Origin of the sequence: Nonomuraea sp. NPDC026600, assembly GCF_040638335.1 — a bacterium.
Taxonomy (GTDB): Bacteria; Actinomycetota; Actinomycetes; order Streptosporangiales; family Streptosporangiaceae; genus Nonomuraea.
In genome coordinates this window covers 1-229,971 of sequence record NZ_JBEZYD010000015.1, presented here as the reverse complement: position 1 = coordinate 229,971, position 229,971 = coordinate 1, and the positions used below count along the sequence as shown (strand labels likewise).

Here is a 229,971-nt window from a genome sequence, read left to right as displayed (position 1 = left end):
GGCGAACTGGCCCCCGGCTACCGGCCCGAGGACGTCTACGCGGGGAACCTGGCCGGAGCGCTGGAGTGCCTGGACGCCGGGATCACCACGCTGCTCGACTGGTCGCATGTGCAGTTCACGCCCGAGCACACCGACTCCGCCGTGCGGGCGCTGCGCGAGTCCGGCATCAGGGCGATCTTCGGGTACTGCCATGGCGGCCCGCGCGCGAACCTGCTGAAGGAGGGGCGCCGGGTCCATGACGAGCACTTCGGTACGGCCGGCCTGGTCGGCATGGCGGTCGCCGCCCTCGGGCCGGAGATCGTCAGCGAGGAGGACGCGCTGGAGGAGTGGCGGCTGGCGCGCGAGCTCGACCTGCCCGTGACCGCGCACCTCGGCGGCCACAACAGGGAGAGCGCCACCAAGGGCCTGGCGTTCCTGGCGGCGAACGGGCTGCTGGCGCCGCGGACGACGTACGTGCACGCCAACCACTACAGCGATGACCAGCTCAAGCTCATCGCCGACAGCGGCGGTGGCGTGTCGGTGTCGCCGATCGACGAGATGACCCTGGGCATCGGTTACCCGATCAGCGGGCGGGCGCGGGCCGCCGGGATACCCACCTCGTTCAGCATCGACACCGTGACGTGCGCGCCCGGTGACATGTTCAGCCTGATGCGGACGGCGTTCGCGCTGGAGCGGGGTCGGCCCGACGGGCTGGGGCTGGGGTTCCGCGCCCGTGACGCGCTGCGGATGGCCACCATCGAGGGCGCCGAGGTGGTGGGGCTCGGTGACACCGTCGGCTCGCTGCGGGTCGGGAAGCAGGCCGACCTCGTGCTGCTGCGTACCGGCACGCTGGGCATGGCGGCCGCGCACGATCCGATCGGCGCGGTGGTGCTGAACGCCGACACCAGCGCCGTCGACACCGTCCTGGTCGCCGGGCAGGTGGTCAAGCGGGACGGGCGGCTGCTGCGCCACGACGTCACGGAAGTGCTCGCCAGACTCGCGGAATCAGCCCGCGCCGTGACCGCACCGCGCTCCTGACGGCACCGCGCTCCTGACCGCGCTCGGCCTCGCGTCTCGCGAGCTCTGCGGTTCACGAGCCCGCGGTTCACGAGCCCGCGGTTCGGGCGTCTCCGTGGTACAAGAGCGGTAGCCAGGGCAGGTGCCCGGTGACGGCGGGGCACCTCGGAAGGCGGCGCGCGGCACAGTGTTGGCGAAGGTGATGGCGCGCGTCGAGTCGGCCAAGGCACGGGGCGGCCGCATCGTCGAGTCCTGGCGGGTCCGCTGCCCCGGGCTCGACCATCTGATGAGGACCGTACAGCGCTACCAGCTGCGATTCGGCGACCGGCTGGCCGGCGCGGTGACCTACTTCGCGTTCCTGTCGTTCTTCCCGCTGATCGCGCTCGCCTACGCGCTGTTCGGGTACGTCCTGTCGAACGACACCAACGCGATCAGGGCGCTGGAAAAGGCGATCAAGGAGCAGTTGCCCGGGCTCGCCGACCAGATCAACCTCCAGGCCATCGCCGAGGCCAGGGCGACCGCCGGGGTCATCGGCCTGGCCGGTCTCCTCTACGCGGGCATGGGCGCGGTGGACGCGCTGCGCGGGGCGTTGGCGGAGATATCGATGACCACGGCCCCGCCGCTGAACTTCTTCGTCGGCAAGCTGCGCGACCTGATCTCCCTGCTCCTGCTCGGGGTCACCATGGTCGTGTCGGTGCTGATCGGCGGGGCCGCCACGCAGGCGACGACGAACGTCGCGACGACCCTCGGACTGGGCAGCGCGCCGGTGACGACCGGCACGCTCTGGCTGGTGGGACTGGTGGCCAGCGTGGTCGCCGACTGGCTGCTGTTCCTGATCGTGCTGGGCTGGGTGGGCAGGACCACCCAGCCCTTCCGGGTGCTGGCCAGGGGCGCGCTGCTCGGCGCCGTAGGGTTCGGGCTGCTCAAGCAGGTCGCGTCGCTGCTGCTGGCGCAGACGCTGTCCAACCCGGTCTACGGCGCGTTCGCCGTCATGGTGGGGCTGCTGGTGTGGATCAACCTGTCGGCCAGGTTCGTCCTGTACGTGGCGGCCTGGACGGCCACCGCCGGGCTCAACCCGCCGCCGTCGCCCTCACCCATCCCCTCGAACGGGTTCACCTGACCTCAGAGCCCTGAGCTCTCAGGGCCCTCAGGGCCTCGGGATCTCAGAGCCTTGAGCTCTCAGGGACCTCAGAGCCTTGAGCTCTCAGAGTCCTCCAGGCCTCGGGACCGCAGAGCCAAGCGTCGCCTGCGGCGGATGCCGCAGCCCAGCCAGACCAGGCCGAACAGCAGCCCGCCACCGATCACGATCGAGCCGACCGTGCGGCTGGTGTCCGTCTGCTTCGAGGCGGCCCTGTCGAGCAGCGGAGCCGTGACCGGCGGCGCGGTGACGACCGGCGCAGTCGCCTGCTGCGCGGGCAGGATGACCGGCAGCGGATCGACGAGCCGGCCGACCGGCGTGACCTTGCCCCGGGCGGCGAAGCCCCAGTCGAGCAGGTCCGCGACCTCGTCCCAGAAGTACCCGTCGTGCCGCATGATGGTCACGATGATCGTGTGGCCGCCACGCGTCGCGGCGCCGACGAAGCTGCCCAGGGCCTTGGACGTCCAGCCGTTCTTGACGCCGATCATGCCCTTGTAGCGCCACAGCAGCTTGTTGTGGTTGCTGATCTCGTAGTAGTTCTTGGGCGCCGGAAACTTCGCCGTCTTTGTGCTGATGTATCGCCGGAAATCGGGGTTCGCCAGGCCGGCCCGCGCGATGAGCGCCAGGTCGTACGCCGAACTGCTCTGTCCCGGTTTGTCCAGACCGCTGGGTGTCTTGGCCACCGTGTCGTTCGCCTGCAGGCGCTTGGCCTCGGCGTTCATGTCGCTCATGGTCTTGGCCAGGCTGCCGTTCGCCTCGGCCAGGGCCATCGCCGCGTCGTTGCCCGACGACATCATCAGCGCCCTGAACAGGTCGTCGACCTTGTAGAGCGGCTTTGTCGTCAAGCCGACGGCGGTGCCCTCCTGGTTGACCGCGTTCCTGCTGGGCTTGACCGTGCGGTTCTTGTCCAGCTTGGGGATGAGCGTGAGCGCGGTGAGCGTCTTCAGCGTGCTGGCCGGCAGGTAGCGGCCGTGCGGGTTCTTGGCCGCGAGCACCTCGCCGGTCTCCAGATCGGCGATCACGTACGACGTGGCCTTGGATTTCGGCGGTGCCTTGATGCCGTCGGGCTTCACCAGACCGCGGCCGCCCAGCAGATCCCCGCCGACCGGCGTCGTCGGCGCGGAATGGGCCGGCCCTGTGAGCGCGACCGCCGCGAGGAGTGCCGTGACAGGCACCAGTTTCATCAGCATGGCGGTCTCAGCGTAGCTTCGTGTCATTGCACATGTGCCGACACATCCCCCGATGCTCGGCGCCTGATACTAGAGAAGTGGTCATGTCGCGAAAGATCGCCGGATTCCTCATATTGCTCGGCGTGTTCATGGTGTTCGAGTGGGTCAACCTCGGGTTTAACCTGCAAGACGGCCATCCCACGAGCTTCTACGTGGTGCACGGCATCCTGATCGGAGTGAACCTCATACTCGCGATCGTGCTGGGCGTCATCGGCTGGAAGGGGCTCCGCCGAGCGCGCGACAGGTGAGCCGGTGCAACTCGTCGGCCTCCTCGCGGGAGTCGCCGATCGTGGTGAAGCCGAGCTTGCCGTGCTCGGGGATCGCACCGAGCAGGTGGAAGACGTTTCCGGTACGACGGGCGCGATCGAAGCCGAGACCGAGCTGCTCGACCATCCGGACGACCTGGCCGGGGGAGCGCCCGCGTAGGCAGCCGGCCGCGCAGTTGTCGGTCGCGGTGTAGTACTTGGGCTGGTCGCCGGCCATGAGCAGGCCGGTGGCCGGGTCGTAGGAGGCGCCGGTGGTCAGCACCGTGGCGCCGAAGGGATGCGTGGTGCCGCCGATCCGCAGGTTGACCTCGCACAGCAGCGCCGCGTAGCCGGCGTCGGTCTCCAGCGCGAAGAAGTCCATGCCGAACAGCCCCACCACGCCCCGCTCCGCCATGATGCGGGCGATCCGCTCGGCCGACGCGCCCACCTCGTCGCGGTATTCCGGCGCCGCCGGGAACGTGCAGCCCTGGTAGACGTCGTTGTTGGCGCCGCCGAGCACCTGGTCGTGGGTGGCGATGACGTAGTGCCGGCCGCCGGGCGTGATGCGGGCCAGCGCGCTGGGGTAGTGGAGCGGGCGCTGCTCGATGAACTCCTCGACCACCCCGCCGCGCTCGCGGATCTTCGTGGTGAAGCTCTTCCAGGTCTCGCCGTACGCGGAGAAGCTCGTCCGAGATGGGTCGCCCTTGGTCACGATGGCGTTGCCGAGGCCCGAGTAGCCGTCGTTCAGCTTGACCATCACCCGCTCGCCCGGCAGCGACTCGATGGCGTCCTCGATCTCGGCCAGGGAGTGCAGGTCGCCGAAGCCGCGGGCCATCGGCACGCCGGCCTCCTGGCCGACCTCGCGGGAGCCGCTCTTGGAGCCGTAATAGGCGAGCGACGTGGCCGGGCCGTAGACGGGAATGTTCAGGAACGAGGCCAGCTCCTCCTCCAGCTCGCTCAGCACGAACGGCACCATCCACGCGTCGCCGTCGATCGCCTCGCGTACCCGTTCGAGGACCTCGGGCCGCGAGAGCAGGGTTCTGGTCAGCGGCTGCGAGTGCGGGTCGTCGAGGCTGATCAGGCACAGCCGCTTGGCGGCGTCGTCCGGATCGGGCAGGAAGCCGAAGTAGTAGGCGATGATGTCCGGATCGATGGGCGCGGAGGAGAGGTAGACCACCTTGACGCCGGGTTCGCGGAGCGTGAGCAGGAGGAAGAGCAGCCGCTCCTCGTAGCACCTCGCCCCGGTGATGCGGCGGAGCTCATCCTGCGGAAGGGAGAGCGAGGGCACGACCACCAGGGTCCCCTCGCTCGGCTCGAAGATGCTCAACCCGGCATACTTCTCCCCGAACGGGATTTTAGTGATCATATTGCGAGTGAAACACGCAGTCTATACGAAAGCATCCATCGTCGGAGTGTCATGACCATGACGGAAGGTGACAGGATTCGAAATCCTTGACCACGTTTGGAAGTGGCGTCCACGGGTCACCAACTAATGATCCCTTGTGACTATTTTTCGGGTCAGCCGAGCCCTCACGCACGGTGACGACCTGCGGTTACGGGCATGCAGTCGGCTGACTTTCGGGGTATCTGTCGGCGCGAAGCCGCGCCTAAGAGATAAAGTTGGTCCATCGCCTTCGGGTTCATGGCCGACCGCCGTGTTTCCGCAGTGGGTTGTCCTCAGGAGGGGATCACAACCCCGTGCTGACGATCTCTGGCACCGAAACCTGTGGGTGCGGCATTTTCGCCGGGCGGCTGCTCTGACCGAACAGCTGGCCTCAGCGATGCCAAAGGACGATTTACGGCGCTATAAGCCGTGCGACTTCGGGCAGTCGACGATCGCGTGGCAATTGGACGGGACGGTGACTCATGCGGGGACGTGAGCTTCGGGGGGAACTCGACGCGTTCCTGACGGAGACCGATCAGGAGTTGGTGGCGTTCCGCCGCGACTTGCACATGCATCCTGAGCTGGCCTTCGCCGAATATCGCACGACGCAGCGCATCGCCGAGCGGCTCGCCGCCGCCGGTCTGATGCCGTCGGTGCTGCCACGCGGCACCGGCCTGATCTGCGACGTGGGCAGTGGAGACGGTCCGACGGTCGCGCTGCGCGCGGACATCGACGCGCTGCCGCTGCACGACGAGAAGGACGTGCCCTACCGCTCGACCGTTCCCGGCGCCTGCCACGCGTGCGGCCACGACGTGCACACCGCGATCCTGCTCGGCACCTCGATCTTCCTCGCCCAGCAGGCCGCCGCCGGCCTCCTGCCCGGCCGGGTCCGGCTGATCTTCCAGCCCGCCGAGGAGCTTCCCGGCGGCGCGCTGGAGGTCATGGCGCACGGCGGCATCAGCGGCGTGGAGCGCATCTTCGGCCTCCACTGCGACCCGCGCGTCGACCTCGGCCAGGTCGGGCTCAAGCCCGGCCCGATCACCTCCGCCTGCGACAAGCTGGTCATCAGGGTGTCGGGTCCCGGCGGCCACACGGCCCGGCCGCACCTCACCGCCGACCTGGTCTTCGCCCTCGCCAAGGTGCTCACCGAGCTGCCCGCCGCGCTCTCGCGCCGGGTGGACCCGCGCTCCTCGCTCAGCCTGGTCTGGGGCAAGGTGGAGGCCGGCACCGCGGCCAACGCCATCCCCGACGAGGGCGTGGCCGAGGGCACCGTGCGCTGCCTCGACGAGAACGCCTGGCACGCCGCGCCCGACCTGATCAAGTCGCTGCTGGAGTCGGTCGCCAGCGCGTACGGGATCGAGGCGACGATGGAATACACCCGCGGCGTGCCGCCCGTCGTCAACGACGAGATGAGCGTCGACATGCTGGCCGAGGCGGTCGAGCGGGCGCTGGGGCCGGGCGCGGTGGTGCCCACGCAGCAGTCGCTCGGCGGCGAGGACTTCGCCTGGTACCTGGAGTCGATCCCGGGGGCGCTCGCCCGCCTCGGCACGCGCTCGCCCGGCGGCGTCACGTATGACATCCACCAGGGGACCTTCGACGTCGACGAGGCGGCCATCGCCATGGGCGTCCGCCTGATGTCCGCCACTGCCTTGACCGCGCTCTGGGAGCCGGTTGTGGACTCAATACTCGCCTAATTTTCTGTTACGGCCAGCATGGGCCAGCCCCACCCTGCGTGCTTGTTTTTCTGTTACGGCCAGCATGGGCCAGCCCCTCCCTTCTGGGCGGGGCTGGCCTCTTTCCAGGGGCACGCTCCTGGGGTTTACGGGGCTGGGCGCCGTGACGTGCGCATTCTTGACCCTGGCCGCCCTCAGAGCTTGACCCCGGCCGTCCTAGGGCTTGGTCACCGGCAGGATCAGTGATGAGTGGGCCGGGTCGATCGTGAATTTGCTGCCCTCCGGGTAACGCAGGGTGTAGTCGTGGTCGGTCGAGGTGATGATCAAGCCGATCTTGTGGCCCTGTTTGAAGCGGTAGTCCTTTGGCTGGAAGTCCCAGGTGAAGGTGTAGTCCCGTGAGGGGCTGATTCTTTCTGTGCGTGCTGGGTCGTGGCGGTTTCTGATGTCCAGCCAGCCTCTTGAGACGATCTTGTAGGGGGTCGTCGCGGTGCCCAGCCTGCGCAGTGCCGTGCAGCCCGTGTCGCCCGGGATGCCTTGGCCGTAGCAGAGGGTTTCGCCGGTCGCGACCAGGGTTCCGTCCGCTCTCGTGTCCGTGCCGTAGTCGACCAGCAGGGCCGTGAGATAGGGGGAGGGGCCGGCGTCGCGGGCGGCTCGGAGTGAGATCTCCGGTGTGCCGGAGATCCGGACGTCCGCCGGCAACTCCGGAGTCAGGTAGGCCAGGCGGTTGGGGTCCGGGGCGGGGGCCGTTTCCACGAGCTGTTCGGCGGTGCGGGTCTTCTGGTCGACGAAGGATTCGCGGGCCGAGCGCTCCGCGAAGAGACTCAGCTTCGAGCCGGAGCCGAGATGGAGGGCCACGGGCTTGGTGGCCGGAAGTGGCCACGATCTGTGAGTGCCCCACTCGCCGGGGGCGATTTCGACGTCCGCCTGGGGCTCCCGCATGATGCCGCTGTCGATCCCGTACAACCAGTAGTCGAACCAGCCGTGCAGTTGCCGGAGCCATTCGACGGTGCGCAGGTTGAAGGGGTTCATGTGGGTGCCCTGGTGCAGCCAGATCTTGCGCGGCACGTGGCGCTTCGACAGGGCGTACCACCATTGGGCGAACTGCTTGGTCTTGACGTTCCAGTCATTGAGGCCGTGCACGAGGAAGACGCTGGCCTTGACCTTGTTCACGTCGTTGAGGTAGTTGCGGGCGTCCCAGAAGCGGCTGTAGTCGCCGCTGATCCGGTCCTGGGTCGCCGTCAGGTAGTCCATGACGGGTGCGCAGACCTGCTGGCCGGCGGCGCGGGTGAGCACGTACTTGGCCAGCACGTCCGCGTCCTCGCCCTGGAAGCCGCCCGCCGCCAGCACGCCGCCGTTCGCGCGGTAGTAGTCGTACCAGGAGGAGATCGCGGCGATCGGCACGATCGTCTTCAGCCCCTCGACGCCCGTCGAGGCGACCGCGTTGGGCAGCGTGCCGTTGTAGGAGACGCCGATCATGCCCACGTTCCCGGTCGACCAGGTGGCCGAGACGGGCTCGCCCGTCGGGGTGAACCCCTTCGCGCGGCCGTTCAGCCAGTCGATCGCGGCCTTCGGGCCGGCCGTCTCGTTGCGGTCGCCGGTGGTGGGGCAGCCGGTGGCGCGGCCGGTGCCCAGGTTCTCGACCAGCGCGATCGCGTAGCCGCGGGGCAGGAAGTAGTTGTCGTAGTAGCCGTCGAACGGCTCGGTCGCCAGTTTGTTGGCGAAGGCGCGCAGGGTCGGCAGCGGGTTGCCGTTCTCGTCCACGTCCACCACGTGGTTCGGCACGTCGTTGCCGCCCGCGTAATAGGGGCTTGCCTCCATGATGACCGGGACCTTCAGGCCCTCGTCGGTCTCCTTCGGGCGCAGGATGTCCACGGCGACGCGGTCGGGCAGGCCGTCGCTGTCGCTGTCCGTCCCCGCGACCTCGACGTACACCGTCTGTTTGACGGCGTCGGCGCGGGAGAAGACGGGCTGGGTGGCGTTGTTCTCGATCGTGATGGTCGGGGTGTCCACCGCGGCACCCGGTGTGCCCGCTGTGGCGGGCGCCACGCCCATGGCCGCGAGAAGAACCGCGGCCATGGGCGTGATCATGGCCTTCCAAGGATGCATGTAGGGCTCCAGGATGAAATAACCACCGTTGATCAGTGAATCTCTGCCATGATCGGCCGGACGGCAAGGGCCCCCCTGCGTTCAAGGTTGGGCAAAGCTTCGGGTGCCGGTCCCCGTCTCGCATCCGCAGATTCAGGTCACGGACGCGACTGATGTCGATAACGGAGCGGTTGCGACCCTGTGTGCCGGTTTTGTCCGCCCTGGTCAACCAACTATCTTCCGTGCAGGGTTGCCGTACATTTCTTCGCGCCCGCGATGAAGTTTGACGGCGGGGAAATGGAAGGGAGTCGCCTTGCTCAGCAAGCGATTCGGCAGGATGGCGACCGGCTCAGTAGCCGCCGGTGCCATGCTCATGGCGGCCGCGGCCTGTGGCGGCAGCGGCGGTACCGGAGGGGATGCCACGTCCAGCGCGGCGCCCAGCTCCGCGGCCAGCAGTGAGGCGCCGAAGTCCGGCGCGCTCAAGGTGGGCCTCGCTTTCGACGTCGGCGGCCGTGGCGACAAGTCCTTCAACGACGCCGCCTACGCGGGCCTGGAGAAGGCCAAGACCGACCTCAGCGCCGACATCAAGGAGCTGAGCCCCGCGGCTGACGGCTCCAACCGCGGCGAGCTCCTTCGCCAGCTCGCCGACGCGGGCTACAACCCGATCATCGGTGTCGGCTTCGCCTACGGCGACGACATCAAGAAGACGGCCGAGGAATACCCGGAGATCCAGTTCGCGGTCGTCGACTCCGCCTCGAACGCGGCCAACGTCACCGGCCTGCTGTTCGCCGAGGAGCAGGGCTCCTATCTGGCGGGCGTCGCCGCGGCGCTCAAGGCCAAGAGCGGCCACGTCGGCTTCGTGGGCGGTGTCGAGAACGACCTGATCAAGAAGTTCCAGGCAGGCTTCGACGCCGGCGTGAAGTCGGTCAAGAAGGACGCCAAGATCGACGTCAAGTACTTGACCCCCGACGGTGACTTCAGCGGCTTCAAGGCCCCCGACAAGGGCAAGGTCGCGGCCGAGAAGATGTACCAGGACGGCGCGGAGATCGTTTACCACGCCGCCGGCGACTCGGGTCTGGGCGTGTTCCAGGCGGCGGCCGCGGCCAAGAAGAAGGCCATCGGCGTCGACTCCGACCAGCGCCAGACGGTCAAGGAGACCGATCTGCAGTCGGTCATCATGACCTCGATGCTCAAGCGCGTGGACGTCGGTGTGTTCGAGTTCATCAAGGCGTTCCAGGGCGGCGCCAAGGGTGGCAGCAACACCATCTACGACCTCAAGGTCGACGGCGTGGGCCTGGCCACCACCGGTGGCGAGATCGACGACATCAAGGACAAGCTGGACGCCGTGAAGCAGGACATCATCGACGGCAAAATCACGGTTCCGTCCAAGCCGTAATTGAGATAGGAACGTTGATCGAGGGCCCGGAGTCCAACCCGACCCGGGCCTTCGGCCTATCCCTCACACCAATGAGCGGAGCGATTGAGGAGCGGTGAGCGACCAGTGAACGCCGACACCGTCGCCGCGGTGCGACCCGCCGTCGAGCTGGAAGGCATCACCAAACGCTTCCCCGGCGTCGTCGCCAACCACGACATCCGCATCACCGTCGAACCCGGCACGGTGCACGCGATCGTCGGAGAGAACGGCGCCGGCAAGTCCACCCTGATGAAGATCCTCTACGGCATGCAGAAGCCGGACGAGGGCACCATCAAGGTGAACGGCGCGGAAGTGGCCTTCCGGACACCGAGCGACGCCATCGCCTCGGGCATCGGCATGGTGCACCAGCACTTCATGCTGGCCGACAACTTCACCGTGCTGGAGAACATCGTCCTCGGCGCCGAGCCGAAGAAGGCCGGCATGCTCGACGCCGCCGGGGCCCGCGCGCGCATCACGGAGCTGGCCGCGAGCCATGGCCTGCGCGTGGATCCCGACCGGCTCGTGGAGGACCTCGGTGTCGGCGACCGGCAGCGGGTCGAGATCCTCAAGGTCCTCTATCGCGGCGCGCGCATCCTGATCCTCGACGAGCCGACCGCGGTGCTCGTACCCCAGGAGGTCGACGAGCTCTTCGACAACCTGCGCGAGCTCAAGGCCGACGGGCTGACGGTCATCTTCATCTCGCACAAGCTCGACGAGGTGCTCAGCATCGCCGACGCGATCACTGTGATCCGGCGCGGCACCACGGTGGCCAGCGTCGACCCCGGCCAGGTCACCGCGCGGCAGCTCGCCGAGCTCATGGTCGGCAGCGAGCTGCCCACGCCGGAGACGCGCGAGTCCACGGTGACCGAGGACGTGGCGCTGAAGGTGTCGGGCCTGACCATGGAGGCAGACGGCTTCCGCCCGGTGCCCAAGGGCACGTCGGTCGCCCTGTACGTCGAGAAACTGCGCGAGGAGGGCCGGCGGCTGCTCCTCGACGACGTGTCGTTCGAGATCCGCAAGGGCGAGATCCTCGGCATCGCCGGGGTCGAGGGCAACGGCCAGTCCGAGCTGATCGAGGCCATCATGGGCATACTGCCCGTGCACGGCGACATCACGCTCGACGGCGCCGACCTCAGCACCTGGTCCACCCTCAAACGCCGCGAGTCGGGCATCGGCTACATCCCGGAGGATCGCCACCGCCAGGGTCTGCTGCTGGAGGCGTCACTCTGGGAGAACCGGGTGCTAGGCCACCAGACCAGGCCACCCGCGCGCTCGGGCATCTGGATCAACCGGCGGGCCTCCAGGGCCGACACCGAACGCATCGTCAAGGACTACGACGTCCGCACGCCGGGCGTCGACACGCTGGCACTGGCCCTGTCGGGCGGCAACCAGCAGAAGCTGATCGTCGGGCGGGAGATGAGCGGCGAGCCCACGTTCCTCATCGCCGCCCACCCCACCCGTGGCGTCGACGTGGGCGCGCAGGCCGCGATCTGGGACCACCTGCGTCACGCCCGGGCCGCGGGCTTGGCCGTACTCCTGATCTCGGCCGACCTCGACGAGCTCATCGGGCTGTCCGACACGCTGCAGGTGATCTACCGGGGCCGGCTCGTCGCCCGCCTCAACCCGTCCGACGTCACCCCCGAACGGCTGGGCGGCTACATGACCGGCGCCATCACCAGTACTGAGGAGACGTGATGCCCGCCGGGCTCTACCGGGCGCTGCTGACGATCGCCGGCGCCATCGCGGCCATCATCCTGGCGATCGTGATCTCCAGCGTGGCGATCATCGCGGCGGGGGCCAGCCCCGAGGCCGCGTTCGCCGCCTTCTTCGACTTCGGCGAGACCGAGCGGGCGGTGGTCAACGGCATCGTGACCATGCTCAACCGGGCCGTGCCGCTGTTCATCGCAGGCCTGGCGGTGGCCGTCGGCTTCCGGATGAACCTCTTCAACATCGGCGTGGAGGGCCAATATCGGATCGCGGCCGTCTGCGCCGCGTACGTCGGCTCCACGTTCGCGGCGCCCACCTGGATCCAGATCCCCGTGATCATCGTGGTGGCGATGGTCGTGGGCGGCTTCTACGCGCTGATCCCCGCCGTGATGAAGGTGACCCGGGGGGTGAACGAGGTCATCTCCACGATCATGCTGAACTACATCGCGATCAACCTGGCCGCCTTCCTCGTCCGCGGCCCCTTCACGGGGGAGCGGGCCAAGGGCGTGCTCACCACCACGACGCCCACGCTGCCCCAGTCGGCCTGGTTCCCCAACCTCAACGTCGTGTTCGAGATGTTCGGGCTGCCCGCCCCTCGCGGCGGCGGGCTCTGGGGCTTCCTGCTGGTGGCCGTCGTGCTGGGCATCGTGCTCTGGGTGGTGCTGGAGCGGACCAGGTTCGGCTTCGACGTCAAGGCCAGCGGTCTCAACGCCTCGGCCGCGCTGGCCTCCGGTGTCAACCCGAAGAAGATGGTCATCTCCGCGATGGTGCTCTCCGGCGCGATCGCCGGGCTGATCGGCATGCCGGAGATCCTCGGCGACAAGCACTCCTTCGGCTCCAACTTCACCCCCGGCCTGGGCTTCCTGGGCATCGCCGTGGCACTGCTCGGCCGGAACCAGCCCGGTGGCATCGCGGTCGCGGCGCTGCTGTTCGGCTTCCTGGACCGGGCGCAGGGTCCCCTGCAGTTCGCCAACGTGCCGCCCTCGGTCATCATGATCATGCAGGGCACGATCGTGCTGCTCGTGGTCATCGCCAACGAGATCACCAGCAGGATGGCGCTGCGGCGCGAGGAACGGCGGGCCGCTCAGCAGCTCGGCAGGAACACTCCCGTTGAGGTGGCAGCATGAGCAAGTTCAGCCGTTACCACTTGGCGCTCATCGGCCTGGCCGTGCTCATCCTGCTGATGTCGGTGGTCCGCGTCATGTCCGGGCAGGACGACATCACCTCGTCAGGCACGTTCAACGCGGCGCTGATGCTGTCGGTGCCGATCGGCCTGGCCGGGCTCGGCGGCCTCTGGGCCGAGCGGGCGGGCGTGGTCAACATCGGGCTCGAAGGCATGATGGTGCTCGGCACCTGGTTCGCCGGCTGGGCCGGATACCAGTGGGGCTTCATGGCGGCGCTGGTCGCCGGGCTGCTGGCGGGCGCGCTCGGCGGCCTCATCCACGCGGTGGCGACCGTGACGTTCGGCGTCGACCACATCATCAGCGGTGTGGCCATCAACCTGCTCGGCCCCGGCATCACCCGCTTCCTGTCGGAGGTCTTCTACAAGGAGGGCACCGCCGCGGCCGCGGCGGGCGCGGGCATCACCACCTCGCCGGCCATGTCTTCGGAGGCGCCTACGCCCAGCCTGCCGCTGTTCTCGTCGGGTCCCGACTGGCTCGGCAGCCTGGAGCGCACCCACTGGTTCCTGATCTCCGACCTCGCGGGCATGGTGCGCGGGCTCACGCACGAGGTGAACGTGCTGGTGATCCTGGCCGTGCTGCTGTTCCCGCTGACGTTCTTCGTGCTCTGGCGTACGGCCTTCGGCCTGCGGCTGCGCTCGGCGGGCGAGAACCCGTGGGCGGCCGAGTCGCTGGGCGTGAACGTCTACCTGATCAAGTACGTGGCCGTCGTCATCTCCGGCGCGTTCGCCGGGCTCGGCGGCGTGTTCCTGGTCTTCGTCACCACCAAGTACGTCGAGGGGCAGACCGCGGGTCGCGGGTTCATCGGCCTGGCCGCCATGATCTTCGGCAACTGGCGGCCCGGCGGGCTGGCCGCGGGCGCCGCTCTGTTCGGGTACGCCGACGGCCTGCAACTGCGCAGCTCCGGGGTCCGCTCGCCGGTCACGGCGTTCTTCCTGTTCGGCGCCATACTGCTGCTCATCTACATCGCCGCCAAGGTGCGCGCGATAGTGTCGTCCGGCCAGCCCGCGGAGATGGTGGCCAGGGGCACCAGGGAGTACAACCTGATCGCGGCAGCCGCCGGGGGCATGATCGTGCTGATCTGGCTGTGGCTGACCGTCGACCAGCTGCCGAACGAGTTCGTCTTCATCACACCACACGTGCTCACGCTGCTCGTGCTCCTGGTGGCTTCGCAGCGACTGCGGATGCCCAAGGCCGACGGCGTTCGCTATCGCCGGGGGGAACAGCATTGAACGTCGACTGGGACGGCCTGCGCGCTGAGGCCAATGAGGCCATGCACCACGCGTACGCGCCCTACTCCAAGTTCCCCGTGGGGGCGGCGGCGGTCGTGGACGACGGCCGCGTCGTCACCGGCTGCAACGTCGAGAACGCCTCCTACGGCCTGGGCCTGTGCGCCGAGTGCGGGCTGGTCTCGGCGCTGCAGTTGTCGGGCGGCGGCCGGCTGGTGGCCTTCACCTGCGTGGACGGCCACGGTGAGCTGCTGATGCCGTGCGGGCGCTGCCGGCAGTTGCTGTTCGAGTTCGGCGGCGAGGAACTGCTGGTCGAGACCGTGGATGGGCCGAAGCGGATGGCCGAGATCCTGCCCTACGCGTTCGGCCCAGATGACCTGTCCAGGTCCGCCTGATGGACGCCATCGAGGTCATCGTCGCCAAGCGCGACGGCGGCGAGCTGACGGCCGCCCAGATCGACTGGGTGATCGACGCCTACACCCGTGGCGAGGTGGCCGACGAGCAGATGTCCGCGCTGGCCATGGCGATCCTGCTGAACGGCATGAACCGGCGCGAGATCGCCGGCTGGACGCAGGCGATGATCCGCTCGGGCGAGCGGATGGACTGGTCCGCGCTCGACCGGCCCACCGCCGACAAGCACTCCACCGGCGGCGTCGGCGACAAGATCACGCTGCCGCTCGCCCCGCTGGTGGCCGCGTGCGGCGCCTACGTCCCGCAGCTTTCGGGCCGCGGTCTCGGCCACACCGGCGGCACGCTCGACAAGCTGGAGTCGATCCCCGGCTGGCGGGCCTCGCTGTCCAACGACGAGATGCTCTCGGTGCTGCGGTCGGCGGGCGCGGTCGTCTGCGCCGCCGGCTCGGGCCTGGCTCCGGCCGACAAGAAGCTGTACGCGCTGCGCGACGTCACGGGCACGGTCGAGTCGATCCCGCTCATCGCCTCGTCGATCATGTCGAAGAAGATCGCCGAGGGCACCGGGTCGCTGGTGCTCGACGTCAAGGTGGGCTCCGGGGCGTTCATGAAGACGCCGGAGCGGGCCCGCGAGCTGGCCGAGACCATGGTCGCGCTGGGCACCGACGCGGGCGTGCGCACGGTCGCCCTGCTCACCGCGATGGACCGCCCGCTGGGCCGCGCTGTGGGCAACGCCCTGGAGGTCCAGGAGTCGGTCGAGGTCCTCGCGGGCGGCGGGCCGCCGGACGTCGTGGAGCTCACCGTACGGCTGGCGCGCGAGATGCTGGAGGCGGCCGGGATCTCCGGCCCGGACCCGGCGGAGGCGCTGGCGGACGGCTCGGCCATGGACGCCTGGCGCCGGATGATCACCGCCCAGGGTGGCGACCCGGACGCGATCTTGCCCAAGGCGGCGGAGACCATGGTGGTCGAGGCGCCTTCCTCGGGTGTCCTGTCGCGCCTGGACGCCTACGCCGTCGGCCTGGCGGCCTGGCGGTTGGGGGCGGGCCGGGCTCGTAAGGAGGATCCGGTGTCGTTCGGCGCGGGCATCATGCTGCATGCCAAGCCGGGGGACATCGTTCGTGAGGGGCAGCCCTTGATGACCTTGCACGCGGACGAGACGGCTCGCTTCGAGCGGGCCTTGGAGGCGTTGCGGGGTGGCTACGCGGTCGGGGCGGCGAGCGCTGAGATGCTGCCGCTGGTGATGGACCGGATCACGGCCTAGCCGCCCGTACTGGTGTTCGGCGCCTGCGCCCTCGTACGGGCGCGGGCGCTGTTTGAAGTCAGCGGGCGAGAACGGGTGCGCCGGCGAACACGTCGGCGAGCACGGCGCGCTGCGTCGGGAGAGCCTCCCGGTGGCGCTGTCTGCCCGCGTCCGTGATGCAGACGAAGACGCCGCGGCGGTCCTGGGCGCACACGCCGCGCGAGACCAGCTGAGACTTCTCCAGCCGCGCCACGACCCTGGACAGTGCGCTCTGGCTCAGATGGACCTCGTCGCAGAGCTCCTGGATCCGCAGCTCCCTGTCGTGATGGACGATTCGGTCCAGCACCTCGAACTCGCTCGGCCCCAGGCCGTGCTTGTCACCCAACTCGCGTTCCAGCGAGCACATCGCCTTGGCGTGCTTGGCCAGGACGTAGTGCCAGGTCCCGACCACGAACTCCTCGTCCATGACGCGGAGGTTACCACCTGGCTAAATCTTATGCAACGGAATTAAATGCTTTTGCATTAGATGCTGATGCATGTAATGTACTGACCCATGTCCTCTTCTTCATCCCGTTGGGGCGCGCTCGTCGTGCTCTGTGCAGTGATCTTCCTTGATGCTCTTGATGTGTCGATGGTCGGCGTGGCGCTGCCCGCCATCCAGCACGATCTGGGCCTTTCTACCTCTTCTCTGCAGTGGGTTGTCAGCGGCTACGTGCTCGGTTATGGCGGTCTTCTGTTGCTGGGTGGCAGGACCGCCGACTTGCTCGGGCGACGCAGGGTGTTCCTGGTCGCGCTGGGTGTCTTCGCCGTCGCGTCGTTGCTCGGTGGGCTGGTGGACGATGGCACCCTGCTGATCGTGGCCAGGTTCGTGAAGGGGGTGGCTGCCGCCTTCACCGCGCCGGCCGCGCTTTCGATCATCACGACCACGTTTCCCGAGGGCCCTGAGCGCAACAAGGCGCTCAGCATCTTCACCGCGTGTGGCGCCAGTGGCTACTCGCTCGGGCTGGTGCTGTCCGGCCTCCTGACCGAGATCGGCTGGCGGTGGACGCTGCTGATGCCGGTGCCGGTCGCGATCATCGCGCTGGTCGCCGCGCTCAAGGTGCTGCCGCGCAGCGCGGAGGAGCGGACCGAAGGTGGCCACGACCTGATCGGCGCCGTGCTGATCACCGCCTCGATGCTGCTGCTCGTCTTCACCGTCGTCCAGGCGCCCGAGGCCGGCTGGACCTCGCCGCGGACGATCGGCTCGCTGGTCGCGGTCGCCGCGCTGCTCGGCCTGTTCGTCTTCGCCGAACTGCGGATGAAGCACCCGCTGGTACGGCTCGGCATCCTGCGCTCCGGCTCGCTCGTCCGGGCGAACCTGGGGCTGCTCATCCTGATGGGCTCCTACGTGGCCTTCCAGTTCGTGGCCATGCAGTACTTCCAGAACCTGCTCGGCTGGTCGGCGCTGGGCACCGCGCTGGCGTTCCTGCCCGCCGGACTGCTCGTCGCGATCACCTCGACCAAGATGGGCGACTTCGCCGACAGGTTCGGCACCACCAAGCTGACCATCATCGGCGCGGCCGCGCTGGCCGGTGGCTACGCGATGTTCCTGGGCATCGACGAGCGGCCCAGCCTGGGCGGTCTGGTCATTCCGGGCATGCTGCTGCTGGGGATCGCGTTCGCGCTGTCGTTCGCGCCGCTGAACATCCAGGCCACGAACGGCGTGAACGACGACGAGCAGGGGCTGGCCTCCGGGCTGCTCAACACCTCCGGACAGGTGGGCGGCGCGATCGTGCTCGCCGCGGTCTCGGCGGTGCTCTCCTCTGGCGGTACCACCCTGTCGATCGACACGCTGCGGTCGGCGATCGTGGTGTCGCTGGTGCTGGCGCTGGTGGGGGTGGCGATCTCGGCCACCGGGCTGCGGGCACGGAAGCCGGTCGTGGCCGATCAGGAGGACACGAAGGTCCTCGAGACGGTCTGACCGATTCGTTGGTTCGGCCCCGCGCGGTGGCGTGCCGCGCGGGGCCGCTTGTGGTTCCCTGAACTGGGGAATCACTCTGGTATGCGCCCGTCATCCGCGCCCGGGCATGCGTCGGGGCTCCGACCAGCCCACGCCGCCGCTCTCGTCGCCGTCGCCTGTCTCGCCGTACTGACCGCATGCGGTACGACCCCATGGGGCGGCACAGCGGGCGGCGCCACCACGAGCGCGGCACCCGAGGCCGCCACGCCATCGACGACGCTCAGCGGCACGCCCACGCCGAGCTACGCCCAGCAGCAGCAGTCGTCGTCGTCGTCGTCCTCGTCCTCGTCGTCGTCGTCGAGCAAGGTCGAGGTGGACGTAGACCACGGTGGCGGCGACCCCGCGCTCGTGCTGGCCGTCCGCTACGCCGCCCACGACACCTACGACCGCGTGGTGATCGACTTCAAAGGCGCCATGCCCGGCTACAACGCCCAATGGGTAGAGAAACTCCTCCAGGATGGCTCGGGCAAGAACTTCCACGTCCCCGGCGGCGCGTACCTCCAGATCCTCCTCAACCCCGCCGAGGCCCACGACGCCAAGGGCGCGCCCACCTGGAAAGGCGGCCCCATCTTCCGGGCCAACCTCGGCAACATCACGCATGTGGTCAGGACCGGCGACTTCGAGGGCTACGTCGGCGTCGGCCTCGTGCTCGACCACCAGGCGGCGTTCGAGCTGAAAGAGCAGACCGGCCCTGACCGGCTCATCATCGACGTGGCACACTGACCTGGTGGTCAGAAAGATCGAAGCGGCGACCCGCATCCCGGTGCCCGGCGGCAAGCTCATCGACGAGCACGTGGGCCGGGTCAACAGTGGCGACGAGGCGATCTCCATCGCCCACATGGTCGCCCCGCCCGGCTGGGAAGAGCCCGCCCAGACGCCCTCGTTCACGGAGTACACCGTCGTCCTGCGCGGCACGCTCCTGGTGGAGCACGCGAACGGCACCACCGAGGTGACCGCCGGCCAATCCGTGGTCACGGACCCGGGCGAGAAGATCCGCTACAGCACCGGCCCGGACGGCGCCGAGTACATCGCCGTCTGCCTCCCCGCCTTCTCCCCGGACGCGGCCAACCGCACCTAACCCCCTAGAACATTCTTGTTCTTGTACGGCACCGCCGCCCCCACCCCCAAACGCCGTACATGGTGGGGACCTCCAGGGAGACGGCCGCTGACCCGCACGGGGCCGGGCGCCGTTACGGCGTGTTCTTGGCCGGTTTCCTGGGACGTCAGCGGGCCGTCGCACACATCGCGCCGACCCTCGCCGCACGCGGTCTCCACAGCGCTGGCGCCGGCCGGCTCGTCAGGCGAGCCGGCCCGTCTGGTGCAGGTGGTCGAAGATGATCTGGTCGACGGGGGATACGCGGTCGCGGTCGGCGTAGGTCAGCCAGCCGAGTTCTTCGATCTCGCTGCTCGGGGTCGGTGTTCCTCGATGGTCGGCGGTGTAGCAGGTCATCTGGACGGCGACCCCGTTGGCGTGGCCGTGCGCCTGGGCCTGGAAAGTGCCGAAGTGTGTCGCGCTGGCCGGGATGATGGCGACGGCGAGTTCCTCGTCGATCTCTCGGATGAGGGTGTCGAGATCGGTCTCGCCCGGCTCGCGTTTGCCTCCGGGGATGTAGTAGACGTCCTTGCCGCGCGATCGGGTGCTGAGGATCTTGCCGTCTTCCAGGTGGATCCAGGCGATCTTGTCGATGGTCACTGTCGGTTTCCTGTCTGTGAGCGCGGGCTGCGGGGTTGCCGGGACGTTCGATGAGTATGCCGGTCGGCCCCACAGGTGGCGCCGTGTCGGAGCGAAAAGTTCGTGGGGCGAAGGCGCATATCATGGGCGGATGAGGCCCACGCTTGACGAGATCCGACGGGCGCCCAAGGTGCTGCTGCATGACCATCTTGACGGCGGCCTGCGGGCCGAGAGCATCGTCGAGCTGGCTCGCGACTGCGGCTATGGCGAGTTGCCCACCACCGACGCCGACAACCTCCGGGAGTGGTTCGAGGCGGCCGCCGACTCGGGCTCGCTCGAACGCTACCTGGAGACCTTCCAGCACACCGTCGGCGTCATGCAGACGCGCGAGGCGCTGACCCGCGTCGCTGCCGAGTGCGCTGAGGACCTCGCCGATGACGGGGTCGTCTATGCCGAGGTGCGGTTCGCGCCCGAGCAGCACACCACCACGGGGCTCAGCCTCGATCAGGTGGTCGAGGCGGTGCTGGAGGGGTTCAAGCAGGGCTCCGAAGGGCGCGGGATCAAGGTCGGCACGCTGCTGACCGCGATGCGGCACCAGGCGCGGTCGATGGAGATCGCCGAGCTGGCCGTGCGTTATCGGGATGTCGGCGTGGTGGGGTTCGACATCGCCGGTGCCGAGGCGGGCTACCCGCCCACCAGGCACCTCGACGCCTTCGAATACCTGCAGCGGGAGAACGCGCACTTCACGATCCACGCCGGTGAGGCGTTCGGGCTGCCGTCCATCTGGCAGGCCATCCAGTGGTGCGGCGCCGACCGGCTCGGGCACGGGGTGCGGATCATCGACGACATCTCGGTGTCCGGCGACGGCTCGGCCAAGCTGGGCCGCCTGGCCGCGTACGTCCGTGACAAGCGCATCCCCCTGGAGATGTGCCCCACCTCCAACCTGCAGACCGGGGCCGCCGACTCCATCGCCGAGCACCCGATCGGGCTGCTGCGCCGCCTGCACTTCAGGGTGACGGTCAACACCGACAACCGGCTGATGAGTCGCACCAGCGTGTCGCTGGAGTTCGACAAGCTGGTGGAGGCGTTCGGCTATGGCTGGGATGACCTGCAGTGGTTCACGGTCAACGCGATGAAGTCGGCGTTCATCCCGTTCGACGAACGGCTGGCGCTGATCAACGGTGTGATCAAGCCCGGGTTCGCGCGGATGAAGTGGCAGCCGTGAAACAGACCTATCGCTCCAAGACCGCCTTCGTCCTCGGCTGGGTGTGGCTGGCGTTCGTCGCCTTCAACATCTGGGATCTGACCGCCCGCTACAACGGCAAGCCCTCGCTGGTGGCGGGTGCCGTGCTGGGCGCGCTGACCGCCGTGGTCTACCTGGTCGCGCTCCGGCCCGCGACCGTGGTGACCGAGGAAGGGCTGGTGGGGCGAAACCCGCTCCGCTCGACGTTCGTGCCGTGGGCGTCGGTGAACGACGTGGTGGTGGCCCACACCATCAACGTCCGCTACGGCACCGAGCAGGTGTTGCGGCTGTGGACGCCGATGAGCACGGCTCGCGAGCGGGCCAAGGCGCAGCGCCGGGCCGCGCCCAGGCCGCAGCGTGGTCGCTTCAAGACCGAGCCCACGCTGAGCAAGGCGGAGCAGGCCGCGGCGGAGGCGTTCGCCGGGAAGACACACGCCGACTGGGTGGGGCAGCAGATCACCGAGCGGGCGGAGTCGGCCCGGCGCCGCGACGTGGAGGCCCCGCCCGCCCGCGCCAGCTGGGCGATCGACTCGTTCGCGGTGCTCGCCGCGGCGATCGCGCTCGTGGTGATGGCGGTCGTGATCGGCTAGCCAGAGGTACGAGGCGATGCCATGGTGTTGACCCTGACACCGTGTCAGGCCCTACACCTGGAGAGGTCATGTTCAGCATCGGAGACTTCGCCAGACTCGGGCTCGTGTCCGTGCGCATGCTGCGCCACTACGACGCGATCGGGCTGCTGCGGCCCGCGCACGTGGACCCGGCCACCGGCTACCGCTCATACCAGGCGGCGCAGCTGTCCAGGCTCAACCGCATCGTCGCGATCAAGGACCTCGGCTTCACGCTGGAGCAGGTCAGGGCGATCCTCGACGACAAGGTGAGCACGGAGGAGCTGCACGGCATGGTCCGGCTGCGCCGCGCGCAACTGGAGGCGCGGATCAGCGCCGACCTGGCCAGGCTGCGCGGCGTCGAGGCGAGGCTCCGGACCATCGAGACGGAGGGGCACATGAAGACGGACGAGATCGTGCTCAAGCAGGTCGCCGCGATCAGGATCGCCGAGCTCAGCGCGAAGGCCGCCAGCTACGAGGGTGAGGACATCGGCCCGGTCATCCAGCCGCTGTACCGCGAGCTCTGCGAACGGCTGGAGGCGGCACAGGTGACCACGCCGGGCCCCGGCATCGCGTACTACATCCCCGAAGACGACGGCGCGGTCACCGTGCACGCCTCGTTCCCCGTGACGGTGGGGCCAGAAGACCGTTACGACTTCCAGATCGTCGCCCTGCCGGGCATCGAGACGGCGGCGACGATCATCCACCACGGCTCGATGGAGGAGGTCGGCTCGACGTTCCAGGCGCTGGCGCACTGGATCGAGGAGAACGGCTACCGGGCCAGCGGCCTGGCCAGGGAGGTCTACCTGCACTGCCCGGACGACGTGGCCGAATGGGTGACGGAGCTCCAGATCGAGGTGGCACCGGTCTAGCCGGTCTTCGGCCTGGTGGCCGACCGCATCGGCGAGCTGATCGGCTGGCTGGCCGAGCGGGGACATCGACCTGGAGTTCCGCCTGGCCTGACGATGCCGGGTGGCGCCTAGAGGCCGAGTGCGGCGCCGACGTCGGCTTTCAGGGCGTCGAGCTCTCGTACGGCCAGCGCCCGGGCATCACCCACCGGCCCGGTCACCGGGATGACCACCTCCAAGTAGCACTTGAGCTTGGGCTCGGTCCCCGAAGGCCGGACCACCACCCGGGCGTCGCCGGACAGCGTGTAGCGCAGCCCGTCGGTAGGGGGCAGTCCGCCATCACCCAGGCTCAGATCATCGGCCCGCTCGACCGCGCGCCCGCCGAGCGCGGCCGGCGGGTCGGCGCGCAGCCGGGCCATGGCGCCCGCGATGAGCGACAGGTCGTCGACCCGGACGGACAGTTGCGCGGTGGCGTGCAGCCCGTAACGCCTGGCCTGGTCGTCGAGCAGGTCGAGCAGGGTCCGCCCGGCACGCTTGGCCGCCGCGGCGATGCCGGCCACGGTCAGGGCGGCGCCGATGCCGTCCTTGTCGTGGACCGGCAGCCCGGCGTCGGAGCCGACGCTGTAGCCGATCGCCTCCTCGTAGCCGAAGACCAGCCCGGGGCCCGCTTTGATGATCCACTTGAAGCCGGTCAGCGTCTCGCCGTAGCGGACGCCGTGGGCGGCGGCGATCTTGCCGAGCAGCGTGGAGGAGACGATCGTGGTGGCCACCATGCGATCGCCGGACGTATGCGTGATCACGTGCTCGGCCAGCAGGCCGCCCACCTCGTCACCGGTCAGCATGCGCCAGGAGCCGTCGCCCAGCGGCACGGCCACGGCACAGCGGTCGGCGTCGGGGTCGTTGGCCAGCACGACATCAGCGTTGATCTTGACGGCCAGCGCCACGGCCAGGTCGATCGCGCCTGGCTCCTCCGGGTTGGGGAACGCCACCGTCGGGAACTCGGGGTCGGGGTTGCGCTGCTCCTCCACGGCCATCGGGCTCTCGAACCCGGCGGCCAGGAACGCGCCGGTCAGCATGGCCGATCCGACGCCGTGCAGCGGCGTGTAGGCGACCCGCAGCTCGCGCGCGTCGCCGAGCGGCAGCGCGGTCACCGCGTCGATGTAGTCGTCGATGATGCTCTCGCCCAGCTCGGTGAACGCGCCGGGGCCGTCGAGCGGCAACTGGTCGACGCGGCCCACGGCCTCGATGGCGGCGGAGATCTCGGCGTCGATCGGCGGCACGATCTGGGAGCCGTCACCCCAGTAGACCTTGTAGCCGTTGTCGCGCGGCGGGTTGTGGCTGGCGGTGACCATCACCCCGGCGTCGGCGCCGAGGTGGCGGACGGCGAAGGCCAGCACGGGGGTCGGCAGCGGGCAGGGGAGCAGCGAGGCGTGCAGCCCGGCACCGGTCAGCACGGCCGCGGTGTCGCGGGCGAACATGTCGGACTTGTGGCGGGCGTCGTAGCCGATGACGACGTGCCTGCCGGCGCCGAGCACCTCGGCCAGACCTGCCGCGGCCCGCATGACGGTCACCCGGTTCATCCGGTTGGGTCCGGCGCCCAGCTCGCCGCGCAGGCCGGCCGTACCGAACTCGAGCCGGGCGCCGAAGCGGTCACGCAGTGCCTCGTCGTCGCCGGATTCGAGCAGGGCCGACAGCTCGGCCCTGGTCTCGGGATCGGCATCCTGAGCCAGCCAAAGACGGGCCGCACGGGCCAGGTCGGCGCTCACTGCCGGCCTCGCGGGTCGGGTCGGTCAGGAAAGGCCCAGCCAGGTCGGTCAGGGGAGGCCCAGCCAGGTCGGTCGGGGGAGGCCCAGCCGGGTCGGTCGGAGGAGGCGTCGCGGGTCGGATCGGTGGTCACTGTCGGGCCTCACGAGTCAGGTCGGTGAGATCACACGGGACGGGGGAGCCGGGTCACCGGTCAGAGCCGGTCCACGATCTTGGACAGCAGCGTGCCCATGCGAGCGGCCGTTTCGCGGCCGACCCGCAGGACCTCCTGGTGGTCGAGCGGCTCGTCGGCCAGCCCCGCCCCCGGGTTGGTGACCAGGGAGAGGCCCAGCACATCGAGACCGGCCTCACGGGCCGCGATGGCCTCAAGGACGGTGGACATGCCGATCAGGTCGCCGCCCAGCGTGCGCAGCATGCGGATCTCGGCGGGCGTCTCGTAGGTCGGGCCGCGGAAGGCCACGTAGACGCCCTCGGCGATGCTCGGGTCGACCTCGCGGACGAGCGCCCGCAGCCGCCGCGAATAGACCTCGGTGAGGTCGATGAACGTGGTGCCGGTGATCGGGTTGGCGCCGGTCATGTTGATGTGGTCGCTGATCAGTACCGGGTCGCCGACCTGCTGCGTCTCGGGGCGCAGACCGCCCGCCGCGTTGGTCAGCACGATCGTGCCGACGCCCGCGGCGGCGGCGGTGCGTACGCCGTGGACGACGGTGTCGACGCCCCGGCCCTCGTAGAGGTGGCTGCGGCCGAGGAAGACGAGCGCGTGCCGTCCGCCGGGGGTGCGGATGACCCGGATCTTGCCGCCGTGCCCGGCCACGGCCGGAGCCGAGAAGCCGGGCAGGTCGGTGAAGGGGATCTCCGTGACCGTCTCGCCGATCGCGTCGGCGGCCGGCACCCAGCCGGACCCCATGACGAGGGCCACGTCGAAGGTGTCGAGGCCGGACGCGCTCTTCAGCGCGTCGGCGGCCGTTCCGGCCAGGGTGTACGCGTCGTTGCTCACGTCAGTAGTTTAGGAGGAGCCTGTCGAGCACCCGTACCCCGAACTGAAGGGCGTCCACCGGCACCCGCTCGTCCACGCCGTGGAACATCGACGCGAAGTCCATGTCCCCGGGCAGCCGCAGCGGCACGAACCCGAACCCGCGCACGCCCAGATCGGCGAAGAAGGTCTTGTTGTCGGTGCCGCCGGACATGCAGTACGGCACGGCCCGCGCGGCCGGGTCCTCGGCCTTCAGCGCCGCGATCATCGACTCGACCAGGGCGCCGTCGAACGTGGTCTCCAGCGCGATGTCGTGGTGCACGAACTCGCGGCGTACGCCCGGCCCGATCAGCGAGTCGATGATCTTGAAGAACTCCTCCTCGTGGCCGGGCAGGAAGCGGCCGTCGATCACGGCCGTGGCCTGGCCGGGGATGACGTTCGACTTGTAGCCGGCGTTGAGCTGGGTCGGGTTGGCGGTGTGGCTGAGCGTCGCGCCGACGAAGCGGACGAGCGGCCCGAGCTTGTCCAGGATGGGCGCCGGGTCGTCCTCGTCGAAGGGCAGGCCGAACGCGTCCGCGACCTCGGTGAGGAACTGGCGGACCGTCGGGGTGAGGGTGATCGGCCACTCGTGGGCGCCGACCCTGGCCACGGCCTTGGCCACCTCGGTGACCGCGTTGTCGGTGTTGAGCATCGAGCCGTGCCCGGCGGTGCCGTCGGCGATGAGCTTCATCCAGCCGAGGCCCTTCTGCGCGGTCTCGATCAGGTAGAGCCGCAGCGACGGGTCGACCTCCAGGGAGTAGCCGCCCACCTCGCTGATCGCCTCGGTGACGCCCTCGAACAGCTCGGGGTGGTGCTTGGTGAGGTGCTTGGCGCCGTACGTGCCGCCCGCCTCCTCGTCGGCGAGCCAGGCGAAGACCAGGTCGCGGCGCGGCTTGCGCTTCTCTCGGGTGAGCTGCCGGAGTACGGCCAGCATCATCGCGTCCATGTCCTTCATGTCCACCGCGCCCCGGCCCCAGATGTAGCCGTCACGCACCTCGCCGCCGAACGGGTCGACGGACCAGTCGGCCGCGTTGGCCGGCACCACGTCCAGGTGGCCGTGGACCAGGAGCGCGGGCAGCGACGGGTCGGTGCCCTCGACGCGGGTGATGACGTTGCCCCGGCCCGGCTCGCTCTCGATGTAGGTGGCCTCGATGCCGACCTCGTCCAGCCTGGCCATGACGGCCTCGGCGGCGGCCCGCTCACCGGGGCCGGTGCCGTCCCCGTAGTTGCTGCTGTCGACGCGGATCAGTTCGGCGCAGAGGTCGGCGACTTCGTTCTCGGCGGGCGTCATGGTGTCCTCTCCAGGGTGAGCAGGCCGGACTTGTGGAGGTGACCGCGCTTGTAGGCGCGGGTGATGAGGGTGACGTCCATGTCGGTGACCTCGTCGAGGGGGCCGACGACACCCGTCAGGAAACGGTAGAGGTCGGCCTCATGGGCCACCGCGACCTGGACGATCAGGGAATGCGTGCCCGACGTGGCCGCACAGTAACGCACGCTGGGGTGCGCCGCCAGCGTCTGGCCGACCCGGTCGAGGCCGTACGGCCGGACCTTGAGCCAGAGCTTGCCCTCCACCTCCAGACCGAGCAGCGCGGGCTCGACCTCGGCCCGCAGCAGCAGCACCCGACGTTCGAGCAGCGAGGACACCCGCCTGCGCGCAGTGGGTACGGAGATGTCGAGCCGCTCGGCGATCGCGGTGAAGGCGATCCTGCCGTCACCGGCCAGCAGCTCGGCGATGTCCTGTTCCAGAGGTGACAGACCGTCCTGATCGGGAAGGGGATCATGGAGCATGGCCGGGCGGAGCTGGGCCGCCTCCTGCTCGCTGAGGTAGGGCGCGTGCCATTCGGCCACGGTCCTGAACGTGTGGAGCACGACCTGTGTCTGCGTCTGCAGGACCCCGTCGATCTGGCTGATCTCCGCGGTGAGGATGTCGTGCAGCTCCTCGCGCGTACGGGCGACCAGCTCGCAGGCGAGGTCGGCCGCCCCGGTCAGCGAGTAGACCGAGCGCGTGTCGGGCCGGTCGGCCAGCGCCTTGGCGACCTGCGCCGCCGCACCGGGACGGACCTGGACGTGCAGATGCACGGGTCGTCCGTGGCCCGAACGCAGGTCGTCATAGATCGCGGTGACGCGCACCATGCCATCGGCGATCAGCCGCTGCAACCGGCGCGCCACCGTGCGCTCGTGCTCATCGACGGCCCGGCCGATCTCGCCCCACGACGCGCGGGGGCTGATCTGGAGGGCGGCGACCAGGCGCCGGTCGAGAACATCCACAGGGAGCCGTTTCTATGTCGGGTTTGTAAATATGTGCCGAGGCATTTGACTGTTTCGGTCGCCCGAATGCACAGTAAGCCATCATCGCCGTTGTCAGCAAAGGAGCCCCCGTGGCGACCTCCCCCGTCGCACCATCGCCAGTCGGCATTCCCCAGAGTCGGGTCCGCCAGCTCATGGCGGCCAGCATCGGCAACGTCGTCGAATGGTTCGATTGGTACACCTACAGCTTCCTGACCGTCTTCTTCGCCGAGCAGATCTTCCCCAAGTCCGGCGCCAACAGCGCGGTCCCCGTGCTGAGCGCCTTCGCGGTGTTCGCGGTCGGTTTCTTCATGCGCCCGCTGGGCGGCCTGCTGGTGGGCGCCTTCGCCGACCGGTACGGACGCAAGGCCGCGATGACCTTCACGATCATCCTGATGGGCGGCGGCTCGCTGCTGCTGGCGGTCACGCCGACGTACGCGACGGCGGGCGTGCTCGCGCCGATCATCCTGACGCTGGCGCGGCTGATCCAGGGGCTCTCGGTCGGCGGCGAGTTCGCCGCGGCCACCACGTTCCTGGTCGAGTCGGCCCCTCCCGGGCGCCGCGGGTTGTTCTCGAGCTTCCAGTACGTCAGCACCACCATCGGCCAGCTCTTCGCCTCCGGCCTGGCCGCGCTGCTGGCCGCCAACCTCGCCGAAGCCGACATGAGCTCCTACGGCTGGCGCATCCCGTTCGTCGTGGGCGCGGTCATCAGCCTCGTGGGCCTGTGGATCCGCAAGGGCGCCGAGGAGACCAGCGCGGTGGTCAGCGACATCCAGGAGGGCAGGACGGAGCGTCCTGGCCTGTTCGAGTTCCTGGTCCGCTACCCGACCAAGGCCGCGATGATCGTCGGCATCACCGTGGCGGGCACGGTCGCCTACTACACCTGGACGACCTTCCTGCCGACCTACGCCCAGCAGAACGTGAGCTTCGACAAGGGCGAGTCGCTCACGGTCAGCACGATCTCGCTGGTCTTCTTCATGCTCCTGCAGCCGCTGCTCGGCATGCTCTCGGACCGGATCGGGCGCCGGCCCATGCTGATCACCTTCGGCCTGGCGTTCACGATCCTGCCGGTGCCGCTGCTCGGCATGCTGACGAACTCCTTCTCCAGCCTGCTGTTCATCCAGTGCCTCGGCATGGTCTTCCTCGGCTGCTTCACCTCGGTCTCGGCCGCGGTCAACTCCGAGCTCTTCCCGACCCGGGTGCGGGCGGCGGGGGCGGGCTTCCCGTACTCGCTGACCGTCGCGATCTTCGGCGGCACCGCGCCGCTCATCGGCACGGCGCTGAAGGACGCGGGCAACTCGGGACTCTTCCCGTGGTACATGTCGGCGCTCGCCCTGGTCTCGACGCTGGTGTACGTCTTCGCGCTGAAGGAGACCAAGGACCAGCCGCTGAGCTAGCCGCCGATCGATCTGCAGGGGCGTCCCCGCAGCTCCTTGACGTAGTCGTCGGGGGCGCCCGCCCGCTCGGCGGCGTCCGCCAGGATGCCCAGGTAGCGGGCGGAGGGCAGGCCGCCCTCGTAGCCGTCGAGCACGTAGAACCAGGCCACCTGCTCGCCGTCGAGGGTCTGCACCCGCAGCCGCACCTTGTGGTAGAGGCCGCGGACGGCGCCCTCCCACTGGTCGAGCGAGTTGGCGTCCAGCTCGGGCACGTCATAGAGGACGACGAACACGTGCTCGTCGGGGTCTTCGACGATGGTGGAGAGCGAGCCCTCCCAGCCGATGTCATCGCCGCCGAACGTCAGACGCCAGCCCTGCAGCCAGCCCACGCCCCGGATCGGGGAATGAGGGGCGCGCATGGCCATCTGCTCGGGGTCCATGTTGCTGCCGTAGGCCGCGTATACAGGCACAGCAGATAAGAGTAGCGGGCGAGAGGCCGCCCCGTTCGTCGTCAGCGCGCGCCATGCGGGACAATAGCCACGTGACGAGGATCGTGATCATCGGTGGCGGACCAGGCGGCTACGAGGCGGCCCTGGTGGCGGCGCAGCTAGGCGCGCAGGTCACCATGGTCGAACAGGACGGACCGGGCGGCGCGTGCGTGCTGACCGACTGCGTGCCGTCCAAGACCCTCATCGCCACCTCCGTACGTAAACAGGCCCTGCTCGACGCGCCCTCGCTGGGCGTCGGTTTCACCGGCGGGCTCGACGGCGACGTCGGCGTGGCGAGCGTCGACCTGCCGCTGGTCAACAAGCGGGTCAAGGAGCTGGCACAGGCCCAGTCGGCCGACATCGAGACCCGGGTGGCCGCCGAGGGCGTCGAGATCATCAAGGCCCGCGGGCGGCTGGTCGACCCGCAGCTCGTCAAGGCGGGCGACCGCGCGATCAAGGCCGACGTGGTCATCGTGGCGACCGGCGCGACGCCGCGCATCCTGCCGGGGGCCGAGCCCGACGGCGAGCGGGTGCTCACCTGGCGCCAGCTCTACGATCTCGACGCGCTGCCCGAGCATCTGATCGTGGTCGGCTCCGGGGTGACGGGCGCCGAGTTCGCGGGCGCCTACCGCTCGCTGGGCGCCGAGGTCACGCTGGTCTCCAGCCGTGACCGGATGATGCCCAACGAGGACGCCGACGGTGCCGAGGTGCTCGAAGAGGTCTACCGGCGCCGCGGCATGAACGTCATGGGCCGCTCGCGCGCCGCCTCCGTCAAGCGGACCGCCGACGGAGTCGTGGTCACGCTCGAAGACGGCCGGACGGCCGAGGGCTCCCACGCGCTGATGACGGTCGGCATGGTGCCCAACACGGGCGGCATCGGCCTGGAGGAGGCCGGGGTCCAGCTCGACAGGAACGGTTTCGTCAAGGTCGACAAGGTCTCACGCACCTCCGCGCCGGGCGTCTACGCGGCGGGCGACTGCACCGGCGTGCTCATGCTCGCCTCGGTCGCCGCCATGCAGGGCCGCATCGGGGTCTGGCACGCGCTGGGTGAGGCCGTTCAGCCGTTGCGCCTGGCCACGGTGGCCTCCAACATCTTCACCGACCCGGAGATCGCCGCGGTCGGCGTCGCGCAGCGCTCGATCGAGGCCGGCGAGATCGAGGCCAACGTCGTCAAGCTGCCGCTGGCCACCAATGCCCGCGCCAAGATGTCGGGGTTCAACGACGGCTTCGTCAAGCTGTTCTGCCGCCCGCACACCGGGATCGTGCTGGGCGGCGTGGTGGTGGCGCCCAGGGCATCCGAGCTGATTCTGGCGCTGTCCGTGGCGGTGCAGCAGCGGCTCACGGTGGACCAACTGGCCCACACTTTCGCGGTTTATCCGTCTTTGTCGGGATCCATCACCGAGGCGGCCCGCCGCTTGATGCAGCCCGAGGCGCAGATCGGCATATGACCCGGCGGTAACGGAAACAGGCTCTAACGGAAAACGGGCGCGTCCCCCAGAGGGGAACGCGCCCGATCATCCGCTGGACGGGTTACCAGTCGCCGCCGCCGAAGTCGCCACCACCGAAATCGCCGCCGCCGCCGAAGTCACCCCAGCCGCCGCCTCCGCCGCCGTCTCCGCCGCCGAAGTCACCGCCGCCACCGAAGTCGCCGCTGCCGCCGGCGTCACCGTAACCGCCGCCGTAGCCGAAGCCGCCGCTGAGCATGCTGCCCATCAGGGTGCCGACGAACATGCCGGTCATGATGTCGCCGAAGCCGCCGTAGTAGCCGTAGGCGTAAGGCTGGTAGGCCGGTCCCGCGTCGTAGTAGGGACGCCGCTGGCCGTCGACCATGACCTCCCGCATCTGCGGGTCGAAGCCGCGCTCCACGGCCTCCGCGTCGGCCGCGCAGGCGGGCACGTCGCGCACCGCGCCGGCGGGCGGCGCCCAGCGGACGTCACGCACCGACGGGCCGTGCTGCGGGTTGAAGAAGCAGGGCGCCCGCCGCTCGGGGGCCGGCTGGTTGTTGACCTTGGCCTTCACCACGGCCAGCCAGTAGCGGCCGTCCTCCAGCGTCTGGGTCACCTCGCGGACCTGTTCGGCCCGCTGGATGGCCGCTAGCTGCGTCTTGGCCTTCTCGTAGGAGTCGAGTGCCTGCTGCCACTCGGTGATGTGCTGGCCACTCTGACCGGAGAGCGCGACGTCGGCGTCGAGCGTGGTGATCTCCTCGCCGAGCTTCGTGACGTCCTCCTCCACGGTCTGCTTGACCGCGGCCAGGTCCTTGGCGTCCTGGATGGCCTGCTTCTTCTTCTTGTTCTTCGAGTAGACGAAGTAGCCGCCGCCGCCGACCACGACGAGCGCGCCCAGGGCGATCAGCGCGCCGCTGCCGCCGCCGCTGCCGCCGACCGGGCCCGAATCGAGCGCGGACCGCTTGCCCGCGGAGGCGAGGTTGACCCGCTCCACGAAGTCGTTCATGCCGGACACGACGTTGTCGTTGTTGCTCACCGCGAGCTGGGCCAGCCGGTTGGTGAGCCCGGGACTGCCGAAATTGGACTCCGCGAACAGGGAGGGGCCGTCGAGGACAGCCACGGTGACCCGGCCTCCGCCCTTGGCGGCCGCGGTGGCCGTGCCGAGGGAGTCGAGGTAGGCCTTCGCGTTCGACGACGTCAACGTGCCGTCGGGCAGTGCCGCGACGTAGACCTTGCTCTTGGAATCCTTCAATGTGTTGCGGATCTCGGACTGCTGGTCCGAGGTCAGCGACGAGCCCGACTGCACGAAGAGCGGATCCTTCTTGTCCTTCCAATAGGACACAACGCTCGATGCATCAGGGGGTGCGGCCGCCGCGTTGGCGGCAGGGGACAGCGCAAGGACGACGAAAAGACCGGCGATCAGAGCCGCGATCGCGGCCCCTGCTCGGCGCAGCGAATGGGTCATTGGCAGCAAGCCTCCTTCGCTCAGGATGACGAACGGGCGCTCAACAAAGTTCCTTTGCATATGCACGTTACCCGTATGGAGCCGTCCGAGCGCGGGGCGTGGTCAAGGTTCCTGGAGCCGCCGGCTCGATCAAGCGTCCTTGATCTCACAGATCGTGGCCCCTGACGTGACGGTCTGCCCGACCGCGGCGCTCAGGCCGGTGACGGTGCCCGCCTTGTGCGCGGTCAGCGGCTGCTCCATCTTCATGGCCTCGAGCACCACGATCGCGTCGCCCTCGGCCACCGTGTCGCCGTCGGCCACGACGACCTTGACGATCGTGCCCTGCATCGGGCTGACCAGCGTGTCGCCGCCCGCCGCGGGCTGCTTCGCGCCGCCGCGCTTGGGCTTCCTGGCCGCGGGCTGCGGGCCGCCCCGGGAGGCGCCGGTCGTACCGAGTCCGGAGGGCAGGACCACTTCGAGGCGCTTGCCGCCGACCTCGACCGTCACCGACTCGCGCGCGGCGGGCTCGTCGGCGGAGCCGGCTCCCGCGTAGGGCGGGATCGTGTTGTCGAACTCGGTCTCGATCCACCGGGTGTGGATGGCGAACGGCTCGGCGGTGAAGGCCGGGTCCGACACGACCGCGCGGTGGAAGGGCAGCACGGTCGGCATGCCGTCGATCTCGAACTCGGCCAGCGCCCGGCGTGAGCGCTCCAGCACCTCCGTACGCGTGCGGCCGGTCACGATCAGCTTGGCCACCAGCGAGTCGAACGTCTGAGGCACGGTCATCCCGGCCTCGAACCCCGAGTCGAGCCGCACGCCGGGACCCGACGGCGGGCGCATGACGGTGAGCGTGCCCGGCGCGGGCAGGAAGTTGCGGCCGGCGTCCTCGGCGTTGATCCGGAACTCGATCGAGTGGCCGCGCGGCGCCGGGTCGTCGTAGTCGAGCGACCCGCCGTCGGCGATGCGGAACATCTCACGGACCAGGTCGAGGCCCGCCACCTCCTCGGTGACGGGGTGCTCGACCTGCAGGCGGGTGTTGACCTCCAGGAAGGAGATCGTGCCGTCCTGGCCGACGAGGAACTCGCAGGTGCCCGCGCCGACGTAGCCGGCCTCGCGGAGTATCGCCTTGGAGCTGGTGTAGAGGGTCTCGACCTGCGATGCGGACAGGAACGGCGCGGGCGCCTCCTCCACCAGTTTCTGGTGGCGGCGCTGGAGCGAGCAGTCGCGGGTGCCGACCACGACCACGTTGCCGTCGCGGTCGGCCAGGCACTGGGTCTCGACGTGCCGCGGGCGGTCGAGGTAGCGCTCCACGAAGCACTCGCCGCGGCCGAACGAGGCGATCGCCTCGCGCACGGCCGACTCGTAGAGCTCGGCGACCTCGTCCAGCCGCCGGGCGACCTTGATGCCCCGGCCGCCGCCGCCGTACGCGGCCTTGATCGCGATGGGCAGCCCGTGCTCCTCGGCGAACGCGACCACCTCATCGGCCCCCGAGACCGGGTCCTTGGTGCCCGCGACCAGCGGCGCGCCGACCTTCTGCGCGATGTGCCTGGCCTGGACCTTGTCGCCGAGCGCGGCGATGGCGGCGGGCGGCGGGCCGATCCAGATCAGGCCCGCGTCGATGACGGCCTGGGCGAAGCCGGCGTTCTCGGCCAGGAAGCCGTAACCGGGATGCACCGCGTCGGCGCCCGAGCGCCGGGCGATCTCCAGCAGTTTGCCGATGTCGAGGTAGGTCTCCGCGGGGGACTGGCCGCGCAGCGCGTACGCCTCGTCGGCGATCCTGGCGTGCAGGGAGTCGAGGTCTTGGTCGGCGTAAACGGCAACACTGCCGATCCCGGCGTCCTTGCACGCCCGTGCGACCCGGACGGCGATCTCGCCCCGGTTGGCGATCAGAACCTTCTGCACCGACCTACGTCCTTTCCTTGACAGCCTTTTCTTAACGTCCTTCCGCGCCGGGCACTGAGACGGAGTGTAAGTGCTCGCTGTCGGCCGCCGATCAGCGACCCAGATATGCGCCGCCGTTCACGTGGACCACCTGCCCCGTCAGATGCCGCGCGCCGGGAGAAGCGAGGAAGAGAACGCTGTCCGCGACGTCGGCCGGAGTGCCCGGGCGGCCGTTTCGGGTGTTCTCGACCCGGGCCCTGATGCCCTCCTCGGTCAGGCGCCCGCGGAAGAACTCGGTGTCGAGCACCAGACCGGGGGAGACGACGTTGGCGGTGATGCCCTGCGGGCCGAGCTGGGCGGCCAGGTCGGCGGTCCACGCCTCGACGGCCGCCTTGGCCGCGCCGTACGAGCCGGAGCCCGTGCCCCGGGCGGCGATCGAGCCGATCGTGATGATCCGCCCGCCCTTGGCGAACCGCGGCAGCAGCGCGGTCGTGACGAGCACGGCGGACAGCAGGTTGGCGTTGAGGTTGGCCAGCCAGCCCTCGGCCACGTCCAGCAGGTCGTCGGACCGCCGCCGGTCCAGGTTGGTGTTGCCGCCCGCGTTGTTGACCAGGACGTCGACCCGCTCGGGCAGGCGGCCCGCGGCGTCCTTCACGGCGGCGGGGTTGCCGGCGTCGAACGGCAGGTAGACGGCGCCGAGCCGGGCCGCGGCCTCCTTCAGCACCTGCTCGCGCCGGCCGGTGATCGTGACCCGGTCGCCCGCGGAGGCGAACGCCGCGGCGATCGCGTAGCCGATCCCGGTGCCACCGCCGGTGACCACAACCTCGCGCATGGCCGGAATCTCCTTAGATCCGAATATTCCTCTGGAAGACCATAGCCGCTCGGCATAACAGGAGCGAGGCGTGAGTGACGCGTCTATGTTGAGGGCGCTTTCAGTCGATCCAGGAGGTATGCATGAGCCAGAGCCTGCTCGGTGGCGACCCCGCGGAAATGCAGCAGATGGCCACCCAATTCACCCAGCAGTCCGAGGCGGTGCGCACCACGATGACCGCGCTGGACCGCGAGGCGGCCAAGGTCGGCACCGCTTGGACGGGCCCGGGAGCCGAGCGCTTCCAAGGGGCCTGGCAGAACTACCGGACGGCCTTCCAGCGCATGACGGAAGAGCTCCAGGAAGCCTCCCGGGTGATCAACACCTACCGGGGCAACATCGAGTCCGCGACCCGCTGAGTCTCGCGGAGAGGCCCCGGTCTGACAGCCGGGGCTTCTTTTCGTTCAGGTGGGCAGGCTACGCTCTCCCGCCATGATCGGACGGACTCTCGCGGCGGGCATGCTCGCCCTGCAGCTCACCTCGGCGCCCGCGTTCGCCGCAGTGCCGGTGGCGGAGCACGTGCAGGCCGAGAGGCGCGCGCCCGTGGAGTGCAAGCCGCGCAAGGGGACGACGCAACTGCCCGGCACCGAGCCATGGGCGCAGCGAAGGCTCGACATCAAGAACGTGTGGCGCATCACCCGGGGCGCGGGCGTGAAGGTCGCCGTGGTCGACAGCGGCGTCGACTACCAGCACCCGCAGATCCAGATCTCCAAGTTCATCGACGTCACCCACACCGGCTACCGCGACTGCGTGGGGCACGGCACCGCCGTCGCGGGCATCATCGCCGGCCGCTACCTCGCCGGGGTCCCCTTCCACGGCGTCGCCCCCGAGGTCCAGCTCATCTCGGTGAAGCAGAGCAACAGCGAGGAGGGCGAGGTCGCCGACCTGGTCAAGGGGATCAAGGAGGCCGTGGACCGCAAGGCGGACGTGATCAACGTCTCGGTGCGGGCCGCCGACCATCCCGACCTGAAGGCGGTCATCCAGTACGCGCTGTCCAGGGACATCGTGGTCGTGGCCGCCGCCGGCAACATCACCAAGGAGGACGGGCCGCCCGAGCCCGCCTACCCCGCCGCCTACGACGGCGTGCTCGCCGTGGGCTCCGCCAACAGCGACGGCCGCCGCGCCGACTCCTCCAACACGGCCACGCCGGTCGGCGTGCTCGGGCCGGGCGTGGACATCACCGCCCCGTGGACGGGCAAGAGCTACATGCGCGGCCTGGAGGGCACCAGCTTCGCCGCGCCGTACGTGGCGGGGGTCGCCGCGCTCGTGCGCGCCCGCTTCCCCAAGCTCGACCAGCAGCAGGTACGGCAGCGCATCACCGCCACGGCCGACGGCTCGGTGGGCACCGGCACCGGAGCCGGGATGGTCAACCCGCTGCTGGCCGTCACCGCGTCGCTGTCCTTCGACCCGGCGGGCGCCCCCGTGGTCGCCCCGCCGCCGCCCTCGCCGCTGCCCGCCGACGCGGTGGCCAAGGCGCCGCGGCCAGACGAGCACGCGACGAACGTCGCCCTCCTGGTGACGGTCGGCGCGCTGGGGGTCGCCGCCGTGGCGGCGGCCGCGGCGTCGCTCATCCCGCTGGGCCGCCGTCGCGGATGGCGTCCCGGTCGTCCGGCCGCTTGATGTCTTTACGGTTAAATGTCAGGCCGCGTCCGAAACTGCTGATACAGATGTGACAGATTTGGTTGAATGTACGGTAGAAACGAGTTTTGACTTGAAGGGAAAGAGATGCACCCTCTGCGGCCGGGTGATCCTGAGCGTTTAGGAGCTCACACCCTTTTCGGACGGCTGGACGAGGGGCCGCGAGGAGTCGCGTACCTCGGCAAGGAGTCCGAGGACGGACCCACCCGCGTGGTCAAGCTGCTGCCGGCCGTTCCCGGCGCGGGGCCGCAGGACGCTGAGCAGTTCAAGGGCGTCCAGCGTATTTCGAGCGTGTACGTCGCCAGGACGCTGGACGCCGGAATGCACGACGAGCAGCCGTATATCGTGCGCGAGCACATCGAGGGCCGCAGCCTGGCAGAGACGGTGACGGCCGACGGGCCGCTCGACGGCGACACCCTGGAGCGGGTGGCCGTCGGCGTGCTGACCGCACTGACCGCCGTGCACCTCGCCGGCGTCACGCACCGTGGACTCACCCCGCACAACGTGCTCCTCGCCGCGGACGGCCCCCGCGTGACCGACATCGACCTCGGCGAGGCCGCCGGCGAGCTCGGCTACCGCTCGCCCGAGCAGCTCAGCGGGCTGGGGTACGGCCCTTACGCCGACGTGTTCGCCTGGGCCGCCACGATCGTCTTCGCCGCTACCGGGCAGCCCCCCTTCGGGCACGACGCCCAGGCGGTGCTCAACGGGGAGCCCGAGATCGGCGCGCTGGCCGAGCCGCTGCGCCGGGTGGTGCTCTCCGCGCTGTCCAAGGACGTCACGCAGCGGCCGACCACCTACACGGCGCTGCTGCAACTGCTCGGCGACAAGAGTGGCGCCGCGGCGCCGCGGGTGGGCGTCGTGGCCACGGTGCCGCCGCCCCCGCAGGCGCCGGAGGGAGAGCTCTTCCCGCCGCAGACCATCCAGCTCCCTCCGTTGGAGGCGCCGGCCGACCACCAGTTGCCGGCCGAGCACCAGGCGCCGCTCGAAGGGGTGCCGGTCCCGCAGCAGACGTGGGGCCCGCCGCCCGTGCCGCACCAGGGACCCTGGGAAGGGGCGCCCGGCGGGCAGCCGCCGTCCCAGGTGTGGCAGGCGCCGACGCAGCACGGCGGCGCCGCTCCCCGGCGCAAGTCGTTCCCCATCGGGCTCGCCGCGGCCGTCACGGCGGTCGCGCTGCTGTCCGGCGTGGGGCTGTGGGGCGCCGGCCACTACGCCAAGCTGGAGACGGTGTCCAACTCCTCGGCCGAGGCCAAGAAGGGCGGCCCGCTCGCGATCGGCGGGGGCGGCGGCAGTGACTCGTCCACGCAGCAAACGCAGCAGCTGCCCGGCCAGCCCAATCCTCAGCAGTCGCAGCCCGACGTGACGGTGCCCTGGGCCTCCTCCAGTCCCGACCCGACCGACGTGGTCCCGCTGGTGCTGCCGACCGACTATCCCTCGTCGGCGCCCACCGCTCCGGAGTTCAGCACGGTCCCGACGCCGCAGCCGATCCTCTCGCAGCCGGTGACCCAGCCCACGACGCAGCCCACCGTCCAGCCGACGGCGACGCAGCCCACCGCCACGGCGGCCGAGCGCAAGGCCAAGAAGCGCCAGCCGAGCCATACTCCGACTCCCACCGAGTCGAAGGAGCCGACGCCGACGCAGGAGCCGACGAAGTCGAAGGACCCGGACCCCACTCCGACGCAGGAGCCGTCGAAGACCAGGGAGCCGGAGCCCACGCCGACGAAGAGCACCGAGGACCCCAAGCCGACGCCGACCAAGACCACCGCCAAGCCCAAGCCGACGCCGACGAAGACCACGGCCAAGCCGACGCCCACGCCGACGAAGACCACGGCCAAGCCGACGCCCACGCCGACGAAGACCACCCCCAAGCCGACGCCGACGCCGCCCAAGACGAACCCCTACACGCCGGCGCAGGTCTGCGGATCCGGGTTCAGCCAGCAGCGCAGCGGCGCGTTCTCGGGCGGGGTGACGTACCAGCTCTACAACAGCGGTACCGGCGAGAACTGCGTGGTCACCATGAAGACCGCGAACGTGGGTCAGAAGACCCCGGTCAGCGCGACGCTCGACGTGCAGGGCGGGGGGAGCAGGACCGACTCCGGCAGCTACGAGTACTACGCCGGCCCGGTCAAGCTGCCCGCCAAGGGCAAGTGTGTGAAGTTCGCGGGCAGCGCCGGTTCCGGCGGCACCAGCTCCCCGTATGGGAACTGCGGCTGAGACGGCCGACACGCGAGCGGCGGGGCCGGTGAGGAGCGATCCTCACCGGCCCCGCCGTCGTTGTAGCTCAGTCCTCCCAGGCGCGCTGCGTGCGGCGCATCCCTTCGAGCCGTTCGCCGGTCTCCCTGGCGTAGGCGTCCTGTAGCTCGTCCAGGTCGCGCTTGAACGTGCCCAGCGGGTCCTCGTCGCCGAGCGGCAGCCCGAGCAGTTCGCGGGCCTGCCGCTCGTGGTCCTCCTGGGCGGCGCGTACGGCCTCGACCACGTCGCGGCCCAGCTCTTCCGGTTCCAGCCGCATGGCCCTGTGGGTGATCCGCACCTCGACGAGTTTGCTGTCGGCGTCCACCCGCGCGGACACCGTTCCGTCGCGGCTCTCGCCCGATCCGGTCACCTGACGTAGCTCCCGCGTGGCCTCTTCGAGCTCGCGCATCGTCCGTTCGCTGGCCTGTACGAGCCGGTCGAGCTCGTCGAGGCGGGGGTCACTGGAATCCATGCGTTCCACGGCATCGGCAGCAGGTTAACGAACAGCCATCGGCAGCCGTCCAATCGTCTAACTGATCATTAAGAGTGCCGCGCAAACGGGGAGGTACAGGACGACATCGGGAAGAATTCGTACATATGACGACGAAAGCGGTTGCGCCGGGGCAGGAGATCTACGTCACCTCCACGGCCATCGGTCATACACGCGATCGGGTCGACGACGAGCTGAAGGCGGCGATCTCCTTCGTCAGGAGCCTCGTCGGCACGGTCGGGGTCGAGGCACCAGGCTTCGGCGTACTCGGGGAAATGGTGCTGGGCGGCACCTACGACGGCATGTGCCGCTGGGCGGACAGCACGCTGGGCCAGGCGGAGAAGACGGTGGACAGCTGGGTGGGGGCGCTCAGCATCGGGGAGCGCAACTGGCGCGCCGCCGAGAAGCAGAGCGCCGTGAGGTATCGCAAATGAGCGACTACGGGAACCTGCGCAACTACTCGCACCCCGCCTACAACACACCCCCGACCACGAACACCGGCTACTCGCCCTACAGGTACCCGGGCTACAACTCGCCCACCTCATACGGCGCCTACAACCCCTACAAGCCGGCCACCTTCGGGCCGCCTCCGACGATGCCGGAGCCGATCGGGCCCAAGGTGCTGGAGTCGCTGAAGAGGCTGGGCCGGATCTCGGCCTGGCTCGTCCCCGCGGTGATCGTCGCGGGCACGGCCATCGCCAACGAGCCGGGCATGGCGCAGGCGGCCACGAACTGGAAGAACGGCATCGCCGGCCGGCTCGACGACGGGGTCAAGCAACTGCTGCCCCAGCTCGTCGCCACGTCGCGGACCGGCTGGATCGCCCTGGACCAGCAGGAGTTCGAGCGGGTCGTGTGGATCTTCCACCGGGAGATCGGCGCGCTGCGCGGCGTGCTCGGCGACGTCGGCGGCATGGTCGACGAGGTGGCCGCGGGGTACCGGAGCTACTGGGTCAAGCTGGCCACGCTGGGCGTGACCACGCTCACCTTGCTGCTGTTCGCCAAGCGACTGCAAGCGTTCCCGCACACCAGGCTGTACGGCGGGTTGCTGGAGAAGTTCGTCGCCTCCGGCACCAACGGGGCGGTGGCCGTAATGACCTTGACGCTGGTGTCGGGCCTGCGCGGAGCGGGAGACATCATGTCCTCCGTGATCAAGAAGGAGCACCAGTTCGGCTACATCAAGCCGAGCGGCGCCGCCGAGGTGAACTTCGAGCAGGCGACCATCAACGCCAAGGGGTTCCCGTCGTTCCAGGCGCCGGACAAGCCCGGTGACCTGCCCAAGGGCTATGAGAAGTTCGACTGGGTGGAGCCCGACCAGGAGTCCACTTAGTAGGGGCGGTACCCGCCGCCCCGCTCCATCGACTCGATGCCCGGGTGCTCGGCGAGCGATCCGTACCGCTTGTACGTGTACAGAACCCCGGCGATGATGTTGTCCACCGGCTCCAGAATCTGCTTGTGTCCTGGCAGGCTGTTGGCGTTGAACGTGGGCGGGATGGTCTGCATCAGGCCCTGTGACGGCACGCCGTTCTTGGCGTTGATGTCCCAGTTGTTGATGGCGCTCGGGTTGCCCCCGGACTCGTTGTAGATGATGGTCCAGATCCGCTGGATGTCTTTGGGGTCGTTCGGGTCGAGATCCTGGATCTTGTCCAGCAGCCCTCTGGCCCGCATCGTGTCGGCCATCTCCGGTGACTTGATGATCCGGAGCGCCTCCTTGATCCACTCCACGACCTCGGCCTTGGGCGCGGGGGCGTTGCCGGCCGAGGAGACACCGCCGCTGTAGCCGTAGCCGGCACCGCCGCTCGCGCCGCCGCCGTCGCTGCCGCCGGCGGCGGCGGCCGACTCCAGCGAGGTGCGCTTGTCGTCGAACGGTGTCCTGACCCACTCGACCTTGTTGTCGCCCGCCTCGAAGTCGGCCCCGTCCGGCAGGGGGATCTTGGTGAAGAAACCGAACCCGGCATCCGCGCCGAGCTGCTTGGCCAGCGCCTTCTTGGCGTCCTCGACGTCGCCTTCGGCCTTCGTGACCAAGCTCTCGGCCTGCGTGACGTTGCCGCTGACGATCGTCGTACGCGCGAGCGCGGCTTCGGCGTCCTGCGACGTGGCCTTGGGGTTCAGCTTCGTGTACTGGCTCTTGTACGTCGCCGCGCGCTCGACCGCGTCCTGGCAGAGCGTGCTGACCTTGCCGTGGGCGTCCTCCAGCGAGGTGGCCGCCTTGTCGAGAGCGTCGGCGCAGGCCGTCAGGGCCTCGTTGAGATCGGTGCTCGCCCGCGGATAGGCGCTCATGTGCTTGGTGAAGGCATCGGCCGAGCCGCCCTGCCACGCCTTGTCCACCTCGCCGACCGCCTTGGTCAGGGAGTTGGTCGACCTGGTGACATGACCGGCCGCCGCCCGCCAGGCACCGGCGGTGTTCCTGATCGCCTGTGGATTTCCGGTCACTTTCGCGAGGAGCGCGGCGAGCCGGTCACCACCGGGCAGGTCGCTGACCCCGCTCATCCGCCGGAAGCCTTCGAAGCCTTGCGCAGGTTGGTCTCCACCTGGTCGATGGCCTTCTCGACGCTGTTCAGCCGGCTCTTGCCCGCCTGCAGCTCTTCCTCGAGCGCCCGCCACACCTTGTCGACGTCCGTGGCCAGGTCGCCGGAGTCCTTGAGAGTGCCGAACGTCTTCGACGAGGTCTGCCCGGCCGGTGCCGAGGACTTGGTGCCCTCGAACGCGTCGTCCAGGTCGAGCATGTTCGCCACCTTGCGGGCCCGTTTTCCGCATTCTTCGAGCGCCTGGTAGTGCACGTCGACCCAGCCGCTCATCGGACCCCCAGACGTCTTGCCGTGAAGTGCACGAAACATGAGCATAGTGGACAGTTATCTGAGATGTCCTTGAGGAAGGAGAAACGATTGGGGCAGCAAGAGGGCTACGCTGCGCAATGGTCAAAAATCCGGCGTGGGGCCGAAACCGCGAAGGAGGAGGCCGAGCACGTGCGCAAGGTCCGTGACGAACTGCGTGACGTGTTCGTCGCCGAGGGGCGGCCCATGGGGGACGACCAGTACGGCGCGGAGTTCGAGAAGAGCTTCCCGCTCCGGACGAAGGCCATCTTCAAGGGCTTCGAGGACTACATCGACGAGTTGGAAGGTGTCGGCGACGGGATGCGTGTCAACGCCAACACGTACGAGGCCGCCGAGATCGACGCTCAGGGCTGACTCGCGTGCTGCTTGATGGGATACCCATACCCACTTGGGCCCGTCCGTGGGCGGGCTGGGTGCTGGGAACGGACTGGCCCAAGGGGAAGGAAGGCGGTCTGTTCCGGCTCGCCGACGGGCTGGTGAAGGCGGCTCGGGACGTGGCCGCCGGAGCCGACGGCGACGGCATACGGCTGGGCTGCGATGGGTGGGACGGAGCGGCGCTGCGGGCTTTCAGCGAGCGGGTGTCCCAGAACGTGGGCGGTCGCCGGGCGGCCCTGGTGCGGTCACTGGTGGACCTGGCGTTCGCGTGCAACGAGCTGGGGGTGCAGCTCGAGTTCACCAAGCGGATGATGCGGCTGGCCGTACTGCTGCTGGTGGTGCAGCTGGCGTGGCTGATGTGGGCGCTGGCGTCGCCGGCGGGCGGGCTGGCGTTGCGGCTGATGGGGGTACGTGCCCAGGCTGCGCGGTGGACGGTACGCCAGTTCGCCCGCCGGTTGCTGATCAACATCGCGCTGTTCGGCGGGCTGCTCGGCGGGATGGATCTCCTGGTCCAGCTGACGCAGTCGCGCCGGGACGAGATCGACTGGCGGCAGGTGGGGTCGTCGGCGGCCACCGGAGCGTTGACCGGGGGGTTGCTGACCGGGCTGGCGTGGGCGTTCCCGACGCGCTCGCTGTGGATGCTGATGGGCCAGTCGGGGGTGGCGAACGCCGGTGCCGTACTGGGCTCGGAGCTGTGGGGCGGTGACGGGTCGGTCGACTGGCTGCTGGTGCTGAAAGGCATGTCGTCGGGCGTGGTGGGCGGCGCCGACGCGCATTGGGCGAGCTGGAGCCCGGACGGCGGCCACGCGGGTCCCAGACCGCCGGACGGGCAGACGCGCGTCGACGACCCGGGCCCTCGGGACGGCACTGGGCTCGATGACCTGGACGGGAACGGCCGCACAAGACTCGCCGACGCCGGCGAGCCTCGTGTGCCGGCCGATGGTGAGCACGTGCGGCCGCACCCGTACGAGGGGTCGCCCACCACTCAGCGCAGTGTCGACGAGCTGATCAACTGGTCGCGCCCGGGCGAGCCCGGATCCACCCCGCTCAGGAACCACGCGGCGTTCGGCGAGAGCGCGTCCCGCGGCGTGGTGGCGCGCGAGCCGTTGCCCGGCGCCGGCGGCGAGACCGTGAAGCTGGAGAAGGCCAGGCTGGCCGACGGCACCCACGCCGTCGAGAAGGAGTTCTCCGGGACGGACCGGCGGGACCGCGAGCATCTCAACTCGCGGCTCGGCCGCACGGTCGGCGCCGAGGTCGCCGCGACCCACATCGCCGGCGAACGCCACCTGCTCATCGACTGGGTCAACGGCGAGCACGTGCCGGCCGAGCGCGGGCCGGACGGCAAGTGGCACCTGTCGCGGCTGCACAACACCCGTGAGGGGATCCTGCTCGGCCTGCTCGACGCGCTGACCGGCAACCACGACCGCTTCTCCCCGGGCCGCGCCGCCCACGACTTCCTCGCCGGCCGCGACGGCATCGTCAGGGGCTACGACGGCGACAAGACCTTCACCGGGCGGCTGCCCGACACGAACAGCCCCTTCGTCCGCCACTTCTTCCGCGACAAGGGCGAGTTGCCCGACTGGGGGCCCAACCCGCTCAGCAAGAGCGACGTCGAGACGCTGCGGACCCGCATCGAGGCGCTGCGGGAGGAGTTCCGCGGCCACGCGGACTGGTACGCCGACGTCGAATACGCCTTCGAGAAGATCGCGGAGAACGCCGGCGGCACGGTATCGGTGCTGGACGCGCCCCACGGGTCCATGATCGTGGAGCCGCGGGCGGTGGGCCCGGTGTTCGGGGAGCGGTCCCACACGTTCGAGGGGCCCACCCCGCCGCGTGCCTCGGACTCTTCCGCACAGAGTTCCGACACCCGCCCCCAGCGGACGGCACACCCGGCACGCAGCCTGGAGTTCGACCCCGATCACCGCACCCCACTGCTGCCCGTCCACGACGAGAGCGTCACGAACGCGCTCCGCGGTTCGATGTGCAATGTCATCGACCCTAGGCAGGCGCTCCGGGCGAGCGAGTGGGCAGAGCTCAGGGACAGCGCCACTCCCTACGTGGTCGAGAACCGTACAGGGCACAAAGTGTGGGACTCCAGCGCCCAAGTGGAGGCACGCTACTTCTCGATCCGCGACGCCGGTGGCGAGACCCGGGGGGTGACCGAGCTCACGGTCAAGATCCGGTACGTCGTCACGGAGCACATCACGGCCGAGCAGGTCGCACAGATCAAGTCCAACGCGTTCGACGGCGTCGACCTGTACTACAACCACCAGCACCGGCTTCCCAGCGGGGACCAGCTACATGTCCGGCTGGACTTCGAGGAGGTCCGCGGCGTCAAGGCCGGCGACCGGAGCGTGGTGACCTTTCACGCCGGAGGCGGGCGCGCCAACATACTGACCTGGTACGCCGACACCGACGCGAACATCCACGCCCACGAGATCGGGCACCACCTCGGGCTGCCCGACGAGTACCGCGAGGCCCAGAGCCCCCGCCGCAGAACGCTCACCGACATAGGCGTGGTGCCAGGCCACAACCTGATGGGCGACGCGCTCCGCGTGTTCATGGCGGATGACCACGTGCTGACAGACCACGCGGGCCACGAGGTCCCGCCGCGGGCCGCGCTACGCGATCATCACCTGGAGCGCATCGACAACCTGCTACCCCGCTCCCACGACTTCGAGGAGGGTCATGCGGGATACCGCCGGCCAGTTGAGGAGTGGCGTCGGCTCGTCCCCCAGCCCGAGACGCTGTATCTCTCCGACCCTGTGCGCGAGCTGCTCGCCCGCTTCCCCCACCGGAGCGGCGACCCGCTCGACCACCTGCATGTGGTGGATGGCACCCATGCCCTGTTCGGTGACCGGGTCACCCAGGGCCGTCTCGACTACACCCGCGCGCTCCACGGCACGGCCCGCTCGCTCTATGGCCTCGGTCCTGAGGCCCTTTCCGCCAGGGACCTGCGCCGCCTGCATGGCCTGGTCGAATTACTCGGCAGGGGACCTGACAAGGGGTTGCCCGACGCGGTGTGGCTCAAGGCGGAGGCCGAGGCGGCCCTGGGCGGCCGCGCCGGCCCGACGACCATCGAGGGTTTGTCGAGACTCGGGGAGTGGTTCGCCGCCACCGGCGGACGGCGGTATCCCGGCGAGACCGGCGCCCAGGTCATGCGCAGGGCGGCCGGAGAGTTCCTTGAGGAGCACCCGAGCAAGGCCGCCGTCCGGCAAGCCGCGTACGTGTTCAGCGACGCGGCGGAGCTCTCGCCCGCCCTGGCCAAGGGATCAGTGAACTTCAACCTCATCACCGCCGAGCTGAGGGCCTCGCGGGTGTGGGCGTGGCCGGTCCGGGCGTTGACCGGCGAGGAGTTCGCCCGGCTCGTGGAGGGGATATACGACGACCCGGGCGGCGGGCTGCCCGCTGAGCCGCCGAAGGCTCCTGGGGAGCACCCGCACCGCGAGTGGCCGGCATGGGACGCGCGAAGGGTCAGCGAGGCGGTCACCGACTGGGGGGCCACGCCGCACGGGGGGAAGCCGCACACCTTCGGCCCGGCCGAGCTGGTGGCCGCGCGCAAGCGGGCCCAGCCGGTGAACATGGGAGCACGTGCCCCGGGGGTCGCGGCCATCGAGCGTCGCGACCTGACCGTCAAGGCCCGCGACGGAGCGGTACGGCCCGTCACGGAGTACACCGTCAGGTTCGCCTACCGTTCCGACATGTCGCCGCTGGGTCACCTTGGCACGCGCGTGCGGGCAGGTCTCGACCAGTTAGTCAACGGCAGGTACGTGCTGCCGGACGGCTCGACGCTGCTCGTCCGGGCGGAGTTCGAGCCGGCGGAACGCCGCGGTGTCACGATCGGACACCGCGACGAGGCACCTGGCAGCAGGCCGTTCGACTTCCCCCACGAGGCGTCACACGTCGATCTGGCGCTCAAGGTTCTCGATCAGCTGGGCATGGACGACGTGCTCGGCCCGCCGCGGACGGCCGAGGCCGCCTCGACCGAACCGGTTCCCAAGCCGGATCCCGGAGCCGCGCGCAAGCGGGCGGCATGGGACGCGCGAAGGGTGAGCGAGGCGGTCACCGACTGGGGGGCCACGCCGCACGGGGGGAAGCCGCACACCTTCGGCCCGGCCGAGCTGGTGGCCGCGCGCAAGCAGGTCCAGCCGGTGAACATGGGGGCACGTGACCCGGGGGTCGCGGCCATCGAGCGTCGCGACCTGACCTTCAAACCAAAAGACGGAGTGATACGCCGCGTTACCGAGTACACCGTCACGTTCGCCTACCGTTCCGACATGTCGCGGGCGGACCTGGGCTACTTCGGCAGGCGCGTGCGGGCAGGTCTCAGCCGGTTCGTCGACGGCAGGTACGTGCTGCCGGACGGCTCGGCGCTGCTCGTCCGGGTGGAGTTCGTGCCGGCGGAACGCCGCGGTGTCACGATCGGACACCTCGACGAGGCAGCTGGCAGTAGGTCGTTCGACTTCCTCTACGAGGCGTCACACGTCGATCTGGCGCTCAAGGTCCTCGATCAACTGGGTATGGACGACGTGCTCGGCCCACAGTAGACGGCCGCCTCGTCCGAACCGGTTCCCGAGCTGCACGCCCAGCGAGGCGCACAAGCGGGCGTGGGGCGGTTCGGCCCGTTCTGGGTCACTGCGGTGCTGGGGGCGTCAGGCGGCTCAGCCCGTTCTGGGTCACCGCGTACAGATCGCCGGACAGGGCGAGCGGGACGTCACCCAGGCGGGTCTCGCCGACCTGCTCGCCGTCCGGCAGACGCCACAGCCGTACGGTGCCGTCGTCGCTGCCCACGGCCAGCACATCGCCGTCGAGGAAGCGCAGGCACCGGACCGTGCCCGGGTTGCCGCCGAGCACCACGACGTCCTCGCCCGTCTCGGTGTCCCGCACGGGCACCAGCCCGTCATAGCTGCCGGCGGCGAGCACCGCCCGGCCGCCGACCGTGCCGAACACCAGCGCGTACACCGGCAGCGAGTGCCCGTATACGGCCGACAGCGGCCGGCCCGTCGCCGCGTCCCAGGTCCTGACCACCCGGTCGTACCCGCTCGACGCGATCACGACCCGGTCACCGGACCGGCTGGTTGCCACGCACGTGACACCCGCCGTGTGTGCGGCCAGGCGGCGCAGTGGGCGGCCCGAGATCGCGTCCCAGGTCCTGACCGTGCCGTCCATGCCGCCGGAGACCAGCAGGTCGCCGTCGAGGGCGAGCGCGAGCACCTGGCCGGTGTGCGGGGTCGGCACCGCGACCACACCGCCCACGGGATCGTGTACGCGGACGGTGCCGCTGTCGGTGCCGCAGACCAGGCTGCCATCGTCGAAGTCCAGGCTCGTGATGCCGCCGTCTGTGAAGGGGGCGGTGAGGCCGTCTGCGGGGGCGGCCGGGATGCTGTCGCTGGGTGCGGTGGTGCCGTCGTCCGCGGATGCCACGGGCCGGAAGTCGCCGTCGGCCGGCCGCCAGAACCGCAACGCGCCGTCGGGGGAGCCGGCGGTCAGGAGCGTCCCATCGGTGGCGACCGCGTCCGCGACGGCGTCGGTGAGCTCCCGCAGCAGCGTGCCGTCGACCGCCCAGACCCGGACCCCGTCACCTGCGGTGACCAGCCATTCCGGCGCTGCGCCGGCCCCGGTGGTCGCAAGCCCGGTGGTCGTCGGTGGCTTCGACGTGGTGATGATGTCGGCGGCCCAGTCGCCTGATCGCCATTCAGCCAGGAGTGTGCCGGTGCGCGGGTCGTGGATGGTCACCCGGCCGTCGAGTGCGCAGGACGCCAGGGCCGGCCGCCCCGACAGAGTGAGAAAGGCCAGGCCGGTCACGCTCGCCTCGTGACCCTCCAGCGCGCGTAGCTCCTGCCCGGTGCCGGCGTCCCAGATCCGGATGAGCTGATCAGCACCCGCCGACGCGACGAGCCCGGCATCAGCGGCGACCGCGTTCACCCAGCCCGCGTGGCCGGGCAGCGAGTGCAGGGTGCGGCCGTTCGACAGGTCGGTGAGCCGTACCATCCCGTCGTCGGAGCCGGTGACCAGGAGCGAGTCGTGGGCGCACACCGCGTTGATCGCGCCTTCGTGCCGGTCCGCCAGCGAGCCCAGCGATCCCGCGGCGTCCCAGACGCGCAGCACGCCGTCGGCGCCGCCGGTGTAGATCAGCCCGCCGGCCGCGGCCACCGCTAGGACCGGGCCGTCGTGGCTCGCCGCGGCGTGGAGCTGCTGCCCGGTGCCGGTGTCCCAGACCCTGATGACCAGGTCGTCGCCGCCGGTGGCGACGATCTCCCGGCCACCGGCCGTGCCGAGCGCGATCGCCCGGGTGGGCGCGTCGGTGACGGTGGCGGCGCCCAGTTCCTCCTCGTACGGCAGGCCGTAGAGGGCGAAGGTACGACCGGGACGGGACAGCGCGTAGGAGGGCCGCCCGCCCACGGTGCCGAAGGCGGCGGCCGGCGAGCCGGGATCGGGCGGTGGCAGCGTGGGGTCCGGCGCGGAGCGGTGGGCCAGCCTCGGCAGCTCGTTCGCCGTTTCCCTGACGGCACCGTCGCTGACCTGGTGCACCAGCGCGTCGAGTATCCGCAGCGCCGGCTCCAGTCCCAGCTCGCCGCCATCGTGCCAGCCGAAAAGGACCGACCCATCGATCATGCTCAGTTCGCGCAGCGTGGAGCCCGGCACCGACGCGGGCGCCGCCACATCGGGGAAGCCCGAAGCGCGCAGCGCGTCCAGCAGCCACGGCCACACGGCCGGGTCCAGCTCGGCGGTCCAGGCCCGGACGCCGCTCGCCCGCGCGTGCTCCAGCCGGGCCCGCCCGTCGGCCGAGACCGTCAGGTCGACGGTGCCGGGGAAGGACGTGCCGGTCAGCCGGTAGCGCACATGTGACACGGCTGACAACCTACGGCGTGTCCAGGAACGCCGTCTGGATCAGGCGCGCGCCCGACCTCCTGTCCACGTAGAAGCCGCGGCCCGGCGGGAGCTGCTGCGGACGTACGTTGCCGAACAGCGCGCCCTCGTCCTTGTTGCCCGACATGATCAGAGCCGGGCTCGCCATCTCCTTCAACCGCTGGACGGCCGGGTCGAACATGGACCGGCTCGCACCGCCCATCTGGCGGGAAATGATCAGGTGCAGACCGATGTCCCGGGCCTGCGGCAGCAGCTCGGCCAGGGGCGCCAGCGGGTTGTTCGAGGTGGCGACCAGGTCGTAGTCGTCCACGATGATGTACAGGTCGGAGCCCTGCCACCAGCTACGCTCCCTGAGCTGATCCGGCGCGATGTCCGCCGGGGGCAGCCGCTTGAGCAGCGCGGTGCGGGCGTCCTGGATCAGCTCGGCCGCCGCGGTGCTGGAGGCCGCGTACCCGATGCGGTGGTCGGTGACCGCGGTGTCGAGCAGGGCGCGCCGGTAGTCCAGCACGATCATCATGCATTCCTTGGGCGTCTTCCTGACGACCAGGCCTTCCATGATGAGCTTGAGCACGTTCGACTTGCCGCACTCGGTGTCGCCGAACACGATGAAGTGCGGGTCGACGTCGAAGTCGAGCGCGACCGGCGCCAGGGCGGCCTCGTCGATGCCGATGGCGATCCGGTTCGGGCCGGTGAGGGCGGCCTCCGGCAGAGACGCGACGGGCAGCAGCGCCGGCAGCAGCCGCACGGGGCGGGCGGCAGGACCCTGCCAGGAGGCCCGTACGACCTCCACCAGCGAGCGCACCCCGGCGGAGAGGTCGTCGGCGCCACGCACCCCGTCGATGCGCGGCAGCGCGGACAGGAAGTGCATGCCCTCCTTGGTCAGCCCACGCCCCGGCACGCCTTCCGGTACGGCCAGCGCCGCCTTGCGGCTGACCTCCGACTCGTAGGCGTCACCGAGCTTGAACTCGAGCCGGGTGCCGAACAGGTCCCTGATCCCCGCCCGGAACTCCGACCACTTGTTGGTGGAGGCGATGATGTGGATGCCGTACCCGAGCCCTCTGGCGGCCATGTCGGTGATGACCCCCTCCAGCGCCTCGAACTCCTGGCGGATGGTCAGCCAGCCGTCGATCAGCAGGAAGATGTCGCCCCAGCCGTCGCCCTCGTACTCTCCCGAGGCCACGAGACGGCGGTAGGTGCTGATCGAGTCGATGCCGCGCGCGGCGAAGTCGCGCTCGCGCTGCTGGAGGATCGTGGCGATCTCCGCGATGGTCCGGCGTACCCGGTCGGCGTCCATGCGGGTGGCCACGCCGCCGACGTGCGGCAGGCCGTCCAGCGCGGCCAGCGCGCCACCGCCGAAGTCCAGGCAGTAGAACTGCACCTCGCGCGGCGTGTGCGTGAGCGCCATGCTGGTCACGAGTGTGCGCAGCACGTTGCTCTTGCCGCTCTGCGTGCCGCCCGCGACGCCGACGTGGCCGGCCGCTCCCGACAGGTCCAGCCAGTACGGGTCGCGACGCTGCTCGAACGGCTTGTCGATGATGCCCACGACCCCGGCGAGGCGGCCCCGGCCGTCCCAGCCGGGCGTGGACAGGCCGAGCTCGGGGGTGACGGTCAGCGGAGGCAGCAGGTGCGCGAGGGTCGGCGGCTCGCCGAGCGGCGGCAGCCAGATCCGGTGCGCGGCGGGGCCGTGCCCGGACAGCCGCTCCACGACGATGTCGAGCAGGCTGGTTCGCGGCCCTCTCTCCTCGTCCGTCCTGGCGACCTCCTTCGACGGCTCCTCCACGACCGGGAGCGGCGCGTAGGCCGGGCCGTACTCGACGACCTGGCGGATCGTCGTGTCGCCGCCCTCGGGGGCCGCCAGGCGGGGGTCGGCCTGGTGGGGGCCGGACACGTACGCGGCCTTGAACCGGGTCATGCCGGTGGTGTCGAACTTGAGGAAGCCGTTGCCCGGTGCGGACGGCAGCTCGTAGGCGTCGGCCACGCCGAGCACGACCCGGCTCTCCATGGCCGAGAACGTCCGCAGGCCGATCCGGTACGACAGGTGCGTGTCCAGGCCGCGCAGCCGGCCCTCCTCCAGCCGCTGGGAGGCCAGCAGCAGGTGCACGCCGAGCGAGCGGCCGAGCCGCCCGATCATCACGAACAGCTCGATGAACTCCGGCTTGGCCGACAGCAGTTCGCTGAACTCGTCCAGCACCACGAAGAGCGTCGGCATCGGCGCCAGTTGGGCGCCCTGCTCGCGGGCCCGCTCGTAGTCGCGCAGCGAGGCGTAGTTGCCGGCCGAGCGCAGCAGCTCCTGGCGGCGCACCATCTCGCCGTGCAGCGCGTCGTACATGCGGTCGACCAGCGGGAGCTCGTCCTCCAGGTTGGTGATGACCGCGGAGACGTGGGTGAGCGTGTCGAGCCCGAGGAAGGTGGCGCCGCCCTTGAAGTCGACCAGGACGAAGTTCAGGATCTCCGACGAATGGGTGACGGCCAGACCGAGCACCAGCGTGCGCAGCAGCTCGCTCTTGCCGGAGCCGGTGGCGCCGATGACCAGGCCGTGCGGGCCCATGCCGCCCTGCGCCGACTCCTTGATGTCCAGCTCGACCATCCGGCCGTCGGCGCCGAGGCCGATCGGCACCCGCAGCCGGTTGCGGCCCGCCCGCGGCCGCCAGGTCAGGGTCGGGTCCAGCCGCAGGGGGTCGCCGATGCCGAGCAGGTCGGTCAGCGTGGTGTTGGCCGCCAGCACGTCCTCGACCTCGCCGCCGCTGGTGGCGGAGGCGCGCAGCGGCGCGAGCTGCCTGGCCAGCCCCTCCACCCGCAGGTAGTCGAGCTTGTCGGGGTTGCCGAGCCGGGTCTTGTTCTCCTTGCCGGCGTGGTCCAGCTTGATCATGTGGAAGCCGTCGGGCTGGATCTCCAGCCGGAGCATGGCCTTCTCCTCCACCGGCCCGGTGGTCCCGGACAGGTCGATCACCGTGACGCCCTGGATGGCGTCGGTGCCGAGCTGCGAGTCGTGCGGCACGTGCCCGCCGTCGACGATGAGCACGTGGTACGGCAGGGCGTCCGCGGGCGAGCCGGGCCGGAACCTGGCCCGCTCCTTGAGCTCGCCGCCCACCAGGCGGTCCAGCTCGCTCATGTTCTCGGCCATCAGGCGCACGGGCCCGGCGGCGTCGACCTCGTCGGGGTGCAGCGCGTGGGGCAGCCACTTGACCCAGTCCCAGTGGCCCATCCACTCCTGGCCGGCGCACACCATGATCCGCAGGTCGTCCGGCGAGTGGAACACCGCCATCTGGCCGATCATGGCCCGCACCAGCTCGCGCATGGCCATCGGGTCGCCGCTGAGCTTGATGCGCGCGAACGAGCCCAGCGCCACGGCCACCGGCAGCTCCGACACCGTCGCGTGCGCCCTGACGAACCTGCGCAGCGCGCCGGCCGACAGCGCGTCGAGGTCCTCCACCGGCTTGGAGTCCGGCGGGATGAGCTGGATGGCCAGCTTCTGCACGCCGGTGCCGAGCCGTACCGTGCTGAAGTCGTCGTCACGCGGCCGGCGCTCCCACAGACGGGGGCCCATCGCGATCCACCAGAGCGCGTCGGGCTCGGGGCCGCTCCACTCCAGTGCCTCGCGCTGCTGCTTGGCCGCCCGCCTGACCTTCTTGCGCACCTGCGACAGGTAGCGGAAGTAGTCGCGGCGGGCCCCGTTGAGCTTGTGCTTGCGCTCGCCCGACTGGCGGCCCATCTGCCCCAGGCTCATGCCGACCATGGAGACCGCGAACATGCCGCTGGCCACGTACATGATCGGATTGGAGTTGCCGCCCGCGGTGAACATCAGGGCCATCGCGGCGGCGCCCGCCACCATGGGCAGGTACGTGAGCACCATCATGATGCCCTGGCCCTGGACCTCGGGGATCTCAGGCGGCGATTCGAGCAGGATCTCCCCGCGCGGAGGCTTGGGGCTGGGACGACGTTCGGGTCGCCGGACAACGACGATGCTCACCGTGGAATGGTCCTCCGTATCGGTTGCTGACCTTCTTACCAGAAGCGACCCGATATGTTCTCTCTTGTCCATGATGCTCGTGGGACGGAGTCCAGCGATGGGATCGATGGTCCACGGACCGGCCGTTCAGGGACCGTTTCCGCAGGGTCCACCGCGCCTGCCAGGTCCGCCGCAGCTGCAGGGCCCCCCGCATCCGCCGGGACCCATGCAGGTCAGCTCGCTCGCCCAGGTGCACGTGCCGCTGCCCCCGCTGTGCCACGTGACGATCGTGGGACCGCGGCGCAAGGCCGACCTGGCCCTGCCCGCCGACATCCCGCTGCCGCACGTCCTGCCCGGCCTGCTGCGCGCCCTGGACGAGCTGGGCGGCGACTCCGCGGCCGCGCCCGGATGGACGCTGCAGCGGCTCGGCGGCTCCCCGCTCGACCTGGGCCAGAGCCTCGGGGCGCTGGGCATACTCGACGGCGAGGTGCTCTACCTCAGGCCGCGCGAGGCGATCCTGCCGCCCGCCCTGTACGACGACGTGGCCGACGTGGTCGCGACCGGAGTGAAGAACTCCTCGGGCATCTGGGAGGCCAGGAACACCCGGCTGATGGGCGCGAGCGGCGCGCTCGGGCTGCTGGTCGTCGGCGCGCTCGCCCTGGCGCTCTCCGGAGCGCCCCCGCTGGTCGTCACGGTGGTGGCGGGCCTGATGGCGCTCGTGGTCGTGGCCACGGGCGCGGCCCTGTCGAGGGCGGTGGGCGACTCCCTGGCGGGCGCCCTGATCGGGCACGCGGCGCTGCCGTACGGCTTCATGGCGGGCCTGTTCGCACCGGCCAGCGGCGGCGTCCTGAACGTCGGCGCTCCCCACCTGCTGGCCGCGCTCGCCTGCACCGCGCTGGTGGCGACCATCGCGGGCGCGCTGATCTCCGACGGCGTACCGGGATTCCTCGGTACGGCCATCGCCGCGACCTGCGGGGCGATAGGCGCGGCCGTGGTCATGGTGTGGGGATCGACGCCCGCGGGAGTGGCCGCGGTGACGGTGTCGATCCTGCTGGGGTTGAGCCCGCTGGTGCCCACGCTGTCGTTCCGCCTGGCCAAGGTGCCGCTCCCGGCCATGCCCACCACCGCGGAGGAGCTGCGGGCCGACAACCAGCGCCTGGACAGCGTGGCCATCCAGGAGCGGACCATCATCGCCCAGCGCTACGCCACCGGCATGATCATCGCGATCGGGCTGGTGGCAGTGGTCTCCGAGGCGCTGCTGGCGACGTACGGCGGCTGGGTCGCCTCCCTCATGACCGGAACGCTCGGACTGACGCTGATGATGCGGGCCCGGGTCTTCCGCGGTGTCCGTCAGCGGCTGTGGCTGATCACCGTCGGTCTCGCCGCGTTCGGCATGCTGGCGCTGACCCTCGGCCCGAAGTCCGGCGTCATCGGGGCCGTGGCCGTGGCGATCATCATGCTGTGGCTGGCGCTGACCGCCGTCGGCATCGGCCTCTGGCTGCCTACGGGCCGGCCGTCGCCGTTCTGGGGCCGTGCGGCGGACATCGTGGACGTCATCCTGATCGTCGAGCTCTTCCCGCTCGCGCTGGGCGTTCTGGAGGTCTATTCCTGGGTGCGCGGTTTGTCGGGCTGATAGGTTGCTGCGCGATTTAACAATGTTGTGAGAGTGGAGTGAAGATGCAGGAGTTTGGGGACTTCGCGAACATCGACATCGAGAAGCTTCTCAAGGGCGCGGACGAACAGTTCGCCCGCATCGAAGAGCTCCAGAAGAACATGACCGACATCGTCGGGCGGGCCCAGGACGACGACGGCCTGGTCACGATCGCCTACGGCAGCGAGGGGCTGCGCGACCTCCTGCTGCATCCCAAGGCGATGCGGCTGAGCTCGGGCGAGCTCTCCGAGCTCATCAAGCAGCAGCTCCAGGCCGCGACCGCGGACCTGCAGAGGCAGGTCACCGAGGCGATGGGCGAGGCGTTCGGCGACGAGGACAACCCGATGAAGTACGTCGATGACCCCGAGGCCGCCCTGCACAAGATCAAGGAGGCCGAGTCCGCCTACAACCGGACGTTCGAGGACGTCATGGGCGAACTCGACCGCATCCGCCGCCGCCTGGACCTCTGACCGTCGCCTAGACGTCCTTCTTCGTGCCGAGGGGCTGGCCGTCCTTGTCGAACGTGGGCAGGTTGGGGATGTAGACCTGCTCGAACGCCGGCATCTTCTTGGGGTCCGAGGGGGTGACGGCGTTGGTCATGTTCGTCGCGGCGCCGCCCATGAACATGCCCGCCGACCCGGCGATGCCGGCGGCCGCCAAGTAGACGCCTTTGCTGTTGCCCACGATCGCCTTCAGTACGGCGAGTGCCGCGGCGCACGAAGTGGTGGCGGTGAGGTCCGTCGCCACCGTCGTGGGAGGGAAGAGCTTGCCCGCGGCGCTGAGGGCGGAGAGGGTGGCCAGGACCGTGGCCACGGAGATACTGGTCACGGCCAATTGGAAGGAATGCTTGGCGAGCTGGTCGAGCGCTCCCGCGAGCCCCTCGTAGACCTGCGAGCTGTTCTTGGCCTGCGTGGTGAACTTCTTCACCGCGGCGTCGACTTCCGAACGCGACATCTTCTCCCAGTCGTCGTGGTCGATGGTGTCCAGAGCGGTGTCGATGGACGTCGCCGAGTTGTTGACCGTCGTGGTCATCTCGCGGGTGTTCCTGGCCGCGTTACGGATGTCGCTGGGGCTGGAGAGAATCGTGCCGATGAGCGTCCCGGAGAACCTGCAGATCGTTCGGATCGCGGGGTTCGATGGCAGGCCCGCGGCGATGAAGCATTCGCCTATCGCCGTGGTGTAGAGGTCTACGCCATATGAGTAAGAGTCCATGTCGTCCCCGGGGTCAGTTCTTCGCGGTGCTCTTGTCGTTGGCCTCCCGGACCACGCTGGCTCCCTCTCGGAGCTGCGCGTCCCAGACACCCAGTTGGTTCTTGGCGCTCTTGAGGTAGTCGGCGGCCGAAGAGCGGGCCGAGCTGTACGCGGAGCCGAACGTCATCGAGCCCACCAGGCCGAACCCCGGGAAGCCGATGTCGATGTTCCGGGCCGAGCTCTCGGCGGCGCCCAGGTGGTCGCCCGGGGTGTCGCCCCCGCCGCCTTCGGTGGGGCCGATCGTCTTGCCGAGCTTCTCCATGACCTCGGGGCGGGCCTTGCGCCAGCCGCCGCCCACGCTGCCTTCCGCGAACTTGGCGTCCTTCGACAGGCCGGTGGTGTCCGTGCCGCCGGTTTGGTCGCCGCCCTTGCCCTGGTCGTCGCCCCCACCCCCGCCCCCGCCGCCTCCGGTGGAGTCAGGGGTCCCGGCGGACGGGGTGCCCGCGCTGGGCATGTCCGCGCTGGGCAGGTCCGCAGAAGGAGTCTCCGCGCTGGGTGTGTCCGCGGCGGGAGTCTCCGCGCTGGGCGTTTCCGCGGTTGGCAGGTCTGGGGTGGGGGTTTCCGTGGTCGGCAGGTCCGGGGTGGGGGTTTCCGTGGTCGGCGTCTCCGGGGTGCCCGAGCCGGGGTCTTCGGTGCCGCCGCCACCGCCCGACGGGTCCGTCGAGGGAGTCTCGGGAACGGTCGTGCCGTCCTGGCCGTCGGGCACGCTGGGGTCGGTCTGGCTGCCCGGGTCCGTCTGGGAGTCCGCGGGGTCGGTCTGGGAGCCGCCCTGGTCTCCCTGGCCATCGGCGCTACCGGGGTCCGACGTGTCGCCCTGGTCGCCTGTGCCCGACTGGTCGCCGGTGTCCGTGCCCGACTGGTCGCCGGTGTCGTTCTGGTCCTGCGGGGCGTTCGGGTCCTCGGTCGCGTCGCCCGACGTGTCGGTGCCGTCCGGGCCCGCGCTCTCGTCGGCGTCTGAGGGCTCCCACGCGGGATCATCCTCGGCGGCCTCCGGATCGACCGAGCCGGCCTCGCCGTCGATCGCGTCGTCCACCGTCTCGGGCCCGAAGCTCAGTTGGTCGGACTGGACCTCGGCCACCGTGGGGTCCCCCTGGCCGTCGGCCGGGCCCGCCTGGTCCGGCGGGATCTGGTCGACGGCGGGTCCCGCCTGGTCCAGCGGGATCGACTGATCGTCGACGGGTCCCGCCTGGGGCGTCTGGTCGCCGAGGCTCCCGGGGTTTCCCGACGTGTCGTTCGTCGCGCCGTCCTGGGGGCTCGCCGGTGAAGAGTCCCCGCTCGTGCCGCCCGCGACGAGGAGGGTCGTCCCACCGTCGGCCGAGCCTGGGAGCGCGGTGCCCACCTCGACTTGGCCCGGTCCGTCCTGCGGCGGAGGAGAGCTCCAGTTGAGCAGGCTGTCGATGCTCGACCGCCCCACGGTCCCGAATTCGGCCACCTGTCGCCCTCCCAGCAATCAACACAGAAGAGGCCAAAGCGTATCTGTGAGGCCGCTGAGCCGTACAGGTTGTGGGCTTTACGACAAGTCGCGACCGCCCATCAGCAGCCCCAGTCAGAAATCAGCGACCCGCCTACCTGCGCGTTTGCCAAAAAGTCACCCAACGGTGATCTAGCCGTTATGTTAAGTATCTGTTATATCTGGGGCGGATGGGGGCTAGCATGCCATTTGATGTTGTTTGCGGGGGTACCCGGGTTGACCGGACCTACGGCACCGCCGTACAGAACCAGACCTTGTTGACCCGGAGGTCCAATGTCCACACTTATGGGTACGGCGCCCACAAAGCTCATCAAGGCTGCCGGCCAGTGCGAAACCACCGCCCAGTACATCGAGGGCATGCGCCAGAGGGTGCAGACCATCAAGGGTGACCTGATGTCCGCCGGATGGAAGGGTGGCGCCGCCGGGCAGTTCGGCAAGGCCCTTGACGCCTGGGACCTCGACTTCCGCCAGGTGATCAAGATCCTCGAGGACATCTACGACAAGCTGAACGTCAACGCCGGCGTGTACGCCGACGCCGCGCAGCAGAACATGGACATCTCCAGCGGGCTCAACAGCGCCGGCAGCGCCGGCCGTATCGACTCGCTCATCAACGCGTCGTAACCCCCCCCAGCAGCTAGGACGGAGACACACATGGCCGACGGCACCGCAGAGGACTACACCTACGCCCACTTCCCCAACATGGAAGCGGCGTACGAGCAGCTGAAGTCGATCGTCACCGAGCTGGACCGGGTGACGGACGATCTCTACAACGACGTCAGGACCACCCTCGGCACCGACTGGGAGGGTGAGGCGAAGACGTTCTTCGACGGCAAGAAGACCCAGTGGGACAACCTCGAGGTTGAGATGGGCAAGCAGCTGTTCGAAGCGGCCAAGGCCGTCGAGATCGCCAAGGGTAACTACCAGACCGCTGAGCGGCGCAACATCAACATCTGGACCGACTAAGCAGCCGGTCGCGGCGATCGTGCCTCCCTCGGCCGGTGCCGTGAAGCGCCGGCCGGGTTCCTTTGTCTATGGGGGTTGGGGATGACTCAGAAGGATGCAATGGAGGGCGGCCAGGACCCTCTGTACGTCGATCCTGAGCTGTTCGACTCGGGGCCGGGGCGGGAACATTCCCCCACCCAGATGCGAGCGATCGCCGAGGAGCTCAAGTCGTACCTCGGCGGTATGCAGGGGCCCGGCTCGGCGGAGGGCTACACCAGTGGTTCCGTCAACGGCATCCTGGACCACTGCCAGCTCTCCGAGGCGCAGATCGGCACCTGGCACGATGCCAGCGCCTTCAGCAGCACGGTCGGCTCCAACAGCGGCGGCAAGAAGTTCGCGCAGGTGTACACGGAGTTCATCAACGCCTACAAGGACGTGATCGCCGCAGTCGAGGCGAGCGCGGCCAACCACGGCGCCGGTGACCAGGCCAACGAAGGCAAGGGCTGATGGCCGAGGGCAAGGGCGGCAGGCATGTCGTCGTCATCCTGTCGTTCGACAAGATGCCACAGGGCGGTGCGGTAAACGCGTCCAAGGACGAGATCCTGACGATGCTGCAGAACACCGAGCCCACCCTGATCGAGAACGCCGGGTTCGCCTACAACAGTGCGGCCAGCACGATCGAGTTGGCGACCAACGCGCTGGAAGAGCACGCCGGCAAGATCATCAAAGTGTGGACGGGGCCGGACGCCAGCAAGGCACGCCATGCGCTGCAGATGCTGCACGCCTCCGGCGGCGAGCTGGCCACCAAGCTGGAGATGATGGGCTCCGCCCTGCGCCAGTACGCGGGCTACCTTCCCGAGACGATCTCGAAGGTCCAGGGCATCTCGGTGGCGAGCTCCGAAGGCGACGGCGGTGGCACGTACGGCGACCCCGAGACCAGTAAGGCGCAGGCCGTCGCCACGAAGAAGGCCGCCGAGGACCGCGAGGCCCAGAAGGCCATGCAGGAGCTGAACAAGAAGATCGTCGATCTCTACAACGTTCAGGTCCCGCACGACGTCTCCTACGAGCTGCCCGGTGTCTCGATCCCGGGCGGTACGGGCACGTACCGCGACCCCGGATACCCGAGCGGCGTGGGGATCAGCGACGGCTCCGGCGGGAGTGGGTCATCGGGTGGCTCCGGCGGGTCGGACGGCGGTTCCGGTTCCGGCGGCACAGGTTCCACCGGCTCTACGGGCGGCACGGGCTCCGACGGCTCGCGCGGCGGCGGTACTGGAGACGGCTCCGGCTCCGGCTCCGGCTCCGGCTCGGGCGACAAGCCGGGCTCGGACTCCGGCGGCCAGAACGGCTCCGACACCGGCGACAAGCCGGGCTCGGACTCCGGCAACGGCGACCAGAACGGCTCCGACTCCGGCGGTCAGGGCGATTCGTCGAGCGACGGCACCGGCAGCCAGGACCCCTCGAAGACCGGCAATTCCGACACACAGGACCAGACGGTCCCGCCTGTGCTCGGCCAGGACGACAAGACCAGCAGCGACAACGTCAAGGGCGGCACGGACCCGAACGGGACCGAGGTGTCCTCTTACACGCCGACCACGCCGACCACACCGATCACGGCCAACTTCAACCCGACCGGCAATCCGGTGAGCACCATCTCCCCCAACACGGTGGGCGTCCTCTCGCCCACGGGCGCGCCCAGCGTCCCCTCGGTGCTCGGCTCGCCGAACGGTGGCATGGGCGCGGGGGGCCAAGGGCTCGCGACGGCGATGCGGACGTCGGGGAACGGGATGTCCGGCGGCATGCCGTTCATGCCGATGGGTGGTGGCGGCGCGGGCACGGACCAGGGGGACTTCGAGAGAATGACGTATCTCCCCGCGGACAAGGACGATTGGAACTCCGCGCACGACGTGACCGACCCGGTCATTTGCTGAACGCGCTACGGGGAGCGGTATGGGCGACTCAACGCAGAATTCCAGCCAGGCGGCCAAGCTCGCGCAGCTGCAGAGTGGACAGCTGCCGACGATGGCGTCGGGCGTCTCCTTCAAGACCAGCGCGCTCGAGACCAACAGCGAGAAGATAGACGACCACACCGTGGTCATCTCCTCGCTGGAGGCCAAGACGAGCACCCTCCCCGTACAGTGGCCGCATTTCGGCGTGATCGGCATCGGCGTCAACAACGTCCACGACAAGGCGGTCGACCAGCAGAAGGACGCGCTCGCCAAGGGACGCAAGGCGCTGCAGAGCTGGAAGAGCGCGCTCAGGCAGGCCTCCAGCAACTACCGGGCGGCCGAGGACGCCAACGGCGACCAGCTCCAGAACATGAACTTCGACCCGAACAGCCTCGGCGGCGGACCGAACCTCGGCGGCCTCGGCGGCCTCGGCAATCCTGGCGGCTCCGGCCTGCCGAACACCGGCGGCATGCCGGACCTGTCCGGTCTGGGCGCGCCGTCGGGGGTCGACCCGAACCTGCCCACCGGCGGCCTGCCCAAGACAGGCCTTCCCTCGACGGATCTTCCCTCGACGGATCTGCCGAAGACCGACCTGCCTTCGACGGACCTCCCCAAGACGGACCTGCCGTCGGTTCCCGACGGGAGCCGGCTCAACCAGCCCGACATGAAGGTGCCGGACATCGACTCGGCGCTCAACGGCCAGCCGCAGATGCCCGATCAGAAGCTGCCGGGTGTCGACGGCAAGGTCCCCGACACGACGTCGCTGTCCCAGTTCGACCCCAACTCGGTGAACACCCCGCAGCTCAAGAACCCGGACCTCAGCGGCCTGTCTCCAGACGCGACCGGCACCAGGACGGGCACGGGTACAGGCGTCGGCACCGGTACAGGAAGCGGCTCCGGTACGGGCATAGGCACCGCGCTCGGCACCGGCAACGGTGTGGGCGCGGGGGCGAGCGCCGTTCCGGCCGGTCTGAAGGGTGTCAACGGTTCGAGCGGGATGCCGATGATGCCCATGATGCCGATGGGCGGCGGCGGGGCCGGCGGCGACAAGGAAAAAGAGCGCGAGAACGCCCTGCTCGGCGAGGATGAGGGCGTTTGGGGCGGCGACGATGAGACCGCGCCCGAAGTGATCGGACGGGATTCCAGGTGAGCTACGAGTCCGACGCGTCGCTCTACAAGCTGGCGGCGAGCACCGCGGTCGCCGGCGCCGCCATGATCATGCAGCCCTGGGCTTTCTACGCCGCCGCCGCCATCGGCGTGATGGTCTCGGACCCCGGGGCGATGGCGAAGACCGCCAAGGCCTGGCGGAGTCTCGACCACGACGGTCTGATGTCGGAGCTGGACGAGCTGGCCGGTGGGCTGGACAAACTCAAGACGGACCTGAAGTCCTCGGCCAAATGGGAGGGCGCGTCCTTCGACACCTTCGAGGGCATCCACACGGCCTTCAAGAACGGGGTCAAGTCCCTCAAGGACACCCGCAACGACACCGGGGACGCCGTCGATGCGGCGGCCAAGATCTACCACTACGGCGCCCTCTCGGCCATGGCGGTGGGCAGTGTCATGCTTTGGATGGGTCTATCAAAGATGGCCGCGAGATTCACCCCGGGGTTGGGGAACTTCGCCGAGGTACTCACAGCCGCCAGGGGCGCCGTCACTCTGCAAGCGGTCAAGGCGATACTCAAGAAGCACGCCCTCGCCGTCGCAGTTGTCACCGGGGTCCTCTACATGGCCATCAAGCAGACCGAGATGACCGGAAAGCTCTTCCCCGGCCTGGAGGCCTCCATCCCCACCGAGATGACCGCGATGAAGTCGGGCGGCATGCCACCGTTCTCCGACGCGGGCATGCAGTACGACGAGAAGATGGGCGGCCTCAGCGTGAAGATGGACGAGTCGCTGGGCAAGGTGCCCGGCGGCACCGCCTCGGTCTGACCCTCACTCGTCCAGCGGGATCCGCAGCAGCTGTCCGGGCACCAGCTTGCGCGGGTCGTCTCCGATGACCTCCCTGTTGGCGGCGTAGATCTCGCGCCACCGGTCGGGGTCGCCGTACACCTTCTCGGCGATGTCGTACAGAGACCCGTTGTCAACCGGCCAGTAGCCGACCTTTTCCGTCCGATCGGGCCGCGGTGCGACCGCTTGCCCGTTGGCGGTGGGCAGGTTCGTGTCGGGCAGCCGGCCGAAGTCGGGGTTGGTCTGCAGGGGCCGCCACACCCGGAAGAAGGACGTCGGGATGCCTCCCCAGAACTGCTTGTGGAGGTTGCCCTGCTTCCCGGGCAGCTTGTGCTTGAGCTGTTCGTACGTCCAGTTGCGGAGCCCGACGAAACTGCCGAAGGCCATGCCGGACTCGCCGACGGCGGCGCCCGTCTTGGTCAGGGTCGCCGCCCAGCTCGCCGCGGTGCCGCCCTGAAGGAGCCCCTTGCCGAAGAAACCGGAGGCGGGCGCGAAGGTGGCGACGAGCATCGCGCCCGTGGTGATGCGGGCCGCCTGGGTGAAGCTGATGGGGCTCAGGTTGAAGATGCTGTGGCCGCTCATGCCCTGGGCCGCCATCTGCGTGCCGATGATCCCGCCGTACACGCTGCCGGAGGTCTTGGCGTAGTTCTTGAAGCTGGCCTGCGCGAACTTCTCGGCGTATCCCGTGAGGTTGCGGTTCTTCACCGCCTGCAGCACGGCCTTCTCCATGGCGCCGACAGCTCGCATCGAGCGGAGCCGGACCAGCAGCCGGCCGACCACCGGGAGGTTCTTGAGCGCGGCCGCGAGGGTCCTGAGCAGGGTCCCGAACCTGATCATGACCTGGACCGCGAAGAGGACGAGCTGCCTGGTGCGGATGTAGGCGATCATCTGCGCCATCAGCCCGCCGGCCATGGAGGCGGCGAACCTCGCGGCCAGGTACTTGAACGCCATGAAAAGGGCGCCCCAGAGCAGCGCGGTCCTGAGGAGCTCGAGAACGGCCTTCTTGGTCAGGGCCGCCGAGTCGGCCACCATCCTGAGGATCTGGGCGATGTCCGTGGAGCTCTTCTTGAGCGCGGCGCGGTTGTCCTGCTTGACGACCTCGCCCCAGACCTTCCTGAACTCGTCGGCCGCCGTCCCCTTCCACTCCTTGACCACCCTGTCGAGATAGCCGGAGCCCTGGCCCCTGGCATGCCCGTCGAGCACGTCGAAGACCTTGTCGAGGTTCTGGGCCAGGCTCTCGTGCGCCGCGGCGGCGGCTCGGAGCCTGCCTTCGCTCTCGTCGTCGCCCACGAGGGAGGGAATGGCGTGGAACATCGCCTTGGCGGTGTTCACCAGCGGGGTGATGTCGAACATCGAGCCCCAGTTGAGGGCGAACGGCCAGTGCGTCCAGTTCCACTCGATGGGGTTGAGGCTGCCCTCGGTCATCTGCCGCCGTCCTTGCTGGCACTGGCCCGGCTGGCGGCCCGGTAGTTCTGTTCGGAGACCTCCAGCGCCTTGGAGAGGTACTCCAGGGACTCGCACAGGTCCATGACGTAGTTGTAGGCGGATTCGTACCGCTTGTCGCGGTGACCGTACTCCTGGGTGCCGTCGACGTACGCCAAGCCGAGCTCGTCGGCTCCCGGCGCGAGGCCGAAGTCGTCCTCGCGCAGGCGTGCGGGGGCGAACTCGGCCGCGTAACCACGCAGGATCGGCGCCTGATCCGCACAGACCTCCAGCGCCTTACGAAGATCCGGTGGTATGACCTCGTACCCCTCGATCTGGTCCCCCATCGGCCCCCCACGTATCACAAAGCCATCTATGTCCCTTTCATACTAATGTTCACCAGTATTTGTCGTCCAGGAAACGTGCTGGTTACGAGCCACTTGAGCGCATGGCCGGAGTGTCGGAGACCGGTGTCCTGGCCGCCGCCGGGTCCAGCGTCGGCCCCTCGGGGATCAGGCGCAGGAGGTGGGCGGGCAGCGGGGCCACGTTCGCGGCGTCGTAGCCCAGCTTGGTCAGGACGTCGGGCGAGGCCAGCCGGTACTTCTTCCCCTGGTCGGTGACCAGGTAGAACTGCTGTACCGAGGAGAGCTGGTTCTCGCCGGGCAGCAGCCCCGCCACCGCCGCCGTGCCCGGCGGCAGCAGCACCTGGTCGAACCTCTCCGGGTTGCCACTCGACGCCGGCGTCGGGATGCCCATCCGGCTCCCCACGGTCAGCGTGCCCTTCACCGACCCCTTCAGGGTGTTGGCGTAGACCATGCACAGCGCTGCCGAGGCGGCGGGCACCTGGAAGCGCGGCATGGTGGCCGGCATGCCGCCGCCCGTGATCCGCTGGGCCGACACCTTCGCCGCGTTGGCGTTCGCCGCGTCGATGGGGATCTCCCGCACGTGCTGGCGTCCGTACGCCGCCTGGCTGGCCGGATCCTGGATCAGCAGCGTCGCCTGCGTCTGGGTGATCGGCGCGAGGCCGTCCGCGAGCATGACGTACCAGCGCGCGGGGGCGCCCGCGACCGCCGCGACCTTGAAGACCTGCCCGACCTTGAACGCGGAGCGGCCGGGCCCGGCGATGTTGCGGCCGCGCTGGGGGATCGGCGGCGCGGCGAAGTCCGAACCCTCGGCGATGGCGTTGATCCATGAGTCCGGCACCCGCCGGGGGGTCTGGTCGGTGAGCCGGTCCACGTTCTTCACGGCCATGCGCTGGTTGCCCCAGAGCGCCCAGTTCTGCCGCCCATCGCTGACGATCAGCGCGTCGCTTCCGGCCGGCGTGCCACCGACGTCGGTCCCGCCCACGAGCGTCACGTACGACTTGCGCCCCCCTGCGGCGTCGGTCGCGTCCACCACGCAGGCGGACCAGGGCGACTTGACGAGCCGCTCGGCCTTGGGCAGCGAGTCGGGAGCGCCCGCGATGCCCACCTGCCCGCCGCGGGCGAAGCCGGCCAGCGACTCCGTGGACACCGTCTTGACCTTGATGCTGTCGCTGTCCAGGAGGAGCCGGGCGGAGACGTAGTTGGCCACGGGCAGCAACTGGCCGGTCTGCTGGCTGTAGACGTAGGAGGCGCCGGTCTCCTCCTCCACGATGAGCTGACCGGCGTCCCGCAGATTGGTCGCACCGCCCGGCTTGAGCAGGCCCCAGATGCCGAATCCGGCGATGATGAGGACGCCGACCATGATGCCGGCGAACGTCGCCACGTTGTGCCGCCGCATCGGCGACTCGGGTAGGTCGGGTTCGCCCTGCAACAGGGCCATACCCAGGCGCTGGGTCATGAGCCGATGTGCCTGGTAGAGATCCTTGCGGGTCTGCATGCCACTCCGTTCCGGTCCAGCCTGAGGACAGCATAGAAGTGTTACCTATGAGGGAAGTGGGGGTTATGTCGCAAATGGGGGCACTAGATCGTGATATATGAGTAAAGTTTGTGGTCAGTGGTGTTCGGGGAGGTTGCTGTGGCAGAGCCCGATAAGTTGAGTCCGCCGGCCCAGGAGTGGCATCTGGAATCGGACTGGGCAGGACTCGATGCCGAGCGCGACGGCGTCACGTACAGCGCCAGCAAGCTCAAGAAGCTCGCCGAGCAGCTCACGGACGAATTCGCCAACTTCGCAGGGGAGAAGCCCGGGTCCGTCAACGACCTGGACATGAAGGCCAACCTCATCGGCCTGAAGGCGACCGTCGAGCAGGTCAAGCGATGGGACGGCGGGCAGGCCTTCGTCGAAACGGTCCAGCGCGGGCACAAGGAGTTCACCGAGGTCTACCGCGAGGTCGTCGAGAAGACGCGGATCGCCATCGAACTGATCAACGCGGGCGCGGGCAACTACGAGCGCGTCGATCTCGCCAACCTCGGTAATAAGGAGGCGTAGGAGCTCCCGTGGCCGAAGACAAGAAGATCAAGGTCAAGCAGCAGACGCACATGATCAAGACGTACTGCCCGACCTTTGGGGTGGACGACGACGGCAGGAGCGTCGCCGAGGTCAAGACCTTCGTCCAGTCGCTGGACGCGACGGCCGTCAAGCAGGCGGGCAACGCCTACCTCGACGCCTGCTCGACGCTGGCCGGTGCCCAGCGCGTCATCGAGGACATCAACGTCGAGATGGCGAAGTGCTGGGACGGCAAGGCGTCGGTCGAGGCGCAGGAAGCCCTCAGGGTGTTGCACGCGACGGTGCGCGAGCTGTCGGGCAAGCTCAACTGGATGGGCCGCCCTCTGCAGTCACTCGGTGACAGGATCCAGGAGCATCAGGAGTTCATGGACAAGGGAGGCATGTCCTGGGCCGACAACACCTTTACCTTCGACGACTCCAGCGTCGGCTGGTTTCGCACCATGGACAAAGGCATGGAATGGGGCTCCCAGGACGAACTCGCCGGCAAGCACCTGCGCCTGCTGAACGACGACCTCACGCAGACCTACCAGAACCTGCCGGACTCCTTCCACAAAGAGATCCCGGACATCAAGGACCCCGACGGCCTACCCCCTCCCGTCACGCCCTTGAACACCGACTTCTCCAACCCCGGCGGCACGAACGGACTGGGGAACGGCGGCTACAACGGCGCGGGCTACAACGACGGCTCCTCCGACGGCTCGGACAAGAGCGGGGGCGTGACAGACCCCACGGGCGGCGTCACGGATCCCACCAAGGGCCTGACAGACCCGACCAAGGGCGCGACGGATCCCACCACAGGTGCGACGGATCCGACCAACGGCGCGAAAGACCCCACGAACGGCGCGACGGACCCGACCAAGGGCGTGACGGACCCCACGAACGGCGTCACGGATCCCACCAAGGGCGGCCTGACAGACCCGACGAAGGGCATGACGGACCCCACGTCGGGCATCAACGACCCCACCAAGGGGAGCCTGGCCAGCCCCACCTCCACCAAACTGGAGGACTTCCAGCCCCCCGCCGACTGGAACCCTGGCAACACCCCCAACTCCACCCCCACCTCCACGAACACCAACCCCAACCTCACTTCCCCGAGCTCCCCGAACTCCTCCACACCCGCCACCGGACCCCTGACGAGCGCCGGAGGCGGCGGCATGGCCTCGGGCCTGTCGAACGGCCTGGGCTCGGCCAAGGCAGGCAGCGGGATGGGGTCAGGCATGCCGTTCATGCCCATGGGCGGCGGCGGCGCGGGCGCCGAGGAGCGAACCAATGAGGGCGGCACCTGGCTGACCGAGGACGACGACGTGTGGGGCGGCGAAACCGAGGGCGTCGTCAACGACCGAATCGGCTGACCGTTCACACGTGTGCCTGCGTGGCCGGATCACTCGTACGTACGCGCTCGTCCAGTAGGGCGGCCAGCCCCACGGTCCCGAGCGCGGCGACGCCCAGCGCGGCCCCGATCCAGGCCACCACCGGATACCCGAACCCGGCTCCGATCGCCAGCCCGCCCACCCATGGCCCCACGGTGATCCCGACGTTGAACGCCGAGAAGTTCGTGGCGGCGGCCAGCGTCGGAGCGTCCTTGCCCACGGTGAACACCCGCGTGTTCAGGGCCGGATTCGTGGCGAACCCGAACGCTCCCAGCAGGAAGATCAGCCCGACGGCCACCCCCGGCACCCCGGCGAACACCCCCAGCCCCACCGAGGCAACCACAACGCCTGCCACCCCTACGTACAACGTCCCAAAAGGCCGCGCGTCAGCCTGACGCCCACCCAAGCTGATGCCGATCAGCGACCCAACCCCGTACAAGCCCAACACCACGGGAACCCACGCCGCCGCCAGCCCGGTGGTGTCGATGAGCATCGCGCCGAGATAGCTGAACGTGACCAGCACCGCGCCGGTCGCCAGCGCCGTCGTCCCGTACGAAAGCCAGAGCCGCGCGTTGACCATGCTCCGCAGCTCCTGCCCCAGCCGCGGCACACTCCCCGCCTCAGGCCGCCCACCGGGAATGGTGGCCACCACCCCGATCGCCGCGAGCCCCGACAGCACCGTGACCGCCCAGAACGCCGCCCGCCACCCGAACTGCTGCCCGATGACCGTCCCCGCGGGAAGCCCCACGATGGTGGCCACGGTAAGTCCCCCCGCCACGATGCTCATGGCCTTCCCCCGCGCACCTTCCGGAACAAGCCCCATGGCAGTGACCGCCGCCACCGCCCAGAACCCCGCGTACACGAACGCCCCCACCACCCGGGTCCCGAACAGCACGCCATAGCTCGGCGTCACCGCCCCCACGACATGCGTAAGGGCAAAGATCGCCAGAAAAGTCAGCAACGCCGTACGACGCGGCCACCGCAGAGTCACCACGGCCAGCACCGGCGACCCCACCAGCATGCCGAGCGCGAACCCGGAGATCAGCAACCCCGCATGGGGAATGGACACGCCCAGGTCGGACGCCATTTCGGGTAGCAGCCCCGCGAGCATGAGCTCGGAGGTGCCTTGGGCGAATATCGACAGCCCCAGGATGTACACGGCCAACGGCATAGATACTCCTCCTTCATTTTAGATCGATCAGTTCAAAATCAAGCCACACCACATGCCCGCAAGCGCCCGCTGGCCTACGCGGTGAGCCACCGCCAGACCGACTTACTCGCCGCCTGGCTGTCTCGCCGCCTGGCCGCCTCGCTGTCTCGCAGGCTCCCGGGCTCGCAGGCTCCCGGGCTCGTCTGAGCGCGTCAGATGGCGTCAGATCGCGTCGGCCAGTGTCGGTCAGTGTCGGATGGCGTTAGATGGCGTTAGATCGCGTCAAGCGTGATCTTCGCAACCGCCTCCAACGCCGCCCGATCCGCACCTCCGCGCGCCATCACCCGCATGCCACTGATCGCCGCGACAACGAACTGCGCCAACGCGACCGGATCCTTGGCCGCCTCGACCTCGCCCCGGCTATGCCCAACCTCGAACGCCGCCCGCAGCGCCGCCAGCCGCCGATCACCGTCCCGCCGAAGCTGCAAGGCCACCTCCGGATCCCGCGGCGCCAACTCCACCAGCGAGTTGACCACCAGACACCCGACCGGGTCCCCCACCTCGACGTCAACGGCCTGCCACAACAGGACCCGCACTTTCTCCCGGACCGGGAGATCCCCGTCCAGCAACTCAGTCAGCCACGCGGTCTTGCTGTCCATGTAACGCCGCAGGGCCTTCTCGAACAGATCGTGCTTGCTCTTGAACGTGTTGTAGATACTGCTCCGCCCCAGTCCAGTGGCATCACATAGATCCTTCGTCGAGGTCCCCTCATAGCCCGCACTCCAGAACGCCCGCATAGCCGCCTCAACGGCCCGCCCCTCGTCGAACTCCCTCGGTCGCGCCATGCCCAGCACCGTAACACGTTTTGGACTGATCAGTGCAATACGCCCTTCGTCACAACCCAGACCACCCCACCGCGGATCCCCAAGCCCCTATCCGGAACGCATCGCAGATCCCCGAGAACGCACCGCGAGTCCCCAAGCCCTTATCCCGAACGCATCACGGACCCCCGAGCCAACCGAGTACGCACAGCGGGCCCAAAGCCCCCATCCGGAACGCATCGCGGATCCCCGAGCGCGCCAGAACGCATCGTGAGTCCTTGACCTCACCCAGAAGGCCCAGCTCACCGCAGGCGGGTGTGTGGTTCGCCTGGTCCTACGACGGTCCGCTATCTGAGATAGCGGCTTGGACGGGTGTCGTGTTGCCCATGGTGACCAGCAGGCCGCGTCCCGGTGGGCCTCCGACGGCGCCGCGCGGCAGACGGACCGTGAACAGATCGCCGTCGGCCGGACTCTGTACCGACAGGAGTACGCCGGTGCGCGACTTGCGGGTTTCCGCCACGAAGCCGCGGTATGCCGTCGCCAGGTCGCCCGTCGCGCCCGCGATGATGAGGCCGTGGTCTCCGTCCCGGCCTGATCGAAGGACCTCTTCCAGGGCCGTACCGAGAGGGGAGTCCGGGTTGATCAGCTCGGCGTCGTCCACGATCACCACGTAGCGGTCGCGGTCCGCGAGCAGCTCCTGCAGCCCCGCTCCGTCACCATCGAGTATGGCGAGAACGCCGTCCAGCGTACGCAACGGACTACGCCGGGGAGCGATGGCGATGACCGGCGTGCCGTACGCGATGAGCGACCTGGCGGCCGTCACCAGCACCGAGGAGCGACCCGAGCGGGCCGGCCCGGCGACGACGGCGCCGGGGCCGTACGCGAGCAGGTCCAGACCCATCGGGACAAGAGCGTCACCGCCTGCGCCGACCAGTGCCCACAGGGGCGAAGGCCAGGCGAAGCCCGGTTCCAGGTCCATGGCCTGGCTGGCGGTGATGCGCATGGGAAGCGCGTCGACGCGAAGCGGGGGCTCTCCCTCCCAAAGCCACGCGCCACGTCCCAGGCGAGTCGACCGACCCGATCGGGCAAGGCCTCCCGACGCGCCCGCGCTGTCCGCCGTGCCGTCCGAGACGTCGCCGCCTGAAGTGCCGCTTGATATACCACCTGCGGTGCTCCCGGATACGCCGCCTGACGCGCCTCCGCTGACCGACGTACCCGTGTCGCCCGGAACACCGCCGCCTGACGCGCCTGTACTCCCTGACGCCCCACCGCCGATTGACGTGCCAGCTGGGACGTCGCCACGTGACGCGACGCCCGAAATGCCGCTTGACGTGCTGTCTGGTACGTCCGCCATGGCCTCCCGGAGGTTCGTTTCAGGCTCTGTGGGGGCGGTCGTGCTGAGATGGGTGAGGTCTTTCGAGGACGCTGTAGAGACGTACGTCGGGATGCTGCGGAGAGGGGCTGCCGCGCGGGCGAGGGACTGGAGGGCCGCTACCTGGGCGGGGCCCGAGGGGTCTCGGGTGAGGAGGGCGATCTGGCTTTCGACGATGCCGTGTTCGCCCATCGAGAGAGCTCGGCCGGAGGGCATCGATGCGGGGAGTCCCTTCATCGGCATGCCTGCCAGGCCGTAGTCGGCCGGGTCCGCGAGGCGGAGGAGGAGGCGGTCGTCGAAGACCGTGGAGATCTGGCCGAGCAGGCACGAACGGTCACCGGTCACCACCGCCCGCAGCCCCACCGCCGGACCCTCTCTGAGCAACTGCAGGAGGGACTCCGTGAGGCGGCCGTAGTCGTAGCCCTCGAAGGCCGCCACGTATCCCTCCCAGCGGTCGACCATGAGGACCAGCCAGGGGAGGCGGTGGCCTGCCTGGCGGTATTCGGCCAGTGAGGCGTGTCCGGCTTCGGCGAGTAGTTGCTGGCGGCGGCCCACCTCGGCGCGGAGGCGGGCCAGCAGGCGTTCGACGCGGTCGATCTGGTCGCGGGTCACGACCGCGCCACAGTGCGGCATGGTCATCAACGGGAGCAGTGCGCCTGATCCGCAGTCGATGGCGTGCAGGTGGACGTCGGCCGGGGACGCTTGCGCGGCGATGGCGCCGGCGATCGTCCGTAGTGCGGTGGATCTGCCGCTGCGGGCCGCTCCCGCGATGAGCAGGTGGCCGCCCTGGGCCAGGTCCAGCGCGAGCGGGCGTCGGTCCTGCGCCCAGGGCCGATCGATTATCCCGAAAGCCAGCGGGCCCACTTCGGCGAACGTCCCCGAGTCGGTGACTGGCCCTGAGCCGGCAAACGGCTCTGATTCGGTGAACGGCCCTGGTCCGGTGGCGGATCCCGAGTCGGCGATGGCCCCCGATCGGGTGGATGTCCGCGATGCGGTGGATGTTGTCGATCTGGAGGATGTTCCGGAGCCGGAAAGCGTTCCGGCCGCCAGGGAAAGCGCCCCGGCCGTCAAGGAAGGGATGATCTCGTCGAGGGTCACGGTCGAGGGCAGCGGCTCCAGCCATGGGCTCGGTTGCTCTGGTACGCCGGTGAGGCGGGCGGCCTCGATGAGCGCGTCCGCGAGGATGGTGAGGTCGGTGATCGTCGACCCCTCGGGCGGCTCCGGGAGCGGGGGGAGTGCCCGGCCCAGGGAACGCCAGCCCACGTCGATCACTCGCAGCTGACCGCCCGCGCCCGCCAGTCCTCCCGCGCCTGCCAATCCGCTCGCTATCCCGCCCGGGCCGCCCGCCCCCACCGGCCCGTTCGTGCCCGGTTGGTCGGCTCTGAGGGATGCGCTTGCCACCGGGCTCCGGCCGCCCACTCGTGCGGTCTGTACGGCCACAGCCGCCCCCACACCGGACTTCACGTAACACCGGCCAGGCGTCGACTTGGAGATGTGCGCCGCGTCCGGCAGGTCGATGACGTCGGAGGACTCGGCGGGCTCGGTGACCCGGAGTGCGATCCGCAGTGACGTGTTGGCCTGGATGTCGGCCGTGACCACGCCCGCCGGACGCTGGGTGGCCAGGATCAGGTGGATGCCGAGCGAACGGCCCCGGCGGGCGATGTCGACCAGGCCGTTGACGAAGTCGGGCAGCTCGGCCACCAAGGCGGCGAACTCGTCGATGATCAGCACGAGTCTGGGCAGCGGCTCGCCGGTGTAGTCGTCGATGTCCTTGGCGCCGGCCGCCAGCAGCAGGCGTTCGCGTCGCCGGATCTCGGCGGCCAGGGAGTCGAGGGCCCGCTGCGTCAGGTGGCCGTCCAGGTCGCTGACCATGCCGACCGTGTGCGGCAGGCGTACGCACTCCTTGAACGCGGCACCGCCCTTGTAGTCGACCAGCACGAACGTGAGCTGGTCCGGCCGGTTGGCCACCGCGAGCGAGCAGATGAGCGTCTGCAGCAGCTCCGACTTGCCCGCGCCCGTGGTGCCGGCGATCAGGCCGTGCGGGCCGTCCACTCTCAGGTCGACGGAGAACGGGCCGTCGGGGCCGATGCCGATGACCGCGTTCGTGGAGCCGTGGCCGTGCCAGCGGGTGGCGAGGTCGTGGCCGGATGGGGCGGGCGTGCCCAGCAGGTCGAGCAGGCGGATCGCCTCGGGGAGGTGACCGGCGGGGTCGTCTCTGCTCACGTCGCGGATCGGGGCGAGCGCCCTGGCCACGCGATCGCACCACGACGGTGACACCAGGTCGGCCAGGACCGGGCCGATGATCTCCAGGCCGCCGCCGAGCAGGCGTACCTGACCGTCCGTGGCGCACGCGGCGACGGTGGCGCACTCCTCGGGGAGCAGGCTCTGGTCGTCGTCGAGCGCGAGGGTGAAGACACCCGAACGGGGGCCCTGGCGCAGGATCTGCGGCATGCCGGGGAGGCCGCGCAGGACCTGGGCGCCGTCGAGCACGACGAGGACGTCATAGGGGCGTACGTCGTAGGAGGTCAGAGCCGGCGTCTCCGGGCCGCCCAGGTCGTCCCAGCCGGTGGGGATCTTGCCGAGCTCGGGGATGGCGGTGTTCTGGCGTTCGTCGATGAGGGCGGCCAGTTCGGCGACGCGGTGGGCGGCGGATTCCGGGTCGGTGCCGACCAGGGTCACGCAGTCCTCGCCGCCGCGCGGGGCGCAGTGCGGCAGCCAGCGGACCCAGCCCCAGCGGCGTTCGCCGTCGGCGTGCGCGGACAGGACCACGATGGCCAGGTCGCGCGGGCTGTGCAGCGTCGCCGCCTGGCCGATCAGCCAGCCGGTCAGGCCGGTCGCGGTGTCGCGTGGGCCGGTGACTCCCGCCACGCCCAGCCTGCGCATGGCCAGGGCCACCGGTACGGACCGGCAGATCGGCGGGGAGATCGCCCCGCCCTTCTCCTCGGAGAGCTCCAGGTTGGCGGGGAGGTCGGCCAGCCCGACCCTGAGCCGCAGCGCGTCGGGATCGTGGATGCGCCGCTCCCACAGCCGCCTGCGTGGACCGGTGGCGGTGAGCAGCACCTGCGCCGGGTCGGGCGCGTCGGCTCGGCGGATCAGCTCGTCCTCGGCCCTGGCCTGCTCGACCGCCAGCTCGTACGCCTCCAGGCGCTCCTTGTGCTGCTTGGCGGCCTTTCTGTGCTGCTTCTTGCCGTGGCGGCGGTCGCTCCACCACTGGCCGATCATGATGAGGGGGCTCATCAGGGCGATGAGCAGGTAGTACGGCTGTCGTAGGACGAAGGCCAGCGTGACGCCCATCACTGCGGGCAGGAGCGCGGCCAGCAACTGCAGGCGCATCCCCTCGGTGCGGCTGGGCTCCTGGGGGCGTTCGAAGGTGCGCTCGGGCTCCGGCCTGCGTAGCCGTGGCGGGCGGTTGTAGGCGACGCCGCCCTCCGGGAGGGGCGCCAGGTGCGCGTCCTGCGGCTCGATCGCGGTCAGGGTGAACACCGAGGAGCCGCAGGTCAGCAGCGTGTGCTCGGGCCAGTCGACGGGTTCGGTGAGTGGCTGGGCGGCCAGCGAGGGCGGCTCGTAGTGGACGGGCATCAGCTCCGCCGCCTCGCGTTCGGCGACCCGGGCGGTGAGCTCGGCGACCTCGTCGGCCCACCGGCCCTTGAGCTTGAGGCGCTGCGCCTGCTGGGGCACCCGGTGGCGGACCGGCTCGACCGTGATCGCGTCCGGGGTCACGCGCAGGGTGGCGGCCTCGGGGGCGAGGGACGGGTCGGCGACGGTCAGCGCGCACATCGGGTCGGACCCGATGACGTGCACGCCCAGGCCCAGACGGTGAACGGCGCCCGCGGCCGGGCCGCCGACGACCCGCACCTCGGCCACGCCGCCGGGCTCCTCGATGATCGTGGCGCGCGCGAGGTGGGCGTCGAGAGTGACCTTGTCGCCGTCGCGCAGCACCGCCCCGGCCAGGGCACGCGGATCGAGCGGCCGGCCGTTACGCCAGATCACAGCCAAGCTCCGGCCGGACCCCTCGGTCCGGTCCCGGATGGGCGCCCCGAGAGGGTTACGCGGGTCACTGAGAGGGTTGCGCGGGCCACCAGGGATGTCCCGCGGGTCAGGGGTGAAGGTGTCCGGCGATCCGCCGGCGCGGGTGTGCCGCCTTGATGGGCGGCCGCCGGGGTCGGTCACCGACATGCCGTAGGGGGCTCGGGCTCTGGGCAGGCGGACGACTTCGGCCAGCGGTGCCTGACCGCTGAGTGCCTCGCTCACCCTCGCCACCGTGGCGCCGTTGTCACCCTCGATCACAACGTCACGATCGCCTTGCTCGCCGAGCACGGTGAGCATGATCCGCATGTGCCGTCTCCTCGATCGGGCCTCGGCGCAAAGGTAGCGCCCGAAGAAAGGGTAGGTCCGGCGGTTGACGGCAATGGCATAGAAGGGCCGGGTTGTGGATAACCGGCGGCGGCAATTATGGCCTGTGGAAAGTCGACGATTTGGTTGCCCGCTTTGGAGGCGGCGGGTAACGCATGTTAATGGAGGGGATGGTGTGAAAAAAGGGGCGCAGGTGGCTACCCCCCACCCCAGCAGGGCCGATGGAAGGCCGGAGCCTGAGTGGGTTCGAGAATCGCCCCACTCCGCCCCGCCATCGCCGCGCTTATCCCGAAAAAACCACCCCCGTCAACTTGGTAGAAACAATAGGCATCGATTATTTCTTGTTGACACCGCGCCACCTGCGAAACGAGCATGGTTCCTCGCATTCCAGCCCCGCTCCCACAAGCGGGTGCACATAATGGCGTGAATTCGACAATTCACAATGGGAGCCCCCCACCCATGAGGACCAGTGAAAAGCCTGCCGTCAACACGGCGGGGTTGTCCGGCCCTGCCTCGCGCAAGCTCCCCGTGCCGCCCCGCGAACGCAAGCCCGCCCTGGCCGCTCTCGCCGTACTCCTGATCCTCGGCGGAGCGCTCGCCACGACGCTGCTCGTGCTGCGCAGCGGCGACCGGATCTCCGCGATCCGGGTCACCCAGCAGATCGGCGCCGGGCAGCAGTTCACCATCGAGGCGCTCGAAGAGGTGCAGATCGCCAATACCGGTCTCGACTTCGTCTCCTGGTCACAGAGGGGCGAGGTGACGAAGAGCTTCGCGGCCGTGACGATCGTGCCCGGCACCCTGCTGACCCACAACATGGGCGTCAAGGCCAGCAGCGAGCTGGTGCCCGGCAAGGCCAAGGTGGGTCTCGCCCTGAAACCTGGACAGTTCCCATCCGGCATCGTCGCAAGCCATCGGGTCCAGGTGGTGTACGTCCCAGCCCGTACCGAACAGGCGGAAAGCCGGGTGCTCGCACAGAGCGCACTCGTCCAGAGCGTCAGCGACAGCGGCAGAACCGGCGGATCAATCCTGATCACCGTGATCGTCGACGCGGCGGCGGCGAAGACCATAGTCCAATACGCCTCCAGCGGTGAGATCGCCGTGGCCGACCTGCCCGGAGTAAATTGACGTGGCGCTGATCGTACTGGCCGCCGACAAGGGCGCGCCGGGCGTGACCACTGCCGCGACGGCACTCGCGGCAGTCTGGCCGCGCCCCGTACTCCTCGCCGAGTGCGACCCCGCGGGCGGTGACGTCGCCTACCGGCTGCCCGCGGCCGACGGCGGCGTGCTCAACCCGGGCAAGGGCCTGCTCACGCTGGCCGCGACCGCCCGGCGTGGCCTGGAGCCCGCGCAGATCCACCAGCACACCCAGAAGATCGTCGGCGGCCTCGACGTGCTGGTCGGCCTCACCCACGGCGAGCAGGCGGCCGGCCTCACCTGGCTGTGGGGGCCGCTGGGCAGGGCGCTCGCCGCGATCCCGAACGCCGACGTGATCGCCGACTGCGGCCGCCTGGGCGCCCACCCGCAGATCGGGGACCTGACGGCGCAGGCCGAGCAGGTGGTGCTGCTCACCAGAGCCACCCTCGACCACGTCGCCCACCTGCGCGAACGCCTGTCCATCACCAAGGCCCACGGCGTCGCCGTGATCGCCGACCCGCGCAACTACCGCTCCTCGATCGACGACGTACGCAGGATCGTCGGCCCGAGCGTCAACTTCGTCCACGGCCTCGCGCACGATCCCAAGGGCGCCGAGCTGCTGCGCGGCCAGTGGGGCGGGCGCCTCGACCGCTGCCTGCTCATCCGCACGGCGCGAGACCTCGCCGGCCGGCTGGTGAGTCACCTATGAACGGGGCGGCTGGTGAGTCACCTATGAACGGGGCGGCTGGTGAGTCACCTATGAGCGGGCCGGTCGGTGAGTCACCTATGAACGGGCCGGTCAGTGAGCCACCTGTGACACCCGTGACACCTGTGACAACCACGAATTTGACACCCATGAATTTCGGTATGGCATTCAACCTCGCGAGGGGACCGGCACGTACAACCCGGAGACGCCTCCTCGCGAGAGTGAGCAGCCAGTGATCGACCACTCCCTAGTCAAGCGCTTCCGCCAGGAGGTCGGCGACCGCCTGGCCCACCAGCGCCGACTCGACCAGGTCAACGGTCTGGCCTCGATGACCGGCGAGGACGAGCGCCAGTTCGCCAGGGCGCTGATCTCCCAGGTTCTCGAAGAGCACGCGCGCAGCGAGATCGGCCTGGGCCGCACCCCTCCCACCGTCGAGGAGGAGGAGGCGCTCGCGGCCGGGATCCACGCCGCGCTGTTCGGCGTGGGCCGCCTCCAGCCGCTGCTCGACGACCCCGAGGTCGAGAACATCGACATCAACGGCTGCGACCGCGTCTTCGTCAGCTACGCCGACGGCCAGGAGCTCATGCGGGAGCCGGTCGCCGAGTCCGACGACGAGCTCATCGAGCTGATCCAGATACTGGCCGCCTACTCGGGCCTGTCGAGCAGGCCGTTCGACACCGCCAACCCCCAGCTCGACCTGCGCCTGCCCGATGGATCGCGGCTGAGCGCGGTCATGGACGTCACGCTCAGGCCGGCCGTCTCGATCCGCCGCGCCCGGCTCGGCAAGGTGTTCATGTCGGACCTCGTGGGCAACGGCACGTTGAGCCCGGAGGTGGGCAGGTTCCTCAGCGCGGTGGTCGGCGCCCGCAAGAACATCATGATCGCCGGATCCACGAACGCCGGTAAGACCACCCTGCTCAGGGCTCTGGCCAACGAGATCCCGCCGTACGAGCGACTGATCACGGTCGAACGCGCGCTGGAGCTCGGCCTCGACCAGTTCCCCGAGCTGCACCCCAACGTCGTCGCCTTCGAGCAGCGCCTGCCCAACTCCGAGGGCCAGGGCGAGATCACCATGGCCGAGCTGGTCAGGAGGTCGCTCCGGATGAACCCCAGCCGGGTGATCGTCGGCGAGGTGCTCGGCGACGAGATCGTCACGATGCTCAACGCGATGACCCAGGGCAACGACGGCTCTCTGTCCACCATCCACGCGAACTCCAGCATGGAGGTGTTCAACCGCATCTCCACCTACGCCCTGCAGGCCGGCGAGCGGCTGCCGATCGACGCCACCCACATGCTCATCGCGGGTGCGATCGACTTCGTGGTCTTCGTGGAGAAGCGCAACGACTACAACCGCGGCGGCACCCTGCGCCGCTACGTCTCCAGCATCCGCGAGGTCAACGGCTGCGACGGCCGTGTCCTGTCGAGCGAGGTGTTCATCCCGGGCGCCGACGGCACCGCCACCCCGCACGCCCCCATCTCCTGCATGGAAGAACTCGCCGCCCACGGATACAACCCCGGAGGCTGGCTGTGATCGACCTCGATCCGCTCGCTCTGCTCGCCGGCGCCCTCGTCGGCGGCGGCCTGTTCCTGTTCTTCCTCTCCCTGTACGGCATGCGCGTCCGGCCCGCCCGGCCCAAGCGCGAACTCGTCAAGACGCTCACCACCCGCACCGCGATCGCCGCGGTGTCCGCGACCCTGGTGCTGGTCGTGACCGGCTGGCCGGTCATGGCCGTGGGCACGGTGCTGCTGGTGTTCGCGTGGCGCGGCCTGTCCGGCGGCGCCGCCGAGGAACGAGCCGCGATGCGCCGCCTCGAAGGGCTGGCCGCCTGGACGGAGTCGCTGCGTGACACGATCGCCGGCGCGGCCGGGCTGGAGCAGGCCATCCCGTCGTCGATCAGGGCCGCCGCGCCCACGCTCAAGCCCCACCTGCGCGCGCTGGTCGACCGCCTCCACACCCGCATGGCGCTGCCGGAGGCGCTCGCGCTCTTCGCCGACGAGCTCGACGACCCCTCGGCCGACCTGGTGGTGGCCGCGCTGATACTCAACTCCAAGCTGCGCGGCCCCGGGCTGCGCGACGTGCTCGGGGCGCTGGCCGTGTCCGCGCGCGAAGAGCTCGACATGCGCCGCCGCGTCGAGGCCGAACGCCGCTCGACCAGGCGCAGCGTCCAGATCGTGGTGGTCACCGCGCTGGTCTTCGCCGGGCTGCTCGTCGTCTTCAACCCCTCCTACGTCAGCGAATACCGCGGCGTGCTCGGTCAGGCCGTGCTGGTCGTCGTGGCGGCGCTGTTCGGCGCCGGGTTCGCCTGGATGCGGCGCCTGGCCCGGTTCGACAAGCCCACCCGCCTGCTCGTAGGAGGCGGCCATGGATGAAGGGGGCGGTCATGGTTGAGGGCGTGCTGGCGGGCTCCGTACTGGGCCTCGGTCTGTTCCTGCTGCTCCGGGCGCTGTTCCCGGCCCGCCCCGGCCTGGTGGCGCGGCTGCTGGCGATCGAGGCCGTCCGCGAGGACGCCGACGCGCCGCGCATCCAGCTCGTCCTGCCCGACGAGGAGGTCTCCGCCTTCCGCCGCGGCCTGGGGGTACGGCTGGCCCGCCTCTACCATGCGCGCGGCTGGGAGGTCCGGTCGGTCAAGGCCGACCTGGCGCTGGTCGGGCGGTCGTTCGAGGGCTACCTGGCCACCAAGGCGCTGCTCGCGTCGGCCGGGCTGCTGGCCTTCCCGGTGCTGCTCGGCTGGCTGGCGCTGATGGGCTGGGGTACGTCCCTGACCATTCCGTTCTGGTCCGCCCTCCTCATGTCGCTGGTCTTCTTCTTCCTGCCCGACCTTCAGATCCGGCGCGACGCGTCGGCGAGGAGACGCGACTTCAGGCACGTCGTCGGCGCCTTCCTCGACCTGGTCTCGATGAACCTGGCGGGCGGGCGCGGCGTGCCCGAGGCGCTGATGATGGCGGTCTCGGTCAGCGGCGACCAGCCCAACTGGGCGATGTCGCGCATCCGCGAGGCGCTGAGCGGCGCCAGGATCGTCGGCATCACCCCGTGGCAGGCGCTCGGCCAGCTCGGCGAGGAGATCAACGTCGACGAGCTGCGCGACCTGTCCGCCGCGCTCGGCCTGGTCGCCGACGACGGCGCCAAGGTGCGCGCCTCCCTCACCGCGCGGGCCGCCACGCTGCGTCGCCGCGAGCTGGCCGAGATCGAGGGCCGAGCCGGTGAGCGTTCCCAGTCGATGCTCGTCGCCCAGCTCCTGCTGTGCGCGGGCTTCGTGATCTTTCTTAGTTTTCCCGCCGCTATGAAGATGTTGGGGTCCTAATGAACCATCCCTGGGTCATCTACCTGCAGGCATATCTCGGCGTACGTATCCACCGCGCCCGCACCGCCTCCAGCCGGGGCGCCTCGGCGGTCGAGTGGGTGATCATCACGGCGATCATCGCCGGAGTCGCCCTCGGGCTGGCCACCCTCATCAAGACGCTGGTCGAGCAGAAGCAGAGCGAGATCCAGACCAGCTTCGGCACCGGCGGCGGCACGTGACACCTGCCCGCCGACCGTCGCGCGGGCTGAAGCAGCAGCGGAAGCAGCCGCAGAAGCAGGAGCGGAAGCAGTCACGGAAGCGCCCGCACCGGCGCGACCGCGGCGCCTCGGTGATCGAGCTCGCCCTGCTGATGCCGGTCATCCTGGCGGTCGTGCTGCTCATCGTGCAGGTGGCGCTCTGGTTCCACGGCCGCCAGGTGGCCGAGGCGGCCGCCCGGGAAGGCGCCAGGGTGGCCAGGTCGGCCCCCTTCGACTCGGGCGACTGGGAGGGCGCGGCCACCACCAAGGCCACCGACATCGTCCGCGCCATCGGTCCCCGCCTGCTCTCCAACGCGACGGCCACGACCGCGGAGAAGGACCCCGACGAGCGCTTCGTCACTGTGACCGGCAGCGCCGTACAGGTCATCCCGCTCCTGCCGGAGCTCACGTTCACGATCACGGCCACCTCGGGCGGTCCCGTCGAGTGCTTCCGCCCGGACGACGGGAGTGACGACTGCGAATGAGCCAGAACCGGCGGCGTGAGCGCGGCTCGATGGCCGTGGAGACGGTCATGCTGGCGCCCGTCTTCCTGCTGTTCCTGATGTTCCTGGCCGGAGCCGGCCGGCTGGTCGAGGCGCAGGGCGAGGTCAACGGCGCGGCGCGGGACGCGGCTCGGGCCGCGTCGGTGCGGCGCTCGTTCGACGCCGCCGGCGACGCGGCGGACCGGAGCGTCAAGGCCGCGCTCGACGGGCGGTGCCAGAGCCCGGCCGTGTCCCTCGACGGCTCCAAGTGGGAGGAGGGCGGCCAGGTACAGGCCGAGGTCACCTGCGAGCTGGACCTGGGCTTCCTGGGGTTCCCCGGCACCAAGCGGATGACCGGCACCTCGGTGGTCCCCCTGGAGCAGTTGAGGAGGACCGAATGAGCCGCCGCGACCGCGGGACGATGTCGGTCTTCACCGTGCTCTTCTCCGTGGCGGTGTTCCTGCTGGCGGGGCTGCTCGTGGACGGCGGCTCGGCGATCAACGCCCGGCTGCGGGCCGCCGACGTCGCCGAGCAGGCCGCGCGGGCGGGCGCCGACCAGGTCGACGTCGATCACCTGCACGAGACGGGTGAGATCCGGCTGCTCGGTGACGGCCAGGTGTGCGACCGGGCCGACGAGGTGGTCACGGCGGTGGCGAGCGCCGACGTGGCGAGGGGCACGTGCACCGTTGCGCCGGGCCAGGACGGCGTGACCGTCTCGGTGAAGGTGCGCTGGACGGCCTTCTTCCTGCAGGCCATCGGCTTCCCCGGCACCGAGATGGAGGGCGAGGCCACGGCCGGGCCACAGGCCAGGTGAGCCAGACCCATTCCGCTCACTCGATGGATCAGAGCACGACCACGCAGGACCCTGAACACGGAGAAGGGAGAGGCGATGCCGACGCGAGAACCCGCGCGTCCCGCGGGCCGGCCGCACGGGCCCGGGCAGGCGCCCGCGCGCATCCCGGCCAGGCGGAGTGTGGGCGACGTGCTGGGCGGCCTCGGCGCGCTCACGGTGCTCGTGGCGATCGTCGGCGGCGTGCCGTACGCGCTGCTCACGTTCGCCGGGCCGCCGCTGTCTCCCGAACTGCTCGATCTCGACCTGCTCACCAGCCGCGTGGGGCCGAGCACGATCATGGCCGTGCTGGTGCTGTTCGTCTGGCTGGCCTGGCTGCAGTTCTTCTCGTGCGTGGTCGTCGAGGTGTACGCGGGAGTGCGCAAGGTGGGCATGCCCGCCAGGGTGCCGCTCTCCGGCGGGTCCCAGGCGCTGGCGAACAAGCTCGTCTCGGCCGTGCTGGTGCTGTTCACCGCCGGCGCCATGATCGTGCCCATCGCGAAGCTGGCGACGCCGCCGCCCACCGCGCCGGCCATGACGACGGTCGCGTACTCCGCGCCGATCGTGGAGCAGCCAGTGGACACGCAGCAGCACGAACAGCGGACCAAGAAGGTGTACGTGGTTCAGCCGCCCCATGGCCGGCACCACGAGAGCCTGTGGGAGATCGCCGAGAAGTGCCTGGGTGACGGGCGCCGATATCCCGAGATCTACCAGCTCAACCAGCACAAAGAGCAGCCCGACGGCACCCGGCTGCGCATGGCCGACCTGATCAGGCCGGGCTGGGTGCTCGACATGCCCGAGGACGCGCGCCACGCCCATGTCGTGCCGGTGAACCAGGCGCGGGCCCAGACGCTGAAGCAGCACCCGGCGGGATCGCACGGTGGACATCGGCAGGTCGCCGACGAGGTACGCCAGATCTCCAGCGTGAAACAGGGACCGGCGCACGCACGACAGGACACCCAGGGCACCAGAGCCGAGGCGGCGGCGGAGAGTTCCGCCGTCGACCTGGTCGATTACCTGGGCGTCGCGTCGCTGGCCGCGGCGGGTCTGCTGATCGTGCTGGCCAGGCGGCGCCGTGAGCAGCTCTGGCGGCGGGTGTTCGGCCGCCGCATCGTCCGGCCGCGCGACGACGCCGCCAAGGCCGAGGTCGCGCTCAGGCTGGGCGCCGACGCGCCGGGCACCCGCATCCTCGACATCGGGCTCAGGCTGCTCGGCGCCGAGCTGGCCACGCAGGGCCGCACCCCGCCGACCGTCTACGCCGCCCATCTGTCGCCGCGCAACCTCGACCTGTGGATCCACCCGCCGGACGGCGACGCGCCCGAGCCGTGGCTGGCCCAGGACGGCGGCCAGGTGTGGCGGCTGGCCGCGCACGAGGGCCGCCTGCTGGAGGAGCAGCCCGGCGGCGCACCGTACCCGGGGCTGGTCTCGATCGGCGCCGACGAGAGTGGCCGGGTGCTGATCGACCTGGAGGCGGCGCAGGGCCTGATCAACATCCGCGGCCCGCAGACCACCGCGGCGCTCGCGGCGCTGGCCGTGGAGCTGGCCACCAACCGCTGGTCCGACCGGATGCGCATCACGCTCGTCGGCTTCGGCGACGAGCTGACCGCGATCGCGCCCGACCGGATCAGGGCCGTGGGCAGCCTGGCCGAGGTGCTGCCCGAGCTGGAGGCCACCGCCGCCCCCCGCCAGGAGGTGCTCACCGGGCGCATCACCGGCCGCCCGCGCGACGCCCACTACCTGCTGTCCGCCGTGGCCCCCACCCATGAGGAGGCGCGCCGCCTGGCGCTGCTCGCCCGCAAGGACACCGCCGGATATGTAGTGACGGGCGACGTGCCGCACGCCACCTGGACCCTGGAGATCACCGAGGACGGCAAGGCGAAGATCGCGGAGCTGGGCTTCGAGGTGACCGCCCAGTTGCTGCCGCGCCGCCACTACCAGGCGCTGATCGATCTCTTCCGTACGGCCGAGCAGCTCGACGGCGAGGCGCTGCCCGAGGCGGAGCCGCTGGAAGAGCTGGCGCCACCCGCGGTGGAGGTCCGGATGCTCGGCCCCATCGAGATCCTCGGCCGCGACCCCCTCGAAGAGGGCCGGATGGCGCTGGCCACCGAGCTGCTGGTCTACCTGGCCACGCATCCCGGCGGCGTGCACCCCGTCGTCCTCGGCGGTGTCCTGTGGCCGCGCGGCGTGCAGCCCACGGTCAGGGACGCCACGATCGCCAGGGTCGTCGACTGGATGGGCCACGAACACCTGCGGGCCGACGAGGCGGGCCGGCTGCGGCTGGGGCCCGCCGTGCGCACCGACTGGGCGCTCTTCCGCGAGCTGGTCCGCCGGTCGCACGGCGATCCGACGGCGCGGACCGTACTCCTGGACAAGGCGCTCGGCCTGGTCAGAGGCCCGCTGCTGACCGGGCGGCCGCCCGGGAGATACGCCTGGCTGGCGGGCGACGAGCTCGAGTACGACGTCGCGGCCGAAGTCGCCGACGCCGCCCACCGGCTGTGCGAGATCCGGCTGGCGCACGGCGAGCCGGACGCGGCGGTCGCGGCCGTACGCGCGGCCCTGCTGCTCGCCACCGACGACGAGGGGCTCTGGCGCGACCTGCTGCGCGCCACGCACGCCACCGAGGACGTGGTACGGCTCCGCACGGTCGTCGAGGGGCTGACCCGGCGCGCGTCCTCCCACCCCTACGGCGGCGGGATGGCACCTGAGACCGAGGCCCTGATCGACGAACTGCTGCCGTCGTGGCGCATCCACATAGTGAGGGAGTCGTCGGCATGAGGCGGATGACGGTAATGCTGGCGCTCCTGCTCGCGGCGGGCTGCGGCCCGCCCGACCGGCCGTACGTCCCCGGAGACGCGCCGGCATCCCCCACCGGCCAGAGCGCCGCGCGCCCCGCCCCCACGTCCTCCCAGGGCAAGACGGTCGAGGTCGGCGACGGCCTGAAGGTGAAGGTGGAGAAGGGGACGACGAGCAACGCGCTGCAACGGCTCTTCGCCGACTACTACGTCGAGCGATGGAAGGCGGTCGAGACCGGCGACAACCAGTACCAGCGGCACCTCGAACCACCGCTGATACCGCAGGCGGGCGAGTGGGTGCGCGGGTTCGCCGACCGGAAGGAGTCGGCGCGCGGTGTCGCGCGGCTCTACCGGCTGCGGATCACGTCGGTCATGGGCAAGGGAGCCCAGGTCGACACGTGCGTGGACGAGCGAGGCGTGCGTCTCCTCTCCACGCCCACCGGTAAGGCGGTCGCGCCCCAGCCCGACTGGGTGCGCGCTCCTTACCTCCAAGCCGTGCTCGCGCATCGCGGCGACGACGGTGTGTGGCGGATCAGGGAATTCCGCCAGGACAAAGAAGGGTGCACTTGATGAATCCCCTGATCCCGGCGCTCGTCACGGGGCTGCTGCTGTCCGCGCCCACCCCCCAACCCACCACGGGGGCCAGGGCGACCGAACAAGGCAGAACGAGGACCCTAACCCTCGAACACTCCGGCATCCAGGTCACCGGCGACGTGGGCAAGGGCGGCAAGAGCGACGGCTACCGGATCAAGCGCCCCTGCTGGTACGAGCCGGGGCTCTCCGCCGACGAGATGCTCAAGTTCCAGACGAACTCGAAGACCCAGTTCGCCAGGGTGAAGGCGGACGAGGAGAGTTTCACGAAGTTCGTCAAGCAGTTCAAGGACAAGAAAGGGCAGCCAGGGCGCTGGTGGACGCCCGCCTACGACGCGTCCGACCCCAACGGTGCCACCTGCTGGGCCGGGCTCGAACTGTTCATCTTCGTGCCGCCGAACGACACGCCGCCCTCCGGCATCACGTTCGAGCAGCTGGCCGAGATCGCGCGGGCGGCGATCACCGTGCCCCAGCCGACGGTCAAGCTGAGCCCGGACGCCAAGAGCTTCGTCAACCTGCCGACGTTCGTGTGGCTCGAAGGCATCGGCCAGCCGCGGCGTACGGCGACGGCGACGCTGCCCGGCGTCATGAGCGCCACCGTGGTCGCCACGCTCCAGAACATCAAGATCGACGCGGGCACCGGCAAGGACCGGGCCGACGTGCGCGAACAGTGCGGCGCCACCGGCAAGCCGTACGCCAAGGGGGCCCAGTTCACCTGTGGCGTGCAGTACCTGCGCTCGTCGATCGACCAGCCACGGCAGGTGTACCAGCTGACCGTGACGACCGTGTGGCCGGTGACGGTGGCGGGCGGGGTACCGGTCCAGTTCGCGCCGGTCGAGGTGGGGGTGACCCGCGACGTGCCGGTGGGTGAGGTGCAGAGCAACGTCCGCCCATAAGTGACGCCTCAGGCGATGACGGCGGCGAGCGGAGCGAGCTCCGGCAGCTCCGCCGCTTCCGCCAGCACCTCCTTGAGCACGGTGTCGTGCGTGGGGCTCGCCTGGGCGAGCAGCTCACGGCCCGCCGGGGTGACCTCGGTGTAGATGCCCCTGCGGTCGTCCTCGCACAGGTAGCGGGACAGCAGCCCGCGGTTCTCCAGCCGCGTCACCAGCCGGGTGGTGGCGCTCTGGCTCAGCACGACCGCGCGGGCGAGCTGCTGCATGCGCATGTGCCAGCCGTCCTGGCGACCCAGCACGTCGAGCACGGTGTACTCGCTCACGCTCAGGTCGTGCTCCTTCTGCAGAGCCCTCTCCAGCCGGTCCTCGATCCTGGCGTGCAGCGCGGCGAGCGTGCGCCAGCCCTGGGCGCGCGCTTCGACGGCGTCATCGGCGAGCGGCATGTGACACCTTCCCGGACAAGCTTGTATGGTGAGTTAGTCGGCGTGCGCAAATATTGTCTACGCTTACTAACGTCGTCTGAGGAGTATTCTATGCCACTCGCCCTGTTCGCCCTGGCGATCAGCGCCTTCGGCATCGGCACCACCGAGTTCATCATCAACGGGCTGCTGCCGGAGCTGGCCGCGGACTTCGCCGTCACGATCCCGGCCGCCGGTCTGCTCGTGTCCGGCTACGCCCTGGGCGTGGCCATCGGCGGGCCGCCGCTGACCATGCTCGGCGGCCGGTTGTCCCGCAAGACCATGCTGCTGTCGCTGATGGTGCTGTTCATCGTGGGCAACCTGCTGTCCGCGCTCGCGCCCTCGTACGGCGTGCTCATGGTCGGCCGCTTCCTGTCCGCGTTCGCGCACGGCGCCTACTTCGGCGTCGGATCCGTCGTGGCCGCCGACCTCGTCGCCCCGCAGAAGCGGGCCAGCGCCATCGCGCTCATGTTCACCGGGCTGACCCTGGCGAACGTCCTCGGGGTGCCGCTCGGCACCTGGATCGGGCAGGCGTTCGGCTGGCGGGCGACGTTCTGGGTCGTGGTGGTCATCGGCGTCGCCGGCCTCATCGGCGTGCTCGCCCTGGTGCCCGCCCAGCCGCGTCCCGAGGGCGGTGGCCTGCTGCGCGAGCTGGTGACCTTCCGCAAGGGTGGCGTCTGGCTGGCGCTGGCCATGACCGTGTTCGGGTTCGCGCCGGTGTTCGCGGTGATCACCTTCATCTCGCCGATCATGACGAGTGTCGGCGGATTCTCCTCCGGCGCGGTGCCGGTCGTCATGGCGCTGTTCGGGGTGGGACTCGTGGTCGGCAACCTGATCGGCGGCCGGCTCGCCGACCGGGCCGTCATGCCGAGCATCTACGGCTCGGTGGCCCTGCTCACGCTGCTGGGCGTGGTCCTCGCGCTGGTGGCGCGGAACCAGGTCGCGTTCATCGTCACGATCACGTTGTTCGGGGTGGCCGCCTTCGCGACCGTGCCGCCGCTGCAGACCCGGGTCCTGGACGCCGCCGCGGGTGCTCCGACGCTGGCCTCCGCGGCCAACATCGGCGCTTTCAACCTGGGCAACGCGATCGGGTCGTTCGTGGCGGGGCTGACGATCGACGCGGGCTTCGGCTACACGGCTCCGGCCTGGACCGCCGCGCTGCTCGGCCTGACCGGGCTCGCGGTGGCGGGCCTCGCCGGCGCGCAGGCCCGTCGCCACCTCGTCCCGGCCGCTTGACGACCCCGCAGGCCCGTCGCCACCTCGTCCCGGCCGCCTGACGACCCCGCGGGCGGGCCGACCGGTCGGGGGCCGGTACGCATCGCGCCGGCCCCCGGCTCAGCCGAACAACTCGTCCATGTTCTGCGCGGTCACCGCCCTGACGGTCCAGCGGTCGAGCAGGCTCTGGTCCGTGCACGCCTGGATGCGGACCCGAGCCTCCTCAGGGACCGAGATGCGGCGTGCGTCGAGGAATCCCAGGATCAGCTGGGCCGGCGTCCTGTCCGGCCCGCCTCTGTATTCATGTGCTCCGGCCACCGGCCAAATCCTACAGAGCGCGGCCGGAACATGACGGGGAGTTGCTAGAGCCGGCCGGACTCGTGGGCGAGCAGCCACTCCTTGACCGGCACGCCGTAGTAGTAGCCGCCGTAGCCGCCCGAGCCGGGCAGCACGCGGTGGCAGGGGACGAAGGGGGCGATCAGGTTCTGGGAGCAGGCCGACCCGGCCGCGCGGGCCGCCGTCCTGGGCAGGCCGGCGCGTTCGGCGAGCTCGGCGTACGAGACCGTGGTGCCCGGCTTGACCTCGCGCAACGCCTCATGGAGGCGCTTGCGGGTGGCCGTGCCCGGCTGCTCGACCGGAACGGCGTCCAGCGCCAGGAGGTCGCCGTCCAGATAGTCGCGTACGGCCTGAGCGGCGGGGCCGAGGTCGTCGACCACGTCCAGGCCCTCGGCCTGCAACGCGGGTGACAGCCGGACGAACATGTCCGAGGGGTCGGCGGTGAAGCCGGCCGCGACCAGCACGCCGTCGCGGCACAGCAGGGACAGCGGGCCGATGGGCGTCGGCAGGACTTGGGCGTCGATCATGAGGAACTCCAGAGATGCAGGGCGGCGTAGGCCCGCCAGGGCCGCCACCGCTCGATGTGGTCTTCGGGAATGCCCAGGCAGGCCATGCGCTTGTTGAGCACCAGGTCGCCGATGGGCCAGGCGTCGGGGTCGCGCAGCGCGCGCAGCGCGACATAGCTGGCGGTCCAGGGGCCGATGCCGGGGACGTCGAGCAGCTCCGCCACGGCCTCGGCCGGATCCTGGCCGCCGTCGAGGTCGATCCGGCCCTCGGAGACGGCGATGGCCAGCTCCTTGACCGTCGAGACGCGGCGGTTGGTGAGCCCCAGCTCCGAGAGGTCCGCCGCGAGCAGCTCCGTGGCGCTGGGGAACAGGTGGGTCAGCCCCGGTACCGGGCCCTCGACGGGCCGACCGGCCCGCTCGACGATCCGGCCGAGCATGGTGCGGGCGCCCGCGACGGAGATCTGCTGGCCCACGACCGCGCGTACGGCCAGCTCGAACCCGTCGAACGCGCCCGGCACCCGCAACCCGGGCCGGGACTCGACGAGCCGGCCCAGCGAGGTCTCGGCCAGCGCGGTCGCGATGGCGTCGGGGTCGGCGTCGAGATCGAGCAGGCGGCGGCAGCGGGCCACGATGCGAGCCAGTTGCCGGGTGTCGTCCACGGCGACGTCGAGCGCGATGTGGCCAGACTCGGGGGTGAGCGTGATCGTCCCGCCGGGGACCGCCCGGCTGTAGGACATCAGGCTCGCCACCTCAAGGCCGGGGATCGCGCGCGAGGCCAGGAACGAGAACACGCCCTCGATGTCGTACGGCTCCCGCCGGTGCAGGCGCAACCGGAGCGTCGCGGGCCCCGTCACGACCTCGACCGCCGGTGGCGCCGAGGCGGACAGGCCGCCCGCCGTCGCGCGGAGCTCGCTGGGCGTGAACCCGTACGTCTCCCGCATCGTCGCGTTGAACTGCCGCACGCTCCCGAACCCGGCCGCGAACGCCACCTCGGTGACCGGGAGCCGCGTCTCCGTCAGCAACTGCTTGGCGAGCAGCAGCCGCCTGGTCCGGGCCACCGCCAGCGGCCCCACGCCGAGTTCGGCCACGAACAGCCGGTGCAGGTGCCGCTCGGTGATGTGCAGCCGCCTGGCCAGCCCCGCCACGCCCTGCTCGTCGGCGGCCCCGTCGTCGATCAGCCGCAGCGCCCGCCCGATGAGGTCGCCGCGCAGGTCCCACCCCGGATCGCCGGGGGAGAGCTCCGGGCGGCAGCGCTTGCACGGGCGGAAGCCCGCCGCCTCCGCCGACGCCGCGTGCCGGTAGAACCGCACGTTGCGCGAGGCCGGCGTGCGGGCCGGGCAGATCGGCCGGCAGTAGATCCGCGTCGACGTCACCGCCGTGTAGAAGCGCCCGTCGAATCGGGCGTCCCGGGCTGAGACCGCCCGGTAGCAGGAGTCGAAATCGAGCTCAAGTGGCGACATGACACCGAGCGTAGGCGTTCGCCCAGCCCCCCGACTGGCGGAAATCAGACCTGACCGTAAAAACGCTGGTCAGCAGGTCAAAGCTGCCAACCAGCGGAAATCAGACCTCACTTCGACGAAACGCCCACACCCAGGTCGAACTCGCGGTACACGCGCGCCCAGAACCCGTCACGCAGCCACACCCGCGCCTCGGGGAAGGGCCGCAACGAGTGGCCGAGCTCCTTCTCGGCCTCGATGAGCAGCTCCGTGTCGATGACCGTCGGCAGGATCGGCCCTGGCAGCAGGTCGCGGATGTTGTCGCGGCCACGCGTGAGTATCCACTTCTGTGCCACGTGCTCGCCCACGTCCTCGACGCGCGGTCTGTTGGGCCCGAGCTTGGCCACCTGGCCGGGCTTGACGTGCGGTTTGACGGGCGCGCGTCCGGCGAACACCTGCGCGGGCGACGGAGCGGTCACCGGCGGGGCGACCGGAACAGGCTGCGGAGCACGGCTGAAAAAGGGCCTCAGGAAATCAGCAGTGATCACTTCCACGGTGTCGGACTCCCACACCAGGCGCTCGGCCTGGTTGGTGCCGTACGGCGGCTCGACGCCCCACAAGTGGATGCGCACCCCGTACGCCTGCGCCGCCTCCACGGCGGGCACCATGTCCTCGTCTCCGGCGAGCAAGATCGTGTCAGTTACCGCATGGTGCCTGGCCAGCGCCTCCAGGTCACTCCTGATCTGCGCGTCCACGCCTTTCTGCTGGCCACGGGCGTTCAGGTTGCCAAGCCGTACCTTGACCCAGGGCAACTGGGCGATGACCCGCTGATCGACGGTCGGCACACGGTCACGAGCGGCGTCATACCAATAGATCCGCAGAAGTTCGCCAGATATACGTTCCAGCGCATGTTTCTGTAGACTCTGGATCAGCTCATCGGCGGCAACTCGATATTCTTTGCGCTCCTTGGCGCCCAGCAGCACTTCGCCTGCGGCAGCATAGAGATATCCGACGTCCACCAGGACGGCGTACTTCGCTGCCACAGCATGCGGCATGAGGTCTGGGATGGCCATGTGTCCTCCAGGCCGCGGTTAGTTGATCGGCTGACTATATACGCCTACTTTCTCTAGATAGTCCCAACTCCTCGAGAACTTGACACCCGATTCCCGGGATCTATCTAGGGTAGGGCGCTCATCCGCCAAGCCGACTTCCCCGGTACGACTGGCTTACGCATCGTTCTCGCCACGTTTCGCCATGTTTGAGTTCGCGGTTCGGTCGGCGGCTCCGGCGCGGACCGCCGGGTGGCGAGGACGGCCACGAGGGCGGCGATCTCCTCCGGCGTGGCGTCACCGCGAACGATCCTCAGCTGGGCGCTCATAGCGGGATGTTCCCATGCTTCTTCGGCGGCAGCGAGGCTCGCTTGTTCCGCAGCGCGCGCAGCGCCTTGACGACCTGGGCGCGTGTCTCGGCAGGTCTGATCACCGCGTCGACATAGCCGCGTTCGGCCGCGATGTACGGGTTGGCCAGCGTGTCCTCATACTCGGTGACCAGCCTGGCCCGCTCGGCGTCGGCGTCATCGCCCGCCGCGGCCAGCTCGCGCCGGTAGAGGATGTTGACGGCGCCCTGCGCGCCCATGACCGCGATCTGCGCCGTGGGCCAGGCCAGGTTGACGTCCGCGCCCAGGTGTTTGGAGCCCATGACGTCGTACGCCCCGCCGTACGCCTTGCGGGTGATCACCGTGACGAGCGGCACGGTGGCCTCGGCGTAGGCGTAGAGGAGCTTGGCGCCGCGACGGATGATTCCGTTCCATTCCTGATCGGTCCCCGGGAGGAATCCCGGTACATCAACAAAAGTCAGGATAGGAATATTAAAAGCATCACATGTTCGAATAAATCTGGCCGCCTTCTCGGAGGCGTTGATATCCAGGCACCCGGCGAAATGCATCGGCTGGTTGGCCACCACGCCCACCGACCGCCCGTCCACCCGGCCGTAGCCGACCACCACGTTCGGCGCGAACAGCGGGTGGACCTCCAGGAACTCACCGTCGTCGAGCACGCGCTCGATGACCCGGTGCATGTCGTAGGGCTGGTTCGCCGAGTCCGGGATCAGCTCGTCGAGCTCGGGATCCGGCTCCAGGTCGCCGGCGTCCTCGAAGACCGGCGCCTCGTCCAGGTTGTTGGACGGCAGGTAGGACAGCAGCGCCTTGACGTAGTCGAGCGCGTCGCTCTCGTCCGTGGCCTGATAGTGGGCCACGCCCGACTTGGTGTTGTGCGTGTGCGCGCCGCCGAGCTCCTCGAAGGTGACCTCCTCGCCGGTCACGGTCTTGATCACGTCCGGGCCGGTGATGAACATCTGCGACGTCTGGTCGACCATCACCACGAAGTCGGTCAGCGCGGGGGAGTAGACGTGGCCGCCGGCCGCCGCTCCCATGATGAGCGAGATCTGCGGGATCACGCCCGAGGCGTGCACGTTCCGCTTGAAGATCTCCGCGTAGAGCCCGAGCGCGACCACGCCCTCCTGGATGCGCGCGCCGCCGCCCTCGTTGATGCCGATGATCGGGCAGCCGGTCCGCAGCGCCAGGTCGAGCACCTTGACGATCTTCTCGCCGTAGACCTCGCCGAGCGAGCCGCCGAACACGGTCGCGTCCTGCGAGAACACGCACACCTGGCGCCCGTCGATCGTGCCGTGGCCGGTGATCACGCCGTCGCCGTACGGCCGCCTGCTCTCCAGCCCGAACATCGTGGACCGGTGCCTGGCGAACTCGTCGAACTCCACGAACGAGTCCTCGTCGAGCAGCGCCAGCACCCGCTCCCGCGCCGTCAGCTTGCCTTTGTCGTGCTGTTTGGCCACGGACGCCGCGGAGCCGGCGTGGACGGCCTCGTCAAGCCGGCGTTCCAGGTCGGCGATCTTGCCCGCGGTGGTGTGGATGTCCGGCGGGTCCGGTAGGGCCTCGGCAGCGCTCATGCGCGCAAGATTAACCCGCCTCCTAGAGTGGATCCATGACGGAGGCGGTTCACACGCACGGCCTTTTCAAGAGATACGGCCCACAGATCGCGGTGGCCGGCATCGACCTGGTGGTCCCGGCAGGCAGCTTCGCCGGGCTCGTCGGCCCCAACGGCGCCGGCAAGACGACTTCCCTCAGCATGATCACCGGTCTGCTCCGCCCCGATGGCGGCCAGGCCGAGATCGACGGCTTCGACGTGTGGCGCGATCCCGTCGCGGTCAAGGCCCGCATCGGCGTGCTGCCCGAGGGGCTGCGGCTGTTCGAGCGGTTGTCGGGCCGCGAGCTGCTCCTGTACAACGGCAGGCTGCGCGGCATCTCCAAGGCCGACGTCGAGCAGCGCGCCGAAGAGCTGCTGCAGGTGATGGACCTGGCCGAGGCCGCCGACAAGCTCGTCATCGACTACTCCACCGGCATGCGCAAGAAGATCGGCCTGGCGGCGGCGCTGCTGCACAACCCGTCCGTGCTCTTCCTCGACGAGCCGTTCGAGGGTGTCGATCCCGTCAGCGCCAACACGCTCACCGAGGTGCTCCGGCGCTTCACCGCGTCGGGCTCGACCGTCATCTTCTCCAGCCACGTGATGGATCTCGTCGAACGGCTCTGCGACTGGGTGTCGGTGATGAGCGCCGGGCACATCGTGGCCCAGGGCCCGCTGGAGCTGGTGCGTGAAGGACGTACCCTCAACCAGGCCTTCCTGGAGCTGGTCGGCGGCCCGCGTGACAACGGCGACTCGGGCCTGACCTGGCTCGGCCGGGGCAAGGACCCGGCGTGAGCACGGTCGCGCTCTTCGCCCGGCTCAAGCTCCGGTTGCTGGCCGGCAACCTCCGCGGCGACCTGCAGCGCAAGCTCGGCTTCACCCTCACGCTCATCCTGTCGGTGTTCGTGAGCGTCATCGGCTTCCTGCTCATGAGCCTGCTCCGGCTGGCCCCGCACGACGTGGCCGCGTCGATCGTCGTCGTGGTGTTCTCGGTCATGCTCATCGGCTGGATGATCGTGCCGCTGCTGGCGTTCGGCCTGGACGACACGCTCGACCCGGCCCGGCTGTCGCTGTTCCCGCTGCCCACCCACCGGCTCGCGGTCGGCATGTTCACCGCCTCCGCCACCGGCGTCTGGCCGCTGGCCACGCTGATCGTCACGACGGGCGCCCTCGTGGGGCTCGCCACCGGCGTCGGCGGCGTGCTGCTCGGGATCGTCGCCGTGCTCCTGCAGTTCGCGCTCTGCCTGGTCGCCTCCAGGCTGGTCACCACCGCACTGTCCAGCGCGCTGCGCACCCGGCGCGGCCGGGACGTGCTGGCCGTGGCCGCGATCTTCGTCGTCCTGCTCGCGCAGTTGCCGAACCTCCTGCTCAACGGCAACATCGGCGACCCGGCGGCGATGCTGCGCGGGGCGGCGGCGGTCCTCAGATGGACGCCCTCGGGCATGGCCGCGCACGCGATGGCCGACGGCGGCCTGACCGGTCTGGCCGAGCTCGTCGCCGTGGCACTCGTGGTGGTCGTGGTCGGCTGGCTGTGGATCAAGGCGCTGAGCAGGGCCCTGGTCACGCCCGACGCCTCCACCCGCGCCGCCTCCGTACGCAGGGAGAGCGGGCTGGTCGACCGGTTCCTGCCGGACGGGCCGCTGGCCGCCGTGGTCACCAAGGAGCTCAAGTACATCAGGCGCGAACCCCGCTCCCGGGTCGGCTGGTTCTCCTCCGTCGTGGTGGCCGTCGTGCTGGGGTTCTCGGTCACCCGTTCCGGAGAGACCGGGGCGTGGATCCCGATCCTGCTCACCGCGTCGGCCGGGATGATGATCGCCCTGCAGTCGGCCAACTCGTTCGGCATCGACGGCCGCTCGCTCTGGATGAACGCCGTCGCCACCGGCTCGGAGCGCGGCCTCAGCACCGATCTGGCCGGGCGCCACCTGGCCGGCGCGGTGATCGCGACACCGCTGCTCATCGTGATCGCCACCATCGCCGGACTGCTCGCCGGGCACCCGGAGGGGATCGCACCGGCGGTGCTCACCGGCCTGGGGGCGCTCGGCATAGGGTTCGGCGTCGGCTCCGTGACCAGCGTCGCCATCCCCTACACCGTGCCCGAGCGGATGAACGCCTTCAGCGGGGCCGCGCCGGGGCAGGGCGGGCAGGCGTTCGTCTCCGGCGTGGGCGCGCTGCTGGGTGTCAGCGCCCTGTCGCTGCCGTTCGTGGTGCCGCTGCTGTTCGGGCTCTTCTGGGTGTCCGTGCTCGCGCCGTTCTACGGGCTGCTGGCCGAGTTCCTGGGGCGGCGGCTCGGCGCGAAGATCGGTTTCGCCCGCCTTCCTGAGCTGCTCGCGGCGGTGTCCCAGGCCACCTGATCAATGGTCTAGTCCAATACGTGAGACCGCCTTACGGTCTTTCCGGGCTTGTGGATACCTTTGAAGCATGATTGACCAGGGGATTGAGCGTCGCAGTGCCGCGGTCACCGAAATGCCCGACGAGCTGCGCCAGGACGTGCGATTGCTCGGCAAGCTGCTCGGGCAGGTGATCGCCGAGCAGGGCGGCGAGGATCTGCTGGCTGATGTCGAACGCCTGCGTAAGGCCGTGATCGCCGCACGCAGGGGCGAGGTCACCGGCGACGAGATCACGGCCATGGTCGCCGCGTGGGAGATCGACCGGGCCGTGCAGATCGCCCGCGCGTTCACCTGTTACTTCCATCTGGCCAACCTGGCCGAGGAGCACTACCGCATCCGCATCCTGCGCGAACGTGACGCCGAGGGCCGGGTCGAGCGGGAGTCGCTGGCGCAGGCCGTACAAGAGCTGGGCGACGAGCGCGTCACCGAGCTGGTCAAGGGGCTGGAGCTGCACCCGGTCCTGACCGCGCACCCGACGGAGGCGCGCAGGCGCGCGGTCGTCACCGCGATCCAGCGGGTCAGCGGCCAGCTCACCGAGTACAACGCGGCCGGTCGCGGCGCCTCCGAGCGCGCCGAGAGCCGACGGCGGCTGCTGGAGGAGATCGACCTGCTGTGGCGTACGGCCCAGCTGCGCTCCACCAAGCTCGACCCGCTCGACGAGGTACGCACGGCCATGGCCGCCTTCGACGAGACGCTGTTCCGCATGGTGCCGCAGGTCTACCGCTCGCTCGACGCGGCCCTCGGCGACGGCACCGGCACCCGGCCGCCGCTGGCCAGGCCCTTCATCCGCTACGGCAGCTGGATCGGCGGCGACCGCGACGGCAACCCCAACGTGACCGCCAAGGTCACCCGCGAGACCGTCCAGATCCAGTCCGACCACGTGCTGACCGCGCTGGAGACGGCCTGCACGCGCATCGCCCGCACGCTCACCGCGGCCGAACAGTTCGCGCCGCCTTCGCCGGAGCTCAAGGCGGCGCTGGCCGCGGCCGTCGACGCCCATCCCGAGGTGGTCTCGGTGATGGCCACCCGCTCGCCGCGCGAGCCGCACCGGCAGTGGCTGCTGTTCGTGACCGCGCGCATCGCCGCCACCCGCCGCCGCGACCTCGACCTCGCCTACCGCGCACCGGCCGAGCTGCTCGCCGACCTGCGCCTGGCCCAGGAGTCCCTCGCGGACCACGCCGCACGGCAGGCGTACGGCGAGTTGCAGCACCTCATCTGGCAGGTCGAGACGTTCGGCTTCCACCTGGCCGAGCTGGAGGTACGCCAGCACTCCGAGGTGCACGCGGCGGCGCTGGCGGAGATCAGGGCGGGCGGCGAGCTGTCGGAGCGCACCGAGGAGGTGCTGGCCACGATCCGGGTGATCGCCTGGATCCAGGAGCGGTTCGGCGTCACGGCCTGCTCCCGCTACGTCGTCTCCTTCACCCGCTCCGACGACGACATCGCCGCGGTCTACGAGCTGGCCGAGCACGCGCTCGGCCGGCGCGCGCCCGTGCTCGACGTGGTGCCGCTGTTCGAGTCGGGCCAGGACCTGGCCAACTCCCCGGCCGTGCTGTCCGGCATGCTGGAGCTGCCGCAGATGCGCGAGCGGCTGGCCGCCACCGGCAGGCGCATGGAGATCATGCTCGGCTACTCCGACTCGGCCAAGGAGCTCGGCCCGGCCGCCGCGACGCTCCGCCTGTACGAGGCGCAGGAGCAACTCACCGCCTGGGCGCTGGAGCACGACGTCAAGCTGCGCATGTTCCACGGCCGCGGCGGCGCGCTCGGCCGTGGCGGCGGCCCCGCCAACCGCGCGGTGCTCGCCCAGGCGCCCGGCTCGGTGGCCGGCCGCTTCAAGGTCACCGAGCAGGGCGAGGTCATCTTCGCCCGCTACGGCCACATCGCCATCGCCCGCCGCCACCTGGAGCAGGTCACGAACGCGGTGCTGATGGCCTCCTCGCCCTCGATCGGCTCCCGCACCGCCGCCGCGGCCGACCGCTTCCGCCCGCTCGCCGAGAAGGTGGCCGCGGCCTCGGAGCAGGCGTACCGCTCGCTCACCGAGGACCCCGGCTTCCCCGAATGGTTCGCCCTGGTCAGCCCGCTGGAGGAGATCGGCTCCCTGCGCCTCGGCTCCCGCCCCGCCCGCCGCGGCCTCGGCGCCCCGCGCTCGCTCGACGACCTGCGCGCCATCCCCTGGGTCTTCGCCTGGGCCCAGACCCGGGTCAACCTGCCCGGCTGGTACGGCCTGGGCAGCGGCCTGGCCTCGGTGGCCTCACTCGACGAGCTGAAGGCCGCCTACGCCGAATGGCCGCTGTTCAACGCCCTGCTCGACAACGCGGAGATGTCGCTGGCCAAGACCGACAGATCGATCGCCGAACGCTACCTGGCACTCGGCGGCCGGGACGACTTCGCCCGCCAGGTCATGGAGGAGTACGACCGGACCCGCACCCTGGTGCTCCAGGTCACGGGCCACACCCGGTTGCTGGAGAACCGCAAGGTCCTGTCCCGCGCCGTCCAGCTCAGAGACCCGTACGTGGACGCCCTGTCCCACCTGCAACTCCGCGCCCTGACGGCCATGCGCACCGGCACCCCGTCCGACCGCGAGCGCGAGCGCCTGTCGACCCTGCTCCTGCTCTCGGTCAACGGAGTGGCGGCCGGCCTGCAGAACACCGGCTGAGGTCAGCCGAGGCTCTCGAAGAAGGCGTGGATGTCGGCGGTGAGGGTCTCGGTGGCGGTGTGGGCCGTGTAGTGGCCGTGGGCCGGGGCGGGGAGGGTCCGCCAGGAGACGATGCCGGTGTGGTCGCGCTCGGCGAAGGTGCGGATGGACCTGAAGTCGCCCTCCGACATGGCCAGCGCGGTCGGTACGGTGGTCGGCTCCTTGGGGTGCTCGGCGCGGGCGTTCTCCCAGTACAGGCGGAGGGCCGAGCCGGCCGTGCCGGTGAACCAGTGGATCGCCGCGTTGGTCAGCACGAAGTCGTCGTCGAGGTCCTCGTCGAAGAGCTGGGCGAGCCAGCCGACCAGCCCGGCGGGTGAGTCGGTGATCGCGTGGGCGAGCGTCTGGGGCTGCTGGGACTGCAGGACGTTGAAGGCGCCCTTCTCCTTCCAGAACCAGTCGAGTACGGCCAGCCCGGCCTGGTCCTCCTCGCTCAGGTTCGCGAACTCGGCCGGGTCACCGGAGGGGAAGGAGAACAACTGCGTCACATGGACGCCGACGACGCGGCCGGGGGCGAGCCGCCCGATCTCCGGCGAGATCATCGAGCCGGCGTCGTTGCCCACCGCGCCGTAACGCTCGTAGCCGAGGCTGGCCATCAGCTCGATCCACGCCTTGGCGATGCGCTGGTTGTCCCAGCCCAGCTCGGTGGTCGGCCCGGAGAAGCCGTAGCCGGGCAGCGACGGCACGACGAGGTGGAAGTGTCGCGAAAGCGGCTCGATGGCGTCCAGGTACTCGACGATCGAGCCGGGCCAGCCGTGCGTGAGGATCAGGGGCAGGGCGTCGGGGTTCTCCGAGCGGACGTGGATGAAGTGGATGTTCTGCCCGTCGATCTCGGTGGTGAACTGCGGGTAGGCGTTGAGCCTGGCCTCCTGCGCCCGCCAGTCGAAGCCGTCGAGCCAGTGGCTGACCAGCCGCAGAACTCGCTCGACGCGCACGCCTTGGTCGGCGTCCGCGATCTCGTCGGTGAAGCGGGTCATGGCGAGGCGGGTCCGCAGGTCGTCGAGGTCGGCCTGGGGGATCTCGATGCGGAAGGGGTGAACGCTCATCGCGGGCTCCTCGTCGGAACGGGTTGTTCTGTTCCAACTATAGCAGAACGGAATGCTTCATTCCACTAGAATCCGCTCCTGTCCCGAATACACGTTGCACCGCTGCCCCCGCAGGAACCCGACGAGCGTCATGCCGAACTCCCTGGCCAGGTCCACGGCCAGCGACGAGGGGGCGGAGACCGCGCACACCGCCGGCAGGCCCGCGACCAGCGCCTTCTGCATGATCTCGTAGCTGGCCCGGCCGCTGACCATCAGCACGTGCTCGGTCAGCGGGAGCCGCTCGCCGAGTGACGCCCAGCCGACCAGCTTGTCCACCGCGTTGTGCCGGCCCACGTCCTCCCTGAGCGCCACCAGCGTGCCGTCGGGGCGGAACAGCCCGGCCGCGTGCAGGCCGCCGGTCTTGCCGAACACGCCCTGGCCTGCCCGCAGCGCGTCCGGCAGGCCGTACAGGATCTCGGGGGTGAGTTCGAGCGTGCCGCGGGGGAGCGGCGCGCAGCGGTCGTGCAGGTCGTCGAGGCTGGCCGAGCCGCAGACGCCGCAGGCGCTGGAGGTGAGGAAGTGGCGGTCCAGCGTGGGCAGGTCGGGGATCGGGCCGTGCAGGCGTACGGTGACCGTGTTGTAGCGGGCCTCGGGCGGGAGGTCCTCGTCGGTGCAGTAGGCGATGGCCGCGATGCCGCCGGGCCGGACCAGTCCCTCGCCGTGCAGGAACCCGGCCGCCAGCTCGAAGTCGTGGCCGGGGGTGCGCATGGTGATGGCGACGGTCTTGCGGGTGCCGTCCAGCGCGGTGAGGCGGATCTCCAGTGGTTCCTCGGTGGCGAGGTCGTCGCGCCGGTCACGGACCGTGGAGCCGGACAGCTCGCGGACGCGGATGCGGGTGGTGGGACCCACGCGGGTCAGCCGGTCGCTCATAGCCGCCGCACCGTGACGAGCGCGTTGTAGTCGGGGATCCGGGCCTGGGGTGAGCGCCGGGCCTCGTCGAGCAGGACGTTCCCCTCCGGCCAGTGGATCTGCAGGTTGCCCGGCATCAGCGGCGCCCGCAGGACCTTGCCCAGGTACGACCGCTCGCCCGAACTCAGCTCGACCGGAGTGCCGTCGGGCAGGCCGAGGCGGTCGGCGTCGTAGGGGCTCATCAGCACGGCCTCGCGCATCGCGCCGTTGAAGCCGTCGCGCCGCTCGTGGACCATGCTGTTGAACTGTTTGCCGCGCCGGGTGGCGACCATGAACGTACCGTCGGGGCGCTCCAGCGCGGGCGGCTCGACGGCGGAGAACACGCCGCGCCCGTCGGGGGTGTTGAAGCGGCCGTCGGCGAACAGGTGGCGTCCGCCGTACTGGACGTTGTCCCCGAACCCCTTGAGAGCGGATATGCCCTGGTAGAACGGCACCGCCTGCTCGATCTCCGCGCGGATCCGCGGGGTCCCGGTGAAGCGAACTTTTGCCGAAATTTCGGGGTTTGTTTGGGCGGCCAGCTCGCCGAAGATCTTCCACTCCGGCCACGCCTCGCCGATTCGCGGCCCCTCGATCTCGGGCGAGAAGATGATCCGGCGCTCGGTGGACGTCTCGGTCACCCCGCCGGTCATCTCGTAGCGGGTCTGCGCGGGCAGCAGCAGTACGTCGCCCTCGGAGGGCACCAGCATCTGCGAGGACAGCACGATGTCGATGTGCACGCGGAGCTTGAGCCGGGCCAGCGCCTCCCGGCAGTAGCCGGGGTCGGGCAGCACCTCCAGGAAGTTGCCGCCCGAGGAGATGAGTGCGTCGAGGTCGCCCGAGTGGGCCGCGTCGATCATGTCGGTCGCGGTCAGGCCGGGCGCCGTCGGCACCTCAAATCCCCAAATATCAGTAAATTTCGCGGCATTTTCTGGCGTGATCGGCAGACCGCCGGGCAGGCCGGTCGCGTACGCGCCCATCTCGGCCCCGCCCTGCACCCCGCTGTGCCCGCGGATCGGCATCAGCCCGCAGTTGTCGCGGCCCAGGAAGCCGCGCGCCAGGGCCAGGTTCACGATCGACCGGACGTTGTCCTCGCCGAAGGCGTGCTGCGTGATCCCCATCGACCAGACCAGCACCGCCGACTTCGCCTCGCCGAGCAGCCGGGCCAGCCGGAGCATCTCGTCGCGGGTCGCCCCCGCCAGCGCCTCCAGCTCCTCCCACGTCTGGTCCGCCAGCGCCCGCCGGACCTCCTCGAAGCCGGAGGTCCGCTGGTCGACGAACGCCTTGTCCACCCAGTCGTTCTCGATCAGGTGCTTGAGCACGCCGTTGAGGAAGCCGATGTCGCCGCCCACGTTCACTCCGAAGAACTCGTCGGTGATCTTCGTCCCGAACACCGCCGACTCGGCGTTCGACGGCACCCAGTAGCGGTCCATGCCGGGCTCGCGGTAGGCGTTGATCATGGCCACGCGGGTGCCGGCCTTCTTGGCGTGGTAGAGGTACTTCATCGCCACAGGCTGGTTGTTGGACGGGTTCGACCCGATGAAGACGATCAGGTCAGAGCCGATCCAGTCGGTGTAGGAGCAGGTGGTGGCCGCCGCGCCGATCGTCTGCTTGAGGGCGACGGTCGAGGGTGAGTGGCAGATGCGCGCCGCGTTGTCCACGCTGTTCGTGCCCAGCGCGCGTACCGCCTTCTGCGCCGCGTAGTAGTTCTCGTTCGGCATGCCGCGGCTGGTCAGGTAGGCGCCGAAGCGCGCCTCACGCAGCCCGTCGGCGGCCACCTTCAGCGCCTCGTCCCACGAGATCCGGCTGAAGCCCGGCTCGCCCGCGCGCCGCAGCATCGGGTACGGCAGCCGCCCCAGCTCCCGCAGCTCGGCGCTCTTCCGGCCGGCCAGCTCGGAGACGTCGCCCAGCAGCGAGACGTCGAGTGCCGGCATCGTGTTCAGCGGCAGCAGCCGCAGCCGGATGTTGCACAGGTGGACCTCGTCCATCGTCCAGTCGCGCATGCCCCGCGTGCCCAGCGCGCACCCGTCGCACGTGCCCTGCTGGAGAATCCGCCAGGCGTAACGCCTGTTGCCCTTGACCGATCGAAACGCCTTCAGCAGCTCCAAGTAGTTGTTCGGCTTGCGCAGGCCGATGCCGAACGGCCGCCACGAGGCCCAGTTGCGCGGGTCCAGACGTCTGCTCATCTCCCCATCTTCCCCGCGTGCGGCGTCAGAGGACACCGGAGGTTCGGCGAAGATGGAGGGATGCCCGACTCGCGCTACTCCGATCTCGACCGCCCGCCCCTGTCCGAGGTGGCGCTCAACCGCGCCCTCATACGGCCCGGCAGCCTGTGGACCGGCGTACACGTCGTCGAGAGCACCGGCTCGACCAACGCCGACCTCGCCCAAGCCGCGAAAGAGGGCGCGGAGGAAGGCCGGGTCCTGGTGGCCGAGTCGCAGGTCGCCGGCCGGGGCAGGCTGGGCCGCACCTGGGCCGCGCCGCCGCGCTCGGGCCTGACCGTCTCCGTCCTGCTCAGGCCGGAGGTGCCCATGGCCAAGCAGGGGTGGCTGGCGCTGCTGTTCGGCGTGGCGGCGGCCTCGGCCGTCCGCAGGCTGGCCGAGGTGGACGTACGGCTCAAATGGCCGAACGACCTGCTGATCGGCGAGCGCAAACTGGCCGGGATCCTGGCCGAGCGGGCAGAGGACGCCGTCGTCATCGGGATGGGCCTGAACGTGTCGCTCAAGCCGGATGAGCTGCCCGTGGAGACGGCGACCTCGCTGGCCATCGAGCAGGCGGCCTGCGTGGACCGGGACCCGCTGCTCAGGGCCGTGCTCAGGGAGGTCGAGCGGCACTACCGCGACTGGTCGGCGGCGGGCGGCGACGGCGACGCGTGCGGGCTGCGCGCCGCCTACCAGGCCTCCAGCGCCACGATCGGGCGGCAGGTCCGGGTCGAGCTGCCCGGCGATCGGGTGCTGACCGGCCAGGCGACCGGCATCGACCAGGACGGACACCTCCAGGTGACCTCGGACGGCAGGCTCCACACGTTGAGCGCGGGTGACGTCGTCCACGTTCGCGCGTCCTCGTAGCCCCGCGGGCGCGGAGGTGGCACCATTTGCCCATGACCCTCCCTGACCACCACTTGACGCAGGGTGAACGGCGCATCAGGTCGTTCCACCCGCACTGGAAGCGGCTCGTGGTGCCCTTCATCGCGCTCGTGCTGATCGTCGCCGCCTCGGGCGTGGCGCTCTTCTTCATCCCCAGCACGTTCGAGTACGCCAACTACGCCAGGATCGCCGTCGGTGTCGTCGCCGTGCTCCTGCTGACGATCTGGTCGTTCGTGCCCTACCTGCAGTGGAAGAACACCGGCTACGTGCTCACCACCCACCGCTTCACGATCAGCACGGGTGTGCTCAACAAGTCGACGGACGAGATCCCGATGGCCAAGGTCAACACGGTCAGCTCCGACCAGACCTTCTTCGAGCGCATCCTCGGCTGCGGCACGCTCACCGTGGAGTCGGCGGGCGACCGGGGGCAGATCGCCCTGCGTGACATCCCCCACATCCAGGACGTCAGGACCGACCTGTTCCGCCTGCTGGAGGACGCCTCCGACGGAGATATCGACGGCCATTGAACAGACCCACCGCTGAGGAGATCGACCGGCTGCTCGTCGGCATGCCCGCCCGCCACACCAAGGCGGGGGTGTCGGCGGCGGCGGGCGTCTCGCCGGAGCTGGCCGAGCGCATCTGGCGGGCGCTGGGCTTCGCCTCGCTCGCCGACGACGCGGTCGCGTTCTCCGACGGTGACGTCGACGCGCTGCGGCGGGTGAGCAGGATGCTCGACAGCGGCCTGCTCGACGAGCAGACCGTCATCCGGATGGCCCGCGCGCTCGGCCAGACCACGGCCAAACTGGCCCAGTGGCAGGCCGAGATCATGATCGGCGCGATGCTGCCGCCGGGCGAGCGGCCTTCCGACGACGACCTGACCCAGGTGCTCGACACGGCCCGGCGGCTGCTGCCCGACTTCGAGCAGGTGCTGATCCACGTCTGGCGGGCCCAGCTCGCCGCCGCGGGCACCCGGCTGCTGTCCGTCGCCGACCTCGACGAGGAGAACATCCCCGCCCGCGTGTCGATCGCGGTGGGTTTCGCGGACCTCGTCTCGTTCACCCGGCGGGCCCGCGAGCTCGACGAGCGGGAGCTGGCCGCGCTGGTCGAGGGGTTCGAGGCGCGGGCCTCCGACGTGGTGGCCGCGCACGGCGGCCGACTGGTCAAGACGCTCGGCGACGAGGTGCTGTTCACCGCCCACACCCCGGCGGACGCGGCGGCGATCGCGCTCGACCTGGTGGAGGCGGCCGACCTGCGCATCGGCCTGGCCTACGGGCCGGTGCTGCCCATCATGGGCGACGTCTACGGCACCACCGTCAACCTGGCCGCCCGGCTCACCGCCATCGCCCGGCCCGGCACGATCCTCGTCGACGCCGAATTGGCCGAGGGACTCGACGGCGGGCTGGGGTTCGAGGTACGCCGGATCCGGCGCCGACCGGCCCGGGGACTCGGGATGGTGCAGCCCTACGCCTTGCGGCGATCATCCTCCTGACCCAAGATGGCTGCCATGCCGTACGAAGTGCAGGGTGTCATCGCCCGAGGTAAGGGCCAGGAAGTATCGGTCGAGACGGTGATCGTCCCCGACCCGGGACCGGGTGAGGCGGTGGTGGCGGTCAGGGCCTGCGGGGTCTGCCATACCGACCTGCACTACCGGGAGGGCGGCATCAACGACGACTTCCCGTTCTTGCTCGGGCACGAGGCCGCAGGCGTGGTCGAGGCGGTGGGCGAGGGCGTCACCGAGGTCGAGCCCGGCGACTACGTGATCCTCAACTGGCGGGCCGTGTGCGGCCAGTGCCGCGCCTGCCTGCGCGGGCGCCCGTGGTACTGCTTCAACACCCACAACGCCGCGCAGAAGATGACGCTGGCCGACGGCACCGAGCTGTCGCCCGCGCTGGGCATCGGCGCGTTCCTGGGCAAGACGCTGGTCGCCGCCGGGCAGTGCACCAAGGTCGCCGCCGACGCGCCCGCCGAGGTGGCCGGACTGCTCGGCTGTGGCGTCATGGCCGGGCTCGGGGCCGCGCTCAACACCGGCAACGTCTCCAGGGGCGACTCGGTCGCCGTCATCGGCTGCGGCGGCGTCGGTGACGCCGCGATCCTCGGCGCGTCGATCGCCGGCGCCACGAAGATCATCGCGGTCGACGTGGACGACCGCAAACTCGAATGGGCCCGCGGTTTCGGCGCCACCGACACGGTCAACTCGCGGGCGAACGACCCCGTCGAGGCGATCCGCGACCTCACCGGCGGCTTCGGCGCCGACGTGGTCATCGACGCCGTCGGCCGGCCGGAGACGTACAAGCAGGCCTTCTACGCCCGTGACCTGGCCGGCACCGTCGTGCTCGTCGGCGTGCCGACGCCCGAGATGCAGCTGGAGCTGCCGCTGCTCGACGTGTTCGGGCGCGGCGGGTCGCTCAAGTCCTCCTGGTACGGCGACTGCCTGCCGTCGCGCGACTTCCCCATGCTGATCGACCTGTTCCGGCAGGGGCGGCTCCCGCTCGACAAGTTCGTGTCGGAGACCATCGGGCTCGACGGGGTCGAGGAGGCGTTCGCCAAGATGCACCGCGGCGAGGTGCTGCGCTCGGTGGTGATCCTCTAGATGATCGACAGGGTCATCACCTCGGGGACGTTCTCGCTCGACGGCGGCACCTGGGACGTCGACAACAACGTCTGGCTGGTCGGCGACGCCCGCGAGGTGGTCGTCATCGACGCGGCGCACGACGCGCGCGCCATCACCGACCGCGTCGGTGAGCGCACGGTCAAGGCCATCATCTGCACGCACGCGCACAACGACCACATCAACGCCGCCGGGGAGCTCGCCGAGCTGACCGGGGCGCCGATCCGGCTGCACCCCGCCGACCAGGTCCTCTGGGACCAGGTGTACGGCCAGGCGGTGCCATACCATCCGCTGGCCGACGGCGAGAAGATCGAGGTCGGCGGGATCGCGCTGGAGGTGCTCCACACCCCGGGCCACGCGCCGGGCGCGGTCTGCCTGCACGCGCCCGACCGCGGCGTGCTGTTCAGCGGCGACACGCTGTTCAAGGGCGGTCCCGGCGCGACCGGGCGGTCCTTCTCGTCGTTCGACACGATCATCGACTCGATCACCCGGCGGCTGCTGACCCTGCCCGGTGAGACGGTCGTGCACACCGGCCACGGCGACTCGACGTCGATCGGGGCCGAGGCGCCGCACCTGGAGGAGTGGATCGCCCGGGGACAGTGATCTGTGTCCGACCTAACATAGGCAAGCCTTACCGAAGTGGGTTACCTTAGGTGTGCCTAACCTTTGGTCCCTTCGTCGTGAAAGGCTTGTCCCCGCATGTACGTATGTGTGTGTCGTGCCGTGACCGAGAACGAGGTCCACGACTGCATCGCCGCGGGTGCCAGGAGCGCGAAGCAGATCCGCGACACCACGGGTGCCGGGGGAGACTGCGCGACTTGTGTCAGAAAGATATGTGCGATCCTGAAGAGGTCTGAGGAACTCACGACCGCATAGCACGAGGGGCCCGTTCATGCAGGGCGACATCCAGATCATCGAGCTGCTCAACGAACAGCTCACCGCGGAGCTGACCGCGATCAACCAATATTTTCTGCATGCCAAGATGCAGCAGAACTGGGGTTACACCAAACTCGCCGAGCACACCCGCGCCGAATCGATCGACGAGATGCGCCACGCCGAGCGTCTCACCGATCGCATTCTCTTCCTTGAGGGGCTGCCCAACTACCAGCGCCTCGGCACGCTGCACATCGGGCAGACGGTCGAGGAGCAGTTGCGGGCCGACCTGGAGGTGGAGGTGTCCGTCGTGGCCCGGCTGCGGCCGGGCATCAAGCTCATGCGGGAGAAGGGCGACGTGACCTCCGCACGGATCTTCGAGGAAATCCTCGAGGACGAGGAGCACCACATCGACTACCTGGAGACCGAGCTGGCGCTCATGCGGAGCCTGGGCGAGCAGCTCTATCTCGCCCGCTACGCCGAGCCGCCCTCCGAGGGCTGAGCCCCGGATTCGACGCGCCCGCCGGTACTCCCGGCGGGCGCGCGCCTTTCCGCGACACGCCGGACGGCACAGAAGGTTTTGCGATTCCGCAAGATCGGCGATCGCATTTTGTCCCATGCGAATGCGGTAATTTAAGCGGGATCAACCGACATTTATCTGAGTTTGCCCAGGTCAATGGATAGGTCAACGACGAGTCAAACCGCGCGCTGTGACCGGGAAACGATCGCCTAAGGTCCTACGATCGCTTCATGACCTGCGTACTTCTCGCCGAGGATGACACCTCGATTTCCGAGCCACTCGCGCGTGCGTTGCGCCGCGAGGGCTATCAGGTTGAGGTGAGCCCCGACGGCCCGCAGGCCCTGGAAAGGGCTCTGTCGGGTGGCATCGACCTCATCGTTCTTGACCTCGGCCTGCCAGAAATGGACGGGCTGGAGGTTGCGCGCCGGATCCGCGCCGAAGGGCACGGCACTCCGGTCCTGATACTTACCGCTCGGGTCGACGAAGTCGACACGGTCGTCGGCCTCGACGCCGGCGCCGACGACTACGTCACCAAGCCGTTCCGGCTGGCCGAGCTGCTCGCCAGGGTGCGGGCGCTACTGCGCCGGGGCACCTCAGAGACACCGGTGGTGCAAGGCGTCCGCATCGACGCCGACTCCCGCCGTGCCTGGATGGGAGAGAAAGAGCTGCACCTTACGACCAAGGAGTTCGACCTGCTCCGCGTGCTGGTCCGCGACGCGGGCAAGGTCGTCACCCGCGAGCAGATCATGCGCGAGGTGTGGGACACCAACTGGTGGGGTTCCACCAAGACACTCGACATGCACATTTCCTGGCTGCGCCGCAAGCTGGGCGACGACGCGGCAAAGCCTCGCTACATCACCACCGTCCGAGGAGTCGGCTTCCGCTTCGAACGCGAGTAGGGATGCGCCGCCGCCTGCTCACATCCACCCTGGTCGTCGCGGTCATCGCGGTGCTGCTGCTGGGGGTCCCCCTGGGCATCGTGGTCAGCCGCCTGATCGTCGACGAGGCGGCCCAGGAGCTCAGGGCGGAGGCGACGCGTCTGGTGGGGGAAGTCGAGTATGCCCGTATCCAGGACACGCCTCTCGATCCTCAGCAACTCAAGCAGAAGTACCCCGACCGCTACATCCAGATCTACGAGCGTGCCACCCAGCCCAAGGCGACCATCGTCGGCGTTCCGCCGCCGTCCGGTCACCAGATGACCGAGGACGCCCAGTCCGAGAACGGTATCTACGTCCGGGTGAGCCGCGACAGGGACCAGGTCGAGCAGGACGTGCGAGCACGCCTGCTGCTGATCGTGGCCCTGGCCGTCGCGGCTCTGGCGGTGGCGGTCGGCCTTGCCATCGTGCAGTCGCGCCGTCTGACGCTGCCCCTGCAGGACCTGGCGAAGATCGCCGACCGGCTCGGCTCCGGCGACGCCCGGCCCAGCAAGCATCGTTACGGCATTCCGGAGCTCGACCGGGTGGCTCAGGTGCTCGACCGCAGCGCCACCCGCATCTCCGACCTGCTCACCCGCGAACGCGAGTTCGCCACCGACGCCTCCCACCAGCTACGCACCCCGCTGACCGGCCTCACCATGCGCCTGGAGGAGATCGTCGCGGCCAGCGAGCACCCGGAGGTCGTCCGCGAGGAGGGCGAGGCGGCCATCGTGCAGGCCGAGCGGCTCACCGCCGTGATCGACGAGCTGCTGGCCGCGGCCCGCCGCCAGCGCCACGCCCAGGCCAAGCCGGTCGGGATCGACGAGGTCCTGGTCCAGCAGGTCACGGAGTGGGAGCCGGTCTTCCGCGGCGAGGGCCGCTCGCTGCTGCTCGAAGGCTCGCGCGGGCTCAGGGCGCTGGCCACCACCGGTGGCTTCGGCCAGGTCATCGCCTCGCTGCTGGAGAACTCCCTGAGGCACGGCGGCGGCACCGTCACCGTCACCACGACCAGTGGCGACAACTACGTGGTGACCGAGGTGTCCGACGAGGGTCCCGGCATCGCCGACGACATCGCACCCAAGGTCTTCGAACGCAACGTCAGCGGAGCCGGCGGCACCGGCCTGGGGCTGACCCTGGCCCGCGCGCTGGCCGCCGCCGACGGGGGCCGGCTGGAGCTGGTGCGGCGGCGTCCGGCGACGTTCGCCATCTTCCTGCGGCACGCCGAGGACAACGACCGGACCCGCGTGGTCAGCGGTCCTGCTTGACCCCGGGCAACTCCGTGGGGATGGGCTCGGTGGCCTCCAGGAACACCCACTTCTTGTACGACCAGTAGCGGAACAGCGTGCCGAGGCCGACGCCCACGATGTTCGCGATGTTGATGCTGAGCAGGTCGTGCAGGTGCAGCGTGTATTTGGTGAAGCCGATGGTCAGGAGCCCGAACAACAGGGCGATGCCGTTGAGCAGGAAGAACAGGAAATATTCGCGGCCCAGGCCGCTCTGCTCGCGGTGCCGGAAGGTCCAGAAGCGGTTGCCCAGGTAGGCGAAGGTCGCAGAGATGACCGTGGCCAGCACCTTGGATGTCAGCGGGCCCATGCCGAAGACACCCAAGAAGAGGTTGAGCATGCCGAAATCGATCACAAAGGCGATGAGGCCGATGATGCCGAACTTGGCCATCTCGTGCACGAGAGCCGAGAATCGCTGGTAGAGCCCCTTGGCGAAGTCCACGTCTGCTACTCGGCCCTTCCAGTCGCGGCGCAAATCAGGTCATGACCACTTCAGCGTACCGGCCGTCAGGCTGGTAGTGGGCCACAGCCCGTGACACTCCACCCCTATCAACAACCCTACAAATATCGTCTTAAGGCCGACAATTCCTAATCTGTAGCGTTACGCTGCGGTGGCAGATCGCCGGTGCCTGCCGGCGATGGGCTCAGACGGACCGCCGTCAGCAGACGGCCACGACCTTCGGGGTTCTCCTGTGCCGCTTCGACTGCTCGTACTCCTCGCCGGCCTGTCCGTCGTGGCGGCCGGTTGCGGCACCGCGGGCGTCGCCACGGTGGCGCCACCCGAGGATCCGACCTCCGCTCCGGCGTCCGCCCACAGCGTCGACACGGCGACGGCCGATCAGGTGTTCAAGCTGCTCGGCGGGCTTGACCAGGCATGGAAGCGGCGGGACTGCGCCGCCGTCGCCGACCTGACCACGTGGGTGGAGAAGACGCTGGGCGGTCGTGCCTGTGAGGCGACCCGGAACGGCCGCCCGGCCCTCTACAGCGACCCCACCTTCTTCCTTCCCGGCGAGGGCGACTGGTTCGCCGCCCTGGCCAGCAAGCCGTCGCCCGCGTACTTCGTGTTCCTGCGCGAGGGCGGGCGCTGGCGGCTCGGCGCGGGACCCATCCCCGCACGCGGGGCGGCGCGGGAGACGCCGACCACCATCACCCCCGACGCCGGGCTGGCCGGCCAGGCCCGGGTGGTCGCTCAGCGTCACCTCACCTACCTCACCGACCCCGCCGGGGTGGCGGGCGTGCGCTTCCCGCCAGGGGACCCGGTACGCGGCCTGCGGGACGAGCTCACCGGGCTGCCCGAGCAGGTACGGCCGGACCGGCTCGACGTCGACGTAGAGCTGCCCGAACAGCCCATGATGGCGCTCGCCCTGTCGGCCGACACCATGCTCGCCTTCGACGCGCTGCGCATCGTCTACCGGCAACGCCCGAAGGCGGGCAAGGCATCTCTGGCGCATCCGCTGAAGAAGGACGCCGAGATCGTCGTGCTGGCCACCGTGATCAGTGCGGCGAAGGGCCTGACCACGGTCGGCGTGCGGCGCGAACCCGCCTGAGCGCGTTGGGTAAGCTCACCTGCCGTGAGTGCAAACAGTCCCATCGGGCCGGTCGTCGGCATGGTCGGCGCGGGCCAGCTGTCCAGGATGACGCAGCAGTCCGCCATCGCGCTCGGCGTCGAGCTGCGGGTGCTGGCCAACACACCTGACGAGAGCGCCGCCAGGGTCATCGTCGACACGCGGCTCGGCGACTACCGCGAGCTGGCCGACCTGCGCGAGTTCGCCAGAGGCTGTGACGCGATCACGTTCGACCACGAGCACGTGCCGACCGAGCACATCAGGGCGCTGGCCGCTGACGGGTTCGCGGTGCGTCCGGGGGCCGACGCGCTGGTGCACGCCCAGGACAAGGCCGTCATGCGCGAGCGGCTGACCTCGTTCGGCGCGCCGTGCCCCGCGTGGGCCCGCGCCTCCGGCATCGAGGAGGTGTCGGCGTTCGCCGCCGAGCACGGCTGGCCGGTCGTGCTGAAGGCGATCAGGGGTGGGTACGACGGGCGCGGGGTGTGGGTCTGCCGGACCCCTGCGGAGGCCGAGGAGGCGCTCAAGAGCGGCGTGCCGCTGATGGTCGAGGCGTTCGTGCCTTTCGAGCGGGAGCTGGCCGTACTCGTCGCGCGCTCGCCCCACGGCCAGGGCGTCAGCTACCCGGTCGTGGAGACCGTGCAGCAGGACGGGATCTGTGTCGAGGTGCTCGCGCCCGCCCCCGGCCTCGACCCGGAGGAGGCCGCCGAGGCCCAGCGTGTCGCGCTGCAGATCGCGCACGAGCTCGGCGTGACCGGGCTGCTCGCCGTGGAGATGTTCCAGACGAGCGGCGGGCTGGTGGTCAACGAGCTGGCCATGCGGCCGCACAACAGCGGCCACTGGACGATCGACGGCTCACGTACGTCGCAGTTCGAGCAGCACCTGCGGGCCGTGCTCGACCTGCCGCTCGGCTCGCCGTCGATGAGCGCGCCCGTCGTCGTCATGGCCAACCTGCTCGGCGGCGACGACCCTGACCTGTTCAAGCGGTACGAGCACGTCATGGCCCACGATCCCGGCATCAAGCTGCACTTCTACGGCAAAGAGGTCCGGCCCGGCCGCAAGATCGGCCACGTGACCGCCGTCGGCGACGACCTCGACACCGTACGCGCCCGCGCCCGGCACGCCGCCGTCTACCTGACCACTGGGGAGTACACGTGAAGGTCCTGATTTCCGTGCCGCGGGCTGGGGAGCCGGCGTGACGGTCGGCATCGTGATGGGCAGCGACTCCGACTGGCCGGTGATGAAGGCCGCGGCGGAGGCGGTGGCGGAGTTCGGCGTCCCGTTCGAGGCCGATGTGGTCTCCGCGCACCGGATGCCGACCGAGATGATCGAGTACGGCCGGAATGCCGCGTCCCGCGGCGTCAAGGTCATCATCGCCGGAGCCGGCGGCGCGGCCCACCTGCCGGGAATGCTGGCCTCGGTGACACCCCTGCCGGTGATCGGGGTGCCGGTGCCCCTGAAATACCTGGACGGCATGGACTCGCTGCTGTCGATCGTCCAGATGCCGGCCGGGGTGCCCGTGGCCACTGTGGCCGTCGGCGGGGCGCGCAACGCCGGGTTGCTGGCGGTCCGCATTCTGGGCGTTTCCGACCCGGAGCTGCGGGGGCGCATGGAGGAGTTCCAGGGCGAGCTGAAGGAACAGGCGTACGCGAAGGGCGAACGACTGCGCGCCGAAGCGGCCAACCTGCGCCGCTAGCGGCTCCTCCCGAGCACCCGGTCACATCAGCTGCATCTCGTGGGTCTACTTCTGTGACACGCCGCGAGGAAGGAACGTGACCCGGTGGACGAGCGCGAGTGGCTGACAGAGCAGTTCGAGGAGCACCGGAGTCGCCTGCGGTCGGTGGCCTACCGGATGCTCGGCTCGGTGAGTGAGGCCGAGGACGCCGTACAGGACGCCTGGCTGCGACTCAGCCGCGCCGACACCGGCGACGTGGCGAACATGGGTGCGTGGCTGACCACGGTCGTGGCGCGCGTGTGCCTGAACACGCTGCGCTCGCGCGAGCGACGGCGCGAGGACCCTCTTGACGTACATGTGCCCGACCCGATCATCAGCCCCGAGTCCGGGGCCGACCCCGAGCACCAGGCGGTGCTCGCCGACTCGGTCGGGCTGGCGCTGCTGGTGGTGCTCGAGACGCTGTCGCCGGCCGAGCGGCTCGCGTTCGTCCTGCACGACATGTTCGCCGTGCCGTTCGAGGAGATCGCGCCGATGATCGAGCGGTCCCCGGCTGCGGCGCGGCAACTCGCGAGCCGCGCCCGCCGCCGGGTCCAGGGTCAGGCCCCGGCTCCCGACCCCGACCTCACCCGCCAGCGTGACGTCGTCAACGCCTTCTTCGCCGCCGCGCGCGACGGCGACTTCCAGGCGCTGGTCGCCGTACTCGACCCCGAGGTCGTCCTTCGGTCCGACGGCGGTGTGACGCGTGCCCGCCAGTCGGTCGTGATCACCGGCGCGCAGTCCGTGGCCGGACAGGCACTCACGTTCAGCCGCCTCTCCCCGTTCGCCCGCCCGGTGCTGATCAACGGGGCCGCGGGGGTCGTCGTCGCGGTACACGGGCGGCCGCTCTCCGTCATGGCCTTCACCGTCACCGGCGGAAAGATCGCCTCCATCGAGGTACTGTCCGACCCCGAACGCCTGCACCAACTGGACCTGACCGCCCTCGACGACTGACGGCGAGCACCACTTTCAGGTCCCACCAGATCAGGACTGGTGAGACCTGGAATGTCCTCGACCTTGGCGGTTACCCGAAACGGGTTTCAGGGGCGGCCCAGCGCGCGGTAGTGCCAGCCTGCGGAGCGCCAGGTTTCGGTGTTCAGGGCGTTGCGGCCGTCGACGATGCGGCGGGCCGCGACCACCTTGCCGAGCTCCTCCGGGTCCAGGTCGACGAACTCCGGCCATTCCGTCAGCAGCAGCACCACATGTGCCCCCTGGACGGCCTCAAGCGCCGACTCGCCGTAGTGCAGCTCGGGGTGTGCCTTCCGGGCGTTGCCCAGGGCGATCGGGTCGTACACGGTCACCTGGCCGCCCTGGGCGCCGATGGTGGCCGCCACGTCGAGTGCGGGGGAGTCGCGGATGTCGTCGGAGTTCGGCTTGAAGGCGGCGCCGAGCACGCCGACCGTACAGCCGTGGAACGAACCGCCCGCCAGCTCGCGTGCCAGGTCGACCATGCGGGCGCGGCGGCGCATGTTGATCGCGTCGACCTCGCGCAGGAACGTCAGCGCCTGGTCGGCCCCCAGTTCGCCCGCGCGCGCCATGAACGCGCGGATGTCCTTGGGCAGGCAGCCGCCGCCGAACCCGAGCCCGGCGTTGAGGAACCGGCCGCCGATGCGGTCGTCGTACGACAGCGCCTTCGACAGTTGCGTGACGTCGGCGTGGGCGGCCTCGCAGACCTCGGCCATCGCGTTGATGAAGGAGATCTTGGTGGCGAGGAACGCGTTGGCGGCCGTCTTGACCAGCTCGGACGTCGCGAAGTCGGTGACCACCATCGGGATCTCCCCAAGCGGTTGGTACACCTCGCGCAGCACCTTCTCCGCCCGCTCCGAACGCACGCCGATCACGATGCGGTCCGGCTTGAGCGTGTCCTCTACGGCGAAGCCTTCGCGCAGGAACTCGGGGTTCCAGGCGAGCTCGACCTCGACGCCGGCCGGGGCGAGCCGGGCCAGCAGGTCGGCGAGCCGCTCCGCGGTGCCTACCGGCACCGTCGACTTGCCGACCACCAGGCACTCGCGGTCGAGGTGCGGGGCCAGCGACTCGATGGCGCGGTCCATGTAGGAGACGTCGGCGGCGTACTCGCCGCGCTTCTGCGGCGTGCCCACGCAGACGAAGTGCACGTCGCCGAAGGCCGCCGCCTCCTCGTACGACGTGGTGAAGCGAAGGCGGCCCGAGTCGAGTCCGCGGCGGAGCACGGGTTCGAGCCCCGGTTCGTGGATCGGGAGCTCACCGTTGTTGAGCCGGCGAACCTTGTCGGCGTCTATATCGAGGCCCAGGACGTCGAATCCGAGATCCGCCATGCAGGACGCATGCGTGATGCCCAGGTATCCGGTCCCGATCACCGTGAGGCGATATGGCACGAGAGAGCTCCTTTCGAGTGCCAGGCATGCTACCGGCCCTCGCTACCCCGTTCTGTGCCACCTGGGCATTTCCGCAAACTGTACCGACTGGTAACAAGATGGTCGGACGTCCTAGTATTCGCCCATGGACTTTCCTCTCTACGCGCCCGCCGAAGAGCACGACATGCTCCGGGAGACGATTCGAGCCCTCGCCGACGAGAAGATCGCCCCGCGCGCCGCGGAGACGGACGAGACCGAGGAGTTCCCCTGGGACGTCTACAAGGCGCTCGTGGCGGCTGACCTGCACGCCGTTCATGTGCCGGAGGAGTACGGGGGTGCCGGGGCCGACGCGCTGGCCACCGTGATCGTGATCGAGGAGGTGGCCCGCGCCTGCGCGTCGTCCTCGCTCATCCCGGCGGTGAACAAGCTCGGCACGGTGCCCCTGCTGCTGTCGGCCTCGGCCGACCTCAAGGCTCGCTATCTGGCGCCGGTGGCCCGTGGGGACGCGATGTTCTCGTACGCGCTCTCGGAGGGTGAGGCCGGCTCGGACGCCGCGGCCATGCGGACCCGGGCCGTGCTGGACGGCGACGATTATGTGGTCAACGGCACGAAAATGTGGATCACCAACGCGGGTGTGTCGGAGTACTACACGCTGATGGCGGTAACGGACCCCTCGGCCGGCGCCCGCGGCATCTCCGCTTTTGTCGTGGAAAAATCCGACGAAGGCGTCTCTTTCGGGCCGAAGGAGAGGAAGCTCGGGATCAAGGGCTCGCCCACCCGCCAGGTGATCCTGGAGAACGTCCGCATCCCCGCCTCCCGCATGATCGGCGACCCGGGCACCGGCTTCAAGACCGCCCTGGCGACGCTCGACCACACCCGCATCACCATCGCCGCCCAGGCCCTCGGCATCGCCCAGGGAGCGCTGGACTACGCCATCGGGTACGTCAAGGAGCGGAAGCAGTTCGGGCGGCCGATCGCGGACTTCCAGGGGCTGCAGTTCATGGTCGCGGACATGGCGATGAAGCTGGAGGCGGCTCGGCAGCTCACGTACCACGCGGCGGCCAAGTCGGAACTCGCCATGCACGGGCAGCCGCAGAAGGACCTCACGTTCCTGTCCAGCGCCGCGAAGTGCGCCGCGTCGGACGCGGCGATGGAGATCACCACGGATGCGGTGCAGTTGCTGGGCGGGTACGGGTACACACGGGACTTCCCGGTGGAGCGGATGATGCGCGACGCCAAGATCACCCAGATCTACGAGGGCACCAACCAGATCCAGCGCGTGGTCATGGCCAGGCAGCTCCTCAAGTAGCCGGTTGACGTGCGGAGACCCGGTGAATGACGGTGTGTCGGCCGCCGGGTGCCGCGCGTTGCCCGAGGCCTATGGAGAGTGCTGTTCCGCGATCTGGGCGAGGGCTCGGCGCACCCGTACCGCCAGCACGATCAGGACGACGGGAACGAGCGTGTACAGCGCCCACATGAGGGTGACCGGATCGGCCGCTTCTTCCGAGGACTGCGCGCACCCGAGCGCGGGCATCCAGTTCATCATCATGTCCCTGACCACCAATGGAACCACCGTCAGCCAGCCCACCACCCGGCCCAGCGGCCGGTGGCCGGTGCGGGCCAGCAGTGCCCACAACCCGAAGCCCACTGCGACCACGATCGGCTGCGGGATCAGGATCAGAACGGTCGCCGGCCCGAACAGGATCTCCTCCAGGCCGCCGACACAGCCGCCGTCCATGACGATGATCGAGTACTCGATTGACCCGTCGGCGAGGGACGCCAGGACCATCGCCTGCGGAATGCTCACCAGCACCAGGGCGATGCCCCACATGACCAGCGGCCACCGCCAGCGCAGCGGAAGAAGCTCACGCGGCTCCTCCCGGTGGACGGTCCGGTCGAGCGCCAGCAGTAGCGCCGCCGCGGCAAGGCAGGCGATGGCGAGCAGCAGCAGGTCGTTGTCGTCCCAGGGCAGGAACCGCAGCGCCCCGGCGTTGATGTCGGCCGGTCCGCCACTGGCGCTCCGCATCGCGAAATAACGCTGGATCTCCTCCTCGCTCGGCTCACCGAGCCCGGTGATCGGCGGTATGGCAGCGGCCACGGCGAGCAGGGCGAGCAGGGCGGCGCCCAGCCGCGACGCCCACCGCCGGTGACGCAGCAGCACGGCGGGCACGATCAGGAGCGCGGCGACGATCGCACCGATGACGACGTTCGGGGCCTTGGGCACGATGGCGGCGGGAGCCAACGGCATCAGGATCGCCAGAGCGCATAAGGCAGGCACGGAGATTTTCGACGACACCAGCGACGCATCTATCGCTCGCGATGCGATCATGTCAAGCCACTGGTCGGCGGCCGTCAGTGCTCCACGGGTACGCCGGCGCCGGAGAAGAAGTCGACCACGGCGCGCGGTGAGTCCGGGGCGAAGCACATGTCCAGCCCTTGGGCGGACATTTCAGCCGCGGCCGCGGCGCGGGGGAACATGGCCGTCTCGTACTGGGCCAGCGCGGCCTCCACGTCGTCCCCGTGCGCCACGATCGCCAGCGCCAGCTCGGCTCCGTCGAGCAGGGCGAGGTTGGCTCCCTCGCCGGCGAACGGTGACATCACGTGCGCGGCGTCGCCGACCAGGGTCACGCCGGGGATGCGGGGCCAGGAGTGGCCGGTCGGCAGGGCGTAGATGAGTCGCGGGATGATCGTGTCATCACATTTGCGGATGAGGTCGGTCAGATCGGGGCTCCAGTCGGCGAACTCCTTGAGCAGGGCCTCACGGGCGGCGGGCGTGTCGGTCCAGTCGACGCCGCGGGTGGTCGCCCAGTCCTGTGGCACTCGTAGCGAGGCGCCCAGGTGGATGTCGGTGCCACCGTGGCCCATCAGGGCCTTGTTGTCGGACAGGGCGAACATGCTGCCGGGGCCCACGAGGGCGGCCAGGTCAGGGTGGCGTGCCTCGACGTCGGACAGATGCAGCTCCAGGTAGGAGATTCCGACGTATCGCGGGGTGGCCGCCGAGACCAGGGGACGCACCTTGGACCAGGTGCCGTCCGCGCCGACCAGGAGATCCACGGTGGTGCTGCCGCCGTCGGCGAAGGTCAGCTCGTGCCGGCCGTCGTCGAGGGTGCGTGTCGTGGTGACCTTGTGGTCCCAGATGATGCGGCCGGGGTCGAGGGACTTGATGAGCAGGTTGCGGAGTGCGGTCCGGTCGATTTCGGGGCGGCCTCCGTAGCCGCCCTCGGGCTCGTGATGAATGAAGACCGTGCCCGCCTTGTCCAGGACGCGCATGGTCTCGCCCTGGGGCTGGGTGAGCCGGCGGAACTGCTCGTAGAGGCCGGCCTCGCGCAGCGCGTACTGCCCGGACTCCTCGTGCATGTCGAGGACGCCGCCCTGCCTGCGGGCGTCAGCGGATATCTCACCCTCGTACACGGTGGACTCGATGCCGTGCATCTGCAGGACGCGCGCCAGGACCAGGCCGCTGAGGCCGGCGCCGACGATGGCGATGGAACGTGAGGACATGGTGGGCTCCTGTGCGCTGTGCGCTCGGTGCGGAGAAAGGGGCTGCCACCTCGACCGCCGATGGCGGGACGCTGGGTTTCGACGGCGATTGTGGCCAGGGAGCCTGAACGCGATCGTTCGAGCTCATGAACGTCAAGCTATCACGAACATGTTCGTTACGATAGCGTTCATGACGAACATGTTCGACATGCGGAACACCGCGCTGCGCGTTTGCCCTCTTCTGGCTAGATGTAGAAGTACACTTCTGGGAAGTGTACTTCTGTGAATTGGGGGGACTTGGTGATCGGGAAGCCAGGGCGGGTCTTCGGCCGGGAGAGAGAGTGGCAAGGGCTCGTCCGGTTCGTGTCCGGCGGAGATAGGGCCACGCTGTTGGCCGGTGCTGCCCTCGGTGTGGTCAGCGGGCGTCGGCGGCAGGGGAAGAGCTTCCTGCTGCAAGCCTTGGCCGAGGCAACAGGAGGGATGTACTTCGCCGCCACCGAGGCGACCGAAGCCGAGTCCCTCCGGCTGTTCGCCGATGCGTTGGTGCGCCACACCCGCGAGATCCCCGATACTCCCTTCCGGGATTGGAATGACGCGATTGCTCACCTGTTCCGAAGCTTCCGTGACCGGCCGGTGCCGGTGATCATCGATGAGTTCCCGTTTCTGTCCAGGACCTCACCGGCGCTGCCGTCGATCATCCAGCGGGAGCTCGGTCCGGGAGGCAGCGGGCGGGACAGCGCAGCGCGATTGGTGCTCTGCGGTTCGGCGATGTCCGTGATGGGCGGCTTGCTGGCGGGGCAGGCGCCGTTGCGCGGAAGAGCGGGGCTCGAACTCGTCGTCCACCCCTTTCGCTATCGGGAGGCCGCGGAGTTCTGGGAAATCTCGGACGCGCGGTTGGCCGTACTCGTACACGCGGTTCTGGGTGGGACGCCGGCTTACCGGTACGAGTTCACTCAGGGAGACGTACCGGCGGACCTGGCGGATTTCGATGACTGGGTCCTCCGGACGGTTCTCAATCCGCAGACGCCGCTCTTTCGCGAAGCGCGATACCTGCTCGCGGAGGAATCGGATATCCGCGACCCTGCTCTGTATCACTCGGTACTCGCCGCCATCGCCGGCGGCAACACCACCAACGGAGGGATCGCCAATTACGTCGGACGCAAGGCCGATCAGATCACCCACCCCCTGAACGTCCTGCAGGATTGTGCGTTGGTCGCGCGCGAGCCCGACCTGTTCAGGTCTGGGCGGTCCCGCTATCGCATCGTGGAGCCGTTGATCACGTTCTATGAGGCCATCATGCGGCGGCGCTGGTCGGAGCTGGAGATACACCGGGCGGAGAATGTGTGGGGATCCGTGCGGCAGACATTCCTCGCCCAGGTCGTGGGTCCCCACTTCGAATCCCTGTGCCGGGACTTCGCGCTGGACGCGGGGGAAACGCTGTATGGCGGTTTTCCGGCTGAGGTCGGGTCAGGAGTGGTGGGCGATCCCGCGAAGCGGACCCAGATCGAGGTCGACGTGGCGGTTCTCGCCGCGCAAGAGCCTGGGCGGCCCCGGCGAATCCTGTCGCTCGGTGAGGTCAAGTGGGGTGAGGTGATGAGCCATCATCACCTGGAACGCCTGGCCAGGGCTCGTACGCTGCTGGGTCAGAAGGGTTATGACACCCGTGACACGGTTCTGGCCTGTTACGGGGGATGTGGCTTCACGGAGGAGTTGACAGCACATGCCGATGATGACTCCCGGACGATGCTCGTCGGGCTCGAGCGCCTGTACTCGGCCTGACGTCTGCGGCCTCTGTCCAAGCCCCGGAGCACAGCGCGAGGCTCTGTTCTGACCAGGGAAATCACCTCAGCCGAGTCCGTACAGTCGCTTCAGATCGACGAGCACCGTATCGGCGCGAGAACCCGCCGCCTCGACGAGGTCAGTAGTGAATCCGGTAGCCGAGAACAGGGCGGTGACCGTTTCCGTCGTGTCCTTGCCTTCGCGCGCGAGCAATTGGCGGATGGCGTCGAGGCGTTCGAGGTCGGGGAGCCCACGGCGGGCGAGCGTCGCCTTTGCCTCGCCGATGAGACGGACGCGGTCGCCTTCGGTGGCGATCACGTCGATGTCGTGTTTCGCGCGTCCCCTGTCGTCCTGAACGCTGCCGAAGCCGACCTGGCCGAATCCGATCGGCCGGCCCAGTTCGTCAGGGGCGAAGCGGTGGACCCATTCGCGGGCGAGTTCCTCGAAGTGGGGGCCGAGGATGTTGGACCGGAAGGTGGGGGCGGCTGCTCGCCATACTGGTTCGACACGGCCCAGCTCGAGTTGGCCGAGATGCGGGGCCGTGATGAGACGGTCGAAGCGGATGATCGGATCACATACCGAGATCGTTGGCTTTCCATGGCGATGCAGGTCATGCGCTTTGGTGAGGTATCCGGCGGATTCCAGGACACCGATCGGGTAGCGGACGGCGTTGTTGTCGCGGCCGATGGCTGCTCCGATTTTGGCCGGTGTCCGGGCACCTTGTGCGACGGCGCTCAGGATGTCGTAATACACCGAACGTGCGGTGATCCGCGGATCTTCGCGGAGCAGGTAGTCAACCTCGGTGCGGGTGAACACGCCGATGTCGACAGATAGCAGGTTGTCGGTGACCCAGCCATCGAAGTCATCCACTGCCGTCGGAACACTGGGCATCAAGGGCCGATAGCCAGGAATCCCGCCGACGCACGCATGGACTCTGAATGCGACCTCCGGGTCCTGGAGGTGCCAGAGCTGGGCGGCCTCGCGATAGTCCAGGGCATTGAGGCGCATGTCCATCATGGCGCGCCCACGTAGCGGCTGCGTCCCTGAGAGAAGCGTGTGCATGACGCTCAGAGCCGATCCACAGAGGATCAGTCGTCCTCCCGGCCCTCGGCCTTGCTGGGATTCGTCGTACAAGTGCTGGATGAGCGAGGGAAGCTGAGGTGCGTTGGCCATCACGTAGGGGAACTCGTCGATGACGACCACCGCGGGACTGCCCGCAGGTGAGACGCGTGCCGAGGTTTCGAGTGCGGCTCTCAGGAGCCGCTCCCACGACTCGGGTTCTCCTCGGATCGTGTTGCGCAGCCCGGCGTGTTCGGTGATGGCCGACGCGAATCGGCGCCGCGCCGCGAGATCGCCCTCGTCCTGCACGCAGGCGATGTAGAGACCTCCTACCGCCTCGCAGACCGCGGTCAGGAGTTGCGTCTTGCCTGTGCGGCGGCGGCCCGACACGAGGCCGAGTCGCAACGAGCCGCACTGTGTCTCCTCTGCACCGCTGCCATGGAGGAAACGTTGCATGGCCCGCCATTGGCGGTCCCTGCCCACGATGGCGGCGGGTTTGTGCATGAGTGGCGCTCTCGCGTAGATGGGATTACAGCTAAAAGTGTAAATCAGTTTACGCCTAAGTGTGAGAGGCCGCCCCCCGGCCGTGTCGCCGTTCGGGAGAGTGGCCTACCTGGCGATGATTCGTACGTCCCCTGTGTTGCTCTTCGCGACGATTGTTCGGTCGCTCTTCGTGCTCTTGATCTCCGACCGTTCGGCTCCGTCCCTGCTCCGCGCTGTGACCTGGTAGGCGCCGGCGGGTACGGTCGCCGTCACTCCGCCGTCCTTGGACAGGAGGTCCAGGCTGGACGGGGGTGCGGCGAAGGACAGGTTGATGGCTCCGGTGTTCGAGCGGACGCGGACCGTGGGGGATGTGAGGCGTTCGCCGGTGATGGTGGCGTCGTCGCTCAGGAGGCGTAGCTTGCCGGAGGTGTCGTACGCCTTGATGGAGCCGCCGTTCGAGACGTCCACGTCCTGGGTGAGGTTCTGCAGGATGATGCCGTCGTCCTCGCCGGCTACCGCGAGGCGGATCCCCGGTGGGACCTTGATGTGGTAGCGGGCGCCGCAGTCGCCGAAGACCACGGTGCAGTTGGCGCTCAGGCGGAGGGTGCCGTCCCTCAGTGACCAGGATGCGTTGCCTTCTTGGGCCGCCTTGCCGCGGAGCCAGCGTTCCACCTGCACGGTTGTGCCGGTGCCGGGCATGATGCGGAGGCCGCCCATAGAGGTTTTGATGGTGAGCTGGGGGCCGGTGTAGGGGAAGGACTGGGCGGTGCGGACCTCTTTGGCGTCCAGCTCCACCGCGCATCCGGTCAGCCCGATCAGTCCGGTCAGCCCCGCCAGCGCTAAGGCGGTCAGGGGTGCCGTGGTTGTTGCCGTGATTCGCCTCATGTGGCGATCGTGGCCCGGCGCTGGGGTGTCGCCATCGGCCATTCGACTGATTGGGCATCCGCCGTTCGGCCCCCTTCAAGGGCGACGCGCCCGGGCCTCGTGACGAAAGCCTTACAAGGCCGCCAAGAGCTTCGTCACATGGGGCAGCGGCTCCGCGCCGACAGGTCGTATCGCCACCGTCCGCGCGCCCGCCGCCCACAGCTCCCGCACCCGCTCGGCGGCCTCCTCGGCCGAGCCCGTCGCCATGACGACCTCCTCGGGCCGCACCTTGAGGAACTTGGCGTGTTCCACGGCGATGTCCCAGGTCGCCTCGCGGGCGTCGGCGCCGATGTACAGGTGGATGAACGCCACCACTTCATGGTCGGCCGGCGCTCCGATGTGGCCCAGGAGCGCGGGGAAACGCGCGGCGCCGAAGCCTTCCGGAAGGATCGTGCCCTGGGCCACCAGGCCCGACAGGGCGAGGGAACGGGGGTTGAGGACGCCGGCCAGCACGGGGGGCGGCTCGGCGGGCGGGTGGACCAGGGAGACACCGTCCAGGTGTACGTAGCGTCCGTGCAGCGTCACCGTCTCGCCGCGGAGCAGGCCGCGGACGGAGGTGATCGTCTCCTCCAGGAGCGTCAGCGGCGACGGGACCGCGGCGCCTATCTGGCGCATCCAGTCCTGGACGCCGTGGCCGATGCCGGCCGCGAGGCGGCCCGGGTGGAGGCGGGCCAGGTTGGCCAGCTCCATGGCCAGGAGCATCGGGTTGCGCAGGGGAGCGGGGGTGATGCCGAGGCCCACCCGCAGGCGGGAGGTGACCGCCAGGGCCGTGGCGGCCGAGGAGATGGCGCCCGTCCAGCCCAGGTCCTCCACCACCCACAGGTCGTCCACCGCCGTGCCGTCCAGCTCCCTGGCGAAGGGGACCAGCTGCTCGGGCGGCAGGTCGCGGTCGAACATGACGCCTAGCCTCATGATGTCCTCCAATAGCGCCAAGAAAGCCTCAAGCGGCCCTCCAGTAATAGCGGAAAAGCCGCCCGACCTCCGAGTAGCCCGCCCGCAGGAACGCGTTCGCCGTGGGCGCGTTGCCCACGTCCGTGGCCGCCACGATGCGTTCCAGCCCCGTCTCGGCCAGCGTCGCGGTGCCCTTGGCCAGCAGATCGTTGACGTAGCCGTGGCCCCGGTGCTCGGGCACCACGCCGATGTACGCGATGGAATGATCGTCCGGCACCACCAGCCCCACGGGCGAATCGCCCAGGTAACCGACGACGAACCAGTCAGGCTTCCCCTTGCGGTTGATCAGGTCGTCGTACATCCACCGCGCCTCGTGCTCGGCACCGGCCGTGGCCACCTCCACCTGCGTGTCGTAGTCGAGCGACCCCTCCGAGATGCGTACCAGCAGCCCGAGTACGGAGTCGGCGTCGAGGCCGCGGGCGGGGCGGTAGGTCAGTCGGCCCGGATCGACCGGGACGTCGCTCCCGGCCCGCCATTCGAGCATGAGCCGCTCGACCTCCATCGCGAACCCGGCGCCGAGCAGGGCCTGGTGTTCGACGGCTCGGTCGACGACCGGGGTGAGGCCGGGTTTGAGGGAGATGTCGTGGATTATCTTGTCCAGGCCCATCTCTGACAGGCCGCGGCGCAGCAGGCCGGCGGCGAGAGCGGGGTCGGGGCCGGGCTCGAACTGCCAGGTGATCACCGGATCCGCGCCGCGGAAGGGCGCCCAGAACGCGAGCCGGGCCCGGCCTTCGGTGAAACACCACTCCGGCCGCGTCCTGCCCTCGTCGAAGGCGCCGGTCAGCTGGGATCGAGCAGGTTCGGGGAACTGATCGAACAACGTGAAATGCCTCCGCGGACGAACGAGCGGGCTCTCCCTACGAGACTGCCGTAAGACGTGCCACGAATGTCATGGACATCGTTTAGCACACCTCCGGCGATTACTCGATCTCAGGCCGCCGCCCCGAGCGCCGTCCGCGCGTCCAGCAGTGACGAACTCGTCTCGAAGTGCCGGTCGAGGTTCGTGATCGTCAGCAGATGCCTGATCATGCCGGGCGCGAGGACCAGGATGAATCTGCCGTGCGCGCGCTGCACGTGGTTGAGGGTGGCCACCAGCACACCCAGCCCCACGGAGTCGCAGAAGGGCACGTCGGTGAGGTCCAGCACGAGTTTCGGCGGATCCACGGAGGATGCCAGCACCTGATCGAGTGCGGCTTGGAGGCGAGGAGCACCTGCTACGTCGAGGTCTCCGACGGCGTGCAAGACGGTGAGGGGTTCCTCTCGCCACGACCTGACCACCATGGCTGTCACGTGCCCGAACAGCAGAGAGATATGCCTATTTCTTACATATGTTCTGGGTCGCGGTTTTGGTTGTGGGGGTCACGGTGGGCTGAGCGCTTGGCGTGGTCGCGGTCTTCACTTTACTGATCTTCGGCTGGTCGCTGCCGACGATGACCTCGATGCCGTCGGCGTCGGTCCGGCGGAGCTCGGCCCCGGGAATGGCGGCGGCGACCGTGCGGGCCGAGTCCTCGCGGCCGGGACCGTAACGGACGACCGTCTTCTTGTAGTCCTTCTTCGCGGTGTTGCCCGGCGTGCCGGGCACGTGGAACCCGGCGGCGACCAGCGCCGTCTTGGTGCGCGCGCCGAGACCGGTGATGAGCGTGCCGTTGCTCACCTTGAGCGAGATCCGCTCCGGCGGGATGGTCGGCTTGGCGGAGGCCGAAGTGGACGAGCTGGGCTTGGGGCTGGGCTTGGCCAGGTCCTCGTCGGCCTTGATCTTGGCGAACATGTCGCGGGCCGCCTGCTTGTCCCAGAGCACCGCGGACTCGCCGGTCGGCGCCTTGAAGTCGACGTTGGCCAGCGGGACGTCAGCGAACTTCACGTTGTCCAGCGAGACGTCTCTGAGCTGGGTGGCCAGGCCGATCAGGTCGTCGTCGGGATCGACCTTGATCGTGCTCAGCGTGGAGTTGACGAACGAGGCGAGCCGGGTCGGGTTCGCCAGCGTGCCGGCGCTGAGCGCGCGGTTCAGCAGCGCCGAGATGACCTGCTGCTGCCGGTCGATCCGGTCGAGGTCGGAGCGGGCGGTGGCCCGGGTGCGGGCGTAGCCGAGCGCCTGGGCGCCCTGCAGCTCGTGGGTGCCGGCCGTGAGGTTGAGCCCGGACTTGGGGTCGTTGATCGGCACGGGCGTGCAGACGGTGACGCCGCCGAGGGAGTCGACGACGTTGATGAAGCCGAGGACGTTGACCTCGATGTAGCGGTTGATCTGCAGCCCGGTGGCCTGCTCGACGGTCTGGCGGGCGAGCTTGGGGCCGCCGAACTGGTACGCTGAGTTGATCTTGTGATCGCCCTTGCCGGGGATGGTCAGCCAGGTGTCGCGGGGCAGGCTCACGACCGTGACCTTGGAGTGGTCCTCCGACAGGTGGATCACCATCATGGTGTCGGTGCGCTGGCCGACCTCGCGGCCCAGCTTGAGCTCGTTCTGCTGCTTGCGGGTGAGGTCGTCGCGCTTGTCGACGCCGACGAGCAGGATGTTCATGGCGCCGCGGGGGGCCGATTCGGTGACGCCCGCGTCGATCGTGCCGATCCGTTTCGGCGCCGCCCACACCACGCCGGTGCCGGCCAGGACGCCCACGGACAGCACTCCCGAGAGGATCAGGTGCCGGCGCCGGCGCTTGGCGCTCTTGAGCGGCCTGCGCGTGCGCCCGCCGACGAGCCTGACGCCGCCGTAGGCGTCTCCGCCCACGTGCACCCCAGCGTCCTCCCCGCCCGGGTCGCGCATGCCCTGCTCCCCTCGTGCCACCGCGGGATTGCCGTCTTCCCCTGCTCGTACAGTAGCGTGAGCCCCGCCATGAAGCAGTTCCCCGACTCGCCGCACGCGCCAGCGGAGACGCACGGCTGGCCGCCCATCTCCGTCGTCATGCCGGTCCTCAACGAGGAGCGGCATCTACGCGAGGCCGTAGACATGGTCCTCGCCCAGAGCTACCCAGGTGAGATCGAAGTCGTTCTCGCTGTGGGGCCCTCACATGACCGTACCCAAGAGGTCGCCGACGCCATCGCGGCGGCCGATCGGCGCGTGATCGTGGTGCCCAATCCCACGGGCCGCACGCCCAACGCGCTCAACGCCGCCATCGGCGCCTCCCGCAACGGCATCATCGCCAGGGTCGACGGGCACGCCATGCTGCCCTCCGACTACCTGCGCGTCGCCGTGGAGACGCTGAGGGAGACCGGCGCCGACAACGTCGGCGGCGTCATGGCGGCCGAGGGCATCACGCCGTTCGAGAAGGCCGTCGCGTGCGCGATGACCTCCAAGATCGGCGTGGGCGCGGCCGCCTTCCACGTGGGCGGCACGGCGGGTCCCGCCGACACCGTCTACCTGGGGGTGTTCAGGCGCGCGGCGCTCGAGCGGGTCGGCGGTTATGACGAGCACTTCCAGCGGGCCCAGGACTGGGAGATGAACCACCGGATCCGCCAGACCGGCGGGCTGGTCTGGTTCCAGCCGCGCATGCGGGTCTCCTATCGCCCGCGGCCCAACGTGAAGGCGCTGGCCAGACAGTACTTCCACTACGGGCGCTGGCGCCGGGTGGTCTCGCGCACCCACGAGGGCACGATCAACCTGCGCTACCTGGCGCCGCCCGGCGCGGTGCTGGCGATCCTGCTCGGCCTGCTCGTCTCGCCGTTCTTCCCGCTCACGCTGATCGTGCCCGGCGGCTACGCCCTCGCCATCGTGGCCGGGTCGGCGCTGACGGGCGGCGGTCTGCCGGCATCGGCCAAGACCAGGCTGCCGATCGTGTACGCCGCCATGCACATGTCCTGGGGCTGGGGCTTCCTCACGAGCCCGCGCAGACTCGCTCGACCGCCGCGCTGAACGGGGTCAGCCCGTCCAGTCCACACGTACGTCCATCACCTGCCCGGTCAGGCCGGAGATGAGGACGTCGAGTGCGGTCTGGGCGGCCGCGCGCGGCGAGAGCGGCGCGCGCTCGGGCTCCTCGCCGAGCGCGGGTCCGCGCACGGTCGTGCCGGCGCGCTCGGGGTTGACGCAGTTGACCCGGATGCCGTCGTCGGCCCACTCGTCGGCCAGCGCCCGCGTGAGGTCGGCGACGGCGGCCTTCGTCGAGGAGCCGAGGCTGTGGCCGGCCCGGCCCCCGGTGCAGAGCAGCAGGTGGCCCGTGCTCTCGCGCAGGTGCGGGTAGGCGGCGCGGGCCACGTTGAGCGGGCCCAGGTAGTCGAGGCCCACGGTCTCGGCGATGGTCTCGTGGGTGACCTCGGCGAGCTCGCCCGTGTACGGCGCGCCCGCGGTGTTGACCACGAAGTCGATCCGGCCCACCTGCGCCAGCGCCTTGGCCACCGAGTCGTAGTCCTCCACCCGCACCCCGTTCTGGGCGCGCGAGAAGGAGTGCACGCGGGCGCCGTGGCCGACGGCGAGCTCGACGACGTCGGCGCCGAGGCCGTGGCCGCCGTCGAAGACCACCATGGTCCGGCCGTCGAGCGCCTCGCGGTGGTCCCGCGCGTCCGGGCGGGGCGCGCCCGCGCCGGCGAGCTGGAGGAGCTTCTCGGCGATGTACACGTCGACCGGGTGCGTGATCTTCATGTTCCGCTCGCTGCCCGGCACGATGTAGATCGGGACGTCGGGCAGGTAACGCAGCAGCACGCCACAGTCGTCGGTGGCCGGCCGCCGATCGAAGTCGGGGTCGGCGAAGGCCCGCTCGTACGCCTCGCGGATCAGCGACAGGCGGAAGCACTGCGGTGTCTGGGCGCGCCGCAGCCATGATCTGTCGGGAATGTCATGGATGATGTCGCCACCTGATCCGGGAGCGGCCACCAGGATGGTGTCAGAGCTCGGGATCGCCACCTCCACGGCCGAATACGTCCGCAGGGCCCTGACACAATCCGTGATGATCCGGGGCTCCAGGAGGGGCCGTACAGCGTCGTGCAGAAGCACGTTGCACTCCTGCGAACCCAGCGCCTTGAGCGCGCGCCACGTGCTCTCCGTACGGCTCGCGCCGCCCTCGACGATCTGGCCGACCTTGTCGAAACCGCCCTTCTCCACGATCTCCCTGACCGTGTCGGCGAAGCCCGGGGCCATCAGCACCACGATCTCGTCGATCTCGGGTGAGCCGTTGAACAGGGCGAGCGTGTGCTCCAGAATCGTCCTGCCGGCGATCTTGATGAGCTGCTTCGGCGTGTCGAGCCCGACACGCCGGCCCACACCGCCTGCCAGGACGACTCCTACGGTGCGCAGCCGAGATTCCATACGGCGAGGGTAACGGTCCGGTTCCGTGATATCGCGTTGCCCTGTCGCTACGCTGTGTCCACGCTCTCCCTCGCGAACGGGAGGAGTCCTGCGCTGTGACCGATTCATTGAAGCCTGTTTCACTCACCCGCGAGAGCACGACCTCGGTGGTGCTGCTCGCCACGACACCGGCCTGCAGGCTTCCCTGCGCCGACGGCACGCTGCTCGACCGGCTCAACGGCCAGCTCGCCGAGCTCGCCGTCCTCGACGTCCAGGTGGTGTCCCCGAGTGACGGGCTCGGCGGGCTCAGCGCCGATCTGCGCGGCATCGCCAAGATCGCGCGCGTCGCGCCGGGCGCGGTGGTCGTGCTGCCCGCCGACCTCGTCGCCCACACCGATGCGCTCGCGCTGCTCCTGGAACATCCCGCGCGCGACACGAGCGCCCTGGTCTCCTACGACGCCACCGCCGCGCCGATGCGGCCGCCCGTACGGGTCGAGAGCGGCAAGGTCGTCGCGGCCGGCAGCTCCTTCCACCTCGTCCCCGAGGCCAACGCAACCTTCCGCGGCGTGCTCCAGGCGCGTGAGGCCGACCTGACCGCGCTGGCCGACGTCGCCGAGGAGCTGGCCGAGCTCGCCGAGATGGGCAAGCTGGGCCCCGTCACCACCGTCGAGGCGGTCGATCTGCTGCTGGTGGGCCTGGTCAGGTCGGGCGTGGCGGTACGCGCCGCCTCGATCGGGCCGCTCCACTGCGACCGGGTGACCGGCCAGGTCTCGGCCGACAACGCGCTGGGCAGGCTCGCCGACGTCGACGAGTCCCAGGTACGCCTGGACACCGCGGTCAAGTCGAGCGACGGCTTCTTCAGCACCTACTTCGTCTCGTCCTGGACGCGCCATCTCATCCGGCCCGCGGCCGCGCTGAAGCTCACGCCCAACGCCGTCACCGGCATCTCGATCGGCCTGGCCGTGCTGTCGGCGATCTGGTTCGCGGCGGGCAACCGCCCGGCGCAGCTCGCCGGGGCCGTGCTGCTCTACCTGTCGTTCTGCCTCGACTGCCTCGACGGCCAGCTGGCCCGCTACACCCGCATGTTCTCGCCGCTCGGCGCCTGGATCGACTCCATGGCCGACCGGCTGAAGGAGTACGTCGTCTACGTGGGACTGGCCTTCGGCTACGCCGCCGGGCTGCCCGTGAGCGGGGGCGGGCCCGACGGCATCTGGTATCTCGCCGTCGCCGCGATGATCCTCCAGGTGGTACGGCATTCGATCAACTACGCCTTCGGGGCCGCGGCGAAGGACGCGGGCCGTGCCGGCGTCCCGGGGGGCAAACCGGTGATTCCGCTCCACGAGTCGGCCGACGGCGGGCGCTACGGCGTACCCCCGCAGGGGGTGCTCCGCCTGGCGCGGCGCATGGAGCGCGAAAAGATCTTGTGGTGGCTGAAGAAGATGATCGTGTTGCCGATTGGGGAGCGAATGGCGCTGATCGCGATCACCGCCGGCGTGTACAACGCCCGGGTCACGTTCATCGCGCTGCTCGGCTGGGGCGGGGTGGCGGCCCTCTACCTGCTGGCCGGCCGGATCGCGAGGTCGGCCCGATGAACTCTGTCCACATGACACCCGTGCCGAGCAGCACCGTCGTGGCCTATCGCGACGACGGGCCGCTGTCGCGCGGCATGGGAGCGCTCGTGTCGGGGCAGCTCCCGCCGCTGCCCCCGCTGATCGCCGGGGCGTTCGTGATCGGCGTGCTGCTGCTGATCGGCGTGGCCGGGTCCGAGGGGCTGGCGGTCTTCGCGCCCGTCGTGACGCTGCTGCTGGCCGGGCCGGGCAGCTCCCATCCGCATGACGGCCGGTTCGACTGGCTGGTGCCGCCGGTCCTGCGGTTGATCGAGTACACCTTCATCGCGGCCTGCGGGTTCGCCCACGACGTGCCGCCGGCGCTGATCTTCGCACTGCTCGGCGCGCTGGCCTTCCACCACTACGACCTGATCTACCGGCTGCGCCAGCGCGTCTATCCGCCGCCGTGGCTGAGCACGTTCGGGCTGGGCTGGGACGGGCGGATGGTCGTGGTCTCGCTGGCGGCGCTCGTGGGCTTCGTCACTGGCGGTTTCGTGCTCCTCGCCCTGTATCTGTGGGTCCTGTTCGGGTGGGAGAGCCTCACCTGCTGGCTCGCCACGGCTCCCTCCAGGGTGGTCGCGGCCGAGACGGAAACGCGAGACTAACGGCCGATTACCCGGGGAGGGCCTAAAGGCAACTAACCTTTGGGTCCTAAGTAGTCATGCCCGAAGTAGTCATGCCCGACTGAGGAGTGGACGTTGCTGGGAATGGTGCTGGCCGCTGGAGCCGGACGACGCCTGCGACCGTACACCGACACACTGCCGAAGGCACTGGTGCCGGTCGACGGTGAGACCACGATCATGGACATCTCCCTGCGCAACCTCGCCGAGGTGGATCTGCGTGAGGTCGTGGTCGTCGTCGGTTACGCGGCGCAGGCCGTACATGAGCGAAAGGACGCGCTGGAGAAGCGGCACGGCGTCAAGCTCACTCTCGTGCACAACGACAAGGCCGAGGAGTGGAACAACGCCTACTCCCTGTGGTGCGCGCGCGACTACTTCGCGCAGGGCGCGCTGCTGGTCAACGGCGACACCGTGCACCCCGTCTCGATCGAGAAGACGCTGCTGTCGGCCCCCGAGACCAGTGACATCCTGCTCGCGGTCGACAACGTGAAGCGGCTGGCCGACGAGGAGATGAAGGTCACCCTCGACGGCGACGACCTGAAGCGGATCACCAAGCTGATGGACCCGGCCACGGCCTACGGCGAGTACATCGGCGCCACGCTCATCCGCCCCGGCGCCGCCGAGCGCCTGGCCGACGCGCTGAAGGCCACCTTCGAGCGCGATCCGCAGCTCTACTACGAGGACGGCTACCAGGAGATGGTCGCGCGCGGCGAGCGCATCCACGTCGCGCCTATCGGGGAGGTCGACTGGGTCGAGGTGGACAACCACGACGACCTGGCCAAGGCTCGCACCATAGCCGTTCGTTACTGAGGAGGCGGGTATGCCGCTTCTAGCGCGGATGCTGCCCGCGCCGCTGGCCATCATGGTCAGGCGCGGCGCGGTCGCGGAGCTCGGCGCGCTGCTGGCCGACACCCGGGTGGCGACCTCCGGCCGGGTGGCCGTGGCCGTGGGCCCGGGGCAGGGCGACCACATCGAGGGCCTGATCGCGCCCACGCTCGACGAGGCCGAGGTGTTCAGGGTGTCCGACGGCTCGGTCGACGCGGCCGTCTCGCTCGGCGCCGACCTGCGTAAGGGTGCCTACGAGGTGGTCGTCGGCGTCGGCGGCGGCCGGACCATCGACGCGACCAAGTACGCCGCCTCGCTGGCGGGCATCCCGATGGTCGCCGTGGCCACGAACCTCTCCCACGACGGCATCTGCTCGCCCACGGCCTCGCTGGTGTACGACGGCGGCAAGGGCACGTTCGGCGTGCCGATGCCGCTGGCGGTCCTGGTCGACCTCGACTTCGTGCACAGCGCACCGGAGTCGCTCGTCCGGTCGGGAGTCGGCGACGTGGTCAGCAACCTGTCGGCCATCGAGGACTGGCAGCTCGGCAACGTGGAGCGCGGCGAGCCCATCGACGGGCTGGCCTGCTCGATGGCCCGGATCGCGGCCGAGGCGCTGATCGGCCGCGTCGACTCCATCGAGTCGGATGCCTTCCTCACCATCCTGGCCGAATCGCTGATCATGTCCGGCATGTCGATGGTGATTGCCGGCTCGTCTCGGCCCGCGAGCGGTGGAGACCATGAGATCCTTCATGCCGTGGATCAGCTCTTCCCCGGCACCTCCAATCACGGCGAGCTCGCCGGGATCGGTGCCGCCTTCTGCTTCTTCCTCAGGGAGGACGCCGCCCGGCTCAAGCAGGTCACCGACTGCCTGCGACAGCACCAGCTGCCCGTCGTCCCGGCCGACATCGGCCTGACCAGCGAGCAGTTCTCCGAGGCCGTCACGCTGGCGCCGGCCACCCGTCCCGGCCGTTACACGATCCTGGAGCACCTGCGCATGCCGGAGTCCGAGGTCCGCGATCGGGTGGGGGACTATGTCCGGGCCTTCGGTAGCTGAGCTCCGGCGGGTCGCCCAGCCCGCCGGACACCTTGAGCGCCGGAACGGCGAGCACTGGGCGGGCGTGCTCTACATGCGCCGGCTGTCCATCTACGTCACCTGGTTGATGACCAAGACGTCCGTCACGCCCAACCAGCTCACCTGGGTCATGACGGTGGCGGGGATCCTGGCCGGAGTCGTGCTGGCCCTGCCGGGGCTGTGGGCCGCTGTGGCCGCCGCCCTGCTCGTGCAGGTCTACCTGCTGCTGGACTGCTCCGACGGCGAGCTGGCCCGCTGGACCGGACAGACGTCGCTGGTCGGCGTCTACCTGGACCGCGTCGGCGCCTACTTCACCGAGGCCGCGGTGCTCGTCGGGCTGGGCTGGCGGGCATCGGCCGTCCTGCCTGACTGGTACACCGTGCTGGGCGTCGCCGCCGCGCTCGGCGCGATCCTCATCAAGGCCGAGACCGACCTCGTGGATGTGGCCAGGGCCAAGGGGGGCCTGCCGAACGCCACCGAGGCGTCCGTGGGGCAGTTCCGATCCGGGCTGCTGGGGCTGGCCAGGCGGGTGGTGGGGGCGACGAAGTTCCACCGGATCGTGCAGCCGATCGAGCTGTCGCTCCTCACGGTCGTGGCCGCCGTCATCGACGCCGTCACCGGAGATCTGCTGGCCACGCGTGTGCTCCTGGTCGCCTGCTTCGCGGCCGCCGCGCTGCAGACCGTCCTTCATCTGGTCAGCATCCTGGCATCGAGGCGGCTTGCGTGAACGCACATCGGAACCGGCGGAGCCTCCCGCTCGTCGTATTGATCGGACGTCCGCCGTTCGGTGGGGGTTCACGTACGGTTCCGATACGCTTAGCTCCAGCAATATCAGGAAATATGCATACCAGCAGACTCGGTGATCATGAAAGAATGCTCCGCCCGTGTTCTCGACGCGTCAGGACGATGACCCGTTGAAGATCTCGTGCGTCATCCTCACCATGGGCAACCGGGTCGCGGAGCTGACCCGGGCGGTCGAGTCCGCGCTCAACCAGATCGACGGCGACGTCGAAGTGGTGATCGTCGGCAACGGTGCCGACGTGCCCGAGGTGTCGGCGACGCCACCCGTAGGCTCGTCCGCGACCGTGAAGACGGTCTGGCTCGAACGCAACACCGGCATTCCGGCCGGCCGTAATCGCGGCGTCGAGGAGTGCTCCGGTGATGTCGTGCTGTTCCTCGACGACGACGGCTGGTACGCCAACCAGAAGGTCGTGTCCCACGTACGCGACCGCTTCGCCACCGAGCCCGACCTCGCGGTCATCTCCTTCCGGGTGATGGACCCCGACGGCGGCATCGGCCAGCGGCGCCACGTGCCGCGCCTGCGCGCGGGCGACCCGGAACGCTCCTCACCCGTCACCACCTTTCTCGGCGGCGCCTCGGCGATCCGCCGCTCGGCCTTCCTCCAGGTGGGCGGCCTGCCGGAGCGGTTCTTCTACGCTCACGAGGAGACCGACCTGGCGTGGCGGCTGCTGGGCGAGGGCTACCGGATCGAGTACGACGCCGAGACGGTCATGTACCACCCGCAGGTCCCGCCGACGCGGCACGCCGAGTTCTACCGGCTCAACGCCCGCAACCGGGTGTGGCTGGCGCGGCGCAACCTGCCGTGGCCGCTGGCGGTCCTCTATCTGCTCGACTGGGTGGTGCTGACGCTCATCCGGGAGCGCCGTTCCGGGGTAGCGATCAAGGCGTGGTTCACCGGGTTCTTCGAAGGACTGCGCACGCCGGCCGGCGAGCGCCGCCCGATGGCCTGGCGCACCGCCTGGCGCATGGTGAAACTGGGCCGCCCGCCCATCGTGTGAGCCAGTCCTCAGACATCTGATGACTCTTGATAGCCTGCCCCGATGGATCCTGTTACCGGTGGGGTCGTGCTCCGTGCCGTCGAGGTCGATGTGGTCCGTGACGGGACTTCCCTGTTGCGGTCGATCTCCCTGACCGTCGGGCCGGGGGAGCACTGGGCGCTGCTGGGCCCCAACGGGGCCGGGAAGAGCACGCTGCTGGACCTCCTCGGGGCTGTGAAGCATCCCACGCGCGGGATCGTCGAGGTTCTGGGGCATCGGCTCGGCCGGGTGGACATGCGAGAGCTCCGCTCGTTTCTGGGGCACGTCAATCCGCGGCACTCCTTGGAATCCGGCCTCCGGGTCCGGGAACTGGTGCTGACCGGGGCCACCAACACCATCGAGCTCGTCCCTCGCTGGGCGCCCACCGCGGAGCAGGAGGAGCAGGCCCTGCGGCTGATCGGGGTGATGGGGATGACCCGCAAGGCCGAGGCGCGGTGGCCCCACCTGTCCCAGGGAGAGCGCGGACGGGCGCTGATCGCGCGGGCGCTCATGCCGCGGCCGCGGCTGCTGCTGCTCGACGAGCCCGCCACCGGGCTGGACCTGGCCGCCCGGGAGCAGTTGCTCGGCAGCCTCGACGTGCTGCGCGGGGAGCATCCCGCGCTGGCCACCGTACTGGTGACCCATCATCTGGAAGAGCTGCCCGCCAGTACCACGCACGCGCTGCTGTTGCGGGAGGGGGAGTGCATGGCGTCGGGTCCGGTGGACGAGGTGCTGACCACCGACCTGGTGAGCAAGTGCTTCGACCACCCGGTGCGGATCAGCCGCGTCGACGGACGGTGGAGCGCTCGGGCCTAGATGGCCGCCGCGTCGCCGAAGGTCATGGTGGCGCGGGCGACCGTGGTGGTGAGTATGGGGCGCTTCGGCAGGCCCAGTTCGCTCAGTTCCTTGGCTATCGGGTGGTTGCCCAGGCGGATCAGCGCGCCGCCGGGCCGTACGCGGACGCCATGGGTCTCCACCGACCACGGGACGCGGCGCGTCACGCCCTCCCGGTGGGTGAAGGCGTCCAGCGGGACCAGCGCGCCCGCGCCCGGCGCGGGCATGCCCGGTTTGAGCAGCAGGTCGAGCACCAGCCGCCCGTCCTTGCGCAGGACGCAGCGCTTGTACGGCGAGTCGAGCCGCAGGTCGATGTCGGCCAGCTCCTTCGGAAAGCCCCAGATGCGGCGGCCCGCCTCCAAAGTGAACCCCTGATCGACCGGCAGCCAGTGGATGAACACCCCGGCCCGCCGCAGATCGCCCAGCCCGACCGACTGCGTCACACCCGGCGGGCGCACCAGGAACGCCACACCGAACTCGTGGTAGGCGTCCAGATCGCCCTCGCGGTAGTCGACGAACACCAGCACGCAGATCGCCTTGCCGGGGAACACCTCGGCCGCGTCCAGTCCCGAGTAGGCGATCACCGCCCTGGCGGCGTCGGCCCGGACGGGATACATGACGCTGCAGACCGTGGCGTCTCTCACCTGGACGGGCATGCTCACCGTGCGGCCCTGGATCAGATGCGAAGACATGAGTCCAGTACATCAACCGCGAAGCCGTGTGACCATTCCTGCCCGGATCCCGTCTGGTCTGTTGTGACATTCGTAAGAACGCGGAGGGCATCATCATCGAGGAGCTGTACCGCGAGCACTGGGCGCTCGTGTGCGGGTTCCTGTTACGCCGCACCCGCGACCCCCATCTCGCCGAGGACCTGGCCCAGGAGACGTTCGTCAAGGCCACCAGGGCGCTGCTCGGCTGGCGCGGCGAGAACGCGGCCGCGTGGCTGCTCTCCATCGCCCGCAACGTTCTGGTCGACCACGTCCGGCGCCACCGCCGTGAGCTGGCCCTGCCCGACCCCGACGAGCTCGGTGTGCCCGCGCTGCACGTCGAGTCGCTGGCCGTGCGCGACGCCCTGGATCGGCTGCCCGAGCAGCACCGCAGGCTGCTCGCCCTGGTCTACTTCGAGGGCTTCTCGCTGGTCGAGGTGGCCGCGATGACCGGCAAGAAGCACGCCACGATCAAGACCGCCGTGTGGCGGGCCAGAGCCGCCTTCGCCGACATCTATGGAGTCCTCCATGACTGAAGATGACCTTCTGCCCATGCCCGACTTCGATCCCAAGGCGACCCGCCGTGCCGTCCGGCGGGGTCTCACGCGCACCGCGATCACCGTGCTGGCGGCGCTGGTCGTCCTCGTCCTGGTGGCGACGGTCGGCTCCAGCCTGATCCAGCAGCGCGGTGACCGGGAAATGCGCATGACGGACGTGCTCGGCACCGCCTTCAAGATCTACAACCCCGGCTACGACATCCAGGTCCAGGATTGGGGTGCCACCACGCCGCTGTCGATGTCGTTCACCGTGAGCGCCCGCCCGATGCGGGCCGTCGGGGGCTTCGTAGCTGGTTACGGAGGCGCGGAACATGTCATCACCCAGGACTTCTTCGGTCGCGTGGGCAGGTTGCCGCTGGGCAACGACGCCAACACCACGCTGAGCACGGCGATCGCCAATGTGAGCACCGGCAACCAGCCCAAACAGGACAGCCGCAAGGTCCTCGCCCGGCTGCCCGAGGGACTCAACGCGCTTGCCGTGATCGAGTTCGCCAAGCCGCTCACCACGAAGGAGCTCGCCGCCTTCACCGCCCGATACAAGACCTCCGCCGACAAGGTGGTGTACGAGCGGCGCCCCAGGTCGATTCCCATTACGTGGGGTGGGCCGCCGATGTGGGACAGAGACCCTATGCCGGAAATGGACGGCACCACCAAGACCCACGCGATCATGCCCGATGAGGCGATCGAGCTGGACCTCGCGAGCTTCCGCCGCTGGGTGGCCATCCTCCAGGACTACGACGACGACAACCTGCACGACTTCGACCTGAGCCTGGCCCGGCTGCGCAAGGCCGCCAAGGACGGCTTGGCCTACGCCTACGTGGACTCGGGGGCCACGATCGGCGAACTACGAAAGATCATCGAGGACCCGCTGGTCCAGACGGTCCGCGTGGCGGACGTCACCTACGACGTCGAACGGCCCTAGACGGCCAGGGAGTGGGCGGGCACCTGGACCCCCGCCCACCTCTCCATCCTGGTCACGAACTCCGCCGCGTGGTCGGGCCAGTGGTGACGCAGCCGGGCCTCGGCGTGGCCGCGCGCCCCCAGGGCGGCCCGCCGCGCGGGGTCCTCCTTGAGATCGAGTACGGCGTTCACGAGCGCGTCCACGTCGAGCGGCACCACGACCCCGCACCCGACCCGCTCCGCCACCGAGCCGTGCGGTGTGGTGATCACCGGGAGCCCCCGGCCCATGTAGTCGAGGATCTTGGTCGGCGTCCTCGGGCCGGTCTCCGCCGACAGCGCCAGGCCGGCCAGGGCGCCTTCGGCCATGCGCAGGGCGTGGCGGTTCGGGACGTACCCGAACCAGTCGAGCAGCCCGACCCGCTGCGCGTCCCGCAGCAGCGGCCGGACCTCACGGTCGGCGGCGCCGAGCAGGTCCATCCGGATGCCGTGCGGGACGAGCCGCTCGGCCAGCCCGATGAGCTCGGAGACGCCGCGCTCGAGGGAGAGCCGCCCGATGTGCACCACCCTGGTGTCGCCGGGCGGGGGCGGCGCCGCCGACACCAGGGTGGCTTCCGGCACCACGGCGGAGGTGACCACGTGGTGACGCCGCTCGGCCCGGGACAGTTGCCTGGCGGTGACCTGCTCCCGTACGTCCCAGACGATCGGCGGGTGGTGGAAGGGCAGGGTGTGCAGCAGACGGTGGTCGTGCAGCACCAGCAGGTCGGCGCCTCTGAGGCCGCGCTTGAGCGCCGCCCGCGCCCGGCCGTAGCCGGCGTCGCGTGGCACGTCGACCGCGGCGACGCCCATCGCGGGCGTCACGTTGTAGTAGGTGAAGGGCGCGACGTAGGTCACCTCGTGGCCCGCGTCGAGCAGCGCCCGGATCTGCCGATGCATGATCCGGGCGTCCTCGGGGTGGTGGCTGGTGGTGGCTACGCATACACGCATGCGGTCGATGCTGCGCCGCTACCTGGTCAATGGCGTAAATGCTGGGGGAATTGCCGCTTAATTTCCTGACGGGCGACGGTAGAGCCAAGTCAGCCGAGGCTCGAGCACCCACTTGAACACCGTGCGCGTCTCGGGCAGGCACAGCACGATCGCCAGGGCGAAACAGCTCGCACTGATCGCCAGCACCCCGAGCGGGCCGTGCAGCCAGGGCAGCTCCAGCCACCCCTGGTCCTTGGCGATGAGGACGGGGATGCCGTGGAGCAGGTAGCAGTAGAGGGTGCGGGTGCCGAGATCCGTGAACCAGGTCTCGCGCCTGGGCACCAGGGCCAGGACGGCGTACGACATGGCCAGCCCGCAGATCAGCAGCCCGGTGCGCACGCCGAGGCCCATCCACCAGGACAGATCTAAGTCCTGGAAGCTGTGCTTGTAGTAGAAGGGCTTCAGCGGCGCCTTGGGCGCGATGAAGATCGACACCGCGGCGGCGCCGAGCACCACGACCCCCGAGACGATCTTGATCCACCGGCGGTCGAGCAGCTCGAAGTGCTCAGGCTGCGTCACGAGCCCGATGACGAAGAACGGCATCAGACCGAAGAAGCGGTCCATGCTGAAGTCACCGGAGATCTGCGAGAACCCGGCGAACAGGTAGATCGCGATCGCCACCGGGATCGGGTGCTTCATCCGCTTCCACACGGGTGTGGACAGCCGCCAGAACAGCAGCGCCAGCAGGTACCAGTTGATCCACGCGGGATCGATGATCGTCAGGCTCCACTTTTCGCCCAGGCCGAGCCGGACGAGCGCGTAGCCGACCTCCACGATCACGTACGGCACGACGAACGTGTCGACCAGCTTGTTCGTCTTGGCGTTGGAGTTCCAGAAATTCCTGGACAGATAGCCGCTGATGAGCACGAACAGCGGCATGTGGAAGGTGTAGATGAAGATGTAGAGCGACCTGGCCGAGTCGGTGGACAGCGTCGGCACCAGCGAGTGGCCGACGATCACGAACGCGATCAGGACGAACTTGACGTTGTCCAGATACGGATCGCGCTTGCGCTTGGGGGCCTCGGGCTGGGGCTCGGGGGCCGGTTCTGGCTCCGGCTGGTCCTGGTCCTCGTCTTGGTCCCGGTCCTTGTCCTGGTCCTTGTCCGTCTTGGACGGGCCGACGCCGTGCGGATCCGTCTTCTCACTCCAGAAAGCCTCCTCCGGCAGCGGCCATTGAGCTCCTGTGCTCGCGGGGCCGACGGCCTCGTCGGCGTCACCCGGGTCGGGGGGCGTCGTGACCGGTGGGGAGTGCTTGGTGTCAGACACTACGGAGTCGCTCAGCTTCACTCGGGGCCGGGGGAACGCGACAGGCAGCACGCATGCACACGTCCTTGACGAGTGAAGCGAGCCGCGTCGCCGACCCGCTACACATTAGCCCGGCAACGAGGCTCCTGTCTCACGTGCGGTGCGAGAACACCCGGTTACACAGGGAACTTGGAGGTCAGGTGCAGACGTTCTTCTGCTTGTCCGCCGAGATCGTGCTGTTGTTGACGCTGTCGGGCAACTTGGTGACCTTGACCGACTTGAAGTCCTCGCCGATGATCAGCTGGATCACGGGCGGGTTCGCCGTCGCCGGGGTCGTCGAGGGCACGGGCACCGGAGAGGTGTAGGTGTCGGTCGTCGTCGGCTTGAGCCTGCCCGCCGTCGGAGCCGGCTTGGGCTGCATGGCCTTGATCAGCACGTCGCTGTACGCGGCGCCGTCGGCGGCCTTCTTGGCGTAGCGGACCTGGGTGGTCGCCTGGCTCTTGCCGTCGGCGGCCAGGTAGTTGCCCACGCCCGTGACCTTGAAGCCCTCCTTGCTCAGCAGGTCGGCGACCTCTTTGGCCTTGCCCTGCGTCGTCGTGCCGTTGAGCACCTGGACCTGGACCTGCTCCGGCTTGACGTTGATCTTGGGCGTCGAGGCGGCGGTCGACGCCGACGCGGCGGGTTCGGGCAGGTCGACGTCGCTCTTGATCGCGTTGAACAGCTCGTTGGCGTCGGGCTGCCGCCAGACCACCCGGTTCTTGTCCTCCGGGTCGGGCTGCCACGGGATCGTGGTGAACTTGACCCCGCCCGCCGTCATCTTCTGCGCGCTCGTGGCGATCTCGATGAGCTGCGTGGTGTCGTTGGCCAGGTCCGGGTCCATCGTCACCGACTTGGCGGTGGCCTTGATGAAGGCCCTGAGCTTTCCGACGTCGGTGAGCAACTGGCTGCTGGTGGCCTTCTGCACGATCTTGCTCAGGAAGATCTGCTGGCGCTTGATCCGCTGGATGTCGCTGCCGTCGCCGTAGTGGCGCAGCCGGACGTAGCCCAGCGCCTGCTCGCCGTTCAGCTTGCTCTTGCCCGCGGGCAGCTTCAGATGGGAGTTCTTGTCGTCCACGCCGTTCGCGAGGCAGATCTCGATGCCGTCGAGCGCGTCGACGATGTTCTTGAAACCGCTGAAGTCGACCTCGACGAAGTGGTCGACGCGGATGCCGGTGAGGGTCTCCAGCGTGGACATCGTGCACGCGACGCCGCCCGAGCTGTACGCCGAGTTGATCATGTCGCGGCGCGGCGGCATCTCCTGCTTGGTGGTCTCGTTCTTGCACTTGGGGATCTCCACCATCGAGTCACGCGGGAAGCTGATGAGCCGCGCCTGATCCCGGTTGGGCGAGATGTGCATCAGGATGATCGTGTCGGTGCGCTTGCCGCCCGCGTCGGCCTCCCGGGCGAGCTTCTGGCCGTATTGGGCGTTGCCCTTGCCCGCGCGAGTGTCGGAGCCGACCAGCAGCACGTTGAGCGCGCCGGTCTCCGGCGGCCGGGGGTTGATGATGTCCTTGTCGACGGGTCTCTGGTTGATGCTGCCGAAGGCGTCGCGGTAGAGCGTGTAGCCGGTCAGCGCGCCGGCGACCATGAGCGAGGTGGTCGCGATGCTGATCCAGGCCAGCACGCGCATCTTGTTGCCACCACCGCCACCGCCGCCGCGATGGCCGCGGGGCGGCAGGTCTTCGGGTGGCGGGGGAGGAGGAGGGGAGGAGGCCGCTGCCCGGCGCGACATCCGGCTGCCAGGCTGTGTCGAGGCGACCCTGCGGTCCTGCACGGACACGCTCCACTGGTCACTCATGCGCCCCCTCGCCTAGTCCGGTTGGCTCGGTCATTCTGCGCCACGAGACTAGGTCACGGACGGCGTACCCGCAGCCATGACGAAGAGAATCGACCGTGACCCGGACGTGATGTTACCGCGCAAAAGCATACTCAGAACTGGACATTTAGCGGAATATTCATCGTCAAAGTCTTTACGCATTGCGGGGGTCGGAACGGGTGGCCAGAGCCGCCGCCAGGCAGGCCAGAGGTACAGCAGGTAGGACATACCGGTAGTCGAACTCGGCCACGGCCGACGGTATGACCAGCAGGAGAACCGCCGTTGACCAGGGCAGCAACCACGGAGGCGGCTCGTCGGTCAGGCTCGCGAGCCGTCGCCCGCCGGTCAGCCTCCGCCTGATCGCCAGGGCGGGCGGGACGAGCAGGACGGCCAGCAGCACGGTGCCCGGCAGGCGCCCGGCCTCCTGGTAGGCGCGCATCCAGCCGGCGTACGGCTCGACGACCTCGGTGCCGATCGGTCCCTGCTCGTAGCGCCTGCCCAGGTCGGCGCCGAGCTGCGCGGCCCACCGGCCCGGCGGCTGCGGCGAGACGGCGGGGAACTCGTAGTAGTCGTAGATCTCGTGGTCGGGATAGACCGGGCGGCCCCAGACGAACGAACGCCCCAGCTCCGACAGCACGGAGGCCGCGTAGTCGAGCGGCTGCTCACGGATGGCCAGCGAGGCGAACCGGCCCGCCAGATCGTTGCTCTCCTCGGTGAACGTGATGTCGGGCAGCGCGACGAGCGGGGAGTCCTTGGCCCAGATGTACTCCTGCGAGGGTGGCCGCCGATCGGGCGGCCGGGGGTCGCAGAGCACTTTGAGATCCGGTGGGGGCTCCATCTTCGCGCAGTCGGCGAACGACATCGTGCGGGCGTAGAGGAACACGCCGTTCGCTCCGACGATGCCGACGCGGTGGTAGGTGGCGTAGAACCAGCCTCCGTACGCGATGACCGGCGCCAGCGCGGCCACCACCACGACCCCGGCGAGCCCCACCCGCCTGCGCAGCAGGAACCAGGCCGCCACGACCACGATCAGCGGCTGCCCGACGGTCCTGGTGAGCGTGGCGGCGGCCAGCAGCAGCCCGACGGCGATCACCACGGGCCGGTCGGCCAGGGTGAGCGCGATCGCGGCGACGACCAGGAACATGAAGAGCGCGTCGGAGACGAGCAGGTGCTCCAGCTCGATCTGGTAGGCGTCCAGCAGCACCGGCACCGTGGCCAGCGTCGCCACCCACCGGGGCGCCCGGCGCGCGCACCAGTAGACCAGCACGCCGGTGGCCAGGCCGAGCAGGTGCTGCACGGCGGTGATCGCGCCGAAGGAGTGGAACGGTTCGAGCGCCTTCATGAAGGCCGAGTAGCCGGCGGGACGCACCAGGTCGGGGCGGGGGTGGAAGACGGTGACGACGTAGGTGTAGGAGTCGGGGAACCACAGGGCCGGGCGGTAGCCGAGCATCGTGACGACCCGCAGCGCGGCGCCCAGGGTCAGGACCGCCAGGAACCAGCCGTGCCGCCGCGCCAGTGAGGCCGCCGCCCGGGCGGGCCCGGGCCGGGGCTCGCCGACGAGCGTCGTCTCCTCCACCCGGACGTCCTCCCGCTTCCCCCGCACGTCGCGTACGCTACCCGCGTTTCGCGCGATCCCGCGTAACCGCTCATCCGGGCGGGCTGGGGTCCTTTGGGGTCCTCACGCTGTGCGGGCTGGGGTCCTTTGGGATCGTCGCGCCGTCCGTGTGTTGGATACGCTCGCGATCACCGATGGGAATCGCCTGGCTGGACCGGACGCGCAGGCCGTCGGCGGGCCGGGTGCTCGCCGTGGTCTCGGTGTTGCCTGCCCTGGTCGTGGCGGGCTGGCTGCTCGCCGCGCTGCCGCTGCTGCTGGCCGGCTGGTACCAGCCGGTGCCCGCGCTGGTGCTCGGGGCGGTGGTCATCGGGGTGCTGTGCTGGTTCGCCCTCCGCCGGCCGTTCAAGGTCGCGGAGGGGGCGACCGGGCGGCAGGTCGGCGCGGTCGTCGCCGTCGCGGTCGGGTCCGGTGTGTTCAACGCGATCATGCACAGCGAGCAGCTGATCGTCAGGCGTGACCCCGCCACGTACGCGCAGTACGCCACCTGGCTGGCCGGACACGGCTCGCTGCCGATCCCCGCGCAGGCGGCGGCGTTCGGCGGGGCCGATCCGGCGCTCGTGTTCGAGAGCGTCGGGTTCTACGACGTCGGCGGGTCGGTGGTGCCGCAGTTCATGCCGGGACCGCCGCTGCTGTTCGCCGCGGGCGACTGGCTCGGCGGGCTGCTGCTGACACCTGCCGTGCTGGGGGCGCTGGCCGTGCTCACGCTGGCGGGGGTGGTGGGCCGGCTCGTCGGCGGGCGCTGGGCGCCGGTGGCGGCGCTGGCCTTCGCGGTGAGCCTGCCGATCCTCTACACCTCACGGACCACCTTCAGCGAGATTCCCTCTCTGATCCTGCTGTTCGGCGGCCTGGCCCTGGTCCACGACGCCCTCGCACGCGGGAGCATCCAGCGAAGACAGGGGGCGCTGGCCGGGCTGGTGTTCGGGCTGGCCGTGCTGGTCCGGATCGATGGGCTGCGTGATGTGCTGCCGGTCCTGGCGTTCGCCGGGGCACTGATCGCCTGGCGGCGCCTCGGCAGGCCCCAGGGGGCGCTCGGGCCGCCGCTCCTGCTCGGGCTCGCGGCCGGTGCCGGGTTGGGGCTGCTGGCGGCGTACGTGCTGGCGCGGCCGTATCTGTCCTATCTGTCCAGGTCGGTCAATCCGCTGCTGCTCATCTGCGCCGCCGTTCTCCTCCTCACCCTGGCCGGTACGCTCGCCGCGCCCCGGCTGGCCCGGATCCGGCTGCCCAGGTGGCTTCCGGACGTGGGGGCCGTGCTGGTCGTGCTGGTCATGGTCGGCCTGGCCGTGCGGCCGTTGCTGCAGACCGTGCGACGGGTGGCCACGACGAAGGAGGACAAGCTCACCGCCACATTCATCGAACAGACGCAGAAGGCCAACGGCCTGCCCGTCGACGGCACCCGGCTCTACTCGGAGCTGTCCCTGCACTGGGTGAGCTGGTACGTCGGCGTCCCCGTGATCGTCCTCGCCACGATCGCGGCGGCGGTGCTGGTGCGCGGGCTGGTCAGGAACGGTGCCCCGGCCGAGTGGCTACTGCCGCTGGCCGTCATCGGCTGGACCACGGTGACCACGCTGCTGCGCCCGGAGATCACCCCCGACCAGCCGTGGGCCGCCCGCCGCCTGGTCCCGGTGGTGATCCCGGGACTGATTCTGCTGGCGGTGTGGGGGCTGGAGTGGGTGCGTAACCAGGCCATCCTGCGCAAGTACGGCCGATGGATCACCGCCGCGGGCACCGTGCTCATCCTGGCGCCCCCGGTCATCACGTCGATCGGGATCGCGTTCACCCCGGTGGAGCGGGGCGAGCGGGCGGCGGTCGAGGCGATGTGCGCGAAGATCCCGCCGAACGCCTCGGTGCTGATCGTCGAGCGGGTGACGGGTAACCGGTTCACCCAGCTCGTCCGCGGCATGTGCGGCCGACCGGCGGCGCAGGTCCGTCCGGTGAGCGGGGATACGGCGGACGAAGCCGACGTGCGCCGAGTGATCGCTCGCGTCCGCGCCACCGGCCGCGTCCCGGTCGTGCTGGCCGCCGAGGAGGGGCAGGTGGCCGCTTACGGCCCGAAGACGCAGGTCATGGCCCTGGTGACCCGGCAGGACGAGCGCTCTCTCGTCGACGCGCCGAACGGCACCTGGTCGCTCCGGATCAACGTGTGGATGGCCGTGGGCTGACCTCGTCACCGGCCGCAGGTGGACTCGGCTCCCGGCTGGGCAGAGTACCCTCGACGCACGTGAGCACGCCTGAGACTCCCCAGAGTGGATACGCCGTGGAAGAAGCGCCATACGTCACGATCGTCTTGCCCTGCTACAACGAGCAGGACCACGTCATCGACGAGGTCGAGCGCATCACCAAGGCGATGGACTCCAGCGGCTACACCTATGAGCTCGTGGCGGTCGACGACTGTTCCACCGACGAGACGCTGGCCAGGCTGCAGGAGGCCGCGCCGCGGTTCGAGCGGTTGCGGATCCGCGCGTTCCACCGCAACGGCGGGGCGGGCACCGTGCGCCGGATCGGCACGCAGGAGGCCAAGGGCGAGATCGTCGTCTGGACCGACGCCGACATGACCTACCCCAACGAGCGCATCCCCGAGCTGGTCCAGATCCTGGAGAAGGACACGACGGTCGACATGGTCGTCGGCGCCCGCACGTCCGAGGAGGGGTCGCACAAGCTGCTGCGCGTCCCGGCCAAGTGGGTGATCCGCAAGGTGGCGGAGCAGCTCGCCGGGCAGAAGATCCCGGACCTCAACTCCGGGCTGCGCGCGTTCCGCAGGACGGTGGCCAAGCCCTACCTGCGGCTGCTGCCGCCCGGGTTCTCCTGCGTCACGACGATCACGCTGTCGTTCCTGTCGAACCAGCACGACGTCTACTACCTGCCGATCGGCTACGCCAAGCGGGCGGGCAAGTCGAAGTTCAGCTTCGTCTCCGACGCCTACCGCTACATCCTGCAGGTGCTGCGGATGATCATGTACTTCAACCCGCTCAAGGTGCTCATGCCGCCCGCGTTGTGGCTGGTGGGGATCGGGTTCGTCAAGGGTATCTGGGACATGATCCAGCACCCGTTCTACTTCCCGGCCAACACCGTCATGATCTTCCTGTCGGGGCTGCTCATCGGGTCCGTGGCACTTCTGGCCGACCTGATCGTGCGGTCGCGGGGCGAATAGCGTGCGCATCGCCATCGTCGGCCCCACCTACCCCTACAAAGGGGGCGGGGCGCAGCACACCACCGAGCTGGCGCACCGGCTGACGGCGCTCGGCCACGACGTGGTGATCGAGTCGTGGCGGGCCCAGTACCCGGCGTTCCTCTACCCGGGCCAGCAGACGATCTCCGCACCCGAGGGCACCCCCTACCCCAAGACGCTGCGCAGGCTCGACTGGCGCAGCCCCGGCGGCTGGGTGGCGTGCGGACGCCGGCTGCGCTCGGCCGACCTGGTGATCCTGGCCGTCCTGAGCCCGGTGCAGGTCCCGGCCTATCTCGGCATCCTGTACGGCCTGGGCAGGAAGACCAAGACCGTCGCCCTGTGCCACAACGTGCTGCCGCATGAGCGCAAACCGTACGACAGGCCGCTGATGAAGGCGCTGCTCAACCGGGTCGACGCGGTGCTGACCCACTCCGACGAGCAGGCGGCGCTGGCGGCCTCCCTGAGTGACCGGCCGGTGAGTGTGGCCGGGCTGCCGCCGCACCTGCCGTCCACGACCGGGGAGCGATCCGCCGAGGTGCACGAGCGGCTGCTGTTCTTCGGCATCGTCCGGCCGTACAAGGGGCTCGACCTGCTGCTGCGCGCCCTGCCGGAGGGGGTCGGGCTGACCGTGGCGGGGGAGTTCTGGGGCGGGCTCGACGGCACCCGGGCGTTGATCGGCGAGCTGGGCATCGCGGACCGGGTGGAGCTGCGGCCCGGTTACGTGGCCGCCGAGGACGTGCCGAAGCTGTTCGCCTCCGCCGACGCGCTCGTCCTGCCGTACCGTACCGCGACAGCCAGCCAGAACGTCTGGCTGGCGCACGAGCACGGCGTGCCGGTGATCGCGACCCGCGTCGGCGCGCTCGCCGACCACGTGACCGACGGCGTCGACGGGCTGCTGATCGAGCCGGACGACGTCGAGGTGCTCAACCGGGCGATCAAGCGGTTCTACGCGCCGGGCGAGCCCGAACGGTTGCGGTCGGGCGTCAAGGCGGTCGATCCGGAGCCGTTCTGGTCGGCGTATTCAGCGGTGCTCCTCGACGCCTGACGGCCCAGCAGGAACGCGATGCCCGCGGCGACGGCGTCGCCCAGGGTGAACGCCAGCCGCGACACCACCGCGACCGCGTAGGACGGGCCGGTGCCGATCAGCGGCGAGAGCACGAGGATCATGGCGCCCTCACGCACCCCGACCCCGGCGGGCACGACGAACGTCAGCAGCCCGGTCGCCCAGGCGAACGCGTAGGCCCCGGTCGCGACCACGTAGAGGTCCCACCTGCCGGACAGCAGCCAGGTGTGCAGGCCGTAGATGAACCAGCCGAGCGCGGTCCAGCCCACCGCGACCAGCACGGTACGGCCGGGCAGCACGCTTTCGAGCGGCTCCTTGCGCGCCAGGCGCAGGGCCAGGTTGAGGCCCCAGGTGAGCACCTTGGGGTGCAGGCACACGATGATCACCGGGACGAGCAGCAGCAGGTACCACGCCTGGCGCACGGCCTGCTGCGTCGCCAGCGTCGCGGCGGCGATCGAGAGCGCCACCCCCAGGTTGATCACCAGGGACAGCGAGATGCAGGCGAACGTCCGGCGCGGCGGGCTGCCGTGGTCACGGCCGAGCTCCATCATCGCCGCGTACGCCCAGACCGAGCCGGGGATGTACTTGCCGAGCTGGCCCACGAACATGATCCGCCCGGTCACCCGCAGCGGCAGCGGCGACCCGAGCCCGGCCAGCACCTTCCGCCAGGCGAGCAGCATGCAGAACTGCCCGGCCAGCACCGCGGCGAACGCCCCGAGCACCGCCCATGGCGACAGCGCGGTCACGGCCGCGGTGGTCTCGTCCCAGTTTCTGGCCAGTCCGTACCCGAGGAAACCGAGCGCGACCAGCGCGAGGAAGACGCGCAGCAGGCGGCGGATCATTGGCCAAGGCTAACGGTGGTCGACCGCGTATATCCAGACGACGCCGGTGACTACAGCGGTCAGCGCCTCCCATACGCGGGTACTGTTGGGCGGCGTGGGTAAGGAACGGGTCGCACAGCTGGAGTACTCCGAGTTCCAGTCGGCGATGCTCGACGAGAAGAAACGCCGGCGCAAGGCCGCGAAGATCATCGCGGTGGTGGAGCACTTCCACGGCCCGCTCGGCGGGCTGACCGTCGGCGATGTCGGCTGCTCGGCCGGGTTCATCGCCGACGAGCTGGCCGGCGCGGGGGCCAAGCACACGCTGGGCATCGACATCGACGTCCCCGGGCTGCGCAAGGCGGCCGACCGGTTCGGCGAGCGGGTGGCGTTCGTCTGCGGCGACGGCACCGCGCTGCCCTTCCCCGACGGCTCGGTCGACGTGCTGGTGTTCAACCACATCTACGAGCACGTGGTCGACCCCGACGCCGTGGTGGCCGAGATGCACCGCGTGCTGTCCGACGACGGCGTGCTCTACCTGGGGCTGGGCAACCGGCTCGGCATCATCGAGCCGCACTACAAGCTGCCGTTCCTGTCCTACCTGCCGCCCGCGCTCGCCGACCGCTACGTGCGCGCCTCCGGCCGCGCCGACCACTACTACGAGCGCTTCCGCACCCGGCGCGGCCTGCGCAGGATGCTGCGGGCCTTCCACGTGTGGGACTACACCTTCCCGGTGCTGGCGACGCCGACCCGGTTCGCCGGGTCCGAGTTGTTCCCGGGCGCGCTCGGGCGCCTGGTGCAGGCCGTGCTGGCGCGCACGCCGCGCGCGGTGCTGCGGCTGCTCCTGCCGATCGTGCCCACGTACCTGTGGGTGGCGACGAAGACGCCCCGGCGCCCGGCCGGCGCCGATCTGCCGCAGCCGCCCGAGCGGGTCCGCCCACTGTGAGCACCATCAAACCCGGTACGTCAGGCAAGGCGCCCGTCGTGCGGAAGGTCGTGCGGTTCGGGTTCCTGCTGGTCGCCCTCGGGTTCGGTGTGTGGGCCGTGGCGTCGCAGTGGGACGCCGTGGTCGCCGGGTTCGCCCGGCTGAGCTGGCCGCTGCTGGCCGCCTCCCTGGTCGGCGTCGTGGGCGCGCTGCTGTGCGCCATGCTGACCTGGCGCACCCTGCTGGCCGACCTGGGCTCGCCGCTGCCCCTTCGCTCCGCCGCCAAGGTGTTCTTCGTCGGCCAGCTCGGCAAGTACATCCCCGGCGCGGTCTGGCCGGTGCTCGCCCAGATGGAGATGGGCCGCGACCTCGGCGTGCCACGCCCGCGCAGCGCGGCGGCGTTCTTCCTGACGATGCCGATCCAGCTGGCCACCGGCCTGCTCGTCACGCTGGTCACGCTCGGCTGGGACCGGTTCGGCTGGCTGCTGCTGCTCGTCCCCGTGCTGCTGGTGCTGCTGGAGCCCAAAGTGATCAACGGGCTGATCGGGTTCGGTCTGCGCCGGCTCAAGCGCGAGCCGCTCGAACACCCGCTCACCCGGCGCGGCATGCTCACCGCGCTCGGCTGGGCCCTGGCCGGCTGGATCTGCTACGGCCTGCACCTGTACTTCATCGTGCCGCAGGCCGGCCTGCTCTTCGCCATCGGCGCCTTCGCGCTGTCGTGGTGCCTGGGCATCATGTCGGTCATCGCGCCCGCCGGGGCCGGTGTTCGGGAAGTGGTCATCGTGGGCGTGCTGTCCCCGGTGATGCCCTCGGGTCAGGCCATCGCCGTGGCTCTTTCATCGCGAATCGTCATCGTCATCGGTGATCTGATCTGCGCGGGCATAGCGGGAATCGCGGCTCGGCGCGACTCGGTGTGATTTAGGCCACGATTTGGGGGACGCTGGTCATAAGCTGAACCTAGAGGGGGGCGACAACGTCCCACGTTGATCTTGAGGGGAGAAGATCTTCGTAATGCCTCGAGTGCTCGTCGATGCCGCGGCGGTCCCCGCAGACCGTGGTGCGTTGATCAGATATGTGGACGGGCTCGTCGCCGGGCTCGACCGGGCCGGCGCCGACATCGCCGTGGTCTGCCAGCGGGCGGACGCCGACCGTTATGGGCGGCTTGCGCCCTCGGCGCGGATCATGCCGGGCCCTGTCGCCATCACCAACCGGGCCGCCAGGCTCGCCTGGGAGCAGACCGGAGTGCCGCTGCTCGCCCGCCAGGCGGGGGCGCAGGTCATCCACGCCCCCTACTACTCGATGCCGATCCGCGCCGGCCTGCCCACTGTGGTGACCGTGCACGACGTCACCTGGTTCACCGAGCCCGACCAGCACAGCGCGGTCCGGGCGTCGTTCTTCCGGTCCGCCACCCGCACCTCCGTACGGCATGCCACTCGCGTGATCGTGCCGTCCAAGGCGACGAGGGACGAGCTGATCCGGGTGCTCGCCGCCGATCCGACCCGCATCGACGTCGCCTACCACGGTGTCGACCTGCACCTCTTCCACCCGCCGGACGAGATCGAGATGCTCCGCGCGGCCACCAGGTGCGGCCTGCACGGCCAGTCGTACGTGGCCTTCCTGGGCACGCTCGACCCGCGCAAGAACGTGCCCAACCTCATCCGCGGCTTCGCCATGGCCGTCAAGAGCCTGGACAAGCCGCCCGCGCTGGTGCTCGGCGGCGGGGTCCACGAGGATGACGTCGACGCCGCCTGCCGGGAGGTCGAGGCCACGGTCAAGGTGGTGCGGCCGGGTTACCTGCGCGTTCCGGACCTGCCGGGGTTCCTCGGCGGGGCGGCCGTGGTGGCGTTCCCGTCGCGCGGCGAGGGGTTCGGGCTGCCCGTGCTGGAGGCGATGGCCTGCGGCGCGCCGGTGCTCACCACGCACCGCACCTCGCTGCCCGAGGTGGGCGGCGACGCCGTCGCCTACACCGAGCCCGACGTCGACAGCATCGCCGGCGAACTGGGCCGGCTGCTCGCCTCTCCCGAACGGCGGCGGCAGCTCCGCGAGGCCGGTCTGGCCAGGGCCCGTGAATTCACCTGGGAGGCGTCCGTGGAGGCGCATCTCAGTTCCTATCAACGCGCAATTGAATAAGATAACCTCACCGAGTGATGGAGAGCTCTTTGCCGGACCTCGAGGCGATCCTCCTGGTCGGGGGGCAGGGCACGCGCCTGCGTCCGCTGACACTGGGCACGCCCAAGCCGCTGTTGCCCACCGCCGGAGTGCCGTTCCTGGCACACCAGCTGGCCCGGGCCCGATCATTCGGGGTTCGCCGGATCGTCTTCGCGACCTCGTACAAAGCATCGATGTTCGAGCCCGTCTTCGGCGACGGGTCGTCGTTCGGACTCTCGATCGAGTACATGACGGAGGAGACGCCACTCGGCACCGGCGGGGCGATCCGCAATGCCGCCGAGGCGCTCAGCTCGGGTCCCGACGCCCCCGTGCTCATCCTCAACGGCGACATCCTGTCCGGTCACGACATAGGTGACCAGATACGCACTCACCTGCGGCGATCCGCCGCTGTAACGCTCCATTTGACGGAGGTCGACGACCCGACCCGGTTCGGCTGCGTGCCCACCGACGACGACGGGCGCGTGACGGCCTTCCTGGAGAAGACGCCCAACCCGGTGACCAACCGCATCAACGCGGGCTGCTACGTGTTCACCCGCTCGGTCATCGACCAGATCCCCCGGGGCGAGGTGGTGTCGGTCGAGCGGCAGACCTTCCCGGGGCTCATCGAGTCGGGCGAGCTCGTGCTGGGCTACGCCGACCGCACCTACTGGCTCGACGTCGGCACACCCGCCGCCTTCGTCCGCGGCTCGCGCGACCTGGTGCTCGGCGTGCTGGCCTCGCCGGCCCTGCCCGGCCCGACGGGCGAATACCTGGTGCTCGACGGCGCGGTGGTCTCGCCGGAGGCCAAGGTGCAGGGCGGCTCCACGGTGGGCGCCCGGGCCGTGGTCGAGGCGGGGGCCTCGGTGATGGGCAGCGTGCTGAGCGACGACTGCGTGATCCACGCGGGCGCGACCGTCACGGACTCGGTGGTGGGCCGGGGGGCGCGGGTGTGCGCGGGCGCGGTGGTGTGCGACGCCGTGATCGGTGACGGCGCGGTGGTGGGCGCGGGCAACGAGCTCCAGGCGGGCGTGCGGATCTGGCCGGGCATCGAGCTCCCCGAGCGCGCGGTCCGCTATTCGAGCGACGTCTGAGGCACCTCCTGACGGGCCCCCGGCACCCTGAGGCGGATTCGGGCGGCAGACTGGTCGGGTGATGGAACGTTGGTGGGAGCCCGAAGGGGCGCTGGATGTGGGTCTCGTGATGGGGCCCCATCGGCGTGGCACCGGGGACCCCACCTGGCGTGCCGCGCACGACGGCGCCGTCTGGCGCACCTCCCGCACCCCCGACGGGCCCGGCACGCTGCGGGTGAGCGTGCGGACGGGCGGTGTGTGCGGACAGGCTTGGGGGCCGGGCGCCGAATGGCTCCTGGAGGCGCTGCCCGCCCTGCTCGGGGCCGAGGACGACGCGTCGGGGTTCAGTGTCCGGCACGCCGTGCTGGAGGACGTGGCCAGGAAGCACGCGGGGCTGCGCATCGGCAGGACCGGCCGGGTCATGGAGGCGCTGGTGCCCGCCGTGCTCGAACAGAAGGTCGTCGGGCGGGAGGCCTGGCGGGCCTGGCGGTGGCTGCTGAACCGCTACGGGGAGCCCGCTCCGGGACCAGCGCCCGAAGGGATGCGGGTCGTGCCCGAGGCGAGTGTGTGGCGGGAGGTGCCGTCCTGGCACTGGCATCGGGCCGGTGCCGAGGCCGTACGCGCCAGGACCATCGCCACCGCCGCCTGGCACGCCGACAAGCTGGAGGCCGCCGCCACCAGTGAGGAGCTCGACCGGCTGCTGCGGGCCCTGCCGGGGGTCGGGGTGTGGACGTCGGCGGAGGTGCGGCAGCGGGCCTTCGGCGATCCCGACGCCGTGAGCGTGGGCGACTTCCACCTGGCCAAGCTGGTGGGCTACGCGCTGACCGGCGAGAAGACCGACGATCCGGGCATGATGCGGCTGCTGGAGCCGTACAAAGGGCACCGGCACCGGGCGACGGTCCTGATCTGGCTCACCGGGCTGCGCCCGCCCGCGCGCGGTCCGCGCATGCCGGTCCGCGACTACCGGGCCTTCTGACCTGCCCTAGGTGCGGGCCGTGAACCCAGCCCACGTAGGGTGCCCGTTATGAGTCTCGTCAGTGATTCCGCACTTCGCCGTGCTCTCGCCCGGGCCCGCGATGGCAAGACCCTCGACGTCACCGAGGCGGCCGTGCTGCTCCACGCCCGCGATGAACACCTTGACACGCTGCTCGAACATGCCTCGCGGGTCCGGGATGCCGGGTTGACGGCGATCGGCCGGGAGGGTGTCATCACCTACAGCAGGAAGGTGTTCATCCCGCTGACCAGGCTCTGCCGGGACCGTTGTGGTTATTGCACGTTCGCGACCGCGCCGAACAAGCTGCCCGCGCCGTTCCTGAGCCCCGACGAGGTGCTGGAGATCGCCGCGCAGGGGGCGGCGATGGGGTGCAAGGAGGCGCTGTTCACGCTGGGGGACCGGCCTGAGGACCGCTGGCACCAGGCCCGCGAGTGGCTCGACGCGCACGGCTACGACGACACGCTGTCGTACGTGCGCGCGATGTCGATCAGGGTGCTGGAGGAGACCGGGCTGCTCCCGCACCTGAACCCCGGTGTGCTGAGCTGGCGTGACCTGCAGCGGCTCAAGCCGGTCGCGCCGTCGATGGGCATGATGCTGGAGACGACCTCGCGGCGGCTGTTCGAGGAGAAGGGCCAGGCCCATTACGGCTCTCCCGACAAGGACCCGGCCGTACGCCTGCGCGTGCTGGAGGACGCGGGTCGCTCGAACGTGCCGTTCACCACCGGGATCCTGATCGGCATCGGCGAGACCATCGAGGACCGGGCCGAGTCGATCTTCGCGATCCGGCGGGTGGCGCGCGAGTACGGCGGTGTCCAGGAGGTCATCGTGCAGAACTTCCGCGCCAAGCCCGACACCGCCATGCGCGGCCTGCCCGACGCCGACCTGCAGGAACTGGCCGCCACGATCGCGGTCGCCCGGCTCGTGCTGGGACCCCGGGTACGGCTGCAGGCGCCGCCCAATCTGGTCGACGCGGAGTACGAGCTGATGATCCGGGCGGGGATCGACGACTGGGGCGGGGTGTCGCCGCTGACGCCCGACCACGTCAACCCGGAACGGCCATGGCCGCAGATCGACGACCTGGCGGCGCGGACCCGGGAGGCGGGGTTCACGCTGCGGGAGCGGCTGACGATCTATCCGGAATATGTGTTGGCGGGGGAGCCTTGGCTGGACCCTCGGCTGTTCGGGCACGTGGCGGCGCTGGCGGATCCCGTCACGGGGTTGGCCAGGGAGGACGCGGTGCTCCAGGGGCGGCCGTGGCAGGAGCCCGATGGCGGGTTCACCTCGTCCGGCCGGACCGATCTGCACGTCGCTGTGGACACGGAAGGGCGGACCAACGACCGGCGTGACGACTTCGACAACGTCTACGGCGATTGGGAGGCCCTGCGTGAACGCCTGGATCCCGCCGCACGCATTGCGCCGCCCTCCGCCGACCATCTCCTCGCCGCACCGGCGCCGGGAGAGCAGGCCGTACCCGGTCCCGGGCTGGGAGAGCGGAAGGCCGTACCGGCGATCGGCGGGCACACGCCCTCCGAAGTGCGGGCGGCGTTGCGGCGGGCGGAGGCGGATCCGGCGGGGTTGAGTGAGGCCGAGGCCGTGGCGTTGCTGTCGGCCGACGGCGGGGCGCTCGACGAGCTGGCCCGCATCGCCGACGACCTGCGCGGGCAGGCGGTCGGCGACGAGGTGACGTACGTCGTCAACAGGAACATCAACTTCACCAACGTCTGCTACACCGGCTGCCGCTTCTGCGCGTTCGCCCAGCGCAGGACCGATGCCGACGCTTACACGCTCAGCCTCGACCAGGTGGCCGACCGCGCCGAGGAGGCGTGGCGGGCCGGGGCGACCGAGGTGTGCATGCAGGGCGGCATCCACCCCGACCTGCCGGGCACCGCCTACTTCGACCTCGCCAGGGCGGTCAAGGCCAGGACGCCGGGCATGCATGTGCACGCGTTCTCCCCGATGGAGGTCATCAACGGCGCCAGCCGGACGAACCTCTCCATCGAGGACTGGCTGCACGCGGCCAAGGAGGCGGGGGTCGACTCGCTGCCGGGCACGGCGGCGGAGATCCTCGACGACGACGTCCGCTGGGTGCTCACCAAGGGCAAGCTGCCCACCAAGGAATGGATCGACGTCATCACCACCGCGCACCGGGTGGGCCTCCCGACCACGTCCACGATGATGTACGGCCACGTGGACACCCACGTGCACTGGGTCAGGCACATCAAGCTGATCAGGCGGCTGCAGGAGGAGAGCGGCGGGTTCTCGGAGTTCGTGCTGCTGCCGTTCGTGCACACCAGCTCGCCGATCTACCTGGCGGGCGTCGCCCGGCCGGGCCCGACCGCGCAGGAGAACCGGGCCGTGCACGCGCTGGCCAGGATCCTGCTGCACGGCGCCATCGCGAACATCCAGTGCTCCTGGGTCAAGCTCCAGGACGACCTGTGCCATCAGGTGCTCCAGGGCGGGGTGAACGACCTCGGCGGCACGCTGATGGAGGAGACCATCAGCCGGATGGCCGGGTCGGAGAACGGCTCGTACAAGACGATCAGCGAGCTGCGCGCGATGGTCGAGGTCACCGGCAGGCCGGTCGTGCAGCGGACGACCGAGTACGGCCGCCCGGACGGCGAGCGGCTGGCCGCGTCGGCGGCGAGCGACGGTGTCTGCCAGAGCGTCAGACGGGTGCTCCCGATGGCTTAGATATAACAAGTTCTACTGACTCTTGCGCCGGCCGTGGGAGGCGCTGGGAGAATCGGCAGTCCCCTGGAGAGAGGTGCACCGTGCGGCTGGGTCGACACCGCGCAGCGCTGCCAGCCGAGCAGCGCCGCAGGAAGGCACTGCAACGCGGCCTGCTGGCGGGGGCGGCGGCGGTGGCCATCGTCACCGCCACCGTGGTCGTCCTCTTCGGCGGAGGTGGCGCGCTGTGCACGACACGAGAGCCTGTTCTGGTCAGCGTGGCCGCCGCGGTGGACGTGGCTCCGGCGGTCATGGAGGCGGCCGGACGGTTCAACGACGAGAAGAACACGATCGGCAGCCGGTGCGTGCTGGTCCAGGTCACCGAGCAGCCCCCGGCCACCGTGCTGCGCACGCTGATCGGCGACCGGGCGGGGGTGCTGCGCGAGCGGCCCGACGGCTGGATCGCCGATTCGTCCGCCTGGATCCGGCTGGCCCGCAAGCAGGGCGCGAGCGCGTTACCCGCGGGTGAGAGCGTGGTGGCGACGTCGCCGCTGGTGTTCGCCACGCGGTCCTCACTGGCGCAGCGCTTCTCCGTCGGCAAGACCGAGATGAACTGGCGGATGGTCTTCCCCTCGACCGTGCGGGGACGGCTCACGCCCAACGCGAACGAGCCCGACATCGTGCGGGTCCCCGACCCGTCGCTGGCCGGCGCGGGCATCGCCACGGTCGCCGCCGCCAGGGATGTCGTGGGCAACGGGCCCGAGGCCGACAAGGCACTGACCGCTTTCGTCCGCTGGGCGCAGGCGGGCTCGGCGCCCGACTACCGCTCGATGCTGGCCGCCGTGGACGACCACACGTTCTGGAAGCGGCCGGTGGTCATCGTGCCCGAGCAGTCGGTGTGGACGCACAACCAGCAGCCGTCGGCCGACCCGGTCGTCGCGCTGCGCCCGCGCGAGGGCACGATCAACCTCGACTACCCGTACGTCGTCACCGCCACCGACCCCACGGTGGCCGAGGCCTCGACGCTGTTCGCCGACTGGCTGCGCGGCTCCGAGGCCCAGGATCTCGTACGGCGGGCCGGGTTCCACTCGGGCGACGGCACGCTGGGCCCGGTCTCGCCGGGGCCGGAGATCCCGACGGGCGCCCCGAAGACCAGGCCCTCGGTGTCGCCCGAGGACATCGACGAGGCCCTGCAGGCGTGGAGCAGGCTGGCGCCGCCGACGAACATCCTGGTGCTGGCCGACACCTCCAAGCACATGGCCGAGAAGCTGAAGGGCACCACCCGGCTGGGCGTCGCGCTGGCCGCGGCCAAGATCGGGCTGCGGCTCTTCCCGGACTCCACGCACATGGGGCTGTGGGAGTTCGCCGACGGGCTCGGGCAGGCCAAGGGCTACCAGCCGCGTGTCGGGCTCGGGCCGATCAGCCGCCCCGAGACCGGCCAGCTGGTCCGGAGGAGCGTACTCGACGAGCTCACCACCACGATCACCGCGCACCCCGACCGCGACAGCTCGCTCTATGACGCGATACTCGGCGGCTTCCACGAGGTCGCCGGCCACTATCGCGAGGAGATGAACAACACACTCCTGGTGATCACGGCGGGCAAGGACGACGGCCGCGGCACCCGGCTGCCGCAGCTCCTCGACAAGCTCCACGCGGAGTGGAACCCCAACAAGCCCATCCAGATCGTCATCATCGCCTTTGGCGACGTGGACCGCGTCAGCCTGTCCGGCATCACGGCCGCCACGAACGGCTCCCTGCACATCGCCCAGCAGCCCGACGAGATCATCGACGTCTTCCTCGCCGCGCTGGCCCGCCGACTGTGCCACCCCACCTGCAAGCCGAGCACGTGACGACGTGATGAGGGGGCGCCGGGATCTCCCCGGCGCCCCCTCGTTCGCGTGTGCGCTCAGCGGGTCAGACGCGTTGCCAGAGCGCGGGCACGTTCGGCGGCTCCCAGCCGGGGAGCGAGGTGTGCGCCTGGATGCACTTGTACGACAGCCCGGCGTAGGTGACCAGCGCGCCCACCGCGTACGCGACATTCGGCGCCCAGGTGCCGCCCGGCACGGTCGGGGTCGGCGTGGGCGTGGGTGTCGGGGTGGGGGTCGGCGTCGGCGTGGGCGTCGGGGTCCCGCCGCTTCCGCCACCGAACCTCAGGTCGACGCAGGCGTAGAAGGCGTTGGGCGTGTCGGCGACGTTCCAGATCGCCAGGACCTTCTGCCGGCCGGTGTAGCCGGCGAAGTTCACGGTGTGCGAGAGCGTCGCCGGCGGCTGGGCGCCTCCCTGGCTGAACGAGGCGACCTTGGTGTTGCCGATGTAGTACTCCCAGGTGGTGGTGGCGTGCCTGGCGGTGAGTGTCCAGTTGAAGGTCACCGTGTTGCCGACCGACGTGACGGGCCAGGGCTTGCTCTCGTCGCTGAGCTGGGCGAACCGGGCGACGTTGCCGTGGCAGTTACGCAGCCCCTTCGGCCCTTCCACGCTCTGCGGCTCGTAGATGATCTCGCCGCAGTCGGGCACCTTGCCCTGCGCGCAGAACGCCTGGCGGCTGGGCGGCGAGTTGATGTAGCCGTGCGCCAGGGCCGGCTGGGCGACGAAGACCGTGGCGGCGATCGAGATCACCGCCACGGTGAGTAACGTGAGCATCCTTCGCATGGATTGCTCCTTTACATGGGGGGATGCTCCGAATGTAAAGGAAACTTTATTAACGGTAAATGGCCATTGACTGCCTGTCAGCGCGTCAGGATGAAGTCCTGCGGATCGCGGGGCGGGCGGTCACGGGGCGGGGCCGCGGCGTGGCCCACCGCGACGGAGCCCATCGGGTCCCACGACTCCGGCAGGTCGAGCACCTCGCGCACCACCGGGCGGCAGAACATCGTGGACGACACCCACGCCGAGCCGAGTCCCTCCACGGCCAGCTGGATGAGGAAGTTCTCGACGCCCGCGCCCGTCGCCACGATGAACATCTCGCGCTCGGAGGCGTTGCGCCGATCGTCACGGTAGGTGTGGGAGCCCTCCATCACCAGACACGGCACGACCAGATAGGGGGCGTTGCGCAGCACGTCGCCACGCCTGACCCGCTTGGTGATCGACTGCTCGGTGAACCCGTCGGCCCGCAGGTCGGAGATCCAGGCGTCGCGCATGGCGTCGAGCAGCTTCACCTTCGTCTGCGCCGACTCGACGAGCACGAACCGCCAGGGGGTCGTGTGGTGCGGCGCCGGGGCGGCGATGCCCGCCGCCACCGCCCGCCGTACCGCGTCGGAGTCCACGGGGTCGGCGGAGAATTCCCTGATCGTACGGCGGGCGAACACCACGTCCCGCGAGCCGAAGCGGAACATGTCCTCGTCGGCCGGCCGGACCAGCGCCCGGCCGCCCGGCCCGTCCTCCTCGGTCACCAGGTGGGACAGGCCGCGCACCACGGCGACGGGCACGCCCGCGAGCTTGCCCTTGACCAGCTCGGCGGCGGCGGCGATCTCGTCGATCAGCGCGGTCACGGTGGCGTTGAGCGGATTGCCGTGGGTGTCGGTGCCGCCGCGCAGGTCTTCGAGCGGGGTCACGCCGGCGGCGCCGATGGCCACGTCGGTCAGGCCGTGGCGCCACGGGCGGCCGAACGTGTCGGAGACGATCACGCCCACCCGCGCGCGGGCCGCCAGAGCCGCTCTGATGCGACGGGCGGAGGCGTCGGAGTCCTCGGGGAGCAGCAGGACCGTGCCGGGGGCGGTGTTGGAGGCGTCGACCCCGGCGGCGGCCATGACGAAGCCGTGGCGGGTCTGCGAGATGACGGTGTCGCCGCGCCTGGCCACGACCCGCTCGGTCTCGTCGGCGATGGCGGCCGCGCGGTCGGGGGCCTGCCGGACGCGGCCCTCGGCCTTGCTCACGATCTTGGAGGTGATGACGAGGATGTCGCCGTCGCGCAGGTCGGCACCGCCGAGAAGGGCCGCGATGTCGTCACCGGGCCGCACCTCACCGATCCCCTGAACCCCGAACACCTCGACCCGCCCAGGCAGCCGGCTCGCCGGGTCGGCCGCGTCCGTGGGGTCGGCGGGGTCGGTGGGGTCTGTGGGGTCGGTCGGGCTTGTACGGGTCATCGGGCGAGCTCCAGGGCCAGGTCGAGGGCGGCGCGGGCGATGTCGGCCGCCGCGTCGGCGTCATGCATGATCAGCGGCCGGGCCGCCACCCTGACCCCGTCGAGGGCGACGCCGGAGTCCTCCTCGGCGACCAGCCAGCCGTCGATCAGCTCCGCGCCGTACAGGTCGAGCACCGCCTGGGCGCTCGTCTCGACGCCGATCGCGGTGAGGCAGGCGTCGGCCATGCCGCGCACCGGCGCCCCGCCGATGATGGGAGAGACGCCCACCACGGTCTTGGCCAGCAGCGCGTCGCGGATGCCCGGCACCTGCAGGATCGTGCCGATGCTCACCACCGGGTTGGACGGCGGCAGGATCACCACGTCGGCCTCCGCGACGGCCTCCAGCACGCCAGGGGCGGGCTTGGCGGTCTCGACCCCGACCAGCCCGATCGACTCGGCGGGGATGGAGGCGCGTAGGCGTACCCACCACTCCTGGAAGTGGATCGCCCGCCGCCCGCGCTCGTCGGAGATGACCACGTGCGTCTCGCAGCGGTCGTCGCTCATCGGCAGCAGCCGCACGCCTGGCTGCCAGCGCGCGCACAGCGCCTCGGTGATCTGGGAGAGCGGGTAGCCGGCCTCCAGCATCTGGGACCGGACGATGTGCGTGGCGAAGTCGCGGTCGCCCAGCCCGAACCACTGCGGCTCGACCCCGTAGGCCGCCAGCTCCTCCTTGACGGCGTGGGACTCCTTGGCCCGGCCCCAGCCCTGCTCCTCGTCGATGCCGCCGCCCAGGGTGTACATGACGGTGTCGAGGTCGGGGCAGACGCGCAGGCCGAACAGGGTGATGTCGTCACCCGTGTTGCCGATGACGGTGATCTGGGCGTCGGGGGCCGTCGCCCGCAGGCCACGCAGGAAGCGGGCGCCGCCGATGCCGCCGGCGAGGGTCACGATGTGCATGCGGACCAGTCTCGCACCGGCCTCCGACACGCCTGTCTCGGGAGCCGGCTTTACAACGCTTCGGTCTCCGAAAAACCCAGCAAATAGGGCCTAACTGGGACGTCTAGCACGTAAGAGGTTGCTGGGACACCCGCCGTCAAAGGCGGCGATGTGGCACACTCCCTTCGGGCTAAAGGGTCCGATGGGGGTACTTGTGAGCAAACTTGACGTTGCCCGGCTGAGGGAGCCGGCCGCCTGGCTCATGCTCGCCGGCGGCGGGCTGAACATCCTCGTGGCCATCGGCAAGGTGCTCGTCAGCTCCTCGGGCTCGCTGCCCACCGACCTCGCCCTGTCCTTCGCCGACCGCGCCTTCAGCAACTTCGGGAGCTTCACCAGCCCCGTCACGACAGCGCTGCTCCTCGGCTCGGTGCTGCTGCTCACCAAGGTCGGCACACCGTCGCCCCAGGCCAAGCCGGTCGCGTTCGGCGCGGCGGCCATGCTCGGCATCGCCACCCTGTTCGGGGCGATCACGTTGGTGCTCGGGCTCTTCGCGGGCAACGGTGCGCGGTTGACGGCGGAGTTCGCGCTCAGGGGCGTGCCGGTGCTCGCCCTGACGGGCATCGCGCTGGTCTACCTGCTCCCCCTGATCCTCCCCGACCGTCCGGCCGTCCAGCCCCAGCAGGGGTACGGCCAGCAGTTCCCCAACGCCCCCTACGGTCAGCAACCCCCCGTCCAGCAGCCGTACGGCGAGCAACCGCCTTTCGTCGGCGCCCCGGCGGAGCAGCAGGGCTACGGCCAGCAGCCACCGAGTTACGGCGGCCAGCCTGAGCAGCCTGTTTATGCCCAGCAGCCGCCGAGCTACGGCGGTCCGGCGGAGCAGCCCGGCTATGGTCAGCAGCCGCCCAGTGTCGGCGGTCAGCCGGACGGCCAGGATGCTCCGGCGGGGCAGCCGGGTTACGGTCAGCAGCCGCCCAGCTATGGCGGCCAGCCTGAGCAGCCTGTTTATGCCCAGCAGCCGCCGAGTTACGGCGGTCCGGCGGAGCAGCCCGGTTACGGCCAGCAGCCGCCGAGTTATGGTGGCGCGCCTGAGCAGCCCGGTTATGGTCAGCAGCCGCCCAGTTACGGCGGTCTGCCAGATCTGCCCCCATATGTCCAGCAGCCGGCCTCGACGCCCCAGCCGGCCGCCGCCGCGTTCCCCGCCACGGCCGACCAGAATCACGGCCAGCCGGACCAGGGCTTCCCCCAGTCCCAGCCCGGCTTCGGCCAGACGGATCAGAGCTTCCCCCAGCCGAAGCCCGAGTACCAGCCCGCCCCCTACGTCCCCGCGGACAGCCAGCCGCACGCCTTTGCGCAGTCGTACAACACGCCGGACAACCAGGCGGTCCCGTACGTCCCCGCGGACAGCCAGCCCAGCGCGTACGCTCCGGTCGACAGCCAGGCGAACGCCTACCAGACCATCGACAGCCCGCCCAACGCGTACGCCCCGGCAGCGAACCCACCGAACACCTACACCCCCGCGGACAGCCTGCCCAGCGCGTACGCCCCGGTCGACAGCCAGGCGAACGCCTACCAGACCGTCGACAGCGTGCCCAACCCCTTCGCACCCCTCGACAACCAGCCGAACCCGTGGGCGCCCGCCGACCAGCCCCCGCCCCTGCCCGCGTCGCAGCCGCAGCCTCTGTTCGGCCAGCAGCCCTACGTTCCCAACGCCTTCGACCAGCCGCAGGGCCAGCCCTTCACCGGCTTCTCGGGCCAGGAGTACGCCACCCCGGCCGCCTACCAGGAGCCCGACCCGCCGGTGGACCCGCGTTCCCAGCAACTCCTGGACGCCTACCAGCAGGCCGAGACGTACCAGCACTCGGCGAACGGCGGCGCGCAAGACCTCCGCGTCCCCGACTACGCGAGCCAGCAGCAGGCCAGGCCGTACGACGACCCCTTCGGGCACCCGCAGCAGCTCCAGCAGCCGGGCTACCCGCCGCAACCCCCCGCCCACCAGGCCCAGCCCCCAGCCCACCAGGCCCAGCCCCCCGCCCACCAGGCCCAGTACGAGCCTCAGCCGGCCCAGTACGAGCCGCAGCCCTACCAGCCGCACCACCAGGCGACGGGATGGAACGAGCCCCCGACGGAGTCGACGGTCCGGCTTGACCCGTCGATGTTCCGGGGCGACGCGCTGGGCGATGCGCCCAGTCAGGGAGACGACCCGATCGACCCCACAGCTATCTACGCCCCTAACGAGCCACGCAGGTAAGAGTCCGTTAAAGCACGGCTAGAGAGAAGGTGGGCCACGGGCGGGTTTCTTTCCTGCCCTGGTACGGTTCGGACCGCTGACAGACGTTCCAACACACCAGGCCAGAGCCACAGATCGAGGGCGTAGGCCAGGGTGCGAACATCACATGCCATGCACACCGGGGCGAGATCTGGTCTTTCCCCGGATACCGGCATGCCGCTTGACTCCACGTACGGCACACGCGTGTAATTACAACCATGTTGTTACGCCTTCCTGTGGGTGGGTAGTAAGGAAGGCGTTCCATGGGGGGCTCCATTGCGGGCGGGCGGCAGGGAGGTGTGCAGTGACCGATCTGGTCATCGCACAAGATGAGCTTGACGCTGAAGAACTCGGCTGGCAGGAGCGTGCGTTGTGCGCTCAGACGGATCCGGAGGCGTTCTTCCCGGAGAAAGGCGGCTCCACCCGAGAGGCCAAGAAGGTCTGCCGATCGTGCGAAGTGCGTGCGGAGTGCCTTGAGTACGCACTCGAACACGATGAGCGGTTCGGCATCTGGGGTGGGCTGTCCGAGCGGGAGCGCAGAAGGATCAAGCGAGAGGCCGTTTAGGGATATAAGAGAAGGGGTCACGCGGTCTGCCGTGTGACCCTTTTTCGCATGTATGGTGGGCGCGCCTGATCCACTCCCCAGGAGTCACGCCCGATGCGCCGTCACTTCGTCACCGCGATCGTCGTCGCCCACGACGGCGGGCGCTGGCTCGGGGAGACCCTGCAGGCGGTGCTGGGCCAGAGCCGCAGACCGGACCGGCTGGTCGGCGCCGACAACGGCAGCAGGGACGGCTCGGCCGACGTGCTGACCAAGGCGCTGGGCTCCGGCAACGTGCTGAAACTGCCCCGCTCCACCGGGTTCGGTGAGGCGGTCGCCGAGGTGCTCGGCAAGTTACCCGGCGGCGGCGAGGACGAGTGGATCTGGCTGCTCCACGACGACTGCGCGCCCGACCACCGCGCGCTCGAAATGCTGCTGCACGAGGCCCGGCACAGCCCCAAAGCGGCGGTGCTCGGCCCGAAGCTCCGCGACTGGCTGGACCGCAGGCGGCTGCTCGAAGTCGGCGTGACCGTCGACCGCACCGGGCGCAGGGACACCGGCCTGGAGCCCCGGGAGTTCGACCAGGGACAGCACGACGGCACCCGCGAGGCGCTGGCGGTCTCCACGGCGGGCATGCTGATCCGCCGCGAGGTGTGGGACGAGGTCGGCGGCCTGGACCCGTTCTTCCCCCTCTTCCGCGACGACCTCGACCTCTGCTGGCGGGTGCGCAACGCCGGGCACCAGGTGCTGGTCGTCACCACGGCGGTCGCCTGGCACGCCGAGGCGGCGACCCGCAGGCGGCGGCCCATCACGGTCAGCGGCGACCATCCGCGCAGGCTCGACCGGCGTAACGCGATCTTCGTCGTCATGGCGAACCTGCCGTTCCGCGCGCTGCTGGGAGCGCTGATCCGGAACGTCTTCGGCTCGTTCCTCCGCACGCTGCTCTATGTCGTCGGCAAGCAGCCCGCCAACGCGCTGGACGAGATGGTCGCGTTCGGCTCGATCCTGATCCACCCGATCCGGCTGCTCAAGGCCCGCCGCGCCCGCCGCCACGGCCGCAAAAAGGGATATATCAGGATTAAGCGGTTGCTGACGCCGCGAGGCGCGGCCTACCGGCGGCTGGCCGACATGGTCCAGAGCTTCCTCGCCGGTGAGGGACCGGTCGGCTCGGAAGGACGTCACCACTACGCCGCCGGCGACGAGGACGCCGAGGTGATGCCGTCCGACACCGGCGCCGTCCGGCGGTTCCTCGGCCGTCCCGGCGTGCTGCTCGTCGCCGCGCTCACCCTCGTCACGCTGGTGGCCGAACGCTCCCTGCTGGGCGGCGACCGACTCGGCGGCGGCGCGCTGGTCCCCGTCACCGGTGACGCGGCCGACCTGTGGCGCTTCTACACCGAGGGCTTCCACGACATCGGCCTCGGTTCGACGGACTGGGCGCCGCCGTACGTCGCGGTGGTCGCCGCCCTGTCCACGCTGGCGTTCGGCAAGACCTGGCTGGCCGTCTCCGTGCTGCTGCTCGGCTCGGTACCGCTGGCCGGGACCTCCGCCTACCTGGCGACCCGCCGCATCATCCCCGAGGTGCCCGCCCGGGTCTGGCTGGCCGCCACGTACGCGCTGCTGCCGGTCGCGACGGGTGCGATCGCGGCCGGCCGGCTCGGCACGGCGGTGGTGTTCGTGCTGCTGCCGGTCTACGCCGCGCTCGCCACGAACCTCCTGTCCGGCGAGCGCCGCCGCGCCCGCCGCGCGGGCTGGGGCCTCGGCCTGCTGCTCGCGGTGGGCACGGCGTTCGTGCCGCTGGTCTATCCGCTGTTCGCGGTGCTCGGCGTGCTCGCCGCCGTGGCCTATGGCGGGGTACGGCGGGATGTGGTGACCTCGATGGCCATCGCCCTCATCGTCCCCGTGGCCCTGCTGTTCCCGTGGCTGGCCGGTCTGGTGCTCGACCCGGCGCGGCTGCTGCTCGAAGCCGGGCTGCACGACGCCGCGCTGTCCGACCAGGGGCTGGCTCCCGAGTCGCTGCTGGCCTTCAGCCCCGGGGGCCCCGGGGTGCCGCCGTTCTGGGTGACCGGCGGGCTGGTCGCCGCCGCGCTGGCCGCGCTGCTCATGCGGGCGCAGCGGATGATCGTCGCGATCGGGTGGGGCCTCGCGGTGTACGGGGTGCTGGTCGCGATCCTGGCCGGCCGCGTCACCGTCGAGGGGGCACGGGCCTGGCCGGGCGTGCCGCTGGCGGTCGCCGCCACCGGGCTGCTCGTGCTGGTGGGGCTGACCGCGCACCGGCTGGCCGAGTCGCGGGCCGCGGGCGGGCCGCGCAGGCTGGGCGCCCTGCTGGTCGTGGCGGTCGCGTTCAGCACGCCGGTGCTCGCGGCCGGGTACTGGATCGCCCAGGGTGTGCCGGGGCCGCTCCAGGGCAGCGCGGCCGACGTCATGCCGGCAATGGCCGCACTCAAGTCCCAGCACGGCGAGCGCACCCTGGTGATCAGGGGCTCCGGCTTCACCGTGCTGCACGGCCGTACCCCGTTGATCGGCGAGGCCGAGCTGCCCGTCGCGTCGAAGACCCGCGCCCTGGTGGCCACCGCGGCCGAAGGGCTGGCCGGCGGGCGCGGCGGCAAGGACGCGGCCACGCTCGCGCGGTACGGCGTGGCGATGGTCGCGGTGGCGCCGCCCGTCGCGCCCGAGCTGGTCAAGGCCCTCGACTCGGAACCGTCGCTGGAACGCGTGAACCTGTCGGACGCGGGCGGGCTGTGGCGGCTCCTGGACCCGCCCGCCCACGTGCCCGCGCAACCGGAGAGCGCTCTGCACCGCCCCTGGCTCTGGACGCAGGCCGCGCTGGTGCTGCTCGTGGCGGTGCTGGCCGCTCCGGGCAGACACGAGCCCACCGCGGAACGCGTCGAGGCACCCGCCCCGGCCGCCCTGGTGGGTGTCGGATGAAGGCGTTCGTGGAGAACAGGTTCGGGCTGTTCCTGCTGGTCGTCGTCGCTCTCGGCGCACTGTACGGCGTCGCGTACGTGACTCGGCCGGCCCCGGTGCCGCCCAAGGCCGAGGGGCCGCGCAAGGTGGCCGTGGAGTCGGTGACCGCGGTCTGCCCGGCGACCAAGGGCGAGCGGGTGAGCGTGTACCTGCCGGGCACCCTGTCCCACGAGTCCATGAAGGACGCCAAGCCGTACGTGGTGAACGGCTCGGGCGGGCTGGAGGCCGGATACACCACGCGGGTCGCCGAGGGCCCCCGGCGCGGGCTCGCCGGAGTGCGCTGCGCCGTGCCGGGAGCCACGACCTGGCTCGTCGGCCCGGGCCCCGCGGAGGCCGACGTCACGCTTTACCTCATGAACGCCGACCGGGCGCCCGCCCTGGCCGACGTCCAGATCTACGCGGCGGAGGGCGCGGTCTCCGCGGACAAGGGGCAGGGCCTGGAGATCCCGCCGGGCGGCCACAGCGCGATCGACCTCAAGACGCTCGCGCCCTCGGCGAACGTGATGGCCGTCGGCGTCACCGTCCTCACCGGCCGGCTCGCGGTCGCCGCGGAGGCCTCGCTCGGCGGGAACGGCGTCGACTGGCTCCCCGCCGCCGCACCGCCGTCGACCCGCGTCGTGGTCCCCGGTGTGCCCGGCGGAGGCGGCACGCGGAAGCTGCTGGTCGCCGCCCCGGGCGACGCCGACGCGACCGTGGCCATCCAGGCGGTGACCGAGGACGCCGCGTACGCGATGAAGGGCCGCGAGTCCATCGACGTCCCCGCCGACAGCGTGGCCGCGCTCGACGTGACCACCGGCATCGGCGGGGAGGCGGCGGCGCTCGTGCTGACCTCGCGGACGCCGGTCGTGGCCGGCGTCGTCGTCACGGGCACGGGCGACAAACCGGATGTGGCGTTCACGGCCGGGACCCCGCCGCTCGACCTGGGCAGTGCGGTGGCGGCCAACGGCGCGGGATCCCGGCTGGTGCTCACGGCGCCGGGGGCGGCGGGCCGGGTCAGCGTGCGGATCGTGCCGGACCGCGGCCCTGCCGGGCAGCCGTTCGTGGTGGACGTGCCCGCCGGGCGGACCAGGAACGTGCCGCTCAAGGGCAAAGGGGAGTTCGGGGTGGTGGTCACCCCGGTTTCGGGGGAGGTGTACGGGGGGCGGGTGACGGAGGAGCGGTTGAAGAGCGGGCTGCTGATCACCGACCAACCGTTGGCACCCGCCCGGACCTGGACTCTGCTCCCTAAGCTGACGGACACATCGACCGTTGTGGCTCCCCGATAGGCGTGCCGTCCAGGCATATCTGCTGGCCGTCGGGAGTGACCCTCATGCCGAACCGGTCGCGGTCGGGCTCGCCCCAGCTCACCCAGCGGAAATAGGCGTCGGTGACCTCGTCCCACAAGGGCCGGTCGCCGACCTGGTAGACCTCGTACTCCTCGGTGGCGGGCCGCCACTCCACCACAGCCCAGGAGTAGGAGCTGGAGGGGTCGGACACCCACATCCGGTACATCTCCCCGTCCTCGTCCGGTTCCGCGCTGCCGTTGGAGGTCAGGCCGGTCCGTGCCGAGATGGCGAGGTCCGCCCCGGGCGGACCGTAGGCGATCGTGCGGGGGTCGACGCGTGTGGTGAAGTGGTGCTTGTCCTCCGGGCCTCGCGCCGGGCGGTCCAGGACGGGACGCTGGGAGCGCATCATCATGTACGAGGCGAAGCCGGGGAAGAGGCCGTACGCGATGCCGTCCGGCGCGACGACGAGCCGCAGGGCGTGGTTGTGGCCGAACCCGGGGCAGTAGGGCAGCACGATCTCCCCACCAGGGCGGCACTGCTCCACCCAGGCGTACGGCACCGTGCGGATGCCACAGGTGACGTGAACCCGATCGAACGGCGCCCGCTCAGGACAGCCGGCCGCGCCGTCGCCGACGATCAGGTGCGGGTGCACGCCGGCCTCACTCAGGTTCTTGGCCGCCTGCTCCGCCACCACGGGATCGATGTCGATCGAGGTCACGTTCTCCTCGCCGACGAGATGGGACAGCAGGGCGGCGGTCCAGCCGGTGCCCGTGCCGATCTCCAGCACCCGGCGGCCTGGCACGGTGTCCAGGATGTGGAGCAGGTAGGCGACGGTGCTCGGCGCTGAGGCCGAGGAGGAGTAGCCGCCTTCTATGGCTCTGAGGTCGGTGGCTCCGTCGTCAAGCTGGGTGACGATGGAGTGAGGCGAGTAGACCGCGTCCCACCAGGCGTCCGGGTCGGCGTCGCGGTCGATGATGTACGCGCTGTCGGGAGAAGCTGGCACGGGAAGCCCGACCGAAGGGATGAACAGGTGACGGGGCACCGCGCGGATCGCCTCTTTGGCGCGTGGCCCGATGTCGTCGAACTCGTCGAGGTGCTCGATCAGGCGCTCGATCCCCTGCGCCGTGTCGTCCACTACTTCTTGCCGCCCTTCTTCGAGTCGGCGCTGTGCGAGCCTTTGGCGGTGTGGTTGTGGTCCTCATTGGATCCGGGTCCCCGGGCTACGGCGGATTTCGGATCGAGGTCCTCGGCCTTCGGGCTGTCGGGCTTCTCGTGTCTGCCCATGGATGCTCTCCTTCGCATCGAATGAACACTCACGGTAATCGTATGGCTACTCTCTGCAACCAGGCAAGCGAGTGCCAAACTTTCGCCCGCCAAGCCGACCCTCGTGGTCAGCGGCGGTCGTCGTAGCCCGGGTCGACGGTCTCCGGTGACAGGCCGAGGAGCGTGGCCACCTGCTCGACCACCGTGTCGTGCACCAGCGCCCCCAGCGTGTCGCGGTCGCGGGCGCGGGCCTCGAGCGGCCGCCGGTAGACGACGACCGCGGCCGGGTCCTGGCCGCGCGCGACGTCGGCGCGCCCGAACGGGATCGGCTCGGAGCCGGTGCTGGGCCCGTCGCCGAGCTCACTCAGCGGCGGCACCTCCTCGACCGCGAACTCCACCGCCGCCAGCTGCTTGCCCCACTGTGGCCGGAGCCGGTCGACCGCGTCGAGCACCAGGTCGTCGAACCGTTCGCTGCGCGATCTGGCGATCGGCACGTGGGAAGGGGCGAGGGGGCCGCGCATGCCGCGACCGTGCCGGTCACGCCGTCTGGGACCACGCCGTTCGTTCACCCGGCAAGTGTACGGGGAGGCGGCTTCAGGGCATGTGGGGAGAAAGCTACGACAGGTGTCCGAATTGTGGCGACACGCTCGTTAAGAGCGCCCAGATAGTGGCGCCTCGCACTCTTACCAGATACGGTCCCTCCGTGAGCCCCGTCCGCCGTTGTTCCCGCACCGCCTGCAGCCAGCCTGCAGTCTTCACGCTCACGTACGTATACGCCGACTCGACCGCAGTTCTGGGCCCTCTGGCGACGTACGCCGAGCCACACTGTTACGACCTGTGCGCCGAACACGCCGAGCGGCTGACCGCTCCCCGCGGCTGGGAGGTGGTGCGGTTGCCCACGGACGGCACGTCGCCCAGTTCAGACGACCTCGAGGCGCTCGCCAACGCCGTCAGGGAGGCCGCCAGGCCCGCGCCGTCCGGCGGAGGCGAACCGGTCGGCCAAGGGGTCGAAGTCGGGCGTAGGGGACACCTGCGCGTTCTGCGGTCCGCCCAGCAACATCGCGACCGGTAGGCTCGTTCGTACACGTGACGACCTAAGGGCGGAGCTGGAGAGTGGGCGACCTCGCCAAGATCTTCAAGGCGTACGACGTTCGCGGCGTAGTGCCTGACGAGCTCGACGAGCAGACCGCCGAGGCCGTGGGGGCGGCCTTCGTCGAGGTGACCGGGGCCCGTTCGGCCGTGGTCGCGCATGACATGCGGGAGTCCTCGGTGCCGCTGTCCGCCGCGTTCGTGCGCGGTGCGCGCTCGCGCGGCGCCGACGTGGTGCACGCCGGGCTGGGCTCCACCGATCTGCTCTACTACGCCAGCGGCAGCCTCGGGCTGCCCGGCGTGATGTTCACCGCCAGCCACAACCCGGCCCGCTACAACGGCATGAAGATGTGCCGCGCGGGCGCGGTGCCGATCGGCGGCGACAGCGGTCTCGCCGAGATCCGCGACCGCGCGGCCGAGCTGGTCGGCAGCACGGCCCCGCCGACCGGGTCGCTGATCGAGAAGGACCTGCTGCAGGGCTACGCCGACCACCTGCGCACGCTGGTCGACCTGTCGGACGTGCGGCCGTTGAAGGTCGTCGCCGACGCGGGCAACGGCATGGGCGGTCACACCGTCCCCGCCGTCTTCGCCGGCCTGCCGATCGAGCTGGTCCCGCTCTATTTCGAGCTCGACGGCTCCTTCCCCAACCACGAGGCCAACCCGCTGGAGCCCGCCAACCTGCGTGATCTGCAGCGCGCCGTCCGCGAGACGGGCGCCGACATCGGGCTGGCCTTCGACGGCGACGCCGACCGGTGCTGGGTGATCGACGAGCGCGGCGAGTCCGTCTCGCCGTCGGCCGTCACCGCACTGGTGGCCGTACGCGAGCTGGGCAAATATCCGGGCGCGACGATCATCCACAACCTGATCACGTCGGCCGGGGTGCCGGAGATCGTCCGCGAGCACGGCGGCGAGCCGGTGCGCACCCGCGTCGGCCACTCGTTCATCAAGGCCGAGATGGCCCGCGTCGGCGCGGTGTTCGGCGGCGAGCACTCCGCCCACTACTACTTCCGCGACTTCTGGTTCGCCGACTCCGGAATGCTCGCCGCGATGCACGTGCTGGCCGCCCTCGGGGAGCAGGACGGCCCGCTGTCGGAGCTGATCGGTGCCTACGCGCGCTACCACGCCTCGGGCGAGATCAACAGCACGGTCGCCGACCAGGACGCGGCCCTCCGGCTCGTACGCCAGGAGTTCGGCCCCAGGGGCACCGTCGACGAGCTCGACGGCCTCACCGTGACCGGCCCCGACTGGTGGTTCAACCTGCGCGCCTCCAACACCGAGCCGCTGCTGCGGCTCAACGCCGAGGCGGCGGACGAGAGCAAGATGACGGCGATACGGGACGAGGTCCTCGCCATGGTTAGAGGGGTGTCAGTGTGAAGATCGACGACTGGCTGCTGGAGATCCTGGCCTGCCCGGCGTGCAAGTCACCGCTGCGCGCGGAGAGCGAGACCGAGGAGCTGGTCTGTACGGGTTGCGGCCTGATCTACCCGGTCAGGGATGACATTCCCGTTCTGCTCGTCGACGAGGCCAGGAAGCCGTGACCTGGGAGCCCGAGCGGCTCGATGACCAGGAGCATCTCGCCGCGGGTGATCCGGGCGGCATGCTGGTCGCGGTCGCGGCCTCGGCCGCCCAGGTGCGCATCGCGCACCGGGCCGCGGTCGAGGCGGGCGTCGACCGGCTGACCTCTCGGGTCCGGCCGCGCGCGGTCGTGGTCGTGGGCATGGGGGCCTCCGCCATCGCGGGTGACGTCCTCGCCGCGGTCTGCGGCAACGGCGCCCCGCTGCCCATCGTGACCCTGCGCTCCCACCAGTTGCCCGGCTGGGTGGGCGCCACCGATCTGGTCATCGCGGTGTCGTGCTCGGGCCGTACCGAGGAGACGCTGTCGGCGGCCACGGAGGCCGTGCGGCGTGGCTGCTCGCTGCTCGCGGTCGGCAGCGCCGACTCGCCCCTGGAGTCGATCGCCAGGCAGGCGTCCGCCGTCTACGTGCCGGTGCCCGCGACCGGGCAGTCCCGCGCCAACGTCTGGCTGCTGACGATCCCGCTGATCGTGTCCGCCGCGGCGCTCGGCCTGATCAAGGCCGACGAGGAGCTGTACGAACGGGTGGCCGCGACGCTGGAGGACATCGCGCACCGGTGCCGGCCGTCCAGCGAGTCGTTCGTCAACCCGGGCAAGACGCTGGCCACGGAGCTGGCCGAGAGCGTGCCGATGATCTGGGGCTCGTCCTCCGTCACCGCGGCCGCCGGCTACCGGCTGGCCTGCCAGCTCAACGAGAACGCCAAATACCCGGCGATCTTCGGCGAGTTGCCCGAGGCCGGCCACAACCAGGTGGCCGCCTTCGACGGGCCGCTGGCCAAGCGCGACATCTTCGCCGACGAGGCCGGCCACACGCTCCGGCTGGTGATGCTGCGCGACGTCGAAGAGGACCCGCGGGTGGCACGGCGCCGCGAGGAGTCCGCACGGCTGGCGCATGACCGCGACGTACCCGTCACCGAGCTGTCCGCCGAGGGCTCGCACCCGCTGGAGCGGGTCGCCTCGCTGATCGCTCTGGGCGACTATGCGACCACCTATCTGGCCCTCGGGTATGGCGTCGATCCGACCCCTGTGTCAGCGATCACGGAGCTTAAGGCCAGAATTTCGCAATAGGATCCCTTTTCGGGCCTTTGACTGCATGATCATGATGAGTGGAGTTTTCGGGTGAGCGCGAGTGGCGGTAACAAGGCGATCATTGCGGCGTTGACCGCCAATCTGGCGATCGCCGTGGCGAAGTTCGTGGCCGCCTTCTTCACCGGGTCGTCCTCGATGCTCGCCGAAGGCATCCACTCCGTCGCCGACTCGGGCAACCAGTTGCTGCTGCTGATCGGTGGCAAGCGGGCGCAGCGGGAGAAGGACAAGGCGCATCCGTTCGGCTACGGGCGCGAGCGCTACTTCTACGCGTTCGTGGTGGCCGTGGTGCTGTTCACGATCGGTGCGGCGTTCTCGCTGTACGAGGGCGTCACCAAGATCGTGACGCCGCACGACGTGGAGTCGCCGATCTGGGCGTTCGCGGTGCTGATCTTCGCGATCATCGCGGAAAGTTTCTCGTTCCGCACGGCGATTCTGGAGTCGAACCCGCTACGCGGCAAGCAGTCGTGGGTCACGTTCATCCGCCGGTCCAAGTCGCCCGAGCTGCCGGTCATCCTGCTGGAGGACCTCGGCGCGCTGCTCGGCCTGATCTTCGCGCTGTTCGGCGTGGCGATGGCGGTCATCACGGGCGACGGCGTGTGGGACGGCATCGGCACGCTGATGATCGGCGTGCTGCTGGCCGTGATCGCGGTCGTGCTGGCCATCGAGACCAAGTCGCTGCTGGTGGGCGAGGGTGCCTCGCCCGAGATGGAGCAGCAGATCCGCAAGGCGCTGGAGAGCGCGCCGGAGGTCGACCGGGTGATCCACATGCGCACGATGCACCTCGGGCCGGAGGAGCTGCTGGTGGCGGCCAAGATCGCGGTCTCGCACGACGACTCGGCCTCCGACGTCGCCAGGGGCATCGACGAGGCCGAGCGCCGGATCCGCGAGGCCGTACCGATCGCGCGGGTCATCTACCTGGAGCCGGACCTGGACCGCTCGCACACGCCGACCGCCTGAGCGGCCACGTTTCTTACGAGACGAGGTGGGCCGCGTCGCGCCGGATGAGGCGGAAGGCGCGGCGGCCGGGGGTGGACAGGCCGAGCTTGATGAACGCCTCGGCCTGCAACGCCGACAGCCCGATCCGCGGCAGATCACGGGCATTGGGATAGACCACGAACCGCGGCTCCCAGATCGGCCGGAACTTGGCGTTGAACCGGTACAGGGACTCGATCTGGAACCAGTGCGACAAGAACACCAGCAGCCCGCGCCACGCCCGCAGCACCGGCCCGGCGCCGAGCCGCTCGCCCCTGGCCAGCACCGCCCGGAACATCGCGAAGTTCAGCGAGACCTGCTCGACCCCCATCGCGGGCGCGGCCTGGAGGGTCTTGACGATCAGCAGCTCGTTCAGCCCCGGCTCGGCGTCGCGGTCCCTGCGCATCAGGTCGAGTGAGATGCCGCGCGGCCCCCACGGCACGAAGTGCAGCACGGCCCTGATCTCGCCCTCCTTGTGCGCGGTGGCCACCACGCACTCGGCGTCGGCGGGGTCGCCGAAGCGGCCGAGCGCCATGGAGAAGCCGCGTTCGGTCTCGGTGCCCCGCCAGGAGACGGCGGCCTGCTTGATCCGTTCCTTCTCGGCCTCGGTCAGGTCGGCGACCCGCTGTACGCGGCAGGTGTAGCCCGCGCGCTCGACCCTGTTGGCCATCTGGCGGACGTTGCGCATGGCCCGGCCCTCCAGCGTGAAGCCGGCGACCTCGACCACCGCCTCGTCGCCGAGCTCCAGCGCCGACATCCCGGTCCTGCGGGTCCACACCTCGCCGCCGGTCTCGCCGCAGCCGATGACCGCGGGCACCCAGGCGTGCAGCCTGGCCTCGGTCATGAACCTGTCGATGGCCGCCGGCCACGCCTCGCGGTCGCCGATCGGGTCGCCGCTCGCCAGCATGACGCCCGAGACGACCCGGTAGGCGATCGCGGCCTTGCCCGAGGGGGAGAAGAGCACGCTCTTGTCGCGGCGGAGCGCGAAGTAGCCGAGCGAGTCGCGCTGTCCGTGCCTGTCGAGCAGCTCGCGCAGCCGCCGCTCGTCTTCGGCGGTGAGCTCGGAGATCGGGCGTTCCGGGCGCAGCAGGAGGTACAGGGTGGTGACCGCGGTCAGCGTGCCGAGCGCGAGCAGCGAGAAGTAGACCATGTCCGAGACGCGCTCGACGGAGTATGTGACCGGCCCCTCGACGCCGACGAGGCCGAGCACCACGTGCTCCAGCCGGTCGAGCACGCTCGGGTGGCCGATGGTGGTCATCGGGTGGGTGCTGACCAGCAGGAAGCCGAGGACGAGGTCGAGGGAGCCGAGGCCGAGCAGGTTCCACAGCGCCCGCCAGCGGGTGCGGGGGTCGGACAGGGCGGCGAACTCGCGCTTGTTCAGCAGCAGCGCCACGCAGACGATCAGACTCAGCCCGGCCGTGAACAGGTGACGCAGATGGATGACCTCCACGGCCGCGCTCACCGGCAGCAGCACCACCATCGCCCGCCAGGCCCGCGCCTTCCTGCGGCGCAGGCCGTGCGCCAGCATCACCAGCAGGATGCCGACGACCAGCGACGACGCCCGCGCGACCGTGGTGACGATGCCGGGCAGCAGGTCGGACCACTGGCCCATCCTCGTCTGACCGAACCCCGGCGCCACGACCTTGATGATGTCGAGCAGGCCGATCATCAGCGACGCGTAGCCTGTGACGGCCGGCACCCACGGGCGCGCGATCCTCTTCACAGTTCGATATTAAACGCAGCCCTCTATAACGCCCGCGTTAAGTCGTGAGGGGTGCGCGTAGCGTGCGCTAACCCGCTGCTTACGCCTCGCGGAGTATCCCTGTCGTGGAGGCGAGATGGAACTGACCTCGGTAAAACTGCAACTTCTGATGGCCGGGCTCGCGGTGGCGGCACTGGTCGCGACCGTCTGGCTGTGGCCGCAGCTGAGCGGCCGCCGCTGGCCGGCCGTCCTGGGCAGGGTGGGCGTGCTCGTGGGCGACCAGGTGCTCACGCTGACGGCGCTCGGCCTGATCGGGAACTCGTACTTCGGCTTCTACAGCTCGTGGCCCGACCTGCTCGGCACCGACACGGCCACGGCGCCCATCACGGTCGCGGGCGTCGGCGCGGGCATCCGGGTGCTGACCCAGCACGCCGTACGGGGTGGCCGGATCGAGCAGGTGATCATGCCGGGGCCGACCACGCACCTCAGTGAGGAGGCCTACATCTTCCTGCCCTCGGCCTACTTCACGGACAAGCACCAGCGCTTCCCCGCGATCCTGTCGCTGACCGGCTATCCGGGCGACCCGCGCAACCTCATGACCCGGCTCGACCTGCCGGGCCGGATGGCCAAAGCGATCGCCGAGCACCAGGTCGAGCCGACGATCCTGGTGATGATGCGGCCCAGTGTGGTACTGCCGCGCGACACCGAGTGCGTCGACGTGCCGCGCGGGCCGCAGTCGCAGGCGTACTTCGCCACTGACGTGCGGCAGGACATGATCGACTCGTACCGGGTGGGGAGCGGGCGGGATTACTGGGGATTACTGGGCGGGTCGACCGGCGGCTACTGCGCGCTGAAGATCGCAATGAGCCATCCGGACAGGTTCTCGGCCGCCGTGTCGCTCTCGGGCTACTACAAGACGATCATCGATGACACCACCGGAGACCTGTTCGCCGGGGACAAGACGGTCGAGCAGCGCAACGACCTCATGTGGCGGCTGGCCGGCCTGCCCGCCCCGCAGGTCAACGTGCTGGTCACCAGCAGCAGGAAGGGGGAGGGCAACTACCAGTCGACACAGCGGTTCCTGGCCGCGGTGAAGCCGCCGATGCAGGCGTCGTCGCTGATCCTGCCCAGCGGCGGGCACAACTTCAACACCTGGAACAGGGAGCTGCCACAGGTCCTGCCATGGCTCGCCCAGCAGCTCCACGCGCCCGCCGCCGTGTAGCGTCCGGGGCGCTCAGAGCTTGCGGCCGACGACGCCGTAGCCTCCCGCGAAGACCTTCTTCGGCACGCCGCCCTCGGGCCGCCACTGGTGGCCGACGACCAGCCCCGGCTCGACGAACGCGTAGCCGTCGAAGAAGCGCGCGATCTCGGGCCCGCTGCGGTGGGTCATCCCGGTCGGGGTGTCGCGGTAGATCTCGGCCATGGCGGCCATCGCCTCGGGCTCGAAGTCCGCGGTCGTGTGGGAGAGCGCCAGGTAGCTGCCGGGGCAGACGGCGGCGGAGTAGGCCTTGACCGCGCTCCACGGGTCGAGCTCGTTCCTGATGTGCATGAGCGTGCCGATGATGATCACGGCTACCGGCTTGCTGAAGTCGAGCGTGTCGAGCACGCTCCGATCGCCGAGGACCGCCTCGGGCTCCAGCAGATCCGCCTCGATGTAGGTGGTGCGCCCCTCTTCGGAGCCGCGTAACAGGGCTCGGGCGTGGTTCATGACGATCGGGTCGTTGTCCACGTAGACGATGCGGGCGGCGGGGTTCACCGACTGCGCCACCTCGTGCGTGTTGCCCTGCGTGGGGATGCCGGTGCCGATGTCCAGGAACTGGCTGATGCCCGCTTTGGCCAGGTGGCGCACTACCCGGCCGAGGAAGGCGCGGTTCTCCCTGACCGCCTCGATCATCCCCGGCTCGGTCTTCAGGACCATCTCGGCCACCACCCGGTCGGCCTCGAAGTTGTCCTTGCCACCGAGCCAGTAGTCGTAGACCCGGGCTGGGTGGGGCACGGACGTGTCGATGCGGTGCTCGATCTCTTTGGTCACCCGAACCTCCACAAAAGCCGCTTTTGCCGGAGATCGTAGTCCGCAGTCGATCATCTGTCCGCTGGAGTGGGTGGCCGATTCACTCGTGGCCCGTCAGACAGGACGTGCCCGCGTCCGACTCGTCGAACAGGCAGCGGCCGTCCTTGTTGAGCGAGATCACCTTCTTGACGGACTTGAACTGCTTCAACGTGGCGGAGATCGTGTGCAGGGCCCGCGCGTCGCTGCCGACCCCGCTGCCCCACACCGTCCGGCAGAAGCGCAGTGTGGCGGTGCCGTCCTTGATCTTCAGCTTGAAGTCGGCGCCGCAGTCGGACGGGCCGCGGAGCCGTCCGGTCAGCTCGGAGTGCAGGCCCTTCCGGCGCTCCGCCTTGGTCGGGCCCGCGATCAGTTGCCCGATCGCGAACCGGGCGAGGCCCCGATCGGGAGCCTTCCTGGTCACCGCGACCACCTTGCCGGGAATGCCGTCTCCCTTGGAGAAGTACACCTTCACCTCGCCGCCCATCTGCACCGGAGACAGGGCGAGTACGGTGGCCATCAGCAGCTCCATCATGACCATTTGGACGTCTGGCCAGGGGCAGAAGTTCGCAGCAGCCGCAGCGCTTTCTCCTTCTCGAAGTCCAGGGCCCGGCGCGGCGCCTGGATACGGCCGATCCGTACGCCGAGGTCGCGTACGGCGACCGCCACGGCGGGGTCGCTGAGCACGCGCAACGCGAACGCCAGCTCGGCGGGCGAGATGTCGAACCGCTTCTCCAGCTCGATCCCCTGAGCCACGGCCGCGAGCTCGTCCGAGCCGAACCGCCGGTGCGCGCCCTGCTCCCGGACCGGCGGCAGAAGGCCAAGAGCCTCCCGGTATCGGAGCATTCGAGGGGACATGCCGAGCCGCCTGGCCGCTTCAGTGATGCGCATTCTTACATTCTTACGTCAGTTTTCGGGTCCTCGGGATGCGACCTGGCTCCAACGGCGCCTAAACTCATGCGCGACAACTCCGTGACGCGAGGGGAAAACCCGATGGACTTCAAGGTCGCCGACCTTTCACTTGCCGACTTCGGCCGCAAGGAGATCCGGCTCGCCGAGCATGAGATGCCCGGCCTCATGGCGATCCGCCGTGAATACGCAAGTGCGCGACCCCTGTCCGGTGCGCGAATCATGGGCTCCCTGCACATGACGATCCAGACCGCCGTCCTCATCGAGACGCTGGTCGCGCTCGGTGCCGAGGTCCGCTGGGTCAGCTGCAACATCTTCTCCACCCAGGACCACGCCGCCGCCGCGGTCGTCGTCGGCCCCCAGGGCACCGTCGACGACCCCAAGGGCGTCCCGGTCTTCGCCTGGAAGGGCGAGACGCTGGAGGAGTACTGGTGGTGCACCGAGCAGGCGCTCACCTGGCCCGGCGGCGTGACCCCCAACATGATCCTCGACGACGGCGGCGACGCCACGATGCTCGTCCACAAGGGCGCCGAGTACGAGAAGGCCGGGGCCGTCCCGTCCGCCACGGATGAGGACCCGGAGGAGTGGCACGTCGTCATCGACCTGCTCCGCCGTACGGTCGGTGACGACAAGCGGTGGACCACGATCGCCGACAGCATCAAGGGCGTGACCGAGGAGACCACGACCGGCGTGCACCGCCTGTACGAGATGCACAAGACCGGCTCGCTGCGCTTCCCGGCGATCAACGTCAACGACTCGGTGACCAAGTCGAAGTTCGACAACAAGTACGGCTGCCGCCACTCGGTGATCGACGGCCTCAACCGCGCCACCGACGTGCTGATCGGCGGCAAGGTGGCCGTGGTCTGCGGCTACGGCGACGTCGGCAAGGGCTGTGCCGACGCGCTGCGCGGCCAGGGCGCCCGCGTCATCGTGACCGAGATCGACCCGATCTGCGCGCTCCAGGCGGCCATGGACGGCTTCCAGGTCACCACGCTGGACGAGGTCGTCGGCCAGGCCGACATCTTCGTCACCGCGACAGGCAACTTCGACATCATCACCGCCGCGCACATGGCGAAGATGAAGCACCAGGCGATCGTCTCCAACATCGGGCACTTCGACAACGAGATCGACATGGCCGGCCTGGCCAAGCTGCCCGGCGTCGAGAAGCGCAACATCAAGCCGCAGGTGGACGAGTGGGTGTTCGCCGACGGCCACTCGATCATCGTCCTGGCCGAGGGCCGGCTGATGAACCTGGGCTGCGCCACCGGCCACCCGAGCTTCGTGATGTCCAACTCGTTCACGAACCAGGTGATCGCGCAGATCGAGCTGTTCACGAAGCCGGACGAGTACCCGATCGGCGTCTACGTGCTGCCCAAGCACCTGGACGAGAAGGTCGCCCGCCTGCACCTCGACGCGCTGGGCGTGAAGCTCACCGAGCTGACCAAGGTCCAGGCCGAGTACATCGGTGTCCCCGTCGAAGGCCCCTTCAAGACCGACCACTACCGATACTAAATTTTCATTTTTTACGGCTAGGCACGGTAGACGCCAACCCCGCACGGGGTTGGCGTCTGTCCAGGGGAACGCTCCTCCGGTGATGCGGGGCTGGGCGCCGTTACGTGCGTCTTCTTGGCCGTCTTCTTCGGGGAAATGTGGGGTGGGGCGTGGATCTTTCCGAGAGTGGAGAGCGGCACATCAGTTGGGCTGCTCGGTCCATGCCCGTTCTGACCGCTATTGGGGAGCGGTTCGCTGTTTCCCGGCCGCTTGATGGGCTGAAGATCGCTGCTTGCCTGCATGTCACCGCCGAGACCGCTGTGCTCATGGGGGCGTTGAAGGCCGGGGGAGCCGAGATCGCTCTTGCCGCTTCCAATCCCTTGTCCACCCAGGATGATGTGGCCTCGGCGTTGCGTGACTACGGGATCGCCGTCCACGCGCGGGCCGGGGTGGATCGGGCGACCTATTACCGGCATATTCATCAGGCGCTTGATCTGGGGCCTGATCTGGTGCTGGATGACGGCTGTGATCTCGTCAACATCCTGCACACCGAGCGGACCGATCTTCTGGAGGGGGTCTCCGGAGGTTGTGAGGAGACCACTACCGGGATCATCCGGCTGCGGCAGATGGCCGCGGAGAGCGCGTTGCGGTTTCCGGTCGTGGCCGTGAACGACACCCGGACCAAGCGGATGTTCGACAACCGGTACGGCACCGGGCAGTCCACGCTCGACGGCATCATGCGGGCCACCAACACCATGCTGGCCGGGCGGACGGTCGTGGTGGCCGGGTTCGGCTACTGCGGCCGGGGGGTCGCCGAGCGGGCCAAGGGGCTGGGGGCGCGGGTGGTCGTCACCGAGATCGACGCCGTCAAGGCGCTCGACGCCACGCTTCAGGGCTATGAGGTGCGGCCCATGGCGGAGGCGGTCATCACCGGAGATCTGTTCATCACCGTCACCGGGAACCGGGACGTCATCCGGGGTGAGCATCTGGCCGCCATGAAGGACGGCGCCATTCTCGCCAACGCCGGGCATTTCGATATCGAGATCGATGTGCGGGCGCTTGACGAGCTGGCCGAGGAGATCCACCACGGCGTGCGGCCCAATACCGATGAGTATGTGCTGGCGGACGGGCGGCGGCTGCTGTTGCTGGCCGAAGGGCGGCTGGTCAATCTGACCGCCGCCGAGGGGCATCCGGCCGCGGTGATGGACATGTCGTTCTCGGCGCAGGCGCTGGCCGTCGCCTGGCTGGCCGAGGAGCGGGTGCGGCTGGTGCCGGGCGTCTACGACGTGCCCGAGGAGATCGATCAGGAGGTGGCCAGGCTCAAGCTGGCCGCCGCCGGGATCGGGATCGACACGCTCACCGGCGAGCAGGAGGACTACCTGCACTCCTGGCGCGTCGGCTCCTAGAGCAACTGCCCCATGCGGCGGATCTCCGCCGCCTGGCTCACCGAGATGTCCTCGGCGATCTCCTGGACGCGCAGGTGCGAGCCCTGGGTGATGACCTCGGTCGACATGGTGATCGCGCCCTGGTGATGGGCGGTCATCAGCTCGATGAACAGGTGGTCGAACGCCGCCCCCTTGGCCGCTTCGAGGCTCGCCAGTTGCTCTGGCGTGGCCATGCCCGGCATGCCCTCGTGGCCGGCGTGGTGGTCGGGCACCTGCTGGCCCTGGGCTTTCAGCCAGTCCGTCATCATGGCGATCTCCGGGCCCTGCACCTGGTTGATCCTCGACGCCAGGCGCTTGACGCCGTCGTTCGACGCCCGCGAGCCCGCCAGCAGGCTCATGTCGAGGGCCTGGCGGTGGTGGATGATCATGTTCTGCATGTAGCGGATGTCGGCCGCGTTGGCCTTCTGGGGCGGCACGGCGGTGGCGGCCTCGCTCGGGTTCAGCGTCCTGGCCTCCTCACCGGGCCGTCCGGGAGCGATGACGGGCGCCGTGCCGGCGGCGGCCGGGGCGGGTGGCGCCGCCGAGGTGCCCCCCGAGCAGCCGGTGACGAGCAGGATCGCGCAGGTGCCGACGGTTAGTGCGTTGCGCACCTGACCTCCTTGACCGCGGGGAGTCGCGACGTCGCACTATAGACGCCCCATCAACCCCCGGGAAATAGGGCAAGTCAGCAAATTTCTTGACACAGTGCTCGCTTGGCGAGAGCTGACAGTCCGGGTCAGAATTTTGTCATTTATGTGTGCCTTATGACCCGGAAGGAGCCCGAGGGTGCTGACCCTTCGCAGGACCCTGTTCGCGGCCGGAGCCGCCATGGCGTTAGGACTGACGACGATGCCGGCCTTGGCCGCCGACATTCCGCCGCCCGACACCGTGGTGACCAGCCCGAACGTGACGCACGTACTGAACATCCCCAAGCCGGCGCCCATCGCCGCCACCATCAACACCGACATCGCCTTCCAGGGTGACTACGCCTACGTGGGCAACTATGGCGGCTTCTCGATCTACGACATCCGGAACCCGAAGAAGGCCACGCCGGTCAGTTCGGTTGTCTGTCCCGGAAGCCAGATGGATGTCACCGTCTACGGCAACCTGCTCTTCACCGCCGTCGACTCCTCGCGCAGCGACGACTCCTGCAACAGCACGGCCTTGTCGGCGGACCACAAGGAGGCCTGGGAAGGCATCCGGATCTTCGACATCAGTGACAAGGCCGCGCCCAAGTACATCAAGTCGGTCGAGACCAACTGCGGCTCGCACACCTTGACGCTGGTGCCGGGCAAGGGCTGGGACAAGAAGAAGAACGTCTACATCTACGTCCAGTCGTACAACCCGAACGCGACCTTCCCCGACTGCCTGCCGCCGCACGACAAGATCTCGATCGTCAAGGTCCCGCTCAAGGACCCGACCGCCGCGGCCGTCGCGGCCACCCCGGTCGTCTTCCCCGACGGCGGCAACGAGACCCAGCCCGGGCTGCTCATCCCGACCAGCGGCTGCCACGACATCACCGTGTACGCGGAGAAGGACATCGCGGCCGGCGCCTGCATGGGTGACGGCGTGCTGTTCGACATCTCTGACCGGCTGAACCCGAAGGTCACGGCCAGGACCACCGACCTGAACTTCGCCTTCTGGCACTCGGCGACGTTCAGCAACGACGCCAGGAAGGTCATCTTCACCGACGAGCTCGGCGGCGGTGGCGCGGCCACCTGCAACGAGGCGACCGGACCGAACCGCGGTGCGGACGCGATCTATGACATCTCGCACGGCCGGCTCGTGTTCAAGAGCTACTTCAAGATCCCGCGCTACCAGGCCGACAGCGAGAACTGCGTGGCGCACAACGGCTCGCTGATCCCGGTCAAGGGCCGCGACATCATGGTCCAGGCCTGGTACATGGGCGGGGTCTCGATCTGGGACTTCACCAACTCGGCCGCGCCCAGGGAGATCGGCTACTTCGAGCGCGGCCCCCGTGCTGACAACAGCGGCGGCGGTGTGTGGTCCGCGTACTACTACAACGGCTACATCTACGCCTCCGACTTCCACCAGGGCCTGGAGGTCATCAAGATCAACGACCGGCTCACCAACGGCGCCGACCGCGTACACGCCGACCAGCTGAACGTCCAGACCCAGCAGTCCTACCGCGAGTGGGGCTGGGGCCACGACGACTGACCTGTCCATCCGGTACGGCGGTTCCCACCCGGCACCGCCGTCCTGACTCCGCCCACCGGCTCCGCCCGTTCGGCGGGGTCGGCGGGCGTCTGCCTACCGGAGCGAGCAGGAGGTTCAGGACTTCCGGCAGAGGGCGATGGCGTCCGCGACCGCCGCCACGTCGGACCGGTCGTTGTAGTAGTGGAAGGACATGCGCAGCAGGCGGCCGCGCGGCGCGGTCACGATGCGCCGCGCGGCCAGCCGTGCCGCCAGCGCGTCGGGGTCGTCGTCCACGATCGCCACCTGCGGCCCGCGCGCCCCGGCCGGGCTCGCCACCCGCTCGCCCGCCGCCGCCAGCCGTTCGGCCAGCTCCTCGACCAGCTCCGACACGTGATCCTGTACGGCCTGCGGGTCCACCCGCTCGATGAGGTCGAACCCGGCGTTGGCCGCGTAGGCCGACGGCACGGGCGGCGTGCCGGTCTCGAAGCGCCGCGCGTCGCCGGGGAAGTCCAGCAGCCGGGTGTCGAACGCGAACGGGTCCACCCGGCCGAACCAGCCGGTGAGCTCCGGGTCGCGCTGATGCTCCAGGCCGTCGCGTACGTACAGAAATGCGATGCCCGGCAGACCGAGCAGGTACTTCAGCGAGCCTGAGGTCAGATAGTCGCAGCCGAGCTCGCGCACGTCGATCGGGGTGACCCCGGTGCCCTGATAGGCGTCCACGAACACCCGCGCGCCGTGCTCGTGCGCCAGCCGTACGACCTCCGGGACGGGCAGGCGGGCACCGTTGCGGTAGGTGATCAGCGGGACCGACACCAGGTTGACGCGCTCGTCCACGACCCGCTCGTACGCCCCGGCCTCGACGTTCTCGCCCGTGTCCGCGGCCACCCGCACCTGGGCGCCGCGTCCGGCCTGGGCCAGCCAGACGTGCGCGATCGACGGGAACTCCAGGTCGTTGGTCACGATGCCGGGCCGGCTTGACCAGTCCAGCGACGAGGCGACCTGGAAGGCGGCCTCCGACGCGCACGAGAGCACCGCGACCTCGCCCGGGGCGGCCTTGATGAGCCGGGCGAACCGCTCGCGCGCCCACTCGACCTCGGCCATCCACACGTCCCAGGGCGCGCCCTTCTCCCGAAGTGAATAGCCGATCTCCTGCAGCGAGTACGCCAGCCGGGCGGACAGGGCGCCCTGGCTGCAGCTCGCCAGATGCACGGTGTCGGCCAGCGAAGGGAACTCCGCCCGGAATTGGGCGGCATTCAACATTCGTAACATTTCGGGCCGCCTATCAGCCGCTTTCATTGAATTCAATAAACCTTCAATCACATTACATCGATAGGATCGCCGGATGATTGGCACCAGAATTCGCGAGCTGCGGTCCGAACGCGGTCTGACCGTGGCGCAGCTCGCGACGGCCGCGGGGGTGGCGTCGGGGTTGATCGGTCAGGTCGAGCGCGATCTGGCCGATCCCAGCCTGGAGGCGCTACGGAAGATCGCCAAGGCGTTGGACCTGCCGCTGTTCAGCCTGTTCCAGGAGCCGGATCCGGCGCTCGTGGCGGTGATCCGCGCCGACAGCCGGGTGTGGGTCAGGTCACCGTCCGACGGGATCACCTACACGCGCGTGTCGCCGGGACGCGGGCGGCTGGAGGTCCTGGAGGGACACCTGCTGCCCGGTGGCTCGTCGGCCGCCGAGCCGTGGTCGCATCCGTCGGAGGAGTGCGTGCTGGTGCTGCGGGGGCGGCTCGTCGTCGAGGTCTCGGGCATCGACCACGAACTGGAGGCGGGCGACAGTTGCTACTTCGACTCTTCGCTGCCGCACCGCTACCTGAATCCGGGCGAGGAACCCACCGATTTCATCATTGCCGCTACGCCTCCTAGTTACTGATTTTTCCTGTCATAGTGAGGCGCCTCATGCCCATTCAACTCAGGAGGTCCTTCGTGGTGTCCAGATTCGGCCGCGCCCTGATCCTGGCGGGAGCGGCGATGCTGGTGCTGCCGGTGCTCCCGGCTCACGCGTCGGGCGACGTCAAGACCAGCGCCAACGTCAAGCTCGTCGCCGGCGTCCCGAAGCAGGGGCCGTTCAAGTCCGACGAGGCCTACGACACCGACCTGGCCTTCCAGGGTGACTACGCCTACCAGGGCAACTACCACGGCTTCACGATCTACGACATCAAGAACCCGGCCAAGCCGGCGGTCGTCAGCCGGGTCACCTGCCCCGCCGCCCAGAACGACGTCTCGGTCCAGGGCAACCTGCTCTTCCTGTCGGTGGACGAGTCGCTCACCAGCGACTCCTGCAAGGCCGAAGCCGAGACGCCCAGCGTGAAGTCGGCGTGGGAGGGCATCCGGATCTTCGACATCAGCGACAAGAAGCGGCCCAAGTACATCAAGTCCATCGAGACCGCCTGTGGCTCCCACACGCACACGCTCGTACCGGACAAGAAGCGGGCGGGTAAGAAGAGCGAGGCCGTCTATCTGTACGTCTCGTCGTACGGGCCCGCCAGGTCGTACCCCGACTGCAAGCCGCCGCACGACCGGATCTCGATCATCAAGGTGCCGCTCGGCAAGCCCACCTCGGCCAAGGTCGTCTCGCGCCCGGTGCTGTTCCCCGACGGCGGCAACGAGAAGCAGGAGAGCCTGCTCGTTCCCACCACGGGCTGCCACGACATCACCGTGTTCCCGGACAAGGACCTGGCCGCGGGCGCCTGCATGGGCGACGGCGTGCTGATGGACATCTCCGACAGGGAGCACCCGAAGGTGACGACCAGGGTCACCGACGAGAACTTCGCGTTCTGGCACTCGGCGACGTTCAACAACACCGGCACCAAGGTCGTCTTCACCGACGAGCTGGGCGGGGGCATCATGGCCGCCTGTAACGCGGCGACCGGTCCCCAGCGGGGCGCGGACGCGATCTACGACATCGCGGACGGCCAGCTCGCGTTCAAGAGCTACTACAAGATCCCGCGCAACCAGAGCCCGGCCGAGAACTGCGTGGCGCACAACGGCTCGCTGATCCCGGTCAAGGGCCGCGACATCATGGTTCAGGCGTGGTACCAGGGCGGAGTGTCCATCTGGGACTTCACCGACTCGTCGGCGCCCGCGGAGATCGGCTACTTCGACCGCGGCCCGGTCAAGCCGCAGAACCTCGGCGGCTCCTGGTCGGCCTACTACTACAACGGCCACATCTACAGCAGCGACATCCAGCGGGGCCTGGACGTGCTGACCATCACCGACCAGCGGACCGACCCGGCCGCCAAGAAGCGGCTCAAGGTCCTCAACACCCAGACCCAGTACGCCTACTGAGGCGGCGCGAACCCACCCGGAGTCGCCTGCGGCGGCGACTCCGGCCCGCTCGGCGCCTGCGGCTGGTAAGACGGCTGCCCACCCGGCTGGTACGGCATCGGCGGCGGGTACGGTCCCTGCTGCTGGAACGGCGGCCCAGGCTGGGCGTAGGCCGGTGGCGCCATGCCGTTGCGCTGGGCCAGCCGCACCTGGTCGCGCCTGCGGCGCTCGGCCAGGACGGCGCTCAGGTACGCGTGCGCCGGTACTCCGGACGGCGCGGCGGGCGAGACGAACGCCGCCACCTGCGCCGCGATGCGCATCCCCATCTCATGCTGGATCTGCGGCGACAGGTCGTGCCAGCGGGAGAGGTATTGCCGGGCGGCCATCGCCACCTCCTCGGGCAACTGCGAGAGCTCCAGCGTCGCCGCCCAGGCGGCCAGCCGCGGCGGCATCACGATCAGGTGCCCCGCGGATCTCGGCACGCGCTCGGCGATCACGATGGTGCCCGCGAAGATGTCGCCCAGCCGCTTGCCCCGCTGCGAGATCAGCGAGGAGATCAGCGCCGGCGCCCCCGAGAACATCCAGAACTCCACCAGCCCGGCCAGCCCGCGGAACAGCGCCTGCCTGAACCGTTCCGGGCTCCCGTCGTCACTGACCACCCGCAACCCGAGCGCCAGCTTGCCCAGGCTCCGTCCCCTGGTCAAGGTCTCGAAGATCACCGGGTAGCCCACGATCACCAGCACGACCAGCACGATCGACACGGCCGCGAACAACGCCACGTCGGTGACCTGGAAGAACGCTTCCAACACCACGTACGCGACGATCAGGACGACGATCTGGACCAGCATGTCGATGATGAGCGCCACAGCGCGGGACGGCATCTGGGCCACCCGTACCTCGACGACGACGGCGTCACCGGTCACAACCTCTGACATACGTGGAGCCTAACGGCATTGGCCCGATGGATGACCGGCCACAATGGTCCGGTGGACATCGATGCGTTCGTCACCGCACACCGCCCGGTTTGGGACAGACTGGAGCACCTGGTCAAACACCGTTCGTCGCTGACCGGGCCCGAGGTCGACGAGCTGGTCGACCTCTACCAGCGGGTGTCCACGCATCTGTCGATCGTCCGCTCGTCCGCCGCGGACGCGATGCTGGTCGGCCGGCTGTCCGCGCTGGTGGCCAGGGCGCGATCGGCGGTGACGGGGGCGCACACGCCCGCCTGGCGGGAGCTGGTCAGGTTCGTCACCGTGTCGTTCCCGGTGGTCGCCTACCGGGCCAGGTGGTGGTGGCTGGCCACGTCGCTGGCGTTCATCGCCGTTTCATGGGTGCTCGGCGTGTGGGTGGCGAGCAACCCGCAGGTGCAGACCTCGATCGCCTCGCCCGACGAGATCACCCAGCTCGTCGAGCACGACTTCGCCGACTACTACTCCGAGAACCCGGCCGCCTCCTTCGCCAGCCAGGTGTGGATCAACAACGCGTGGGTCTCGGCGCAGGTCATCATCTACGCGATCTTCCTGGGGCTGCCGATTCCGCTGATTCTCTGGTCGAACGCGGCCAATCTCGGCGTCTCCGCCGGGCTGATGGCCTCGCGTGACAAGCTCGACATCTTCTTCGGGCTGATCATGCCGCACGGCCTGCTGGAGCTGACCGCTGTCTTCCTGGCGGCGTCCGTCGGCATGCGGCTGGGGTGGACGGTCATCGACCCCGGGCCGCGCAAGCGCGTCGAGGCGCTGGCGGAGCAGGGCAGGGCGGTGGTCAGCGTGGCGCTCGGGCTGGTGGGGGTGCTGTTCGTGTCGGGGCTCATCGAGGCGTTCGTCACGCCGTCCGGGCTGCCGACCTCGGTTCGGGTGGGCATCGGGGTGCTCGCCGAAGGGGCCTTCCTCGCGTACGTGATCGTCTTCGGCAGGCGGGCGCTGAGCCAGAACGAGACGGGCGACCTCGAACGCGCCCCGGACGTGGCCCCGAGCGCCTGACCCGCCGAACGCCTGGACCCGCCGAGCGCCCGAGTCCGTCCGGCGCCCGCATCCAGCGCCCGAAGCCGTCCAGCGCCCGAAGCCGTCCAGCGCCCGCATCCAGCGCCCGAAGCCGCCTACAGGCGGCCGGCGGCCTTCAGCGCCAGGTACGCGTCGGCCAGAGCCGGGGCGATGTCCTCCGGTGGCGCGTCCACCACTTCGACGCCGTGGCGGCGCAGCCGGGCGGTGATGCGCCTGCGGCCCAGCTCCGTGTGCTCGGCCGCCGCCGCGTCGTACACCTGCTCGGCGGTGCCCTTCTGGGCCGCCATGGCCGCCACGCGCGGATCGGAGACCGCCGCGACCAGCACCAGGTGGCGCGAGGAGAGCTGCGGCAGCACCGGCATCAGCCCTTCGTCGAGCGCGGCCGAGTTGAGGTCGGTGAGCAGCACGACCAGGCAGCGCCGCTTGGCCCGGGACAGGACCGCCGCGACCATGCCCTGCGAGTCGGCCTCGATCAGCTCCGCCTCGATCGGCGCCATGGCGTTGACCAGCGACGACAGCAGCTCGGTCCGCGAGGCCCCGGCCACCCAAGCGCGTACGGCCCGGTCGTAGGCGAGGAAGTCCACCTGGTCGCCCGCCCTGGCGGCGAGCGCGGCGAGCAGCAGGGCGGCGTCCATCGACCAGTCGAGCCGCGGCCAGCCGGGCACCGGGCGGGGATCCGGCCGGACCAGCAGCCCGCCGCCGCCCGCCGCGGCGCCGGCCATCGGCATCGGGGCGTCGCCCACCCGGCCCGCGGAGGTGCGGCCGGTGTCGAGCACGATCAGCACCCGCCGGTCCCGTTCCGGACGCCAGGTGCGGACGACCACGTCGTGGCGCCGCGCGGTGGCCCGCCAGTCGATCGAGCGCACGTCGTCGCCCACCACGTACTCGCGCAGCGAGTCGAACTCGGTCCCCTGCCCGCGTACCAGGGCCGGGTGCTGGCCGTCGAGCTCGCGCAGCCTGGCCAGCCGGGAGGGCAGGTGCTTGCGCGACAGGAACGGCGGCAGCACGCGCACCGACCACGGCGCCAGGTGGGTGCCCTGGCGGGCGGCCAGGCCGAGCGGCCCGAGCGAGCGGACGGTGAGCGCCACGGACTCGCGGTCGCCGCGCCTGGTCGGGGTGAGCGTCACGACGAGCTTGCGGCGCTCTCCCGCGGGCACGTTGAGCGGCTGGGAACGCGGTGACGCGCCCGCGGAGGGCGGCCAGGCGTCCCGCAGCAGGCCGCGTGTCCGCCGGCCGCCCGGGTTCTCCACCACCAGCTCGACCGTGGCCTGGCCGCCGAGGCGGACCAGCCGGTCGCCCGAGCGGTGGAAGCGGAGCGGGCGGACCGCGCCCGCGAACACCAGGTCCACGATGATCGCGGCGGCCAGCAGCAGGCAGACGCCCGCCACCGCGGGCCCCGGATCGGGCGCCAGCAGCACGACCACGATGCCGATCGCCGCCACCAGCCCGGCGCGTCCCGTCAGAGCCATCAGCGCGGGACCGGGACCGAGGCCAGGATGCCGTCGAGCAGGCCGTCGGAGGTCGCGCCCTCCAGCTCGGCCTCGGGCCTGAGCTGGATCCGGTGCCGCAGCGCGGGCCTGGCCAGCGCCTTGACGTCGTCGGGCGTGACGTAGGCGCGGCCCGACAGCCACGCCCAGGCCCGCGCGGCGGCCAGCAGCGCGGTCGCGCCACGCGGCGAGACGCCGAGCTGGAGCGACGGGGAGTTCCTGGTGGCCCGCGCCACGTCCACGATGTAGCCGAGCACCTCGGATCCCACGTGCACCTTCGACACCGCCTCGCGGCCCGCTTCCAGGTCCTGGGCGGTGGCGACGGGCTTGATCTCGGACAGGTCGCGCGGGTCGAAGCCGTTCGCGTGCCGTTCGAGGACCATGATCTCCTGGTCGCGCGGCGGCAGCGGCACCGTCAGCTTGAGCTGGAACCGGTCGAGCTGCGCCTCCGGCAGTTGGTAGGTGCCCTCGTACTCGATCGGGTTCTGCGTCGCGCACACCACGAACGGGTCGGGCAGCTTGCGCGGGTCGCCCTCGACGCTGACCTGCCGCTCCTCCATCGCCTCCAGCAGCGCGGCCTGCGTCTTGGGCGGGGTGCGGTTGATCTCGTCGGCGAGCAGCAGGTTGGTGAAGATCGGCCCCTCGCGGAACTCGAACCGCGCCGTCTTCGCGTCATAGATCAGCGAACCCGTCACATCGCCCGGCATCAGGTCGGGCGTGAACTGCACCCGCTTGAAGTCCAGCGAGAGCGCGGCCGACAGCGTGCGGACCATAAGCGTCTTGGCCACGCCAGGCACGCCTTCGAGCAGCACGTGCCCCCTGCACAGCAGCGCGATGACCAGTCCGGTCACCACGGCGTCCTGGCCTACCACGGCCTTGGACACCTCGGCGCGCAGCGCGCTGAGCGCGTTCCTGGCCGAGTCACCGCCGGGCGCCTGGGCGGTCATCTCAATGTTCACTGACGGTCCTCTCGATGAAGTCCAAGTAGCCTGCCAGGCCGACGAGCCCGGCGTCGTCGGCTGGTGGTGGGCCGTACAACGCGGCGCCGATCTCCTGCGCGTCCTGACCGGTCCGTACGGCGACGGCGGCCACCAGCTCGTGCCGGCCCGAGCCGGAGCCGAGACCGAGCCGGGGCGTGAGCCGGTCGATCGTGCCGGCCCTGAGCGAGTCGGCCGCCCTGCCCCTGGCCCGCCTGGCCCGGTAGAGCCGCCCGCGCCCCTCGACCGTCTCCGCTGCCCGCACCACGACGGGCAGCCGCTCGGTCACGACCGGCCCCAGCCGCCTGCCCCGCCAGAACGCCACCAGCAGCACCGTGATGACCGCCATCAGCACGGCCCAGGGGATGCTCGCGGGCATGAGGTCGTACATCGACTGGCCGGCCTGGCCCGGCAGCTGGCCCACGGGCGGTGTCTCCGGCGCCACCAGCCAGGTCACGGCCTTGGCCGAACCCAGCAGGTTCAGGGCGAGCGCGGCGTTGCCGTCCTCGGCCAGGCGCTGGTTGGTCATGAACTCGGCGCTGCCCAGGACCGTGGTGGTGCCGCCCGCGTCGGGGTAGCTGACCAGCGTCCATCCGTCGCCCCACGGGTAGCAGCCGGTGGAGCCGGGCGGTCCGGTGAACGCGGAGCCACCGATGAACGCGCTGCCCGCGGCCTTGGCGGCGGGCAGTGAGCAGCCGGGCTCCCGCGAGCGCTCGCGGGCGGCCCCCCGCACCGGCCGCACTCCGGGAGCCAGCTCGTCGAGCGTGAAGAGGTTGTCGGCGATCACCCGGTCGCCCTGGATCCCGGCCAGGACGCGCGGGTCGGCGTAGGAGGCGTCGGTGATCAGCAGCAGCCGGTCTCCCGGCGCGGCACCGGTGGCCTTCGCCACGGCCGCCTCTGCCGAGTCGACCCGGTCCACGGTGACACCGCGGTCGCGCAGCAGCTCGGCCAGCGCCATCGAGCCCGCCAGCGTGGCGTCGGCGGGATCCAGGTGGCGTGGCGGACGGGTGTCCGGTTGGAGCAGCACGCTGAACACCGCGGCGAGCACGATGAGCGCGCCGAGCAGGACGATCAGCCGGCTCGCCCGCCAGGTGGAGCGCACGGTGGGGGAGGTGGAACGGGACTCGCCGGTCTCCGGTGGCCGCATGTCGAGGCTCATGAGGCCCTCCCGGCCAGCGGGACCGGTCTGGCCTGGCGGAGCCGCTCGTCGAGACCGCTCATGGCGTCGTACGCCTCCCGGGTGCCCGGCACGGCGCCGTAGGTGACGTCGTCGAACGAACGGGCGGCGGCGGTCAGCTCGTCGGCGAAGCCGGGCAGCGCCCGGCCCGCCTCGGCGGCCAGCTCGTCGGCCGTACGCCCCGGCAGCCCGTCGACCAGGGCCCGCTCCTCCAGGTCGCGGGCGATGGCGCGCAGCCGCTCCTGGATCGCCTCGGTCCAGTCGCCCCCGGCGGCCAGCCGTTCGGCCGCCTGGCGGTGCTCGGCGGCGGTCATCGTCCGCTCGCCGAACAGGCCGTCCTGCGCCGCCGCGTTCCTGCGCGAGGTCGTGCGGAGCCGCCACACGACCAGCGCGACCACTCCGCCGATGATCAGTGTGATCACGATGGCGGAGATGATGCCACCGGTCGTGCCGCTGCCCGTGGCCGCGTCCATGAGGTCGCCGACGAACTGCATGAAGCGCCGGTACGCCTGGTCCAGCAGCGCTTCCTTCTCGTAGCCCGGCTTGAGGAGCTCGTCCGCGGCTCTGCGCGCGGCCTCGTCCCTGTCGATCGGGGTCACGGCCTGGCGGAGTTGGACGGATGCCAGAGCTCGTCGGCCGAGGAGTGCACCCAGCCCTGGCGCTGCTGCTCGATCGCCGCCGTCTGCAGCACCAGGTCGAACGCCTCACTGCGCATCCGCCGGTCGGCGTAGAGGAGTCCCGCGACACCCGCCTCGAACGGGTAGGTGATCAGCGCGCCGAGCGTGCCGCCGACGGCGAGCAGCACGGCCGCCAGCACGGCGGTGCCGGGCGATTCGCCGAGCAGGCCGACGAGGGACCCGGCGATGGTGAACGGGAATTCCAGAATGCTCGCGACGAGCCCCACCAGCAGCGAGGTGAGCAGCAGGATGCCGAGCACCCGCCAGAAGTCGCCGGTCACCAGATTCCAGGAGCGCCGCAGCGCCTCGATGGGACCCTTGCCCTCCAGCACCACGGCCGGCGCCGCGAGCGCGAAGCGGGTCCTGAAGTACAGCACGTAGCCGATGTACAGGATGATCAGCAGCACGGAGATCGCGGCCACGCCGCCCGCCGCGGCGGATGACCCTTCACCCGTGCCGGTCGCGATGACCGCGACGATGAGCAGGGCGATGACGACCAGCGGGACCAGCATGATGACGGCCATCAGCCCCACCACGCCGAACAGCGCCGGAACGCGGCCCTTGGTCAGCTGCCACGCCTCTCCGGCGGAGATCTTGCCGCCGAACACGGCGCGGCCGAGTATCCGCATCAGCACGCCGGTCAGCAGGGTCACCACGACGAAGCTGACCACGATGGAGACGAGCGCGCCGCCGTACTGGGCGATGAACCCGCCGTACATCCCGGTCAGGTCGGCCGGCTCGCTCGCGGACGGATCGTTGAGCAGGCCGCGCATGGAGTCGAAGGCGAACACCTGCCCGATCGCGATCGGGAGGGCGCCGAGGAGGGCGGCGACCGCCGAGAGGCCCAGCACCGCCTTGGGGTTCGACCGGACCAGTTTGATCGTTCCGTCGAGGATGTCGCCCAGCCCCAGCGGCCGTAGCGGTATGATCCCGGGGCGCAGTGCGGGTGGATGCGGCATGTAGCCGTATCCAGGCGGCGGTTGCTGATAGGGCGCCTGCGGGCCGGGGCCCTGCGGAGGCTGTTGCTGTTCGAAGCCGGGGGCGGTCCACGGCGAGGTCTGCGGGGCGCCGTAGGGAGGGGGCTGATCTGAAGCCCAGCCTGGTGGCGTCTCGGGCGAGGGACCGTGACCGTCTGACATATCCCAATCCTGGCATGGTGGGCGGGGCAATGGTGTCGTGCGTACGACTCGCCGACTCATCTTGCTCGCATTTGGGGGCGTTCCTCCTCAAGGATCTCATCGAAGGATGGCCGAAAGCCGGTCGGTTACCGCAGACTGAGATTGCTATCCCGACTGCAAGTCTAAAACTCGTCTTTTGTACGTCTCGTGTCCCATGCATGGGCCAACGAAGGGTAACCTTCAGCGATCGTGCGGGTATGTCCCAGAATGCGTAGAACGAATGAGGGGCCATGAAAGGTCGCGTGCTGGTCGTCGATGACGACGCCGCTCTCGCCGAGATGCTGGGTATCGTGTTGCGCGGCGAAGGCTTCGAGCCATCCTTTGTCTCAGACGGTGACAAAGCCCTTGACGCTTTCCGGGACACGCGCCCGGACCTGGTGTTGCTCGACCTGATGCTGCCGGGGGCGGACGGCATCGACGTGGCGCGCAGGATCAGGGCGGAATCGGGTGTGCCCATCGTCATGCTCACCGCCAAGAGCGACACGATCGACGTCGTGCTCGGTCTGGAGTCGGGCGCCGACGACTACATTGTCAAGCCGTTCAAACCGAAGGAACTCGTGGCCAGGGTGCGCGCGCGGCTGCGCCGTACCGACGAGCCCACCCCGGAGATCCTGCAGATCGGCGACATCACCATCGACGTGGCCGGCCACTCGGTCAAGCGTGGTGAGGAGACCATCAACCTGACGCCGCTCGAGTTCGACCTGCTCGTCGCGCTGGCCCGCAAGCCGCGCCAGGTCTTCACCCGGGAGGTCCTGCTGGAGCAGGTCTGGGGCTACCGGCACGCGGCCGACACCCGGCTGGTCAACGTGCACGTCCAGCGGCTCCGGGCGAAGATCGAGAAGGACCCGGAGCATCCCGAGATCGTCGTCACGGTCCGCGGCGTGGGTTACAAAGCCGGGCCGGCCTGACCTCCGCCCGACCTGGCCATGCCCACGACTAGCAGGACCCGACTCCGTCGCCGTACACTCCGCCAGATTCTCGGCGGGGTCCGGCGGCGGACGCGGCGTGCGGCGGGCCGGATACGGAGCGTCTGGCGGCGCTCACTCCAGCTCCAGGTGGTCACCAGCACGCTGGTGATCTCCGTGACCGTGGTGGTCGTGCTCGGCGTCTTCCTGTCCGACCAGATCAACAGATCGGTCATCGAGAGCCGCCAGCAGTCGTCGGCCACCGAGGCGCTCGCCGACCGCGTGCGGATCGCCGACGCGCTCAGCCAGAAGCCCGACGACCAGGCCAAGTCGACCGCCGACACGGGCGGCAACACGCCCGTCGACCCGCTCGACGAGGTGATGGACACGATCACCGGCTCGGGCGAGAACGGCTCCAAGAAGCGCTACGAGGTGCTGGTGCTCAACACCTCCCGCCCGGGCAAGTCGCGCGCCTCGGGCAATGTCGCGCCCGAGGACGTGCCGCAGGCACTGCAGCAGAAGCTGCGCGGCCAGGAGCAGAAGTTCATCTTCGACAAGCCGCAGCGCTTCACCGCGCCCATCACGTTCACCGGTGACAGCCAGGCCACGCCCACGCTGGTCATCGGCGGCGTGGTCGACATCAACGGCGAGAACTACGAGGTCTACCACTTCTTCCCGATCAACGAGGAAGAGCAGATGCTGTCCAACGTCAGGCTCGCCCTCGTCGTGGTGGGCCTGGGACTGGTGCTGCTGCTCGCCGCCATCGCCTACCTGGTGGCCCGCCAGGTCGTCAGCCCGGTACGGCTGGCCCGTCAGGCGGCCGAGCGCCTGGCCGCGGGCAAGCTCGACGAGCGGCTCAAGGTACGCGGCGAGGACGACCTGGCCCGCCTGGCCACCTCGTTCAACGAGATGGCCGTCAACCTGGCACTGAAGATCCACCAGTTGGAGGAGCTGTCCCAGGTCCAGCGGCAGTTCGTGTCCGACGTCTCCCACGAGCTGCGCACCCCGCTGACCACCGTGCGGATGGCCGCCGACCTGCTCTACGACGCCCGCGAGGACTTCGACCCGATGGCCGCCCGCTCGGCCGAGCTCATGCAGGCCCAGCTCGAGCGGTTCGAGTCGATGCTGGCCGACCTGCTGGAGATCAGCCGCTACGACGCCGGCGCCGCCACGCTCGACCTCGACCCCGTCGACGTGCGTGACGTGGTGCTGCGCGCGATCGGCGACTCCGAGGCGCTGGCCGAGCGCCACTCCACCCGCTTCGAGCTGCGGCTGCCCAACGAGCCGTGCATGGTGGAGATCGACGACCGGCGGGTCGAGCGCATCCTGCGCAACCTGCTGTTCAACGCCATCGAGCACGGCGAGGGCAGGGACGTCGTGGTGACCGTGGGTGCCGACCGGGACGCCGTGGCCGTCGCCGTACGAGATCACGGGATCGGTTTGAAGGCGGGCGAGGACACCATGGTGTTCGACCGGTTCTGGCGCGCCGACCCCTCACGGGCGCGGACCATCGGCGGCACCGGGCTGGGCCTGGCCATCTCACGGGAGGACGCCTCGCTGCACGGCGGCTGGCTGCAGGCGTGGGGACAGCAGGGGGAGGGCTCGCAGTTCCGGCTGACACTGCCCCGGGTGGCCGGGACCGACCTGAAGGGGTCGCCGCTGTCGCTGGTGCCGCCCGAGATCGAGATGCGGCGCACGTGGCGCGGGCAGATGACGCCGGTGCTGCTGCCCGCGTCGGCGGACGGGGCCGGTTATGACGAGGACTAGGCCGGCCATGACGGGGGCCGGCAGGCCGCTCCGCGCACGGCTCAGGCGGCTCGGCGCCGTCGGCGTCGTCGTCGCGACTCTCACCTGGAGCTCGGCCTGCGCGGTGATCCCCGTGGGTGGCCCGTTCCCGGTCAGCGAGGCCGGTGACGATGACCCGATGAGCAAGCCGTTCCAGCGCATGGTCGCCATCGCGCCGCAGCCCGGCTGGTCGCCGCAGCAGGTGGTGGAGGGCTTGCAGGCCGCCATGGCCGCCTACGCCGACGACCCGGAGATCCTGGCGAAATACCTGACGGACGAGGCGCGGCAGGCGTGGAAGCCCGGCGGTCCGGTGACGGTGCTCGACAACGGGGCGAAATACGATGAATCCGGGAAGATCGGCGACAAGGAGGTCACCGTCTCCCTCTCGGGCACCCAGGTGGCCCGCATCGAGGACGACGACACCTACGTGCCCGTGTCCGTGGGCGTGGACAGGAAGTTCACCCTGGTCAAGGACAAGACGGGCGAATATCGGGTCAATTCGCTGGTCGGGGGCCTCGTGCTCACCGAGGCGGACGTCGCTCGCGCGTACCGGCCGACGAACCTGTACTACCTGAACGGCGCGCCCGGCAGCGGCGGCGCCAGCGCGGACATGCTGGTCGTCGACCGGGTACGGCTGCGACTCAAGCCCACTGAGAGCTTCGCCAAGACCATCATCGAACGCCTGCTCGAGGGCCCGAGCAAAGCGCTGCAGGGCGCCGTGGAGAACGTCTTCCCGCAGGGCACGCGGGTCGAGTCCGTACGCGCGGGCGACGACCGCGTGGTGATCAACCTCAGCGGTCCCATCGACTCGGACGACATCTTCAGCAGGGGACTCCAGGCCCAGCTCAGATGGAGCCTCACCAGCAACAACGTGGCCAACGGCCGGTCCATCGAGGTACAGCTCGACGGCGAGCCGTTCTACTCCTCGGACACGCTGACCATCCCGGCCAACATGCCCGACGACTGGCTGGGCACCTCCTCCGGCGTCGTCTACTACTCCAACAGCAAAGGCGCCGTCTATTCGGTGGGCACCGACGGACCCGGCAGGGCCGTGGCCGGGCCCGCCGGTCAGCCGAACGGCCAGTACTCCGACTTCGCCGTGATCGCCGGCGGCTACGCCACGGGTCAGGGCGCCGACCTCATCGCGGCCAAGTCGAGAACGGGCGGCATCTGGGTCGCCAGGGCCGCCGCGGACGGCCACTGGCAGCAGTGGATCCAGGGGGCGAGCGCCGACCTCACGCCGCCTTCCTGGCACAGGGACGGCACCCTATGGACCTACGACGGCCGCAGCGGGGCGGTGCTCCGGTGCAACCCGAGCGCGGGACGCGGGCCCGAGCGCATCGCCGCGCCGAGCCTCGACGGGTTCGACGTCACGGGGCTGCGGATCGCCAGGGACGGGGTGCGGGTGGCGGTCACGATCGGCAAGCACGAGATCCGCGTCGGCGCCATCACCGGACAGGGCGCCTCCACCATGCTCGGAAATTTCCAGACATTGAGCACGGTGGACGAGGAGGAGATCATGGATCTGGCCTGGCGTGACGGCGAGCACCTGGTGGTGCTCTCGCAGAGCAAGGCCGGGTCGGTGGTCAAGGAGATCAACGTGGGCGACGGCACGGTCACCAAGCTGCCGTCGGACAAGCGGCTGCGCACGCTGGGCGCGCAGGGTGAGCGGATCCTGGCGGGGACCTTGCACAAGAACGAGATCCTGGAATCCAACCTGGACAAGCAGAGCTGGACCTCCAAGATCACCACCGACGCCGACACCCCGATCTTCCCCCTGGGCTGACCGGCGGCGGCCCGCGCCTCACCTGCGATCTTGCGTCACCGAAAGTGTCGGGGACGCCGGGCATGCTGGCCCCGTGTTCGCCGCTCTCGCCGATCTGATCCTGCCGCAGCACTGCCTGGGCTGTGCCGCCAGAGGCCCGCGCCTGTGCGAGAGCTGCCTGGCCCCCGTCCCGGCCCGCCGCATGCCGAGACCGGTCCCGGCCGGGCTCCCCGAGTGCTGGTCGGCCGCCGACTACGCGGGGGCCGTGCGTGAGGCGATCGTCGCCTACAAGGAGCGCGGCCAGACCACGCTGGCCCGTCCGCTGGCGGCGGCCCTGGCCTTCACCGCCTGCCATGCCCTGGCGTCCCGGCCCGCCGCGCCGGTGGCCGTCGTGCCCATCCCCAGCGCCGCCCGTGCCCGCCGGTCGAGAGGACACGATCCGGTCGGCAGGCTGGCCGCGCTGGCCGTACGGCAGTTGGCGGCGTTCGGTCGCCGGGCGGAGGTGTGGCCCGCGCTCGGGCAGGCGCGCCAGGTGGGCGACCAGGCGGGCCTGAGCGCCACGCAGCGGGCCGCCAACCTCGCCGCCTCCCACCAGGTCACCCGCGCCGGGAAGGCCCGCCCAGCGGCCTCTGTGCTGCTTGTGGACGACATCGTCACGACGGGCTCCACCCTGGCCGAAGCGACCAGGACACTCCGGGCGAACGGCGTCGAAGTCCTGCTGGCGGTCACCGTCGCCGCGACACGCCGAAGATCTTGAAATCCATTGCAGTAACCCTGGGTAAAGAAAGATCTATTTGTCGGCACTGACCTGGAGGCCACATGTCGCTACCCACCGAGCGACGGCGGGGCAGCTCAGCACTCCGCGGTGGCACGGATTTATGAGCGGCCGTCCGGAGAAAAGGGCATGCGTCACGCCCGTTACACCGGTGAAAAATCACAGAAAGTGATCGTTTGACCGATCCCTAGGCTGACATTCGGTCGCGATCCGGATAGCGTTCTGACATGGCACCCGTTCGGGTCCGTGGTTGCGCAGGGTCGGGGCTCCCGGCTCTGCTAGCCGATGCCAGCCGCAGGCAAAACGGTCCACGTAAGGCGACTCTTTGTCGACCGATCACGGTGCGGCTTAGGGGTAAGTCCTGCCTTCCCGGGGGTCCAGATGTCCCCCGCCAGAAGAGAAGGGCAGTAGTGGCATCAGAGCCGCGAAATCCTCAGCAGGCGAATGTGGGGTCGAAGACCAGGTCGGCCGGGCGGGTGCCACCCGAGATCCCGGTGACGGAACGTCGGAAGAGGGTAACGGTGACAGAAGAGAGGCAGACGGAAGACCCCGCCCGGCAAGAACGTCGTCGGGCGCTCTTTCTCAGTCGTTAGACGAAGGGGGGCTGTTGCATGGACATCATCGTCAAGGGCCGGCACACAGGAGTGAGTGATCGGTTCCGAGACCAGGTGGCGACCAAGCTGGCCAGGATCGAGCGTCTGGACAACAAGCTCATTCGAGTCGATGTGGAGGTGTCGAAGGAGCGCAACCCGCGCATCGCCAACCAGCGAGAGCGGGTCGAGCTGACCATTCACTCTCGAGGACCCGCCATCCGTGCGGAGGCTTCCGCCGACGATCGATTCGCCGCCCTAGACATGGCGCTGGACAAACTGGAAGGTCGCCTCAGGCGGCTCTCCGACCGGCGCAAAGTGCACCACGGCAACCACTGCCCGCCCTCCGTCGCGGAGCTCACCGCGACGCTTCCTGACGTCGCCGACCTGACACCCCGCGAGGTCGAGGCCGAGATCGTCCCCGAGTTCGAAGAAGATCAACTACCCGATGACAAGCAGTACGACGACATCGTCCCGATCGAGATGGAGGGCGACGGGCCGCTCATCATACGGGAGAAGCACCACAAGGCGGAACCAATGACCATCGACCAGGCTCTGCTTGAGATGGAACTGGTCGGCCACGACTTCTACCTGTTCCGTGACAAGGAGAGCGGCCAGCCGTGTGTCGTTTACAACCGGCGCGGCTATAACTATGGCGTACTGCGGCTCGTAGAGCCGTGACAGCGCGCTAAAAGATCTTCTCGACCACCCTAGGACCGCGTTAGACGTGCCATCATTGGCGGTCCAACGGCTCTGGCCCCCCGACGAGGAGGAGACGTGAGCGAGCTCAGTCAGGTGATGAGCGAGCGAAGCGCGGAGAAGGCAGTCGCGAGGCTCATCGAGGTGGCCTGGTGACGGAGTCTGGCGAAGCCCGCGCGTCAGGAGGCGAGCCGATCCGCGTCCTGATCGTGGACGATCACGAGTTGATCAGGCGGAGCCTGGCTCTGGCGCTGGCCGCCGAGCCGGACATCGAGGTGGTCGGTGAGGCGAGCGACGGGCACGAGGCGGTCGAAATGGCCGACCGCCTCATGCCCGACGTGGTGCTCATGGACGTACGCATGCCGCGACAGGACGGCATCGAGGCGGCGAAGGGCATCAAGGCCTCTGTGCCGAGCACGCGCATCATCATGCTGACGGTCAGCGACGAAGAAGAAGACCTCTTCGAAGCCATCAAGGCGGGTGCGACCGGCTATCTGCTCAAGGACGTGCAGATCAACGACGTCCCCGCGGCCGTGCGCGGAGTACATGAAGGCCAATCGCTCATCAATCCCGCCATGGCCGCCAAACTCATCAACGAGTTCGCGAACATGAGCAAGAAGGAGAGCGAACGCCCACCCCAGCTCCCGGTGCCCCGGCTGACCGAACGCGAGATGGAGGTGCTGCGCCTGGTGGCCAAGGGGATGAACAACCGCGAGATCGCCAAGCAGCTCTTCATCTCCGAGAACACGGTGAAGAACCACGTCCGCAACATCCTCGACAAGCTGCAACTCCACTCACGCATGGAGGCCGTGGTCTACGCGGTGCGCGAACGCATGCTGGAAATCACCTGACGTCGCCGCCGAGGCGGCGACGGACGGCGACCGACCCGCGCCCCAGACGGGGGCGCGACGGATGGCGTTCATCCGCCCTGACGGGCCGCGATGGACGGCGACCGACCCGCCCCCAGGCAGGCGTGCGACGGATGGCGATCACCCGGTGCTCGTCCCCTGCGGGTGCGGAGGACGGCGTTCTGACGGCCCTCGCCCCCAGGCGGGCGACGAGGGCCCGTGATCAGTTGGCGGGTGCTTCCAGGTGGGCGATGAGAGCGGGGTCGGCGCGTTCGACTCGTACGGCGTCGCAGCCCACCCACTCGGCGGCCGACCACAGGGCGTCGCGCAGGGCGTCGGCCCACTTGGCGCCGGTGAGGCCAGGTTCGAGGCTGAGCTGCCTGGCCACCAGGGTGGTGCCGTCGCGGGCCGGGTCCACACGGCCGATCAGCCGGCCACCGGCCAGCACCGGCATCGTGAAGTAGCCGTGCACCCGCTTGTGCTTGGGCACGTATAGCTCGAGCTGGTAGTTGAAGCCGAAGACCCGCTCGGTCCGGCCGCGATGCCAGATGAGCGAGTCGAACGGCGACACCAGCGTCGTGCGGTGCCGTCCGCGCGGCGCCGACGCAAGGCCCGCCGGGTCGGCCCACGCGTTGGTCGGGCCCTTGGCCGAGGGCCAGCCGGTCACGTGTACGGGCACCAGCCCGGTGGCCCCGCTGAGCAGCGCCTCGTCGAGGATCGCGGCGAACCTCCCCTTGAGCCGCAGGAAGTCGATCAGGTCACCCCTGGTCGCCACGCCCAGCGAGGCGCCGGCGATGGCCGCCAGCCGGACGACGCACTCCTCGTCGGAGAGGTCCTCGGCCAGGAGGTCGGCGGGGACCACGCGCTCGGACAGGTCGTAGACCCTGCGCCAGCCGACGCGGCGGCTGCAGACGATCTCGCCGATGTCGAGCAGCCACTCCAGGCCGATCTTCGAGTCGGACCAGTCCCACCAGGGGCCGCCGTTCTTGGCGCCGCCGACGTCCGAGGTGGTGAGGGGGCCCGAGTCGCGTACTTGATCCCGCAGTTTGTCGACGTGGTCGGGCACCTCGTGCCAGCGGTAGCGGCGGTCGCGGTAGGCGCGTCGCCTGAAGGCGTAGAGAGGCCAGTGCTCGATCGGCAGGATGCAGGCGGCGTGGCACCAGTATTCGAAGCTCTGGGCGGGATTGTGCCAGTAGGCGCGTTCGACCTTGGGCCTGCCCACCGCGCCCAGGCGCGCGTAGGCGACGAGCTCGTGGGAGCGGGCCAGGACGGAGATCGTGTCGAGCTGGATCGCGCCGAGCCTGCGGAGCATGCCGTGCACGCCGTCCCGGCGCGCGTCCGCGCCGCCGAGCAGGCCCTGGGCCCGCAGGATGATCCGCCGCGCCTCATCGGCCGTCAGATCCGTCATATCAGCACATTGGTACGGCTAGGCATGCCGCGAATGCTAGCGGCGGGCACCGACAGAACGGCGGCCCGCCGCGAGACGTACGCAGCGGAGGTTCAGCGGGGGTTCGGCGTCAGCGGTGGTCTTCCGCGCGCAGCCCGGTCCGGGGGGCGTCGATCACGACGTCGGTGAAGATGTCGAAGACGAGGGCGAGGATCCCGCCCACGACGAACACGCCGGCCCCGATCCAGATGAGTGTCCAGTTGGCGGCGGTCAACCCGTAGCCGGCGACGATGGTGCCGAGCAGCATCACGGTCACCGCGAGCCATGAGGACGCACGGCCGCCATGGTTGCCGAGATTCTCCGCATGCTCTGACTTGCGCCCCTCAACCATCACAAATCCTTCCCTTTACCGGATATCCCGCTAATGGTGCGAACCGGCGGCTTACCGGCATACGCTCTGCCTAACCCCATTCTCCCAGACGTGCCCGACGCTCTCGTCGTCGCGGTGGCTGTGTCTGGTTGCGGAACCGCCTACGATGGCAACGGGGAAGTTTGTCTCAGCCTCTCCTCCTGGCGGCGCCGCCGGGGTAGACCTGCGAGGAGCTTTACATAAAGTGGCAGCCATTCTCGACAAGATCCTACGCGCCGGCGAAGGCAAGACGCTGCGCAAGCTCAAGCGGATCGCCGATCAGGTCAACTCCATCGAGGACGACTTCACGAGCCTGTCCGACGCGGAGTTGCGCGCCCTGACGGACGAATTCAAGCAGCGGCTCGACGCGGGCGAAACCCTCGACGATCTGCTTCCCGAAGCGTTCGCGACCGTGCGCGAGGCGGCCCGCCGCGTGCTCGGCCAGCGTCACTTCGACGTGCAGATCATGGGCGGCGCGAGCCTTCACATGGGCAACATCTCGGAGATGAAGACCGGCGAGGGCAAGACCCTCACCTGTACTCTCCCCGCCTACCTCAACGCGCTCGCCGGCAACGGCGTGCACGTCATCACGGTCAACGACTACCTGGTCAAGGTCGGCGCCGAGCACATGGGACGCGTCTACCGCTTCCTCGGCCTGGAAGTCGGCATGATCCTGACCGGGCAGGCCCCCGACGAGCGGCGCAAGCAGTACGAGGCAGACATCACCTACGGCACCAACAACGAGTTCGGCTTCGACTACCTGCGCGACAACATGGCGTGGTCGCTGGACGAGTGCGTGCAGCGCGGCCACCACTTCGCGATCGTCGACGAGGTCGACTCCATCCTCATCGACGAGGCCCGCACCCCGCTGATCATCTCCGGCCCCGGGGAGCAGTCGGGTAAGTGGTACAACGAGTTCGCCAAGATCGTGCCCCGCCTGCGCAAGGGCGTCGAGGCCAAGTCGCCCGACGAGGAGAGCACCGGCGACTACATCGTCGACGAGAAGAAGCGCACGGTCGGCGTCCTGGAGTCCGGTGTCGCCAAGGTCGAGGACTGGCTCGGCATCGACAACCTCTACAAGGCCGAGCACACCCACCTGGTCGGCTTCCTGAACAACGCCCTGAAGGCCAAGGACCTGTTCAAGAAGGACAAGGACTACATCGTCGCCGACGGCGAGGTGCTGATCGTCGACGAGTTCACCGGTCGCATCCTGCACGGCCGCCGCTACAACGAGGGCATGCACCAGGCCATCGAGGCCAAAGAGGGTGTGAAGATCAAGGACGAGAACCAGACTCTCGCCACGGTCACCCTGCAGAACTACTTCCGCCTCTACAAGAAGCTGTCCGGCATGACCGGCACGGCCGTCACCGAGGCGAACGAGTTCCACCAGACGTACAAGCTCGGTGTGGTCCCGATCCCGACGAACCGTCCGATGGTCCGCAAGGACCAGGCCGACGTCGTCTACAAGACCGAGGACGCCAAGTTCACCGCGGTCGTCGAGGACATCAAGGAGCGCTACGACGCCGGCCAGCCGGTGCTCGTCGGCACCACCTCGGTCGAGAAGTCCGAGCGGCTGTCGAAGGCGCTCAAGCGCCGCGGCGTTCAGCACGAGGTGCTCAACGCGAAGAACCACGCGCGCGAGGCCGCGATCGTCGCGGAGGCGGGCCGCAAGGGCGCCGTCACCGTGGCCACCAACATGGCCGGTCGAGGCACCGACATCATGCTCGGCGGCAACTCCGAGTTCCGCGCCGACCTGGAGCTGCGCCAGCGCGGCCTCGACCCGCTCGAAACGCCCGAAGAGTACGAGAAGGCGTGGCCCGAGGCGCTGGAGAAGGCCAAGGCGGCCGTCAAGGCCGAGCACGACGAGGTCACCGTGCTCGGCGGCCTCTACGTTCTCGGCACCGAGCGCCACGAGTCGCGCCGCATCGACAACCAGCTCCGCGGCCGCTCCGGCCGTCAGGGCGACCCCGGCGAGTCGCGTTTCTACCTCTCGCTGGGTGACGACCTCATGCGCCTGTTCAACTCGGCCCGGGTCGAGATGATCATGACGAGGCTCAACATCCCCGACGACCAGCCGATCGAGTCCGGCATCGTCTCCAAGGCCATCGCCTCCGCCCAGCACCAGGTCGAGCAGCAGAACTTCGAGATCCGCAAGGAAGTTCTCAAGTACGACGAGGTCATGAACCGGCAGCGCAAGGTGATCTACGCCGAGCGCCACCGCGTGCTGGAGGGCGCCGACCTGCACGAGCAGGTGCGCGGCTTCGTCGGCGAGGTGATCGACGGCTACGTCGCGGGCGCCACGGCCGAGGGGTTCGCCGAGGAGTGGGACCTCGACAAGCTGTGGAAGGCGTTCGGCGAGCTCTATCCCGTCACGCTCACCATCGACAACGTCGTCGAGGAGGCCGGCAGCCGCGAGGAGCTCACCGCCGAGTTCATCTCCGAGAAGGTGAAGAAGGACGCGCTGGAGGCGTATGCCAGGCGCGAGGAGGAGCTCGGCGGCGACGCCACCCGCGAGTTCGAGCGGCGCGTCATCCTGTCGGTCCTCGACCGCAAGTGGCGCGAGCACCTCTACGAGATGGACTACCTGCGCGAGGGCATCGGCATGCGGGCCTACGCGCAGAAGGACCCGCAGATCGAGTACCAGCGCGAGGGCTTCGAGATGTTCGCCGCGATGCTCGAGGGCATCAAGGAGGACTCGGTCGGCTTCCTCTTCAACATCGAGGTCGAGGTTCAGGAGAACCCGATCGTCGAGGAAGAGGACTCGATGATGGCGGAGACCCGCTCGATCATCGCGCGCGGCCTGCGTGGGCCCGAGCGGCCCGCCGAGCTCGAATACACCGCGCCGGGTGAGGCGGGCGAGGTCGAGCACACTCGCGTCCGCAGCACGGAGGCCGAGCGCGCCGCCTACGGAAACGTCGAGCGCAACGCGCCCTGCCCCTGTGGCTCGGGCAAGAAGTACAAGCGCTGCCACGGCGACCCCAAGAACGCGCAGGCGTAACGCGCCGGTTCTGTGAAGAGGCCCTCGCCTTTGGCGGGGGCCTCTTCGCGTGAGGCGTGAGGCGTCAGGCGGTTTCGAAGTCCGTGCACAGCCATTGCACACCGCGCCGCTCCAGGCGAACGGCCAGCACATGGCTGCGTTCGCCGCAGTGGACGAGCAGGCACATCTCGACCGCGCCGTCCTTGGGTTCCTTCACGTGCGGGCTGCCCACGAACGGCGGCCGTTTCGCCTCGATCATCCGCCCCGCCCTGACGAGCTCACGGTAGGCCCGCTCGGTGAGCCGGTCGGCGACGCTCTCGGCCGGCCGCCGCCCCGAGAGCACCTCGGCCAGCGCCTGCCCGAGCAGCCGCAGCTTGCGCTCGTCGGGGATAGCCCCCGGCGGACCCCACACGAGCGGGTCGGAAACGGCATGCGGAACAGATGACACGGGGCCTCCAATGTCATAGGGGAGAGGGATCGCTACATAGAGTTTCCGGCCCCACCGCCAAATACATCGGCCACCAACTTTCCCGCCCAGGCGGCCGTTTCGAGGTGATTCGTGAACAAGATCACCGAAAGTTGGAGTGGTACAAAACAACGCCCATCACGATTTCGGTCCCGCGCACGACATCAAGGACCCGTCCCGAACCAAACCGGCCTGCCTCTATGTCCGGCTGCTGACAGCTGTTCAGGGGTGCCACCGTCCGTAACCCGCCCTGCGGAGCCTGTGTGGTAGGCCACGGCCAACAAGACGCACGTCACGGCGCCCAGCCGTCTCCACCGGAGGAGCGTGTCCCTGGACAGAGCTCAGCCCCGTGTGGCGGGTGGGGTCCACCGGGCTGGCCGTAAAAAATGGAGGTTATTCGCCCGAGTCGACGTCAGGTTCGGGCTCGCGACCGGGAGTCTGGATGTTGAGTTTGCGGATGAGGAAGGTGAAGACCACGTAATAGACCACGCCATAGATCACCCCGAGCAGCAGGATCCCCGGCAAATTGCGGGTGTTCGACTTGCTGGCGTTGAGGAGCATGTCGAGCAGCCCCGCGGAGAAGCCGAAGCCGAGCTGCCCGCCGATGAGCGTGGTGAGCGCCATGGCCAGACCGGTCAGGACCGCGTGCACAGCCAGCAGCACCGGTGCCACGAAGATGAACGCGAACTCGATCGGCTCGGTGATGCCGGTGACGAACGAGGCCAGCCCGGCAGACAGCATGATGCCGCCCACGGCCGCCCGCCGGTGCGGAGGCGCGGCCCGCCACATGGCCAGCGCGGCGGCCGGCAGCGCGAACATCATGATCGGGAAGAACCCGGCCATGAACTGGCCGGAGTGCGGGGCGCCGCCGAAGTAGCAGTTCCAGTCGCCGCCGAGGACCTGGCCGCCGACCTCGCACTGGGGGACCACGTACCAGACGATGGAGTTCACGAAGTGGTGCAGGCCGAGCGGGATCAGCAGCCGGTTGATCAGGCCGTAGATGCCGGTGCCCAGCGGCCCGAGTGTGGTCAGGGCCTCGCCCGCGTGGCCGATCCACTCGCCGAGTATCGGCCACACCCAGCCGATGAGCACGCCGAGCAGCAGCGCCGCGATCGAGGTGATGATCGGGACGAACCGGCGCCCGCCGAAGAAGGCCAGCCAGGACGGCAGCTTGATCCGGTGGAACCGCTGCCAGAGCATGGCGGTGACCAGCCCGATCATGATGCCGCCGAGCACCTGGGTGGGGTTCTGCATGCCGTAGTTGATGATCTCCTTGACGCCCTGAGGCTGCTCCGCCCTGATCAGGACCGTGTTCCTGATGGCCGAGCCGAAGAACATCACCTTGGTCACGCGGTCGAACACCAGGTAGCCGACCACCGCGGCGAGCGCGGTCGAGCCGTCGGACTTGCGGGCGAACCCGATCGCCACCCCCACCGCGAACAGCAGCGGCAGGTTCTCGAACAGCGCCGCACCGGCGGCGGCCAGCACCTCGGCGACCTGGTTCATCCAGCCGAAGCCGGCCACGTCGGCCAGGCCGCCGGGATCGGCGCCGTTGGAGCCGAGCATGTCGGGCTGGCCGAAGCGGAGCAGCAGCGCGGCCGCGGGCAGGGCGGCGATGGGCAGCATGAGTGAGCGGCCCAGCCGCTGGAGCACGTTCATGACGCGTGAGAACGGCGAAGGCTTGGCGGCGGTGGTCTCGTTCACCGGGGGTTCCTCCGGATCGGGCCCTCAGCCCCGTCTGGTGGGCGTTTCCAGAATGGTGCGCAGCTGGTAGCGATCCGCGCGATAGGTGGACACGCCCAGCTCCGCGCAGACGCCGCCGGAGAAGGATCTGCGCTGCAACAGTAGTACGGCCCCACCCCGGGCGAGCTTGAGCAGGTCGGCGTCGCTCGGATCGGCGATGCCCCCGTCGATGGTCAGCTCGCCGGCGTCCATGACCAGCCCGTAGCGGCTCTCCAGCAGCTCGTAGAGGGACCTGCCCGACAGGTCGTGCTCGGCCAGGTCGGGAGCGAGTTTGACCGGGATGTGCGCCCGCTCGATGGACAGCGGCTCGCCGTCGGCGGTCCGCAGCCGCTCGATGAAGTGCACTTCCTCGCCGGGCTGGATGCCCAGCTCCTTGGCCAGGTGGGCGCTGGCGCGTACGACCCTTCTGTCCAGGTCGCGCGAGCCCGGCTCCATGCCGCGCGCCCGCATGTCGTCGGTGAACGACGTGAGTTGCAGCGCGAGCTCGATCTTGGGTCTGGCCACGAAAGTGCCCTTGCCGGGCACCCGGTGCAGGCGGCCCTCGGACACCAGGTGGTCGACCGCCTGCCGGACTGTCATCCTGGACAGGCCGAAGCGCTGGCAGAGCTCGCGTTCGGACGGGATCGCCGCGCCGATGCTCAGCTCGTCGCTGTCGATGAGATCCAGCAGGATCTCGCGGAGCTGGAAGTACTTGGGCACCGGGCTGTCCGGATCGATGTGCGCCACGGATCCTCCCCTCGATCTGACCTGGGCAATGAGCTATGGTTCGTACTGGTCTAGTCCGGACTAGACCACATGTCGTAAAACAGGGTCAAGTCTGCACGGTAACGATTTGAGGGATGATGACCACCAAGATGCGCAGCGAGATCGCCGAGCAGCCCCAGGCATTGCGGGCCACGCTCGACTCCCTGCTCCCCAGGGTCGGCGAGGTGAGAGCACTGGGTGAGCAGACCCGGCAACTGCTGTTCATCGCGCGTGGCACCTCCGACAATGCCGCAGTCTATGGCCGCTACCTGGTCGAAGCCCACGCGGGCCGGCTGGCCGCCCTCGCCGCCCCGTCCGTCGCGACGACGTACAAGCGCAAGCTGGACCTCGACGGCGTGCTGGCCGTCGCCATCTCGCAGTCGGGCCGGACCGAGGAGATCGTCGAGACGCTGACCTGGGCCAAGGACTGCGGGGCCAAGACGGTCGGCGTGACCAACGGCGGTCCGGACAGCCCGCTCGCCCAGGCCGCCGACCTGGCGCTGTGCACGCTGGCGGGCGAGGAGAAGGCGGTCCCCGCCACGAAGACCTACACCACCCAGCTCGCCGCGCTGGCCGTCCTCGCGCTCGGCCTCGGCGCCGACGTGGACGCGGCCGACCTGCAGCGGGTCCCGGAGGCGGTCGAGAAGCTGATCGCCGAGCCGGGTGACCTGGACGCGGTCGTCGAGGGCCTGGCCGACAAGCACGGGGCCGTGGTCTCCGCCCGCGGCCTGGCCTTCTCCACCGCGCTGGAGACCGCGCTCAAGCTCAAGGAGGCGTGCTACCTGCACGCCATGGGCCTGTCGTACGCCGACCTGCTGCACGGGCCGATCGCCGTGGTCGACGCCGAGACCCCCGCCCTGCTGGTCGCCGCCGAGAACAGCCCGACCCTGTCCGGGACCGTGGCGCTCGCCGAGCGCGTCGTCGCCGCGGGCGCCGCGGCCTTCACCATCGGCGGCGGTACGGCGCTGGCCCAGGCGGGTACGGCGGCGCTCAACGGCCCCGACCTGCCCGAGTGGGTCGCGCCCATGGGCCTCATCGTGCCGGGGCAGTTGCTCACCGAGGCGCTGGCCAGGAGGCTGGGCATCGACCCCGACGCGCCGCGCGGGCTCAACAAGGTGACCCAGACCGACTGACGTTTAGCCTGGTCGTAACGTACGAGGAGGACGGATGGCGGCTGATGCCAGCGCGATCATCGCGGGGCTCGGCGGTGCCGGCAACATCATCGACATCGAACCCTGCATCACCCGGCTACGGACAGAGGTGCGTGACGTCTCCAAGGTCGACAAGGCCGCGCTCAAGGCCGCGGGCGCGCACGGCGTCATGGCCGCGGGCAACGTGGTGCAGGTCGTCGTCGGGCCCGAGGCGGACACGATCGCCAGCGATATCGAGGACATCATCGGCTAGAGGGCGAGACCATGACGACTGTTCTCGCCCCGGTCGAGGGGGTGGCCGTGGGGCTGTCGGCCGTGCCCGATCCGGTGTTCTCCGCAGGCATGGTCGGGCCGGGAACGGCGATAGATCCAGCGCGGGGACCGGGCACGGCCGTAGCCCCGATAACAGGAAAAATCATGAAATTGCATCCGCATGCCTATGTCATCGTGGGGGACGACGGCAAGGGCGTGCTGGTGCACCTGGGCATCGATACGGTTCAGCTGAAGGGGAAGGGATTCGAGCTTCTCGCGGCCGAGGGTGACAGAGTGTGCGCGGGCCAGCCCGTGGTGGCCTGGGACCCGGCCGCGATCGAGGCCGGTGGCCGCTCGCCGGTCTGCCCGGTGGTGGCGCTCGACGCGCCCGCCGGTTCGGTGACGGCCATGGCCGGCGGGTCCGTACACGCCGGAGACGAGCTTTTTCTCTGGGATTAGGGCCAGAGCACGATCTGAGTCCGGGTGGTCCGGACCGGTGGACAAGGAGGAGTACATGGCCGAGCGCAAGGTCACCGTGGCGGCGGAAGTGGGCTTGCACGCCCGCCCGGCGGCGACGTTCGTGCAGACCGCCGTCAAGGCCCCGATGGACGTCACCGTGACCAAGGGCATGGGGGGCACGCCGGTCAACGGCAAGAGCATCCTGCAGATCCTGGGGCTGGACGTCCGGCAGGGCGAGGACATCGTGATCAGGGCCGAGGGTGAGGGCGCCGACGAGGTGCTCGACCAGTTGGCGGCGATCGCCGGGACGCCATGAACCTGCGGGGGGCCGGGGTCAGCCCGGGGATCGGGATGGGTGCCGCGTACGTGCTGACCGGCGCCGTGCCCGAACCTGCCGCCGGCTCCACGTACGAGGGCCCGCCGGAGCCGGAGCGGGAGCGGGCGGTGGCCGCGCTCAGGCAGGTGGCGGGAGAGCTGGAGGCCCGCGGCAACCGGGCCGGCGGCGAGGCCAAGGAGATCCTCAAGGCCCAGGCGCTGATCGCCGAGGACCCCGGCCTGGTGGTGGGGGTCAAGGCGCTGATCGACGAGGGGATCGCGGCTCCCCGGGCGGTCTACCAAGCTTTCGCGAAATATCGGGACATGCTGGCTAGTGCGGGCGGGTACCTCGGCGAACGCGTCGCCGACCTGGACGACATCAGGGACCGCGTGATCGCCCGCCTCACGGGCCACCCCCTGCCGGCCCCGCCCCCTGCCTCCGGCACGGGCGAGCCGTATGTGCTGATCGCCATCGATCTGGCGCCTGCCGACACCGCGTTGCTGTCGAAGGACGTGGTGGTCGCGTTCGTGACCGAGGGCGGCGGGCCGACCAGCCACACCGCGATCCTGTCCAGGGCGATGGGCGTGCCCGCCGTCGTGGCCTGTCCGGGCGCGACCGAGATCCCGCCCGGCACCCGGGTGCTGGTCGACGGCAACACCGGAGAGGTCCGCCTGGAGCCCACCGAGTCCGAGGTGGCCCGGCACGTCGGCGCGAACGACGCCAGGCGGCAACGGATGACGACCGGCGGCCCCGGCCGGACCCGCGACGGCTACCTGGTGCAGCTGCTGGCCAACATCGGCGGCCCGGGCGACCTCGACGGGGCGCTGGCGGCCGGGGCGGAGGGGGTCGGCCTCTATCGCACCGAGTTCCTCTTCCTCGGGCGGCCCGAGGCGCCCTCCGTGGCGGAGCAGGAGCAGGCCTACCGGGCGGCGCTGGCGGCGTTCCCGGGCGGGAAAGTGGTGGTGCGGACGCTGGACGCCGGGGCCGACAAGCCGCTGGCGTTCCTGCCGCCGGCCGCGCCCGAGCCGAACCCGGCCCTCGGCGAGCGCGGCCTGCGGCTGTTCGAGAAGTTCCCCGAGGTGATGGACTCCCAGCTCGAAGCGCTGTCCGTGGCGGCGGCGGTGGACCGGGCGGGCGCGGTCCGGACGGGCACGGCGGCGGCCGAGCTCCAGGTGATGGCGCCGATGGTCGCCACGGCCCAGGAGGCCAAGTGGTTCGCCGACGCCTGCCACACCAGGGGGCTCCCGCAGGCGGGGGTGATGATCGAGATCCCGGCGGCGGCGCTGCGGGCGGAGAGCCTGGTCACGGTGGTCGACTTCGTGTCGATCGGGACCAATGACCTGGCGCAGTACGCCTTCGCCGCCGACCGCCAGTCCGGCGCGCTGGGCTCGTTGCAGGATCCGTGGCAGCCCGCGCTGCTCGACCTCGTCGCCATGACCGCGACGGCCGCCACCGACAACGGCAAACCGTGCGGCGTCTGCGGGGAGTCGGCCGCCGACCCGGCCATGGCCTGCGTGCTCGTGGGGCTCGGGGTGACCACGCTGTCCATGGGCGCCGCCGCGCTGCCGGCCGTACGGACCGGGCTGGGCGCGCACACGCTGGATCAGTGCCAGCTCGCCGCGCAGGCGGCACGGGGGGCCAGTACGGCGGCGCACGCCCGCGCGGCGGCCCGCTCGCACCTGCCCGGCCTCGTCCCGCTGGGCGTCTAGAAGCGTCTAGGAGCGGACGCCAGAAGGGCGGCTTGTGGTCCGGGCGTCCCGGCGGCATGGATACCGTTGGGAGCATGCTTCGACGGACAGGTACGACCGGGCTCCTGGTGATGGCTCTCGCGGCATGCGCCGGCGGTGGTGGCGCTCCGGCGGGCGCCGCTCCGGCGACGAGGCCCGAGGTGGCCACCCCGGCCACGCCCGAGCCGACCCGGCCGAGCTCCTCGCAGACCGGCGAGAGCGACGACCTGCGGCTGGTCGTGTCGAAGATGAGCGTGGAGGAGAAGGTCGGCCAGCTGTTCATGCCCGTCCTGTACGGCACGGCGCCCGGCACCGTGTCGGGCGAGAACCAGGCGAGGTACGGCGCCCAGACCCCGGCCAAGGTGGTCGCCAGATACCACCTGGGCGGCGTGATCCTGTTCCCGGCCAACATCAAGGGCGTCGACCAGGTCGTCGATCTGACCAACGGGCTGCAGCAGGCGTCCAAGGATGTCCCGCTCCTGATCGGCACCGACCAGGAGAACGGCCTGGTGTCCAGGATGGGCGCGCTGATGACCGACTTCCCCGGCGCCTCCGAGGTCGGCTCGACCAAGGACACCGCGCTCGCGCGGGCCGTGGCCAAGGCCACCGGCGAGGAGCTGCGCGCGGTCGGCGTGAACCTGGACTTCGCCCCGGTCGCCGACGTGAACGTCGACCCGAGGAACCCGGTCATCGGCAAGCGCGCCTTCGGCGATCAGCCGGGCGAGGTGGCCAAGATGGTGGCCGCGTCGGTCAAGGGCTTCAGGGACGCCAAGGTCGCCGCCACCGCCAAGCACTTCCCCGGCCACGGCGACACCAACATCGACAGCCACACCGGGCTGCCGGTGATCAAGCACACGAAGGAGCAGTGGGAGCGGATCGACGCGCCGCCGTTCAAGGCCGCGATCGCCGCCGGCGTCGACGCCGTGATGAGCGCGCACATCGTCTTCCCCAAGCTCGACCCGTCACGCGACCCCGCGACGCTGTCCAAGCCCATCCTGACCGGGCTGCTCAGGAACAAACTCGGCTTCCAGGGCGTGATCTCCACGGACGCGCTCAACATGGAAGGGGTGCGCAAGAAGTACAACGACGCCGAGATCCCCGTGCGCGCCATCCAGGCGGGGGCCGACCTGCTGCTCATGCCGTACGACCTGCCCAAGGCGTACAACGCGGTGCTGGCGGCGGTGAAGTCGGGCCGGATCTCGCAGCAGCGCCTCGACCAGTCGGTGACCCGGCTGCTCAAGCTCAAGCAGTCCCGTGGCCTGCTGCCCAAGGCGCCCGTGGCGTCGGCCGCGCAGGCGGCCAAGGTGCTCCGCAGCGCGGAGCACCGGAAGCTGGCCGCCCGCGTCGCGCGTTAGTGCGAGCCCTTGAGCCCGCTGGCGATGAACATCGAGGCGAGCAGGGCGAACAGGAACGCCTGAAGGAACATGATGAACATCTCGAACGCGGTCATCAGTATCGTCATCACCACGCCGAGGATGCCGATGCCCACGCCGAGCACGGTGAGCCGCTCGAACAGGAACCAGAAGCCGACCGAGCTGAAGAACGCCAGGAGGAGATGGCCGGCGAACATGTTCGCGAACAGTCGGATGAAGTGCGTGAACAGCGAGTTGATGAAGGTCTCCGCGAGGATCAGCGGGGCGTAGATCCCGTAGGCCCAGCCGGGCAGGCCGTTCAGGTATATGACGCCTTTCAGGTAGCCGCGTACGCCGTGGTGCTTGACGCCCAGGTAGACCTTGATGACGTACACGCTGACCGCCAGCACGAAGGGGAAGGCGATGTGCGCGGCGACGGGGAACTGGATGAACGGGATGACGCCCATCAGATTCCAGACCAGCACGGTCAGGAAGACGGTGAGGAGCAGGCCCATCCACTTGTCGGCGTCCTTGCCGAGGTTGGGCTTGGCGACCTGTTCGCGGACGAACACGTAGGCGTACTCGCCGAGGTTCTGCCAGCCTCTGGGGACCAGTTTCGGCTTGGCGAAGGCGGCCCAGCATAAGGCGATGATCAGGGTCGAGGAGAGCAGGGCGAGCAGTACGGGCTTGGTCAGCCACTCCGGGCCGCCGGGGAGTATCGGGTCGAAGTCGAACAGCTCCGTACCCGGAGCTTTGAACTCATCCGAGGTGATCAGGATCGTCGTCCGCACGGCGGTCCCCCCCATGGGGTCAGCTCAATGGAACCTCACCATAGCCGGGCAATTTGGTAGTCCTTTATCAGGGGTTTGTGTCGTTCTCCGGGTGATGTGCGACGCTCAATTACTCTAGAACGGGATTCCAAGGAGGGGCCTTGATCACAGGGGTGCTGATCGACTGGGGTGGGGTGCTCACGACCAGTCTCTCCGTCTCCATCGGCAAGTGGATCGAAGCGGACCGCATCGACGACGTCCACTACCGAGCCGTCATGCGCGAGCTGATCGACCACGCCTACGGCGGTGACCGGGAGAACGTCGTGCACGCGCTGGAGCGTGGCGAGATGGACGGGCCCGCGTTCGAGCGCGACCTGGCCGCCCGGCTGCTGACCGTCGACGGGGTGTCGCCCGTGGCCGAGGGGCTGCTGGAGCGGATGTTCGCGGGCTTCGAACGGGTCGACGCGATGTACGACATGCTGCGTGACGTCAAGAGCAACGGCGTCAAGACGTGTCTGCTGTCCAACTCCTGGTCCAACGTCTATCCCCGGGACGGTTGGGACGAGCTCTTCGACGCGATCGTGATCTCCGGCGAGGTCGGCATGCGCAAGCCCGAGCCGCGCATCTTCGAGCACGCGCTCGGCCAGGTCGGGCTGCCCGGCGAGGCGTGCGTGTTCATCGACGACATCGAGGCCAACATCGTGGCCGCGCGGGGGCTGGGCATGGCGGGCATCCACCACCGCGACGCCGATTCGACCATCACGGAACTCGAGTCTCTGCTCCAACTTCCATTGCGACGGGCATGATAGAGCCCCCTTGCCTGCAGTGAAAGGTTCGTGATGCGCGTCTATCTGCCGTGCACGTTCCCCGCCCTGACCCGAGCGGTCGAGGTGGGAGAGCTAGGCCCGGCCCCGCTGACCGGTTACGCGGTAACCCCCGCGCTGACCGAGTGGTACGCCTCGGGAGACACCGAGGAGCTCGAATACGTGGCACTCACCGAGGCGGCCCGCGCCTCGCTGCGCATGCTGGCCGCCGACCACGCCGACGGCGTCGAGGCGGCCTCCCGCCGCCTGGTCGTCGTCGCCGAGGTGCCGGACGGCGCCCTCTCCATCGGCTCCGACCTGGAAGAACGGGCCAGAGTACGGGTGGCGGAGCCGGTGCCGATGGCCAAGGTGGCCGCGGTTCACGTCGACGACCTCTACGCGGTCCCCGACATCCAGGCCGCGATCGCCGCCCTTCCCGCCGCCGACGCAGGCGACGACGACGCCCGCTTCACCCTGGACGGCGCCGAGGCGCATGAGCTCATGTGGTTCGCCACGCAGGAGATTGCCGATCTCATACAGTAACGTTAGGAACACGTTAATAGATCACCGAACCTTGACCATCTCCTGAAGCTTCTCGCTAAGGTCCCCACGGAATCCCATCCCGAGCTCAAGGAGTCGGTTCCAGGTGAAGTTTCGAGTAACGGCCATCGCGGTCGGTGCGGTGGCGGCAGCCCTCCTCACGGTCTCTCCCGTCAGTGCGCAGGCGGCCCCCAAGCACTTCTACGACCACAAGGACCCCTACAAGACCGGCTGCGGAAACGCCGCCCAGGTCGTGCGGAGTGCGGCGCTCAGCAACCGCGTCGACGGCAAGGTCGGCACGATCCAGCTCTGGTGGTCGAGCCGGTGCAAGACCAACTGGATCGAGATCAGGACGGCCACGTCCGCGCACGGCACCATCAGCGTCTACACCGCGGATGACAGGTACGACCGGTTCTCCTTCAAGCAGGGCAACGGCGGCCGTCACTGGGGCAACATGTTGTACGGCAACAACATGTGCGCCTGGGGCGGTGCCAGCGTGGTGTTCGGCTCCGGCCGGGGCGGCCAGAACGGCGCCGGCACCACTCCCAAGGCCTGCGGGTAGCCACGCGGGTCTGACCCGCAATCACGGGTGAAGCCGCGGCCAACGGGCTGCGGCTTCGCCGTTCATCGGGATGTCACACCCGCCGGTTAAACTGATCGCGACATGACAAAGCACATCATCTGGGACTGGAACGGCACGCTGTTCCACGACATCGACGCCGTTGTCGGAGCCACCAACGAGGTCTTCAGGCCGTACGAGCTGCCCCCGCTGACCGCGGACGAGTTCCGCGCGGTCTACACCCGGCCCATCTGGGTCGCCTACGAGCGGCTGCTCGGCCGCCCGCTCGACGAGGGCGAGTGGGAGCTGCTCGACGAAGGCTTCCACGAGCACTACTTCCGCCTCAGTGTGGCCTGCGGGCTGGCCGCCGACGCCGAGCTGTCGCTCACCAGCTGGACGGGCACGCAGTCACTCTGCTCGATGGCCCCGCACACCCACCTGGTGCCGCTGATCGAGTCCTTCGGCATCACCCGGCACTTCACCAGGGTCGACGGCCTGGTGGGCCTGACGGGTGGCGAGAAGGCCGCGCACCTGACCGCTCACATCGAGGCCATCGACGTCGAGGCCCGCGAGATCCTGGTGATCGGCGACAGCGTCGACGACGGGCTCGCCGCGAAGCACGTGGGCGCCAGGGCCGTCCTCTACACCGGCGGCATGACCACGCGCGCCGAGCTGGAGGCCACCGGCCTGCCGGTCGTCGACACCCTCGCGCAAGCGCTCACTTATGCCTGAATCGCTCAGCGGGCCGTTCAAGCCCGGCGGATGGCCGTACCCTGGCTGGGTCCCCTTCAGGAGGTCGCCATCAAACGCCTTGTGCTCTGGAACATCGACCTCACACTGGTCGACGTCGCGATAGTGACCAGGGACGCCTACGCCGAGGCGTTCCGCGCCGTGACCGGGCGCCCGATGCTCAAACTGGCGCCGGCGCGCGGCCGCCCCGACTCCGAGATCGTCTTCGAGACCCTCGCGGTCAACGGCATCGTCACCGAGGACGACACCCTGCCGCGATTTCTGTCCGCGCTGGCGATGTCGTTCGCCGACCGGCGTAAGCGCCTGGCCACCGAGGGCCGCGCGATGGCGGGCGCCAAGGAGGCGCTCAAGGCCGTCGCCAAACTCGACGGGGTGGTCCAGACGGTGCTCACCGGCACGATCAAGAGCAACGCCGTGCACAAACTCAAGGCGTTCGGGCTCGAGAAGTACATCGACTTCGAGCTCGGCGGTTACGGCGAGGAGGTCTACCCCAAGGCGTCGCTGCTCCAGGTCGCCCAGGGGCGGGCCAAGGCGCGCTTCGGGGTGCCGTTCACCTCGGCCAACACCGTGGTCATCGGGGACTCGACGCGTGACGTACAGGCCGCCAAGATCGGCGGGGCGGCGATGATCGGGGTGGCCTCCGGCCGGTCGATGGCCGGCGAGCTGCGCGAGGCCGGGGCCGACCTCGTGCTGCCCGACCTGTCCAACGCCTCGGAGGTGGTGGCCGCGGTCGCCGGCCTCACCACCTCGGTCGACCGCAACCCGGTCAGCCCCTGAGCCGGCCCGATCCGAGCAGGCCCGATCCGAGCAGGGCGCCGGCGAGCCGGAGGCGGGTCAGTTCAGCGCGTTGAGGAAGCGGGCCGCGATCGGGGCCGCCACCGCGGAGCCGGCGCCGCCGCCCTCCACGATCACCGCGAACGCCAGGTCCCCCCGGTAGCCGATGAACCAGGAGTGCGCGGGCGGTTCCTTGCCGGAGCCGTACTCCGCCGTTCCGGTCTTGCCCGCCGTGCCGGAGGGGAACTTCACCGCGTGCGCGGTGCCGTCGGTGACGACGGCGGGCATGAGCTCGCGCAGGGCCCGCACCACGCCGTCCTCCAGCGGGCGCGGCCGGAGCGTGCGGTCCGGCATCAGCTCCTGGGCGACCAGGCGCGGCGGGCGCCAGGCGCCGTCGGCGATGGCGGCGGCGACCGAGGCCATGTTGAGCGGGCTGGCCAGCACCCTGCCCTGCCCGATCGAGGCGGAGGCGAGGTCGGTGTCGTCCTTGGGCGCGGGGAACTCGGCCTTCACCGCCGGCACACCCGGCGTGATCGCGGAGCCGAAGCCGAAGCCGGCGGCCACCTCGGCGAGCCGGCCGTCCCCGAGCTTCGCCACCCCCATCGCGCCGAACGTGGTGTTGCACGAGTGGGCGAAGGCGTCGCGGAAGGAGAGCCGGCCGTAGTCGTGGAAGCTCGCGTTGTGGAAGGGGAAGCCGCCGATGTTCTGCTCGGCCGGGCACTCGACCTGCTCGTCCGGCTTCGCCCCGTCCGCGACCAGCGCGGAGGCGGTCACGACCTTGAACGTCGAACCGGGCGGGTACTTGCCGAGCAGCGCCCGGTTGAACCCGCCCGGCTTGTTGACCACCGAAAGGATCTCGCCGGTCGACGGCCGGATGGCGACCAGCGAGGCCGGCTTGCCGACGTCGTCGAGCGCGGCGGCGCCCGCCCGGTGCACCTTGAGGTCGATCGTGGTGCGCAGCGGCTCCTTCTGATCCGGCTTGACCACGGTCTGGAGGAACTCCTCGCCCTGGTACAGGTCGATCCGGAGGCACTGCCCGTCGGCGAGCCGGTCGGGATAGGTCTGCTTGAGCCCTTCCACGAGTTGCAGCACCGAGCCGGGCGCGTCCGGGGTGTCGACGCGGCTGCCGTCGGCCGCCAGGACCGGCGGCGTCGCGGCCTTCTCCGTGACCAGCCGCAGGGATCTGCCCTGCTTGAGCGAGGGATTGATGGCGGCGGGGGTCCAGGCGACCTTCCACGAGCCGCCGCGCTCCACGAGCTTGAGCTTGCCGTCGTACTTCCAGTCCTTCGGGCCGGTGAGGCCGGCGTGGAAGGTGACCGTGCCGCCCGTGGAGGTCGCGTCGCGCTCGAAGGTCGCCCCGGTCAGCTGGAGGTCGGCGCGGAAGCGCTGGTGCCGGCGCTCGAAGTCGGCGGGCGGGTCGGCGACGAGCTCCCGCATCCGCGCATAGTCCTGGACGGACCAGGCGGCCAGGTAGGAGTCGGCCGTCTCCTCGGGCGTGCCCTTCGTCCGCAGCACCCAGAGCGTGCCGGCCGCCGCGAGGACGAGCACCAGCACGGCGGCGGTGATCCACGGCCACCACCTGCGCCTTCGCCTGGCCGGCGTCTCAGGCTGAAGGTTCATGAAATTTGTCCCCATTTGCGGCCCCATGCCGCCGAGCACACCAGAGCCCGCCGCGTGGTGTCCAATACCGATATGGATGATGTAAAGATATAAAGTTGGATATAGTTGCTGGTCATGGACCTTGTCCGGCATCTGCGCTACTTCACCGTGGTGGCGGAGGAACTCCACTTCGGCAATGCCGCGATCCGGCTCGGCATGGCCCAGCCGCCGCTCAGCCAGCGGATCAAGCGCCTGGAGGAGGAGCTCGGCGTGCGGCTCTTCGACCGCTCCGCCCGTCAGGTCCGGCTGACCGAGGCGGGCCACCTGCTGGTCGGCGAGGCCCGCGAGATCGTCGCCAGGGCCGACCGGCTGCGCGAGCTGGTCCGCCACGGCGCGGGTACGGTGCTCAAGCTCGGCGTCCCGCCCGACCTGGCCGCCGCGGTGATCGCCGCCCTGGTCGCCGGCTTCCGCGCGAGCAATCCGGACGTACGGCTCGCACCTGCGGAGATCTGGACGGCCGACCAGGTGGCCGCGCTGGCCGAGGGCGCCATCGACGTCGGCATCGTGCGCCACCCCATCAGCGCGCCCGGACTGCACTTCGGGCAGGTGCTGGTGCAGCCGCACGGTGTGCTGCTGGCCGAGGGGGATCCGCTGGCCCTGTCGGGGGAGCTGCACCTGGCCGACCTGGCGGGCCGTGAGCTGCTGCTGCCGCCCAAGGAAGGGGAGCCGGGGCTGCACGCCGCGACGCTGGCGGAGTGCCGCCACCACGGCTACGTGCCCGCCCAGGTGCACCAGGGCGCCGGGCTCGGCCTGGTGCTGGCCGGGGTGGCGGTGGCGTTCGGGGCCAGGGTGGACCTGCCTGGGCTCGCCTGGCGCCCGCTGCTAGGCTCGCCGATCAGTTCCCGGGTCTCCACGGCCTGGCGAGTCGAGACGGACGCGGTCACCGGTTTCTCGGCGGTGGCCGTACGAACGCTGAAAGCGAGCGCCGGGATGACGGACGAGGCGGCGGTGCCCGTGCGGCGCATCAGCCGCAGGCCGGGGATGCTGGCATGAACGAGCCGGACCTGGCCGCCCTGTTCGGCTCGGCGGGTGTGACCGGGTGGCTGCACGCGGCCGACCTGCGCTCGGGCCGGGAGACCGGGCTCGGCTCCGACGAGCCGCTGCCGATCGCCTCGATCTTCAAGGTGCCGCTGATGGTGGAGTTCTGCCGCCAGGCCGACGCCGGGCTGGTCGATCCGGCGAGCCGGGTGACCGTGGGGGCCGCCGACCGGGTGGCCGGGCCCACGGGCCTGTCGGCGATGCTGGACGACGTCACGATCTCCCTGCGCGACCTGGCCTACCTGATGATCGCGCTGAGCGACAACACCGCCGCCGACGCGCTCCTGGGCAGGGTCGGGCGCGACGCGGTCAACACGATGCTCGCCGGGTTCGGGCTGCCCGGCACGCGGGTGCGGCAGAGCTGCCGGGAGACCACCGAGAGCATGGCCGAGGACAGCGGCCACGGCTGGCCGTACCTCGATCCGGCGGACATCACGCGCCTGCGGGTGCTCGACCCGGCACGCACCAACAGCAGCACGCCGCGCGAGATGGCCGCGCTGTTCGGGATGATCTGGCGGGATGAGGCGGCCTCGGCCGAGTCGTGCGCCTGGATGCGCGGCGTCCTGAACCTCCAGGTCTGGCCGCACCGGCTGGCCTCCGGCTTCCCGTACGACGATGTGGAGGTCGGCGGCAAGACCGGGACGCTCCCGACGCTCCGCAACGAGGCGGGCGTGGTCGAGTACCCCGACGGCGGCCAGTACGCGGTGGCGGTCTTCACCCGCTCGGTCAGCACCGCGCTCAACCAGCCGCGGGCCGACGCGGTGATCGGCACGGCCGCCCGTATGGCGGTGGACCACCTACGTAGGTAGCAAGTTATGTGGCGGCCTGGGTATGACTTTCCGTCTACCGGCCGACAGGATGGTGCACATGGTTGCTGAAGGCACACTTCTCTGGGAACCGACCGACGACATCGTCGCGCGCGCCAGACTGACTCGCTATCTCGAGTGGCTGGGCCGGGCCGGGTCGGGGTACGAGGAGGTGTGGCGCTGGTCGGTCGACAGTCCAGCGGAGTTCTGGACGTCGATCTGGGACTATTTCCAGGTCATCGGCGAACGTGGTGACGGGCCCGTCATGACTGGGACGATGCCCGGCGCCGAATGGTTCACCGGAAGTTCCGTCAATTACGCGGAGAACGCGCTACGCGAACGTGACGGCATCGCGGCCGTCTTCGTCTCGGAGGACGGCGCCCGCCAGGAGCTGACCCACGCCGAGCTGCGTGACGAGGTCGCCCGCGTCCGGGCCGGCCTGGTCCGCCTCGGCGTCCGGCGCGGCGACCGGGTGGCGGGCTACCTGCCGAACATCCCGCAGGCCCTGATCGCCTTCCTGGCCACCGCGTCCCTCGGTGCGATCTGGTCGGCCGGCTCCCCGGACTTCGGCGTGCCGAGCGTCGTCGACCGGTTCAAGCAGATCGAGCCCAAGGTCCTGATCGCGGTCGACGGCTACCACTACAACGGCAAGAGCTACGACCGGTCGGCGGCCGTCAACGAGATCGCCGCCGAGCTGCCCTCGCTCCGCGCGACCGTCTGGATTCCGTACCTCACGGCGGCGGCGGAGGGGCAGCCGCCTCGGGCCGAGCCCGGCGCCGCGCACACCGGCTCCGTGCCGCACGGCGAGGTGATCGGCTGGGAGGGGCTGCGCGCGGAGGAGGCGCCGCTGGAGTTCGAGCGGGTGCCCTTCGACCACCCGCTGTGGATCCTCTACTCCAGCGGCACGACAGGGCTGCCCAAGCCCATCGTGCACGGGCACGGGGGAGTGATACTCGAACACCTCAAGTCGCTCTCCTTCCACCAGGATCTCGGCGAGGGAGATGTGTTCTTCTGGTACACCACCACGGGCTGGATGATGTGGAACTACCTCATCGGCGCCCTGCTGGTGGGTGCCACCCCGGTGCTGTACGACGGCTCGGCCACCTATCCCTCGCCCGCCGTGCTCTGGCGGATCGCCGCCTCGGAAGAAGTGACCTACTTCGGGGTCGGCGCGCCGTACATCATGGCCTCGCTGAAAGCCGGGATCGTGCCCGAGGGGCTGGAGGCGCTGCGCGGCATCGGCTCGACCGGGTCGCCGCTGCCGCCCGAGGGGTTCACCTGGGTGGCCGAGCAGTTGCCGGGGATCCCGCTCGGGTCGTTCTCCGGTGGCACCGACGTGTGCACGGGGTTCGTCGGCGCGACCATGCTGCATCCGATCAGGGCGGGCATCATCCCCTGCCGGTCGCTGGGGGCGCGGGTGGAGTCGTTCGACCCCCTGGGCGAGCCGGTCGTGGGGGAGGTGGGCGAGCTCGTGCTCACGCAGCCGATGCCGTCGATGCCGGTCATGTTCTGGAACGACCCCGACGGTGAGCGTTACCGCGAGAGCTACTTCGACGTCTACCCGGGCGTGTGGCGGCACGGCGACTGGATCAAGCTGAACGAGGACGGGAGCTGCGTGATCTACGGCCGCTCCGACTCGACCCTGAACCGGGGCGGCGTCCGGATGGGCACCAGCGAGTTCTACCGGGTCGTCGAGCGGTTCGAGGAGATCACCGACAGCCTGGTGATCGACACCGGCCAGCTCGGGCAGGAAGGACGGCTGCTGCTCTACCTCACGCTGGCGGAGGGCGCCACACTGTCGGACGCGCTGGTCGATGCCCTGCGTACGGCCCTGCGGCAGGAGCTGTCACCCCGGCACGTGCCCAACGAGATCCACGCGGTGCCCGGCATCCCGCGCACCTTGTCGGGCAAGAAGCTCGAGGTGCCGGTGCGCCGGATCCTCCTCGGCACCCCGGTCGAGGAGGCGGCCAACCCCGACGCCATGGCCAACCCCGAGGTGCTGCGCCACTTCAAGCCCTGACCCCCGGCGCCGCTTCAGGCAGCCGCCCTGAGCGGGCGCAGCGCCGTACCCCAGGAGACGACCTGGTCCAGCATCGTGGTGACCGCCTCCTCGCGGTGCGCCGCCGGCTTGAAGTCGGTGAACCCCTCGAAGTCCGTGTGGAGCGAGAGCGCGACCTGGGCCGACACGTCGGCGACCTTGACCCGGCCGAGCATCTGCCGCAGGTGCTCGGCCGCGCGGGCGCCGCCGTCGACGCCGTAGCTGACGAGGCCGGCCGCCTTGTCCCCCCACTCGGCGTAGAGGAAGTCGATCGCGTTCTTCAGCACACCCGAGGTGGAGCTGTTGTACTCCGGGGTCACGAACACGAACCCGTCGAGCGAGGAGATGCGCTCCGACCAGTCGCGGGTGTGGGGGTGTTCGTACTGGCCGAAGGCCGCCGGGAGCGCCTCGTCCAGGTGCGGCAGGGGGAAGTCCCGCAGGTCCACCAGCTCGAACTCGGCGTCGCCGCGCTTGACGGCCAGATCGCGCACCCACTCGGCGACGGTCTCCGCCTTGCGGTGCGGCCGGGTGCTGCCGACAATGATGCCAATCCTGATCATTACTTAACCTCTTCATCCAGATTTATAGTGATTTTTCCGTGTGTCTGGCCGGCCTCGGCTCGGCGATGCACGCCGTCGAGGCCGGTCAGCGGGTGAGACTCCGTGATCTCGACCACGAGCTCCCCCTTGTCGATCAGCGCCACCAGCCGGGCCAGGTGCGCCGGGTCGTTGCGGGCCACGAAGTAGGTGGCCCGGGGCGACTCGATCGGGGTGGCGATGGTGACGATCACCTCGCCCAAGGTGGCCAGCGCCGCCGCCTGCTCCGGGCTGATGGCCGCCAGGTTCAGCACCACGTCCATCCCGCCGGGCAGCGGGGTCGTGGTGTAGTCGACGACCTCGTCGGCGCCATAGCGCCGCACCGCCGCCGCGCTGCGCGGACTGGCCGTGGCCGTCACGGTCGCGCCCGCCAGCTTGGCCAGTTGCACGGCGAACAGCCCCACCCCGCCACCCGCCCCGTTGATCAGCACCCGCTGCCCCGGCCCGATGCGGGCGTGCTCGTGGACCGCCTGCCAGGCGGTGAGCCCGGCGACCGGGATGGCGGCCGCGTCCGCCAGCGGGAGCCGCTCCGGCGCCACGGCCAGCGCGCTCGCCGCCGCCACCGTGTACTCGGCCGCCGCCCCCTCCACGAGGCCGATGACCCGGTCGCCGACGGCGAGCCCACGCACGCCCGCGCCCACCTCGACGACCGTGCCGGACAGATCCAGGCCCAGCGTGTACGGAAGGGTGACGGGGAGCATGTCGCGCAGGAACCCGGCCCGCAGCCCCACCTCGGACGGGTTGAACGAGGTGGCGGCCACCCGGACCAGCACCTCCCCGGGCCCCGGCGACGGCCGGGGGATCCGGTCGTAGCGGATCACGGAGGCGTCGCCGTACTCGTGGATCCGGGCGGCGGACATCGGTGCTGTGCTCATGTGAAACAACCGTAGAAGCCGGCAGCGAGATGGCCAATGCTCCTGTGTCTGCATTTTTTACGCGATCGTCTCATGGGTTAGACTTTGGCCATGGACGTGCTCAGTGATGTGATCGCGATCGTACGCACCGGACGGCCGCGCTCGGCGCTCATCGAGTGGCACGCCCCCTGGGGGCAGCGGTTCCCGTCGGCTCCGGGCTCGGCGGGCTTCCAGGTGGTCGTCCAGGGCTCCCCGTGGCTCATCCCGCCGGACGGCGACCCGATCCCGCTGAGCGTCGGCGACGTGCTGTTCTTCCCGCACGGCCACGGTTACGCGATGGCCGACAGCCCGACCACCCCGTTGATCCAGCCTGACTGCGACCCCCAGTTGGAGGCGGGACTGTTCGCCTCGGCGTCCAGCGCGGGGCCCGGCGCGGCCACGATCCTGCTCTGCGGCGGCTACCGGCTCGACCCCAACCGGGCCCACCCGCTCCTGCGCGACCTGCCCGACATGGTCCACCTGCCCGCCCGGCTCGGCCACCACCCCGAGCTCCGCACGGCCGTCGACCTGCTCGGCAGCGAGATCTGCGATCCGCGCCTCGGCGCCGACACCGTCGTCTCCTCACTGCTCGACACGCTGCTGCTGTACATCCTGCGCGCCTGGCTCGACACCGAGCCCGGGCACTGCCAGACCAGCGGCTGGGCCGTCGCCCTGGCCGACCCCGCGATCAGCGCGGCGCTCAACGCGATCCACCGCGATCCCGCACATCCCTGGACGGTCCAGGAGCTCGGCGGCAAAGCCGGACTCTCCCGCGCGGCCTTCTCCCGCCGCTTCGCCACCCTGATCGGCCAGCCGCCGCTCACCTACCTCACGTGGTGGCGCCTGGCCAGGGCGGCCCGCCTGCTACGCGAGTCGGATGACTCGCTGAGCGAGATCTCCGCGCGCGTCGGCTACACCTCCGAGTTCGCCTTCGCCAACGCCTTCAAACGCGAGTACGGCACACCGCCCGGCAGATACCGCCGCCAGGTCTGCCCGCAGCCCCTGCGTGCCGGAGTGGCGGAAGCGCCTTAGAACCCGAAGAGCGGCAGGCAGGGCTCCAGGTTGTGGATCTCGATGCCGTCCATGGGCTTCCAGTCGTCCCGCGGCAGGCGGAAGCGGCGGCTCGTCGCCACCTCGCCCTTCCGGTTGTGCAGGGTGATGCCGTCCTCGTGGTAGCCGAGCCGGCGCGTCACCGCGAGCGAGGCGTGGTTGTCATGGAACGCCTCCGACGTCGCGTACTCCGCGCCCAGGCCCTCGAAGGCCAGATGGAGCACGGCCGCGCGCATCTCCCTGCCGATGCCCCTGCCCTGGAAGCGTTTGCCGAGCCACGAGCCCGAGCCGGCCTCCCGCGTGACCAGGAAGTCGGAGGCCGTCAGCGCCTGCACGCCGACCACCTGTCCGTCGGAGACCACCGCGAACTCCAGCGTCCACTTGTCCCGGCTGAAATCGGCCCAGGTGCGGAAGTGGTAGCGGATGGTGGCCGTGGCCCGATCCCGCGGCTCGGCGTCGGACCACGGGAACAGGAACGGCATGTATCCCGGCTCGTGTACGCCCTCGGCCGCCCGATCACCGAGCTCGTCGAGGTCCGCGAGCGAGGGCATGCGGAGTTCGAGACGCGGGGTGGTGATGGAGAGCTCGAGAAGCGGCCAGTTGCGCATGTTGACGATCTTCCCAGGTCACCCACCGGCCAGGCGACCGATTTAGACACCCTGGGGCAGGTGAAAGATCCGGCCGGGATCGTAGGCGGCCTTCACGGCGGCCAGGCGCGGCGCGTTGGCGCCGTAGTAGGCGGTGCGCCAGTCGGTCAGGTCCGGGTCGATGTAGTTCACGTACGCATGATCGCCCAGATGTGTCCGCATGTCGGCGTGGATGCCGCGGAGCCAGGCCCGGCCGGTGCCCTTGGAGTAGTACTGGACGCCGAACAGCGCAGCCCGGTGCGGGAAGGCGGTGGCGTCCGGGCGGACCCGGGCGACCGCGCCGCCCAGCGCGTCCAGCTGCACGGTGTGCCGGCCCGCCCGGGCCACCCCGGCCACCAGCGCCCGGATCCCGTCCGCCGGCAGCTTCCGGTAGGCCAGGTGCGACTTGGCCGCGAAGGTGTCCCTGCTGAGCCGGCCGGCGGCGGTCTGAGCCGGCAAATGGCACTGCGCGACCGAGAGCGACGAGCACCCCGCCATGATCATCATGGCGTGCTGGTAGGACGTCGCGGTGGCGTAGCGGGACGAGGGAGTGCCGATCGCGGCCACGAGCGGCGCCAGGAGGCGGTCGAGCGCCGCCTTCCCGCCCAGGTAGGTGCCGCCGATCTGCACGTCCAGCCCGTTGTCGTTCGACAGGTGCAGGGTGGACCACAGCTCGTCCGGCGCGGTGGGCGCCCAGGACTGCCAGGCCTTGACCGCCGCACCGGCCTTGCTCCACGGCCAGTGCAGGAAGAAGACCGTGATGCCGCGGGTCCGGTGGGTGCGGAAGGTGAAGGACACCGCCACGCCGAAGTTCCCGCCGCCGCCGCCCCGGCACGCCCAGTAGAGGTCCGGGTTCCGGTCGGCGTCGCAGGTCAGGAGGCGGCCGTCGGCCGTGACGATCTGTACGGATTCGAGGGTGTCGCAGGTCAGGCCGTACTTCCTGGAGACCACGCCGATCCCGCCGCCCAGCGCCAGGCCGCTCACCCCGACCGTGGGGCACGAACCGGCCGGGATGCTCACGCCGTGGCGGCCCAGCTTGTCGTAGACGTCGACCAGCTTGGCCCCGGCGCCGACCGTGGCCCGGCCGCCCGCGTATCCGACGGACTTCATCCGCGAGACGTCGATCACCAGGCCGGTGCCGGTGGACCAGCCCGCGTAGGAGTGGCCGCCCGAGCGGGCGGTGACGGGGATGCGGTTCGTACGGACGAAGGACAGGCACGCGGAGACGTCGGCCGGGCTCGCGCAGTAGGCGACGCCGCCCGGCCTGATGCCGTCGAAGGCGGGATTGAACAGGCGCCTGGCCGCGTCGTAGCCCGCGTCGGCCGGCCGGACCAGCGTGCCGGTGAGGCGGCGGCGCAGTCCGGCCCAGTCGGGGGCGGAGGAGGCGAGCGCGGGCGGTGTGGAGACCAGCCCGAGCATGGGCGCCAGCGTGGCGGCGCGGAGGAAGTCGCGGCGGTCCATGGTCGTCTCCCGGTGATCGTGGTAGGGCCACCCGTGTGCGCCTACTTCCGGATGCTGCTCAACGGCGGGATCCACGAAGGCCGGCAGATCCTGTCCCGGCCCGCCGTCGAGCTGATGACCACCCTCCGCCTCA

205 protein-coding genes and 1 pseudogene (1 of these 206 only partly in view) are annotated in these 229,971 nt (G+C 69.9%); 124 read left to right on the top strand and 82 right to left on the bottom strand.

The genetic code is table 11. The features are described from left to right. Both AB0F17_RS31710 and AB0F17_RS31705 read left to right on the top strand, forming a co-directional pair. Positions 1–1,017 carry the 3' portion of an amidohydrolase family protein gene (locus AB0F17_RS31710; RefSeq protein ID WP_358030353.1) on the top strand. Its footprint begins 264 nt before the window's first position, so only the last 1,017 of its 1,281 coding nucleotides appear in the window; its start codon lies beyond the left edge, outside the window; its stop codon occupies positions 1,015–1,017. Positions 1,018–1,198: 181 nt separating this feature from the next. Further along, entirely contained in the window at positions 1,199–2,116 is a 918-nt protein-coding gene (locus tag AB0F17_RS31705) for a YihY/virulence factor BrkB family protein (RefSeq protein ID WP_358030350.1), read from the top strand. A gap of 68 nt (positions 2,117–2,184) precedes the next feature. Here AB0F17_RS31705 and AB0F17_RS31700 read toward each other — a convergent pair whose 3' ends face one another. Further along, positions 2,185–3,324 carry a D-alanyl-D-alanine carboxypeptidase gene (locus AB0F17_RS31700; RefSeq protein WP_358030347.1) on the bottom strand — a complete coding sequence of 380 codons (1,140 nt, stop codon included), beginning with the start codon at positions 3,322–3,324 and terminating at the stop codon, positions 2,185–2,187. Positions 3,325–3,407: 83 nt separating this feature from the next. Here AB0F17_RS31700 and AB0F17_RS31695 point away from each other — a divergent pair, with 83 nt between their 5' ends. After that, complete coding sequence (locus AB0F17_RS31695) at positions 3,408–3,611, top strand: SCO4848 family membrane protein (protein WP_250904727.1); 204 nt, start codon at positions 3,408–3,410, stop codon at positions 3,609–3,611. On the opposite strand, the gene AB0F17_RS31690 is transcribed toward AB0F17_RS31695, so the two are convergent. Beyond that, complete coding sequence (locus AB0F17_RS31690; protein ID WP_358030344.1) at positions 3,571–4,974, bottom strand: peptide ligase PGM1-related protein; 1,404 nt, start codon at positions 4,972–4,974, stop codon at positions 3,571–3,573. The two genes, AB0F17_RS31695 and AB0F17_RS31690, sit on opposite strands and share 41 nt — an antisense overlap. A 500-nt stretch (positions 4,975–5,474) precedes the next feature. Between AB0F17_RS31690 and AB0F17_RS31685 the strand changes: the two genes are divergently transcribed. After that, complete coding sequence (locus tag AB0F17_RS31685) at positions 5,475–6,686, top strand: M20 family metallopeptidase (RefSeq protein WP_358030342.1); 1,212 nt, start codon at positions 5,475–5,477, stop codon at positions 6,684–6,686. 195 nt (positions 6,687–6,881) lie between these two features. Here AB0F17_RS31685 and AB0F17_RS31680 read toward each other — a convergent pair whose 3' ends face one another. Continuing rightward, on the bottom strand, positions 6,882–8,741 hold the full coding sequence (locus AB0F17_RS31680) for a Xaa-Pro dipeptidyl-peptidase (protein WP_358030339.1): 1,860 nt from the start codon (positions 8,739–8,741) through the stop codon (positions 6,882–6,884). A gap of 322 nt (positions 8,742–9,063) precedes the next feature. Between AB0F17_RS31680 and AB0F17_RS31675 the strand changes: the two genes are divergently transcribed. The 6 genes from AB0F17_RS31675 (at position 9,064) to AB0F17_RS31650 (ending at position 15,950) form a co-directional block, all read left to right on the top strand. After that, complete coding sequence (locus AB0F17_RS31675; RefSeq protein ID WP_358030336.1) at positions 9,064–10,146, top strand: BMP family ABC transporter substrate-binding protein; 1,083 nt, start codon at positions 9,064–9,066, stop codon at positions 10,144–10,146. Between the two features lie 105 nt (positions 10,147–10,251). Beyond that, a complete protein-coding gene (locus AB0F17_RS31670) occupies positions 10,252–11,859 on the top strand; it encodes an ABC transporter ATP-binding protein (protein ID WP_358030333.1) in 1,608 nt (535 codons plus the stop codon). Then, positions 11,859–12,998 carry an ABC transporter permease gene (locus AB0F17_RS31665; RefSeq protein WP_358030330.1) on the top strand — a complete coding sequence of 380 codons (1,140 nt, stop codon included), beginning with the start codon at positions 11,859–11,861 and terminating at the stop codon, positions 12,996–12,998. The genes AB0F17_RS31670 and AB0F17_RS31665 overlap by 1 nt, the downstream gene beginning before the upstream one ends. Continuing rightward, positions 12,995–14,284: an ABC transporter permease gene (locus tag AB0F17_RS31660; RefSeq protein WP_358030328.1), complete on the top strand. Its 1,290-nt coding sequence runs from the start codon at positions 12,995–12,997 to the stop codon at positions 14,282–14,284. The genes AB0F17_RS31665 and AB0F17_RS31660 overlap by 4 nt, the downstream gene beginning before the upstream one ends. Further along, complete coding sequence (locus tag AB0F17_RS31655; protein WP_358030326.1) at positions 14,281–14,676, top strand: cytidine deaminase; 396 nt, start codon at positions 14,281–14,283, stop codon at positions 14,674–14,676. Before AB0F17_RS31660 ends, AB0F17_RS31655 begins: the two co-directional genes overlap by 4 nt. Next, positions 14,676–15,950 (top strand): thymidine phosphorylase, encoded by a 1,275-nt coding sequence (locus tag AB0F17_RS31650; protein WP_358030324.1) that lies wholly within the window; start codon positions 14,676–14,678, stop codon positions 15,948–15,950. Before AB0F17_RS31655 ends, AB0F17_RS31650 begins: the two co-directional genes overlap by 1 nt. A 58-nt stretch (positions 15,951–16,008) precedes the next feature. On the opposite strand, the gene AB0F17_RS31645 is transcribed toward AB0F17_RS31650, so the two are convergent. After that, entirely contained in the window at positions 16,009–16,395 is a 387-nt protein-coding gene (locus AB0F17_RS31645; RefSeq protein ID WP_358030322.1) for a MarR family transcriptional regulator, read from the bottom strand. Positions 16,396–16,482: 87 nt separating this feature from the next. On the opposite strand from AB0F17_RS31645, the gene AB0F17_RS31640 reads away from it, so the two are divergent. The 3 genes from AB0F17_RS31640 to AB0F17_RS31630 all read left to right on the top strand — a co-directional run bounded on the left by AB0F17_RS31640 (position 16,483) and on the right by AB0F17_RS31630 (position 19,006). Continuing rightward, a complete protein-coding gene (locus AB0F17_RS31640) occupies positions 16,483–17,889 on the top strand; it encodes an MFS transporter (protein WP_358030319.1) in 1,407 nt (468 codons plus the stop codon). Positions 17,890–17,970: 81 nt separating this feature from the next. Continuing rightward, complete coding sequence (locus tag AB0F17_RS31635) at positions 17,971–18,651, top strand: hypothetical protein (RefSeq protein WP_358030316.1); 681 nt, start codon at positions 17,971–17,973, stop codon at positions 18,649–18,651. 4 nt (positions 18,652–18,655) lie between these two features. Further along, on the top strand, positions 18,656–19,006 hold the full coding sequence (locus tag AB0F17_RS31630) for a cupin (protein ID WP_358030313.1): 351 nt from the start codon (positions 18,656–18,658) through the stop codon (positions 19,004–19,006). A 219-nt stretch (positions 19,007–19,225) separates the two neighbouring features. On the opposite strand, the gene AB0F17_RS31625 is transcribed toward AB0F17_RS31630, so the two are convergent. Next, positions 19,226–19,621 carry an NUDIX domain-containing protein gene (locus AB0F17_RS31625; protein WP_358030311.1) on the bottom strand — a complete coding sequence of 132 codons (396 nt, stop codon included), beginning with the start codon at positions 19,619–19,621 and terminating at the stop codon, positions 19,226–19,228. Between the two features lie 130 nt (positions 19,622–19,751). Here AB0F17_RS31625 and AB0F17_RS31620 point away from each other — a divergent pair, with 130 nt between their 5' ends. The 3 genes from AB0F17_RS31620 (at position 19,752) to AB0F17_RS31610 (ending at position 22,320) form a co-directional block, all read left to right on the top strand. Continuing rightward, on the top strand, positions 19,752–20,825 hold the full coding sequence (locus tag AB0F17_RS31620) for an adenosine deaminase (RefSeq protein ID WP_214633394.1): 1,074 nt from the start codon (positions 19,752–19,754) through the stop codon (positions 20,823–20,825). Further along, positions 20,822–21,433, top strand: a complete 612-nt coding sequence (locus AB0F17_RS31615) for a PH domain-containing protein (protein ID WP_358030309.1) — start codon at positions 20,822–20,824, stop codon at positions 21,431–21,433. The genes AB0F17_RS31620 and AB0F17_RS31615 overlap by 4 nt, the downstream gene beginning before the upstream one ends. Positions 21,434–21,501: 68 nt before the next feature. Continuing rightward, positions 21,502–22,320: a MerR family transcriptional regulator gene (locus tag AB0F17_RS31610; protein WP_358030307.1), complete on the top strand. Its 819-nt coding sequence runs from the start codon at positions 21,502–21,504 to the stop codon at positions 22,318–22,320. A 107-nt stretch (positions 22,321–22,427) separates the two neighbouring features. Here the strand turns inward: AB0F17_RS31610 and AB0F17_RS31605 are convergent, their stop codons facing one another. From AB0F17_RS31605 to AB0F17_RS31590, 4 genes are all read right to left on the bottom strand, one after another. Then, positions 22,428–24,062 (bottom strand): phospho-sugar mutase, encoded by a 1,635-nt coding sequence (locus AB0F17_RS31605; protein WP_358030305.1) that lies wholly within the window; start codon positions 24,060–24,062, stop codon positions 22,428–22,430. Between the two features lie 191 nt (positions 24,063–24,253). Then, on the bottom strand, positions 24,254–25,057 hold the full coding sequence (locus AB0F17_RS31600) for a purine-nucleoside phosphorylase (RefSeq protein ID WP_358030302.1): 804 nt from the start codon (positions 25,055–25,057) through the stop codon (positions 24,254–24,256). Between the two features lies 1 nt (position 25,058). Beyond that, on the bottom strand, positions 25,059–26,363 hold the full coding sequence (locus AB0F17_RS31595) for a M20/M25/M40 family metallo-hydrolase (RefSeq protein WP_358030299.1): 1,305 nt from the start codon (positions 26,361–26,363) through the stop codon (positions 25,059–25,061). After that, entirely contained in the window at positions 26,360–27,340 is a 981-nt protein-coding gene (locus AB0F17_RS31590) for an Lrp/AsnC family transcriptional regulator (protein WP_358030296.1), read from the bottom strand. Before AB0F17_RS31590 ends, AB0F17_RS31595 begins: the two co-directional genes overlap by 4 nt. 110 nt (positions 27,341–27,450) lie before the next feature. Here AB0F17_RS31590 and AB0F17_RS31585 point away from each other — a divergent pair, with 110 nt between their 5' ends. Beyond that, positions 27,451–28,755 carry an MFS transporter gene (locus tag AB0F17_RS31585; protein WP_358030293.1) on the top strand — a complete coding sequence of 435 codons (1,305 nt, stop codon included), beginning with the start codon at positions 27,451–27,453 and terminating at the stop codon, positions 28,753–28,755. On the opposite strand, the gene AB0F17_RS31580 is transcribed toward AB0F17_RS31585, so the two are convergent. Continuing rightward, entirely contained in the window at positions 28,752–29,204 is a 453-nt protein-coding gene (locus tag AB0F17_RS31580; protein WP_358030290.1) for a gamma-glutamylcyclotransferase, read from the bottom strand. The two genes, AB0F17_RS31585 and AB0F17_RS31580, sit on opposite strands and share 4 nt — an antisense overlap. A 71-nt stretch (positions 29,205–29,275) precedes the next feature. On the opposite strand from AB0F17_RS31580, the gene AB0F17_RS31575 reads away from it, so the two are divergent. After that, a complete protein-coding gene (locus AB0F17_RS31575) occupies positions 29,276–30,670 on the top strand; it encodes an NAD(P)H-quinone dehydrogenase (RefSeq protein ID WP_358030288.1) in 1,395 nt (464 codons plus the stop codon). A gap of 82 nt (positions 30,671–30,752) precedes the next feature. Here the strand turns inward: AB0F17_RS31575 and AB0F17_RS31570 are convergent, their stop codons facing one another. The 3 genes from AB0F17_RS31570 to AB0F17_RS31560 form a co-directional block, all read right to left on the bottom strand. After that, positions 30,753–32,132 (bottom strand): hypothetical protein, encoded by a 1,380-nt coding sequence (locus AB0F17_RS31570; protein WP_358030285.1) that lies wholly within the window; start codon positions 32,130–32,132, stop codon positions 30,753–30,755. Positions 32,133–32,261: 129 nt separating this feature from the next. Next, positions 32,262–34,013, bottom strand: a complete 1,752-nt coding sequence (locus AB0F17_RS31565) for a biotin carboxylase N-terminal domain-containing protein (protein ID WP_358030282.1) — start codon at positions 34,011–34,013, stop codon at positions 32,262–32,264. 91 nt (positions 34,014–34,104) lie between these two features. Then, positions 34,105–34,824 carry an SDR family oxidoreductase gene (locus tag AB0F17_RS31560; protein WP_358030279.1) on the bottom strand — a complete coding sequence of 240 codons (720 nt, stop codon included), beginning with the start codon at positions 34,822–34,824 and terminating at the stop codon, positions 34,105–34,107. A gap of 122 nt (positions 34,825–34,946) precedes the next feature. Between AB0F17_RS31560 and AB0F17_RS31555 the strand changes: the two genes are divergently transcribed. The 3 genes from AB0F17_RS31555 to AB0F17_RS31545 all read left to right on the top strand — a co-directional run bounded on the left by AB0F17_RS31555 (position 34,947) and on the right by AB0F17_RS31545 (position 38,709). After that, positions 34,947–35,219 (top strand): WXG100 family type VII secretion target, encoded by a 273-nt coding sequence (locus AB0F17_RS31555; RefSeq protein WP_214633406.1) that lies wholly within the window; start codon positions 34,947–34,949, stop codon positions 35,217–35,219. Between the two features lie 73 nt (positions 35,220–35,292). Continuing rightward, a complete protein-coding gene (locus tag AB0F17_RS31550; RefSeq protein WP_358030276.1) occupies positions 35,293–36,480 on the top strand; it encodes a S8 family serine peptidase in 1,188 nt (395 codons plus the stop codon). Between the two features lie 105 nt (positions 36,481–36,585). After that, entirely contained in the window at positions 36,586–38,709 is a 2,124-nt protein-coding gene (locus AB0F17_RS31545) for a serine/threonine protein kinase (protein ID WP_358030274.1), read from the top strand. 67 nt (positions 38,710–38,776) lie between these two features. On the opposite strand, the gene AB0F17_RS31540 is transcribed toward AB0F17_RS31545, so the two are convergent. After that, positions 38,777–39,199: a YbaB/EbfC family nucleoid-associated protein gene (locus tag AB0F17_RS31540; RefSeq protein WP_358030271.1), complete on the bottom strand. Its 423-nt coding sequence runs from the start codon at positions 39,197–39,199 to the stop codon at positions 38,777–38,779. A 125-nt stretch (positions 39,200–39,324) separates the two neighbouring features. Here AB0F17_RS31540 and AB0F17_RS31535 point away from each other — a divergent pair, with 125 nt between their 5' ends. Together AB0F17_RS31535 and AB0F17_RS31530 are read left to right on the top strand one after the other, a co-directional pair. Next, positions 39,325–39,651 carry a hypothetical protein gene (locus tag AB0F17_RS31535; protein WP_358030268.1) on the top strand — a complete coding sequence of 109 codons (327 nt, stop codon included), beginning with the start codon at positions 39,325–39,327 and terminating at the stop codon, positions 39,649–39,651. Then, on the top strand, positions 39,648–40,544 hold the full coding sequence (locus tag AB0F17_RS31530) for a hypothetical protein (RefSeq protein WP_358030266.1): 897 nt from the start codon (positions 39,648–39,650) through the stop codon (positions 40,542–40,544). Before AB0F17_RS31535 ends, AB0F17_RS31530 begins: the two co-directional genes overlap by 4 nt. Here the strand turns inward: AB0F17_RS31530 and AB0F17_RS31525 are convergent. Next, positions 40,541–41,704: a WXG100 family type VII secretion target gene (locus AB0F17_RS31525; RefSeq protein WP_358030263.1), complete on the bottom strand. Its 1,164-nt coding sequence runs from the start codon at positions 41,702–41,704 to the stop codon at positions 40,541–40,543. The genes AB0F17_RS31530 and AB0F17_RS31525 overlap by 4 nt on opposite strands. After that, on the bottom strand, positions 41,701–42,012 hold the full coding sequence (locus AB0F17_RS31520; protein WP_358030260.1) for a hypothetical protein: 312 nt from the start codon (positions 42,010–42,012) through the stop codon (positions 41,701–41,703). Before AB0F17_RS31520 ends, AB0F17_RS31525 begins: the two co-directional genes overlap by 4 nt. A gap of 168 nt (positions 42,013–42,180) precedes the next feature. Here AB0F17_RS31520 and AB0F17_RS31515 point away from each other — a divergent pair, with 168 nt between their 5' ends. Together AB0F17_RS31515 and AB0F17_RS31510 are read left to right on the top strand one after the other, a co-directional pair. Then, positions 42,181–42,402: a hypothetical protein gene (locus AB0F17_RS31515; protein WP_358030258.1), complete on the top strand. Its 222-nt coding sequence runs from the start codon at positions 42,181–42,183 to the stop codon at positions 42,400–42,402. A gap of 59 nt (positions 42,403–42,461) precedes the next feature. Beyond that, positions 42,462–46,970: a hypothetical protein gene (locus tag AB0F17_RS31510; protein WP_358030255.1), complete on the top strand. Its 4,509-nt coding sequence runs from the start codon at positions 42,462–42,464 to the stop codon at positions 46,968–46,970. A gap of 85 nt (positions 46,971–47,055) precedes the next feature. Here AB0F17_RS31510 and AB0F17_RS31505 read toward each other — a convergent pair whose 3' ends face one another. Both AB0F17_RS31505 and eccCa read right to left on the bottom strand, forming a co-directional pair. Continuing rightward, positions 47,056–49,275, bottom strand: coding sequence for a WD40 repeat domain-containing protein (locus AB0F17_RS31505; protein ID WP_358030252.1), 2,220 nt, complete (start codon positions 49,273–49,275; stop codon positions 47,056–47,058). Between the two features lie 10 nt (positions 49,276–49,285). Continuing rightward, positions 49,286–53,263 carry a type VII secretion protein EccCa gene (gene eccCa / locus AB0F17_RS31500; RefSeq protein ID WP_358030249.1) on the bottom strand — a complete coding sequence of 1,326 codons (3,978 nt, stop codon included), beginning with the start codon at positions 53,261–53,263 and terminating at the stop codon, positions 49,286–49,288. A gap of 205 nt (positions 53,264–53,468) precedes the next feature. Here eccCa and eccD point away from each other — a divergent pair, with 205 nt between their 5' ends. Together eccD and AB0F17_RS31490 are read left to right on the top strand one after the other, a co-directional pair. Then, complete coding sequence (gene eccD, locus AB0F17_RS31495; RefSeq protein ID WP_358030246.1) at positions 53,469–54,875, top strand: type VII secretion integral membrane protein EccD; 1,407 nt, start codon at positions 53,469–53,471, stop codon at positions 54,873–54,875. 44 nt (positions 54,876–54,919) lie between these two features. Beyond that, entirely contained in the window at positions 54,920–55,363 is a 444-nt protein-coding gene (locus AB0F17_RS31490) for a YbaB/EbfC family nucleoid-associated protein (protein WP_358030243.1), read from the top strand. Positions 55,364–55,370: 7 nt separating this feature from the next. Here AB0F17_RS31490 and AB0F17_RS31485 read toward each other — a convergent pair whose 3' ends face one another. Continuing rightward, positions 55,371–56,105 (bottom strand): hypothetical protein, encoded by a 735-nt coding sequence (locus AB0F17_RS31485; protein WP_358030241.1) that lies wholly within the window; start codon positions 56,103–56,105, stop codon positions 55,371–55,373. 13 nt (positions 56,106–56,118) lie between these two features. Further along, positions 56,119–57,576, bottom strand: a complete 1,458-nt coding sequence (locus AB0F17_RS31480; protein ID WP_358030238.1) for a hypothetical protein — start codon at positions 57,574–57,576, stop codon at positions 56,119–56,121. Between the two features lie 312 nt (positions 57,577–57,888). Here AB0F17_RS31480 and AB0F17_RS31475 point away from each other — a divergent pair, with 312 nt between their 5' ends. The 6 genes from AB0F17_RS31475 to AB0F17_RS31450 all read left to right on the top strand — a co-directional run bounded on the left by AB0F17_RS31475 (position 57,889) and on the right by AB0F17_RS31450 (position 62,432). After that, a complete protein-coding gene (locus AB0F17_RS31475; RefSeq protein WP_358030235.1) occupies positions 57,889–58,236 on the top strand; it encodes a WXG100 family type VII secretion target in 348 nt (115 codons plus the stop codon). A 30-nt stretch (positions 58,237–58,266) separates the two neighbouring features. Continuing rightward, positions 58,267–58,578: a WXG100 family type VII secretion target gene (locus AB0F17_RS31470; RefSeq protein WP_358030232.1), complete on the top strand. Its 312-nt coding sequence runs from the start codon at positions 58,267–58,269 to the stop codon at positions 58,576–58,578. 81 nt (positions 58,579–58,659) lie between these two features. Further along, positions 58,660–59,064, top strand: coding sequence for a hypothetical protein (locus tag AB0F17_RS31465; protein ID WP_358030229.1), 405 nt, complete (start codon positions 58,660–58,662; stop codon positions 59,062–59,064). Next, complete coding sequence (locus tag AB0F17_RS31460) at positions 59,064–60,485, top strand: hypothetical protein (protein ID WP_358030227.1); 1,422 nt, start codon at positions 59,064–59,066, stop codon at positions 60,483–60,485. The genes AB0F17_RS31465 and AB0F17_RS31460 overlap by 1 nt, the downstream gene beginning before the upstream one ends. Before the next feature lie 19 nt (positions 60,486–60,504). Then, positions 60,505–61,653 (top strand): type VII secretion target, encoded by a 1,149-nt coding sequence (locus AB0F17_RS31455; RefSeq protein ID WP_358030224.1) that lies wholly within the window; start codon positions 60,505–60,507, stop codon positions 61,651–61,653. Beyond that, on the top strand, positions 61,650–62,432 hold the full coding sequence (locus AB0F17_RS31450) for a WXG100 family type VII secretion target (RefSeq protein WP_358030221.1): 783 nt from the start codon (positions 61,650–61,652) through the stop codon (positions 62,430–62,432). Before AB0F17_RS31455 ends, AB0F17_RS31450 begins: the two co-directional genes overlap by 4 nt. Positions 62,433–62,435: 3 nt before the next feature. On the opposite strand, the gene AB0F17_RS31445 is transcribed toward AB0F17_RS31450, so the two are convergent. The 3 genes from AB0F17_RS31445 to eccB all read right to left on the bottom strand — a co-directional run bounded on the left by AB0F17_RS31445 (position 62,436) and on the right by eccB (position 65,732). Beyond that, entirely contained in the window at positions 62,436–63,875 is a 1,440-nt protein-coding gene (locus AB0F17_RS31445) for a hypothetical protein (RefSeq protein ID WP_358030218.1), read from the bottom strand. After that, complete coding sequence (locus AB0F17_RS31440) at positions 63,872–64,219, bottom strand: hypothetical protein (protein WP_358030215.1); 348 nt, start codon at positions 64,217–64,219, stop codon at positions 63,872–63,874. Before AB0F17_RS31440 ends, AB0F17_RS31445 begins: the two co-directional genes overlap by 4 nt. A gap of 82 nt (positions 64,220–64,301) precedes the next feature. Next, positions 64,302–65,732, bottom strand: a complete 1,431-nt coding sequence (eccB, locus tag AB0F17_RS31435) for a type VII secretion protein EccB (RefSeq protein ID WP_358030212.1) — start codon at positions 65,730–65,732, stop codon at positions 64,302–64,304. A 138-nt stretch (positions 65,733–65,870) separates the two neighbouring features. Between eccB and AB0F17_RS31430 the strand changes: the two genes are divergently transcribed. After that, a complete protein-coding gene (locus tag AB0F17_RS31430; protein WP_358030209.1) occupies positions 65,871–66,281 on the top strand; it encodes a hypothetical protein in 411 nt (136 codons plus the stop codon). A gap of 8 nt (positions 66,282–66,289) precedes the next feature. After that, positions 66,290–67,651, top strand: a complete 1,362-nt coding sequence (locus AB0F17_RS31425) for a hypothetical protein (RefSeq protein WP_358030207.1) — start codon at positions 66,290–66,292, stop codon at positions 67,649–67,651. A 4-nt stretch (positions 67,652–67,655) separates the two neighbouring features. Here the strand turns inward: AB0F17_RS31425 and AB0F17_RS31420 are convergent, their stop codons facing one another. From AB0F17_RS31420 to AB0F17_RS31410, 3 genes are all read right to left on the bottom strand, one after another. Beyond that, entirely contained in the window at positions 67,656–68,840 is a 1,185-nt protein-coding gene (locus tag AB0F17_RS31420) for a Cmx/CmrA family chloramphenicol efflux MFS transporter (protein ID WP_358030205.1), read from the bottom strand. Between the two features lie 251 nt (positions 68,841–69,091). Then, a complete protein-coding gene (locus AB0F17_RS31415; RefSeq protein WP_358030202.1) occupies positions 69,092–69,664 on the bottom strand; it encodes a TetR/AcrR family transcriptional regulator in 573 nt (190 codons plus the stop codon). A gap of 310 nt (positions 69,665–69,974) precedes the next feature. Then, positions 69,975–75,347 (bottom strand): FtsK/SpoIIIE domain-containing protein, encoded by a 5,373-nt coding sequence (locus AB0F17_RS31410; RefSeq protein ID WP_358030200.1) that lies wholly within the window; start codon positions 75,345–75,347, stop codon positions 69,975–69,977. Between the two features lie 477 nt (positions 75,348–75,824). Here AB0F17_RS31410 and AB0F17_RS31405 point away from each other — a divergent pair, with 477 nt between their 5' ends. From AB0F17_RS31405 to AB0F17_RS31350, 12 genes are all read left to right on the top strand, one after another. Further along, positions 75,825–76,490, top strand: coding sequence for a hypothetical protein (locus AB0F17_RS31405; RefSeq protein ID WP_358030198.1), 666 nt, complete (start codon positions 75,825–75,827; stop codon positions 76,488–76,490). A gap of 1 nt (position 76,491) precedes the next feature. Then, positions 76,492–77,208: a hypothetical protein gene (locus AB0F17_RS31400; protein ID WP_358030195.1), complete on the top strand. Its 717-nt coding sequence runs from the start codon at positions 76,492–76,494 to the stop codon at positions 77,206–77,208. Positions 77,209–77,437: 229 nt separating this feature from the next. Beyond that, on the top strand, positions 77,438–78,736 hold the full coding sequence (locus AB0F17_RS31395; protein ID WP_358030192.1) for an ATPase, T2SS/T4P/T4SS family: 1,299 nt from the start codon (positions 77,438–77,440) through the stop codon (positions 78,734–78,736). Then, the gene (locus tag AB0F17_RS31390; RefSeq protein ID WP_358030189.1) at positions 78,733–79,575 is read left to right on the top strand and encodes a type II secretion system F family protein; all 843 of its coding nucleotides are present in this window, start codon (positions 78,733–78,735) and stop codon (positions 79,573–79,575) included. The genes AB0F17_RS31395 and AB0F17_RS31390 overlap by 4 nt, the downstream gene beginning before the upstream one ends. An 11-nt stretch (positions 79,576–79,586) precedes the next feature. Then, on the top strand, positions 79,587–80,507 hold the full coding sequence (locus tag AB0F17_RS31385) for a type II secretion system protein (RefSeq protein WP_358030187.1): 921 nt from the start codon (positions 79,587–79,589) through the stop codon (positions 80,505–80,507). Continuing rightward, a complete protein-coding gene (locus tag AB0F17_RS31380; RefSeq protein ID WP_358030184.1) occupies positions 80,507–80,725 on the top strand; it encodes a hypothetical protein in 219 nt (72 codons plus the stop codon). Before AB0F17_RS31385 ends, AB0F17_RS31380 begins: the two co-directional genes overlap by 1 nt. Beyond that, positions 80,722–81,228 (top strand): TadE family protein, encoded by a 507-nt coding sequence (locus AB0F17_RS31375; protein ID WP_358030182.1) that lies wholly within the window; start codon positions 80,722–80,724, stop codon positions 81,226–81,228. The genes AB0F17_RS31380 and AB0F17_RS31375 overlap by 4 nt, the downstream gene beginning before the upstream one ends. After that, positions 81,225–81,626 (top strand): TadE family protein, encoded by a 402-nt coding sequence (locus tag AB0F17_RS31370; RefSeq protein ID WP_250904734.1) that lies wholly within the window; start codon positions 81,225–81,227, stop codon positions 81,624–81,626. The genes AB0F17_RS31375 and AB0F17_RS31370 overlap by 4 nt, the downstream gene beginning before the upstream one ends. After that, entirely contained in the window at positions 81,623–82,039 is a 417-nt protein-coding gene (locus AB0F17_RS31365) for a Tad domain-containing protein (protein ID WP_358030179.1), read from the top strand. Before AB0F17_RS31370 ends, AB0F17_RS31365 begins: the two co-directional genes overlap by 4 nt. A 75-nt stretch (positions 82,040–82,114) precedes the next feature. After that, positions 82,115–84,829: a BTAD domain-containing putative transcriptional regulator gene (locus AB0F17_RS31360; RefSeq protein WP_358030176.1), complete on the top strand. Its 2,715-nt coding sequence runs from the start codon at positions 82,115–82,117 to the stop codon at positions 84,827–84,829. Next, entirely contained in the window at positions 84,826–85,416 is a 591-nt protein-coding gene (locus AB0F17_RS31355) for a hypothetical protein (protein ID WP_358030173.1), read from the top strand. The genes AB0F17_RS31360 and AB0F17_RS31355 overlap by 4 nt, the downstream gene beginning before the upstream one ends. Beyond that, on the top strand, positions 85,416–86,333 hold the full coding sequence (locus AB0F17_RS31350; RefSeq protein ID WP_358030171.1) for a hypothetical protein: 918 nt from the start codon (positions 85,416–85,418) through the stop codon (positions 86,331–86,333). Before AB0F17_RS31355 ends, AB0F17_RS31350 begins: the two co-directional genes overlap by 1 nt. An 8-nt stretch (positions 86,334–86,341) precedes the next feature. On the opposite strand, the gene AB0F17_RS31345 is transcribed toward AB0F17_RS31350, so the two are convergent. Then, positions 86,342–86,773, bottom strand: coding sequence for a MarR family transcriptional regulator (locus AB0F17_RS31345; protein WP_358030168.1), 432 nt, complete (start codon positions 86,771–86,773; stop codon positions 86,342–86,344). Between the two features lie 90 nt (positions 86,774–86,863). On the opposite strand from AB0F17_RS31345, the gene AB0F17_RS31340 reads away from it, so the two are divergent. Next, entirely contained in the window at positions 86,864–88,024 is a 1,161-nt protein-coding gene (locus tag AB0F17_RS31340) for an MFS transporter (RefSeq protein WP_358030166.1), read from the top strand. Between the two features lie 99 nt (positions 88,025–88,123). Here the strand turns inward: AB0F17_RS31340 and AB0F17_RS31335 are convergent, their stop codons facing one another. The 6 genes from AB0F17_RS31335 to AB0F17_RS31310 form a co-directional block, all read right to left on the bottom strand. After that, positions 88,124–88,321 carry a hypothetical protein gene (locus AB0F17_RS31335; RefSeq protein WP_358030163.1) on the bottom strand — a complete coding sequence of 66 codons (198 nt, stop codon included), beginning with the start codon at positions 88,319–88,321 and terminating at the stop codon, positions 88,124–88,126. 44 nt (positions 88,322–88,365) lie between these two features. Continuing rightward, on the bottom strand, positions 88,366–88,866 hold the full coding sequence (locus AB0F17_RS31330) for a methylated-DNA--[protein]-cysteine S-methyltransferase (protein ID WP_358030160.1): 501 nt from the start codon (positions 88,864–88,866) through the stop codon (positions 88,366–88,368). After that, positions 88,863–90,305 carry a DNA-3-methyladenine glycosylase 2 family protein gene (locus AB0F17_RS31325; protein ID WP_358030157.1) on the bottom strand — a complete coding sequence of 481 codons (1,443 nt, stop codon included), beginning with the start codon at positions 90,303–90,305 and terminating at the stop codon, positions 88,863–88,865. The genes AB0F17_RS31330 and AB0F17_RS31325 overlap by 4 nt, the downstream gene beginning before the upstream one ends. A 107-nt stretch (positions 90,306–90,412) precedes the next feature. Beyond that, positions 90,413–91,354 carry an NYN domain-containing protein gene (locus AB0F17_RS31320; RefSeq protein WP_219537365.1) on the bottom strand — a complete coding sequence of 314 codons (942 nt, stop codon included), beginning with the start codon at positions 91,352–91,354 and terminating at the stop codon, positions 90,413–90,415. A gap of 104 nt (positions 91,355–91,458) precedes the next feature. Continuing rightward, positions 91,459–91,659, bottom strand: coding sequence for an acyl-CoA carboxylase subunit epsilon (locus tag AB0F17_RS31315; protein WP_358030154.1), 201 nt, complete (start codon positions 91,657–91,659; stop codon positions 91,459–91,461). After that, on the bottom strand, positions 91,656–93,245 hold the full coding sequence (locus tag AB0F17_RS31310; protein ID WP_358030152.1) for an acyl-CoA carboxylase subunit beta: 1,590 nt from the start codon (positions 93,243–93,245) through the stop codon (positions 91,656–91,658). Before AB0F17_RS31310 ends, AB0F17_RS31315 begins: the two co-directional genes overlap by 4 nt. A 35-nt stretch (positions 93,246–93,280) precedes the next feature. On the opposite strand from AB0F17_RS31310, the gene AB0F17_RS31305 reads away from it, so the two are divergent. The 3 genes from AB0F17_RS31305 (at position 93,281) to AB0F17_RS31295 (ending at position 98,299) form a co-directional block, all read left to right on the top strand. Next, positions 93,281–94,054, top strand: coding sequence for an ABC transporter ATP-binding protein (locus tag AB0F17_RS31305; protein WP_358030150.1), 774 nt, complete (start codon positions 93,281–93,283; stop codon positions 94,052–94,054). Beyond that, positions 94,051–95,610, top strand: a complete 1,560-nt coding sequence (locus AB0F17_RS31300; RefSeq protein WP_358030147.1) for a hypothetical protein — start codon at positions 94,051–94,053, stop codon at positions 95,608–95,610. Before AB0F17_RS31305 ends, AB0F17_RS31300 begins: the two co-directional genes overlap by 4 nt. A 67-nt stretch (positions 95,611–95,677) precedes the next feature. Next, positions 95,678–98,299, top strand: a complete 2,622-nt coding sequence (locus tag AB0F17_RS31295; protein ID WP_358030145.1) for a phosphoenolpyruvate carboxylase — start codon at positions 95,678–95,680, stop codon at positions 98,297–98,299. Between the two features lie 2 nt (positions 98,300–98,301). Here the strand turns inward: AB0F17_RS31295 and AB0F17_RS31290 are convergent, their stop codons facing one another. Genes AB0F17_RS31290 through AB0F17_RS31280 form a run of 3 tightly spaced genes read right to left on the bottom strand, consistent with a single transcriptional unit; the run spans position 98,302 to position 102,491 of the window. Then, on the bottom strand, positions 98,302–99,381 hold the full coding sequence (locus AB0F17_RS31290; RefSeq protein ID WP_358030143.1) for an epoxide hydrolase family protein: 1,080 nt from the start codon (positions 99,379–99,381) through the stop codon (positions 98,302–98,304). 57 nt (positions 99,382–99,438) lie between these two features. Next, entirely contained in the window at positions 99,439–100,290 is an 852-nt protein-coding gene (gene fdhD / locus AB0F17_RS31285; RefSeq protein WP_358030141.1) for a formate dehydrogenase accessory sulfurtransferase FdhD, read from the bottom strand. Continuing rightward, complete coding sequence (locus AB0F17_RS31280) at positions 100,287–102,491, bottom strand: FdhF/YdeP family oxidoreductase (protein WP_358030138.1); 2,205 nt, start codon at positions 102,489–102,491, stop codon at positions 100,287–100,289. The genes fdhD and AB0F17_RS31280 overlap by 4 nt, the downstream gene beginning before the upstream one ends. 60 nt (positions 102,492–102,551) lie before the next feature. Here AB0F17_RS31280 and AB0F17_RS31275 point away from each other — a divergent pair, with 60 nt between their 5' ends. The 9 genes from AB0F17_RS31275 to AB0F17_RS31235 all read left to right on the top strand — a co-directional run bounded on the left by AB0F17_RS31275 (position 102,552) and on the right by AB0F17_RS31235 (position 109,571). Beyond that, positions 102,552–103,373 carry a biotin--[acetyl-CoA-carboxylase] ligase gene (locus tag AB0F17_RS31275; RefSeq protein ID WP_358030136.1) on the top strand — a complete coding sequence of 274 codons (822 nt, stop codon included), beginning with the start codon at positions 102,552–102,554 and terminating at the stop codon, positions 103,371–103,373. Between the two features lie 32 nt (positions 103,374–103,405). After that, positions 103,406–103,918, top strand: coding sequence for a PH domain-containing protein (locus AB0F17_RS31270; RefSeq protein WP_358030133.1), 513 nt, complete (start codon positions 103,406–103,408; stop codon positions 103,916–103,918). Between the two features lie 41 nt (positions 103,919–103,959). Beyond that, positions 103,960–104,880, top strand: a complete 921-nt coding sequence (locus tag AB0F17_RS31265; protein ID WP_358030410.1) for an adenylate/guanylate cyclase domain-containing protein — start codon at positions 103,960–103,962, stop codon at positions 104,878–104,880. 15 nt (positions 104,881–104,895) lie between these two features. After that, positions 104,896–105,981, top strand: coding sequence for an S-(hydroxymethyl)mycothiol dehydrogenase (locus AB0F17_RS31260; RefSeq protein ID WP_358030131.1), 1,086 nt, complete (start codon positions 104,896–104,898; stop codon positions 105,979–105,981). Further along, positions 105,982–106,602, top strand: coding sequence for an MBL fold metallo-hydrolase (locus AB0F17_RS31255; protein ID WP_358030128.1), 621 nt, complete (start codon positions 105,982–105,984; stop codon positions 106,600–106,602). It abuts the gene before it with no gap. Between the two features lie 96 nt (positions 106,603–106,698). Further along, a complete protein-coding gene (locus AB0F17_RS31250) occupies positions 106,699–106,875 on the top strand; it encodes a (2Fe-2S)-binding protein (protein ID WP_214633455.1) in 177 nt (58 codons plus the stop codon). 16 nt (positions 106,876–106,891) lie between these two features. Next, positions 106,892–107,374, top strand: a complete 483-nt coding sequence (gene bfr / locus AB0F17_RS31245; protein WP_358030125.1) for a bacterioferritin — start codon at positions 106,892–106,894, stop codon at positions 107,372–107,374. Between the two features lie 248 nt (positions 107,375–107,622). Then, positions 107,623–108,291, top strand: a complete 669-nt coding sequence (locus AB0F17_RS31240) for a response regulator transcription factor (protein ID WP_043620820.1) — start codon at positions 107,623–107,625, stop codon at positions 108,289–108,291. Between the two features lie 2 nt (positions 108,292–108,293). Then, positions 108,294–109,571 carry an ATP-binding protein gene (locus AB0F17_RS31235; protein ID WP_214633457.1) on the top strand — a complete coding sequence of 426 codons (1,278 nt, stop codon included), beginning with the start codon at positions 108,294–108,296 and terminating at the stop codon, positions 109,569–109,571. Here AB0F17_RS31235 and AB0F17_RS31230 read toward each other — a convergent pair. After that, the gene (locus AB0F17_RS31230) at positions 109,555–110,031 is read right to left on the bottom strand and encodes a GtrA family protein (protein ID WP_358030122.1); all 477 of its coding nucleotides are present in this window, start codon (positions 110,029–110,031) and stop codon (positions 109,555–109,557) included. The two genes, AB0F17_RS31235 and AB0F17_RS31230, sit on opposite strands and share 17 nt — an antisense overlap. 250 nt (positions 110,032–110,281) lie before the next feature. Here AB0F17_RS31230 and AB0F17_RS31225 point away from each other — a divergent pair, with 250 nt between their 5' ends. The 4 genes from AB0F17_RS31225 (at position 110,282) to sigJ (ending at position 113,816) form a co-directional block, all read left to right on the top strand. Beyond that, complete coding sequence (locus AB0F17_RS31225; RefSeq protein ID WP_358030119.1) at positions 110,282–111,136, top strand: hypothetical protein; 855 nt, start codon at positions 110,282–110,284, stop codon at positions 111,134–111,136. Positions 111,137–111,160: 24 nt separating this feature from the next. Further along, positions 111,161–112,309, top strand: a complete 1,149-nt coding sequence (locus AB0F17_RS31220) for a 5-(carboxyamino)imidazole ribonucleotide synthase (RefSeq protein WP_358030116.1) — start codon at positions 111,161–111,163, stop codon at positions 112,307–112,309. Positions 112,310–112,364: 55 nt separating this feature from the next. Next, positions 112,365–112,847 carry a 5-(carboxyamino)imidazole ribonucleotide mutase gene (gene purE / locus AB0F17_RS31215; protein ID WP_358030407.1) on the top strand — a complete coding sequence of 161 codons (483 nt, stop codon included), beginning with the start codon at positions 112,365–112,367 and terminating at the stop codon, positions 112,845–112,847. A gap of 84 nt (positions 112,848–112,931) precedes the next feature. Next, a complete protein-coding gene (gene sigJ, locus AB0F17_RS31210) occupies positions 112,932–113,816 on the top strand; it encodes an RNA polymerase sigma factor SigJ (RefSeq protein WP_358030113.1) in 885 nt (294 codons plus the stop codon). Positions 113,817–113,902: 86 nt separating this feature from the next. On the opposite strand, the gene AB0F17_RS31205 is transcribed toward sigJ, so the two are convergent. Further along, a complete protein-coding gene (locus AB0F17_RS31205) occupies positions 113,903–115,216 on the bottom strand; it encodes a UDP-glucose/GDP-mannose dehydrogenase family protein (RefSeq protein WP_358030111.1) in 1,314 nt (437 codons plus the stop codon). A 124-nt stretch (positions 115,217–115,340) separates the two neighbouring features. On the opposite strand from AB0F17_RS31205, the gene AB0F17_RS31200 reads away from it, so the two are divergent. Further along, positions 115,341–116,504, top strand: coding sequence for an acyl-CoA dehydrogenase family protein (locus tag AB0F17_RS31200; protein WP_358030108.1), 1,164 nt, complete (start codon positions 115,341–115,343; stop codon positions 116,502–116,504). A 69-nt stretch (positions 116,505–116,573) separates the two neighbouring features. Here AB0F17_RS31200 and AB0F17_RS31195 read toward each other — a convergent pair whose 3' ends face one another. Together AB0F17_RS31195 and AB0F17_RS31190 are read right to left on the bottom strand one after the other, a co-directional pair. Then, entirely contained in the window at positions 116,574–117,443 is an 870-nt protein-coding gene (locus tag AB0F17_RS31195; RefSeq protein WP_358030105.1) for a hypothetical protein, read from the bottom strand. Positions 117,444–117,547: 104 nt separating this feature from the next. After that, the gene (locus tag AB0F17_RS31190) at positions 117,548–118,696 is read right to left on the bottom strand and encodes an NAD(P)/FAD-dependent oxidoreductase (protein ID WP_358030102.1); all 1,149 of its coding nucleotides are present in this window, start codon (positions 118,694–118,696) and stop codon (positions 117,548–117,550) included. 459 nt (positions 118,697–119,155) lie between these two features. Between AB0F17_RS31190 and AB0F17_RS31185 the strand changes: the two genes are divergently transcribed. Further along, the gene (locus AB0F17_RS31185) at positions 119,156–120,454 is read left to right on the top strand and encodes an ATP-binding protein (protein WP_358030099.1); all 1,299 of its coding nucleotides are present in this window, start codon (positions 119,156–119,158) and stop codon (positions 120,452–120,454) included. Positions 120,455–120,520: 66 nt separating this feature from the next. On the opposite strand, the gene AB0F17_RS31180 is transcribed toward AB0F17_RS31185, so the two are convergent. From AB0F17_RS31180 to AB0F17_RS31155, 6 genes are all read right to left on the bottom strand, one after another. Then, positions 120,521–122,017: an ATP-binding protein gene (locus AB0F17_RS31180; protein ID WP_358030097.1), complete on the bottom strand. Its 1,497-nt coding sequence runs from the start codon at positions 122,015–122,017 to the stop codon at positions 120,521–120,523. 105 nt (positions 122,018–122,122) lie between these two features. Then, positions 122,123–122,881 carry a hypothetical protein gene (locus tag AB0F17_RS31175; protein WP_358030094.1) on the bottom strand — a complete coding sequence of 253 codons (759 nt, stop codon included), beginning with the start codon at positions 122,879–122,881 and terminating at the stop codon, positions 122,123–122,125. A gap of 111 nt (positions 122,882–122,992) precedes the next feature. Next, positions 122,993–123,832, bottom strand: coding sequence for an LLM class flavin-dependent oxidoreductase (locus AB0F17_RS31170; protein WP_358030092.1), 840 nt, complete (start codon positions 123,830–123,832; stop codon positions 122,993–122,995). A gap of 28 nt (positions 123,833–123,860) precedes the next feature. Then, positions 123,861–124,691, bottom strand: coding sequence for a GNAT family N-acetyltransferase (locus tag AB0F17_RS31165; RefSeq protein ID WP_358030090.1), 831 nt, complete (start codon positions 124,689–124,691; stop codon positions 123,861–123,863). A 110-nt stretch (positions 124,692–124,801) separates the two neighbouring features. Further along, entirely contained in the window at positions 124,802–125,152 is a 351-nt protein-coding gene (locus AB0F17_RS31160) for an STAS domain-containing protein (RefSeq protein ID WP_358030404.1), read from the bottom strand. A gap of 34 nt (positions 125,153–125,186) precedes the next feature. Continuing rightward, a complete protein-coding gene (locus tag AB0F17_RS31155; protein ID WP_358030088.1) occupies positions 125,187–126,629 on the bottom strand; it encodes an LCP family protein in 1,443 nt (480 codons plus the stop codon). Positions 126,630–126,698: 69 nt separating this feature from the next. Between AB0F17_RS31155 and AB0F17_RS31150 the strand changes: the two genes are divergently transcribed. After that, on the top strand, positions 126,699–127,715 hold the full coding sequence (locus tag AB0F17_RS31150; RefSeq protein ID WP_358030086.1) for a glycosyltransferase family 2 protein: 1,017 nt from the start codon (positions 126,699–126,701) through the stop codon (positions 127,713–127,715). Between the two features lie 6 nt (positions 127,716–127,721). Here AB0F17_RS31150 and AB0F17_RS31145 read toward each other — a convergent pair whose 3' ends face one another. Further along, positions 127,722–129,101 (bottom strand): bifunctional cytidylyltransferase/SDR family oxidoreductase, encoded by a 1,380-nt coding sequence (locus AB0F17_RS31145; RefSeq protein ID WP_358030083.1) that lies wholly within the window; start codon positions 129,099–129,101, stop codon positions 127,722–127,724. Between the two features lie 95 nt (positions 129,102–129,196). Between AB0F17_RS31145 and AB0F17_RS31140 the strand changes: the two genes are divergently transcribed. From AB0F17_RS31140 to AB0F17_RS31110, 7 genes are all read left to right on the top strand, one after another. Next, a complete protein-coding gene (locus AB0F17_RS31140) occupies positions 129,197–130,672 on the top strand; it encodes a CDP-alcohol phosphatidyltransferase family protein (protein ID WP_358030081.1) in 1,476 nt (491 codons plus the stop codon). Beyond that, positions 130,669–131,292 (top strand): DUF5941 domain-containing protein, encoded by a 624-nt coding sequence (locus AB0F17_RS31135; RefSeq protein ID WP_358030078.1) that lies wholly within the window; start codon positions 130,669–130,671, stop codon positions 131,290–131,292. Before AB0F17_RS31140 ends, AB0F17_RS31135 begins: the two co-directional genes overlap by 4 nt. Positions 131,293–131,385: 93 nt before the next feature. Then, positions 131,386–132,117 carry a phosphocholine cytidylyltransferase family protein gene (locus AB0F17_RS31130; RefSeq protein ID WP_358030076.1) on the top strand — a complete coding sequence of 244 codons (732 nt, stop codon included), beginning with the start codon at positions 131,386–131,388 and terminating at the stop codon, positions 132,115–132,117. Between the two features lie 28 nt (positions 132,118–132,145). After that, positions 132,146–133,186 carry an iron-containing alcohol dehydrogenase family protein gene (locus AB0F17_RS31125; RefSeq protein ID WP_358030401.1) on the top strand — a complete coding sequence of 347 codons (1,041 nt, stop codon included), beginning with the start codon at positions 132,146–132,148 and terminating at the stop codon, positions 133,184–133,186. Beyond that, complete coding sequence (locus AB0F17_RS31120) at positions 133,164–133,931, top strand: CDP-alcohol phosphatidyltransferase family protein (protein WP_358030073.1); 768 nt, start codon at positions 133,164–133,166, stop codon at positions 133,929–133,931. Before AB0F17_RS31125 ends, AB0F17_RS31120 begins: the two co-directional genes overlap by 23 nt. A 187-nt stretch (positions 133,932–134,118) precedes the next feature. Next, entirely contained in the window at positions 134,119–135,003 is an 885-nt protein-coding gene (locus tag AB0F17_RS31115) for a glycosyltransferase (protein ID WP_358030399.1), read from the top strand. 42 nt (positions 135,004–135,045) lie between these two features. Continuing rightward, a complete protein-coding gene (locus tag AB0F17_RS31110) occupies positions 135,046–135,837 on the top strand; it encodes an ATP-binding cassette domain-containing protein (RefSeq protein ID WP_358030071.1) in 792 nt (263 codons plus the stop codon). On the opposite strand, the gene AB0F17_RS31105 is transcribed toward AB0F17_RS31110, so the two are convergent. After that, positions 135,834–136,547: an acetoacetate decarboxylase family protein gene (locus AB0F17_RS31105; protein ID WP_358030069.1), complete on the bottom strand. Its 714-nt coding sequence runs from the start codon at positions 136,545–136,547 to the stop codon at positions 135,834–135,836. The genes AB0F17_RS31110 and AB0F17_RS31105 overlap by 4 nt on opposite strands. 38 nt (positions 136,548–136,585) lie before the next feature. Here AB0F17_RS31105 and AB0F17_RS31100 point away from each other — a divergent pair, with 38 nt between their 5' ends. Continuing rightward, positions 136,586–137,098, top strand: a complete 513-nt coding sequence (locus AB0F17_RS31100) for an RNA polymerase sigma factor (RefSeq protein WP_358030397.1) — start codon at positions 136,586–136,588, stop codon at positions 137,096–137,098. Beyond that, a complete protein-coding gene (locus tag AB0F17_RS31095; protein ID WP_358030066.1) occupies positions 137,091–138,041 on the top strand; it encodes a hypothetical protein in 951 nt (316 codons plus the stop codon). The genes AB0F17_RS31100 and AB0F17_RS31095 overlap by 8 nt, the downstream gene beginning before the upstream one ends. Here AB0F17_RS31095 and AB0F17_RS31090 read toward each other — a convergent pair. The 4 genes from AB0F17_RS31090 to AB0F17_RS31075 form a co-directional block, all read right to left on the bottom strand. Further along, on the bottom strand, positions 138,038–139,003 hold the full coding sequence (locus tag AB0F17_RS31090; RefSeq protein ID WP_358030064.1) for a glycosyltransferase: 966 nt from the start codon (positions 139,001–139,003) through the stop codon (positions 138,038–138,040). The genes AB0F17_RS31095 and AB0F17_RS31090 overlap by 4 nt on opposite strands. A 57-nt stretch (positions 139,004–139,060) precedes the next feature. After that, on the bottom strand, positions 139,061–140,308 hold the full coding sequence (locus AB0F17_RS31085) for an acyltransferase family protein (RefSeq protein ID WP_358030061.1): 1,248 nt from the start codon (positions 140,306–140,308) through the stop codon (positions 139,061–139,063). A 175-nt stretch (positions 140,309–140,483) separates the two neighbouring features. After that, positions 140,484–142,124 (bottom strand): LCP family protein, encoded by a 1,641-nt coding sequence (locus AB0F17_RS31080; RefSeq protein WP_358030059.1) that lies wholly within the window; start codon positions 142,122–142,124, stop codon positions 140,484–140,486. A 172-nt stretch (positions 142,125–142,296) separates the two neighbouring features. After that, on the bottom strand, positions 142,297–143,745 hold the full coding sequence (locus AB0F17_RS31075) for a hypothetical protein (RefSeq protein ID WP_358030056.1): 1,449 nt from the start codon (positions 143,743–143,745) through the stop codon (positions 142,297–142,299). Between the two features lie 146 nt (positions 143,746–143,891). Between AB0F17_RS31075 and AB0F17_RS31070 the strand changes: the two genes are divergently transcribed. The 3 genes from AB0F17_RS31070 (at position 143,892) to AB0F17_RS31060 (ending at position 147,968) form a co-directional block, all read left to right on the top strand. After that, a complete protein-coding gene (locus AB0F17_RS31070; RefSeq protein WP_358030053.1) occupies positions 143,892–145,916 on the top strand; it encodes a hypothetical protein in 2,025 nt (674 codons plus the stop codon). Between the two features lie 95 nt (positions 145,917–146,011). Further along, the gene (locus AB0F17_RS31065; protein ID WP_358030050.1) at positions 146,012–146,905 is read left to right on the top strand and encodes a glycosyltransferase family 2 protein; all 894 of its coding nucleotides are present in this window, start codon (positions 146,012–146,014) and stop codon (positions 146,903–146,905) included. 1 nt (position 146,906) lies between these two features. Then, entirely contained in the window at positions 146,907–147,968 is a 1,062-nt protein-coding gene (locus tag AB0F17_RS31060) for a glycosyltransferase family 4 protein (RefSeq protein WP_358030048.1), read from the top strand. Here the strand turns inward: AB0F17_RS31060 and AB0F17_RS31055 are convergent. After that, on the bottom strand, positions 147,869–148,828 hold the full coding sequence (locus AB0F17_RS31055; protein ID WP_358030045.1) for a lysylphosphatidylglycerol synthase transmembrane domain-containing protein: 960 nt from the start codon (positions 148,826–148,828) through the stop codon (positions 147,869–147,871). The genes AB0F17_RS31060 and AB0F17_RS31055 overlap by 100 nt on opposite strands. Before the next feature lie 94 nt (positions 148,829–148,922). Here AB0F17_RS31055 and AB0F17_RS31050 point away from each other — a divergent pair, with 94 nt between their 5' ends. The 7 genes from AB0F17_RS31050 (at position 148,923) to AB0F17_RS31020 (ending at position 158,458) form a co-directional block, all read left to right on the top strand. Then, complete coding sequence (locus tag AB0F17_RS31050) at positions 148,923–149,750, top strand: class I SAM-dependent methyltransferase (RefSeq protein WP_358030043.1); 828 nt, start codon at positions 148,923–148,925, stop codon at positions 149,748–149,750. Positions 149,751–149,788: 38 nt separating this feature from the next. Continuing rightward, the gene (locus AB0F17_RS31045; protein ID WP_358030040.1) at positions 149,789–150,646 is read left to right on the top strand and encodes a lysylphosphatidylglycerol synthase transmembrane domain-containing protein; all 858 of its coding nucleotides are present in this window, start codon (positions 149,789–149,791) and stop codon (positions 150,644–150,646) included. A gap of 145 nt (positions 150,647–150,791) precedes the next feature. Then, positions 150,792–151,859 carry a glycosyltransferase family 1 protein gene (locus AB0F17_RS31040; RefSeq protein ID WP_358030037.1) on the top strand — a complete coding sequence of 356 codons (1,068 nt, stop codon included), beginning with the start codon at positions 150,792–150,794 and terminating at the stop codon, positions 151,857–151,859. A gap of 17 nt (positions 151,860–151,876) precedes the next feature. After that, a complete protein-coding gene (locus AB0F17_RS31035) occupies positions 151,877–152,968 on the top strand; it encodes an NDP-sugar synthase (protein WP_358030034.1) in 1,092 nt (363 codons plus the stop codon). A gap of 61 nt (positions 152,969–153,029) precedes the next feature. Then, entirely contained in the window at positions 153,030–153,923 is an 894-nt protein-coding gene (locus AB0F17_RS31030) for a DNA-3-methyladenine glycosylase 2 family protein (protein ID WP_358030395.1), read from the top strand. A gap of 48 nt (positions 153,924–153,971) precedes the next feature. Beyond that, positions 153,972–156,632, top strand: coding sequence for a bifunctional FO biosynthesis protein CofGH (locus AB0F17_RS31025; protein WP_358030031.1), 2,661 nt, complete (start codon positions 153,972–153,974; stop codon positions 156,630–156,632). A gap of 80 nt (positions 156,633–156,712) precedes the next feature. Next, positions 156,713–158,458 (top strand): substrate-binding and VWA domain-containing protein, encoded by a 1,746-nt coding sequence (locus tag AB0F17_RS31020; protein ID WP_358030029.1) that lies wholly within the window; start codon positions 156,713–156,715, stop codon positions 158,456–158,458. 64 nt (positions 158,459–158,522) lie between these two features. Here AB0F17_RS31020 and AB0F17_RS31015 read toward each other — a convergent pair whose 3' ends face one another. From AB0F17_RS31015 to cofD, 3 genes are all read right to left on the bottom strand, one after another. Continuing rightward, entirely contained in the window at positions 158,523–159,257 is a 735-nt protein-coding gene (locus AB0F17_RS31015) for a lytic polysaccharide monooxygenase (protein WP_358030027.1), read from the bottom strand. A gap of 77 nt (positions 159,258–159,334) precedes the next feature. After that, positions 159,335–160,609 (bottom strand): coenzyme F420-0:L-glutamate ligase, encoded by a 1,275-nt coding sequence (locus tag AB0F17_RS31010; protein WP_358030392.1) that lies wholly within the window; start codon positions 160,607–160,609, stop codon positions 159,335–159,337. Between the two features lie 77 nt (positions 160,610–160,686). Next, the gene (gene cofD, locus AB0F17_RS31005) at positions 160,687–161,625 is read right to left on the bottom strand and encodes a 2-phospho-L-lactate transferase (RefSeq protein WP_358030024.1); all 939 of its coding nucleotides are present in this window, start codon (positions 161,623–161,625) and stop codon (positions 160,687–160,689) included. Positions 161,626–161,818: 193 nt separating this feature from the next. On the opposite strand from cofD, the gene AB0F17_RS31000 reads away from it, so the two are divergent. From AB0F17_RS31000 to AB0F17_RS30985, 4 genes are all read left to right on the top strand, one after another. Then, positions 161,819–163,852: a hypothetical protein gene (locus AB0F17_RS31000; protein WP_358030022.1), complete on the top strand. Its 2,034-nt coding sequence runs from the start codon at positions 161,819–161,821 to the stop codon at positions 163,850–163,852. A 322-nt stretch (positions 163,853–164,174) separates the two neighbouring features. Beyond that, on the top strand, positions 164,175–164,435 hold the full coding sequence (locus AB0F17_RS30995; protein WP_214633495.1) for a WhiB family transcriptional regulator: 261 nt from the start codon (positions 164,175–164,177) through the stop codon (positions 164,433–164,435). A 93-nt stretch (positions 164,436–164,528) separates the two neighbouring features. Next, positions 164,529–167,336 carry a glycosyltransferase family 2 protein gene (locus tag AB0F17_RS30990; protein ID WP_358030019.1) on the top strand — a complete coding sequence of 936 codons (2,808 nt, stop codon included), beginning with the start codon at positions 164,529–164,531 and terminating at the stop codon, positions 167,334–167,336. Beyond that, positions 167,333–168,640, top strand: a complete 1,308-nt coding sequence (locus tag AB0F17_RS30985; RefSeq protein WP_358030016.1) for a DUF5719 family protein — start codon at positions 167,333–167,335, stop codon at positions 168,638–168,640. The genes AB0F17_RS30990 and AB0F17_RS30985 overlap by 4 nt, the downstream gene beginning before the upstream one ends. Here AB0F17_RS30985 and AB0F17_RS30980 read toward each other — a convergent pair. The 3 genes from AB0F17_RS30980 to AB0F17_RS30970 form a co-directional block, all read right to left on the bottom strand. After that, the gene (locus AB0F17_RS30980) at positions 168,600–169,775 is read right to left on the bottom strand and encodes a methyltransferase domain-containing protein (RefSeq protein ID WP_358030013.1); all 1,176 of its coding nucleotides are present in this window, start codon (positions 169,773–169,775) and stop codon (positions 168,600–168,602) included. The two genes, AB0F17_RS30985 and AB0F17_RS30980, sit on opposite strands and share 41 nt — an antisense overlap. Further along, on the bottom strand, positions 169,775–169,924 hold the full coding sequence (locus tag AB0F17_RS30975; protein ID WP_358030010.1) for a hypothetical protein: 150 nt from the start codon (positions 169,922–169,924) through the stop codon (positions 169,775–169,777). Before AB0F17_RS30975 ends, AB0F17_RS30980 begins: the two co-directional genes overlap by 1 nt. A gap of 107 nt (positions 169,925–170,031) precedes the next feature. Continuing rightward, positions 170,032–170,424 (bottom strand): metallopeptidase family protein, encoded by a 393-nt coding sequence (locus AB0F17_RS30970; RefSeq protein WP_214633498.1) that lies wholly within the window; start codon positions 170,422–170,424, stop codon positions 170,032–170,034. Positions 170,425–170,606: 182 nt separating this feature from the next. On the opposite strand from AB0F17_RS30970, the gene AB0F17_RS30965 reads away from it, so the two are divergent. Genes AB0F17_RS30965 through AB0F17_RS30945 form a run of 5 tightly spaced genes read left to right on the top strand, consistent with a single transcriptional unit; the run spans position 170,607 to position 174,611 of the window. Continuing rightward, entirely contained in the window at positions 170,607–170,975 is a 369-nt protein-coding gene (locus AB0F17_RS30965; protein ID WP_214633499.1) for a DUF3499 domain-containing protein, read from the top strand. A 41-nt stretch (positions 170,976–171,016) separates the two neighbouring features. After that, positions 171,017–172,366: a phosphomannomutase/phosphoglucomutase gene (locus AB0F17_RS30960; RefSeq protein ID WP_358030007.1), complete on the top strand. Its 1,350-nt coding sequence runs from the start codon at positions 171,017–171,019 to the stop codon at positions 172,364–172,366. Further along, positions 172,363–172,530 carry a Trm112 family protein gene (locus tag AB0F17_RS30955; RefSeq protein ID WP_214633501.1) on the top strand — a complete coding sequence of 56 codons (168 nt, stop codon included), beginning with the start codon at positions 172,363–172,365 and terminating at the stop codon, positions 172,528–172,530. Before AB0F17_RS30960 ends, AB0F17_RS30955 begins: the two co-directional genes overlap by 4 nt. After that, entirely contained in the window at positions 172,527–173,633 is a 1,107-nt protein-coding gene (locus AB0F17_RS30950; protein WP_358030004.1) for an SIS domain-containing protein, read from the top strand. Before AB0F17_RS30955 ends, AB0F17_RS30950 begins: the two co-directional genes overlap by 4 nt. A 51-nt stretch (positions 173,634–173,684) precedes the next feature. Next, a complete protein-coding gene (locus tag AB0F17_RS30945; protein WP_358030002.1) occupies positions 173,685–174,611 on the top strand; it encodes a cation diffusion facilitator family transporter in 927 nt (308 codons plus the stop codon). A 13-nt stretch (positions 174,612–174,624) separates the two neighbouring features. Here AB0F17_RS30945 and AB0F17_RS30940 read toward each other — a convergent pair whose 3' ends face one another. Further along, positions 174,625–176,349: a phosphatidylglycerol lysyltransferase domain-containing protein gene (locus AB0F17_RS30940; protein WP_358029999.1), complete on the bottom strand. Its 1,725-nt coding sequence runs from the start codon at positions 176,347–176,349 to the stop codon at positions 174,625–174,627. A gap of 115 nt (positions 176,350–176,464) precedes the next feature. Here AB0F17_RS30940 and AB0F17_RS30935 point away from each other — a divergent pair, with 115 nt between their 5' ends. Next, a complete protein-coding gene (locus AB0F17_RS30935; protein ID WP_358029996.1) occupies positions 176,465–177,550 on the top strand; it encodes an alpha/beta hydrolase-fold protein in 1,086 nt (361 codons plus the stop codon). A gap of 12 nt (positions 177,551–177,562) precedes the next feature. Here AB0F17_RS30935 and AB0F17_RS30930 read toward each other — a convergent pair whose 3' ends face one another. From AB0F17_RS30930 to AB0F17_RS30920, 3 genes are all read right to left on the bottom strand, one after another. Continuing rightward, positions 177,563–178,360 carry an SAM-dependent methyltransferase gene (locus AB0F17_RS30930; RefSeq protein WP_358029994.1) on the bottom strand — a complete coding sequence of 266 codons (798 nt, stop codon included), beginning with the start codon at positions 178,358–178,360 and terminating at the stop codon, positions 177,563–177,565. A 79-nt stretch (positions 178,361–178,439) separates the two neighbouring features. Continuing rightward, the gene (locus AB0F17_RS30925; RefSeq protein WP_358029991.1) at positions 178,440–178,895 is read right to left on the bottom strand and encodes a GerMN domain-containing protein; all 456 of its coding nucleotides are present in this window, start codon (positions 178,893–178,895) and stop codon (positions 178,440–178,442) included. Positions 178,896–178,906: 11 nt separating this feature from the next. Then, positions 178,907–179,266: a MerR family DNA-binding transcriptional regulator gene (locus tag AB0F17_RS30920; RefSeq protein WP_358029989.1), complete on the bottom strand. Its 360-nt coding sequence runs from the start codon at positions 179,264–179,266 to the stop codon at positions 178,907–178,909. Positions 179,267–179,368: 102 nt separating this feature from the next. Between AB0F17_RS30920 and ahcY the strand changes: the two genes are divergently transcribed. Together ahcY and AB0F17_RS30910 are read left to right on the top strand one after the other, a co-directional pair. After that, positions 179,369–180,796, top strand: coding sequence for an adenosylhomocysteinase (gene ahcY, locus AB0F17_RS30915; RefSeq protein ID WP_358029986.1), 1,428 nt, complete (start codon positions 179,369–179,371; stop codon positions 180,794–180,796). Positions 180,797–180,945: 149 nt separating this feature from the next. Beyond that, positions 180,946–182,181, top strand: a complete 1,236-nt coding sequence (locus tag AB0F17_RS30910; RefSeq protein ID WP_358029984.1) for an adenosylhomocysteinase — start codon at positions 180,946–180,948, stop codon at positions 182,179–182,181. Here AB0F17_RS30910 and AB0F17_RS30905 read toward each other — a convergent pair. Further along, on the bottom strand, positions 182,178–182,810 hold the full coding sequence (locus tag AB0F17_RS30905) for a DUF305 domain-containing protein (RefSeq protein WP_358029981.1): 633 nt from the start codon (positions 182,808–182,810) through the stop codon (positions 182,178–182,180). The genes AB0F17_RS30910 and AB0F17_RS30905 overlap by 4 nt on opposite strands. Positions 182,811–182,985: 175 nt before the next feature. On the opposite strand from AB0F17_RS30905, the gene AB0F17_RS30900 reads away from it, so the two are divergent. After that, positions 182,986–184,377, top strand: coding sequence for a hypothetical protein (locus AB0F17_RS30900; protein WP_358029979.1), 1,392 nt, complete (start codon positions 182,986–182,988; stop codon positions 184,375–184,377). Between the two features lie 114 nt (positions 184,378–184,491). Here AB0F17_RS30900 and AB0F17_RS30895 read toward each other — a convergent pair whose 3' ends face one another. After that, a complete protein-coding gene (locus tag AB0F17_RS30895; protein ID WP_358029976.1) occupies positions 184,492–185,625 on the bottom strand; it encodes an aminotransferase class V-fold PLP-dependent enzyme in 1,134 nt (377 codons plus the stop codon). Between the two features lie 73 nt (positions 185,626–185,698). Here AB0F17_RS30895 and AB0F17_RS30890 point away from each other — a divergent pair, with 73 nt between their 5' ends. Next, positions 185,699–186,235, top strand: coding sequence for an XRE family transcriptional regulator (locus AB0F17_RS30890; protein ID WP_358029973.1), 537 nt, complete (start codon positions 185,699–185,701; stop codon positions 186,233–186,235). 98 nt (positions 186,236–186,333) lie between these two features. Beyond that, the gene (locus AB0F17_RS30885) at positions 186,334–187,650 is read left to right on the top strand and encodes a hypothetical protein (RefSeq protein ID WP_358030389.1); all 1,317 of its coding nucleotides are present in this window, start codon (positions 186,334–186,336) and stop codon (positions 187,648–187,650) included. Here the strand turns inward: AB0F17_RS30885 and AB0F17_RS30880 are convergent. Further along, the gene (locus AB0F17_RS30880; protein ID WP_358029970.1) at positions 187,644–188,564 is read right to left on the bottom strand and encodes an RDD family protein; all 921 of its coding nucleotides are present in this window, start codon (positions 188,562–188,564) and stop codon (positions 187,644–187,646) included. The genes AB0F17_RS30885 and AB0F17_RS30880 overlap by 7 nt on opposite strands. Before the next feature lie 51 nt (positions 188,565–188,615). Between AB0F17_RS30880 and AB0F17_RS30875 the strand changes: the two genes are divergently transcribed. Continuing rightward, complete coding sequence (locus AB0F17_RS30875; protein ID WP_358029967.1) at positions 188,616–189,608, top strand: stage II sporulation protein M; 993 nt, start codon at positions 188,616–188,618, stop codon at positions 189,606–189,608. Between the two features lie 116 nt (positions 189,609–189,724). Here AB0F17_RS30875 and AB0F17_RS30870 read toward each other — a convergent pair whose 3' ends face one another. From AB0F17_RS30870 to AB0F17_RS30850, 5 genes are read right to left on the bottom strand one after another with little or no spacing between them, the layout of a single operon-like run. Further along, on the bottom strand, positions 189,725–191,098 hold the full coding sequence (locus AB0F17_RS30870) for a DUF58 domain-containing protein (protein WP_358029964.1): 1,374 nt from the start codon (positions 191,096–191,098) through the stop codon (positions 189,725–189,727). Then, positions 191,098–192,063: a MoxR family ATPase gene (locus tag AB0F17_RS30865; RefSeq protein ID WP_358030387.1), complete on the bottom strand. Its 966-nt coding sequence runs from the start codon at positions 192,061–192,063 to the stop codon at positions 191,098–191,100. The genes AB0F17_RS30870 and AB0F17_RS30865 overlap by 1 nt, the downstream gene beginning before the upstream one ends. Before the next feature lies 1 nt (position 192,064). After that, positions 192,065–193,252 (bottom strand): DUF4350 domain-containing protein, encoded by a 1,188-nt coding sequence (locus tag AB0F17_RS30860; protein WP_358029962.1) that lies wholly within the window; start codon positions 193,250–193,252, stop codon positions 192,065–192,067. Continuing rightward, positions 193,249–193,869, bottom strand: coding sequence for a DUF4129 domain-containing protein (locus AB0F17_RS30855; protein WP_358029958.1), 621 nt, complete (start codon positions 193,867–193,869; stop codon positions 193,249–193,251). The genes AB0F17_RS30860 and AB0F17_RS30855 overlap by 4 nt, the downstream gene beginning before the upstream one ends. Then, on the bottom strand, positions 193,866–194,906 hold the full coding sequence (locus AB0F17_RS30850; protein ID WP_358029955.1) for a glycerophosphoryl diester phosphodiesterase membrane domain-containing protein: 1,041 nt from the start codon (positions 194,904–194,906) through the stop codon (positions 193,866–193,868). Before AB0F17_RS30850 ends, AB0F17_RS30855 begins: the two co-directional genes overlap by 4 nt. 449 nt (positions 194,907–195,355) lie before the next feature. Between AB0F17_RS30850 and mtrA the strand changes: the two genes are divergently transcribed. The 6 genes from mtrA to AB0F17_RS30820 all read left to right on the top strand — a co-directional run bounded on the left by mtrA (position 195,356) and on the right by AB0F17_RS30820 (position 202,495). Then, a complete protein-coding gene (mtrA, locus tag AB0F17_RS30845; RefSeq protein WP_043620615.1) occupies positions 195,356–196,033 on the top strand; it encodes an MtrAB system response regulator MtrA in 678 nt (225 codons plus the stop codon). An 18-nt stretch (positions 196,034–196,051) separates the two neighbouring features. Continuing rightward, the gene (gene mtrB / locus AB0F17_RS30840; RefSeq protein WP_358029952.1) at positions 196,052–197,797 is read left to right on the top strand and encodes an MtrAB system histidine kinase MtrB; all 1,746 of its coding nucleotides are present in this window, start codon (positions 196,052–196,054) and stop codon (positions 197,795–197,797) included. Continuing rightward, positions 197,784–199,601 carry an LpqB family beta-propeller domain-containing protein gene (locus AB0F17_RS30835; protein ID WP_358029949.1) on the top strand — a complete coding sequence of 606 codons (1,818 nt, stop codon included), beginning with the start codon at positions 197,784–197,786 and terminating at the stop codon, positions 199,599–199,601. The genes mtrB and AB0F17_RS30835 overlap by 14 nt, the downstream gene beginning before the upstream one ends. 73 nt (positions 199,602–199,674) lie before the next feature. Beyond that, complete coding sequence (locus tag AB0F17_RS30830; protein WP_358029946.1) at positions 199,675–200,337, top strand: phosphoribosyltransferase family protein; 663 nt, start codon at positions 199,675–199,677, stop codon at positions 200,335–200,337. 629 nt (positions 200,338–200,966) lie between these two features. Continuing rightward, positions 200,967–201,626 carry a ribosome-associated translation inhibitor RaiA gene (raiA, locus tag AB0F17_RS30825; protein ID WP_358029943.1) on the top strand — a complete coding sequence of 220 codons (660 nt, stop codon included), beginning with the start codon at positions 200,967–200,969 and terminating at the stop codon, positions 201,624–201,626. 170 nt (positions 201,627–201,796) lie between these two features. Beyond that, positions 201,797–202,495, top strand: coding sequence for a response regulator transcription factor (locus AB0F17_RS30820; protein WP_214633525.1), 699 nt, complete (start codon positions 201,797–201,799; stop codon positions 202,493–202,495). Positions 202,496–202,715: 220 nt separating this feature from the next. Here the strand turns inward: AB0F17_RS30820 and AB0F17_RS30815 are convergent, their stop codons facing one another. Together AB0F17_RS30815 and AB0F17_RS30810 are read right to left on the bottom strand one after the other, a co-directional pair. Next, positions 202,716–203,900, bottom strand: a complete 1,185-nt coding sequence (locus AB0F17_RS30815) for a crosslink repair DNA glycosylase YcaQ family protein (protein ID WP_358029940.1) — start codon at positions 203,898–203,900, stop codon at positions 202,716–202,718. Positions 203,901–204,009: 109 nt separating this feature from the next. Beyond that, complete coding sequence (locus AB0F17_RS30810) at positions 204,010–204,270, bottom strand: HGxxPAAW family protein (protein WP_358029937.1); 261 nt, start codon at positions 204,268–204,270, stop codon at positions 204,010–204,012. A 223-nt stretch (positions 204,271–204,493) separates the two neighbouring features. On the opposite strand from AB0F17_RS30810, the gene secA reads away from it, so the two are divergent. Next, complete coding sequence (gene secA, locus AB0F17_RS30805; protein ID WP_358029934.1) at positions 204,494–207,286, top strand: preprotein translocase subunit SecA; 2,793 nt, start codon at positions 204,494–204,496, stop codon at positions 207,284–207,286. Positions 207,287–207,350: 64 nt separating this feature from the next. Here secA and AB0F17_RS30800 read toward each other — a convergent pair whose 3' ends face one another. The 3 genes from AB0F17_RS30800 to AB0F17_RS30790 all read right to left on the bottom strand — a co-directional run bounded on the left by AB0F17_RS30800 (position 207,351) and on the right by AB0F17_RS30790 (position 210,200). Continuing rightward, entirely contained in the window at positions 207,351–207,713 is a 363-nt protein-coding gene (locus AB0F17_RS30800; protein WP_358029932.1) for an Rv3235 family protein, read from the bottom strand. Between the two features lie 411 nt (positions 207,714–208,124). Further along, a complete protein-coding gene (locus tag AB0F17_RS30795) occupies positions 208,125–209,435 on the bottom strand; it encodes a PTS transporter subunit EIIC (protein WP_358029929.1) in 1,311 nt (436 codons plus the stop codon). Between the two features lie 24 nt (positions 209,436–209,459). Further along, the gene (locus AB0F17_RS30790; protein ID WP_214633529.1) at positions 209,460–210,200 is read right to left on the bottom strand and encodes a GntR family transcriptional regulator; all 741 of its coding nucleotides are present in this window, start codon (positions 210,198–210,200) and stop codon (positions 209,460–209,462) included. 113 nt (positions 210,201–210,313) lie between these two features. On the opposite strand from AB0F17_RS30790, the gene AB0F17_RS30785 reads away from it, so the two are divergent. The 6 genes and pseudogenes from AB0F17_RS30785 to nagZ all read left to right on the top strand — a co-directional run bounded on the left by AB0F17_RS30785 (position 210,314) and on the right by nagZ (position 215,478). After that, positions 210,314–211,351, top strand: coding sequence for an SIS domain-containing protein (locus tag AB0F17_RS30785; protein WP_358029925.1), 1,038 nt, complete (start codon positions 210,314–210,316; stop codon positions 211,349–211,351). A gap of 31 nt (positions 211,352–211,382) precedes the next feature. Next, positions 211,383–211,622: pseudogene (locus AB0F17_RS30780) on the top strand (PTS glucose/sucrose transporter subunit IIB); the annotation flags it as partial. A gap of 11 nt (positions 211,623–211,633) precedes the next feature. Continuing rightward, positions 211,634–212,080: a PTS glucose transporter subunit IIA gene (locus AB0F17_RS30775; protein WP_214633532.1), complete on the top strand. Its 447-nt coding sequence runs from the start codon at positions 211,634–211,636 to the stop codon at positions 212,078–212,080. A 55-nt stretch (positions 212,081–212,135) separates the two neighbouring features. Next, on the top strand, positions 212,136–212,396 hold the full coding sequence (locus tag AB0F17_RS30770; protein ID WP_358029923.1) for an HPr family phosphocarrier protein: 261 nt from the start codon (positions 212,136–212,138) through the stop codon (positions 212,394–212,396). Then, positions 212,393–214,105 (top strand): phosphoenolpyruvate--protein phosphotransferase, encoded by a 1,713-nt coding sequence (ptsP, locus tag AB0F17_RS30765; RefSeq protein ID WP_358029920.1) that lies wholly within the window; start codon positions 212,393–212,395, stop codon positions 214,103–214,105. The genes AB0F17_RS30770 and ptsP overlap by 4 nt, the downstream gene beginning before the upstream one ends. A 74-nt stretch (positions 214,106–214,179) precedes the next feature. After that, complete coding sequence (gene nagZ, locus AB0F17_RS30760; RefSeq protein WP_358029917.1) at positions 214,180–215,478, top strand: beta-N-acetylhexosaminidase; 1,299 nt, start codon at positions 214,180–214,182, stop codon at positions 215,476–215,478. Here nagZ and atpB read toward each other — a convergent pair. Then, positions 215,475–216,266 (bottom strand): F0F1 ATP synthase subunit A, encoded by a 792-nt coding sequence (gene atpB, locus AB0F17_RS30755; protein WP_358029914.1) that lies wholly within the window; start codon positions 216,264–216,266, stop codon positions 215,475–215,477. The genes nagZ and atpB overlap by 4 nt on opposite strands. A gap of 140 nt (positions 216,267–216,406) precedes the next feature. Here atpB and AB0F17_RS30750 point away from each other — a divergent pair, with 140 nt between their 5' ends. The 5 genes from AB0F17_RS30750 to AB0F17_RS30730 all read left to right on the top strand — a co-directional run bounded on the left by AB0F17_RS30750 (position 216,407) and on the right by AB0F17_RS30730 (position 219,674). After that, positions 216,407–217,051 carry an HAD family phosphatase gene (locus AB0F17_RS30750; protein ID WP_358029910.1) on the top strand — a complete coding sequence of 215 codons (645 nt, stop codon included), beginning with the start codon at positions 216,407–216,409 and terminating at the stop codon, positions 217,049–217,051. 33 nt (positions 217,052–217,084) lie between these two features. Continuing rightward, the gene (locus tag AB0F17_RS30745) at positions 217,085–217,591 is read left to right on the top strand and encodes a hypothetical protein (RefSeq protein WP_358029907.1); all 507 of its coding nucleotides are present in this window, start codon (positions 217,085–217,087) and stop codon (positions 217,589–217,591) included. A 103-nt stretch (positions 217,592–217,694) separates the two neighbouring features. Next, complete coding sequence (locus AB0F17_RS30740; protein ID WP_358029904.1) at positions 217,695–218,150, top strand: DUF2690 domain-containing protein; 456 nt, start codon at positions 217,695–217,697, stop codon at positions 218,148–218,150. 102 nt (positions 218,151–218,252) lie between these two features. Next, a complete protein-coding gene (locus tag AB0F17_RS30735) occupies positions 218,253–218,879 on the top strand; it encodes an HAD family hydrolase (protein ID WP_358029902.1) in 627 nt (208 codons plus the stop codon). A gap of 30 nt (positions 218,880–218,909) precedes the next feature. Then, entirely contained in the window at positions 218,910–219,674 is a 765-nt protein-coding gene (locus AB0F17_RS30730; RefSeq protein ID WP_358029900.1) for a haloacid dehalogenase-like hydrolase, read from the top strand. Positions 219,675–219,731: 57 nt separating this feature from the next. Here AB0F17_RS30730 and AB0F17_RS30725 read toward each other — a convergent pair whose 3' ends face one another. Then, entirely contained in the window at positions 219,732–221,291 is a 1,560-nt protein-coding gene (locus tag AB0F17_RS30725) for a penicillin-binding transpeptidase domain-containing protein (RefSeq protein ID WP_358029897.1), read from the bottom strand. Positions 221,292–221,405: 114 nt separating this feature from the next. On the opposite strand from AB0F17_RS30725, the gene AB0F17_RS30720 reads away from it, so the two are divergent. From AB0F17_RS30720 to AB0F17_RS30710, 3 genes are read left to right on the top strand one after another with little or no spacing between them, the layout of a single operon-like run. Beyond that, positions 221,406–222,323: a LysR family transcriptional regulator gene (locus AB0F17_RS30720; protein WP_358029894.1), complete on the top strand. Its 918-nt coding sequence runs from the start codon at positions 221,406–221,408 to the stop codon at positions 222,321–222,323. Continuing rightward, the gene (locus AB0F17_RS30715) at positions 222,320–223,177 is read left to right on the top strand and encodes a serine hydrolase (RefSeq protein WP_358029891.1); all 858 of its coding nucleotides are present in this window, start codon (positions 222,320–222,322) and stop codon (positions 223,175–223,177) included. Before AB0F17_RS30720 ends, AB0F17_RS30715 begins: the two co-directional genes overlap by 4 nt. 58 nt (positions 223,178–223,235) lie before the next feature. Beyond that, on the top strand, positions 223,236–225,194 hold the full coding sequence (locus AB0F17_RS30710) for an acetoacetate--CoA ligase (protein WP_358029888.1): 1,959 nt from the start codon (positions 223,236–223,238) through the stop codon (positions 225,192–225,194). Between the two features lie 14 nt (positions 225,195–225,208). Here the strand turns inward: AB0F17_RS30710 and AB0F17_RS30705 are convergent, their stop codons facing one another. Next, positions 225,209–225,772, bottom strand: a complete 564-nt coding sequence (locus AB0F17_RS30705) for an NAD(P)H-dependent oxidoreductase (protein ID WP_358029885.1) — start codon at positions 225,770–225,772, stop codon at positions 225,209–225,211. Beyond that, positions 225,772–226,683, bottom strand: a complete 912-nt coding sequence (locus tag AB0F17_RS30700) for an NADP-dependent oxidoreductase (protein ID WP_358029882.1) — start codon at positions 226,681–226,683, stop codon at positions 225,772–225,774. Before AB0F17_RS30700 ends, AB0F17_RS30705 begins: the two co-directional genes overlap by 1 nt. 90 nt (positions 226,684–226,773) lie before the next feature. On the opposite strand from AB0F17_RS30700, the gene AB0F17_RS30695 reads away from it, so the two are divergent. Continuing rightward, positions 226,774–227,733: an AraC family transcriptional regulator gene (locus AB0F17_RS30695; RefSeq protein WP_358029878.1), complete on the top strand. Its 960-nt coding sequence runs from the start codon at positions 226,774–226,776 to the stop codon at positions 227,731–227,733. Here the strand turns inward: AB0F17_RS30695 and AB0F17_RS30690 are convergent. Both AB0F17_RS30690 and AB0F17_RS30685 read right to left on the bottom strand, forming a co-directional pair. Beyond that, the gene (locus AB0F17_RS30690) at positions 227,730–228,359 is read right to left on the bottom strand and encodes a GNAT family protein (protein ID WP_358029875.1); all 630 of its coding nucleotides are present in this window, start codon (positions 228,357–228,359) and stop codon (positions 227,730–227,732) included. The genes AB0F17_RS30695 and AB0F17_RS30690 overlap by 4 nt on opposite strands. 42 nt (positions 228,360–228,401) lie before the next feature. After that, positions 228,402–229,838, bottom strand: coding sequence for an FAD-binding oxidoreductase (locus AB0F17_RS30685; protein WP_358029872.1), 1,437 nt, complete (start codon positions 229,836–229,838; stop codon positions 228,402–228,404). Positions 229,839–229,971 lie beyond the last annotated feature (133 nt).

Coding starts and splice junctions, on each gene's coding strand:
- AB0F17_RS30975 (WP_358030010.1), bottom strand. CDS start 169,924: ATGGGCAGACACGAGAAGCCCGACAGCCCGAAGGCCGAGGACCTCGAT.
- AB0F17_RS30695 (WP_358029878.1), top strand. CDS start 226,774: ATGGACGTGCTCAGTGATGTGATCGCGATCGTACGCACCGGACGGCCG.
- AB0F17_RS30835 (WP_358029949.1), top strand. CDS start 197,784: ATGACGAGGACTAGGCCGGCCATGACGGGGGCCGGCAGGCCGCTCCGC.
- AB0F17_RS31490 (WP_358030243.1), top strand. CDS start 54,920: ATGCAGGAGTTTGGGGACTTCGCGAACATCGACATCGAGAAGCTTCTC.
- AB0F17_RS31365 (WP_358030179.1), top strand. CDS start 81,623: ATGAGCCGCCGCGACCGCGGGACGATGTCGGTCTTCACCGTGCTCTTC.
- AB0F17_RS31560 (WP_358030279.1), bottom strand. CDS start 34,824: ATGCGCGAGGTTGTGGTCACCGGCGGTGGCACCGGGATCGGCTACGCG.
- AB0F17_RS31275 (WP_358030136.1), top strand. CDS start 102,552: ATGCCCGACTCGCGCTACTCCGATCTCGACCGCCCGCCCCTGTCCGAG.
- AB0F17_RS30990 (WP_358030019.1), top strand. CDS start 164,529: ATGCGCCGTCACTTCGTCACCGCGATCGTCGTCGCCCACGACGGCGGG.
- AB0F17_RS30865 (WP_358030387.1), bottom strand. CDS start 192,063: ATGACCGCCCAGGCGCCCGGCGGTGACTCGGCCAGGAACGCGCTCAGC.
- AB0F17_RS31540 (WP_358030271.1), bottom strand. CDS start 39,199: ATGGATTCCAGTGACCCCCGCCTCGACGAGCTCGACCGGCTCGTACAG.
- bfr (WP_358030125.1), top strand. CDS start 106,892: ATGCAGGGCGACATCCAGATCATCGAGCTGCTCAACGAACAGCTCACC.
- AB0F17_RS30720 (WP_358029894.1), top strand. CDS start 221,406: ATGGACCTTGTCCGGCATCTGCGCTACTTCACCGTGGTGGCGGAGGAA.
- AB0F17_RS30895 (WP_358029976.1), bottom strand. CDS start 185,625: ATGTTACGAATGTTGAATGCCGCCCAATTCCGGGCGGAGTTCCCTTCG.
- AB0F17_RS31350 (WP_358030171.1), top strand. CDS start 85,416: ATGAATCCCCTGATCCCGGCGCTCGTCACGGGGCTGCTGCTGTCCGCG.
- AB0F17_RS31555 (WP_214633406.1), top strand. CDS start 34,947: ATGAGCCAGAGCCTGCTCGGTGGCGACCCCGCGGAAATGCAGCAGATG.
- AB0F17_RS31160 (WP_358030404.1), bottom strand. CDS start 125,152: ATGGTGGTCAGGTCGTGGCGAGAGGAACCCCTCACCGTCTTGCACGCC.
- AB0F17_RS31235 (WP_214633457.1), top strand. CDS start 108,294: ATGCGCCGCCGCCTGCTCACATCCACCCTGGTCGTCGCGGTCATCGCG.
- raiA (WP_358029943.1), top strand. CDS start 200,967: ATGGACATCATCGTCAAGGGCCGGCACACAGGAGTGAGTGATCGGTTC.
- AB0F17_RS30920 (WP_358029989.1), bottom strand. CDS start 179,266: ATGCGCATCACTGAAGCGGCCAGGCGGCTCGGCATGTCCCCTCGAATG.
- AB0F17_RS30890 (WP_358029973.1), top strand. CDS start 185,699: ATGATTGGCACCAGAATTCGCGAGCTGCGGTCCGAACGCGGTCTGACC.
- AB0F17_RS31135 (WP_358030078.1), top strand. CDS start 130,669: ATGAACTCTGTCCACATGACACCCGTGCCGAGCAGCACCGTCGTGGCC.
- AB0F17_RS31280 (WP_358030138.1), bottom strand. CDS start 102,491: ATGAGCAGACGTCTGGACCCGCGCAACTGGGCCTCGTGGCGGCCGTTC.
- AB0F17_RS31470 (WP_358030232.1), top strand. CDS start 58,267: ATGGCCGACGGCACCGCAGAGGACTACACCTACGCCCACTTCCCCAAC.
- AB0F17_RS31310 (WP_358030152.1), bottom strand. CDS start 93,245: ATGAGCGCTGCCGAGGCCCTACCGGACCCGCCGGACATCCACACCACC.
- AB0F17_RS31465 (WP_358030229.1), top strand. CDS start 58,660: ATGACTCAGAAGGATGCAATGGAGGGCGGCCAGGACCCTCTGTACGTC.
- AB0F17_RS30850 (WP_358029955.1), bottom strand. CDS start 194,906: ATGCCGCATCCACCCGCACTGCGCCCCGGGATCATACCGCTACGGCCG.
- AB0F17_RS31440 (WP_358030215.1), bottom strand. CDS start 64,219: ATGGGGGACCAGATCGAGGGGTACGAGGTCATACCACCGGATCTTCGT.
- AB0F17_RS31445 (WP_358030218.1), bottom strand. CDS start 63,875: ATGACCGAGGGCAGCCTCAACCCCATCGAGTGGAACTGGACGCACTGG.
- AB0F17_RS30685 (WP_358029872.1), bottom strand. CDS start 229,838: ATGGACCGCCGCGACTTCCTCCGCGCCGCCACGCTGGCGCCCATGCTC.
- AB0F17_RS31080 (WP_358030059.1), bottom strand. CDS start 142,124: ATGAGTGACCAGTGGAGCGTGTCCGTGCAGGACCGCAGGGTCGCCTCG.
- AB0F17_RS31595 (WP_358030299.1), bottom strand. CDS start 26,363: ATGACGCCCGCCGAGAACGAAGTCGCCGACCTCTGCGCCGAACTGATC.
- AB0F17_RS30970 (WP_214633498.1), bottom strand. CDS start 170,424: ATGCGCGGCCCCCTCGCCCCTTCCCACGTGCCGATCGCCAGATCGCGC.
- AB0F17_RS30810 (WP_358029937.1), bottom strand. CDS start 204,270: ATGGTTGAGGGGCGCAAGTCAGAGCATGCGGAGAATCTCGGCAACCAT.
- AB0F17_RS31015 (WP_358030027.1), bottom strand. CDS start 159,257: ATGCGAAGGATGCTCACGTTACTCACCGTGGCGGTGATCTCGATCGCC.
- AB0F17_RS31455 (WP_358030224.1), top strand. CDS start 60,505: ATGGGCGACTCAACGCAGAATTCCAGCCAGGCGGCCAAGCTCGCGCAG.
- AB0F17_RS31320 (WP_219537365.1), bottom strand. CDS start 91,354: ATGGCCATCCCAGACCTCATGCCGCATGCTGTGGCAGCGAAGTACGCC.
- mtrA (WP_043620615.1), top strand. CDS start 195,356: ATGAAAGGTCGCGTGCTGGTCGTCGATGACGACGCCGCTCTCGCCGAG.
- AB0F17_RS31110 (WP_358030071.1), top strand. CDS start 135,046: ATGGATCCTGTTACCGGTGGGGTCGTGCTCCGTGCCGTCGAGGTCGAT.
- mtrB (WP_358029952.1), top strand. CDS start 196,052: ATGCCCACGACTAGCAGGACCCGACTCCGTCGCCGTACACTCCGCCAG.
- AB0F17_RS31620 (WP_214633394.1), top strand. CDS start 19,752: ATGAGGCCCACGCTTGACGAGATCCGACGGGCGCCCAAGGTGCTGCTG.
- AB0F17_RS31705 (WP_358030350.1), top strand. CDS start 1,199: ATGGCGCGCGTCGAGTCGGCCAAGGCACGGGGCGGCCGCATCGTCGAG.
- AB0F17_RS31405 (WP_358030198.1), top strand. CDS start 75,825: ATGAGGACCAGTGAAAAGCCTGCCGTCAACACGGCGGGGTTGTCCGGC.
- ahcY (WP_358029986.1), top strand. CDS start 179,369: ATGGACTTCAAGGTCGCCGACCTTTCACTTGCCGACTTCGGCCGCAAG.
- cofD (WP_358030024.1), bottom strand. CDS start 161,625: ATGCACATCGTGACCCTCGCCGGCGGCATCGGCGGCGCCCGCTTCCTG.
- AB0F17_RS30885 (WP_358030389.1), top strand. CDS start 186,334: ATGCTGGTGCTGCCGGTGCTCCCGGCTCACGCGTCGGGCGACGTCAAG.
- AB0F17_RS30700 (WP_358029882.1), bottom strand. CDS start 226,683: ATGAGCACAGCACCGATGTCCGCCGCCCGGATCCACGAGTACGGCGAC.
- eccD (WP_358030246.1), top strand. CDS start 53,469: ATGCAGGTCAGCTCGCTCGCCCAGGTGCACGTGCCGCTGCCCCCGCTG.
- AB0F17_RS31665 (WP_358030330.1), top strand. CDS start 11,859: ATGCCCGCCGGGCTCTACCGGGCGCTGCTGACGATCGCCGGCGCCATC.
- AB0F17_RS31520 (WP_358030260.1), bottom strand. CDS start 42,012: ATGAGCGGCTGGGTCGACGTGCACTACCAGGCGCTCGAAGAATGCGGA.
- AB0F17_RS31360 (WP_358030176.1), top strand. CDS start 82,115: ATGCCGACGCGAGAACCCGCGCGTCCCGCGGGCCGGCCGCACGGGCCC.
- AB0F17_RS31420 (WP_358030205.1), bottom strand. CDS start 68,840: ATGCCGTTGGCCGTGTACATCCTGGGGCTGTCGATATTCGCCCAAGGC.
- AB0F17_RS31550 (WP_358030276.1), top strand. CDS start 35,293: ATGATCGGACGGACTCTCGCGGCGGGCATGCTCGCCCTGCAGCTCACC.
- AB0F17_RS31185 (WP_358030099.1), top strand. CDS start 119,156: ATGTACTTCGCCGCCACCGAGGCGACCGAAGCCGAGTCCCTCCGGCTG.
- AB0F17_RS31385 (WP_358030187.1), top strand. CDS start 79,587: ATGGTTGAGGGCGTGCTGGCGGGCTCCGTACTGGGCCTCGGTCTGTTC.
- AB0F17_RS31290 (WP_358030143.1), bottom strand. CDS start 99,381: ATGAGCGTTCACCCCTTCCGCATCGAGATCCCCCAGGCCGACCTCGAC.
- AB0F17_RS30730 (WP_358029900.1), top strand. CDS start 218,910: ATGGCCGTACCCTGGCTGGGTCCCCTTCAGGAGGTCGCCATCAAACGC.
- AB0F17_RS31645 (WP_358030322.1), bottom strand. CDS start 16,395: ATGGACGAGGAGTTCGTGGTCGGGACCTGGCACTACGTCCTGGCCAAG.
- AB0F17_RS30770 (WP_358029923.1), top strand. CDS start 212,136: ATGGCCGAGCGCAAGGTCACCGTGGCGGCGGAAGTGGGCTTGCACGCC.
- AB0F17_RS31155 (WP_358030088.1), bottom strand. CDS start 126,629: ATGCGCGACCCGGGCGGGGAGGACGCTGGGGTGCACGTGGGCGGAGAC.
- AB0F17_RS31380 (WP_358030184.1), top strand. CDS start 80,507: ATGAACCATCCCTGGGTCATCTACCTGCAGGCATATCTCGGCGTACGT.
- AB0F17_RS31370 (WP_250904734.1), top strand. CDS start 81,225: ATGAGCCAGAACCGGCGGCGTGAGCGCGGCTCGATGGCCGTGGAGACG.
- AB0F17_RS31415 (WP_358030202.1), bottom strand. CDS start 69,664: ATGGCGCGACCGAGGGAGTTCGACGAGGGGCGGGCCGTTGAGGCGGCT.
- AB0F17_RS31530 (WP_358030266.1), top strand. CDS start 39,648: ATGAGCGACTACGGGAACCTGCGCAACTACTCGCACCCCGCCTACAAC.
- AB0F17_RS31535 (WP_358030268.1), top strand. CDS start 39,325: ATGACGACGAAAGCGGTTGCGCCGGGGCAGGAGATCTACGTCACCTCC.
- AB0F17_RS30775 (WP_214633532.1), top strand. CDS start 211,634: ATGACGACTGTTCTCGCCCCGGTCGAGGGGGTGGCCGTGGGGCTGTCG.
- AB0F17_RS31195 (WP_358030105.1), bottom strand. CDS start 117,443: ATGCCGTTGGCTCCCGCCGCCATCGTGCCCAAGGCCCCGAACGTCGTC.
- AB0F17_RS31175 (WP_358030094.1), bottom strand. CDS start 122,881: ATGAGGCGAATCACGGCAACAACCACGGCACCCCTGACCGCCTTAGCG.
- AB0F17_RS31270 (WP_358030133.1), top strand. CDS start 103,406: ATGACCCTCCCTGACCACCACTTGACGCAGGGTGAACGGCGCATCAGG.
- AB0F17_RS30935 (WP_358029996.1), top strand. CDS start 176,465: ATGGAACTGACCTCGGTAAAACTGCAACTTCTGATGGCCGGGCTCGCG.
- AB0F17_RS31340 (WP_358030166.1), top strand. CDS start 86,864: ATGCCACTCGCCCTGTTCGCCCTGGCGATCAGCGCCTTCGGCATCGGC.
- AB0F17_RS31305 (WP_358030150.1), top strand. CDS start 93,281: ATGACGGAGGCGGTTCACACGCACGGCCTTTTCAAGAGATACGGCCCA.
- AB0F17_RS31095 (WP_358030066.1), top strand. CDS start 137,091: ATGACTGAAGATGACCTTCTGCCCATGCCCGACTTCGATCCCAAGGCG.
- AB0F17_RS31070 (WP_358030053.1), top strand. CDS start 143,892: ATGGGAATCGCCTGGCTGGACCGGACGCGCAGGCCGTCGGCGGGCCGG.
- AB0F17_RS31685 (WP_358030342.1), top strand. CDS start 5,475: ATGCGGGGACGTGAGCTTCGGGGGGAACTCGACGCGTTCCTGACGGAG.
- AB0F17_RS31700 (WP_358030347.1), bottom strand. CDS start 3,324: ATGCTGATGAAACTGGTGCCTGTCACGGCACTCCTCGCGGCGGTCGCG.
- AB0F17_RS30815 (WP_358029940.1), bottom strand. CDS start 203,900: ATGACGGATCTGACGGCCGATGAGGCGCGGCGGATCATCCTGCGGGCC.
- AB0F17_RS31295 (WP_358030145.1), top strand. CDS start 95,678: ATGATTGACCAGGGGATTGAGCGTCGCAGTGCCGCGGTCACCGAAATG.
- AB0F17_RS30985 (WP_358030016.1), top strand. CDS start 167,333: ATGAAGGCGTTCGTGGAGAACAGGTTCGGGCTGTTCCTGCTGGTCGTC.
- AB0F17_RS30725 (WP_358029897.1), bottom strand. CDS start 221,291: ATGAACCTTCAGCCTGAGACGCCGGCCAGGCGAAGGCGCAGGTGGTGG.
- AB0F17_RS31355 (WP_358030173.1), top strand. CDS start 84,826: ATGAGGCGGATGACGGTAATGCTGGCGCTCCTGCTCGCGGCGGGCTGC.
- AB0F17_RS31610 (WP_358030307.1), top strand. CDS start 21,502: ATGTTCAGCATCGGAGACTTCGCCAGACTCGGGCTCGTGTCCGTGCGC.
- AB0F17_RS31030 (WP_358030395.1), top strand. CDS start 153,030: ATGGAACGTTGGTGGGAGCCCGAAGGGGCGCTGGATGTGGGTCTCGTG.
- AB0F17_RS31105 (WP_358030069.1), bottom strand. CDS start 136,547: ATGTCTTCGCATCTGATCCAGGGCCGCACGGTGAGCATGCCCGTCCAG.
- AB0F17_RS30880 (WP_358029970.1), bottom strand. CDS start 188,564: ATGTCAGAGGTTGTGACCGGTGACGCCGTCGTCGTCGAGGTACGGGTG.
- AB0F17_RS31315 (WP_358030154.1), bottom strand. CDS start 91,659: ATGAGCGCCCAGCTGAGGATCGTTCGCGGTGACGCCACGCCGGAGGAG.
- AB0F17_RS30710 (WP_358029888.1), top strand. CDS start 223,236: ATGGTTGCTGAAGGCACACTTCTCTGGGAACCGACCGACGACATCGTC.
- AB0F17_RS31650 (WP_358030324.1), top strand. CDS start 14,676: ATGGACGCCATCGAGGTCATCGTCGCCAAGCGCGACGGCGGCGAGCTG.
- AB0F17_RS31255 (WP_358030128.1), top strand. CDS start 105,982: ATGATCGACAGGGTCATCACCTCGGGGACGTTCTCGCTCGACGGCGGC.
- AB0F17_RS31240 (WP_043620820.1), top strand. CDS start 107,623: ATGACCTGCGTACTTCTCGCCGAGGATGACACCTCGATTTCCGAGCCA.
- AB0F17_RS31150 (WP_358030086.1), top strand. CDS start 126,699: ATGAAGCAGTTCCCCGACTCGCCGCACGCGCCAGCGGAGACGCACGGC.
- AB0F17_RS31180 (WP_358030097.1), bottom strand. CDS start 122,017: ATGCACAAACCCGCCGCCATCGTGGGCAGGGACCGCCAATGGCGGGCC.
- AB0F17_RS31640 (WP_358030319.1), top strand. CDS start 16,483: ATGTCCTCTTCTTCATCCCGTTGGGGCGCGCTCGTCGTGCTCTGTGCA.
- fdhD (WP_358030141.1), bottom strand. CDS start 100,290: ATGAGCGACCGGCTGACCCGCGTGGGTCCCACCACCCGCATCCGCGTC.
- AB0F17_RS30785 (WP_358029925.1), top strand. CDS start 210,314: ATGATGACCACCAAGATGCGCAGCGAGATCGCCGAGCAGCCCCAGGCA.
- AB0F17_RS31525 (WP_358030263.1), bottom strand. CDS start 41,704: ATGAGCGGGGTCAGCGACCTGCCCGGTGGTGACCGGCTCGCCGCGCTC.
- AB0F17_RS30745 (WP_358029907.1), top strand. CDS start 217,085: ATGCGCGTCTATCTGCCGTGCACGTTCCCCGCCCTGACCCGAGCGGTC.
- AB0F17_RS31660 (WP_358030328.1), top strand. CDS start 12,995: ATGAGCAAGTTCAGCCGTTACCACTTGGCGCTCATCGGCCTGGCCGTG.
- AB0F17_RS31635 (WP_358030316.1), top strand. CDS start 17,971: ATGCGCCCGTCATCCGCGCCCGGGCATGCGTCGGGGCTCCGACCAGCC.
- AB0F17_RS31460 (WP_358030227.1), top strand. CDS start 59,064: ATGGCCGAGGGCAAGGGCGGCAGGCATGTCGTCGTCATCCTGTCGTTC.
- AB0F17_RS31250 (WP_214633455.1), top strand. CDS start 106,699: ATGTACGTATGTGTGTGTCGTGCCGTGACCGAGAACGAGGTCCACGAC.
- AB0F17_RS31055 (WP_358030045.1), bottom strand. CDS start 148,828: ATGATCCGCCGCCTGCTGCGCGTCTTCCTCGCGCTGGTCGCGCTCGGT.
- AB0F17_RS31200 (WP_358030108.1), top strand. CDS start 115,341: ATGGACTTTCCTCTCTACGCGCCCGCCGAAGAGCACGACATGCTCCGG.
- AB0F17_RS31475 (WP_358030235.1), top strand. CDS start 57,889: ATGTCCACACTTATGGGTACGGCGCCCACAAAGCTCATCAAGGCTGCC.
- AB0F17_RS31680 (WP_358030339.1), bottom strand. CDS start 8,741: ATGGCCGCGGTTCTTCTCGCGGCCATGGGCGTGGCGCCCGCCACAGCG.
- AB0F17_RS30735 (WP_358029902.1), top strand. CDS start 218,253: ATGACAAAGCACATCATCTGGGACTGGAACGGCACGCTGTTCCACGAC.
- AB0F17_RS31090 (WP_358030064.1), bottom strand. CDS start 139,003: ATGCGTGTATGCGTAGCCACCACCAGCCACCACCCCGAGGACGCCCGG.
- AB0F17_RS31035 (WP_358030034.1), top strand. CDS start 151,877: ATGGAGAGCTCTTTGCCGGACCTCGAGGCGATCCTCCTGGTCGGGGGG.
- AB0F17_RS30690 (WP_358029875.1), bottom strand. CDS start 228,359: ATGCGCAACTGGCCGCTTCTCGAGCTCTCCATCACCACCCCGCGTCTC.
- AB0F17_RS31325 (WP_358030157.1), bottom strand. CDS start 90,305: ATGTCGCCACTTGAGCTCGATTTCGACTCCTGCTACCGGGCGGTCTCA.
- nagZ (WP_358029917.1), top strand. CDS start 214,180: ATGCTTCGACGGACAGGTACGACCGGGCTCCTGGTGATGGCTCTCGCG.
- AB0F17_RS31260 (WP_358030131.1), top strand. CDS start 104,896: ATGCCGTACGAAGTGCAGGGTGTCATCGCCCGAGGTAAGGGCCAGGAA.
- AB0F17_RS31690 (WP_358030344.1), bottom strand. CDS start 4,974: ATGATCACTAAAATCCCGTTCGGGGAGAAGTATGCCGGGTTGAGCATC.
- AB0F17_RS30860 (WP_358029962.1), bottom strand. CDS start 193,252: ATGAGCCTCGACATGCGGCCACCGGAGACCGGCGAGTCCCGTTCCACC.
- AB0F17_RS31330 (WP_358030160.1), bottom strand. CDS start 88,866: ATGATCGACGCCCAAGTCCTGCCGACGCCCATCGGCCCGCTGTCCCTG.
- AB0F17_RS31410 (WP_358030200.1), bottom strand. CDS start 75,347: ATGCGGATCATGCTCACCGTGCTCGGCGAGCAAGGCGATCGTGACGTT.
- AB0F17_RS31120 (WP_358030073.1), top strand. CDS start 133,164: ATGTCCGGGCCTTCGGTAGCTGAGCTCCGGCGGGTCGCCCAGCCCGCC.
- AB0F17_RS30870 (WP_358029964.1), bottom strand. CDS start 191,098: ATGGCTCTGACGGGACGCGCCGGGCTGGTGGCGGCGATCGGCATCGTG.
- AB0F17_RS31190 (WP_358030102.1), bottom strand. CDS start 118,696: ATGTCCTCACGTTCCATCGCCATCGTCGGCGCCGGCCTCAGCGGCCTG.
- AB0F17_RS31485 (WP_358030241.1), bottom strand. CDS start 56,105: ATGGACTCTTACTCATATGGCGTAGACCTCTACACCACGGCGATAGGC.
- AB0F17_RS31170 (WP_358030092.1), bottom strand. CDS start 123,832: ATGAGGCTAGGCGTCATGTTCGACCGCGACCTGCCGCCCGAGCAGCTG.
- ptsP (WP_358029920.1), top strand. CDS start 212,393: ATGAACCTGCGGGGGGCCGGGGTCAGCCCGGGGATCGGGATGGGTGCC.
- AB0F17_RS31145 (WP_358030083.1), bottom strand. CDS start 129,101: ATGGAATCTCGGCTGCGCACCGTAGGAGTCGTCCTGGCAGGCGGTGTG.
- AB0F17_RS31695 (WP_250904727.1), top strand. CDS start 3,408: ATGTCGCGAAAGATCGCCGGATTCCTCATATTGCTCGGCGTGTTCATG.
- AB0F17_RS30715 (WP_358029891.1), top strand. CDS start 222,320: ATGAACGAGCCGGACCTGGCCGCCCTGTTCGGCTCGGCGGGTGTGACC.
- AB0F17_RS30925 (WP_358029991.1), bottom strand. CDS start 178,895: ATGGCCACCGTACTCGCCCTGTCTCCGGTGCAGATGGGCGGCGAGGTG.
- AB0F17_RS31265 (WP_358030410.1), top strand. CDS start 103,960: ATGCCCGCCCGCCACACCAAGGCGGGGGTGTCGGCGGCGGCGGGCGTC.
- purE (WP_358030407.1), top strand. CDS start 112,365: ATGGGCAGCGACTCCGACTGGCCGGTGATGAAGGCCGCGGCGGAGGCG.
- AB0F17_RS31345 (WP_358030168.1), bottom strand. CDS start 86,773: ATGCCGCTCGCCGATGACGCCGTCGAAGCGCGCGCCCAGGGCTGGCGC.
- eccB (WP_358030212.1), bottom strand. CDS start 65,732: ATGCAGACCCGCAAGGATCTCTACCAGGCACATCGGCTCATGACCCAG.
- AB0F17_RS31545 (WP_358030274.1), top strand. CDS start 36,586: ATGCACCCTCTGCGGCCGGGTGATCCTGAGCGTTTAGGAGCTCACACC.
- AB0F17_RS30705 (WP_358029885.1), bottom strand. CDS start 225,772: ATGATCAGGATTGGCATCATTGTCGGCAGCACCCGGCCGCACCGCAAG.
- AB0F17_RS31025 (WP_358030031.1), top strand. CDS start 153,972: ATGAGTCTCGTCAGTGATTCCGCACTTCGCCGTGCTCTCGCCCGGGCC.
- AB0F17_RS31125 (WP_358030401.1), top strand. CDS start 132,146: ATGCTGCCCGCGCCGCTGGCCATCATGGTCAGGCGCGGCGCGGTCGCG.
- AB0F17_RS31570 (WP_358030285.1), bottom strand. CDS start 32,132: ATGACCCATTCGCTGCGCCGAGCAGGGGCCGCGATCGCGGCTCTGATC.